Annotated in this window: 188 protein-coding genes, 27 pseudogenes and 2 riboswitches (2 of these 217 cut by a window edge); of the genes and pseudogenes, 120 read left to right on the top strand and 95 right to left on the bottom strand. The window is 59.8% G+C overall.

Annotated features, from left to right (window positions below; translation table 11 throughout):
* The 12 genes and pseudogenes from AC0NIE_RS32680 to AC0NIE_RS32625 all read left to right on the top strand — a co-directional run.
* A protein-coding gene (locus AC0NIE_RS32680) for a MaoC family dehydratase (protein WP_473489643.1) crosses the window boundary here: on the top strand, positions 1-597 show its 3' portion. 276 nt of this gene lie to the left of the window's left edge; only the last 597 of its 873 coding nucleotides appear in the window; its start codon lies off the left edge, out of view; its stop codon occupies positions 595-597.
* Between the two features lie 404 nt (positions 598-1001).
* A complete protein-coding gene (locus AC0NIE_RS32675; protein ID WP_473489642.1) occupies positions 1002-1772 on the top strand; it encodes a crotonase/enoyl-CoA hydratase family protein in 771 nt (256 codons plus the stop codon).
* 972 nt (positions 1773-2744) lie between these two features.
* Complete coding sequence (locus tag AC0NIE_RS32670) at positions 2745-4334, top strand: ABC transporter substrate-binding protein (RefSeq protein ID WP_473489641.1); 1590 nt, start codon at positions 2745-2747, stop codon at positions 4332-4334.
* Positions 4335-4350: 16 nt separating this feature from the next.
* Positions 4351-5310 carry an ABC transporter permease gene (locus AC0NIE_RS32665; RefSeq protein ID WP_473489640.1) on the top strand — a complete coding sequence of 320 codons (960 nt, stop codon included), beginning with the start codon at positions 4351-4353 and terminating at the stop codon, positions 5308-5310.
* A gap of 10 nt (positions 5311-5320) precedes the next feature.
* Positions 5321-6145 carry an ABC transporter permease gene (locus AC0NIE_RS32660; protein WP_473489639.1) on the top strand — a complete coding sequence of 275 codons (825 nt, stop codon included), beginning with the start codon at positions 5321-5323 and terminating at the stop codon, positions 6143-6145.
* Complete coding sequence (locus AC0NIE_RS32655) at positions 6145-7797, top strand: ABC transporter ATP-binding protein (protein ID WP_473489638.1); 1653 nt, start codon at positions 6145-6147, stop codon at positions 7795-7797. Before AC0NIE_RS32660 ends, AC0NIE_RS32655 begins: the two co-directional genes overlap by 1 nt.
* A 192-nt stretch (positions 7798-7989) precedes the next feature.
* On the top strand, positions 7990-10035 hold the full coding sequence (locus tag AC0NIE_RS32650; RefSeq protein WP_473489637.1) for an acetate--CoA ligase family protein: 2046 nt from the start codon (positions 7990-7992) through the stop codon (positions 10033-10035).
* A gap of 55 nt (positions 10036-10090) precedes the next feature.
* The gene (locus AC0NIE_RS32645; protein WP_473489636.1) at positions 10091-11236 is read left to right on the top strand and encodes a CaiB/BaiF CoA transferase family protein; all 1146 of its coding nucleotides are present in this window, start codon (positions 10091-10093) and stop codon (positions 11234-11236) included.
* A gap of 354 nt (positions 11237-11590) precedes the next feature.
* A pseudogene (locus tag AC0NIE_RS32640) lies at positions 11591-12279 on the top strand (ornithine cyclodeaminase family protein); the annotation flags it as partial.
* 105 nt (positions 12280-12384) lie between these two features.
* Positions 12385-13398 (top strand): annotated as a pseudogene (doeB, locus tag AC0NIE_RS32635) (N(2)-acetyl-L-2,4-diaminobutanoate deacetylase DoeB).
* 106 nt (positions 13399-13504) lie between these two features.
* Positions 13505-13594 carry an AsnC family transcriptional regulator gene (locus tag AC0NIE_RS32630; RefSeq protein WP_473373251.1) on the top strand — a complete coding sequence of 30 codons (90 nt, stop codon included), beginning with the start codon at positions 13505-13507 and terminating at the stop codon, positions 13592-13594.
* Positions 13595-13674: 80 nt separating this feature from the next.
* Complete coding sequence (locus AC0NIE_RS32625; RefSeq protein WP_473489635.1) at positions 13675-13920, top strand: Lrp/AsnC ligand binding domain-containing protein; 246 nt, start codon at positions 13675-13677, stop codon at positions 13918-13920.
* Between the two features lie 158 nt (positions 13921-14078).
* On the opposite strand, the gene AC0NIE_RS32620 is transcribed toward AC0NIE_RS32625, so the two are convergent.
* The 11 genes and pseudogenes from AC0NIE_RS32620 to AC0NIE_RS32570 form a co-directional block, all read right to left on the bottom strand.
* On the bottom strand, positions 14079-14636 hold the full coding sequence (locus AC0NIE_RS32620; RefSeq protein ID WP_473489634.1) for a hypothetical protein: 558 nt from the start codon (positions 14634-14636) through the stop codon (positions 14079-14081).
* Positions 14621-15010, bottom strand: coding sequence for an EamA family transporter (locus AC0NIE_RS32615; RefSeq protein WP_473489633.1), 390 nt, complete (start codon positions 15008-15010; stop codon positions 14621-14623). The genes AC0NIE_RS32620 and AC0NIE_RS32615 overlap by 16 nt, the downstream gene beginning before the upstream one ends.
* 395 nt (positions 15011-15405) lie before the next feature.
* Positions 15406-15858, bottom strand: a complete 453-nt coding sequence (gene panD, locus AC0NIE_RS32610; protein ID WP_473489632.1) for an aspartate 1-decarboxylase — start codon at positions 15856-15858, stop codon at positions 15406-15408.
* A gap of 20 nt (positions 15859-15878) precedes the next feature.
* Positions 15879-16912 (bottom strand): annotated as a pseudogene (locus AC0NIE_RS32605) (beta-ketoacyl-ACP synthase III).
* The gene (locus tag AC0NIE_RS32600; protein ID WP_473489631.1) at positions 16909-18168 is read right to left on the bottom strand and encodes an adenosylmethionine--8-amino-7-oxononanoate transaminase; all 1260 of its coding nucleotides are present in this window, start codon (positions 18166-18168) and stop codon (positions 16909-16911) included. Before AC0NIE_RS32600 ends, AC0NIE_RS32605 begins: the two are co-directional and overlap by 4 nt.
* Positions 18168-18803, bottom strand: a complete 636-nt coding sequence (bioD, locus tag AC0NIE_RS32595; RefSeq protein ID WP_474045180.1) for a dethiobiotin synthase — start codon at positions 18801-18803, stop codon at positions 18168-18170. Before bioD (AC0NIE_RS32595) ends, AC0NIE_RS32600 begins: the two co-directional genes overlap by 1 nt.
* Positions 18800-19939, bottom strand: coding sequence for an 8-amino-7-oxononanoate synthase (locus AC0NIE_RS32590; protein WP_474045178.1), 1140 nt, complete (start codon positions 19937-19939; stop codon positions 18800-18802). The genes bioD (AC0NIE_RS32595) and AC0NIE_RS32590 overlap by 4 nt, the downstream gene beginning before the upstream one ends.
* Positions 19936-20923 (bottom strand): annotated as a pseudogene (gene bioB, locus AC0NIE_RS32585) (biotin synthase BioB). The gene AC0NIE_RS32590 and the pseudogene bioB (AC0NIE_RS32585) overlap by 4 nt, the downstream one beginning before the upstream one ends.
* Before the next feature lie 284 nt (positions 20924-21207).
* Positions 21208-23346, bottom strand: coding sequence for a methylmalonyl-CoA mutase (scpA, locus tag AC0NIE_RS32580; protein WP_473489916.1), 2139 nt, complete (start codon positions 23344-23346; stop codon positions 21208-21210).
* A complete protein-coding gene (locus tag AC0NIE_RS32575) occupies positions 23343-25346 on the bottom strand; it encodes an acetyl-CoA carboxylase biotin carboxylase subunit (RefSeq protein ID WP_473489915.1) in 2004 nt (667 codons plus the stop codon). The genes scpA and AC0NIE_RS32575 overlap by 4 nt, the downstream gene beginning before the upstream one ends.
* 11 nt (positions 25347-25357) lie before the next feature.
* Positions 25358-26890: an acyl-CoA carboxylase subunit beta gene (locus AC0NIE_RS32570; protein WP_473489918.1), complete on the bottom strand. Its 1533-nt coding sequence runs from the start codon at positions 26888-26890 to the stop codon at positions 25358-25360.
* A gap of 221 nt (positions 26891-27111) precedes the next feature.
* Between AC0NIE_RS32570 and AC0NIE_RS32565 the strand changes: the two genes are divergently transcribed.
* Positions 27112-28524: a helix-turn-helix domain-containing protein gene (locus tag AC0NIE_RS32565; protein WP_473489914.1), complete on the top strand. Its 1413-nt coding sequence runs from the start codon at positions 27112-27114 to the stop codon at positions 28522-28524.
* 195 nt (positions 28525-28719) lie between these two features.
* On the opposite strand, the gene AC0NIE_RS32560 is transcribed toward AC0NIE_RS32565, so the two are convergent.
* The 3 genes from AC0NIE_RS32560 to AC0NIE_RS32550 form a co-directional block, all read right to left on the bottom strand.
* Positions 28720-29352 (bottom strand): NUDIX hydrolase, encoded by a 633-nt coding sequence (locus AC0NIE_RS32560; protein WP_473489913.1) that lies wholly within the window; start codon positions 29350-29352, stop codon positions 28720-28722.
* Between the two features lie 573 nt (positions 29353-29925).
* Positions 29926-30138, bottom strand: coding sequence for a hypothetical protein (locus AC0NIE_RS32555; RefSeq protein ID WP_473489912.1), 213 nt, complete (start codon positions 30136-30138; stop codon positions 29926-29928).
* The gene (locus tag AC0NIE_RS32550) at positions 30135-31307 is read right to left on the bottom strand and encodes a helix-turn-helix domain-containing protein (protein WP_473489911.1); all 1173 of its coding nucleotides are present in this window, start codon (positions 31305-31307) and stop codon (positions 30135-30137) included. The genes AC0NIE_RS32555 and AC0NIE_RS32550 overlap by 4 nt, the downstream gene beginning before the upstream one ends.
* A 985-nt stretch (positions 31308-32292) precedes the next feature.
* On the opposite strand from AC0NIE_RS32550, the gene AC0NIE_RS32545 reads away from it, so the two are divergent.
* On the top strand, positions 32293-32988 hold the full coding sequence (locus AC0NIE_RS32545) for a transposase (protein ID WP_474045172.1): 696 nt from the start codon (positions 32293-32295) through the stop codon (positions 32986-32988).
* Here the strand turns inward: AC0NIE_RS32545 and AC0NIE_RS32540 are convergent.
* The 3 genes from AC0NIE_RS32540 to AC0NIE_RS32530 are packed head-to-tail and all read right to left on the bottom strand — an operon-like array spanning position 32891 to position 35891.
* Positions 32891-33880 (bottom strand): tyrosine-type recombinase/integrase, encoded by a 990-nt coding sequence (locus tag AC0NIE_RS32540; protein ID WP_473490025.1) that lies wholly within the window; start codon positions 33878-33880, stop codon positions 32891-32893. The two genes, AC0NIE_RS32545 and AC0NIE_RS32540, sit on opposite strands and share 98 nt — an antisense overlap.
* Complete coding sequence (locus AC0NIE_RS32535; protein WP_473490024.1) at positions 33877-34803, bottom strand: tyrosine-type recombinase/integrase; 927 nt, start codon at positions 34801-34803, stop codon at positions 33877-33879. Before AC0NIE_RS32535 ends, AC0NIE_RS32540 begins: the two co-directional genes overlap by 4 nt.
* Positions 34800-35891: a tyrosine-type recombinase/integrase gene (locus AC0NIE_RS32530; protein WP_474045213.1), complete on the bottom strand. Its 1092-nt coding sequence runs from the start codon at positions 35889-35891 to the stop codon at positions 34800-34802. Before AC0NIE_RS32530 ends, AC0NIE_RS32535 begins: the two co-directional genes overlap by 4 nt.
* A 121-nt stretch (positions 35892-36012) precedes the next feature.
* On the opposite strand from AC0NIE_RS32530, the gene AC0NIE_RS32525 reads away from it, so the two are divergent.
* Positions 36013-36186 (top strand): hypothetical protein, encoded by a 174-nt coding sequence (locus tag AC0NIE_RS32525; protein ID WP_474045165.1) that lies wholly within the window; start codon positions 36013-36015, stop codon positions 36184-36186.
* A gap of 1 nt (position 36187) precedes the next feature.
* Positions 36188-36649, top strand: a pseudogene (locus tag AC0NIE_RS32520) (transposase); the annotation flags it as partial.
* Positions 36650-37121: 472 nt separating this feature from the next.
* Here the strand turns inward: AC0NIE_RS32520 and AC0NIE_RS32515 are convergent.
* Positions 37122-37370, bottom strand: a complete 249-nt coding sequence (locus AC0NIE_RS32515; protein WP_473489676.1) for a hypothetical protein — start codon at positions 37368-37370, stop codon at positions 37122-37124.
* 41 nt (positions 37371-37411) lie between these two features.
* Between AC0NIE_RS32515 and AC0NIE_RS32510 the strand changes: the two genes are divergently transcribed.
* From AC0NIE_RS32510 to tnpB, 4 genes are all read left to right on the top strand, one after another.
* A complete protein-coding gene (locus AC0NIE_RS32510) occupies positions 37412-37549 on the top strand; it encodes a transposase (RefSeq protein ID WP_473489675.1) in 138 nt (45 codons plus the stop codon).
* A 346-nt stretch (positions 37550-37895) separates the two neighbouring features.
* Positions 37896-38240 (top strand): LysR family transcriptional regulator, encoded by a 345-nt coding sequence (locus tag AC0NIE_RS32505; protein WP_473489674.1) that lies wholly within the window; start codon positions 37896-37898, stop codon positions 38238-38240.
* Between the two features lie 141 nt (positions 38241-38381).
* A complete protein-coding gene (locus AC0NIE_RS32500) occupies positions 38382-38612 on the top strand; it encodes a hypothetical protein (protein ID WP_473489673.1) in 231 nt (76 codons plus the stop codon).
* 268 nt (positions 38613-38880) lie between these two features.
* Positions 38881-39087, top strand: a complete 207-nt coding sequence (gene tnpB, locus AC0NIE_RS32495) for an IS66 family insertion sequence element accessory protein TnpB (protein WP_473489672.1) — start codon at positions 38881-38883, stop codon at positions 39085-39087.
* Between the two features lie 177 nt (positions 39088-39264).
* Here the strand turns inward: tnpB and AC0NIE_RS32490 are convergent, their stop codons facing one another.
* Positions 39265-40083: a 4'-phosphopantetheinyl transferase family protein gene (locus tag AC0NIE_RS32490; RefSeq protein ID WP_473489671.1), complete on the bottom strand. Its 819-nt coding sequence runs from the start codon at positions 40081-40083 to the stop codon at positions 39265-39267.
* Between AC0NIE_RS32490 and AC0NIE_RS32485 the strand changes: the two genes are divergently transcribed.
* From AC0NIE_RS32485 to AC0NIE_RS32380, 22 genes and pseudogenes are all read left to right on the top strand, one after another.
* Entirely contained in the window at positions 40065-40451 is a 387-nt protein-coding gene (locus tag AC0NIE_RS32485; RefSeq protein WP_473489670.1) for a transposase, read from the top strand. The two genes, AC0NIE_RS32490 and AC0NIE_RS32485, sit on opposite strands and share 19 nt — an antisense overlap.
* 1395 nt (positions 40452-41846) lie before the next feature.
* Positions 41847-42330, top strand: a pseudogene (locus AC0NIE_RS32480) (hypothetical protein); the annotation flags it as partial.
* 263 nt (positions 42331-42593) lie between these two features.
* The gene (locus tag AC0NIE_RS32475) at positions 42594-43766 is read left to right on the top strand and encodes a M20 aminoacylase family protein (RefSeq protein WP_473489669.1); all 1173 of its coding nucleotides are present in this window, start codon (positions 42594-42596) and stop codon (positions 43764-43766) included.
* Between the two features lie 165 nt (positions 43767-43931).
* Complete coding sequence (locus tag AC0NIE_RS32470) at positions 43932-45176, top strand: M24 family metallopeptidase (protein ID WP_473489668.1); 1245 nt, start codon at positions 43932-43934, stop codon at positions 45174-45176.
* Positions 45177-45462: 286 nt separating this feature from the next.
* Positions 45463-46719 (top strand): sarcosine oxidase subunit beta family protein, encoded by a 1257-nt coding sequence (locus AC0NIE_RS32465; RefSeq protein WP_473489667.1) that lies wholly within the window; start codon positions 45463-45465, stop codon positions 46717-46719.
* 15 nt (positions 46720-46734) lie between these two features.
* A complete protein-coding gene (locus tag AC0NIE_RS32460; RefSeq protein WP_473489666.1) occupies positions 46735-47001 on the top strand; it encodes a sarcosine oxidase subunit delta in 267 nt (88 codons plus the stop codon).
* Positions 46998-50027, top strand: a complete 3030-nt coding sequence (locus AC0NIE_RS32455; RefSeq protein ID WP_473489665.1) for a sarcosine oxidase subunit alpha family protein — start codon at positions 46998-47000, stop codon at positions 50025-50027. Before AC0NIE_RS32460 ends, AC0NIE_RS32455 begins: the two co-directional genes overlap by 4 nt.
* Positions 50020-50538, top strand: a complete 519-nt coding sequence (locus AC0NIE_RS32450) for a sarcosine oxidase subunit gamma (RefSeq protein WP_473489664.1) — start codon at positions 50020-50022, stop codon at positions 50536-50538. Before AC0NIE_RS32455 ends, AC0NIE_RS32450 begins: the two co-directional genes overlap by 8 nt.
* An 801-nt stretch (positions 50539-51339) precedes the next feature.
* Entirely contained in the window at positions 51340-52182 is an 843-nt protein-coding gene (locus AC0NIE_RS32445; protein WP_473489663.1) for a transporter substrate-binding domain-containing protein, read from the top strand.
* Positions 52183-52610: 428 nt separating this feature from the next.
* Positions 52611-53276, top strand: coding sequence for an ectoine/hydroxyectoine ABC transporter permease subunit EhuC (gene ehuC, locus AC0NIE_RS32440; protein WP_473489662.1), 666 nt, complete (start codon positions 52611-52613; stop codon positions 53274-53276).
* 2 nt (positions 53277-53278) lie between these two features.
* Positions 53279-53947 carry an ectoine/hydroxyectoine ABC transporter permease subunit EhuD gene (ehuD, locus tag AC0NIE_RS32435; RefSeq protein ID WP_473489661.1) on the top strand — a complete coding sequence of 223 codons (669 nt, stop codon included), beginning with the start codon at positions 53279-53281 and terminating at the stop codon, positions 53945-53947.
* A complete protein-coding gene (gene ehuA / locus AC0NIE_RS32430) occupies positions 53947-54771 on the top strand; it encodes an ectoine/hydroxyectoine ABC transporter ATP-binding protein EhuA (protein WP_473489660.1) in 825 nt (274 codons plus the stop codon). Before ehuD ends, ehuA begins: the two co-directional genes overlap by 1 nt.
* Positions 54772-54854: 83 nt before the next feature.
* Positions 54855-56036 (top strand): ectoine hydrolase DoeA, encoded by a 1182-nt coding sequence (gene doeA / locus AC0NIE_RS32425; RefSeq protein ID WP_473489659.1) that lies wholly within the window; start codon positions 54855-54857, stop codon positions 56034-56036.
* A 96-nt stretch (positions 56037-56132) separates the two neighbouring features.
* A complete protein-coding gene (argE, locus tag AC0NIE_RS32420; protein WP_473489658.1) occupies positions 56133-57296 on the top strand; it encodes an acetylornithine deacetylase in 1164 nt (387 codons plus the stop codon).
* A 154-nt stretch (positions 57297-57450) separates the two neighbouring features.
* The gene (locus tag AC0NIE_RS32415) at positions 57451-58425 is read left to right on the top strand and encodes a GlxA family transcriptional regulator (RefSeq protein ID WP_473489657.1); all 975 of its coding nucleotides are present in this window, start codon (positions 57451-57453) and stop codon (positions 58423-58425) included.
* A 389-nt stretch (positions 58426-58814) separates the two neighbouring features.
* Positions 58815-60062 carry a methylaspartate ammonia-lyase gene (locus AC0NIE_RS32410; RefSeq protein WP_473489656.1) on the top strand — a complete coding sequence of 416 codons (1248 nt, stop codon included), beginning with the start codon at positions 58815-58817 and terminating at the stop codon, positions 60060-60062.
* A 19-nt stretch (positions 60063-60081) separates the two neighbouring features.
* The gene (locus tag AC0NIE_RS32405) at positions 60082-61233 is read left to right on the top strand and encodes a CaiB/BaiF CoA transferase family protein (protein WP_473489677.1); all 1152 of its coding nucleotides are present in this window, start codon (positions 60082-60084) and stop codon (positions 61231-61233) included.
* Positions 61234-61354: 121 nt separating this feature from the next.
* The gene (locus AC0NIE_RS32400; protein ID WP_473489655.1) at positions 61355-62269 is read left to right on the top strand and encodes an HpcH/HpaI aldolase/citrate lyase family protein; all 915 of its coding nucleotides are present in this window, start codon (positions 61355-61357) and stop codon (positions 62267-62269) included.
* Positions 62270-62440: 171 nt separating this feature from the next.
* A complete protein-coding gene (locus tag AC0NIE_RS32395; protein ID WP_473489654.1) occupies positions 62441-63367 on the top strand; it encodes a LysR family transcriptional regulator in 927 nt (308 codons plus the stop codon).
* Between the two features lie 192 nt (positions 63368-63559).
* Complete coding sequence (locus AC0NIE_RS32390; RefSeq protein WP_473489653.1) at positions 63560-64993, top strand: NAD-dependent succinate-semialdehyde dehydrogenase; 1434 nt, start codon at positions 63560-63562, stop codon at positions 64991-64993.
* Between the two features lie 6 nt (positions 64994-64999).
* The gene (locus AC0NIE_RS32385) at positions 65000-66544 is read left to right on the top strand and encodes a fumarate hydratase (RefSeq protein ID WP_473489652.1); all 1545 of its coding nucleotides are present in this window, start codon (positions 65000-65002) and stop codon (positions 66542-66544) included.
* Positions 66545-66612: 68 nt separating this feature from the next.
* A complete protein-coding gene (locus tag AC0NIE_RS32380) occupies positions 66613-67110 on the top strand; it encodes an Lrp/AsnC family transcriptional regulator (protein ID WP_473489651.1) in 498 nt (165 codons plus the stop codon).
* Positions 67111-67878: 768 nt separating this feature from the next.
* On the opposite strand, the pseudogene AC0NIE_RS32375 reads toward AC0NIE_RS32380, so the two are convergent.
* From AC0NIE_RS32375 to AC0NIE_RS32365, 3 genes and pseudogenes are all read right to left on the bottom strand, one after another.
* A pseudogene (locus AC0NIE_RS32375) lies at positions 67879-68019 on the bottom strand (IS110 family RNA-guided transposase); the annotation flags it as partial.
* Positions 68016-68369 (bottom strand): annotated as a pseudogene (locus AC0NIE_RS32370) (transposase); the annotation flags it as partial. The pseudogenes AC0NIE_RS32370 and AC0NIE_RS32375, both read right to left, overlap by 4 nt.
* Positions 68359-68532 carry a hypothetical protein gene (locus AC0NIE_RS32365; RefSeq protein WP_474045165.1) on the bottom strand — a complete coding sequence of 58 codons (174 nt, stop codon included), beginning with the start codon at positions 68530-68532 and terminating at the stop codon, positions 68359-68361. The gene AC0NIE_RS32365 and the pseudogene AC0NIE_RS32370, both read right to left, overlap by 11 nt.
* Positions 68533-68653: 121 nt before the next feature.
* Here AC0NIE_RS32365 and AC0NIE_RS32360 point away from each other — a divergent pair, with 121 nt between their 5' ends.
* From AC0NIE_RS32360 to AC0NIE_RS32350, 3 genes are read left to right on the top strand one after another with little or no spacing between them, the layout of a single operon-like run.
* Entirely contained in the window at positions 68654-69745 is a 1092-nt protein-coding gene (locus AC0NIE_RS32360) for a tyrosine-type recombinase/integrase (RefSeq protein WP_474045213.1), read from the top strand.
* A complete protein-coding gene (locus tag AC0NIE_RS32355; protein ID WP_473490024.1) occupies positions 69742-70668 on the top strand; it encodes a tyrosine-type recombinase/integrase in 927 nt (308 codons plus the stop codon). Before AC0NIE_RS32360 ends, AC0NIE_RS32355 begins: the two co-directional genes overlap by 4 nt.
* Complete coding sequence (locus tag AC0NIE_RS32350) at positions 70665-71654, top strand: tyrosine-type recombinase/integrase (RefSeq protein ID WP_473490025.1); 990 nt, start codon at positions 70665-70667, stop codon at positions 71652-71654. Before AC0NIE_RS32355 ends, AC0NIE_RS32350 begins: the two co-directional genes overlap by 4 nt.
* A 79-nt stretch (positions 71655-71733) precedes the next feature.
* On the opposite strand, the pseudogene AC0NIE_RS32345 reads toward AC0NIE_RS32350, so the two are convergent.
* The 3 genes and pseudogenes from AC0NIE_RS32345 to AC0NIE_RS32335 all read right to left on the bottom strand — a co-directional run.
* A pseudogene (locus AC0NIE_RS32345) lies at positions 71734-72498 on the bottom strand (IS256 family transposase); the annotation flags it as partial.
* A 170-nt stretch (positions 72499-72668) separates the two neighbouring features.
* A complete protein-coding gene (locus tag AC0NIE_RS32340; protein ID WP_473489961.1) occupies positions 72669-73430 on the bottom strand; it encodes a class I SAM-dependent methyltransferase in 762 nt (253 codons plus the stop codon).
* A gap of 321 nt (positions 73431-73751) precedes the next feature.
* Positions 73752-73977: pseudogene (locus AC0NIE_RS32335) on the bottom strand (CapA family protein); the annotation flags it as partial.
* 77 nt (positions 73978-74054) lie between these two features.
* Here AC0NIE_RS32335 and AC0NIE_RS32330 point away from each other — a divergent pair.
* A pseudogene (locus AC0NIE_RS32330) lies at positions 74055-74225 on the top strand (Lrp/AsnC ligand binding domain-containing protein); the annotation flags it as partial.
* Positions 74226-74411: 186 nt separating this feature from the next.
* A complete protein-coding gene (locus tag AC0NIE_RS32325; protein ID WP_473489967.1) occupies positions 74412-75818 on the top strand; it encodes an aminotransferase in 1407 nt (468 codons plus the stop codon).
* 361 nt (positions 75819-76179) lie between these two features.
* On the opposite strand, the gene AC0NIE_RS32320 is transcribed toward AC0NIE_RS32325, so the two are convergent.
* Positions 76180-76488, bottom strand: coding sequence for a hypothetical protein (locus AC0NIE_RS32320; RefSeq protein ID WP_473489970.1), 309 nt, complete (start codon positions 76486-76488; stop codon positions 76180-76182).
* On the opposite strand from AC0NIE_RS32320, the pseudogene AC0NIE_RS32315 reads away from it, so the two are divergent.
* From AC0NIE_RS32315 to AC0NIE_RS32300, 4 genes and pseudogenes are all read left to right on the top strand, one after another.
* A pseudogene (locus tag AC0NIE_RS32315) lies at positions 76423-77147 on the top strand (helix-turn-helix transcriptional regulator). The gene AC0NIE_RS32320 and the pseudogene AC0NIE_RS32315 sit on opposite strands and share 66 nt — an antisense overlap.
* Before the next feature lie 101 nt (positions 77148-77248).
* Positions 77249-77880 (top strand): annotated as a pseudogene (locus tag AC0NIE_RS32310) (acyl-homoserine-lactone synthase).
* Positions 77825-78133 (top strand): transcriptional regulator domain-containing protein, encoded by a 309-nt coding sequence (locus AC0NIE_RS32305; protein WP_474045163.1) that lies wholly within the window; start codon positions 77825-77827, stop codon positions 78131-78133. Before AC0NIE_RS32310 ends, AC0NIE_RS32305 begins: the two are co-directional and overlap by 56 nt.
* A gap of 269 nt (positions 78134-78402) precedes the next feature.
* Entirely contained in the window at positions 78403-78681 is a 279-nt protein-coding gene (locus tag AC0NIE_RS32300) for a DNA -binding domain-containing protein (protein ID WP_474045161.1), read from the top strand.
* Positions 78682-78711: 30 nt separating this feature from the next.
* Here the strand turns inward: AC0NIE_RS32300 and AC0NIE_RS32295 are convergent, their stop codons facing one another.
* Positions 78712-78966 (bottom strand): DNA -binding domain-containing protein, encoded by a 255-nt coding sequence (locus AC0NIE_RS32295; protein ID WP_473489962.1) that lies wholly within the window; start codon positions 78964-78966, stop codon positions 78712-78714.
* A 127-nt stretch (positions 78967-79093) separates the two neighbouring features.
* Between AC0NIE_RS32295 and AC0NIE_RS32290 the strand changes: the two genes are divergently transcribed.
* From AC0NIE_RS32290 to AC0NIE_RS32275, 4 genes are all read left to right on the top strand, one after another.
* On the top strand, positions 79094-79303 hold the full coding sequence (locus AC0NIE_RS32290) for a helix-turn-helix domain-containing protein (RefSeq protein WP_010913773.1): 210 nt from the start codon (positions 79094-79096) through the stop codon (positions 79301-79303).
* Between the two features lie 302 nt (positions 79304-79605).
* Positions 79606-79821 (top strand): helix-turn-helix domain-containing protein, encoded by a 216-nt coding sequence (locus AC0NIE_RS32285; RefSeq protein WP_473489963.1) that lies wholly within the window; start codon positions 79606-79608, stop codon positions 79819-79821.
* Positions 79736-80083: a helix-turn-helix domain-containing protein gene (locus AC0NIE_RS32280; RefSeq protein WP_474045159.1), complete on the top strand. Its 348-nt coding sequence runs from the start codon at positions 79736-79738 to the stop codon at positions 80081-80083. Before AC0NIE_RS32285 ends, AC0NIE_RS32280 begins: the two co-directional genes overlap by 86 nt.
* Positions 80084-80235: 152 nt before the next feature.
* Positions 80236-80445, top strand: a complete 210-nt coding sequence (locus AC0NIE_RS32275) for a helix-turn-helix transcriptional regulator (protein ID WP_473489965.1) — start codon at positions 80236-80238, stop codon at positions 80443-80445.
* A gap of 26 nt (positions 80446-80471) precedes the next feature.
* On the opposite strand, the pseudogene AC0NIE_RS32270 reads toward AC0NIE_RS32275, so the two are convergent.
* Positions 80472-80732 (bottom strand): annotated as a pseudogene (locus AC0NIE_RS32270) (transposase); the annotation flags it as partial.
* Between the two features lie 433 nt (positions 80733-81165).
* Positions 81166-82294 (bottom strand): IS630 family transposase gene (locus AC0NIE_RS32265; protein WP_474045156.1). Its coding sequence is split into 2 segments (ribosomal slippage): positions 81166-81604 and positions 81603-82294, totalling 1131 coding nucleotides; the frame shifts between segments, so codons are not numbered across the junction.
* 38 nt (positions 82295-82332) lie between these two features.
* Here AC0NIE_RS32265 and AC0NIE_RS32260 point away from each other — a divergent pair.
* Positions 82333-82635, top strand: a complete 303-nt coding sequence (locus AC0NIE_RS32260; protein ID WP_473490060.1) for a LexA family protein — start codon at positions 82333-82335, stop codon at positions 82633-82635.
* A gap of 27 nt (positions 82636-82662) precedes the next feature.
* Here AC0NIE_RS32260 and AC0NIE_RS32255 read toward each other — a convergent pair.
* Positions 82663-83727, bottom strand: a pseudogene (locus AC0NIE_RS32255) (IS630 family transposase).
* A gap of 55 nt (positions 83728-83782) precedes the next feature.
* On the opposite strand from AC0NIE_RS32255, the gene AC0NIE_RS32250 reads away from it, so the two are divergent.
* A complete protein-coding gene (locus AC0NIE_RS32250; RefSeq protein WP_473490030.1) occupies positions 83783-83989 on the top strand; it encodes a cold-shock protein in 207 nt (68 codons plus the stop codon).
* 260 nt (positions 83990-84249) lie between these two features.
* On the opposite strand, the gene AC0NIE_RS32245 is transcribed toward AC0NIE_RS32250, so the two are convergent.
* Positions 84250-84741 carry a Ros/MucR family transcriptional regulator gene (locus AC0NIE_RS32245; RefSeq protein WP_473490032.1) on the bottom strand — a complete coding sequence of 164 codons (492 nt, stop codon included), beginning with the start codon at positions 84739-84741 and terminating at the stop codon, positions 84250-84252.
* Positions 84742-85132: 391 nt separating this feature from the next.
* The gene (locus AC0NIE_RS32240) at positions 85133-85444 is read right to left on the bottom strand and encodes a hypothetical protein (RefSeq protein ID WP_473490029.1); all 312 of its coding nucleotides are present in this window, start codon (positions 85442-85444) and stop codon (positions 85133-85135) included.
* Between the two features lie 170 nt (positions 85445-85614).
* On the opposite strand from AC0NIE_RS32240, the gene AC0NIE_RS32235 reads away from it, so the two are divergent.
* Positions 85615-85794, top strand: coding sequence for a helix-turn-helix domain-containing protein (locus AC0NIE_RS32235; protein ID WP_473490028.1), 180 nt, complete (start codon positions 85615-85617; stop codon positions 85792-85794).
* 583 nt (positions 85795-86377) lie between these two features.
* Here AC0NIE_RS32235 and AC0NIE_RS32230 read toward each other — a convergent pair.
* Both AC0NIE_RS32230 and AC0NIE_RS32225 read right to left on the bottom strand, forming a co-directional pair.
* Complete coding sequence (locus AC0NIE_RS32230; RefSeq protein ID WP_474045154.1) at positions 86378-87550, bottom strand: IS110 family RNA-guided transposase; 1173 nt, start codon at positions 87548-87550, stop codon at positions 86378-86380.
* A 531-nt stretch (positions 87551-88081) separates the two neighbouring features.
* Positions 88082-88204 (bottom strand): annotated as a pseudogene (locus AC0NIE_RS32225) (OmpW family outer membrane protein); the annotation flags it as partial.
* Positions 88205-88332: 128 nt separating this feature from the next.
* Here AC0NIE_RS32225 and AC0NIE_RS32220 point away from each other — a divergent pair.
* The 5 genes and pseudogenes from AC0NIE_RS32220 (at position 88333) to AC0NIE_RS32200 (ending at position 91036) form a co-directional block, all read left to right on the top strand.
* Positions 88333-88791, top strand: coding sequence for an SDR family NAD(P)-dependent oxidoreductase (locus tag AC0NIE_RS32220; protein WP_473489992.1), 459 nt, complete (start codon positions 88333-88335; stop codon positions 88789-88791).
* Positions 88792-89074: 283 nt separating this feature from the next.
* Positions 89075-89279 (top strand): annotated as a pseudogene (locus AC0NIE_RS32215) (CCE_0567 family metalloprotein).
* Positions 89276-89582 (top strand): annotated as a pseudogene (gene fdxB, locus AC0NIE_RS32210) (ferredoxin III, nif-specific). Before AC0NIE_RS32215 ends, fdxB begins: the two co-directional pseudogenes overlap by 4 nt.
* Before the next feature lie 126 nt (positions 89583-89708).
* Positions 89709-89840, top strand: coding sequence for a hypothetical protein (locus tag AC0NIE_RS32205; protein ID WP_473489991.1), 132 nt, complete (start codon positions 89709-89711; stop codon positions 89838-89840).
* 183 nt (positions 89841-90023) lie between these two features.
* A pseudogene (locus AC0NIE_RS32200) lies at positions 90024-91036 on the top strand (1-aminocyclopropane-1-carboxylate deaminase).
* Positions 91037-91522: 486 nt separating this feature from the next.
* On the opposite strand, the gene AC0NIE_RS32195 reads toward AC0NIE_RS32200, so the two are convergent.
* Complete coding sequence (locus AC0NIE_RS32195; RefSeq protein WP_473489990.1) at positions 91523-91882, bottom strand: iron-sulfur cluster assembly scaffold protein; 360 nt, start codon at positions 91880-91882, stop codon at positions 91523-91525.
* Positions 91883-92207: 325 nt separating this feature from the next.
* Between AC0NIE_RS32195 and AC0NIE_RS32190 the strand changes: the two genes are divergently transcribed.
* Together AC0NIE_RS32190 and AC0NIE_RS32185 are read left to right on the top strand one after the other, a co-directional pair.
* Positions 92208-92933 (top strand): antitoxin Xre/MbcA/ParS-like domain-containing protein, encoded by a 726-nt coding sequence (locus AC0NIE_RS32190; RefSeq protein WP_473613781.1) that lies wholly within the window; start codon positions 92208-92210, stop codon positions 92931-92933.
* 315 nt (positions 92934-93248) lie between these two features.
* Positions 93249-94382: a porin gene (locus tag AC0NIE_RS32185; protein WP_473489988.1), complete on the top strand. Its 1134-nt coding sequence runs from the start codon at positions 93249-93251 to the stop codon at positions 94380-94382.
* A 334-nt stretch (positions 94383-94716) separates the two neighbouring features.
* Here AC0NIE_RS32185 and AC0NIE_RS32180 read toward each other — a convergent pair whose 3' ends face one another.
* On the bottom strand, positions 94717-96393 hold the full coding sequence (locus tag AC0NIE_RS32180) for a tetratricopeptide repeat-containing sulfotransferase family protein (protein WP_474045151.1): 1677 nt from the start codon (positions 96391-96393) through the stop codon (positions 94717-94719).
* A gap of 1582 nt (positions 96394-97975) precedes the next feature.
* Between AC0NIE_RS32180 and AC0NIE_RS32175 the strand changes: the two genes are divergently transcribed.
* The gene (locus AC0NIE_RS32175) at positions 97976-98974 is read left to right on the top strand and encodes an omptin family outer membrane protease (protein WP_473490017.1); all 999 of its coding nucleotides are present in this window, start codon (positions 97976-97978) and stop codon (positions 98972-98974) included.
* A gap of 1423 nt (positions 98975-100397) precedes the next feature.
* Here AC0NIE_RS32175 and AC0NIE_RS32170 read toward each other — a convergent pair.
* From AC0NIE_RS32170 to AC0NIE_RS32150, 5 genes are all read right to left on the bottom strand, one after another.
* Positions 100398-101570: an IS110 family RNA-guided transposase gene (locus AC0NIE_RS32170; RefSeq protein WP_474045149.1), complete on the bottom strand. Its 1173-nt coding sequence runs from the start codon at positions 101568-101570 to the stop codon at positions 100398-100400.
* Between the two features lie 256 nt (positions 101571-101826).
* Positions 101827-102168, bottom strand: a complete 342-nt coding sequence (locus AC0NIE_RS32165) for a hypothetical protein (protein WP_474045147.1) — start codon at positions 102166-102168, stop codon at positions 101827-101829.
* Positions 102165-104498, bottom strand: a complete 2334-nt coding sequence (locus AC0NIE_RS32160) for a S9 family peptidase (RefSeq protein WP_474045145.1) — start codon at positions 104496-104498, stop codon at positions 102165-102167. Before AC0NIE_RS32160 ends, AC0NIE_RS32165 begins: the two co-directional genes overlap by 4 nt.
* Before the next feature lie 613 nt (positions 104499-105111).
* Positions 105112-105804 carry an OmpW/AlkL family protein gene (locus AC0NIE_RS32155; RefSeq protein ID WP_473488966.1) on the bottom strand — a complete coding sequence of 231 codons (693 nt, stop codon included), beginning with the start codon at positions 105802-105804 and terminating at the stop codon, positions 105112-105114.
* 136 nt (positions 105805-105940) lie between these two features.
* Positions 105941-108064 carry a prolyl oligopeptidase family serine peptidase gene (locus AC0NIE_RS32150; RefSeq protein ID WP_473488967.1) on the bottom strand — a complete coding sequence of 708 codons (2124 nt, stop codon included), beginning with the start codon at positions 108062-108064 and terminating at the stop codon, positions 105941-105943.
* A 1239-nt stretch (positions 108065-109303) separates the two neighbouring features.
* On the opposite strand from AC0NIE_RS32150, the pseudogene AC0NIE_RS32145 reads away from it, so the two are divergent.
* Positions 109304-109594, top strand: a pseudogene (locus AC0NIE_RS32145) (transcriptional regulator domain-containing protein); the annotation flags it as partial.
* A 115-nt stretch (positions 109595-109709) separates the two neighbouring features.
* The gene (locus AC0NIE_RS32140; protein ID WP_473488968.1) at positions 109710-110225 is read left to right on the top strand and encodes a DUF2285 domain-containing protein; all 516 of its coding nucleotides are present in this window, start codon (positions 109710-109712) and stop codon (positions 110223-110225) included.
* Positions 110226-110615: 390 nt separating this feature from the next.
* Here the strand turns inward: AC0NIE_RS32140 and AC0NIE_RS32135 are convergent, their stop codons facing one another.
* The 4 genes from AC0NIE_RS32135 to AC0NIE_RS32120 all read right to left on the bottom strand — a co-directional run bounded on the left by AC0NIE_RS32135 (position 110616) and on the right by AC0NIE_RS32120 (position 115239).
* Entirely contained in the window at positions 110616-110933 is a 318-nt protein-coding gene (locus AC0NIE_RS32135) for a hypothetical protein (RefSeq protein ID WP_474047334.1), read from the bottom strand.
* A gap of 153 nt (positions 110934-111086) precedes the next feature.
* On the bottom strand, positions 111087-111302 hold the full coding sequence (locus AC0NIE_RS32130) for an aminotransferase class V-fold PLP-dependent enzyme (protein WP_473488970.1): 216 nt from the start codon (positions 111300-111302) through the stop codon (positions 111087-111089).
* A 388-nt stretch (positions 111303-111690) separates the two neighbouring features.
* Positions 111691-112464: an HAD-IIA family hydrolase gene (locus tag AC0NIE_RS32125; protein ID WP_473488971.1), complete on the bottom strand. Its 774-nt coding sequence runs from the start codon at positions 112462-112464 to the stop codon at positions 111691-111693.
* Positions 112465-113763: 1299 nt separating this feature from the next.
* Positions 113764-115239 carry an NAD-dependent succinate-semialdehyde dehydrogenase gene (locus AC0NIE_RS32120; protein WP_473488972.1) on the bottom strand — a complete coding sequence of 492 codons (1476 nt, stop codon included), beginning with the start codon at positions 115237-115239 and terminating at the stop codon, positions 113764-113766.
* A gap of 183 nt (positions 115240-115422) precedes the next feature.
* Here AC0NIE_RS32120 and AC0NIE_RS32115 point away from each other — a divergent pair, with 183 nt between their 5' ends.
* Complete coding sequence (locus AC0NIE_RS32115; RefSeq protein ID WP_473488973.1) at positions 115423-115710, top strand: hypothetical protein; 288 nt, start codon at positions 115423-115425, stop codon at positions 115708-115710.
* Positions 115711-116268: 558 nt separating this feature from the next.
* On the opposite strand, the gene AC0NIE_RS32110 is transcribed toward AC0NIE_RS32115, so the two are convergent.
* Together AC0NIE_RS32110 and AC0NIE_RS32105 are read right to left on the bottom strand one after the other, a co-directional pair.
* Complete coding sequence (locus tag AC0NIE_RS32110) at positions 116269-117654, bottom strand: M16 family metallopeptidase (RefSeq protein WP_473489002.1); 1386 nt, start codon at positions 117652-117654, stop codon at positions 116269-116271.
* Between the two features lie 4 nt (positions 117655-117658).
* Entirely contained in the window at positions 117659-119218 is a 1560-nt protein-coding gene (locus tag AC0NIE_RS32105) for a M16 family metallopeptidase (RefSeq protein WP_473488974.1), read from the bottom strand.
* A 517-nt stretch (positions 119219-119735) separates the two neighbouring features.
* Here AC0NIE_RS32105 and AC0NIE_RS32100 point away from each other — a divergent pair.
* Both AC0NIE_RS32100 and AC0NIE_RS32095 read left to right on the top strand, forming a co-directional pair.
* Complete coding sequence (locus AC0NIE_RS32100) at positions 119736-119948, top strand: cold-shock protein (RefSeq protein WP_008874821.1); 213 nt, start codon at positions 119736-119738, stop codon at positions 119946-119948.
* A gap of 219 nt (positions 119949-120167) precedes the next feature.
* Positions 120168-121001, top strand: coding sequence for a prephenate dehydratase (locus AC0NIE_RS32095; RefSeq protein WP_473488975.1), 834 nt, complete (start codon positions 120168-120170; stop codon positions 120999-121001).
* A gap of 395 nt (positions 121002-121396) precedes the next feature.
* On the opposite strand, the gene hemN is transcribed toward AC0NIE_RS32095, so the two are convergent.
* Both hemN and AC0NIE_RS32085 read right to left on the bottom strand, forming a co-directional pair.
* Positions 121397-122731: an oxygen-independent coproporphyrinogen III oxidase gene (gene hemN / locus AC0NIE_RS32090; protein ID WP_473488976.1), complete on the bottom strand. Its 1335-nt coding sequence runs from the start codon at positions 122729-122731 to the stop codon at positions 121397-121399.
* Between the two features lie 204 nt (positions 122732-122935).
* Positions 122936-123403, bottom strand: coding sequence for a Ros/MucR family transcriptional regulator (locus AC0NIE_RS32085; RefSeq protein WP_473489003.1), 468 nt, complete (start codon positions 123401-123403; stop codon positions 122936-122938).
* A gap of 540 nt (positions 123404-123943) precedes the next feature.
* Between AC0NIE_RS32085 and AC0NIE_RS32080 the strand changes: the two genes are divergently transcribed.
* Positions 123944-124981 carry a cytochrome-c peroxidase gene (locus tag AC0NIE_RS32080; RefSeq protein ID WP_473488977.1) on the top strand — a complete coding sequence of 346 codons (1038 nt, stop codon included), beginning with the start codon at positions 123944-123946 and terminating at the stop codon, positions 124979-124981.
* Positions 124982-125210: 229 nt separating this feature from the next.
* Here the strand turns inward: AC0NIE_RS32080 and tdh are convergent, their stop codons facing one another.
* Positions 125211-126245, bottom strand: coding sequence for an L-threonine 3-dehydrogenase (gene tdh, locus AC0NIE_RS32075; protein WP_473488978.1), 1035 nt, complete (start codon positions 126243-126245; stop codon positions 125211-125213).
* A gap of 480 nt (positions 126246-126725) precedes the next feature.
* On the opposite strand from tdh, the pseudogene AC0NIE_RS32070 reads away from it, so the two are divergent.
* A pseudogene (locus tag AC0NIE_RS32070) lies at positions 126726-126815 on the top strand (IS5/IS1182 family transposase); the annotation flags it as partial.
* Positions 126816-126908: 93 nt separating this feature from the next.
* Here AC0NIE_RS32070 and metE read toward each other — a convergent pair.
* The 6 genes from metE to AC0NIE_RS32040 all read right to left on the bottom strand — a co-directional run bounded on the left by metE (position 126909) and on the right by AC0NIE_RS32040 (position 134579).
* A complete protein-coding gene (gene metE, locus AC0NIE_RS32065) occupies positions 126909-129248 on the bottom strand; it encodes a 5-methyltetrahydropteroyltriglutamate--homocysteine S-methyltransferase (RefSeq protein ID WP_473489004.1) in 2340 nt (779 codons plus the stop codon).
* Between the two features lie 115 nt (positions 129249-129363).
* Positions 129364-129562: riboswitch (cobalamin riboswitch) on the bottom strand.
* Between the two features lie 391 nt (positions 129563-129953).
* Positions 129954-130946, bottom strand: coding sequence for an adenosine kinase (locus AC0NIE_RS32060; RefSeq protein WP_473489005.1), 993 nt, complete (start codon positions 130944-130946; stop codon positions 129954-129956).
* A 110-nt stretch (positions 130947-131056) separates the two neighbouring features.
* A complete protein-coding gene (gene metK, locus AC0NIE_RS32055; protein WP_473488979.1) occupies positions 131057-132232 on the bottom strand; it encodes a methionine adenosyltransferase in 1176 nt (391 codons plus the stop codon).
* Between the two features lie 53 nt (positions 132233-132285).
* Positions 132286-133623, bottom strand: coding sequence for a serine hydroxymethyltransferase (locus tag AC0NIE_RS32050; RefSeq protein WP_473488980.1), 1338 nt, complete (start codon positions 133621-133623; stop codon positions 132286-132288).
* A gap of 30 nt (positions 133624-133653) precedes the next feature.
* Complete coding sequence (locus tag AC0NIE_RS32045; protein WP_473488981.1) at positions 133654-134004, bottom strand: ArsR/SmtB family transcription factor; 351 nt, start codon at positions 134002-134004, stop codon at positions 133654-133656.
* 182 nt (positions 134005-134186) lie between these two features.
* Complete coding sequence (locus AC0NIE_RS32040; RefSeq protein WP_473488982.1) at positions 134187-134579, bottom strand: hypothetical protein; 393 nt, start codon at positions 134577-134579, stop codon at positions 134187-134189.
* Between AC0NIE_RS32040 and AC0NIE_RS32035 the strand changes: the two genes are divergently transcribed.
* Together AC0NIE_RS32035 and AC0NIE_RS32030 are read left to right on the top strand one after the other, a co-directional pair.
* Positions 134579-135196, top strand: a complete 618-nt coding sequence (locus AC0NIE_RS32035) for a type IV toxin-antitoxin system AbiEi family antitoxin domain-containing protein (RefSeq protein ID WP_473488983.1) — start codon at positions 134579-134581, stop codon at positions 135194-135196. The genes AC0NIE_RS32040 and AC0NIE_RS32035 overlap by 1 nt on opposite strands.
* 222 nt (positions 135197-135418) lie before the next feature.
* The gene (locus AC0NIE_RS32030) at positions 135419-135652 is read left to right on the top strand and encodes a hypothetical protein (protein WP_473488984.1); all 234 of its coding nucleotides are present in this window, start codon (positions 135419-135421) and stop codon (positions 135650-135652) included.
* Here the strand turns inward: AC0NIE_RS32030 and AC0NIE_RS32025 are convergent.
* The 4 genes from AC0NIE_RS32025 to AC0NIE_RS32010 form a co-directional block, all read right to left on the bottom strand.
* Positions 135649-136986, bottom strand: coding sequence for a hypothetical protein (locus tag AC0NIE_RS32025; protein ID WP_473488985.1), 1338 nt, complete (start codon positions 136984-136986; stop codon positions 135649-135651). The two genes, AC0NIE_RS32030 and AC0NIE_RS32025, sit on opposite strands and share 4 nt — an antisense overlap.
* Positions 136987-137461: 475 nt before the next feature.
* Positions 137462-138238, bottom strand: coding sequence for a hypothetical protein (locus AC0NIE_RS32020; protein ID WP_473488986.1), 777 nt, complete (start codon positions 138236-138238; stop codon positions 137462-137464).
* 271 nt (positions 138239-138509) lie between these two features.
* Positions 138510-138674, bottom strand: a complete 165-nt coding sequence (locus tag AC0NIE_RS32015; RefSeq protein WP_473489008.1) for a hypothetical protein — start codon at positions 138672-138674, stop codon at positions 138510-138512.
* Positions 138596-138937, bottom strand: a complete 342-nt coding sequence (locus AC0NIE_RS32010) for a recombinase family protein (protein ID WP_474045136.1) — start codon at positions 138935-138937, stop codon at positions 138596-138598. Before AC0NIE_RS32010 ends, AC0NIE_RS32015 begins: the two co-directional genes overlap by 79 nt.
* Positions 138938-139295: 358 nt before the next feature.
* Here AC0NIE_RS32010 and AC0NIE_RS32005 point away from each other — a divergent pair, with 358 nt between their 5' ends.
* The 4 genes from AC0NIE_RS32005 to AC0NIE_RS31990 are packed head-to-tail and all read left to right on the top strand — an operon-like array spanning position 139296 to position 143424.
* A complete protein-coding gene (locus AC0NIE_RS32005) occupies positions 139296-139598 on the top strand; it encodes a hypothetical protein (protein WP_473488988.1) in 303 nt (100 codons plus the stop codon).
* Entirely contained in the window at positions 139595-140038 is a 444-nt protein-coding gene (locus AC0NIE_RS32000) for a PIN domain-containing protein (RefSeq protein WP_473488989.1), read from the top strand. Before AC0NIE_RS32005 ends, AC0NIE_RS32000 begins: the two co-directional genes overlap by 4 nt.
* Before the next feature lie 4 nt (positions 140039-140042).
* The gene (locus AC0NIE_RS31995; RefSeq protein WP_473488990.1) at positions 140043-141428 is read left to right on the top strand and encodes an SIR2 family protein; all 1386 of its coding nucleotides are present in this window, start codon (positions 140043-140045) and stop codon (positions 141426-141428) included.
* Positions 141385-143424, top strand: a complete 2040-nt coding sequence (locus tag AC0NIE_RS31990; protein WP_474045134.1) for an ATP-binding protein — start codon at positions 141385-141387, stop codon at positions 143422-143424. Before AC0NIE_RS31995 ends, AC0NIE_RS31990 begins: the two co-directional genes overlap by 44 nt.
* Positions 143425-143491: 67 nt before the next feature.
* Here AC0NIE_RS31990 and AC0NIE_RS31985 read toward each other — a convergent pair whose 3' ends face one another.
* The 5 genes from AC0NIE_RS31985 to AC0NIE_RS31965 form a co-directional block, all read right to left on the bottom strand.
* Complete coding sequence (locus AC0NIE_RS31985) at positions 143492-144790, bottom strand: hypothetical protein (RefSeq protein WP_473488993.1); 1299 nt, start codon at positions 144788-144790, stop codon at positions 143492-143494.
* 29 nt (positions 144791-144819) lie between these two features.
* On the bottom strand, positions 144820-145326 hold the full coding sequence (locus AC0NIE_RS31980; RefSeq protein WP_473488994.1) for a hypothetical protein: 507 nt from the start codon (positions 145324-145326) through the stop codon (positions 144820-144822).
* Between the two features lie 542 nt (positions 145327-145868).
* Entirely contained in the window at positions 145869-146204 is a 336-nt protein-coding gene (locus AC0NIE_RS31975) for a helix-turn-helix domain-containing protein (RefSeq protein ID WP_473488995.1), read from the bottom strand.
* Between the two features lie 79 nt (positions 146205-146283).
* A complete protein-coding gene (locus tag AC0NIE_RS31970) occupies positions 146284-146490 on the bottom strand; it encodes a hypothetical protein (RefSeq protein ID WP_473489006.1) in 207 nt (68 codons plus the stop codon).
* Between the two features lie 274 nt (positions 146491-146764).
* The gene (locus AC0NIE_RS31965) at positions 146765-147673 is read right to left on the bottom strand and encodes a BRCT domain-containing protein (protein ID WP_473488996.1); all 909 of its coding nucleotides are present in this window, start codon (positions 147671-147673) and stop codon (positions 146765-146767) included.
* A gap of 612 nt (positions 147674-148285) precedes the next feature.
* Here AC0NIE_RS31965 and AC0NIE_RS31960 point away from each other — a divergent pair.
* On the top strand, positions 148286-148579 hold the full coding sequence (locus tag AC0NIE_RS31960) for a hypothetical protein (protein WP_473488997.1): 294 nt from the start codon (positions 148286-148288) through the stop codon (positions 148577-148579).
* A gap of 384 nt (positions 148580-148963) precedes the next feature.
* Here AC0NIE_RS31960 and AC0NIE_RS31955 read toward each other — a convergent pair whose 3' ends face one another.
* Complete coding sequence (locus AC0NIE_RS31955) at positions 148964-149293, bottom strand: helix-turn-helix domain-containing protein (RefSeq protein WP_473479318.1); 330 nt, start codon at positions 149291-149293, stop codon at positions 148964-148966.
* A 783-nt stretch (positions 149294-150076) separates the two neighbouring features.
* Between AC0NIE_RS31955 and AC0NIE_RS31950 the strand changes: the two genes are divergently transcribed.
* Both AC0NIE_RS31950 and AC0NIE_RS31945 read left to right on the top strand, forming a co-directional pair.
* Positions 150077-150421 (top strand): hypothetical protein, encoded by a 345-nt coding sequence (locus AC0NIE_RS31950; protein WP_473488998.1) that lies wholly within the window; start codon positions 150077-150079, stop codon positions 150419-150421.
* 405 nt (positions 150422-150826) lie between these two features.
* Positions 150827-151423 carry a DUF6088 family protein gene (locus AC0NIE_RS31945; protein WP_473488999.1) on the top strand — a complete coding sequence of 199 codons (597 nt, stop codon included), beginning with the start codon at positions 150827-150829 and terminating at the stop codon, positions 151421-151423.
* Positions 151424-151675: 252 nt separating this feature from the next.
* Here the strand turns inward: AC0NIE_RS31945 and AC0NIE_RS31940 are convergent, their stop codons facing one another.
* On the bottom strand, positions 151676-152194 hold the full coding sequence (locus AC0NIE_RS31940; RefSeq protein ID WP_473489007.1) for a (2Fe-2S)-binding protein: 519 nt from the start codon (positions 152192-152194) through the stop codon (positions 151676-151678).
* Between the two features lie 23 nt (positions 152195-152217).
* On the bottom strand, positions 152218-155040 hold the full coding sequence (locus tag AC0NIE_RS31935) for a xanthine dehydrogenase family protein molybdopterin-binding subunit (protein WP_473489000.1): 2823 nt from the start codon (positions 155038-155040) through the stop codon (positions 152218-152220).
* A 2612-nt stretch (positions 155041-157652) separates the two neighbouring features.
* Between AC0NIE_RS31935 and AC0NIE_RS31930 the strand changes: the two genes are divergently transcribed.
* The 7 genes and pseudogenes from AC0NIE_RS31930 to AC0NIE_RS31900 all read left to right on the top strand — a co-directional run.
* Entirely contained in the window at positions 157653-158426 is a 774-nt protein-coding gene (locus AC0NIE_RS31930; protein WP_473489001.1) for a hypothetical protein, read from the top strand.
* A 245-nt stretch (positions 158427-158671) separates the two neighbouring features.
* The gene (virD4, locus tag AC0NIE_RS31925; RefSeq protein ID WP_473479334.1) at positions 158672-160417 is read left to right on the top strand and encodes a type IV secretion system ATPase VirD4; all 1746 of its coding nucleotides are present in this window, start codon (positions 158672-158674) and stop codon (positions 160415-160417) included.
* A gap of 75 nt (positions 160418-160492) precedes the next feature.
* Positions 160493-167668, top strand: coding sequence for a Ulp1 family isopeptidase (locus AC0NIE_RS31920; RefSeq protein WP_474045131.1), 7176 nt, complete (start codon positions 160493-160495; stop codon positions 167666-167668).
* Between the two features lie 128 nt (positions 167669-167796).
* Positions 167797-168094, top strand: a pseudogene (locus AC0NIE_RS31915) (IS66 family transposase); the annotation flags it as partial.
* A 305-nt stretch (positions 168095-168399) separates the two neighbouring features.
* The gene (locus tag AC0NIE_RS31910) at positions 168400-168588 is read left to right on the top strand and encodes a hypothetical protein (RefSeq protein WP_031257056.1); all 189 of its coding nucleotides are present in this window, start codon (positions 168400-168402) and stop codon (positions 168586-168588) included.
* Positions 168575-170644 carry a recombinase family protein gene (locus tag AC0NIE_RS31905; protein WP_473489542.1) on the top strand — a complete coding sequence of 690 codons (2070 nt, stop codon included), beginning with the start codon at positions 168575-168577 and terminating at the stop codon, positions 170642-170644. The genes AC0NIE_RS31910 and AC0NIE_RS31905 overlap by 14 nt, the downstream gene beginning before the upstream one ends.
* Before the next feature lie 28 nt (positions 170645-170672).
* Positions 170673-170894 (top strand): annotated as a pseudogene (locus AC0NIE_RS31900) (transposase domain-containing protein); the annotation flags it as partial.
* A gap of 54 nt (positions 170895-170948) precedes the next feature.
* Here AC0NIE_RS31900 and virG read toward each other — a convergent pair.
* Positions 170949-171674 (bottom strand): two-component system response regulator VirG, encoded by a 726-nt coding sequence (gene virG / locus AC0NIE_RS31895; protein WP_473479361.1) that lies wholly within the window; start codon positions 171672-171674, stop codon positions 170949-170951.
* Between the two features lie 1299 nt (positions 171675-172973).
* On the opposite strand from virG, the gene AC0NIE_RS31890 reads away from it, so the two are divergent.
* The 11 genes from AC0NIE_RS31890 to virB11 all read left to right on the top strand — a co-directional run bounded on the left by AC0NIE_RS31890 (position 172974) and on the right by virB11 (position 182408).
* A complete protein-coding gene (locus AC0NIE_RS31890; RefSeq protein ID WP_473489541.1) occupies positions 172974-173756 on the top strand; it encodes a type IV secretion system lytic transglycosylase VirB1 in 783 nt (260 codons plus the stop codon).
* 83 nt (positions 173757-173839) lie between these two features.
* Positions 173840-174136 carry a pilin major subunit VirB2 gene (virB2, locus tag AC0NIE_RS31885; RefSeq protein ID WP_473489545.1) on the top strand — a complete coding sequence of 99 codons (297 nt, stop codon included), beginning with the start codon at positions 173840-173842 and terminating at the stop codon, positions 174134-174136.
* Positions 174136-174462: a type IV secretion system protein VirB3 gene (locus AC0NIE_RS31880; protein WP_473479370.1), complete on the top strand. Its 327-nt coding sequence runs from the start codon at positions 174136-174138 to the stop codon at positions 174460-174462. The genes virB2 and AC0NIE_RS31880 overlap by 1 nt, the downstream gene beginning before the upstream one ends.
* Positions 174462-176831, top strand: coding sequence for a type IV secretion/conjugal transfer ATPase VirB4 (virB4, locus tag AC0NIE_RS31875; RefSeq protein WP_473489540.1), 2370 nt, complete (start codon positions 174462-174464; stop codon positions 176829-176831). The genes AC0NIE_RS31880 and virB4 overlap by 1 nt, the downstream gene beginning before the upstream one ends.
* Positions 176832-176844: 13 nt before the next feature.
* Complete coding sequence (locus AC0NIE_RS31870; protein ID WP_473479374.1) at positions 176845-177525, top strand: TrbJ/VirB5 family protein; 681 nt, start codon at positions 176845-176847, stop codon at positions 177523-177525.
* A 58-nt stretch (positions 177526-177583) separates the two neighbouring features.
* The gene (locus AC0NIE_RS31865; protein WP_473489539.1) at positions 177584-178471 is read left to right on the top strand and encodes a type IV secretion system protein; all 888 of its coding nucleotides are present in this window, start codon (positions 177584-177586) and stop codon (positions 178469-178471) included.
* A gap of 27 nt (positions 178472-178498) precedes the next feature.
* Positions 178499-178657 (top strand): type IV secretion system lipoprotein VirB7, encoded by a 159-nt coding sequence (locus AC0NIE_RS31860; protein ID WP_082827328.1) that lies wholly within the window; start codon positions 178499-178501, stop codon positions 178655-178657.
* Entirely contained in the window at positions 178654-179367 is a 714-nt protein-coding gene (locus AC0NIE_RS31855; RefSeq protein WP_473479381.1) for a type IV secretion system protein VirB8, read from the top strand. The genes AC0NIE_RS31860 and AC0NIE_RS31855 overlap by 4 nt, the downstream gene beginning before the upstream one ends.
* The gene (locus tag AC0NIE_RS31850) at positions 179364-180245 is read left to right on the top strand and encodes a TrbG/VirB9 family P-type conjugative transfer protein (protein WP_473489538.1); all 882 of its coding nucleotides are present in this window, start codon (positions 179364-179366) and stop codon (positions 180243-180245) included. Before AC0NIE_RS31855 ends, AC0NIE_RS31850 begins: the two co-directional genes overlap by 4 nt.
* The gene (gene virB10 / locus AC0NIE_RS31845) at positions 180242-181384 is read left to right on the top strand and encodes a type IV secretion system protein VirB10 (protein ID WP_473489537.1); all 1143 of its coding nucleotides are present in this window, start codon (positions 180242-180244) and stop codon (positions 181382-181384) included. Before AC0NIE_RS31850 ends, virB10 begins: the two co-directional genes overlap by 4 nt.
* Complete coding sequence (virB11, locus tag AC0NIE_RS31840; RefSeq protein WP_473489536.1) at positions 181368-182408, top strand: P-type DNA transfer ATPase VirB11; 1041 nt, start codon at positions 181368-181370, stop codon at positions 182406-182408. Before virB10 ends, virB11 begins: the two co-directional genes overlap by 17 nt.
* Positions 182409-182524: 116 nt before the next feature.
* Here the strand turns inward: virB11 and AC0NIE_RS31835 are convergent, their stop codons facing one another.
* The 9 genes from AC0NIE_RS31835 to thiC form a co-directional block, all read right to left on the bottom strand.
* Positions 182525-185044: a two-component system VirA-like sensor kinase gene (locus tag AC0NIE_RS31835; protein WP_473489535.1), complete on the bottom strand. Its 2520-nt coding sequence runs from the start codon at positions 185042-185044 to the stop codon at positions 182525-182527.
* Positions 185045-185217: 173 nt separating this feature from the next.
* On the bottom strand, positions 185218-185970 hold the full coding sequence (locus AC0NIE_RS31830; RefSeq protein ID WP_473489534.1) for a carbonic anhydrase: 753 nt from the start codon (positions 185968-185970) through the stop codon (positions 185218-185220).
* Positions 185971-186110: 140 nt separating this feature from the next.
* Complete coding sequence (locus AC0NIE_RS31825; protein WP_473489533.1) at positions 186111-186290, bottom strand: hypothetical protein; 180 nt, start codon at positions 186288-186290, stop codon at positions 186111-186113.
* A gap of 706 nt (positions 186291-186996) precedes the next feature.
* Positions 186997-187749 carry a hydroxymethylpyrimidine/phosphomethylpyrimidine kinase gene (locus AC0NIE_RS31820; RefSeq protein ID WP_473479402.1) on the bottom strand — a complete coding sequence of 251 codons (753 nt, stop codon included), beginning with the start codon at positions 187747-187749 and terminating at the stop codon, positions 186997-186999.
* Entirely contained in the window at positions 187740-188345 is a 606-nt protein-coding gene (locus tag AC0NIE_RS31815) for a thiamine phosphate synthase (protein ID WP_473489532.1), read from the bottom strand. The genes AC0NIE_RS31820 and AC0NIE_RS31815 overlap by 10 nt, the downstream gene beginning before the upstream one ends.
* Positions 188342-189115: a thiazole synthase gene (locus AC0NIE_RS31810; RefSeq protein WP_473489531.1), complete on the bottom strand. Its 774-nt coding sequence runs from the start codon at positions 189113-189115 to the stop codon at positions 188342-188344. Before AC0NIE_RS31810 ends, AC0NIE_RS31815 begins: the two co-directional genes overlap by 4 nt.
* A gap of 1 nt (position 189116) precedes the next feature.
* The gene (gene thiS, locus AC0NIE_RS31805) at positions 189117-189314 is read right to left on the bottom strand and encodes a sulfur carrier protein ThiS (RefSeq protein ID WP_473479407.1); all 198 of its coding nucleotides are present in this window, start codon (positions 189312-189314) and stop codon (positions 189117-189119) included.
* Positions 189283-190284: a glycine oxidase ThiO gene (gene thiO, locus AC0NIE_RS31800; protein WP_473489530.1), complete on the bottom strand. Its 1002-nt coding sequence runs from the start codon at positions 190282-190284 to the stop codon at positions 189283-189285. Before thiO ends, thiS begins: the two co-directional genes overlap by 32 nt.
* The gene (gene thiC, locus AC0NIE_RS31795; protein ID WP_473489529.1) at positions 190281-192116 is read right to left on the bottom strand and encodes a phosphomethylpyrimidine synthase ThiC; all 1836 of its coding nucleotides are present in this window, start codon (positions 192114-192116) and stop codon (positions 190281-190283) included. Before thiC ends, thiO begins: the two co-directional genes overlap by 4 nt.
* A 103-nt stretch (positions 192117-192219) precedes the next feature.
* Positions 192220-192336, bottom strand: a riboswitch (TPP riboswitch).
* A 166-nt stretch (positions 192337-192502) separates the two neighbouring features.
* Between thiC and AC0NIE_RS31790 the strand changes: the two genes are divergently transcribed.
* Positions 192503-193102 carry an acyltransferase family protein gene (locus AC0NIE_RS31790; RefSeq protein ID WP_473489528.1) on the top strand — a complete coding sequence of 200 codons (600 nt, stop codon included), beginning with the start codon at positions 192503-192505 and terminating at the stop codon, positions 193100-193102.
* Between the two features lie 126 nt (positions 193103-193228).
* Here AC0NIE_RS31790 and AC0NIE_RS31785 read toward each other — a convergent pair.
* From AC0NIE_RS31785 to AC0NIE_RS31775, 3 genes and pseudogenes are all read right to left on the bottom strand, one after another.
* Positions 193229-193622: pseudogene (locus AC0NIE_RS31785) on the bottom strand (GNAT family N-acetyltransferase); the annotation flags it as partial.
* Between the two features lies 1 nt (position 193623).
* Positions 193624-193941: pseudogene (locus AC0NIE_RS31780) on the bottom strand (response regulator); the annotation flags it as partial.
* A gap of 429 nt (positions 193942-194370) precedes the next feature.
* Positions 194371-195525, bottom strand: a complete 1155-nt coding sequence (locus tag AC0NIE_RS31775) for a porin (RefSeq protein WP_473489527.1) — start codon at positions 195523-195525, stop codon at positions 194371-194373.
* A gap of 898 nt (positions 195526-196423) precedes the next feature.
* Here AC0NIE_RS31775 and AC0NIE_RS31770 point away from each other — a divergent pair.
* Positions 196424-196756 (top strand): helix-turn-helix domain-containing protein, encoded by a 333-nt coding sequence (locus AC0NIE_RS31770; RefSeq protein WP_065010596.1) that lies wholly within the window; start codon positions 196424-196426, stop codon positions 196754-196756.
* Positions 196753-198045: a type II toxin-antitoxin system HipA family toxin gene (locus tag AC0NIE_RS31765; protein ID WP_474045126.1), complete on the top strand. Its 1293-nt coding sequence runs from the start codon at positions 196753-196755 to the stop codon at positions 198043-198045. Before AC0NIE_RS31770 ends, AC0NIE_RS31765 begins: the two co-directional genes overlap by 4 nt.
* 380 nt (positions 198046-198425) lie before the next feature.
* Here AC0NIE_RS31765 and AC0NIE_RS31760 read toward each other — a convergent pair whose 3' ends face one another.
* From AC0NIE_RS31760 to AC0NIE_RS31715, 10 genes are all read right to left on the bottom strand, one after another.
* A complete protein-coding gene (locus tag AC0NIE_RS31760) occupies positions 198426-200072 on the bottom strand; it encodes an MFS transporter (RefSeq protein WP_473489544.1) in 1647 nt (548 codons plus the stop codon).
* 339 nt (positions 200073-200411) lie between these two features.
* Positions 200412-201395, bottom strand: coding sequence for a beta-ketoacyl-ACP synthase III (locus AC0NIE_RS31755; RefSeq protein WP_473489525.1), 984 nt, complete (start codon positions 201393-201395; stop codon positions 200412-200414).
* Positions 201392-202657: an adenosylmethionine--8-amino-7-oxononanoate transaminase gene (locus AC0NIE_RS31750; protein WP_473489524.1), complete on the bottom strand. Its 1266-nt coding sequence runs from the start codon at positions 202655-202657 to the stop codon at positions 201392-201394. Before AC0NIE_RS31750 ends, AC0NIE_RS31755 begins: the two co-directional genes overlap by 4 nt.
* A complete protein-coding gene (gene bioD, locus AC0NIE_RS31745; RefSeq protein WP_474045125.1) occupies positions 202657-203292 on the bottom strand; it encodes a dethiobiotin synthase in 636 nt (211 codons plus the stop codon). Before bioD (AC0NIE_RS31745) ends, AC0NIE_RS31750 begins: the two co-directional genes overlap by 1 nt.
* A complete protein-coding gene (locus AC0NIE_RS31740) occupies positions 203289-204428 on the bottom strand; it encodes an 8-amino-7-oxononanoate synthase (protein WP_474045123.1) in 1140 nt (379 codons plus the stop codon). Before AC0NIE_RS31740 ends, bioD (AC0NIE_RS31745) begins: the two co-directional genes overlap by 4 nt.
* Positions 204425-205435, bottom strand: a complete 1011-nt coding sequence (bioB, locus tag AC0NIE_RS31735) for a biotin synthase BioB (RefSeq protein ID WP_473489920.1) — start codon at positions 205433-205435, stop codon at positions 204425-204427. Before bioB (AC0NIE_RS31735) ends, AC0NIE_RS31740 begins: the two co-directional genes overlap by 4 nt.
* A 183-nt stretch (positions 205436-205618) precedes the next feature.
* On the bottom strand, positions 205619-206506 hold the full coding sequence (gene nadC, locus AC0NIE_RS31730) for a carboxylating nicotinate-nucleotide diphosphorylase (protein ID WP_473489921.1): 888 nt from the start codon (positions 206504-206506) through the stop codon (positions 205619-205621).
* Complete coding sequence (locus AC0NIE_RS31725; RefSeq protein ID WP_473489922.1) at positions 206503-208050, bottom strand: L-aspartate oxidase; 1548 nt, start codon at positions 208048-208050, stop codon at positions 206503-206505. The genes nadC and AC0NIE_RS31725 overlap by 4 nt, the downstream gene beginning before the upstream one ends.
* The gene (gene nadA, locus AC0NIE_RS31720) at positions 208047-209021 is read right to left on the bottom strand and encodes a quinolinate synthase NadA (protein WP_473489923.1); all 975 of its coding nucleotides are present in this window, start codon (positions 209019-209021) and stop codon (positions 208047-208049) included. The genes AC0NIE_RS31725 and nadA overlap by 4 nt, the downstream gene beginning before the upstream one ends.
* Positions 209022-209086: 65 nt before the next feature.
* Entirely contained in the window at positions 209087-210049 is a 963-nt protein-coding gene (locus AC0NIE_RS31715; RefSeq protein ID WP_473489924.1) for an NUDIX hydrolase, read from the bottom strand.
* A gap of 173 nt (positions 210050-210222) precedes the next feature.
* Between AC0NIE_RS31715 and panB the strand changes: the two genes are divergently transcribed.
* The 4 genes and pseudogenes from panB to AC0NIE_RS31695 all read left to right on the top strand — a co-directional run bounded on the left by panB (position 210223) and on the right by AC0NIE_RS31695 (position 213515).
* Positions 210223-211059 carry a 3-methyl-2-oxobutanoate hydroxymethyltransferase gene (gene panB / locus AC0NIE_RS31710; RefSeq protein WP_473489925.1) on the top strand — a complete coding sequence of 279 codons (837 nt, stop codon included), beginning with the start codon at positions 210223-210225 and terminating at the stop codon, positions 211057-211059.
* Positions 211056-211955, top strand: coding sequence for a pantoate--beta-alanine ligase (gene panC, locus AC0NIE_RS31705; RefSeq protein WP_473489926.1), 900 nt, complete (start codon positions 211056-211058; stop codon positions 211953-211955). The genes panB and panC overlap by 4 nt, the downstream gene beginning before the upstream one ends.
* A 110-nt stretch (positions 211956-212065) precedes the next feature.
* Positions 212066-212790: pseudogene (locus AC0NIE_RS31700) on the top strand (LuxR family transcriptional regulator).
* A gap of 95 nt (positions 212791-212885) precedes the next feature.
* Entirely contained in the window at positions 212886-213515 is a 630-nt protein-coding gene (locus AC0NIE_RS31695) for an acyl-homoserine-lactone synthase (RefSeq protein WP_473489927.1), read from the top strand.
* Between the two features lie 1304 nt (positions 213516-214819).
* Here the strand turns inward: AC0NIE_RS31695 and bluB are convergent.
* The 3 genes and pseudogenes from bluB to AC0NIE_RS31680 form a co-directional block, all read right to left on the bottom strand.
* A complete protein-coding gene (bluB, locus tag AC0NIE_RS31690; protein ID WP_473489928.1) occupies positions 214820-215455 on the bottom strand; it encodes a 5,6-dimethylbenzimidazole synthase in 636 nt (211 codons plus the stop codon).
* 366 nt (positions 215456-215821) lie between these two features.
* Positions 215822-216849, bottom strand: a pseudogene (locus AC0NIE_RS31685) (IS110 family RNA-guided transposase).
* Between the two features lie 541 nt (positions 216850-217390).
* Complete coding sequence (locus tag AC0NIE_RS31680; RefSeq protein ID WP_473489980.1) at positions 217391-217780, bottom strand: hypothetical protein; 390 nt, start codon at positions 217778-217780, stop codon at positions 217391-217393.
* A gap of 492 nt (positions 217781-218272) precedes the next feature.
* Here AC0NIE_RS31680 and queC point away from each other — a divergent pair, with 492 nt between their 5' ends.
* From queC to AC0NIE_RS31650, 6 genes are all read left to right on the top strand, one after another.
* A complete protein-coding gene (queC, locus tag AC0NIE_RS31675) occupies positions 218273-218971 on the top strand; it encodes a 7-cyano-7-deazaguanine synthase QueC (protein ID WP_473489979.1) in 699 nt (232 codons plus the stop codon).
* Entirely contained in the window at positions 218971-219327 is a 357-nt protein-coding gene (gene queD / locus AC0NIE_RS31670; RefSeq protein WP_065010611.1) for a 6-carboxytetrahydropterin synthase QueD, read from the top strand. Before queC ends, queD begins: the two co-directional genes overlap by 1 nt.
* Positions 219324-220058, top strand: coding sequence for a 7-carboxy-7-deazaguanine synthase QueE (gene queE / locus AC0NIE_RS31665; RefSeq protein WP_473489978.1), 735 nt, complete (start codon positions 219324-219326; stop codon positions 220056-220058). The genes queD and queE overlap by 4 nt, the downstream gene beginning before the upstream one ends.
* 745 nt (positions 220059-220803) lie before the next feature.
* Positions 220804-222063 (top strand): glycosyltransferase family 9 protein, encoded by a 1260-nt coding sequence (locus tag AC0NIE_RS31660; protein ID WP_473489977.1) that lies wholly within the window; start codon positions 220804-220806, stop codon positions 222061-222063.
* Between the two features lie 428 nt (positions 222064-222491).
* Entirely contained in the window at positions 222492-223541 is a 1050-nt protein-coding gene (locus tag AC0NIE_RS31655) for a cation:dicarboxylate symporter family transporter (protein WP_473489976.1), read from the top strand.
* Between the two features lie 255 nt (positions 223542-223796).
* The gene (locus tag AC0NIE_RS31650) at positions 223797-224513 is read left to right on the top strand and encodes a DsbA family protein (protein ID WP_473489975.1); all 717 of its coding nucleotides are present in this window, start codon (positions 223797-223799) and stop codon (positions 224511-224513) included.
* A 644-nt stretch (positions 224514-225157) separates the two neighbouring features.
* On the opposite strand, the gene AC0NIE_RS31645 is transcribed toward AC0NIE_RS31650, so the two are convergent.
* Entirely contained in the window at positions 225158-226330 is a 1173-nt protein-coding gene (locus tag AC0NIE_RS31645; protein WP_473518963.1) for an IS110 family RNA-guided transposase, read from the bottom strand.
* 354 nt (positions 226331-226684) lie between these two features.
* On the opposite strand from AC0NIE_RS31645, the gene AC0NIE_RS31640 reads away from it, so the two are divergent.
* The 7 genes from AC0NIE_RS31640 to AC0NIE_RS31610 all read left to right on the top strand — a co-directional run.
* On the top strand, positions 226685-227647 hold the full coding sequence (locus AC0NIE_RS31640) for an ArdC family protein (protein ID WP_473489327.1): 963 nt from the start codon (positions 226685-226687) through the stop codon (positions 227645-227647).
* A gap of 141 nt (positions 227648-227788) precedes the next feature.
* The gene (locus AC0NIE_RS31635; RefSeq protein ID WP_473489328.1) at positions 227789-228208 is read left to right on the top strand and encodes a DUF2958 domain-containing protein; all 420 of its coding nucleotides are present in this window, start codon (positions 227789-227791) and stop codon (positions 228206-228208) included.
* A 22-nt stretch (positions 228209-228230) separates the two neighbouring features.
* Complete coding sequence (locus AC0NIE_RS31630) at positions 228231-228575, top strand: ParB/RepB/Spo0J family partition protein (RefSeq protein ID WP_474045117.1); 345 nt, start codon at positions 228231-228233, stop codon at positions 228573-228575.
* A complete protein-coding gene (locus AC0NIE_RS31625; protein ID WP_474045115.1) occupies positions 228572-228874 on the top strand; it encodes a hypothetical protein in 303 nt (100 codons plus the stop codon). The genes AC0NIE_RS31630 and AC0NIE_RS31625 overlap by 4 nt, the downstream gene beginning before the upstream one ends.
* Positions 228871-229071, top strand: a complete 201-nt coding sequence (locus AC0NIE_RS31620) for a hypothetical protein (protein WP_473489329.1) — start codon at positions 228871-228873, stop codon at positions 229069-229071. Before AC0NIE_RS31625 ends, AC0NIE_RS31620 begins: the two co-directional genes overlap by 4 nt.
* 215 nt (positions 229072-229286) lie before the next feature.
* Positions 229287-230132, top strand: a complete 846-nt coding sequence (locus AC0NIE_RS31615; RefSeq protein ID WP_473489330.1) for a hypothetical protein — start codon at positions 229287-229289, stop codon at positions 230130-230132.
* A 403-nt stretch (positions 230133-230535) separates the two neighbouring features.
* Positions 230536-230686, top strand: the start of a protein-coding gene (locus AC0NIE_RS31610) for a DUF736 domain-containing protein (RefSeq protein ID WP_008871905.1). 173 nt of this gene lie beyond the right edge of the window; only the first 151 of its 324 coding nucleotides appear in the window; its start codon is at positions 230536-230538; the stop codon falls past the right edge of the window.

The following is a 230686-nucleotide window of genomic DNA, read 5'->3' as shown; positions in this document are numbered from 1 at the left end:
GAAGCTCTGCCAGTTGAAGGTGCCGTCATTGGCACCACGAAGGTGCTTGATATCTTGGATCGGGGCGACAAAGGAGCTTTCATCTATTCCAGCAATGAGCTGCGAGAGCTTTTGACGGGCCGAAAAATAGCGACCTTAACGTCAACTGAAGTCTGCCGGAGCAACGGCGGTTTCGGTGGCCGGGCCGATGGCGCAGCATCACCTCATCCCATCCCCGACCGAGCTCCCGATGTGGTCTGGGATTACAAAACAGATACCAGGGCTGCCCTCATCTATCGATTGAGCGGCGACGACAATTCACTTCATGTGGATCCGGAAGCGGCCAGAGCTGCAGGCTTCGAATCTCCAATCCTTCATGGTCTCTGTACTTTCGGCATCGCTGGCCACGCTTTGCTGCGTGAGACTTGTGAATACGATCCGTCGCGTTTGACGGCAATGAAGGTGCGTTTTTCCGCTCCCGTCTATCCCGGAGATACCATTCGTACCGAAATGTGGCGCGACGGTTCGACTGTCAGTTTTCGCAGTAGTGTTCCCGAGCGTGGCGTTGTCGTCCTCAACAACGGAAGAGCAATGGTAGAGCCCTCTCGCTGCACTTAAAAGCAGAATTCTTTTCGATGTTTGAATTATCCGGCAAGCTTCTGTAACGTGCTTCGGTAATCTACCAGGTGCGCAAACGGTTCTGTCGCAGCCAAGCAGGGCACGAGGCGAGGAATCAACGATCAGGCTCGACGTCTCGCTTCATATACCGCCGCTCCCGCCTAGCCAAGTAATCCCTGGAACCGGCGCACGACATCATCGATCGGATCCGCACGAGACTCCCTTGCGCGAAGAGCGCTGGATGCGGAGAAAGGCAGCGAGTTCTTCCGAGCAGGACTTGGACGCAACTCAGCTGGAGGGTAGTGAGCAGCAACTGGGTCGGGACCGGCGCAGAGAATAGGCATCTTGCACAAATTAGTGATGCAAATTGCGTCACAGCGCTATTAATGAATGAGGAGAGATCAATGAATGAGTTAGCCAACTGCGTTTTCACCGAGCGACGCGGTAACGTTCTGGTCATTACCATCAATCGTCCCGAAGTAAGGAACGCGATTGATGCTAAGACTGCCGAAGCTATGCAAGAAGCGATGGATCTTCTCGAAACCGAAGAAGAGTTGTTGGTTGGAGTGGTGACAGGCGCCGGCGGCAATTTCTGCTCGGGAATGGACTTGAAAGCAGCTGTCACTGAAGGAACGCAGCCTCAGCTGCGTAGAGGCAGCTTCGGTATTATGGCCCGGCCACCGCATAAGCCGCTGATTGCCGCTGTTGAGGGCTATGCGGTAGCGGGTGGATTTGAGACGTGTCTTGCCTGCGACATGATTGTAGCAGCTCGTAATGCCAAGTTCGGCTTGCCGGAAGTCCGACACAACCTACTGGCGACATACGGCCTTGTTCGCCTTCCCGCGCGCATGCCCTATCATCTAGCAATGGAGCTCGCACTCACGGGCGAGTTTAAGGAAGCGTCCTACTTCGAGCGGTTCGGGATCGTGAATCGTCTTGCCGAGCCTGGCAAAGCGCTCGAAGAGGCATTGAAGCTTGCGCAGTTGCTGCTCGTTAATGCTCCGCTCGCGGTGGCAGCAAGCAAGGAAATGGTATTCCAGGCGTTTGACGGGCAGTCGACCGAAGACAGACTTGTCGAACTTCCGATCGTCAGGAAAGTGTTTGGCTCAGAAGATGAGCGCGAGGGACTGGTCGCCTTCGCCGAGAAGCGCAAACCTGTTTGGAAAGGTCGTTAGACCTGTCGGCTTCCCCTGTGGGTGGGCGGCAACTTCTCGTCAACTGGAACAGGTACTCGCAAACTGACATCGAAGGACCGGCATAGCTTGGCTTGGGCGTCACCGAAGTCGGCGACGCCAGCCGGCTGGTGAGGCGTCGGCGACGTAGCCGAGCGGCTCGACAGCGTTGAGTTTGCAGGTTTCGATCAACGATGCGCTGGACGGTAGAATTCTCACCCTACGCTTGGCTGCGCCGACGGCGAGTCGCGCAAGCTTCTCAACCCGATTCTACGCCATTTCCGAAACTCGTCGCATGAGACATTTTATTCTCTTCTACCTGATCCATCCTCTCTCCAAGTGAGCTTCGAGAGGAGCGAAAACATGGGGCCACACTGTAGAACGCCGCAGTTTGGGGACACTGTTTTGGTCGAGGCGGTGGGCGCGAGACGAAGGGATCTGTATTTCAAAATCGAGTTTGCCGGTTCGACGCAGACCGGAATGGCCCCGCCGCCAGCCTCCGCACCAATTCAGCTTTGTGAACTCGTCCGAAAAATGGCCGACTTCAAATCGGAACACCGGCCGGAATGAAATCGGAAATGCCTGGCCGGCTTCAAATCGGAATCGATGGCCGGCTTCGTCGGAATACGCACCACATCTTGCGGCTACACCGCAAGTAACAACCCGGCCGGGACACGAATTCGTCCTACCAGTATACCGCATCCCCATCTCGGTCCTAGATGGTGACAATCCACAAACCATATTTTACCGAGTTCGGCCAAGAGTGTAGTATCTGTATATCCTTAATTTTTGGCATTCTGTCCGAGGGTGACAGCTTCGCGCCAGTGTTGGATCATAGCTTTTTGGACATTGACATCGTGCCATATACTGGTACTTCTCTTCTCCAGCCCATTGGTAAGCTTGCCGGATTGCAAATAATATTTCACACATCGACAAAGAAATGTTAACAATAGCGTCGCAAAAAGGGGAACCCAGGTGACTGAAGAATTGGAAAGCTTGAAAGAAAGCCTCGTGGCCGGGCGCCTGTCGCGGCGTGAGTTTCTTGGTCGTGCCTCAGCACTTGGCTTTGGCGCCGCCGCTGCCTCAATGTTGCCTGGTCTTGCAGTCGCTGCTGATAAGCCGATCAAGGGTGGGCATTTGAAGACCGGCTTTGCCGGTGGTGGAAGTGCAGACTCATTGGATCCGACGCTTGCAACAAGCGATGCGTGTTTTTTGAACCTGCGGCTGTTTGGTGAAACTCTGGTAAATACGTCTGCCTCGGGGCAGCTCGAATATCGGGTCGCAGAAGAAGCTTCGTCAAGTGATGGTGTCACTTGGCTATTTAAAATTCGTAATGGTGTGGAGTTTCATAACGGCAAAACAGTTACGCCTGAAGATGTCGTAGAAACCATACGGCGGCATTCGGATGAAAAGTCACAATCAATAGCGAAAGGAGGTCTTAGCCAGATCGATCGATTGTCTACGGAAGGCAACACAGTAAAAATTTCACTGAAGGGTGTCAACGCAGATTTTCCATTTGCGTTAAGTGAAATTCCTCTGTCCATACAGCCGAACGGAGGAAAAGACGATCCAGCTTCCGGTATCGGTTCTGGTCCGTACAAGATTGATGGAACTCCTCAAGCTGGCGTGCGCTACCAGTTTAGGAAATTTGCCAATTATTGGGACCCGGCTATCGGCCACGTCGAAGAGAATGAGGTGCTTATCATCAATGACGCGACAGCCCGCACCGGGGCACTGCAGTCAGGACAGGTCCATATGATTAATCTAGTGGATCCCAAGATCGTAGGTCGACTTAAATCTGCCCCGGGAATTAGCGTTAAGAATGTTACCGGCCGAAGTCACTATGTTTTCAGCATGCGAACTGATACCGCTCCTTTCGACAATGAAGACCTTCGCATGGCGCTGAAGCTTGCCATTGATCGAGACGAGATAGTGAAGAAGGTGCTTGCTGGTTTTGGCAGCGTAGGCAATGATATGCCCATAAACGCCAATTATCCGTTTTTCGATGCCTCCATTCCGCAACGTCGATACGATCCGGAACAGGCAGCGGCATACTATAAGAAGTCGGGCCATGACGGGTCGCCAATCGTACTGCACGTTTCCGACGCTGTATTTTCAGGTGCGACTGACGCCGCGCAGTTGTTTCAGCAGAGCGCAGCAAAGGCCGGAATCCCGATCAGTGTCCAGCGTGAGCCCGGCGACGGCTACTATACTGAGGTCTGGAGTAAGAAGCCGTTCTTTGTCAGTTTGTGGGCGGGCCGGGCGACGCAGGATCAGGTGTATAGCCTCACCTACCTTTCGACTGCACCTTGGAACGAGACGCATCTTAAGAATGCGGAGCTCGATCGGCTTGTCTTAGCAGCCCGTTCAGAGCTCGATCCGAGCAAACGGCAGAAGCTTTATAGTGATGTGGCTAATCTCGTGCGTGATCACGGTGGAACCATCGCGTTTGCATTCAATGATTTCATTGATGCCGTGTCCAATAAGCTTGGAGGGTACAACCCCGACCCCAATCGGGCCTTGATGAACCTTATGGCGCCAATAAAATGCTGGTTGCCGGCCTAAGTCCGACGAATAGTAAATGTCCTCACCCATCGTGAAACTAATTGCCCAGCGCATTGCGCTGGGCATTCTCCTCCTGCTGGCCGTTTCGGTCCTGATCTTCGCCGGCACCCAGATCCTGCCCGGCGACGTCGCGCAAGCCATTCTCGGACAGTCGGCGACGCCAGAGTCGCTCGCCAATCTGCGCGAGCAGCTCGGCCTCAACCAGCCGGCTTACATCAGGTATTTCCACTGGCTCGGCGGTGTGCTCACCGGCGATCTCGGCACCGCCATGTCGAGCGGCCAGGATATCGCAACGTCGATCAAGGGGCGGCTGTGGAACACGCTGTTCTTGGCCTTCTGGGCGGCGATCGTCGCCGTGCCGCTGGCGATCACGCTTGGCCTGATCGCGGTGCGTTACCGCAATGGCTGGGTCGACAAGCTGATCTCCGGACTGGCGCTCGCCTCGACCTCGTTTCCCGAATTCTTCGTCGGCTATGTGCTCGTCTACTTCTTCGCGGTGAACTGGCAGATCTTCCCGGGCATCTCGACTGTCTATGACGGCATGCCGTTCGGTGACCGGATGCAGGCGATCGCCTTGCCCGCCACCGCGCTGACCTTGGTGGTGCTCGCCCACATGATGCGCATGACGCGCGCTGCTATCCTCAACGTCATGCAGTCGGCCTATGTCGAGACGGCCGAGCTCAAGGGCCTGTCGGCCTTCGCAGTCATCCGCAAGCACGCCTTCCCGAACGCCCTCGCACCGATCATCAATGTCGTTGTCCTCAACCTCGCTTATCTGGTCGTCGGCGTCGTCGTGGTCGAGGTGATCTTCGTCTATCCCGGCTTGGGGCAGTATCTCGTTGACCACGTCACCAAGCGCGACGTGCCGGTGGTGCAGGCCGTCGGCCTGATCTTCGCGGCCGTCTATATCAGCCTGAACATCATCGCGGACATTGCGGCGATCGTCGCCAATCCGCTTCTCCGACATCCGAAGTGAGGGGGCGGGTATGCTCGATATCAAACGCATCCCCATCCCCGCGCTGATCGGCATAATCCTGACGGCACTGTTCGTGCTGGCGGCGATCTTCGCGCCGTGGATCTCACCGCATGACAACGCCGAGATCGTCGGCGATGTCTGGGAGCCGATGTCGGCCGGACACTGGCTCGGCACCGACAATCTCGGCCGTGACCTGCTGTCGCGCATGATCTACGGCGCCCGCATCACGCTGTTCATCGCCGTGCTGGCGACCGCGCTGTCGTTCTCGCTCGGCGCCATTCTCGGCTTCTCGGCCGCGGTTTTCGGCGGCTGGTACGACACGCTGTTGTCGCGGCTTGTCGATCTGCTGATGTCGATCCCGACACTGATCATGGGCCTCGTCGTGCTCTCGGTGCTGCCGTCCAACCTGGTGACGCTGATGCTGGTTATGGGAATCCTCGATTCGACCCGCGTCTATCGCCTGTCGCGCGCGGTGGCCGTCGACATCAATGTCATGGACTACGTCGAAGCGGCCAAGCTGCGCGGCGAGGGCAGTGGCTGGATAATCTTCCGCGAGATATTGCCCAATGCGCTGTCGCCGCTGGTTTCCGAGCTCGGCCTGCGCTTCATTTATGCCGTGCTGTTCCTGTCGACACTGTCCTTCCTCGGGCTTGGCGTGCAGCCGCCGGATGCCGACTGGGGCGGCATGGTCAAGGAAAACAAGGACGGCATCGTCTTCGGCATTGCGGCGGCGCTCATCCCGGCCGCCGCGATCGCCGCATTGGCGATCTCGGTCAATCTCGTCGCCGACTGGGTGCTCAACCGTACGACGAGTCTCAAGGGAGGACGCGGCTGATGGTTGACGGCAAGGCGAAATCCACCCCCCTCCTCGGTATCCGCAACCTGCGCATCGAGGCGACCGTCTATCCGCCCGGCGAGGCGCCGAAGACGATCACGCTTGTCCACGATGTCTCGCTGACGCTGGAGAAGGGCAAGGTGCTCGGCCTGATCGGCGAATCCGGCGCCGGCAAGTCGACCATCGGCCTGTCTTCGATGGGCTATGGCCGCGGCGGCGTGCGCATCACCGGCGGCGAGGTGATCCTCAACGGCCGCGACATCCTGAAGGGCGGCAAGGTGGGCTTCCGCAAGCTGCGCGGGCGCGAGGTCTGCTATGTCGCGCAGTCGGCGGCGGCTGCCTTCAACCCAGCGCACCGGCTGATGGACCAGGTGGTGGAAGCCACGCTGCTGCACGGCACGGCGACACGGGCCGAGGCCGAAAAGCGCGCCGTGGCGCTGTTCAAGAAGCTCAGCCTGCCCAATCCTGAAACCATCGGCCAACGCTTCCCGCACCAGGTCTCGGGCGGCCAGCTGCAGCGCGTGATGACGGCGATGGCGCTCTGCTCCGAGCCGGATCTCATTGTCTTCGACGAGCCGACCACGGCGCTCGACGTGACGACGCAATTGGACGTTCTTGCCGCGATCAAGGATGCCATCCAAGCCACCGGAGTGGCAGCCCTCTACATTAGCCACGACCTCGCCGTCGTTGCCCAGGTATCGGACGACATCATGGTGCTGCACGATGGTAAGATGGTTGAGTTGGGGTCGGCAAAACAGATCATCAAGGAACCGCGCCAGGAATACACAAATGCGCTGGTTTCGGTGCACGAGATCGAGCACCAGGAGCAGATGCCCGGCGCCACACCGCTCCTGTCGGTCAAGAACGTCACCGCCGCCTACGGCGGCGCAGTCAAGGTGCTGAAGAACGTCTCCGTCGACATTTTCCCGGGCCAGACGCTGGCCGTCGTCGGCGAATCCGGCTCCGGCAAGTCGACGCTGGCGCGCGCCATCACCGGGCTATTGCCGCCGGAACAGGGCAGCGTCGTCTTCGACGGCCGCACGCTGGCCAACCGGCTGGCCGACCGGCCGAAGGAAGATCTGCGCCAGTTGCAGATGATCTACCAGATGGCCGACGTGGCGATGAACCCACGCCATACCGTTGGCACTATCATCGGCCGACCGCTTGAATTCTATTTCGGCATGCGCGGCCGCGAACGCGACAAGCGCGTTGCCGAGCTGCTCGACGAGATCGAGATGGGCAAGGGCTTCATCGACCGCTATCCGGCCGAGCTGTCGGGTGGCCAGAAGCAGCGCGTCTGCATTGCGCGTTCGCTCGCCGCCAAGCCCAAGCTGATCATCTGCGACGAGGTGACCTCGGCACTCGACCCACTGGTTGCAAATGGAATCCTGAAACTGCTGCTGAACCTGCAGGCGATTGAGCAGGTTTCATACCTTTTTATCACTCACGACATCGCAACCGTCAAATCAATCGCCGATTCGGTCGCCGTCATGTATCGCGGCGAGGTGGTGCGCGATGGACCCAAGAGCAAGGTTCTGACTCCCCCCTTCGAGAATTATACGGACCTGCTGCTTTCATCCGTGCCGGAGATGGAGATTGGTTGGTTGGAGAAGGCGGTAGCGAGCCAGAAGATGGCCAGCGGTGGCAACTGAACGGAGATGCCTTTCATCCGGTGGAAGCCGAAAGGTCGGGGCCGCCTCAGCGCTCCACCTCTAGATCGCCTCCAAAATCAGAATGTCAGCGCCCGACGCAAGACTATATGAGCATCATGTGTGCAATCTCATGGCAGTGGGTACCAGTGCACAAATCTGGAGAATCTCGTGCCGATCACTGAGGAGAAAAGAATGAATACAGTTATTCGAAAAGCAGAACTTCGCGGCCTATTCAATCCTCGTTCTGTTGCGGTAATCGGCGCCTCTTCAACCCCAGGTAAATGGGGATTTGAATATGCGCGTCAACTTTTGCTTGGTAAATCTGAGCGTGATGTTTATCTGGTCAACCACAAGGGGGGGATCGTCCTAGGAAACGAAACGTATACATCGGTGCACTCACTGCCGGTAGCGCCAGAGCTGGCGGTGATTTGTGTTCCAGCAGCTCAGGTTCGGACTGCTTTGGAACAGGTGCTGGATGTGGGTGCCCGCTACGTCATATGCGTCACAGCAGGGTTCAAAGAGGCTGGCGAAGAAGGTGGTCGACTTGAAAACGAGATGCGGGAACTCGTTCGGGCAGCGGGTGCACGCCTTGTTGGGCCCAATTGCGTTGGTCTATACGACGCCGCCGCTAACCTTGCATGCACTGGCTTTTGGAAGCTACCTCCCGGAGACATAGGGATCATCTCGCAGAGCGGTAGTGTGATGCTCGGACTGGGGACACGCCTTCAACGACTGAATCTTGGGCTATCGCGCGCTGTATCGGTTGGCAACCAAGCTGATCTTTCCGTGGCGGACTTTATCGAGTCATTCGCAGTAGATCCCAACACCAAGATAATCACAGCTTACATTGAGGAATTCCGAGACGGGCGGCGCCTCTTCGAGGCAATCGAGCATTCGCGCAGCCTTGGCAAGGACGTCATTCTCCTGGCTCCGCGAGCGGGAGAGGCTGTTGGGCGTAGCGTGGCGTCCCACACAGGGTCGATGATCTCAAACGAAGATATCCTGGCGAGCGTATGCGCCGAGCTCGATGTCGTGCGCGTGCGTGGCATGGGTGATCTTTTGCTGGCTGTTCAGGGCGTTGAGGCCCCAGCTCGGGCTCGTGGTCGCCGGGTTGCTGTCGTGTCTGATGGCGGGGGCACAGCTACGCTAGGGGCAGACGCTGCCGTGGCTGCGGGCCTTGAAGTGCCTGCTTTTTCCGTCGGGCTCATCCAGGCATTGAAGGAGATTTCGCCCAAAAGTCCGGGAATTCGAAACCCTGTCGACTTGGTGGGGGTCGCGTTCAATCTCGGGTCATTCCAACCAGCCCTTCAAGCAATCGCTGCGTCCGGCGAGGTCGACGCCGTCCTATTGACGGGTGATTTCGATAACGCTGCTGGATCCATCGAAGGCGAACGTGCAGTGGCGACCAATATCAGGGAGATATGCAGTCAGTCTGGTATCGCGCTGGCTGTTGCCACCCCCCTGACCGCCGAACCTGCGATGGTTGCATTCAAGGAAGACCGGATCCCGGTGTTTGACTTTCCAGAAGAAGCTGCGCGCTGCCTGGAGCTCGGTCGCCAAAGATCTCCGGTTCGCGCACTGATCACAATTGATAACTCAAACCCATTTGCCGGAGAGGTAGACTATATCGGAAGCAGGAATGCACTTGCCAATGCCGGAGTGACTTTTAGCAAAGCGCTCCATGCCAAAGACGCAGATAATGCAGCGGCGGCAGCGGAAAGCATTGGCTATCCAGTGGTTTTGAAGGCTTTAGGCAGCTTGCACAAAAGCGATTCCGGCGCAGTCATCCTCGGTATACCTGACGAGACAACTCTGCGAGCGAGGATAGCGGATCTCAACAACAAACTCCGACCTGCCGGCTTTAGCGTCGAGGAAATGGTGACGGCGCGCGACGCTATCGAGCTGTTGATTGGGGGCGTACGTGATCCAGCATTTGGGCCAACTGTAGTTGTCGCTGCTGGAGGCACAAAAACGGAGGTGTGGCGAGATAGGGTTGTCGCCCTCGCTCCGATTGATGAAGAGACTGCGCTGCGATTACTAAATTCGCTGCGAATCGCACCGTTGTTTGAGGGATTTAGAGGCAGTCCAAAGATCAATCTACGAGCGGTCGCAAAGGCTGTAGTGTCGATTTCGGAATTTGTTGCGCAGAATAACAATATTGTTGAAGTCGAGATCAATCCTCTTATTATCGGGCCGGAGAGTTGTCTTGCGGTTGATGCGAGAATCGTTATAGCCTAATACAATATGAAAACAGTCGAAATAATGAAAAGTACACTGCGTGGAGAATCCTAACATGGGCGTTTTATCTGGAGTAAAAATCGTCGAAATTTCCGGTCTTGGACCCGGACCGTTTTGCGGGATGCTACTGGCCGATCTTGGGGCGGAAGTTATCGCTATCGAGCGACCCGCTTCGGACATAGGTGAACCTAGACCCTGGGAACTCTGCAGCCGAGGAAAGCGCTCTGTCATCCTTGATCTCAAGAAGCCAGCGGCAGTCGAGACCGTGTTGCAACTGATTGAGGGGGCAGATGCGCTTATCGAGGGTATGCGGCCTGGTGTGATGGAGCGTCTCGGCCTTGGGCCGGAGGTCTGCCATGCTCGCAATTCATCCCTCGTCTACGGGCGCATGACTGGCTGGGGACAATATGGCCCCTTGGTCCAGGCTGCGGGCCATGATGGAAACTACGTCGCCATTTCCGGTGCGCTGTGGCTTGCAACGCAACCTGGCCACGCTCCAGAGGCGCCCCCAACAATGCTCGGCGACGTCGCGGGTGGCGCGCTTTATCTTGCGATAGGAATTCTCGGCGGCATATTAAGCGCTCGAAAGGACGGGCGCGGCCAGGTCGTTGATGCTGCCATGATTGATGGCTCAGCCCACCTCCTAAATCTTCTGATATCGTTTCTCCCCGATGTCGGCGGGAAATTTGCTTCCTCAAGACCGGCTGCGCACGGCAAGTTCTGGGATCGTGCCTACGAATGCGCAGATGGGGAATGGATTGTCATTCAACCGATGGAGCCTCAATTTTACGCGGAACTGATCAAGCGCCTCGGCTTGGAAGCTGATCATCGCTTCGTGAATGGCCAGCGCACGCCCGAACTCTGGGCGGCACTTGGAAATGAGCTTGCAGAGCGGTTTAAAACCAGGACTCGAATAGAATGGGCTGCTCTGCTTGAGGGAACCGACGCATGTTTCGCGCCTGTGCTGTCACCTGAAGAAGCGACTGCGCATCCCCACGTAGTCGCGCGAGAGATCTACAAGACTATCGACGGTGTTTTACAGGCTGCCCCGGCCCCGCGTTTTTCCGTTACGCCGTCGGCGGAATTAGCTTCGGTTCCGCCTCGCGGTGCTCATACGGACGAGGTTCTGGCTGAACTGGGCTTCGGTTCGGCTCGACTAAACGAGCTGAAAGCAGCCGGCGTTTTAGGATCTAGAAATTGATGCCGGTTCCAATGTGGGCTTACCTGCTCCTTACGCTGCTGCGAAGTGGTGATCGGCCTCACGAAGTCTGAGGGATGGCAAAGGTCTGACCAGGTGAACCTTTGTCGCACAACTTCCCTTGGATGAAAGAAGCAACCCCCCCTTCGAAAATTATTTTGCAGACCGCTAGCATGGTGACGTCGTTCTCATTGCCCATTTTCCTGACCACCTGCAGCCCTTCGCTAACAGCTCCGGATCGATCGGGGAGGTGACGTCGTCAAACAATATGATTTTGGGCCGCATGGCGAGAGGGCGCGATTGCCGCGCGCTGTTGCTGGCAGCCGGGAACTGTGTAGGCCGAGAGGCCGACCATGTCGGGCTTTGCTGCTGGACAAAGCCTACCTCACCAATGTCCGTACCGCCGCAGCGGGTGCCGTTGCCGCCAAGCACTTGTCGCGCGAAAATGCCTCGGTTGCGGCGATCTTCGGCGCAGGCATGCAGGCCGCCATGCAGCTCGAAGCGCTGACGTTGGTGCGGCCGATCCGCCAGGCGCGCCTCTGGGCGCGGGATCTGGCCAAGGCCGAGGCCGCCGCGAAGGCTCTGGCCGGCCGGCTCGGGATCGAAGTCGTGGTTGAGACCGATCGGGAGAAGGCCATTGCTGGCGCCGACATTATCGTCACGACCACACCCTCGGATAAGCCGATTGTAAGGGCTGAATGGCTGGCGCCGGGCCAGCATCTCACCGCCATGGGTTCGGATGCCGAGCACAAGAACGAAGTCGATCCACGCCTCGTGATCCACGCCGACCCTATGTCTCCGACCGCCTGTCGCAAACCCGCAAGCTGGGCGAGTTGCATCACGCGATCGCGGCCGGTCTGGTCGGGGCCGACCAGGAATTCGCCGAACTCGGCCAGGTCGTGGCCGGGCTCGCGCCAGGCCGCTCTTCTGAAAGCGAAATCACTTATGCCGACCTCACCGGCACCGGCATCCAGGACACGGCGATCGCGACGCTAGCGTATGCACGCGCCCGGGCCTCGGGCTCTGGCACGACATTCGAAATGTGAATGCGGGATACCTCACGCGAAGGCAGAAAATCACCGGCTTCGACCTTAGACCTGCGTTGAATGCTTGGCCAATGCCTCGCGCAAGCTGATTATCAAGGATTGACTATGACCATTGATACCCCCAAGTCCGATCTGCGACCGTCACCGATTTCATCCACCTTCGACCCCATGGACGTAGGTGTGAACCACGGTTTTCTCAAGCTACCTTATAGCCGCGACGATTCCGCCTGGGGCTTGGTAATGATCCCGATTACGGTGATCCGCAACGGGGAGGGGCCTACGGCCCTTCTCACCGGCGGCAATCACGGTGATGAATATGAGGGGCCGATCGCGCTGTTCGACCTGGCCCGCTCGCTGAAGGCCGATGATGTGAGCGGCACGGTCATCGTCGTGCCGGCAATAAACTATCCCGCCTTCCTTGCTGGCACGCGGACCTCGCCGATCGACAAGGGCAATATGAATCGGTCATTTCCGGGTAGGCCTGATGGGACTGTGACGCAAAAGATAGCCGACTATTTCCAACGCTACCTCCTGCCCATTGCCGATATCCTCGACTTTCATTCAGGCGGTCGCACGCTGGATTTCCTTCCTTATTGCGCGGCCCATCGCCTCCTGGACAAGGAGCAGGAGCACAAAAGTTTTGAGCTCGTTAAGGCCTTTGCTGCTCCCTATTCGATGGCGATGCTGGAGATCGATGCAGTGGGAATGTATGACACGGCCGCCGAGGAAATGGGCAAGATCTTCGTCACGACTGAACTCGGCGGCGGAGGCTCCGCAACCGCGCGCACCGTAGGCATCGCCAAGCGCGTTGTCCACAACGTGCTTGTCAGGGCAGGCATTCTCAAAGGCACAGTGAAGAGCACTGACACCACGTGGCTCGACATGCCCGACGGCGATTGCTTCTCCTTCGCCGAGGATAGCGGGCTTATCGAATTCGTGAGAGATCTTCGCGACGATCTGGGCAAGGGCGAGACGGTCGCTCTGATCTACCCGACAGGTCGTACCGGCGCAGCGCCGCAGGAGATCAGGGCCAAGAGGTGGCATCCTCGCCGCCCGCCATTATCCGGGGCTCGTTAAGCCGGGGACTGTGTAAGCGTTTTGGCCGTAATCCCCACCTAAAGGGCGTGACTAATTCCCTTAGGGCATTGATTCAAACCATACCCAAGGCTGATGTGACAGGCAGATTGCGCAATTAAAATCGACGGATTGCGTTGTGGGCGGTGCGATGGATGATCTTGATAGGCGGCTGATTGCGCTCCTCAGGCTCGGTGGGCGAACGCCTATAGCGGCTCTTGCAGAGAAGCTGCAGGCCTAAGAGGGACGATACAGAAGCGGCTTGACCGCTTGATGTCGTCCGGCGCGGTACGCGGGTTCACGGTGCGCACCCGACAAGACTTGGACGAGACGGTTTTACGCGCGGTGATGGGTGTAAGGACCTCAAGCAAGAAGCCCGCCGCGCTCATTAAAACCCTCAGCGGGGTTCCGGAAATTGTCTCGCTTTACACGACGAACGGGTTCTGGGATTACATCGCGGAACTTCGCGCTGAAAGCCTTGCGGATCTGGATCATGCACTGCGAGAAATCCGCAGTGTTGACGGAGTTGCCTCGACTGAAACCAGTATTCTGCTTGGCGCCGTATGAAGGCGCTGTCGCAAACGCGGAATTGCGAGCCGCGTCCCTCCTTTCGCGCACGGATATCCGGCGGTGTGATCGACCTGGTATCACCAACTGCACTCAAGAGAGGATGATGAGGCCTTCCCCACGTTCAGTGAATTTCGCGTATGCCACACTTCGTGGAGTTAAGTCGGCTCAGCTACGTTCCTAGCGAAGCTCTGACCAATCAGCGCAAAGAAACCGGCGCCACAGATCACGGCTGCGCCCACGACGGTAGTGAATCTCGGCACTTCGTCAAAGAACAAAAAACCCCACAATGGAACCCACATGATGGCGCTGTACTCGAACACGGTGATGGTCCCTGCTGGGGCAACTCGGTAGGCTTGGGCAAGCAATGTCATTCCGGCAGATGCGATTACGCCGCAGCCGGCCATCAGCAGCGTATCGTTGAGCGTTGGCCAGACCCATGAGCGCATAAGGAAAGCGAGACTTGGGTCCCCAGCATCTCCAAGGCCGCTTGAACTCACGAGAGCGGCCAACACGGGCGCGCAAACGAGGAAGGCCAAATTCTGATAGAATGTGATAACCGCAGCGGTTTCGGTGTAGCCAAGTTTCCTCGCCAGGATCTGGGCCAACGAGTACAGGACGGCAGCCGAGAGAGTTAACGCATATGCCCATTCGAAGGCCGCAAGACCCGGTCTTAACGTTATGATTACGCCGATAAAACCTACCGCCAGAGCCATAAGGTAGTCTGGTGAGGTCGCTCTCCGAGGAAAAGAATTCCGAGTCCTGCAATGACGAGTGGAGCGACAAAAAAAAGCGCGATAGCATCGGCCAGGGGCAGTGCTGCGATCGAAAGATAGTAGCAAATGTATGCGCCTAGGAGGATCACTGCACGAATTGTCAGCAGCCCGAAACGCTTTGAAAGAAGGGATCGAATAATCCCGGTCGCTCGCACCAACGCCAGCAGTATGGGCAATGCGACAATTGATCGAACCGTTATAGCCTGCGTGACCGAATACTTGTCCGAGAGCCCTTTCAAAATCGCGTCCTGCAGCGAGAAGATGAGAACGCCCAGGCAGAGAAAGACTGTAGCTGCTAGGGAGTTCTTCTGCATGGAGTCCTCCGCGTGAGACGACGCAGCCAGCGCCGATTCGGTGGCCTCGATTGGGCCTGCAAGCAATCCACACGTTACCCCCGCCCCACGGCCAGACGGTATCATCTGCGACAGGCCCGACAGCCGCTCAAAATACTCATCTGCCGCATGACATTATTTCGACTATCGGCTGAACCTACCGGATAAAGCAGGTGGCCCCCCAGCCGAACTCGCACCATCGGAACGCGCGGACTTGCCACCTTCGCTCTCGGAAGGATAGCGCCGGATGGCGGAAGTTAGGATGGCCGCTTCTTGACCGAATCTGGCGGTTTTCCGCTTCGGTGTAGGCTTGAGGTCTCTCTCCGAAATCGTGCCCGGGAGAATCGTTGATAAAGGCGACGCCGTGCAGGGAAATGTCACGCCCCGGATACCAGAGCAGGGATGGCCAAAGCCTCATCCGCCTCGTCAAGGATGGAGAAGGTGTAGCGGCCATCCGCGTCAAGATCGACGGAGTAGCTCAGGCGGTCGAGTATGTGGTTGTCCTGGTCGAACGTAACGATCCGCGGCTTCAGAGAGGTAATATGCGCTTCGTCCAGATAGATCGAGTTGCAGACAATGATCTGGTCGTCGGGCTGGCAGGTGCGGGCAGCCGCTCCGTTGAGAATACAGCATCGTGAGCCGCGCTCGCCGAGAATGACATAGGTCGAAATCCGCGCGCCGGTATTCTTGTTCCATATCTCCACGAATTCCATGGGCAGGATCCCTGCTTCTTCGCAGTGATCAGGGTCGAGCGTTATCGAACCGTGGTAGTTGAGGTTCGCTTCGGTGACGTAGATGCCGTGCAGCTTGCCGGCGACTATTTTTCTCATTGGACCCCGTTTCCTGTCGATCACGCGTGACTAATTTTACCGTCCCTCTGGGGTGGGCGGCCAGTAATTCGGCAGATTCCGACGACGAGGGCGCCGCCGCTGAGACCGGCACCCGCTGCAGCCAGCAGGATTTTCTCGGCCGGTCGGAATGGCTCCGCCTGATGAGCCAGCGACAGGGACAGTGGGATCGTCGCGGCGGAAGAGTTGCCGTATTCGGCGATCGTCTTGACGATTGCCTGATCGGCAATGCCGAGGTTCTTGCCGACCGCATCAAAAATGCGGGCATTGGCCTGATGCCGCACGAACCGATCGATGTCCTGCGGCTCGCAACTGGGCCGCAGCGAGCGCGTCCTTTGAACATGCAGTCATCATGTCCACGGCCCTGGCGAATACTTCCCGGCCCAGTCATCATCATGCGGGTTTGCCCGAGGTCGAGGCCGCCATGAAACGGGATGTTGCTTCCACCCGCCGGGATCTGGATCAGTCCGTAGCGCGAACCGTCCGAATCCACCGAAGCGCCGAGAATGCCGCGGTCCGGGTCCTCGCAGGGCCCAATCACCATGGCGCCGGCGGCATCGGCGAAAAGGACCGAGCTTGCGCGCTCGGCTGGATTGATGCGGCGGCTGAGGATGTTGGCGGCGATGACCAGGCTCGCCTTACCGTGCAGCCGGGTGAATCCATCCGCGAACATCAGCGCATAGATGAAGCCGGCGCAGGCGCCGGTCAGGTCAACAGCACCGGCGCGGTCGAGTCCCAGCCGGTGTGCCACCAGCGGTGCGCTCGGCGGCAGAAGATGGTCGGGCGTAGACGTCGCGAGCAACAGCAGGCCGATATCGCCACGATCGACACCGGCATTCGCCAGCGCCATGTCGCCGGCACGCGCGGCAAGCCCCGATAACGTGTCTTCGTTCGTGGCCCAGAAGCGCGAGCGAATTCCGGTGCGCCGCTCGATCCAGCCGGGTTCGAGCCCGAGATTGTTCTCGATCTCGGCATTCGCCACCCTGCGGCCAGGCGCATGATGACCAAACCCGAGAATGCGCGACGAACGGCTCATGGCCTCGGACCGAAGCGTTCGCCGGCCTCCTCTATGGCGTCATAGAGCCGTTCAAGCTCGTCACCTGTGATGCAATAAGGCGGGAGAACATAGAGGACATTACCGAGCGGGCGCACAAGCAGCCCCTGGTCGAGGAAGAACGTGCGTAGCTTCGGTCCGATCTCGGCGAGATAACCTGCGGAACCGGTTCGGAGGTCGAGCGCTGCGATCGTTCCCTTGGCGCGGCAGTCGGTAAAATATGGATTGTGCCGGAAGCGTTGCAGCCCAGCAGCCTGTCTCGCGCTCAGGGCCGCGACCCGCTCGGCCACCGGCTCGTCGCGCCAGATCTCGACATTGGCGAGTGCCGCCGCGCAGGCCATCGGATTGGCGGTGTAGGAGCTCGAGTGGAAAAACGTCTTCCTCCGGTCTGTCGAATAGTGAGCCTGGAAAATGGCATCGGTTGTGAGCGTGGCGGCCAGTGGGATCACGCCGCCGGTCAGGCCCTTCGAGGTGCAAAGGATATCTGGTGAGATGGAGGCCTGCTCGCAGGCGAACATGGTTCCGGTTCGCCCCCAGCCGGTCATCACCTCGTCGGCGATCAAGAGCGTACCGGAGGCTTCAGTGATCTTCTTCAATTCGGTGAGAACCCAGGCCGGATACATCAGCATGCCGCCGGCGCCGAGCACCAGCGGCTCGACGATCAGCGCGGCGGCGCGCCGGTCGCGCGAAACTGCCTCGAACCGATCCAGCGTTTCCTGCTCGCGCCCCGCGGCCGGGAAGGGGATGGTGTCGACCTCGAACAGCAGCGGCTCGTAGGCGGCGTTGAACACGCTGCGGGCGCCGACGCTCATCGTGCCGACGGTGTCGCCATGATAGCTGTGCTCCATGACGACGATGCGCGAGCGCGGCGCGCCGATGTTGCCGAAATAGCCGAGCGCCATCTTTAGCCCGACTTCGACCGAGGTCGAGCCGCTGTCGGAGTAGAACACCCGGTCGAGGCCGGCGGGAGCAAGGCCGACAAGCGCCCTGGCCAGGCGTTCGGCTGGCTCGTGCGTGAAGCCGGCGAAGATGATCTGGTCCAGGCTCGCCGCGGTTGTCTCGATAGCCTTCATGATGCGGGGATGGCGGTGGCCATGGGTGACGACCCACCAGGAGGAAATGGCGTCCAGGATGCGCGTGCCGTCGGCCTTGTGGAGATAGGCGCCTTCTGTCCGGACGATTTCTGGGATCACCGGCTCGAGCGCGTGCTGGGTAAAGGGATGCCAGACATGCGACATCAGTGATCTCCCGTGCACGAGGCGAAGGCAAAGCCGGCAATCATTGCGTCTCGCAGCGTTTTGTCCGTCAGCGGGTCGAGATAGGGCAGCCTGCCGAGCTGCGGCACGCCGCCCATTTCCACGATTGTCCGTTGCGTATCGGCCATCTCATCGCCAATGAAAGCGATGCCGGCCAGCGGGATGGAGCGCGCCCGCAGGGCCTCGATCGACAGCAGCGTGTGGTTGATGGTGCCGAGCGTGGTGCGGGCGCACAGAATGACCGGCAGCCGCCACTCAGCGAAGATGTCGATGAACTTGGTGCGCCGGTTGAGCGGCACCATCAGGCCGCCCGCGCCCTCGATCACGAGCGGCGCCGGCAGGACTGGAAATGAAAGATCGGCAGCCTCGATCGATATGCCATCGATCTCGGCCGAACGGTGCGGCGAAAGCGGGCTGTTCAAGTGGTAGGGTTCCGGCAGCACGCGCTCCGAGGGCAAGCCGGCAAGCCGCGCGACCATCTCGCTGTCGGACTCACCGTCGAGGCCCGATTGAACCGGCTTCCAGTAGAAGCCGTCGAGCAGGCCTGCGAGCCCCGCGGCAAAAACCGTTTTGCCAATTCCGGTATCTGTTCCGGTGACGACGATGCGCTTGCTCATGCCGTGGCCAACACTTCGGCAAGCGTTTCGACCATGGCCGAAATGTCAGGCTTGCCGACATTGAGCGTCAGCGAAATGCGCAGCCGCGAGGTACCCTCCGGCACTGTCGGCGGGCGAATGCCCCGTATGTCAAAGCCGCGAGCCTGCAGAGCCGCCGCCATCGCCATGGTGCGCGTCACCTCCCCAATGACAAATGGCTGGATCTGCGAACCGCTGGGCTTGGCTCCGCAATGCTCGGCCAGTTGCCGGCTTGCGAAGGCAACGTGCTCGTGCAACTGAACGCGGCGCATCGGCTCGTCGACCAGGATTGCGAGCGCTTCGCGCGCCGCCACTGCCATTAGCGGCGATGGCGCGGTGGCGTAGATAAACGGGCGGCAGCGATTGACAATATAGTCGCACAGCACTCCCGGCCCGGTGACGAGCGCGCCGGATGCACCGAGCGCCTTGCCGCATGTATGGAGAGCCATGATGTTGTCGCGGCCCTCGAACGCCGCAGCCAGCCCGCGGCCCCCCGATCCCCAAACCCCGGTGGCATGTGCCTCGTCGACCAGTATGAATGCCTCGTGCCGATCGGCAAGCTCGACCAGGCTCTCCATCGGCGCGCAGTCGCCATCCATGCTGTAGAGGCTTTCGACCCCGATCCAGATGCGCCCCATGCCGCCTTCGGCGCGCCAGCGCTTGATCGCATCCTCAAAAGCATCAATGTCATTGTGCGCCACCAGCCTGAACTCGGCGCGTCCAGCCCGCGCCCCTTCATGCATGCTGGCATGCGCGAGTTCATCGAGGATCAGCAGGTCGCCCTTTTTCACCAGGGTACTCAGCAGGGCGAAGTTGGCGATGTAGCCGCTGCCGAAGAACAGCGCCCGTTCGGCCCCGAAGAACGCGGCCGCATCTGACTCCAACGCCTCATGCTCCGGCCCGTTGCCGCGCAGAAGCCGCGATCCGGTAGCGCCGACCGGGGTGCCCCGCTCGATTGCTGCCGCGACTGCATCGCCAAGTCTCTTCGAGGCGGCAAGCCCGAGATAGTCGTTGGACGAGAAATCGAGACCTGCGCGCGGCGCAAGCGTCCGCAGCCGGTCCCTGCGCGCCAGCCCCTGCAAGGTCGCGTCATAGCGGGCGAGAGGTGCCCCGCTCATTGCGCCTCGAGTTCCATTGGCTCGATGCCGAGGCGGCGGAACAGCAGAGTATCCTTGCCCTCGCCGGGATTGTCCGCAGTCAGCAGCGTGTCGCCGACGAAGATCGAATTGGCGCCGGCAAAAAAGCATAGCGCCTGCATCTCGTCGGGCATGGCGGTGCGGCCGGCGGAAAGCCGCACATGCGATTTCGGCATCATGATGCGCGCCAGCGCGATCACGCGCACGAATTCGATCGGCTCGATGGGGTTTAGCCTCGGCCAGCGGGGTGCCGGCGATCGGGATCAGCATGTTGATCGGAACGATCTGCGGATGTTCCGGCAGATTGGCCAGCGTCACCAGCATGTCGATCCGGTCCACCGGCTCTTCGCCCATGCCGACAATGCCGCAGCAGCAGACCTTGATGCCGCACTGGCGGACAAGCTCGAGCGTATCGAGCCGGTCGGCAAAAGTTCGCGTGCTGATGATCTCGCTATAATAGCATTCCGACGTATCGATGTTGTGGTTGTAATAGTCGAGACCAGCCTGTTTCAGCCGTTGTGCCTGGCCGAGATCGAGCATGCCGAGCGTCATGCAGGTCTCCATGCCCAGCGCCTTGACACCTTCGACCATGGCAACGACCGCATCCATGTCGCGCGCCTTGGGATTGCGCCAGGCGGCACCCATGCAATAGCGCGTGGCACCGGCATCGCGCGCCTTGGTCGCCTCGGCGATGACGCGCCGGACCTCAATCAGCTTCGACGCCTTCAAACCGCTTTCGTGATGCGCCGACTGACTGCAATAGCCGCAATCCTCCGGGCAGCCGCCTGTCTTGATGCTGAGCAGCCGGCTGAGCTGAACCTTGTTGGGATCGAAATTCTGGCGGTGAACGGTTTGTGCCTGAAACAGCAGGTCGTTGAAGGGGAGTTCATAGAGTGCGCGGACTGCGGTTTGCGTCCACAAGGGCCGGGCATTCTCCGAGCTTATTTGCGGTGCACTCACTACCATCTTCTTCTCCCTGATGCCGAAGCCGCCCGTCTTTACGGCATCCTGCCCGGGTTTGCAGTGCTCAACGCGACATCACCGGCCAACCATCGAATTTCGTTCTGCTCTGCGTCGCTCAGAGATCGCATCGACTTCGATGGTGCTCTTGTGCTCGTCGGCCATTCGCAGGGCTACTGCAACCGAGGCTGCCCGCTCGGGCCATTCGAGGGCCGTGGCGGACCATTACAGTGTTGCTCTCCGAGTATGGGCATGTCGCCGGATTACCGAAGGCTCGAAGACGAGGGTTTTCATTGATTGCGGCGCCTTCCTTCAAGCAGATCGACGACCGCACGTGCTGCATCCAGGACGTGGGTTCCAGGGCCGAACACAGCGGCCACCCCGTGGTCCATCAGGAATTGATAATCCTGGCGCGGCACCACGCCACCGCAGACAACGATGATGTTTTCGGCACCCTTTGCTTTCAACGCCGCGACAAGCTGCGGCAGTAATGTCTTGTGTCCGGCCGCCAGCGACGACGCGCCGACGACATGAACATGAGAAGCCACCGCCATGTTTGCTGCCTCCTCCGGCGTTTGAAAGAGCGGGCCGGCGACCACATCGAAGCCGAGGTCGCCAAACGCCGATGCGATCACTTTGGCGCCACGGTCATGACCATCCTGGCCGAGCTTGGCCACCATCAGCTTCGGCCGACCGCCAAGCGACACGGAAACGTCCCTGACGCGGGACGTTAGGGATTGGTATTCCGGCTCATTCTGGAAGGCGGCGCCATAAACCTCCGAGGTCACTTCAGGAACGGCCACGTGATCGCCGAAGGCGCTACGCAGGGTGTCGGAAATCTCTCCTACCGTCGCGCGGGCACGCACCGCTTCGACGGCTGCCTGGAGTATATTGCCCTTGCTGCTGGCCGCAGTCTGACCAAGCGCGACAAGGGCTGCGTCGACGCGCTTGGGGTCGCGCTGACGCTTTGTTTGTTCGAGACGACGGATCTGCGCCTCGCGCACCGTCGCATCTATCTCCAGAACGTCGATTGCGGCCTCGCTTTCCAGCCGATACTTGTTGACGCCGACGATCACCTCTTCGCCGAGGTCAATCGCCGCCTGGCGGCGGGTCGCCGCCGTCTCGATCAGGCGTTTTGGCAGGCCCTCAATGACGGCATTGGTCATGCCGCCGATTCCCTCGATTTCCTCGATGAGCGTCCACGCCTTGTCGGCAAGTTCGGCGGTCAGGCTTTCGACGTGATAGGAACCGGCCAGCGGGTCGACGACCTTGGTCACGCCGGTCTCGTGCTGGAGGATAAGCTGGGTGTTTCGCGCAATACGCGCCGAAAACTCCGTCGGCAGTGCGATCGCCTCATCGAAGGAGTTGGTGTGGAGTGACTGGGTGCCGCCGAGCACCGCGGCGAGCGCCTCATAGGCGGTGCGCACGATGTTGTTGTAGGGGTCCTGCTCCTGCAGCGACACGCCCGATGTCTGGGAGTGCGTGCGCAGCATCAGCGATGAAGGCTTCTTCGGTTCGAACTCTTCCATGATACGCGACCACAGAAGTCGCGCTGCCCGCAGCTTGGCGGCCTCCATGAAGAAATTCATGCCAATCGCAAAGAAGAACGAGAGCCGTCCGGCAAAATCGTCGACGTCGAGGCCCTTTTTCAATGCCGCGCGGACATATTCGCGCCCATCCGCCAGGGTGAAGGCGAGTTCCTGCACCAGCGTCGCTCCCGCCTCCTGCATGTGATAGCCCGAGATCGAGATCGAGTTGAACTTGGGCATCTCCTTTGCAGTGTACTCGATGATATCGGCCACGATGCGCATCGACGGTTCGGGCGGATAAATGTAGGTGTTGCGGACCATGAACTCCTTCAGAATGTCGTTCTGAATGGTCCCGGAGAGCTGGGCCGGCGGGCAGCCCTGTTCCTCGCCGGCAACGATGAAGCAGGCAAGGATCGGGACGACCGCACCGTTCATGGTCATGGAGACCGAAATGTCCTTGAGCGGTATGCCCGCGAGCAGGATCTTCATGTCCTCGACGGAATCGATTGCTACACCCGCCTTGCCGACGTCGCCGACGACACGCTCATGGTCGCTGTCATAGCCGCGATGCGTGGCGAGGTCGAAGGCAACCGACACGCCCTGCTGGCCGGCGGCGAGCGCCTTGCGGTAGAAGGTGTTCGACTCCTCCGCCGTCGAGAACCCGGCATACTGCCGGATCGTCCACGGCCTGCCGGCATACATTGTCGCGCGCGGGCCGCGGACGAAGGGTTGCAGCCCCGGTAAGGAATGAAGGTGGTCGACGGCCAGCAAGTCGTCCGCCGTGTAAAGCGGCTTGACGTCGATACCTTCGGGCGTGCGCCAGACCAGTGCGTCTGGAGAGGCCTTCAGTTCTCGTTCGGCAAGAGTGCGCCAGTCGGTGAGTTTGGGGTCGGCCATCATTCGAACTCCAGAATGGGTTCGTCGACGGCGAGGCTTGCACCCGCTTTTGCGGCGATCCGCTTGACGACAGCTCGCCGTTCGGCGCGAAGCACGTTCTCCATCTTCATCGCCTCGACGGTGGCCAACATTTGTCCGGCCTCGACCGCCTCGCCTTCGGAAACGGCAATCGCGGTGATGACCCCGGGCATCGGGCAAAGCAGCAGCTTTGAGGTGTCCGGCGGCTGCTTCTTCGGCATCAGTCGCGCCAACTCGGCGATCGCCGGGATGCGTACATGAGCGACGACATCCATTCCGCGCCAGCGCAGTCGGTAGCCGGTTCCTGACAGTGACGTCTTGATCGACGCGGTTTCGGCGCCAATCCGAAAGTGCGCTATGTGACGTCCGGGCAGCCACTCGCTTGAAACGGCCAAGACCGAACCGTCGTCGAATGCCACCGTGGTTCCGTCTTCCTGATCGCAGAGCGTGACCGGAAAGGCATGCTTGCCAAGCGTGACGATCCAGTCGCCGGAGACCTTGCGACGATGATTGTCCATCGCGCCGGAGATCTGGACATCGCGATGCTGGAGTTTCCAGTTGATGTGTGCCGCGACGGCCGCGAGTTTGCGCTCATCCGCATCGGTTGGGGAGGCACCTGCGAAGCCGTCCGGAAACTCCTCGGCGATAAAGGCTGTGCTCAGCCGCCCCTCGCGAAACCGGGGATGGTCCATGACGGCGGAGAGAAAAGGCAAATTGTGCCCGATGCCTTCCACTTCGAAATCATCAAGGGCGGCGCCTATGGCATCGATTGCGCCCAACCGGTCGGGCGCCCAGGTGCAAAGCTTGGCGATCATCGGGTCGTAGTGCACGGAGATTTCCGAGCCCTCGAACACACCGGTATCGTTGCGGATGAGAGAGCCGTCCGGACGCACGCCTTCGGCGGGCGGGCGGTAGCGTGACAGTCGGCCGATCGAGGGCAGAAAATTGCGATACGGGTCTTCGGCGTAGAGCCGGCTTTCGACCGCCCAGCCATTCAGCTTTACGTCCTCTTGGGCAAAACGCAGCTTCTCGCCGGCCGCGATGCGGATCATCTCCTCGACGAGGTCGATGCCGGTCACCAATTCGGTGACCGGATGCTCGACCTGAAGCCGCGTATTCATCTCGAGGAAGTAGAAGTTGCGGTCGCGGTCGACGATGAACTCAACGGTACCGGCCGAGTGGTAGCCCACGGCCTTGGAAAGAGCGACGGCCTGCCTACCCATCGCCTGCCGGGTTGCTACGTCGAGGAACGATGATGGCGCTTCCTCGATGATCTTCTGGTTGCGGCGCTGGATCGAGCACTCCCGCTCGCCAAGATAGACAAGGTTGCCGTACTGATCGCCGAGCACCTGGATTTCGATGTGACGTGGCTCGGTGACGAATTTCTCGATGAAGATACGGTCGTCGCCAAAGGCGTTCTTGGCTTCGTTTCGCGAGGAATGAAAGCCTTCGCGCGCCTCGGCCTCGTTCCAGGCAATGCGCATGCCCTTGCCGCCACCGCCGGCGGATGCCTTGATCATGACCGGAAAGCCGATCTCTGCGGCGATACGCACCGCTTCCTCGGCATGCTCGATCAGGCCCATATGGCCAGGCACAGTGGAAACACCGGCGGATGCCGCGATCTTCTTCGAGGTGATCTTGTCGCCCATCGCCTCGATAGCGACGGGCGAGGGGCCGATGAAGGCCACGCCGTTGGCTTTGAGGGCGTCGGCGAAGTTCGAATTTTCTGACAGGAAACCATAGCCCGGATGAACCGCGTCAGCGCCAGTGGCGGCGACAGCATCCAGAATGTTGGCAATGCTAAGATAGGACTGGGGGGAGGCGGCCGGACCGATATGGACCGCTTCATCAGCCTGCCGGACGTGCAAGGCGTCGCGGTCAGCGTCGGAGTAGACGGCGACCGTTGCAATGCCGAGCCTCTGCGCCGTCTTGATCAACCGGCACGCGATCTCGCCACGATTGGCAATAAGGATCTTCTTGAACATTTTTTGCCTACTCAAAGCGGAATGGTGTCGTGCTTCTTCCAGCGAGTCTCGACGCTTTTTCCGCGCAGAGCGGCAAAGGCACGCGCGATCCGCTTGCGTGAGGAATGTGGCATGATCACTTCGTCGATGAAGCCGCGCTCGGCGGCAATGAAGGGGTTGGCGAAACGCTGCTCGTATTCCTTGGTACGAGCCGCCAGCCGATCGGGATCGCCGAGTTCGGACCGATAGAGGATCTCGGCCGCGCCCTTTGCACCCATCACCGCGATTTCAGCGGTCGGCCAGGCGTAGTTGATGTCCGCGCCAATATGTTTGGAAGCCATCACGTCGTAGGCGCCGCCATAGGCTTTGCGCGTGATCAACGTGACCATCGGTACGGTCGCCTGGGAATAGGCAAACAACAGCTTGGCGCCGTGCTTGATGACGCCGCCATATTCCTGGGCAGTGCCTGGCAGGAACCCTGGTACGTCGACCAGCGTCAGGATCGGTATGTCGAAGGCGTTGCAGAAGCGAACGAAACGCGCCGCCTTGCGGGAAGAATCGATGTCGAGGCATCCGGCCAGCACCATGGGCTGGTTGGCCACCACCCCTACCGTCCTGCCCTCGACACGAACAAATCCGGTGATGATGTTGCGAGCGAAGGCGGCCTGAAGCTCGAAGAAGTCGCCTTCATCGGCTGTAGCGAGGATTAGTTCCTTCATGTCGTACGGCTTGTTGGCGCTCTCCGGCGCCAGCGTGTCCAGGCGCAACTCGATCCGCTCGGGATCGTCATGGAAGGGCCGCACCGGCGGCTTTTCCCGGTTGTTGAGCGGCAGGAAATCAAAGAGGCGCCGTACCTCTTCCAGAGCCTCGATATCGTTTTCGAAAGCCCCGTCCGCAACTGAGGACTTTTGCGTGTGCGTTGCCGCGCCCCCTAGTTCCTCCGCGGTTACGATCTCGTTTGTGACTGTCTTGACCACATCGGGGCCGGTCACGAACATGTAGGAGGAATCTCGAACCATGAAGATGAAGTCGGTCATGGCCGGAGAATAGACCGCCCCGCCGGCGCACGGCCCCATTATCACCGAAATCTGCGGGATGACGCCGGAAGCATCGACATTGCGCTTGAAGACATCGGCGTAGCCGGCAAGCGAGGCAACACCCTCCTGGATGCGCGCGCCGCCAGAATCGTTGAGGCCGATCACCGGCGCCCCGTTGCGCACCGCCATGTCCATGATCTTGCAGATCTTCTGGGCGTGTGTCTCCGACAGCGATCCGCCGAGCACCGTGAAGTCCTGTGAGAAGACGTAGACCAGCCTGCCGTTGATCGTACCCCAGCCTGTTACTACTCCGTCCCCTGCGACCTTCTGTTCAGCCATGCCGAAGTCCGTCGCACGATGCGTGACATACATGTCGTATTCTTCGAAGGAGCCTTCATCGAGAAGCACCACGAGGCGCTCTCGGGCCGTCAGCTTGCCCTTTGCGTGTTGAGCATCGACACGCTTCTGCCCTCCGCCCATGCGAGCCTGCGCACGACGGATTTCGAGTTGTTCGAGAACGGCTAGCATCAGCGCCCAGCCGTTTGCTCGAGGATCTTCCAGGTCGTCTGGAATCGCAATGCGGTCATCTGGCTTTGCCTCGAACTCGGCTTTGCTTTGCTGCACAATGGCATGAGTGCCTCCACTGGAAACATGCTCCGCATTAGTTCGCCGGCAATGAACGGGAAAGGCTTGACCGTGTGTGATTGCGAATTGTAGGAAATTGCAAACAGCAACATGCGAATTTGCAAATGGCAAACGGTAAGCTCTTCATTGGACGCCGCGTCCGCGAACTGCGGGAGGCCAACAACGCTACCCAGGCGGCATTCGCCGAGCGTCTGGGGATTTCGACCAGCTATCTGAACCAGATAGAAAACAACCAACGGCCCGTGTCAGCCGCGGTGCTTCTTGCGCTCGCCGAAAAATTCCAAGTGGATATCGCTTCGATCGGCGGCAGCGAGGCCGACCGGCTGCTCTCGGCACTGAGCGAGGCGCTTGCTGACCCCGTATTCGGCGGTGTTTCAGCCGGATTTCAAGAACTCAAGCTCGTTGCCCAAAACGCACCGTCTCTCGCTCATGCGCTGATTACCTGCCATCAGGCATATCGCAGAAATAGCGAGCAGCTTGCCAGCTTCGACGACCAGCTGATCCGAACCAATGCTTTTGCCGAACCGACACCCTACGAGGAAGTGCGGGACTTCTTTCATTTTGTTGACAACTACATCGATGAGCTCGACCGGTCGGCCGAGCATCTGGCGAAAGCGCTGGGCGTGCCGGATCGAGATGTCGGTACTGCCTTCGCAGACCACTTGGAACAGCACCATCATGTTCGTCTAGCGCGTGCTGGCAACGGCGAGCGGGCAATCAGGCGCTTCGACGCCTCCGCGCGCGTGCTCTATTTGAACTCTTACTCGCCTGCATCGACGCGCAGTTTTCAAATGGCATTCCAGATAGGGACCTTGGAGCACCGGGCGGAGATCGACGCCATCATCAAGCGAGCGCGCTTCCGGACCTCCGAAGCGGCAGAGATATGCAGAATCGGCCTGCAGAATTATTTTGCCGGCGCGCTTATGTTGCCGTATCGTCCGTTCCTGGCTGCGGCAAAAGAACTTCGGCACGACCTCCACCTGCTCGCAATACGCTTCGCCGCCAGCTTCGAGCAGGTCGCGCATCGGCTTTCGACGTTGCAAAGACCTCGGATGAAGGGCGCTCCGGTGTTCTTCGCGCGCATCGACCGGGCTGGCAACATCACCAAGCGCCACAGCGCCGCTAAGTTGCAGTTCGCCCGCTACGGCGCAGCTTGCCCGTTGTGGAACGCTCATCAGGCGTTTGAAACTCCCGGCCGCATGATTTGCCAGCTAGCCGAGACGCCGGACGGCGTGCGTTATCTCAGTATTGCCACAGAAATCACCAAGACGGACGGTGGATTTGGCTCTCCTCATCGACGCTATGCGATCGCGCTCGGATGTGAGATCTCTGATGCGGGCGATTTCGTCTACGCAGACCGGCTGGATTTTACCAGCAGCTCAGCGTTCGAGCCCATCGGCGTCTCCTGCCGCATTTGCGAGCGCATAAACTGCATCCAACGCGCCGCTCCGCCGCTCAATAGCAAGATTACCATCGACCACGACCGACGCAGCGAACTGCCATACACGATCTGCTGATTTCGAGTGGGTTCACTGAAAGGTTCCTCGCCGGTTCAAACCACCTTCCCAGGAGGGCGCCGCGGATTTGCAACGCCTAAGCTCGGTTCAAACGGCATAAGGTCCTTCAGATCTCCAAGCCGGAGCTGCAGTGCATTGCCTGAGTTCTGTCCGGACTCAGACCATAGGCGCACTTTCGAGCTAACATGCCGAGTACTATCGTGTTGCAAAGTCCGGGGCTGAGAGGTCATCAACACGTTGGTAACGACCAGATACCAACTCGATGAACTGGTATAGAATAGCCGCTGTTGGTGCGTGTATGAAATGATCAAAGATCGGAAAGCGTATAAGACGCAGACCGCCTTCTTCCTCACTGAAAAACTGTGCTGACCGCGCACCAGAGAGGTCGGAGAGCTTGATCCGAAAAATTTGATCTACTTCGTTTGGATTGGGACAGAAATCCTGTTCTTTTGTGGATGCAAAAATGACGGGTGTAATCGCATATCCAGATTGGGTCGGATATATGTCCAAAGTACCCAAAGCCTGATCAGGCGAAAGGTCCAGGGCGATTTCCTCTAAGCACTCGCGAATAACAGTGTCGAGTGCGGATTCCCCCAGATCACTCCGTCCTCCTGGTAAAGCGTATTGGCCTGCGTGCGAACGCAGCTTAGCGCTGCGCACCGTGAGCAAAAAGGCAGTCTCGTCTGAGCCATCGTCGGCTGCAACCAGAATGATGCCAACCGCTGCTCGCTTCAAGTTCTCTGCGTTTGTGGTTTTCGGAAGCGCAAACTGCGAGATCATGGACCGGATATGTTCAATGATAGAGGGCGAGAATGGAAATGTCGGCATAGTCTCCAAACCTCACTAATCGGACTCTTCTTTGAATTGAGTTGCACCTGCCACTCAGCTCTCGTCCAGAATTGGTGCTTCGGCCGCTTCCGTTGCATCTGCCTTTTTCAAAGCAACTACGACCGTTTCCGGATCATCCGTCCCGAAGTCCTCATTGCGACGATTGCCCTTCGCCCGACAGAGCCAGGGCAAAAGCGGTGCAACCTACATGAACATAACGCTCCTTAGTCCCAAGAAGCGCCCTGATCCGGCCCTTAACATAATTTGACGCTATCATGAGCCCTCCGGCGAGAGCTGCGGAAAAAAATAATGCGTCACATTACTTCAATTCGACTTTTCGACCGGAGGGGTTTGCCCGAATTTAATAGGTTGGATCGGCCATGACGAAGATGGGCAGGGAAAGCAAACCGTTCAGCCACGATTCTTTTGATTTCCTCTCATCGATAACGGCCGTCGCGCCAAAGTCGAAAGGGTGAGCGAGCGTCGACGCTTCACCGCAGTCCAGGGTGTCGATCGCGGTGCAGCTCTGAGCTGCTTTCGCGTGGGATACTGGCGGTCGAGAACCTTAGCGTGTCAGCTCAGGTGACGTTTCAGAATCTCGTGGCCGGAAGCATGATCGGACCGGTCGCGTTCTGCACCCGCTTTCAGCTCCCCGACGTCCACGCTTGTGACGACGATGCGGCGCGGGAGCCGTCTCAGGATCGCGTCGGCGATGGAGGTTCCGTTGAGGTTGATAACGGCCCTGATATCAAGAACAATGCGGCTGGCTTTGGTAAGCCGGATCAAAGAGGCGGTCCATACGAAGTGTTGCCTTCTCCCAACGCTCGCTCTTGAAGAAGCTTCCGTACTGCAATGCGGTCGAGACGCAACAGTCTTGCGATTTGCCCTTCGCTCATCAGACCCTTGTCCAGCGCTTGGGCCGCAAGGGAACCCAAGCGGAGCGAAGCCAGATTTGTTTTCTGCTGCCCGGTGTCTATCGCTCGATCGCCGAGCACCTGTCGCGCATGCTCGTCAGAAAAACCGTCGTTGTCGACGAACCAGTCCCACGTGCCCAGCCTGACAAGTTCAAGTTCCTCCAGCCGCCGCACCAGAGCCTCGCGTGAGATGCCGAAAAAGTAGGCAAGGATGATGACATGACGGCGCGACAGCACCGATGCGCCAGCCGTCATTTCCTGAAACTTTTCCATAACAGCGCGTGCCGGTGCCATGAACGCGCGCCCGAACGCGTCGGCGTACCGTCCCTCTCGTGAATTTGGCAGCGGCGACTCGTGCAAAACCTCGGGCCTGCGTCGCGTAGCGGCAAAATGGCCAAGCCCATGCGCAATGCTCTGGGAGCGCCGATCCAGCCGGTGACTGGCGTTGATCAGCATGCAGGCGCCGACTGCGTCATCGAATGCAAACAGTCCGGAAATTTTTCCACGGAGCGGATGCACGTAGGTACGGATGCCTAGCTGCAGCTCCACCAAGGTGAGCACGTCCTGAATTGGGCTTAAGCCGAGCCCGAGCCATTGGCGCAGTTCCTGCGCATCCTGCTCTGCCTGCGTCCGTACATTGCCGGGAAGGATCTGCTTTTCAGGCGGATAGTTCGGCTGACGCTTGAGGCCGAGTATGGTCTCGAGCTCCACCTCGGCCCGCACAAAGTCATTGAGCGTGCGCGCCGCCGTTTCCACCGAAAAATCTTCGTCGTGAGTCAGTTTTCGAAACCCGGGAATAAGATCGACATGAACCCCTTTCTGCCGAAGCATTGTATTCACCGACGTTCCGAAAAGCTTTGCGAGCTTCTGCAACTCTTCCAGCTTAATGCCGCGCTGACCCTGTTCGATGGCAATGAGCGTCGTCCGGGCTACACCTAAGTTGCTTGCCGCAGCCGCCTGCGTGAATTTGGCAGTCTCCCGGGCAAGCCGGAGGCGCTTTCCCAACTCTTCGTCAGAAATTTTGGAGTTAGCCGGGGTCATTGTGCTGCACTAACCCAGCCCGCAACGAACGAGCCCGGTCCCAAAGAGTTTACAAAAGCCTTCGATTCGGCCGCGTGTTGCCGATAGGAGATTGGCAAGCGAGAGTCGGACACCCTCGAGTGGTTCGCCTAGCGCCTCCCTGCTCTCGCCGCTGACTGGAAGAATGAAGTGCGCTCCGAAATATCGAAACTGCTTCCGAGTACGTCGGTAAACCGCCCTGCACCATGGCGCCTTCACCGGAAAGCCCCTCCTCGGACGGCTTGCTTGGTCCAGTCAATAATTGCGAGTTGCAGTCCATATCCGGCGGCATGCGCTCTAATGTTCTCCAACCCTCGAACATGTCTGCGCAAGAAGAAAGCAAATCGCCCTGTTGAGGCCGCCTGTTCGCTTGAAGCGCGCTGCGCGTCAGGCAACAAGCAGTCGAGGAGCATTTCTGCGCGGCACCAACAACCAAACGCGCAAGCCACGTGCGTACACGCCTGGAGGATGTAAGGCAAAGCAGCGACTTCAATGCGGAGAACTGGACCCTTGCCATCATCGACAGGGAAATTCGGTTCGCTTCAATGGCAGACATCAATGCTGACAAACCCGTTAAGGAACGTCTCGCTGCAGAGTTAGATCAGCCCGCGCAAATATCGACGGGGACTTGTCCGCATACTTCGCAACTCTCTCCACCTCGGCGGCATAGCCAGCTTCTGTGAGGCCCATCGCTCATTACGAGTCTCTGATGTCAGAATTCTTCCAAGATTGTCTGACATTGTCAACCCGAAAGGAGCCCTTTGATTCTGAGCGAAGTCCAAAGTGACAAGCTGGCCAAAACGAGAGCTATGGCCGAAACTGGGGTGATGTCGGTTTGAGAAGGGCGGCGTATCGAGGCGGGTGATGAAGCCTGCCAGAACCTCTCAAGGAGAGCGATACGCCATGAACGAGACTATCGACATTGTTCGCCTTCGTCAGCCCGAGGAAATCGACGATCCCCTGACGGATGTGCTTCGCACCGGCCCGCGCAAATTGCTGGCAGGCGATCGAGATTGAGGCCGAAGTGCTTCTTCCCGTTCTCTACCTTCGCGGCGTTTCGACGGGCGACTTTGGGGAAGCTCTGGCAGCTCTGTTGGGGAAGGAGGCGCCAAACCTCTCACCCTCGGTGATCACACGACTGACAGCGGAGTGGGGCATCGAATACGATCGTTGGCAAAGGCGCGATCTTTCGGCGCGCCGCTATGTGTATGTGTGGGCGGACGGGGTCTACCTGCAGGCCCGGATGGAAGACCATGCCGAATGCATGCTGGCGATCGGCGCCACCCGAGGGCAAGAAAGAGCTGCTCGGCTTCCAGACCGGCATTCGAGAGCGCACAGAGGTGGCGCGAGCTGCTGGTCGACGGTCAAGCGCCGTGGCCTGCAGATCGCGCCCGATCTTGCCGTCGGTGACCGTGCGCTTGGCTTCTGGAATGCGCTCGATGAGCTCCTTCCCGGCATCAAGCACCAGCGATGCTGGGTGCATTATGCCGATGTCCGGATTATGCCGACCTTGGGGGTGGATGTCGGCTTCGGAGGCGGTGATCGCTGCGATGGGGTCGGCATAATCAGAGCGCCTCGAGGAAAGCGAGAAGCTTGTCGGGCGGTCTGTAGCGTCCTGGCGCCGTGTTGGCCGGCGTGGTTTTCGCCAGGGTGCGTTCTTTAAGCTCCAGATCGGCGTGCAAGTAGATGTGGGTGGTCTCGATCTGTTCGTGGCCAAGCCACAGCGCGATCACCGAGGTGTCGACGCCGGCACGCAGCAGTCGCATTGCCGCGGTATGACGCAAGGTGTGCAGTGTGACCCTTTTCCGCTGCAGCGACGGACAGTTTCTGGCAGCGATTTCGACATACCTCGCGAGCCGGTGCTCGAGAGCGTCGCGGCTGATCATCCTGCCGGTCTGTGTAGGGAAGAGGGGATCGGCCGGCTGCCCGGCACGTTCGGCTAGCCAGACGCGCAGCACGGCGGCCATGTTGGAGGTAAGGGGTGTGATCCGCTGCTTTCGCCCCTTTCCGATACAGCTGACATGAGCGCCGGAACCGAGGTGGATATCGGCGCAGTGAAGGCCGATCAGTTCGGACGCCCGCAGGCCGGTTTGGGCGGCGAGCCGAAGCAAGGCGTGGTCGCGCCGCCCGGTCCAGGTCGACCGCGCGGGGGCGGACAGCAATACATCGAGTTCGTCCTCCGTCAGGAACGTCACAAGCCGTCGCTCAAAACGCTTAGGCGGAATGGCGAGCACCCGTTCGATTGTCGCGGCGTACTCGGGATAACGAAGGGCGGCGAACCGGAACAACGACCGGATTGCGGCAAGCCGCGCATTCCGGGTCCGCGCGCTGTTGCCCCGATGACGCTCGAGGTGATCGAGGAAGTCGCCGACACACGCGGCATCGAGGTCGTCGAACTCCAGCCTGGAAGGTTCTGTGCCATGCCGCGCGGCGGCGAAGACCAGCATAAGCCGCAGGGTGTCCCGATAGGCGGCGAGCGTATGCGGGCTGGCTTGCCGCTGCCGGATCAGGCGGTCGGTGAAGAACGCCTGCAAGGTCGCGCTGAGGGCGGTCATGCGCCGCCTCCGATCCGTCGTTCCAGACGATCACCGGCCAGTTGCAGCAATTCCGGAGCCGCCGAGAGATACCAGTACGTCTTGCCCGGATCGACGTGACCGAGATAGGTCGACAGCAGGGCAAGCCGGCGCCCCGGATCACCGCCGTCGCGATAAGCATCAAGAAGCGTGCGAACAGCAAACGCGTGCCGCAGATCGTGGAGCCGTGGTCGGCAGGCCGCCGAGCGCGGCGCGATGCCGACGCGACAGACGAGCTTCTGGAACGTGTTTTGAACGTTCACATAGAGCAGCCTGGTGCCGGCCGGTGAGACGAACAGGGCGTGCGTGTTCGGCGGCCGGCGGGGTCGATCGCGCCGGCGCAGATAATTGCCGAGGGCTGCAACAGTGCTCGGATGTAACGCCAACTCGCGGGATTTTCCGGACTTTCCGCGCCGAATGGTGAGGCCGCCGCCGACCGCATCGAAGTCGTCGCGGTCCAGGCCGATCGCTTCTCCAACCCGCATTCCGGTCACGGCCAGCAAGCCGATCAGGGTCCGGTAGGTTGCTTCCCGATGCGGCGTGCGCAAGGCCGCGGTTGCCGTCATCAAGGCGATGACGTCCTCCTGCGAATAGAGGTAGGGCGTCGCTCGGCAAGATCGCCCCGGCAGCAGATCACACGGCGGCACCTCGGTTGCCGGCTCGATCCCGCGCAGATGGGTCGCAAAGCGGCGAACGACGGAAAGTCGCGCCGACATCCAGCTTCGATCGGCGCCTGCCGGCAGCATCGCCCAAGTGAGGGCCGTCTTGGTGGTCAGGTGGTCTTCGCCCTGCGCCTCGAGGTAGGTGAGGAACTGGGCAAGAAGCTTCTCGGACCGAACAAGCGTGTAGCCGAGGGCGCGACGCATGGCCAGGTAATCGGCCAGGGCCTGGCGAAGGGCGCTCATGCCACCTCTCCCGGCCAAGGGCGGGCGATCGTTCGCAGGGCTTCGCGATCAACCTTGGCATAGATCGCCGTTGTCAGGGCGCGGCGATGACGCAGGACCTGCCCGACCTCCGGTAGCGACGCACCGGCGCGCAACATCGCCGACGCCGCCGTATGGCGCAGGCGGTGGGCGTAGATCTGGCCGAGCCCCGCGCGGCAACCGGCGGCGGCCACTATTTGCGACACGCCAGTGCTTGTGAGGGCATTATGGGGCGCCCTGACGCGCACAAATACTGTCCGGCCCTGGGCGGTCCGGGGACGGCCGTAACGCAGATAGGCCGCCACCGCTTCGCCGACATCGTCCGGCAAGGGAAGGTGTTCGATGCAGCTTCCTTTGCCCCGTACGAGGATCTCACCGGTCCGCCAATCCAGGTCGTCAAGCTTGAGCTTGGCGACTTCCCCCGCCCGCAAGCCGAGACGAACCAACATGGTCAGGACCGCGAAGTCGCGGCAGCCGTTCGACGTATCGCGGCCGCAGGACGTCAGCAGGCGCTGAACCTGGTCGCAATCCAGTCCCTTTGGCAACCCAGCCAATCGCCGATCGGCGACCGAGGGCACGCAAGCGGCAAGAGATCGCGCGATGAGACCCTCGACATGAAGGAACGTGAGCAGCGACCGCAGCGCCGTTACAGTCAGGCTTGCCGCGCCGCGGCTCAGCTGAGGGCAACGTGCCACGACAAAGGTGACGACGTCGGTCGCGGCCAAACCCGCAAGGTCCAGGGCACGCCCGTCGGACGACAATCGATGACGCAGAAAGGGGCGCACCATCCGGGCATAGACATCGGCGGTCGCTTTCCCCAAACCGCGCTCAATCGCCAGATAGCGTTGGTATCGTTCCAGCAACTGATCTGCCGGATCGTCGGGTGCACGGGGCGACGGCAGCACCACGCCGCGAGACTGTAAATAGGCCAACAGGGGCTGCAATGCTTTGATCGAGCGGAGTTGCGGGCCAGCGGCACGACGGGTACGGACGAACCGATCGACCTCGCTCGCACCCAGTCCCTCCACATCCATGCCTTCCAATACGAGCCAGCGGCTCAACCGCGCCACCAGCCGCATCTGCTCGCGAGCGGAAAGCGGCGTATAGCCTTGTCGGGCGAGTTCGCCGGCAAACCCAGCCGCAAACGTGGCAAGCGGGCCCTGGACGCGAACGCGAAACGGATCGATTGACATGAAAGCATCCCCTTCTTTGGAAACAAGAAGAGGAGTTTGCACGATCCGTCAGACCGCCGGTGATTATGCCGACCCCATCGCAGCGATCACCGCCTCCGAAGCCGACATCCACCCCCAAGGTCGGCATAATCCGGACATCGGCATAATGGACGTTATGCCGACGTCGGCATAAGGTCCACAAGACAGCCAACATGCTCAACAAGGTGCCGAAATCGGTGCAGGCCGCCATGAGGACGGACTTGCGCGAAGTCTTTTCCGCCCCGAACCGAGGCTCAGCCGAGACGGCGATTGCCGTCTTTGTCGAGAAATATGATGCGAAATACGGCAAGGCGGTCGACTGCCTGACCAAAGATCAGAATGCCTTGCCGGCGTTCTACGATTTCCCCGCGGAACATTGGGATCATCTGCGAACGTCCAATCCCATCGAGAGCGTCTTTGCGACCGTGCGCCATCGCACGATACGCACCAAGGGCTCCTCGAAAACCGCCAGGCTGATGGTCTTCAAGCTGGTCATGGCCGCCGCCAGGGCGTGGCGACGACTGAAAGGAAAAAATCAGTTCCCTAAACTCATCGCGGGTGCCACGTTCCAGGACGGAATCGAGATCATTGAACTGAAGCCGCAGAGCGCCGCTTGATCATCCTCGTCATCCAAATTCCAGCATAGCTCCCAAAACGAGCTACATGGCTTGGGGATCAGCGAAGTCATGTGGATAGTTGGATCGCCGCGGCAGGACTTTGAATGAGCTCCTGGGAATAGTACAGCCAAATTTCGTGGCTGCCTCCCCGCGCTGACCATCTCCCGACGAACCGGGTCTTCATAGTCCTCATGCGGCCCTACCCTGTTGATGCTGTGCGAACAGCGCTTTTCGGGAGAGCCTGCCGATGTCAGACTTCCGATAGGCGGCCGTCGATGGCGAGAACAAGTCCGGTTCGCGCGACGGTCGCACCATCGCCGACCAGGTGCGCATGCGATGACGGTTCCCTGCCACGCCCGGTTGGCAGCCAAGCCCGGTACATGGACCAGCGTGACCTGCTCACCGGCATCTTTCCCGGTCTGGAGCGCAGCCTCTATCCCACCACCAAGGGGCAGCTGCATCTCGTGACACGCTAGGTCACGCCGGCCGAAGTGCGCGACGCCGGCAAGAAGCGGGTCCGCCATGTCAACGCAGGCGGCGCCATTCCGCGGGTCGAAGCCTTGGCCGATGTCGCCTTGGCCGCCGCCGCGCAATAGAAGGTCAATATCCCAGCCGAGCCAAGACTGCCCGTCTGATCCGAGAACTGGCTGTCGAAGCGCTCGCCACCAAAACGCGGCTGGGCGAACTCGACCGCGAATTGGAGACCTTTCTCCAAAGCCACTCTGACGCCGCCATCATCCGCAGCCTGCCCGGAAGGGTGCCGTGCTCACCGCAGACCTCATCACCGAAGCAGGCAACCTCGCGCGCTTCCGTTCCGCCTACGCGCTCGCCCCCGCAGCCGGTATCGCGCCCGTCATCTGCCAGTCCGGCAAAACGCGTTTCCTCTGGCGACCAAAGTAGCCGCTGGACGAACGCATAGGCTATCTCGTCAAGTGAACGATACTGCGCATCTCCATCCGCAAACCTTTTGTCCGAAGCTGGACAAGAATGGCTGACACCCGACGAAACGGTCGCGTGGGCGGACCTGTCGGTATGGGACGAGTGGTGCGACTCACAACGATACGCCAACAGGCACGCAACTTGCTTGAGTGACGGCGCAGGGCCGCAGTTTGGTCACGAAGCCCAGTGGTGACTAATCACGCACTCAACTTTAACGCGCGCAGGCTCGCGGCCGTCCTTTATGGGCCAGAGGACGACAATGATATCCGGTCGTTCAGTTCGACTGCCGACATGATTGGAGCATTCAATGGCCCATCGTTATTATGATCTCCTGTCCCTCAAGGTTCTCACTGCCCTCGAGGTATTCGAGGCTTCGGCACGCCATCTTTCTCTTGAGGTTGCCGCTTCCGAGCTGAACGTGACATCGGGAGAGATCAGTCGGCAGATCAAAGTCATTGAGGACGAGCTCGGTGTTCCGCTGTTTGTGAGGCCAGGAACCGGTTTGGTGCTTACCAGCGCAGGCAAACACCTCCACACCGAGCTGGCATTCATTCTTTACAAGGCGTCTGATGTCGTCACGACCATTAAAAGCGGCGGTCGTTCCCGGATGTCACGATCGCCTCTACCGATGCGTTCGCGTCGATCTGTCTGATACAGCGCATGCCACGCTTTTGGGGCACAGCACGATGATATTACAGTCGACTATGTGATTTCCGGTAAGTGCGTAGGTCACCCCACGTGGCGTGCGGGATTCTGAACGCTCATTTTCTAGATGGGTCACGCGGAGAGTCCTATGAGCGAAAGTCTGAATCAGCATCGGACATTTGAGGTTTTGATGGCGGAGCCGTTGAAGTCTCGACGCAAGTCGCGTCATTGGTCGGACGAGGACAAGGCACGGCTTGTTGCGGAGGCTTTGGCGCTGGGGAGCAATGTTTCGGCGATTGCCGCTCTCACGGACTGGACCCTTTGCAGGTCTATGCGTAGCGTCGCAAGGCGTTGGCATCTGGAGCGGTTTCGCCGCTGACAGAGGGGCAGGTCAAGCCGGTCAGGTTCACGCGCTTTGAAGCGATGGGCAGTGAGACGGTGGAAATCGTCATCGGCGTTGTCGTGATGCGCATCGGGGGCGATGTTGATCCCGATCGTCTGGTCAATGCGCGCGGTGCGCAAGGCATGATCGCCACAGGAGTTGTCGTTTACGTGTCAAGCCAGTTGGTCGACTTCCGCAAGGGAGCGGCGCCGCTGATAGCCCTGGTGATGGACGGCGGCCTCGCCCCGTTCTCCGGAGCGCTCACGTGTTTCGATCGAAGCGGCCGGACCGTGTTCGCGTCGTGTGGTGGGACGGCAGCGGGGTCTGCCTTTACTCGAAAACCCTGGAAGAGAACAGCTTCTGCTGGCCGGCGATATCGGCGGCGCGGATGCGTCTGGACCATTCGCAACTAATGGCTCTTCTTGCCGGGTTGGACTGGACGAAGATCCGCCTGGCGGCCGTTGCCTGTTGAGCGAAGGAGGCGCCGCGGGCGTGCAATGTGACAAACCTGTAGCCGACGAGCTTGCTTTCGAGATTTGGACCCGATCCGCGCATCACCATACCGGCCAGCGGCACCAAACGCTGCAACAGAAGGCCTCACGGAAGCGCGCGCTTATTCACATCTCGGCAGGAAAAAAATCTCCTTGCACTACGGGCGGCAACCACAGAAGGTGTCCAGATTGCTACACAGGTCCGATCCTCGGCGCAGAGCCAGCCATGTCAATACATGGTCGGATGCAATATTAAAGCAGATGTCAAAGTGTTCGCCCCTAGGTAATTGCTGGCAAAGCGTTTGCGTTAAATGCAGTCGCAGGTATCCGTTTGCAGGAGCCGTGCGTAGTTCAGCACAATCAAATCCGAAAAAGCGCCGCACCACCGGGTAGAGCGCTTTGAAAAGCGTTTCCTTGGCCGAGAAAAGCAGCGTCGAGAGCCAATCTGGGGAAAGAGCCATCTGTCGAACGATCAAGGCACGTTCATTCTCGTTCGCGGTCATGCTCAGAATTGACTCTAGCGCATGACCGCCAGCCAGCGTCTCGACATCCACGCCGACTTGCCAGCCCGGGTCGGCAATGGCGAAACAGGCGCAATACCCCCGTGCGTGGGTGATTGAACCGGCAGAACCTCGAGGCCAGAGTGGGGCGAGGTCGGGACCGATGGGAATCTCGGGAGCAGCTTGGCCCAGCGCGTGCAAAGCCGCCCGCGCCATCGCGCGACCGGCCAGAAACTCGGCACGCCGTATGGGTTGTGCCGTGGACAGGCTGGCGGGGCAGGCTAGGGAGAGATTGTGAAATAAGTCCTCAGTGTAGCTTTGGGACTCGAACCTGCCGTGCACCAGAACCGCATTGACGTGCCCGGCATCACGCAAGGTTATATCAGTGAGAAATCCGCGCGAACGGGCGCATAGAGCAATGAGGTCTTTGGCAGTTGGGGCGCTCATACTGGAAACTGATGGAATCGCCGCATGCATGGCCGGTCCTGCCATTGCCACCGACTGATGATCCAAGCCAGGCGGGCACAGCCTGCCAGACCGACACGCATCAGGATCGCGGTCATGAAGCTGGGTGTCGGGATTGGGTTGGGATATTGGGATGTCCACGTCGCCTCGATCCTGTCCAGATCGCCAACCTCTCCAGTCTCATCGAGCATGCCGTGGCTCAACTGCCGGAAGGATGCATCCTCATGTCGTTTCTGCGCGCCGGAAAAATCTGCGCGGCCCAGATCACCGCCGAGCTGGGCGACGTGCGCGACCGCTTCCAAAGCGAGCATCATCCCGCCGCAGAGGCCGGCGTCGCTCCCGTCACATACCACAGCGGGCGATCCCGAGGCGTTGGCTAGCGATGGGCCTGCAACAAACGCCTGCGCGCCGCCGTCACCTGCTTCGCAGACAACTCCAGACACGCAAGTCCATAGGCCGCGAAAGTCAATCAAGACGCCGGCAAACGTGGATGTCGCCACCCTCATGCCCTGCGCATCCTCTGGAGAGGATGGCAGGACGGTATTCCCTATGACCCCCAAAAATACCCACAAGCTCGCGCCATGATCACTCAGGGTTGACACAGGAAGTCTCATGACGTCCTCCGTGCAGTCGCTAAGCTGGACTAAACTTACTGAAAGCGAAGATAGCAATGTCAGGTGAACGCGCTAAGGAATATTTGTTAAACTTGGGTTACGGCCCGGTTAAAGTAAATTTTGCAATAATGTATATTAACGTAATTTGATATTACATAAATTTTACTTGATTGGCGGTCAAGTGCGACGTAATCTATTTCAAAATAATTCGAGCCTGGCACCAGCGGCAAGTGAGGCGCCGCGGTCGCCAAGAGCGACGCCTGCTGCTTGTCTCGGCCAAGATCAGCGCTCTTTGATCGCTGCGGTAAGCGGCTGGGTTAGAGAGAACTCTCAGCTCGCTCAATCTATTTTTTGCCGGGCCTCAATGACCGATGCCAAGTCCTTCGGTAGCCGCACGCCATTCAGGACTCCGTCCGGGCCTTGGGAGTCCCCCTAGCTCTATGTGGAACAGGAACTCAAAAGCAGTGCGACGCAGGCAGTTCATTGACGGCGCCAGCCATAGTGTTCGAACTCGTCGCAGATGGCTTCGTAAAGTCACCGGAGTACCCAAAATTTCGCTCGGCCGTTCTGCTCTTTCAATGAAGAATAACCGCTAACGAACAAACGCGATTAATCGATCTCGCTCGACGCGACGCTTACGTGGAGAGAAACCCCAAAAAAATGAATACCGACGCTTTCACGGCCTATGGGACTAATGTTCGTCGCTATTGCCGGGCCTTTCCTACAGGCTTCACGAAGCCCGTTTGGGGCGACGATCTGGGACGAGACCGGTTAAGCCCTTTATCAATTTCCTGGTGGGGTCCGGCGCACTCAATTACGGCACAACAACCCGAATATTATTGCGCCGGCAATTGATTGAAGCGTTCGTCGAGTCGATCCTCAAGCCCAGAGGCCTTTCGCACAAGATACAGTTTCCACTGGCACAACGCTAACGAAGCGGCGCTGGCGCTGGCGCGAAATACGCCGGCCGCTCGAGCGTGATAGCCTTACAAATGCTTCCAAGATGTCACTCGGGTCACTGGCTGTTGCAGGTCTCAGTTGCTGCCGAAAAGGGCAGGGAGCTCCGCATTCCCCGCGGCTGCGCTACAAGCCGATCTCGGCCAAGGCCCTCGCCGAGGAGTTCGCGCCGAAACCTGGCGCACGATCGCCTGGCGTGAAAGAACCAACTCCGAGCTCAGTTGCCGCTTCGCCGCCGTGCGCCTGAGGCCGGCCTCCAGGGACTACAATCGGCCCGAGGCTCACGCCCAAGAGTGGCTCCTGATCGAGTGGCCTGAAGGCGAGGTCGAGCCGAGCAAGTGTTGGCTCTCCACCTTGCCGGCCGACGCTACGATCACATGGCGTGATTGCGGAGCATCAAAGCACTCAGCTAAACTGCTGACGTGATCTCGCAATGTGGAGCCGCCAAGCTGCGTTGGCGGATCGAGCGAGACTATCACGAGCTCGAGCTCGAGCGGGAGCTGGGACTGCGCCACTACGAAGGTCGAGGGTGGCGGGGCTTCCGCCACCACGCCGGTCTTTGTATCGCCGCCTGTGGCGGATAGCTCTGAGGGAGACGATTCCCCGTCAGCTCCAGCTCGCGCCCCGACGCACTTGGTCTTGTCTTCCCGACCTTTATCGACCCCGCGGATCCTCCGATCCGACTTGAGCGGCACGTCCCGACCTCAATCCCGACCATCAGGCGACGCCTGACTGTGGCCTGGCCAACTGCCTGCAATCCGTGCTGCACGAGAGCCTGGGCAATCCGCGTCAGGCCAGCAATTTATGACGCTGTAAGATTAGCCGCCTGTCCGAAAACCGGGAGCAGGCTACGAGAACCATCTGAATCCTAGATGGACACGGGCGACATTTCATATTTGACCTGCCACCCCACGCGTGCCACGTCCACGGGTGGATATGGGAGTTGTTTGCATGCCCGTTATTAATCGCGTGGCCGATTTGCACCCTGACATCATAGGTTGGCGGCGGCACCTGCATCAGCATCCCGAACTCCTTTATGATGTCCATCGAACCTCTGCGTTTGTCGCTTCTCGGCTGCGTGAGTTTGGCTGCGATGAAGTTGTGGAAGGGATCGGGCGTACCGGCGTTGTGGGCGTCATCAAAGGGCGGATTCAACCAGACTCAAGTCGAAACATATCGATTGGGTTGAGGGCGGATATGGATGCGCTGCCTATTATAGAGGCGACCGGCTTACCCTATGCGTCACAGACGCCCGGCAAAATGCATGCGTGTGGCCATGACGGCCATACAGCTATGTTGCTGGGTGCTGCCCGCTACCTCGCAGAAAGACGCAATTTCCGTGGCAGCGCTGTCTTAATTTTCCAGCCTGCTGAAGAAGAGGAAGCTGGCGCTGCTGCCATGATCAAGGACGGCTTGATGGAACGCTTCGATGTGTCGGAGGTGTTCGGCATGCACAATTGGCCGGGTCTCGCCTTGGGATCATTTAGCATTCGGCCAGGCCCTATGATGGCCGCTTACAATGTCGTGGAGATAAACATCAAGGGGAGAGGCGGTCACGCATGTGCACCGCACGACTGTATCGATCCGGTGCTAGTCGGCGCCCAGCTCATAACAGCTGTCCAGCAAATCGTGGCTCGAAACGTGGATCCCTTGGAAGCTGCGGGAGTCTCAATCTCCGAATTTCACGCAGGTTCAACACCAGGCGTAATTCCGCAATCCGCTATTCTACGCGGAACCATACGCTCGCTTTCCGTTGAAGTGCACAACTTGATAAAGTCTCGATTGAGCGAGATTGTTGCGGGTTCGGCAAAGATGAGCGGTGCAAGAATTGAGTTGTCATATATTGGTGGCGCGCCGCTGACGTTTAACCACGCTGACCAGACAGAAGTGGCGTTAGCAGTCGCAACGAGTCTAGTTGGTGAAGCCAATGTGCATGTTAACCGACCGATCATGGCAGCTGAAGATTTCGGGTACATGCTGGAAGCTCGGCCAGGAGCTTACATACTTTGCGGAAACGGCGATAGCGCCGGCTTGCACCATCCGGCTTACGACTTTAATGACGAAGCCATACCATACGGGACTTCGTATTGGATCAAGCTAGTCGAGACGAAGCTCGCGCCATAAAGCGACCATACCCGACCGCGCTCGCGGCTCAGGCGAAATTGAGCCCAATCTCGATGCCAGATAGGCCCTATATCAACACTGCATTTGACCGATCGAACCGTGCCTTCTCATATTCCTCCAAGACGAGCGCAAAGCCATGGGCGGTGAAGGAACTGGGAGCAGTAGATGGTCCTTTATCCACCTATGAGTGTGTTTGTACGAACCAAAGCCCAATCGAGCGAAGGCGGCTTTGAGAATGATTCCAGTCAAACCGGGGAAATCGCGATGAATCAATACGCTACAGCGGCAAGCCTTGAGCATGAGCGCCGGCTAGCTGCGGTTAAGCAGGCTTCTCGAGACCGAAACATTGACGTATCAGTATTCACCAGCCCGGAGAATATCTGTTACATTACAGGCCTTGATTATGAAGGCTATTTTGCCCTTCATGCTCTGCTGGTATTTTCCGAAGCCGACTCAATTCTGTTCGCGCGATATATCGAAGAGCCCACGGTCTCACGCCAGACCACTGGCGTTGAATTTGCTGGATACAAGGACTCCGACGACGTCGCCGCGCTGATATCGGCCAGAATTGTCTCGTTGGCAGGAGAGGGCGCGCGCGTCGCGCTTCAGCGGAACAGCGCCGCCACGGTCAAAATAGACGCTCCTCTCCAATCGTATCTTCCCAAAGCTCACATCATTGATGCATCGGGCATAGTCGAGAGCCTGAGAGAAGTTAAATCACCCTTCGAAGTAGAGCAGATAAAGCGCGCTGCGGAGATTTCAGACCTCATGATTTCCACCGGTCTGCGTGAAGCAGGGGAGGGGGTGGTCGAAAACACTGTTGCTGCCAAAATCTACGGCGCGATGATCGAAGCGGGAGGACAATGTCCGGGCTTTCCACCGTTCCTCAGATCGGGTGACCGGATATCAGAGCCACATACTTCGTGGACCGACCAGCCTCTCAAAAATGGTGCCCCGCTTCTTCTGGAACTGTCGGGCTGTGTAAATCGCTATCATGCGCCAATGGCCAGGTACGGGTACATCGGATCCGCATCTGCGGCAGCCAAGCGCTTAAGCGAAGTGAGCCACCAAGCGCATCTGGCCGCCCTAGCCGCTCTCAAGCCTGGATGTCTTGCTCGGGACGTCTATGGCGCTTGGAAGGCACGTCTCGACCCCGCGAAGGTTAGTCCCCGGGCTCCTCATTGTGGATATATGGTCGGCCTGTCCTTCCCGCCCACTTGGACTGGCGGCCCTGGAGTACAGAGCTTGCATGAGACGAGCTCGATGGAAATCCTCGAATCCATGACGTTTCATCTGTTGACTTGGGTCACGGATGGGCAGAATGACCATTTCTTATCTGACTGCGTTGTTGTCGAAAAGGCTGGTGCCGTTTTCCTTACGAAAGCGCCAAGAGAAATGTTCGAGATCTGACAAGCAGTCCCAATTGATCGATAGGTCGATCAAGCGGCCGGACAGTGTCCTGGTCAGCGATCGCAGCCCTAGACCATCCAAAGAAGCAGGTCACTGTGGCTTTTAGGGAAGCTGGCGTCTCTCTATCGGGTATAGCGGTAACCATCTCGTTTCGGCTGTTCTTGGCCATCTTAAAACGCGATAGCACCTTTCGAGACTTTATGTTGGCGTACCTGAAGCCAACTGGCGCATACACCATTCAGCGGGGCGCAGAAAACCTGCTGCTCGCCAAGGTGACGGGTCCGGCATGCACGGCTATTCGGTTTTCTCCATTCTGCGTAATGGCCTCTCGGGGCAAAAACACTGGCCTCTCGCCTGGCGGGCGCCCAGTCCGAAGCCGAGCTATGATGTGATCATCGTAGGCGGCGGGGGGCACGGGTTGGCGACCGCCTTCTACCTCGCCGAGAACCATGGCATTCGCAACATAGCGGTGCTTGAGAAGGGCTATATTGGTGGTGGCAACGTTGGCCGAAATACAACGATCGTCCGATCCAACTATTTGCTCGACGGTAACACCCAGTTCTACGAATTTTCGTTGAAGTTATGGGAGGACCTGTCGCGGACACTCAACTACAACGTGATGTTCTCGCAGCGCGGTCAGTTAGTCGCTGCGCACTCGCCCGATCAACTTGATGCCTTCAGCCATCGCGCCAATGTTATGCGGCTGAACGGCATCGACGCGGTAGTTCTTGACCGCGACGAAGTCCGACGGATGGTGCCCTATTTCGATTATTCGGAGACGGCGCGGTTTCCCATTCACGGCGCGCACTGGCAGAGCCGCGCTGGTACTGCTCGTCACGATGCTGTGGCCTGGGGATATGCACGTGCCGCCGACGCCCATGGCGTCGATATCATTCAGAACTGCGAGGTGACGGACTTCATTCGCCAAGGCGAGCGTATCGTTGGCGTTGAAACGACCCGAGGGCAAATCGGCGCCGGCAGGGTTGGGCTTGCCGTGGCGGGGCACACCTCAACGTTAGGCCGCAAGGCCGGCCTCGAACTGCCGATAGAGAGCCATGTTCTACAGGCTTTCGTGACCGAGCCAATCAAACCGCTTGTCCATCAGACCGTTGCTTATGGTGCAGACCATTTTTATGTCAGCCAGTCTGACAAAGGCGGGCTTGTATTTGGCGGCGCGCTCGACGGCTACAATTCATATGCTCAGCGCGGCAATCTTGGTATCGTGCGCGACGTCGCTGAGGCCGCGGTCGCCTTGATGCCCTGTATTTCTCGCCTACGTATCCTCCGCCATTGGGGCGGGGTGATAGACATGACGCCCGACGCCAGCCCGATCATGTGTCCAACGCCGATTGATGGGCTCTATCTCAATGGTGGCTGGTGTTATGGCGGCTTCAAAGCTACTCCCGCCTCGGGTTGGTGCTTCGCCCATACCCTCGCCACAGGCTCACCTCATCCGCTTATCGCCGCCTACGGCCTCGACCGCTTCCGCACTGGACGCACAATCGACGAAGCCGGCATCGGCCCCTTCGCCTGGCTCCAATAATAGGACTGACCCCAAGTGCTGCAAATCGATTGCCCCTGCTGCGGTCCGCGCGATCACGATGAGTTTCGCTATTCCGGCGATGCATCGGTTGGTCGTCCCGCTCACAATGATCCCGATTTCGAGCGCTGGTACCGTTACGTCTTCGTGCGAGAGAACCCGGCAGGCGTCCACCGGGAATATTGGCAGCATGTCATGGGGTGCAGGCAATGGCTAATTGTTGAGCGCAATACCGTCAATCACACGATCCTTTCGGTGAACTTCAGCAGAGGGGCGCTCGCATGAAGCGGCTGAACGGACACGGACGGATCGATCGTTCGCAGTCAGTTGCATTTACCTTCGACGGCAAGGCGATGACGGGCTTTCGTGGAGACAGCCTGGCGTCGGCCATGCTTGCCAACGGAGTGAAAATTGTTGGCCGGAGTTTCAAATATCATCGGCCGCGCGGTATATACTCCGCGGGACCCGAGGAACCGAATGCGCTCGTGACACTAGGAACCGGCGGCCGGCGCGAGCCAAACCTGCCGGCAACTGCGGTGGAACTGGCGGACGGCCTGGTGGCAGAAAGCCAGAATCGCTGGCCATCGCTCAAGTTCGACCTTCAAAGCATCAATAGCTGGTTCTCACCTTTCTTGGCGGCCGGCTTCTACTACAAAACCTTTATGGGACCAACTCGGCGTTCCTGGATGTTTTACGAGCACTTCATCCGCAAGGCGGCAGGGCTCGGCCGTGCAGGGGAACAGCCCGACCCTGACAGGTATGAAGTTCGTCACCTCTTTGCAGACGTGGCGGTTGTCGGAGCTGGACCGGCCGGACTGGCGGTCGCGATGGCTGCAGCGGAAGCGGGCGCCGAGGTCGTGCTCATAGAGCAGGATTTTATGGCGGGGGGCTATCTCTTGTCAGAGCCTTCGGACGGCCAAGCGGGGGCTTGGCTTGCTGGAATGTTGGCACGGCTCGCGGACATGCCGAACGTTTCCCTCATGACTCGCACTATCGCGTTCGGCATCTATGACGGCAATGTTCTCGGCCTTTTGGAGCGGCACGGTTCAAGATCCTCCGACGCGAGACAAGGCCAAGCGCGCCAGACCATGGGGATTTTGCGCGCCAAGTCGATTGTCTACTGTACGGGGTCGATCGAACGTCCGCTCATCTTTGCAAACAATGACAGGCCCGGCATAATGCTCGCCTCGGCGGCGCGCACCTATCTTAATAGATACGGCGTGCTTGCGGGTAAGAGGGTGCTGGTTGCGGCTGACAATGACAGCGCCTACAGCGTGGCAATCGATCTTGCGGCGGCCGGGGCGCAAGTGACCATAGCTGATAGCCGCGCGCAGCCTGCGCCTCGACTCCTGGAGCAGGCGCGCCGCGGAGGCATCGCCGTCCGCGCGACATCGATGATCGCAAAGGCTATCGGAGGTCACAGTGTCCGTGCGGTCGTGCTTGTCGAACCCAGCGGCAAGACTACACTGGAATGCGATCTGGTAGCGGTTTCTGGCGGTTGGTCTCCGACGGTGCATCTGACCTCCCATCTCGGAATCAAGCCGGTTTATCGCGAAGACATTCGCGCTTTCGTCCCCGGCAAGCTCGGAGCGGGGCAGTTTGCGGCCGGTGCTATAATTGGAAGCTTCACCCTGGGAGCTGCCGTAGACGAGGGGGGTCGTGCAGCGAACGAGGCGCTCACGTTCTGCGATGCAACGAGATCATCGCAGGCGCGGGCCAAGCTTGCTCTTCCTGCGACCAACGCCGGACTTAGTGTTGGGGAAGATGATAGGTGGCCAAAACCCCCTGCGCTTCCGGTCGAGGATGAGAGCTTCTCGGATAAGGCCTACGATGGGGGCGGTGGCAAGATGAACCTTGCCAAGGGGAAGGCCTTCGTCGACCTGCAGATGGACGTAACGGTGAGTGACATCGCGCTGGCGCATCAGGAGGGATACCAGTCCGTCGAACATCTCAAGCGCTACACCACACTGGGGATGGGCACCGATCAGGGCAAGACCAGCAATTTCTACGCGCTTTCCGCCATGGCCGGGTTGCGCGGCATGGCGATCCAAGACGTTGGCACTACGACTTTCCGGCCTCCCTTTACGCCCGTCGCCGTGGGGGCGCTGGCTGGGCTTAGTCACGGGCATCACTACAAGCCGTTTCGGCGAACACCAATGCATGACTTGCATGTTTCCAATGACGCGGAGATGCTTGAAACCGGCCTCTGGATGCGACCGTGGTTCTATCATGCTTCTGGCCGCGACGTGAACCAGGCGTATGTCGCGGAGATGCGTAATGTGCGGGAGGCGGCTGGCCTCATGGACATTTCCACGCTCGGCAAAATCGCGGTTCAGGGGCCGGATGCCGCTGAATTCCTTGATCGGGTTTATGTTAACGGCTTTGCCAAGCTGCCCGTCAGCCGCGCGCGTTATGGCGTGATGCTGCGCGATGACGGCATCGTCTTCGACGACGGCACTACGACCAGGATAAGCGACCAGCATTTTTTTATGACGACATCAACCGCTCGGGCCGCGGACGTAATGTCTCGGCTCGAATTTCTGCTCGACACCGCCTGGCAGGATCTCCGCGTTTCGGTAACTTCAGTGTCAGACGAGTGGGCGGCGATGTCGGTGGCCGGTCCCAAGAGCCGCGATATCGTCGCGGCCGCGTTTCCCGATTTGGACGTGTCCAATGACGCGTTGCCACATATGGGTCTTCTTGAAGGGCGGTATCGGGACAAGCCCCTGCGCATCATTCGTCTCAGCTTTTCGGGTGAGCGCGCCTACGAAATCTATACGGGCGCGAGCGTAGGCAAGGAAGCATGGTGTCATCTGATGGAGGCCGGCGCGCCCTTCTGTCTCAAGCCCTACGGCATCGAGGCTTTGGGGGCTCTACGCGTCGAAAAAGGTCATGTGGCTGGGCCGGAGATCGACGGCAGGACCACGCTCGACGATCTCGGGCTACGCCGCATGGCGGGCAAACGCAGCGGGTTCGTCGGAGACATTCTTGGTCGGCGCGAAGCATTCAGCGACCCTGAGCGCCCACGATTGGTCGGGCTGCGTTGCGTCGAAGATGGCAAACGGTTGCGCGGTGGAGCGATACTCTTCAGGCCTGACGAGCCTGTTCAGGGTCATGGGCTCGGGCGCATCACTTCGACCACGTATAGTCCCACACTTGACGCCTGGGTGGGGCTGGGGCTTCTTGCCTCCAGCGCAGCACAGAATGGCGCCGAATTTATCGCTCATTATCCCTTGAAAGGTGAGGCGGTGCGGGCGCGCGTAGTCTCGCCCACATTCCTCGACCCGAAGGGAGATTGGTTCCATGGCTAATGGTTCTGACCAAGCCGGTCTCGGGATAGACTCCCAGGACTGCGCAATCCTTCAGTTCGACGGCTGGGATGGCGCCATGGAGCGTTTTGAGGCCGACCTGGCGCCGAGGCTCGGCGGTCAGCTCCCTAAGAAGATCGGTGAGACTGCGTACCAAGACGGCAAGCTTGTCATTCGCATTGCACCCCGCCGCTTCTGGCTGCTCTCCGAAGGATCGCTAACTCCTATTGATATCGATCCAGAGCTGGGCTGCATGCTCGAACTCGGTGAAGGTAGGGTGCGTCTGCGGCTTTCCGACGAAAATATCAAATATGTCCTGGAGCGATGCGTCGTCGTGGATTGGGACTCTTTGCAAGAGGGGGAGGGGGTCCAAGTTGGCTTTCATCGCGTGCCCGTCCTGTTGGTGCGCACCGGATCCGTCCAATGCGATCTCTTCGTCCCGCGTAGTTTCGCGAGAAGCCTGATCGAATGGATCTCGCGCATCCAAATTGGTTGCCGGCACGGCGGCCAATGAGAACGACCATACGCCGAAGGGCGAATGGCATCAGCCCGCTCGTGAGGCGATATGCGTTGGGGCTGCCAAGTGCCTCCTCGCGACCTCTCTCACTTTGGCATTGCGGGCGGTGCCTTGCATTAGACGTCTTGCGATAGAGCGCCGCCGTAAGGCCTGCCAAGGACGGCATGCTGCGGCCCGTGCGCGGGAGGGGCGCCTCATTGAGACCAGCTCTTGCCCTTGCTTTTGTTCCAAAGGCAGATTTTTCTCTTTAAGCTGGCGTCGTTTTCTCCGCCCAGTGCTTTTGACTCCCTTCCAATCGGCCAAACGTTAACGTCGCGTCGGTATCGGAAGCTATCCGGCTTTGCGTGCGGCGCGACAATGAAGCTGCGAGCTTCTCATCAGAATTGTCGTAGCACATTCGCGCTTGACGTGGCAGGACTTATGCTCGCTTCGTGACAAACGGGCTCCGACGTCCTCGATTCCGAGCTTGCACTTCGCTGCCATCTGGCTTCGAGATGAAGAGGATACACAAACAGAATTTGACGGAAGCGGGTCCTCGAACGATGCTTCGAAGAAGGATGACGTATGTTCCCAAGACCATCTCAGCCTCACATGAGGGCGGGGTGGGCGACGGCGGACACGTTCGAGTGATCGTTGAGGAAAGGTCACGGCGTTGGAATTGTGATTGGCAGACGAAGTCTCGATCACTTCACCGCTCAGTATCGCGGCGATCCTGAGCGGAGGCCACTAAGTCTCCGGAGATATTAACGTCGCTGGAGTGTAATAAAAATATAAAAATGGCAATCAGAGGGTAAAACAATGGGTAAGTTGAAACTCAGCACGTTGATGGCAGGTCTCGCGCTCTTGGTGGGTACGTGTGCTGCCCATGCCGGTCCGCTAAGTGATCGTGTCCAGGCAGGGCAGCCAGTCAGAATAGGGTTCGCCAATGTGCTGCCCTTTGGTTATCCTGACGATCAGGGTCACCCGAAAGGGTTTGCAAACGAGATTGCCCTCGGTGTCCTGAAGAAGATGGGCTACACAAATGTGGAGACAACCGTCACCGACTGGGGAGGCCTGATCCCTGGCCTTCAGGCAAACCGCTATGACATCATCACGGGCGGAATGTATATCTTGGGTGCTCGGTGCAAGAACGTCGCTTTTTCCGAGCCTATCGCGAAGCTCGGCGACGGCTTCATAGTGCCAGCCGGCAATCCCAAGCACATCAATACCTACAAGGATATCGCCGAGAAGGGGGCGGTGTTCGTGACATATGCGGGATCCAGCACAATTGCGGCCGCCAAGAAAGAAGGAATTGCGGAGGCCAAGATTATGGTTGTCCCCGGACCGTCGGAGGTGCTCGCCGCGATCAAGGCAGGACGTGGTGATGCCGGCAGCATGACTTATTTGGAAGCCAAACTCATGGCAGACCAATCGAGTGGCGAAATCCAGGCCACCGATCCTGCCGCTCTGCCGGAGTGGACCTATAACTGGGTCGGTCTCGGTTTTCGCTCCGAAGATGCCGACTTTCTGGCCAAATTCAACGAGGCGCTGAAGCAGTACATCGGATCCGATGAGATGATGAGCTCTGTCAAGCAATATGGCATCGTGGCTGCCAGCCTTCCGGGCGACACGACAACCAATTGGATCTGCTCCAATCGCTAGCAAGGTCGTTGCGGTGGGCCCTCCAGGGCCCACCCTTGCTCTTCACCGGAGTTTTAGGATTGAACCTGGGGAAGCCGAGATGGGCATCACGATCGTCGCCGTCGCGCTTGGAACGAGCCTGAGTTCACGGTACGGTCCTCGTTTTGGCCGCATCGAGGCTGGCCAACCTTCGGCTCGCCAAAGGTCGCCACGATACCCGATGGACGGCTGTGCCTGCACGGAGGCGTGAAGCCAGGGGGCCCCGCCATGCCTGTTCGCCGGCACTGGCCGTGGAGCCGATGGAGTGCCCTAGAGCCACCACGCCGGCGCGATGATCACTTGAAGCAGGTTGGCACTTCCCGTCGCCCGATTGTACAACTGTAAGGGGGAGGTCCCCAGCGGCTCGCTGCGATTGCAGCCGATGTCCGATTGTCCGTTGATGCGAGCCGATGTCCTATTTCGAATTCCTTGTCGCCCATGGAAATCTGCTGCTGAGCGGCACGCTGGTCACGGCCATGCTGGCCGCCGTGTCGATCGCACTGGCGATCGTGCTGGCCCTGACCGCGGGTCTGATGCGGCTGGCGCCGGTCGGCCCCATTCGCTGGATCGCCACGATCTATATCGAGTTTTTCCGGGGCACTTCGCTGCTCGTCCAGCTTTACTGGATCTTCTTCGTCCTGCCCCTGCTCGGGCTCTCGCTGGACAAGTTTACAGCGGGCTTTATCGGCGTCGGCATGAACCTGGGAGCCTATGGGGCTGAGCTGGTTCGCGGCGCTATCCTCTCAGTGCCCAGGGGACAGTGGGAGGCCGCCCTGGCGATCAATATGTCGCCGCGGACGCGCATGCGACGCATCATTCTTCCCCAGGCTCTGGTCATCATGCTGCCGCCCTGGGGTAATCTGCTGATCGAGCTTCTGAAGGGGACAGCCTTGGTCTCACTGATCTCGGTCGCCGACTTGACGTTCCAGGCCAAGCAGATAAACGCAACGACCTTCCTGTCCGCAAAAGCGTTCGGGACGGCGCTGATCATATACTACGTCATGGCCCGTTTCATCATCACGCCCTTCATGCGGTGGCTTGAGTGCTTTATGGAACGCAAGCTGGGAAAGGCGTAGCCATGCTTGGTTGGGACTGGGATTTCACCTGGGAGATTCTCCCCCGCCTGCTGGTGGCGACCGCAAACACGCTGTTGGCCGCGGGCCTCGGCTACGTCATAGCGATGGTCCTGGGACTTGCATTCGCGCTAGCGCAACGCACGCCGTCGAGGACATTGACAATGGCCATGCGTGAGGCTGTCGAGTTCATCCGCTCCACGCCGCTGGTGCTGCAGATATTCTTCGTCTTTTACGTCGGGCCGGAATTCGGCATTGTCCTTTCGCCGTGGGTGGCAGGCATGATCGCCATCGGGCTGCATTATGCGTCTTACCTTTCGGAGGTCTACCGAGGCGGCCTCGACAGCGTGCCAAAGGGACAGTGGGAGGCGGCGACCTCGATCAACCTGTCGACGGCGCGAACCTATTTCCGAATCATCATTCCCCAGGCCCTGCCCCCTTCCGCGGCGGGCATGGGCAATTATCTGGTGGGCATCTTCAAGGACACGCCGGTGCTGTCGGTCATCGGCGTTGCGGAATTGATGCAAACCGCGAACTCAATTGGTTCGGAAAACTATCGCTATCTTGAACCCTATACATTGGTCGGGATCATCTTCCTCTTGATCTCACTGCCGTCGGCCGCCCTTCTTCGCAGCTTCGAGGTCTGGGTTCGCCGCAAACTCGGGATGACCTGATGGACCAAACAGAAGACCTTTCCCAATACCCGCTGACCCTTACCGGCGCGGGTGTGCCGATGGTGCGCTTCCAGAAGGTCGCCAAGCGGTATGGCTCCCTGACCGTTATCGAAGACCTCGATCTCGATATCGCGGAGGGCGAGATGGTCACGATCATCGGGCCGTCAGGCTCGGGCAAGACTACGGTGCTGCGCACGCTGATGACACTGGAACGCATCAACGAGGGCGTCATCTACGTCGACGGCAAGCCGCTCACCCACATGGAGAAGGATGGCAAGCTGGTGCCCGCCAGCCAGAAATATCTAAGATCCATGCGCTCGAACATCGGCATGTGCTTCCAGCATTTCAATCTGTTCCCGCACATGACGGCGCTGGAGAACTGCATGGAAGGGCCGGTACACGTGCTGGGCATTCCGCGCAAGCAGGCGCGCGAGCGTTCGGAGGAGCTGCTCGAGATGGTCGGCATGGCCGACAAACGCAACCAGCATCCCTCGCGCCTGTCCGGCGGGCAGCAGCAGCGCGTGGCGATCGCTCGAGCCCTTGCCATGCGACCCAAGGTCATGCTCTTCGACGAGGTCACCTCGGCGCTGGATCCCGAGGTCATCGGCGAAGTGACAAACGTCATCCGCCGGCTGGTGTCGGATTACAGCCTAACCATGCTGATGGTCACGCACCAAATGGGCTTCGCCCGCGACATCGCCGATCGCGTCTGCTTCTTCTTCGGCGGCAGGATTGAGGAGCAAGGCACGCCCGAGCAGTTGTTCGGAAACCCGCAACGCAAGCGCACCCAGCAGTTCCTCAGCGCCGTCAAAGAGGCGATATAGGGAGCTTGGGCGTCGACCGACGTGCAAGACTGATAACGACGGACACAGCCTTGGGAGCGCGAAAGAAATGAGAAGGGAAGCCAATGGGGACGAAAATTCTCAATTTCAGCCTGGATGAGTACGCAGGCCGGCTTAGCAAAACCCGAGCGGCAATGGATAGGCGCGGCATAGACACCCTTGTCGTTAGCGATCCAGCCAATATGCAGTGGTTGACTGGCTATGATGGCTGGTCATTCTACGTCCATCAAGCGGTCATCGTACCGCCTTCCGGCGAGCCAATCTGGTTCGGTCGCGGCATCGACTCCCCAGGCGCGACGCGGACCTGTTATATCGGAACCGAGAATGTTGTTCCCTATCCCGACCACTACGTCCACTCGCCTGAGCGTCATCCGATGGAACTGCTTGCTAAACTGCTGGTTGAGCGCAAGCTGGATCAGGGCGTCATAGGCCTCGAGAAAGATGCCTACTGGTTTTCGGCCGCAGCTTACGAATCGCTTATGGCCGGCCTGCCGAACGCCAAGTTTATCGATGCGACTGTCCTGGTGAATTGGCAAAGGCTTGTGAAAAGCCCGGCGGAAATCGCTTTCATGCGAAAAGCCGCTCGCATTGTCGAGCTGATGCACAAGCGCATCTGCGAAAAAGTTGAGCCGGGCATGCGAAAGTGCGACTTGGCGGCCGAAGCCTATGATGCCGCTATTCGCGGTACGCCCGACTTCGGCGGAGATTACCCGGCGCTTGTGCCGCTGCTCCCATCGGGGGCCGACGCCGCAGCATGCCATCTGACTTGGGACGACCAGCCGATGCGCAACAATGAGGGGACCTTTTTCGAGATCGCCGGCGTCTATCGGCGCTACCATTGCCCGATGTCACGGACAGTCTATCTGGGCAAACCAAGCGAGACGTTCTTGAACGCCGAGAAAATGACGTTGGAGGGCATGGAGGCAGGTTTGGCCATCGCCAAACCGGGGGCCACCGCCGAGGACATCGCGATCGCCTTCTGCGATGTGCTTGAACGTTACGGCATCAAGAAGGAAAACCGGGTCGGCTATTCGGTCGGGTGCGCCTACCCGCCGGACTGGGGTGAGCACACGATGAGCCTGCGTCGTGGCGACAAGACCGAGCTTCGCCCAGGGATGACCTTCCATTTTATGACGGGTCTCTGGATGGAGGACTGGGGTTTCGAAATAACCGAAACCGTTCTCATTACCGAGAGCGGAATGGAGTATTTGGCCAACGTCCAACGGCAACTGTTCGTCAAAAACTGATGCCGTTGAGATGAGTGCCTTTTGCACTGGTGATTTGCTCTGGGCGGACCCTGCCGCACATGGGCTCCACGCTCGTGTAAACCGCTGGAGAATGAGATGTCAGTGGCTTTGATCGAAGACGCAAAACGAATACTTGAAAAACTCGTCGCGTTCCCGACGATCTCCCAGGAGTCGAACCTTGCCATGATGGATTACATGGCTGACCTCCTGCGCCAGCTTGGTGCAAGGATATTTCTCCAGCACAATGAGGACGGACGGAAAGCCAATCTGTTCGCCACGTTGGGCCCTCAGAAGGATGGGGGTATCGTTCTCTCCGGGCATTCGGATGTTGTCCCGGTGGAAGGGCAGCATTGGTCCAGCGATCCCTTTATGATGCTGGAGAGCAACGGCCGGCTCTACGGCCGCGGCACATGCGACATGAAAGGCTTTCTCGCATGCTGTCTTGCCACTGCTCGGGAAGCGGCGGAACTCAATCTCGAGCGACCCCTGCATTTTGCGTTTACCTACGATGAGGAGGTCGGTTGCTTCGGCGCCCAGGCGCTGGTGAGGGAATTGGCGCGTCGCAAGATCAAGCCCGCGGCCGCCCTGATCGGTGAGCCGACGATGATGCAGATTATCGAAGGGCACAAAGGATGCTACGAATATACGACCAACTTTGTTGGCCTTGAGGGCCACGGATCGGAGCCCGACCGGGGCGTCAATGCCATTCGGTACGCGGCAAGATTCATTACGCATCTGATGGAGCTCGGCGAAGAGCTGAAGGGCCGAGCAATGGCAGGAAGTCGCTTTGACCCGCCTTGGGCCACAATTCAGGTCGGGCGGATTTTCGGCGGCGCGGGCCGTAACATTATTGCGGGGCATTGCTCGGTCGAATGGGAGATGCGCCCGGTTCAACCGTCTGACGCCGCGTTTGTGAAGGAGAGTCTCGACGCCTTCATTAACCAGCAGCTGCTGCCGGAAATCAAGGCCGTGTCCCCTAACTGTGGTATTGAAACCATCGTGATTGGTGAGGTGGAAGGACTTCAGGTCATGCCGCAGTCGGCGGCGCGCGACCTCGTCTATGAAATCACCGGTGCCAATGGTGCCGACGTCGTCGCCTTCGGCACAGAGGCGGGGCTTTTTCAGGAAGCGGGGATATCGGCCATCATCTGCGGGCCCGGCTCGATCGACCAAGCCCACAAGCCAAATGAGTTTGTAGACATCGACCAGCTCAAGAGTTGCCTAAAAATGCTTTCGCGCCTCCAGGCGAAACTCGTTTGAACATGCTTCCATGGTGCTTGGTCTTAGCTCAGCGTTCAATCCGAAAGGCGGGTTCGGCTCTCTCGCAGGCCACTGATCGCCGATGAACGCTCCGTTTCAATCTCCTAGAATGACTTTTGCTCAGCACTCCGACCTTATGGGAGCGGGGCAATCATTGAAGATCGCCATCCTGGTGCTGCCGGGGTTTTCGCATCTGGCGCTTCATGCCTATATCGAGCCCTTGCGTATCGCGAACTCCGTTTTAAGAGAGCAGCGGTTTCGATGGCGGATCATTGGAATGGACTGCCGACCCGTTGCTGGCGCAAACGGCGTCCCAGTGCCGGTCGAAGTCACCATTGACATGCTGCGTTCCCGCAGCGTCGATGGTAATGAAATCGATCATCTTGTGGTGGTGTCCGGCGAGCCTGTTGAGGGTTGCTTCACCCCGGTTTTGAACAGCTTTCTGCGAGATATTGCTCGAAGCGGCGTAACCATATCGGCCGTCGGCACGGCGACTTGGCTGCTGGCCCGGGCCGGCTTGCTGGGGAACAGTCATTGCACGATTCACTGGTCGAGGTTCGCCGCCTTCTCGGAGATGTTTCCTAAACCTCGCATTCAAGACACCCTGTTTGTGAGGGACGGTCAGTATTCAACCTGCGCCGGGGAACTAGCCGCTTTCGATTTGGCCGTGGATTTCATCGGCACTCATGCTGGAGGGTTCATCGCGAAAGAGGTCTGTCGATACGCAACCGTAGCGGGGCAGCGCTCCGGCTCGAAACGTCAGACGGATGGCTCCGCGACACGGTTTGGGAACGTTAGCGATAGATTCGTAGCCGCTATAACCACAATGGAACACAACCTAGAGTCTCCACTCCCGATATCTGGACTGTCAAAGCGAATAGGCCTTTCAAGGCGTCAGCTCGAACGCCTTTTCGTGGTTCACATCGGAATGACGCCCGCTAAGTACTACCTCAAGCTTAGAGTGGATCACGCAAGGCGACTGATCGAAGGCACCCGACTGCCTATTGTTGATATAGCAATTGCCAGCGGTTTCGTATCGGCGTCGCATTTTGCGAAATGCTTTAGGAACATGAATGGAATGTCGCCACAGCAGTGCCGCGCGATAGCACCCGCTTGGGTGGTGAGCTGAGAATCATCCAACGGCGGTCATGGCAGGCTATGACGCCAATGACCTGAGACCTCGGAAATCATTAGCGCTCGCCAAGCTTCCGCGTGCAGGCGAGTTGACCGGTGCGGGTCCCCAACCGACTGCTCCGCTGCGCCGTTGGCATCTCGATCCCGGTACCGCGCCTTAGGGAGCATACGCATCTCGTCCCAGCACATTCGGCGAAAAGCTCCATCACACCGGGCCGCCGGTGCTCAAACAGCAGTCAAGCCACCGATTTCCGGCCATCTGTAAATGCGATGGCACCATCCGGGACATTATATTGGCGACCTCAATGCCAAACGGCGCATAGTGCTATGAGGGTGAATTCCGCACCTTCCTTCAACACAGTCCAGCAGAAATCGAGCGAAGCAGTGCAGATCAAAGACGTCCTTCTCGCGCCTGGCAGTGGTGCATTTTTCTATGACGACCAGGCCGCTATCAGGACCGGCGCCTCGCAGGAAGGCTTCGTCTATCTCGGCGAACCACTAACGCCCGGTTTCACCTCTATCCGAGTTCCGGCGTCTTCGCTCAGCATCGGGCTTGTCCTTTTCGACGACACGGTCGTCTGGGGCGACATGATGAGTGTCCAATATTCTGGAGCCGGTGGACGCGATCCCCTGTTCGACATCCAACAGATCTCGGATCTGACGGCGCGGGTCACAGTACCACGACTTCTCGATGTCGACGCGTCTCGCTACCTTGATGCCTGTGCGAAGGTTTTCGAGCCATCCGAACGCGAGCGGGTGCCCCTCGCGCTTAAGTATGGAGTCAGCCAGGCATTGCTTCGAGCCGCAGCCCACCTCCAGCGTGCGACCATGGCAGAGGTTGTATGCGCCGAATTTGACTTACCCCTGCCGACGCGCAGGGTTCCGATTTACTGCCAGAGCGGCGATGCTCGGGAAATCAACGTCGACAAGATGATTCTGAGGTCCGTGGATGTCCTTCCCCACGGTCTGATCAACTCGCGGCAGAAATTTGGCGTCAACGGCCAGACCTTTGTGGAATTCGTTAAATGGGTTGCAGCGCGGACGCGCGAGATCGGCCGGCCGAGCTATAAGCCGGTGCTGCATTTCGATGTGTATGGCTGGATTGGCCAGGAAATCGATCTGGAGCCGCAACGCATCGCCGACTTTATCTGCAAGGTTGCAGATGCCGTTCCGGGTTTCACGGTCAATGTCGAGTCGCCAGCGGACTATGGTTCGACAAAAGCTCAAATTGAAAATTACGCTGAAATCGTATCGATTCTGGATAATCGAGGTTCTAGCGCACGCATCGTCGTAGATGAGAGATGCAATACGCTTGAGGACATTCGGCTCTTTGCCGAAGCGAAGGCCGCGCATCTTGTGCAAATCAAGACCCCGGATGTCGGCTCACTAGACGATACGGCTCGTGCTGTTCTCATTTGTAAGCAGAACCAAGTTGGAGCGTATGTCGGGGGAAGCTGTACGGAAACGGATCTGTCAGCTCAGGCGTCAGTCCACATTTCGGTAGCGACCCAAGCCGACATGATGCTCGCAAAGCCCGGCATGGGTGTCGACGAGGCCTTCTCAATTGTTGGGAACGAACAGAACCGGTTGCTCGCGATCCTGAGCCGTCGAGCGACAAAAAATGTCCGGTAAAAAGCGCGGTGTGTCACCAATGCACAATAGCCTTGAGGGGATCACCGTCGTCACTGTAGAGCAGGCCGTTGCCGCGCCTTACGCGTCGTCTCGCCTTGCCGATGCCGGCGCCCGGGTAATCAAGATCGAACGGCCCGAAGGGGACTTTGCCCGAAACTACGACAGGTTGGTGCGGGGACAGAGCGCTTACTTCGTCTGGCTCAATCGGGGTAAGGAGTCGGTGTGTCTGGACCTGAGATTGGAGGCGGACCGCGAGGTTCTCGATACACTTATTGTCGAAGCTGACATCTTTATCCAAAATCTGAAGCCGGGCAGTATCGAAAAACTGGGTTTCGGGTCTGCTGATCTCCGTCGGCGATTTCCGCGTCTGATCACCTGCGATATCTCTGGTTTCGGCTACACAGGGCCGTACTCCCATTTGAAGGCCTATGATCTCATCGTCCAGGCCGAAACCGGTCTATGCGCGATTACGGGCAACCAACAGGGCCCTGCGCGTGTAGGAGTCTCTGTTTGCGACATTTCCGCGGGCATGACGGCGCACAGTGCTATTCTTCAGGCACTTTATCACCGCGAGGTGACCAGCGAAGGGGCCAGCATTCAGGTGTCGTTGTTCGATGCCGTTGCCGACTGGATGAACGTGCCGGTTCTACAAAACGACTACAGCGACTATCATACGGAACGCGCCGGCGTGAAACACCCGTCGCTGGCGCCGTATGGCGCCTATCGGTGCGCCGATGGCAAAGACGTCATCTTTTCGGTTCAGAATGACCGCGAATGGGTGAATTTTTGCGAGAAGTTCCTGAAGCAGCCCGAGCTCACACGCACACCTGGTTTTGCTGACAATATGGAGCGCCTCGGTCACCGTGCGCAACTTGATGAGATCATTGAACGGCGGTTTTCTGAACTATCCTGCCACGAAGCAATGGAGGAGCTTGAGGCGGCCGGTTTGGCATATGGCCGACTCAACGAAGTTGCGGATGTTTCAAGGCATCCACACATTCGCAGGCTGCAGGTTGGAACACCCGAAGGAACCGTAGAGACGATAGCGCCGGCGGCGATTTTCAACTCTGGGCGCCCCTCGCTGCGCCCAGTTCCGGCTCTTGGCGCTCACACGGAGACTGTCCGAGAAGAGGTTCTGCGGATTTTGCGTGAAAGAGCCGCGTCGGCGTGAGCGTGCGTCTTGTCGGTAAGGCGGGTGCGCTCCCGATCTACAGGAGAGCGTGTGTACCTCGGGCCGTCCAGCGAATCGGCGGCCCAGCGAGCTCGCTAAAATCGACCGCAGAGGCGACACCATGATCAAGGACACCTTTCCGGCCATTGAAACCGCTATGTCTGTACCCCGCTGGAGATCCCTGCTCTTCGTTCCCGCTCACGTTCCGCGCTTTGTTAAGATGGCCCATGAGCGGGGTGCAGATGGCGTCATACTCGACCTGGAGGACTCTGTTCCCCAGAATCAGAAGGGCCAGGCACGGCGGCAGCTCCCAGAATCCGTGACAAAAGTGAGTCGTAACGGCGCGTCGGTTTTGGTCCGCGTGAACCGTGGCCTGCGCGCGCTGGCTGCCGACCTTGAAGCAGCGATCGTCGCAGGCGTCAATGCGCTTGTCCTTCCCAAGGTGGAGTCGGCCGAGTGGGTGATGGAAGTCGCTGATGCCGTGACGGAACTTGAGCACGAAAGGAATCTTGACGCGGGAAGCGTTCGGTTCGTTGCCCAGATCGAAACTCCGGGGGCATTGACGAGACTCGCGGCAATAGCTTCGGCCCATCCACGGATGGCCGCGATGGCGCTTGGCCCGGAAGATTTCAGCGCGGCCGTTGGCGGGACACCAGATCCGGAGCTTCTTCTAGGACCGAACCTTTCGGTCTTGTTCGCCGCCCGCGCGAGAGGTCTGCTGCCTCTGGGTTTCGTTGGAAGTATCGGGGAGTTCTCGGACACGCAGAAGTTCCGCGATGTCGTCATACAGGCAAGGCGGCTCGGTTTCGTGGGAGCGTTGGCAATTCATCCGACACAAGTTGCCATCCTGAATGAAGCCTTCTCGCCTAGCGCGGAGGAGTTCGAGTGGGCCCGGCGCGTGCTCGCGGCCGAAAGGGATGCTGCGGCAGAGGGTAGAGGTGCTTTTGCCTTGGACGGAAAGATGGTGGATCCCCCGGTTGTCAGGAGGGCCCGTGAAATTATCGCCATGGGTCCGAAAGCCGCGTTGGGCGTTTGAACGGCTGATTTAGCCCAGACTCGGACGACAAGACACGAGGGCTCCACTTGCATCGGCCGCGATTGCCACGGCGATTGCTGCAGCGCGGCACAATTATTGCTTTCTCGCCATCACTTTTCGAGATAGATAAGGGGAAATTGGGGAAAGTGCCTCAGTTGGGCTCTTCAAGTCATGGAAATTAGGCAGTTAAAATACTTCGTCGGCGTAGTCGAAGCAGGCAGCTTCACGAAGGCCGCTGCGGTCCTCAATATTGCTCAGAGCGCCCTGAGTCTGCATGTGCGTCAGTTGGAGGAAGGCTTCGGCACTCAGCTGCTGATACGCGATAGGACCGGCGTGAGCGTGACGGCGTCAGGAGCCAAACTGCTCGAACGAGCGCGGGCGATTCTCAACGAAATTCGGCTCACCGAGGCGGAATTGACCAACACAGCCGCTTCCCCTGCCGGGGAGGTGACCATTGGCATTCCGTCCGGAGCCGCTCGCGTGCTGAGCGGCCCCCTGCTTGAATCAGTGAGAGCCGAACTGCCGAGGGTCTCACTAAAGATGATCGAGGGTATGACGGGACCGCTGGAAGAGTGGATGGCTGCTGGCCGCTTCAATCTGGCAGTTCTCTACCGCACCGCGGATAGTGTGGCACGAATGACAATCTTGGCGCGCGAAGAGCTCTGCCTCGTGGTGCCGTCAGGTGAGCCGCCTTTCGAAGATTCGATATCTCTGGCGGATCTACACGCGTTCCCGCTGGCGGTTCCCATGCGCAATAACAATGTCAGACGTTCGGTGGCTGACGTCGTCGCACAACACGGTTGCGCGCTGGACGTCAAGTTTGAAGTGGACTCGCTCTCAACGATCATCAACATGGTTATTGAAGGAAAAGCCCATTCTATTCTCGCCCCCTCGGCCGTTCAAAAAGAAGCCTCTCAAGGGCTGGTTCGGACGGTCAAAATCGTCGATCCGGTGATCATCCGTTCCGTCGTGCTTGCCGTAAATCCAAAAGATGAGCGTTCTGCGGCCGTCTCCGCGGTCCGCAAGCTCGTCCCCAAGGTTGCCAGAGAATTAATTGAGAGTCGGGCCTGGGCAGCCGCGGCACCTGACGCGGCCTGAACTCTTCACCATATTTGGGCTATGTCTTCTTGCGGCCATCAGGATCAGATCGATCTGGATTCCAGATGGATATCGGCAATATTCGATATTTGACCTGCCGCGACACTCGCGATGAAATTGGCTCAAGCGAGTTCAGCGGTTCGGTGTCGAATGGCGCTCGTATGGCAAAAATTCACACAAGTGGAGCACGCAATGTCAGACGCCAGGAGCCACGAGCTCTTCATTAATGGCAAATGGCGGGCCGGTGGTAGCAGAGCCACATTGCCGGTGATTAATCCGACAACTGAGAAGGTATTTGCCTCGGTGGCCTCGGCGACGGTGTCGGATCTGGATGAGACCCTCGCTTCGGCAGAACGCAGCCGCAAGGCTTGGTCTTCACGGCCTGCAAAAGAGCGTGCCGAAATCCTGGTAGCAGCCGCAAGAATCTTGGCAACGAAGATTGAAGCAGCAGCCAGGGAGCTGTCGGCCGAACAGGGAAAAACGATTGCCGAAGCGACAGGTGAGTACGCACGCGCCGTCGAAACGCTGGAATGGAACGGCAGGCATGCCGAAGAGCTGTCGGCTCCGATTCCGATGGGTCCGAACCGGATGATCGTCCCGGAGCCGCTCGGTGTCGTTGCTGCCTTTACGCCATGGAACTATCCGGCCGTTCTCATCGCCCGCAAGCTCGCCCCCGCGCTGGCGGCAGGCTGCCCGGTGATCCTCAAAGGGGCCGAAGAGACACCAAGCGTGGCGGTCCATATCATTGAATCGTTGCACCAAGCAGGCATCCCGGAGGGCGTGGTCAATCTGGTCTTCGGCGTGCCGGTGCATATATCGCGGCATCTGCTCAGTTCGCCAATCGTGAAGGTCTTGACTTTCACGGGCTCAACCGCGGTTGGAAAGCAGCTGGCCACGCTCGCCGCAAATAATTTGCAGCGTTGCATCCTTGAGCTCGGTGGGCACTCCCCGGTCATTGTGTGTGAGGATGCCGACCTGGCAAAGGCGATACCGGCAATTTCAGAATACAAGTTCGAGTGCGCGGGCCAGAGCTGCAATGCGCCTAGCAGGATTCTCGTCGCTCGGTCTCTCTATGAGCAATTCTTGTCCCGGATGACAGAAGCAGCCCGCAAGATCAGGATCGGCCAACCGGACGACCCTGCAACGGAGATGGGACCAATGGCAAACGCGCGGCGAATCGAGGCCATGCAGCGTCTCACCAAGGATGCGGTCGATCGCGGCGCCCGCATCGAGACTGGTGGAACCCGCCTCGACGGACCGGGCTTTTACTGGCCGCCAACCATCCTGACGGGCGTACCGAAAGATGCCAGAGTGCTTCATGAAGAGCCGTTCGGACCGATCCTCACCGTGGCTCCGTTCGATACGCTCGAAGAGGCCATCGAGGAAGCCAACGCCACTGAGTATGGGTTGGCCGCTTACTTCTTCACGGACGCTGCCGATACGCAACGAAAGCTGGCCAACAGTCTTTCGGCGGGCGCTGTCAGTGTGAATTACCTGAAAGGAGTTTCAGCGGATGCGCCTTATGGAGGGGTCAAACAGAGCGGCTATGGATATGAAGGAGGCGAGCAGGGGGTACGGAGCTTCCAGATCTTGAAAATGGTCAACGGCCTCAGCTCATTTGGATGAGATCCGGTGGGAAGTAGAACACGGAACATCGTTGGCAAGGACATCACAAGGAGCGTGGCAGACGCCCTTCAGTACATCTCATACTATCATCCTCCAGATTATATCCGCTCCCTTTCGCAGGCATATGCGCGCGAACAGAGCCCAGCGGCAAAGAACGCAATAGGGCAGATTCTGCTGAACTCCCGCATGGCGGCCTTCGGGCGACGACCGATCTGTCAGGATACCGGCCTTGTGGTGGTCTTCGCAAAAGTCGGCATGGACGCCCGGATCAAATCAACGGCCAATTTCGCAGACCTCGTGAATGAGGGCGTCCGTCAGGCCTATCTCGACCCGGACAACCCCCTTCGGGCATCGATCGTTGCCGATCCGCTCGCCGGACGGGTCAATACTCGTGACAACACGCCGGCGGTCGTCCACGTCGACCTTGTACAAGGTAACCATATTGAGATCACCATTGCCGCAAAAGGCGGCGGGTCAGAGAATAAAGCACGGTTTACCACCTTGAACCCCAGCGGGTCCGTTTCCGACTGGGTGGTCGATACCGTTTCGACCCTCGGCAGTGGGTGGTGTCCGCCCGGACTGATCTCCGTTGGCGTCGGTGGTAGCGCTGAAAAGGCGATGCTGCTGGCCAAGGAGGCTATGAATCAGCCCATCGATATGGCGGAATTGATTGCCAGGGGGCCTTCAGGCGCGGAAGAGGCACTGCGGATTGAACTTTATGAACGGATTAACGCGCTGGGCATCGGCGCCCAAGGCCTTGGTGGCCTGACGACAGTCGTCGATGTCAAGGTTGCGAGCTATCCTACCCATGCGGCGTCCAAACCCGTGGCGCTCATTCCGCAATGCGCCGCCAACCGGCACCTGAACTTTACCTTGGATGGCTCTGGACCAATCACGCTGGAGCCGCCCGATTTGCGCGCGTGGCCTGACATTGGAACCGACGAATTGAGTCCAACCGGCGTGAGAAGAGTCAACCTCGATGCGTTGACCAAGGAAGAGACGGCATCGTGGCGCTGTGGTGAAACGCTCCTACTGTCCGGAAAGATGCTGACAGGCCGTGACGCCGCCCACAAGCGAATGGTCGAGTTGATCGACGCCGGCAGGCCGCTTCCGTTCGATCTGCAGGGACGCGTTATCTACTACGTTGGACCCGTCCGCGCCGTGAGAGATGAGGTCGTCGGACCGGCTGGCCCAACAACCTCCAGCCGCTTGGACGATTTTACGGAGAAGGTGCTCGCCGAAACCGGGCTTTTCGCGATGGTGGGCAAAGCGGAGAGAGGCCGGGCGGCCATCGAGTCGATTGTAAGACACAAAACGCCCTATCTCATCGCAGTGGGGGGGGCCGCTTACCTGATATCAAAATCGATCAAGTCAGCGCGGCTCATTGCCTTCGAAGACTTGGGCATGGAAGCAGTCTATGAATTCGAGGTGCAGGACATGCCTGTCATCATGGCCGTCGACGTTGAGGGAAACTCGATTCACAATTCCGGGCCTCTTGATTGGCGCAAGCGCATGGCGGCGGAAAGCATAGCACGCAACATCGGCGTTTGAGCCTTTTGGCCAGGCTCCGTTGGTCGGCATCAATTCCGTCGTCGACAACGGCTTTAGAGCAGAAGGTCATGAAGTCGAAACCCAATCCTGTGCGCCTGGACGCTTGGGATCTCCGGATTCTTTCAGAGATTCAGTCCGACGGTCGGATATCAAAAAGCGAGCTTGCGAAGCGCGTTCATCTTTCGGCGTCGGCCTGCTCGGAGCGGCTCCGTGCACTCGAGGTCGCAGGGATTATTGAGGGTTTTTACGCGCGGCTGAGCCCGGCCCTCATCGGCGGCATAGTCTTTGTAATGGTGGAGGTCGTGCTGGATCGTCATCGCCTCGAGGACCAAAGACACTTCGAGACTGCGATCCAACGATATCCGGAAATCCTGGATTGCTGGGCTATCGGGGGCCGGATCGATTATCTGATGCGCGTCGCATCTCGTTCTATGGCTGCGTATCAAGATTTCATGGACGGATTGCTGCAGGCAGGCTTGGGGATCGATCAATATTTCAGTCTTGTCGTGACCAAACCTGTGAAATGCAATTCGCCGATCCCCTTGTCCCCACTAAGGCAAGGCTAAACTCGCCCCAAGCCTTGGTCCTCCACGGCGTTTGATCCCGATTCCGCGAATTCGTCGGCTAAAGACGTGCGTTCCTGCGAAACTCAAGCGACGTTTGCGGTATGCTAATTGCTAACAGAGGCGGCCCGCCGAGAACCCTCCGCCAAGGGTGGCGAGGAGAGGGACCATGCGCTTGAGCAATCTGGGAACCGAGCAACTCAGGGAGAAGGATCGAAGCCGTCAACGCATCTGGCCAAGCTCAGCCGAGGCGAGACCCCAAACCGGATATTCAATGCGATCAACGCCATCCTCAAATCGGGCCCGGACCGCGTGCCGCCCGCGGTCGAGCCGGCAAAGCCCACTCCATCGCACGCAAACGAAATGAGCGCTCACCATCGTGTGAAATCGCTGTTCAGAATCAAAGAAATGCGCGTGCAAAGCCGATCGCTTTATATGCTCAAGAGGATAAGAGTTGCCTATGCCCCAAACCTCGGAAAAGTTGTGTGCGTCAAGTTCTTGTGTGGATGCCAGCCATTTTGCAAGGAGGAACCTGAAGCATTGGACATGTGATCGAGTGCGGTCATGTGTCAGGCCTTGATTTGCGGCCGTTCCATGTGCCGCGGGCCGGTATGGTGATGCGCGGATCAGGTCCAAATCAGCAAAGCGAGCTTGCGTGGGCTCTCAACTTGACTCTGGTTTTCCTGACCCCGATCTGATCGATCATTTGCCCATGCAGTTCATGCCTTCCTCACATCTCCGACGTCCCGGTCTCAGGTGCGTTGTTGCAAATCACGCAGGCACCGTCGCCGGATTCCGGTAGTCCTCCTGTTTCGTCAGCATGGCCCAGATGCCACGCGCCATCTTGTTGGCCAGCGCGATTGCCACCAGCATGCGCGGTTTCTTCAACATCAAGCGGGCAAGCCAGGAACCGCCCGAACCAGCCGCAAACAGCTCTGCGGGTTGGGGAAGATGCGAACGACCAGGGTGCGCCGCTTGATCTCCTGGTTCAGCCGCTCCAGCATGTCCGTCGACTTCATGTGCTTGTGATGCGGCAGCGGCAGCCGGTAGAAGCTCAGCGTCTCCTCGATGTTGTTCTCCACCCAATCCACCAGCTTCGGGTATTTGGCCTGCCATTTGGCGATCCACTGCGCCAGGTCGCGCTTGACCTCGGCCAGGTCGCGCCGGTCATAGAACCATCTGAGCTCCATCAGGCAGTCGTCATCGACCTTGCGCGGCACATAATCGAGCGCGTTTCTGAGGAAGTGGACCTTATGCCGACGTCGGCATAACGTCCATTATGCCGATGTCCGGATTATGCCGACCTTGGGGGTGGATGTCGGCTTCGGAGGCGGTGATCGCTGCGATGGGGTCGGCATAATCACCGGCGGTCTGACGGATCGTGCAAACTCCTCTTCTTGTTTCCAAAGAAGGGGATGCTTTCATGTCAATCGATCCGTTTCGCGTTCGCGTCCAGGGCCCGCTTGCCACGTTTGCGGCTGGGTTTGCCGGCGAACTCGCCCGACAAGGCTATACGCCGCTTTCCGCTCGCGAGCAGATGCGGCTGGTGGCGCGGTTGAGCCGCTGGCTCGTATTGGAAGGCATGGATGTGGAGGGACTGGGTGCGAGCGAGGTCGATCGGTTCGTCCGTACCCGTCGTGCCGCTGGCCCGCAACTCCGCTCGATCAAAGCATTGCAGCCCCTGTTGGCCTATTTACAGTCTCGCGGCGTGGTGCTGCCGTCGCCCCGTGCACCCGACGATCCGGCAGATCAGTTGCTGGAACGATACCAACGCTATCTGGCGATTGAGCGCGGTTTGGGGAAAGCGACCGCCGATGTCTATGCCCGGATGGTGCGCCCCTTTCTGCGTCATCGATTGTCGTCCGACGGGCGTGCCCTGGACCTTGCGGGTTTGGCCGCGACCGACGTCGTCACCTTTGTCGTGGCACGTTGCCCTCAGCTGAGCCGCGGCGCGGCAAGCCTGACTGTAACGGCGCTGCGGTCGCTGCTCACGTTCCTTCATGTCGAGGGTCTCATCGCGCGATCTCTTGCCGCTTGCGTGCCCTCGGTCGCCGATCGGCGATTGGCTGGGTTGCCAAAGGGACTGGATTGCGACCAGGTTCAGCGCCTGCTGACGTCCTGCGGCCGCGATACGTCGAACGGCTGCCGCGACTTCGCGGTCCTGACCATGTTGGTTCGTCTCGGCTTGCGGGCGGGGGAAGTCGCCAAGCTCAAGCTTGACGACCTGGATTGGCGGACCGGTGAGATCCTCGTACGGGGCAAAGGAAGCTGCATCGAACACCTTCCCTTGCCGGACGATGTCGGCGAAGCGGTGGCGGCCTATCTGCGTTACGGCCGTCCCCGGACCGCCCAGGGCCGGACAGTATTTGTGCGCGTCAGGGCGCCCCATAATGCCCTCACAAGCACTGGCGTGTCGCAAATAGTGGCCGCCGCCGGTTGCCGCGCGGGGCTCGGCCAGATCTACGCCCACCGCCTGCGCCATACGGCGGCGTCGGCGATGTTGCGCGCCGGTGCGTCGCTACCGGAGGTCGGGCAGGTCCTGCGTCATCGCCGCGCCCTGACAACGGCGATCTATGCCAAGGTTGATCGCGAAGCCCTGCGAACGATCGCCCGCCCTTGGCCGGGAGAGGTGGCATGAGCGCCCTTCGCCAGGCCCTGGCCGATTACCTGGCCATGCGTCGCGCCCTCGGCTACACGCTTGTTCGGTCCGAGAAGCTTCTTGCCCAGTTCCTCACCTACCTCGAGGCGCAGGGCGAAGACCACCTGACCACCAAGACGGCCCTCACTTGGGCGATGCTGCCGGCAGGCGCCGATCGAAGCTGGATGTCGGCGCGACTTTCCGTCGTTCGCCGCTTTGCGACCCATCTGCGCGGGATCGAGCCGGCAACCGAGGTGCCGCCGTGTGATCTGCTGCCGGGGCGATCTTGCCGAGCGACGCCCTACCTCTATTCGCAGGAGGACGTCATCGCCTTGATGACGGCAACCGCGGCCTTGCGCACGCCGCATCGGGAAGCAACCTACCGGACCCTGATCGGCTTGCTGGCCGTGACCGGAATGCGGGTTGGAGAAGCGATCGGCCTGGACCGCGACGACTTCGATGCGGTCGGCGGCGGCCTCACCATTCGGCGCGGAAAGTCCGGAAAATCCCGCGAGTTGGCGTTACATCCGAGCACTGTTGCAGCCCTCGGCAATTATCTGCGCCGGCGCGATCGACCCCGCCGGCCGCCGAACACGCACGCCCTGTTCGTCTCACCGGCCGGCACCAGGCTGCTCTATGTGAACGTTCAAAACACGTTCCAGAAGCTCGTCTGTCGCGTCGGCATCGCGCCGCGCTCGGCGGCCTGCCGACCACGGCTCCACGATCTGCGGCACGCGTTTGCTGTTCGCACGCTTCTTGATGCTTATCGCGACGGCGGTGATCCGGGGCGCCGGCTTGCCCTGCTGTCGACCTATCTCGGTCACGTCGATCCGGGCAAGACGTACTGGTATCTCTCGGCGGCTCCGGAATTGCTGCAACTGGCCGGTGATCGTCTGGAACGACGGATCGGAGGCGGCGCATGACCGCCCTCAGCGCGACCTTGCAGGCGTTCTTCACCGACCGCCTGATCCGGCAGCGGCAAGCCAGCCCGCATACGCTCGCCGCCTATCGGGACACCCTGCGGCTTATGCTGGTCTTCGCCGCCGCGCGGCATGGCACAGAACCTTCCAGGCTGGAGTTCGACGACCTCGATGCCGCGTGTGTCGGCGACTTCCTCGATCACCTCGAGCGTCATCGGGGCAACAGCGCGCGGACCCGGAATGCGCGGCTTGCCGCAATCCGGTCGTTGTTCCGGTTCGCCGCCCTTCGTTATCCCGAGTACGCCGCGACAATCGAACGGGTGCTCGCCATTCCGCCTAAGCGTTTTGAGCGACGGCTTGTGACGTTCCTGACGGAGGACGAACTCGATGTATTGCTGTCCGCCCCCGCGCGGTCGACCTGGACCGGGCGGCGCGACCACGCCTTGCTTCGGCTCGCCGCCCAAACCGGCCTGCGGGCGTCCGAACTGATCGGCCTTCACTGCGCCGATATCCACCTCGGTTCCGGCGCTCATGTCAGCTGTATCGGAAAGGGGCGAAAGCAGCGGATCACACCCCTTACCTCCAACATGGCCGCCGTGCTGCGCGTCTGGCTAGCCGAACGTGCCGGGCAGCCGGCCGATCCCCTCTTCCCTACACAGACCGGCAGGATGATCAGCCGCGACGCTCTCGAGCACCGGCTCGCGAGGTATGTCGAAATCGCTGCCAGAAACTGTCCGTCGCTGCAGCGGAAAAGGGTCACACTGCACACCTTGCGTCATACCGCGGCAATGCGACTGCTGCGTGCCGGCGTCGACACCTCGGTGATCGCGCTGTGGCTTGGCCACGAACAGATCGAGACCACCCACATCTACTTGCACGCCGATCTGGAGCTTAAAGAACGCACCCTGGCGAAAACCACGCCGGCCAACACGGCGCCAGGACGCTACAGACCGCCCGACAAGCTTCTCGCTTTCCTCGAGGCGCTCTGATTATGCCGACCCCATCGCAGCGATCACCGCCTCCGAAGCCGACATCCACCCCCAAGGTCGGCATAATCCGGACATCGGCATAATGCACGTAACAGCGCTGCCAGACTGCCTCGGGCAGGACTTCGCGGATCGCCGCCCTGAGCCCCGGATGGTCGTCGGAGACGACGAACTCGACGCCGGCGAGCCCGCGCTGCTTGAGCCCTGCCACGAACGCGCGCCAGCTCGAATGGCTTTCCCGGTTGGCCAGCTCGACACCGAGCACCTGGCGCCGGCCCTCCCAGTCGACCCCGATCGCCACCAGCACCGCCTGGCTGGCGATCACGCCGGCCTCGCGCGCCCGCTCATAGCGCGCATCCAGAATGAGGTACGGGTAAGGTTCGGCAAGCCGCTGCTCAAAGAACGCCTTCAGGGCTTCATCCAGCCGCGCCGTCGCCTGGCTTACCGTCGAGGCCGAGAAGGAATGGCCGCACAGCTCCTCGGTGATCGCCTTGACCTTGCGCGTCGACACACCTTGCACGTACATCTCGACCAGCGCCGACACCAATGCCTTCTCCGAGCGCTGATAACGCTCAAACAACTCCGTCGAGAACCGGCCGGCCCGATCCTGCGGAACGCGAAGCTCCAGCACGCCAACCCGCGTCACAAGCTTGCGTTCGTATTAGCCGGACCGGTAACCAATCCGCTCCGTCGTCCGCTCGCCTTTCTCGGCCCCGATCGCCTCCGTCATCTCGGCTTCCAAAGTCTCCTGCACCACAGTCTGCAAAACTCTGCGAAAGCCGTCCTCATCCGACAACAGCAACGCTTTCAACTCGCCTCTGCTCAGTCTAACGTCTCGCTTGGTCATGGCACTTACCCTTCCACGGGAATCGGTGATCGCAACGTCACCAGCGTGCCATGGCCGCCCCTCGCCTCAGAGTAAGGGCTGTTCTCTCTCCAGAGCTTTTTGCAGAACCTTCAGGACACTATCCTCGGAAATTCTAGCTTGTCCGTAAAAGCGTCTCTAGGGGCCGTTGATTATTTGCATGCCATAACCACGAGGCGCGAGCTATCCGGTGTAAACGTTCCACCTTCTTGCCCATAAGCTTCAATAGTCTCGAACCCCGCACCTTGCAACATACGAACATATTCAGAAAACCCATACAGTCTGAAGGAAAGGTGCGTTCGTCTAACGCATCCATCGCGGACGATAATCCTTTCGAGGTTCGAGCGGTCGCTTAGCACATCGTTGCTATATATATCGATTCTTACATCGTCGTTACGCTGCGTAACGTGACAGATGGGGGTCTTGTGGCACAGGAATTCGAAGCGATTGGGTTGATCGATTAGCAAACGTCCGCCCTTTCGAAGCGAAGAAGCGGCTTCAAGCAGAACTCTCTCATTATCCGCATCATCGAAATAGCCAAACGTAGTGTACCACAGAAGAGCCGCGTCGAATCGATCTCGCCAGGGAAGTGAGCGCATGTCGCCCACAACATACTCAACAGCTAGTCCGCGTTCAGCAGCATCCGCTTCGGCTTTTTTTAGCAAGATCGGCGAGATATCAAGTCCGGCTACCCGTGCTCCTTTTTCCGCCAAACGGTTGGTAATCCGCCCATAACCGCATCCAAGTTCAATAACTGGGATGCCCGGTCTAAGAGAGAGGAGCTCCCAAATTACTCCTGCTTGTCGGTCACTAGTATCCGGTAGATTTACTACATCTCCAAAATGAATGTAATCGTCGCTGAAGTATGATTCAAGATCTAATAGGGAAACTGTGTTACAACTTCCATCATTCATCCGCCGTTCCTCCTTATACATTGCTTGAAGAGTCGGTCAAATGTTGCACAAATGGTAGAATATAAAAAGAGAAATGTTTGTGAACGTTTTCATGCTGCTATTAATGTTTTGCAACAGTCATTTGCCTCGCGTTTCGAGATTTTTTGGCGTCGGGAAGGGGCCTCTCGAGGCGCTGCTCTCGCAGCTCGTCAACATCAATCTCTCGGATTTTGGGCCCGGTACCGGTCTGAGCGACACATACCGGGCTTGAGTATATGTTCCAGCGTCCGCCGTAGCGAAGCGCATGTCGCCGTGTTGGGTGCCGCTCGTCCGCCACTAAGGCCGCGCGCCCACGGTTTCGAGAGCCGCCCCGGCTTGTGCGAGACTCTCGCCCGCACCTGCATTAATGATGCCGCTCTCGTCGAGTACCTGGCTCGCCTCGCGCATGCCTTCAGCCCCAATCAAGCGAATGGTTGTTTGCACGACCGACAATGCTGAAGCCCATCGCACTCAATTCAGGTCCAGACTCTGGAAGGCTGATGTGACAGGCGCCGCCATGCTCGGACTGCTGATCTGATGGAATGGACGGCCTCCGCTCCTGGCATCACGGTGCCATAGTGTGGCTGCCAAAAAGTCACATGAGGGATGGTCCTTTACCGTGCGATCCAAGAATATTCGGAAATCCTGGATTGCTGGGCAATCGGCAGGCGGATCAATTATCTCATGCGCGTCGCATCTCCTTCGATGGCTGCCTATCAGGACTTCATGGAGGGACACCTGCAGGCAAGCTTGGGAATCGACAAGTATTATAGTCTTGTCGTGACGGAACCGGTGAAATCCAAACCCAAACCTTGTTTTCCACGGCGTTTGATCCCGATTCCGCGAATTCGCCGGCTAAAGACGTGCATTCCCGCGAAACTCAAGCCACGTTTGCGGTATGCTAATTACTACAGAGGCGGCCGGCCGAGTGCCCTCCGCCGATCCATCGCGAGGAGAGGGACTATGCGGTTGAGTAATCTGGGAACTGAGCAACTCAGAGAGAAGGATCGAAGCTTCGTCTTTCATCCGTCTACGCATCTGGCCAAGCACAGCCGAGGCGAGAACCCAAATCGGATCATGGCCGGTGCGGAAGGCGTGTATATCTGGGATACCGAAGGCCGAAAGAGCCTCGACGGTTTCGGTGGGCTCTACTGCGTCAACATGGGATATGGCTGCACGGAAATTGCCGAGGCCATTGCCAGGCAAGCACACGAGTTGCCGTTCGCCCACGTCTATGCGAGTCAAGGAACAGAGCCGGTCGCCCTCTTGGCAGAGGCCGTGGTCGAGTATTTTGGTCAGAACATGCGAAGGGTCTTTTTCGGCCTTTCCGGCTCCGACGCCAACGAAACCAACATCAAGCTGGTCTGGTACTACAACAACATTCTCGGCCGCCCCGAAAAGAAGAAGATCATCTCGCGACATCGCGGCTATCACGGGTCTGGGCTGGTCACCGGCAGCCTGACAGGCTTGGCCTTCTTCCATAATTTCTTCGACCTGCCGCTGGACTTGGTACGCCATACCACGACGCCGCACCACTATCGCCAGGCGCATGACGGCGAAAGTGAGCAAGCGTTTTCGAAACGCTGCGCGGATGAACTTGAAGCCCTTATCCTCGCTGAAGGCCCGGAGACCGTCGCAGCTTTTATTGGAGAGCCGGTGCTTGGGACAGGCGGTATCGTTCCGCCCCCAAAAGGATACTGGACCGCTATCCAAGGCGTGCTCGACAAGCACGATATCCTTCTGATCGCCGACGAAGTGGTCTGCGGGTTTGGACGAACCGGTGAGAAATTCGGTTCCCACCTCTATGGCATGCGGCCCGACTTCGTGACTATCGCCAAGGGTTTGAGTTCCGCCTACCTGCCCATCTCCGGGTCAATCATTGGCGACCGCGTCTGGTCGGTCTTGGAACAAGGAACAGAGAAGCACGGCGCCCTCGGCCATGGCTGGACATATTCGGGTCACACGCTTTGCGCTGCGGCCGCGCTCGCCAATATTCGACTCCTAAAGGAAAAAAATATCCTGGAGCATGTCCGCGATGTCGGACCGTATTGGCATGCCCGCATGAATGCCGAACTGGCGGGGCACCCCATCGCCGGCGAGGTTCGTGGTGTCGGAATCCTCTCCGCCGTAGAGCTGATGCGAGATCCAAAACAAAGAATACCGTTTGAATCCGATCTTCAGGTCGGCGTTCGCGCCGCCGCTGCTCTGTTCGAGAACGGTGTCATCGGCCGCGCGATGCCGCACGGCGATATCCTCGGCTTTGCCCCGCCTTTGATTATCACCCGGAAGGAGATCGACATAATCGTCGACGCAACCGCTAAATCTGTCGAGACAACCTATCACGCGTTGAAGGCCGAGGGTGCGATATGAACATGCGAACGCCGACGGGAGCGAGCCGGAGGTTCGACGCCATCCCGGGTAACCAATGGGGTGGTCTCTGGGATGTTTTCCTACGGGCCAGACGCTTTGACGTCAGGCTGTCGTTAGGACTGGTCGCCCATTGGTGTCCCATGGTGAAGACGGGTTGACAGCGCATTTCTCGCCGAGCCGACCGAAACTGCTAAACTACAAGCCGTCAGATTCTAAGCATGCTTCGGATAACTTCGATCGCAAGCGATAACCAAATCACTTCTGCCGCCGCTGTCCTGTTGCTCAACGACCAGGGCGTTTGTGCGGCGCGCCCTGCCGGTGTACCTCCCCGCCGGCAGGGCGCCTTTTTTGACCCGCTGAATCAGGGTGATTGTGGCGCGCCCGCAATCGAGAGTTCGAGAAGGAGGTCATCTGCATGTCCGGATGGCACATCGAGCTTCGATATTTCTATTACACCATGGCAACCGCCCACAATCGCAGTCCGGGGAGTAGTCACCGCGGTGAATTTTCTCCAGCGTCGAATATCTCGGGGGCGAGTCCTCTCGCCGTAGCTGCCAGGAAGCCAGAGAGTCCCAAGTTTAATTGAAAACAGCCGCAGGAGAAAATGCAGCTCGTCTTCAAAACTTTGCTGGAACATTTGTCTTTGAGCGTCGATGAAGTCGATTTCCATCACGCACTGGCCAACGCTGCCAGCGCCTTCGACATTCGTGCATTCGCTTATCTGTCTCTGGTGTCTGATGGCGTCACACAACCCAGGCTGATATCGAATTATCATTCTGGTTGGACGTCGCACTACTTGCCCACCAATATGAAAGGATTGACCCGGTCATAGAATGGGCAAGGTGCAGCGAATGTCCCTTTCAGTGGGGACCGGGTTTCGGCCATGCCGGCATTTCAAAGCGACAGCAACAGCTTTTCGATGAGGCTGCCGAATTCGGCATCTGCTGCGGACTGACGATTCCACTTGTCGACCGCCGCGGCGGTGTCGCTGCGATGACCTTCGCGGCAGACAGGCTCGATCCGACCTTTATGCGCATCGCCGAGCAATATAAACAGGCGCTCGAGATTGTGGCGACGTGCTTTCACATTGGCGTTCGCCGCAAGCTTTCGGGTGGTCTGGCGGTGGATGGTGTTTTGCTGACGCCCCGTGAGTACGAGTGCCTTGAATGGACGGCGAAGGGCAAGTCCGCCTGGGAGATCGGCTGTATCTTGGGGATCAAGGAGCGCACGGCCGCTTTCCATCTGGACAATGCCAAGAAGAAGCTCGGCGTGCGCACCAAAAATCAGGCAGTGACACTGCTGGCCTCCTCACGATCATCAATTCTCTAAGGGACAGAGTCCCTCTTTGATCTACCTGTGCAAATGCACAGGCAGTCGCGGCATGAAGGTTCGCCTCCAATGGCAGGGTCATACCCTGCGAGGAGACCATCATGATTGAGCTTATTGCGCCCGGCTGGTACGGCGCCTTTGCCGACGAACTTCACGAAATGCACCGCCTGCGCTACCGCGTCTTCAAGGAACGGCTGGACTGGAACGTGCGCACGACCGGCGGCTTCGAGATCGATTCATTCGATTCCCTGAAACCGCACTATCTCGTGTTGCGCGATTCCGCCGGTCGCGTCGGGGGCGGCGTACGCCTTCTGCCCTCGACGGGGCCGACGATGCTGCGAGATGTCTTTTCGAGGCTGTTGGAAAGGAGAGCGGCACCCGAGGAACCGAGTGTCTGGGAAAGCAGCCGTTTCGCCCTTGATCTCCCACCGTCTGCACCGAAGGGCAGTGGGAGTATCGCTGTTGCCACCTATGAACTTCTCGCTGGCATGATCGAGTTCGGTTTGTCACGGCAACTCACCCATATCGTCACGGTTACGGATTTGCGCATGGAGCGAATCCTGCGTCGCGCCGGATGGCCGCTGGTCCGGATAGGTAAGCCCAGACAATCGGCACCACGCGCGCCGTTGCCGGCTTTTTGGATATCTTCGAGGAGAGCCTTGCGGCGGTCCGCCACAATGGCGGTCTTGGCGGTCCCGTGCTGTGGGCGCCGGTACTCTGCAGGGGCGCCTGACATGGTTATGATAGGTAATGACGCCGACGGGCCGGACTGGCAGGATGAGAAATCCTATCGCTACACGCGCTACCTGACCCGACGCGGCTGGGCCTGGGAATTCCTGCGGCGCAATCCGGCCTTCCAGCGTGACTTGAGGCACGCGCTTGAGCAGGCAGAATTTGCAGAAAGGCGCTGCGACGTAGAAGTGGTGAGATCGTCGCTCGATCCCACGTGGTGGGGGCTCCTGTTTCGCAAGCTCGTTGAGGCATGATGCGGCTGTGTTCTGGTGCTTCCGCCAATGCCCGCATGTTCTGCCGGTCATTGCGGAAAAGGCATTGTCGCCCGAAACGCTTTCGTTTGATCTCGTTGCCTTGCCATGTCGGGCGGCACTCGTGATCACGGCGGACGATCGCCAGCATGTCATGCTTCGAAATGCTCACCGGGATTTACAACTGGTTGTGGAGGGCGCGGAGGTTTTGTGCCCCGTTCGGCTTTCCGTCGACGCGATCTGACCCCCCGATCGGATGAGGCAGCACCTGAATGCGCCCGAATGCCTTAATGCTCTTCACGCGACTGGACAACTTCCCGACAGGCTGTTCCCCCCCGAAGCGCGCCAGCCGTCTGCGCTTTGTCCTCCGGGCACTCGACGGCTCGCTAGGCGGGGCATCGCACCGCCAAATCGCAATGGCCCTGTTGGGCCGACAACGCGTCAGGGCCGACTGGACGGATCCGCGCAACCACCTTCGCGATCGCATCCGCCGTGCCGTCCGGCGCGGTCACATGCTCATAGATCGTGGCTATTGGGATTTCCTCGCCTGAAAGTAATTGGAATAGCTCACCTGGAGCCGGTCAGCGGCGCGCGAACAGTTCTTTGTATCCAGTCGTAACCATCCAGTTTGCCCGATCGAGATGGCTGCGAACCGCCATTCGGGCGCGCTCAGGTTCTCGCATCGGATCGATGCCGAGGACGAGCTGCGCCATCTCGTCTTCGCTGGCATAGTCGGCGGACGCGTCCAGGAGCCTCATATAGATCGTGAAGTGCTCGTTGTCGTAAGCGGTCAGACGGTCCGACCAAGGGACTTCGTCTTGAACTTTGGGTTTCATCGCGACCTCCTGCGGTTCGGGTTTGTCGTCATTGGATAGGGCAAGACATCTCCTCGTTGGGCTAATTATATCGAATAGGAACGATCGTTCCTAGAACGATAGTTCCGGTTCTGGTCCCTTTCTTGCCATGGACCTCAAGGAGGTCATGGCGATCAACATGCGTCGTTTGCGCCATGATCAGGACCTGACGCAGGAAGAATTGGCTGCCCGCGCAGAGCTGAGCATGCGCTATGTGGGCTCGATCGAGCGTGCTCGGGTTTCCGCAAGCGTCAGTGTGCTTGGCCAGCTGGCAAAAGCGCTTGACGTTGATCCTTGTGAGTTGATTAGGCCGCAGTAACAAAGGCAATCCGGCCCATCCCGGATTGCCGAAATCGATTTTGATGGCGCGCAACCGGCCGCCAGTGAACTGAGCCCGCTTTCTTCGACATGGGTCTAGACTTTTCGGCTTTGCTCCCTGGCGCAGCTTGCGTGACCTACAGCGCTGACCTTGGGCGATAATCATCGTCAGATCGCATCCGGGAAGTCGCGATCCCTAACAGCAGATAGTTCGGGCAAAGTCGACGCTCGTGCCAATTGCTCCTTAAGTTTGTAGAGTATGCTCCGTGGTGAAATCCTCAACAGGAGGGTGGCCTCTCGCGTATGGGAATCCGAGACGTCTTTGCCCGCAATCTGCTTAGGCTTCGCGAGAAAAAGAAGCTGTCGCAGGAGGCGCTGGCACATGAAGCTGGTGTTGATCGAACCTACATCAGCGCTCTTGAGCGCAGTGTATATGCTGCTACCATCGACATGGTCGAGAAGCTCGCTACGGTGCTGGAGGTTGAGCCGGCAACGATGCTCGATCCGCGATCTGAATAGACTTAAGCATCGTCTGATGCCGAGATCCCTTCGATCGCCCCGCCAACGCCAGCTGCTGGAACAGCTGATAGCGGCGCGCAAGAACAAGGGCTTAACCCAGGCCAAGGTTGCCGAAGCGCTTCGCTGCCCGCAGTCTTTCGTGGCCAAGTATGAGGGCGGTGAACGTCGCATGGACCTCATTGAGTTCCTCGACGTAGCGGAAGCGCTCGAAATCGACCCTTGCGAGGTTCTCGCACATGTGCGTCGCTTGCGTGACCGATAGCTCGTGCTGTGCTTGGCTTGAGCGATCAACGTCATCAAAATCGCATCCCTGGATTTGCTGCCCGGCGGCAGGTGGTTCGGCAAATCGATGACAATGTGGATTACATATTATAGTTGATAAACTTAAGGCCCGTGATCCGCTGACCTTCGCGCATGGAGATGCGCAAGCTGGTCGGACGAAATGCACGCAGGATCAGGGAGAACGCCGGCCTGACGCAGGAGCAGCTTGCCGAGATCGCCGGCTTCAGCCAGCAGTACATCAGCGGGCTGGAGAAGGGTAAAAGGAACCCCACCATCGTCACGCTTTATGAACTGGCACAAGCCCTCCGTGTCAGCCACATCGATCTGGTGCGACCTGACTGACCAGGATTAAGCGCTATTTGGAAATGGCGCCGACGCGCCGCGGACATTTCGACCGCATCCGTCGTGTAAATGATGCTGCGCACACTCGGATAGGCGAAGAACGGCACGACTTGCTGCCAGTCGCGCCGCCAGCTCTGAGCGATCGCCGGGTATCGCCGGCCCAGTCGCCGGCCTCGAAGCCCTCCAGAGCCTTCATGCCGGCTTGGCGTCCGCGCCCCGGCAGATGGCGCTGAGCGTCGGCACGACGGCTTTGCGAAATCAAGTAAATGGCGGATCAGGTGCACCAGCAGGTTAGCACTGTCGCCTGGGAAAAAGGTGGCGCCGGTCGCCTCTCTCTTGGCCAAGCAGTTCGCCAGCCTGCCGTCTTACCAGCACCTCGCCAATCTCGTTGCGTTCTTGTTTAGGCCTCGCAACAGAGCCTTCAAAGAAATTCATGGAATCTTTGCGACCGCAAATCGCTGTCAATGGTACGTGCCCCACAGCTTTCGAGTTCAGTGGCGCAGAAATCTGGTGTCGTTTTATGTTCCGCCGCCGAACAGCATTTGCGAAGAGCGCGAAATGACAAAGCCATCAGGACGAGGATTCGGTCTTCTATTTGGCGTCGTGCTGACCAATGATGATACTTGTCGATCGCCTAATGACAGCAGCACATCTTGATCGCCTTCGGATCCTGGGCCTTTGCGCGCATGCCGGCCTGACTGTTTGCCAACTAGTACCTTTTCACAGTGGTTCTGACTCTTTGACCACTTGCGGATAGGCCCGACCCATTTTGGCTCGGGCCTTGTCGGTTGTGAACATCCAATCGATACGAGCTCCGGCAGCGTTTCGCTGGCGCTCCCATGCGGCGATCTCGCTGGTGAGACGCTCGGCATTGTCGATACGTCGATCCAGGCACTGGCCGTTGAGGACGCCGATCTCGATCTCGACCATGTTGAGCCAACTGGCGTGCTTGGGCGTGTAGTGGAATTCCAGACGGCGCAGGATGCGGCGGGCTTCGGCCGGCGGGAAGGCTTCGTAGAGGGCGCCCGCCGTGTGGGTCGACAAATTGTCCTGCACGACGCGAATGCAGCTTGCGTCGGAATAATGGACATCGACGAGGTCGCGCATGCAGTGGGCATAATCTCGTGCGGTGCGCCGCGCGGTGACCTTGACCCTTCGAAGGCCGGTTCACGTCAAGAAAGACGAACAGATTGACGGTGCCATTGCGGCGGTACTCATAGTCGTAGCGCTCCAGCTGGCCGGGCTCGGCGGGGATGGGCTGACGAACCTCGCCGATGAGCTGCACCGGGGTCTCGTCGAAGCAGACTACCGGGCGCTTTGGATCGGGCGCTTCGGCATAGAGATCGAGCACGTCTTCCATGCGTGCCACATACTCGCCGTTGATCTGGGGAATGCACCACATGTCCCTGCGCCACGGCTTGAGCTGGTTCTCGGCCAGCCGGCGGCGCACCGTCTCGTGCGACAGACTATCGTGATCGGTCAGCTTGACCATGGCGTCGGCAAGCAGTTCCAGCGTCCAGCGGCGTCGGCCCGCAGGCGGGTTCGCGCACGCCGTCGCCACCAGCAAGGCTTCCTCCTTGCCGGTCAGCTTGCGCTCGGCCCCCGGACGCGGCAGTTCGCTCATTGCGTATTCCAGATTGCCCTCCACAAAACGGCGCTTGGTGCGATAGACGGTCGAGCCGCCCACCGCCGCCACCCGGGCAATCTCCTCGTCGCTGCTTCCGGCATTCGCGGCAAGCAGGATTTGGGCTCGCTTGAGCTTACGGGCAGCATGCCTGCCTCCCTTCAGCATGGTGTTCAACTCGTCGCGTTCGGCTTGGCTCAGTTCCACTCGATAACGTATGTTCATTGCGGCCTCCTCGTCGGAGGCACCGGACGAATCCAAAGATGAGTCAAAAATCAGACGCTGCACAGCGGCCCGCCGACAAGGGCTTCACCGAAAAGCAGGGTCAGTACCTGGCCTTCATCTACACCTATTCGTACATGTTTCGGTGCTCGCCCGCCGAAGCCGACATCCAACGCCATTTCCAGGTCAGTCCGCCGTCGGTCCATCAGATGATCGTCACCCTCGAACGCAACGGCCTCATTCGCCGTCAACCCCGCGTTCCAAGAAGCATCGAGATCCTTGTCCCTCCGCCACGCCTGCCCATTCTCGAATGGCTGGAAATCAACCAGTCAACATCACTGTGAAAAGGTACTAGTGGCTCTGCACAGTGATTATGACTCTTTGGCGGTTGGCACTGGATAGGCTTTGGCCAATTTGAGGCGGGCCTGTTCAGTTGAGAACATCCAGTTGATGCGGGCGCCGCTGTTATTTCGCTGGTTTTCCCAAGCGGCGACCTCGGCAACGAGGCTGTCGCGACTTTCGATGCGGCGGTGGAGGCACTGACTGCGCAGGACGCCGATCTCGATCTCGACCATGTTGAGCCAGCTGGCATGCTTGGGCGTGTAGTGGAACTCCAGCCGTCGCAGGATGCGTCGCGCCTCTGATGGCGGCAGGGCCATAGAGCGCGGCGGGCGAGTGGGTGGACAGATTGTCCAGGACCACGCGGATGCAGGCGGCCTCGGGATAATGGACATCGGCGAGATCGCGCATACAGTGGGCAAAATCGGCGGCGGCGCGCCGCTCGGTGACTTTCACCTTGCGCCAGGGTCGGTGAGCGTCGAGGAAGACGAACAGATTGGCAGTGCCGTTGCGCCTGTACTCGTAGTCGTAGCGCGCATCCTTCCCGGCGCGGCCGGGATCGGCTGGCGCACTTCGCCGATGAGTTGGGTGGGGCTTTCGTCGAAGCACACGACCGGCCGCCGTGGATCTGGCGCCTCGGCGTAGAGGTCGAGCACATCCTCCATGCGCGCGACATACTCGGCGTCGATCTTGGGAATGCACCACATGTCCTTGCGCCACGGCTTGAGGTCGTTCTCGGCCAAGCGACGGCGCACCGTCTCGCGCGACAGCTGTTCATGCTCGGTCAACTTGACGAACGCGTCCGCCAGCAGCTCCAGTGTCCAGCGGGCCCGGCCGGGCGGCGGACTGGAGCAGGCGGTGGCCACCAGCAAGGCTTCCTCCTTGCCCGTCAACTTGCGCTCCGCCCCGGGACGTGGCTCTTCGCTGAGCGCCGCCTCCAGGCCTGTCTGCACGAAGCGGCGCTTGGTGCGGTAGACCGTGGAGCCGCCGACCACCACCGTCGTCGCAATGGTCTCGTCCCTCTGGCCGGCGTCGGCAGCCAGCAGGATCTGGGCCCGCTTGAGCTTGCGCGCCGGATGCTTGCCACTGCGCAGCATCGCTGTGAGTCATACGCATTGCGCTGGGGAGTCCACCGCCGGGACGAGTTCCCAGTTGGAGAGCGAGGGCACCGTTAAGTGGTACAATCCCCAAAAGGGCTTCGGCTTCATTGCTCCTGAAAACGGTGAGAAGGCCATCTTCGTTCATGCCACCGCGCTGACCCGCTCAGGACTCAGCATGCTGATGGAGGGTCAGAAGGTGTTTGTCCAATGCGGGCAGGGCAAGAAAGGCCTGGAAGTTCGGAGCATTCGCCTCGCTTAGAGCCAAATGCGTTGGCCTTGGACCGAAATCGCGCCTCAAACAAAGAAAAAGCCCGCTGCCGGGAGGAGATGGCAGCGGGCTCTATTTCGAATGAGACGCGGGAGAAGGTGCGCCCCATTCAGCGTCGGCACCACATCTGGGAGGAGTAGATGGCCGACACCATGGTCATACCGATAGCCGCAGCTATTGCAATGCACAAATTTCATATCGCGAGTGCGAAATGATGCCGCATCCGCTTGGTCGATCCTGAAAAAGTGCGGTCAGGCTGCGGCTTTCTTGCGGGCACGCTTAGCAGGTGCCGGCGCTCCCGGTTCTTTCGGTTTGCGGCCCAGACCCATGGTCTTGGCCAATGCCGAGCGCGCCGCAGCGTAGTTCGGCGCCACCATGGGATAGTCCGCCGGCAGCCCCCATTTCGCGCGATATTCGTCGGGCGTGAGGCCATAGTGGGTAGTCAGGTGACGCTTGAGCGACTTGAACTTCTTACCGTCCTCAAGGCTGACAATGTAATCGGGTGTAACCGATTTTCTGATCGGTACGGCAGGCTTGAGAGCTTCCGGCTTTTCTGGTGCGGCACCACCAGCAGTGCCTGTCAATGCGATGTGGATCTGGCCGATAAGCCCAGGCAGTTCACCGACGGGAACCGGATTATTCGAAACATAGGCTGAGACGACATGGGCGGTGAGAGGTCGTGTCCCACCGCGTGGTGTAGGTCGGCGGTAGCGATTGGGAGATCGGCTGCATCCTGGGATCACGCAGCGCACGGCCGCCTTTCATCTGGGCAACGCTGACCGGAAGCTTGGGTGACGACCACCAGGCAGGCAATTGGGCGCCTGGCCCGTTCGGGTTTTTCGGATCAATGACAAGTTAGCTTCACGTGCGCGGCGGGGTTGAAGAGTCGCCTGTGGGCGCTCGAGTGCCTTAATGCCCATTGTGCTTACGGCGAATTGCCTGCCCGCTTGTTCAGCCGAAAAAACGTGGCCCCCGATTGAACGTCGTTCTTCGGGGCATCGACGGATCGCTCGCCGGACCTTCACATCGCGAGATCGCTGAAGTGCTGATCGGAGAAGTCGGATCCACGCGAACTGGATGGATCCTGGCGATCACCTCAGCGACCGCATTCGGCGCGTCTCTCCGGCCGTGCGCTCAGGAATGGGGACTGTCGTGAGTTTCTTGCCTGAAAACGTGACAATCCAGCCGTGCGTCAGCCGGCGAACAGTTCGCTCGGTCGATATGGCTGCGAACAGCCTTGCGGGCGCGTGCCGGTTCAAGGACGGGGTCGATGCCGAGAATGAGTTCGGCCATTTCCTCTACGCTGGCATTGTCGGCGCAGGCGTCGAGGATGTGCAGGTAAATGGTGGAATGCTGCCTGTCGTAATTTGTGATGCTGTCTGACCAGGGGACTTCGTCGCGCAGTGGCGAGTTTTCAGTCCCATCTGTTCCCGTTGGCCTATTCATGTCTGCCGCGAACCTCACATGTTGATCACTGGATTCAAGACAGCATATCCCAAAATGGGATAATCCGGAACCGGGATTAGTGGCTGAGCCGGTTTTTACCCGACCGGTTCGCCTACATGCCCAAATCTCTTCGATCTCCCCGCCACCAGTGGTTTCTGGACCAGCTGATATTGCTGCGCAAGGCCAAAGGCATGACCCAGGCCCAGGTGGCTGAGAAACTTCGCCGGCCGCAATCCTTCGTGGCCAAGTATGAGGGTGGAGAGCGGCGTCTCGATATCATTGAGTTTCTCGACGTAACTGAAGCGCTTGACGCCGACCCGTGCGAGATTCTGTTGAGCCTGTGGTCATAGCTGGCGCCGGCGCGCGTCGCGGCGTGCACCGGCTGCCGGCGGACCAGCCCCGCTTTCTTCGGCAAGCTCAGGCCTCTCACCCATTCGGGCTCCCGCCCTGGCGCGGGTCGAAAGACCCGCGCAGCTCTTCTCTGTTGGGCCTTTCCCGGCGGGGCGGGGTAGGCGGCACGCCCTTCTAGGCCGCCGCGGCATCCCGCAACCTTCGCTCTGGCTTCGGGTCCCTCTCTTCGTTCCGGTCCTTCGGATGCGGTCAGCCTGGACGGCGGCCCTTGCGGTCGCAACTCGCCGCCCACCCCCGCTCACATGGGGACTTTGTCGTCAAGGCTGTCTTCGCATATCTACCTCGATGCGTTGTGATCCCAGGTCCGAGCCTGTCGTCTTGGCGCGGTGACAACACCGGTCCAAACTCACATACGGTCGCTGCGCTGTGGCAGCTGCACCAACATCCCGCTTTCGTCGGTAAGGCTCAGGGGAACGCGACCAATCTTCCGGACGGCATTTTAGGCCAAGTGGGGTGGGAGGTTCGTTCGCCCAGGATCAGCCGGGAGCGATCAATCCCGGCGGATGGAAAAGAGTACGTTGATCATGCCGGCTTCATGACAGCGCCCTCAATGACAGCACCATGATGAACATACTTCCATAGCGCGATCAGAAGTTTTCTCGCGAGCGCAATAATGGCCGGCTTCCGGCGCCTGCCACCGTCGAGCGCGACCCGCTCCTGGAACCATTGTGCTAAAGCCGATCGAGGTTGATGCAAAAGCCAGAACCACGACAATTGCACCATCACGGTCCTCAGCCTCGGATTGCCCGCTTTCGATACGCCCTGTTCCCGGCTGATCGATCCGCTTTGCCACGGTGTCGGCGTCAGACCGGCATAGGAGGCAAGCTGCCTTCGATTCGCAAATTCGCGATATAGACCCTCGGACCAAAGCACCTCGGCAAAGTCCGCTCCCACGCCGCGCAGTTGCTTGAGCATCGACATTCCATTGGCGACTTTTGATGGGTCGCATTCATCGCGAGCCACTTCGTCACGCGCTGCCTCCACGTCCTTGATTTGCCGAAGCACGAGCTCGATCCGGTCCAGTGCACGGACAATCTCCGCTTTGAGATTCGACGGTAGTTCACGACCGTCTCCGGTCCTGAGTTCTTCCAGTCGAGTGCGGCGGTCCCGCTTCAGCGGCTCAAATCCCACGATGCCCTGCGAGAACAAGAGCCCCTTGACCCGGTTCACGATCTTGATCCGCTCTGCGATGAGAGCGCGTCGTTCACGGCTGTTGCGCTTTCGGTCCTCTTGCTCGGGCGATGGCGGAACGACCATGGCGCATACCCGCGGCTCGCCGCGCTTGTAGGCAAGCAGGGCGCGAAGAAGGGTCTCGCCATTCAGCTTGTCCGTCTTCGCCCGGCGCTTCCTGCGTGACGTGGCAATGGATGCTGCATCAACCACATGGCTTTCGATACCGTCACGCTCAAGGATCCGATGTATCCAGAAGCCGTCCAGGCCAGCCTCCTGGATTGCGATCACCGGCACGTCACGGCCCGTTCTGCGCTGAACCGTCGCCTTCAACTGGCGGATAAGGTCGAACAATCCGGCCGTATCGCCTGCCTTGACGACGCGCTTTGACATCTTCTCTCCGTTGCACGGCAACAAGCTTGTCACCAACCAGCTCGAGCGACTGAGTTCCAGGGACAGGAAGATAGCGCCGAGTGTCGTATGGACCGCATCGGTTTCAATCTCAGTCACGCTTTCAGCTTTCATGTGTTCTATCCCTCCAAGTTGTTCATGAGCAATACGCCGGCCAAAGCGAGTTGATCGCAGCTGCGGTCATCGCTTCGCGATGTGGTTTTGGTTGTTGCCTGCCCCCGCTCGCGGGGTGGGCGACGCTCCTTTCTAGGCCCGCTGCGGCAGGCCGCAATGTTCGCTCCGCTCACATCCTCCACTCCGTTCCGGCCCTTCGGGTGCGGCCTGCCTCGTTCAGCGGGCCAAGCCAGTCGCGTTCTGCCGCCCACCCCACTCACGGGGGCAGGCACGCGAGATCGGGATCGAGCGCTGCCTCCACCGCCCATGGGATCTTCCGGGGAAAGCCGCGATTGGCGAGCGAAGAACGATGCAGACAGAAGCGAACCGCTAGCGGAGACACAGGTGAGGGGCGGGCGCTCGGGTGTCAGGCTCTACCAGGAGATCACAGGCCGTATCATTGCCGAGCTGGAGCCCGACACCGTAACGTGTGTGCATGGGGCAGGGCGAGGGCGGCCCTGGCTGTCGAGGAATGCTTCCCTGGCGCCAAGCAGGCGGCAGCAGCCAAACCTTGCCGATATTCCCCAGCCCGCCGATCGAGCCTTGGCCTGTGGTGTTGGCATAGGTGGTGCCGAGGCTAAGCTCGGCGGCGACGTTGTCCGTGAAGAAATACGTGCTGTTTTACCCCGGCGATCATTCTGCCTCTGACCGTTGGCAGGCCGGGATCATCGCGGCTCGTCGCGGAGCAGTTTTCATGAAGCAGGCGGGTCGCGTCGTCATCATCACAGGCGCCGCGAGCGGGGATCGGCGGTGCCCTGATCGATCTTTTTGCCGGGGATGGCGCAACTGTTGTTGCCGTGGACCTTCCGGGCAGCGGCGTGGTGAACTGGCCCATGGCTCGGCCATCCACATCTCGGCCTCGAATGCGATGTCTCGCGAAAGAAGCTATCCTCGCGCTTTACGGCCGGGTCGAAGCGCAGTTCGCGCACATCGGCGTCCTCATCAATAATGCTGGGGTGGAACCCACCATGGCCGCGACTGCCGGCTTCCGACGCGGGCTGGCGGTAAACCTGATTGGACCGTTCGTCATGGCCCTCGAGGCGGCGCGGCGGATTCAGCCGGGTGGTGTCATCGTCAGCCTCGCTTCGGTGGCCGGCGTGGTCGGCAATCCCAAACGCAACGCCTACGCAGCCTCGAAAGCGGGCTTGATCTCGTTGACGAAGTCGCTTGCACGCGAGTGGCTTCCCGCGACATCCGCGTGACGGCGGTAGCCCCGGGCTACGTGCGCACGCCGATGGCGGCAGAACTGGAACGCGCGGGCAAAATAGACCTCTCGCGGCGGTACGCCGCCGCGTGCCGATGGCGAGCAGAGATGAGCCGTGGGGGCTTCGGGCGCGAGCTGTTCACGTTCTGTCGAAGACCCTGCGCGACGTCCACCGGTTCGGCTTCGACGAGGCCGGCACGCCGGCGGTGCGGTCGCGGCTATCGAAGCGCGTCCCGACATGGCGCGGGCGTAAGAAAAGCCGGCTTGCGAGGAAGAGAATCATGTCAGACCTTGAGCTGCTGCAGAAGAAGGTCCGCAACCTGCAGTGGCGCCGCGGGAGCCGCCAAGAGGGAATTGCACGACCTTGCAGAGGACCTGCCGGTCAACTGGACCGAGATCAAGGCAGTCGCCAGGAAAGCCTTCGAGCTTTTTGCCGAGTTGAATGCGGCAAAGGAAGAACTCGCGGCGTTGGAGAATTCACAATGACGGGCGCTTTTGTCACCCGCGACGGCTTACCATGGACGCCGCACTATCTGACGGCGATCGATGGCGCGACCTGCATCGGCTGCGGCCGCTGCTTCAAGGTCTGCGCGCGCGAGGTCATGCACCTTCATGGCGTCGATGACGCAGGCGAAATCCTCGGCATCTGCGCGGGCGAGGACGACGACTTCGACGGCGAGCTCAACCGCATGGTCATGGTCGTCGATCCAGGCCGGCCGTTGCGCGCCTGCGGCCGCGTCTGCCCGAAGAACTGCCAGACCCACAGCGGCCAACAAGCTTGCTGCATGAGCTGGGGACAAGACCAGGAGAACGGCGTTCTTTTAGAATCTTTTGTTGCGTCCTGTCGCTGGTCCTGTGCGCCAACGCTGTGACGGTTTACGTTCCTCCCATTCCATCGGCAGAGCAATCGTGATCATGCTGGCTTCTTCACTGCTTTTTCAGCTGGCCTATTTCGCAAGCGTGCTCTCTCTGGTCTGGCGGTCTGGCTGCGCTCGCAAAGCTGGCAATAGCGCAGATGCCGACCGCGTGTCGTCTTTGGTTTCCTAGGCGATGGTCGCCTCATCGCAGCATGCCGACATGTGGATCGCTTCGTCTCAATCGCAAGGAAAGCGCTGGAAGTCCCCAGGGCTCTGATGGGACGTCGGAGAGCGCGGCCGACCAATCCAAGCAGCGCTTATGGAACGAGTTTTGCGTGGCTATTTCAGCTGAATGATCATCGCCGGAGAGAATATGCTGGAAAAATTCGAACGTTACCCGCTCACCTTTGGACCCACACCCATTGAGAAGCTCGACCGGCTCGGCAAGCATCTGGGGGGAAAGGTCGAAATCTACGCCAAGCGCGAGGACTGCAACTCCGGTCTCGCGTTCGGCGGAAACAAGCTGCGCAAGCTCGAATACATCATCCCCGACGCGATCGCGTCAGATGCCGATCCCCTCGTAACCGTCGGTGGCGTGCAGTCCAACCACACGCGCATGGTCGCCGCCGTTGCCGCCAAGATCGGCATGAAATGTCTCCTGGTTCAGGAGAGCTGGGTTCCGCATGAGGATGTCGTCTACGACCGCGTCGGCAACATTCTCTTGAGCCGCATCATGGGAGCGGAGGTGCGTCTGGTCGACGATGGCTTTGACATCGGCATCCGGCACAGTTGGGAAAAAGCGCTCTATGAGGTCAAGGCAAGGGGCGGCAGGCCCTATGCGATACCCGCCGGGGCGTCTGTTCACCCGAACGGCGGCCTCGGCTATGTCGGGTTCGCCGACGAGGTGCGCGCCCAGGAGAAACAGCTTGGGTTTGCTTCGACTATATTGTCGTTTGCACGGTCACGGGTTCAACGCATGCCGGCATGCTCGTCGGGTTCGCCGAGGACGGTCGACAGCGCACCGTGATCGGTATCGATGCCTCTGCCACTCCCGCAAAGACCAAGGCTCAGGTGCTTAGCATTGCCCAACATACAGCGATGCTCGTCGAGCTCGGAACGGAACTTGCCGAGGATGACATGGTGTTGCTCGAGGACTACGCGTACCCGCGTTATGGTATTCCATCCGAGGAAACCAAGGAGGCGATCCGCCTGTGTGCGCGGCTTGAGGGTATGATTACCGATCCCCTCTATGAGGGCAAATCGATGCAAGGGATGATCGACCTCGTCCAAAAAGGCTTCTTTCCAGAGGGCTCGAGGATCCTCTACGCGCATCTCGGCGGCGCCCCGGCCATCAATGGTTATGGCTACACCTTTCGCAATGGCTGACGCGTGACAGCTCGCGTTGCGCCCCCCTGCCGTGACAGCGCTGCGCCAAGTTTTTCCGAAGGCCGTTGGGAAACCGCAGTGGGCAGTTAACTGCCTCGGTGAGCACGACAAGACGCTGCCCAGTTCCCGACCCGCGCCAGGCTTGTTCGACCGCCAACGCAAGCTCCCGTGCGGTGGCAAAATGTCCGCCACCGGGGCCATCTACCCCAACGTAATCGGTGTCGCAGAATCCGCAGAGCCGCATATGACATTGCTTAAGCGGCCTTCGAGTGAGCAAGGGAGCATCTCGCCTGGCTTACGAGACGCGGCAATAGGTGGGAAATGTCCCACTGCACGTTTTGCAGCTCGTGCCACCGTGGGGGCCCGATGCCGAAAACCCACTCGCCCGAACTCCACGCAGAATCAAGTTTCAGCGGGTGGAGGCTGCGGGGAAGGGTCTCTGGTTCCTCGAGCCTATCACCACGAGAAACGCCGCTATCACGTCGCTCATGGCGATGATGCCTTGACGAGGACGAGGCGTGAGAATCCTGGTGTCTCCTCGAAAGCCTGCCTCACAGCACGGAAGAACTCGCTCATCAGCCGCAAGCCGCGCTCCAGGATGAGCCGGTCGAGCGATGAGTATGTCGTGTGGGGCAGGGCGCCGAGAAAATCCGCCATGTCCTGATCGGTGATCTGAAGGGCTTCATCGATGGTCTTGCCGACGATGAATTCGATAAACGTCGAGGAAGCGGTTATGGCCGAGCCGCGGCCGAAGGTCTGGAACGTTGCGGCAGTAATCGTCTCGGTCTTGGGGTCGAAACCCATCATCAATTTAAGCCCGTCGCCGCAGGCGACGGCGCCCGGCAACGGGCTGCACGTTTCAAAACTCTCTCGGCGATTTCACGCACGTATCGCAGATTGGGGACCCTGGACACCCCCAGATCGGCTTGCCCGCGTAGCAGCGGCAGTTGTCTATGGGACGCGGCCATCTGCAAACGCGATGGTATCGTCCGGAATATTATATTGGCGAACTGAACACCACGTCGCGCATACTTGCAGCTGGCGGGGACAAACGCCCATGATTGTGGGGGGCAAAGACAGTCGTTCATCGACGTTCTCCCCTTTTTTTATTGAGAGTCATAAGTTGAAACCGCAAGACGGCTGCTAGGTTGCGAGCATAGGAAGACGCAATATGTCGCCGTCCTCAAGCTTCAGGTCTTCAACGCTCTTTCAGCGGCTTGCTGAGGGAATGCTATTGGGAAAGCCACATATGTCCGGGTCGAGTGATCTTGCGGATGAAAAGCGCCAGAGCGAGCTTTCAAGCTTTGTCCTGAGGGAGGTGCAGCGCATTCTCGCCCAATGTGATGAGGCGAGGCAGGTTGGCAGGGCAGCTGTTGCGCCTGCTTCCGCCGATTTGACTGCCGTGGCCGCTGAATTGCTTGGCAGGCTGGAGGCCGAAGCAGCGCGACGGCTGAACGCTCAGGCGTGTGAGATCGCTTCGCGACCCCGGCCAGCCGATCATCCGCTCGGGCATTCGGTACTGAAAGATTATCCGAGAGAAGGCTCGCGCATTGCAGAGTGGGCCGGTCCAGTTGCTGGCTCGACGCATCTCGAGAGACGTTTTGGGATACCGCGGTCAACGCTGCATTGGTGGCAGCAGCACAATGATGTGGTTGCCTTTCGAAGAGGCTCCCGCAAGCATGTATTTCCCCTGGCTCAGTTCATCGACGGCAGGCCCATGCCCGGAATCCGGCAGGTGCTCTCCTCGATGTCCGATCCCAGATTGGCTTGGCTGTGGCTGATCAGTCCCTCGCCTCTTCTCAAAGGCCGCGTTCCTATCGAATTGCTCAGGGAAGGTACGAACACAGAAGTCGTTGCGTCGGCCGCCCAGGCCATTTCTCTGATTGGAGATGTCTGACGTTGGTCAGGCGTCGGTGGTTTTTCGTGCAGATTTGATGCGTACGCAAATAGTCAATGTACCAATTGTGCGGTATGTATAAATGTATAGTTGTTCAATTTGTGCAAGTAATACTGAGAATTTTGTGATAAAAATACAACTGATACTGCAAGGTTTGGTCGGAAGCAGAGTTTGAACTTGCACTATTCCGTCCGGTGAATAGCGTTCGAGCCGGGAAGGATGCTTCGTGATGCGCATCTTTTTCGATCGTGGGGACAAGGGAGCGGTTCGTCCATCGACGTCCTCGCCCTTTTCAAATCATTCAAGGAGATCAAAATGAACATCAAGAGCCTTCTTCTCGGCTCCGCTGCGGCACTGGTCGCAGTTTCCGGTGCGCGCGCCGCCGACGCCGTCGTCGTTGCCGAGCCGGAACCCGCTGAATACGTCAAGATCTGCGACGTCTACGGCGCTGGCTACTTCTACATCCCCGGCACCGAGACCTGCCTGCGCATCGGCGGCTATGTCCGCTACGACATCGGCGTCGGCGACATCGGCACATTCACCGGTGCGGGGACCGTCGACGTCGAGGACGGCGACGAGCAGGATACCTACTGGAAGCGTGCTCGCTTCACGCTGAAGACCTGGACCGGCCAGGAAACCGAGCTCGGCACCTTGAAGACGTACACCGAGACCCGCTTCAACTTCCGCAACACCCAAGGCGACACATTTCCGGCCCTCAACGAAGCCGGCAACACGGGCGTTTCGCTACCCTACGCCTGGATCCAACTCGGTGGACTGCGCGTCGGTAAGGACGACTCCGCCTTCGATACGTTCAGCGGCTACGCCGGCAACGTCTTGAACGATACGCTGGTTCCCTACGGTGGCTTCGACACCAACGTCGTCCAGTACTATTTCGACGCCGGCAACGGCTTCTCCGCCGTGGTTTCGCTCGAACAAGGTTACGGCGACTTCACGATCGACAGCTACGTCCCGCATGTCGTCGGCGGTGTGAAGTGGACGCAGGGCTGGGGCGCGATCACCGGCGTCATTGCCTATGACAGCAACTATGAAGAAGTGGCCGGCAAGGTTCGCCTCGACGTCACCCCGATGGAGAACCTGTCGCTGTTCATCATGGCCGGCTACGGCACCGACGACAACTACACGGATGGCGGCTTCGCAATCCCCGCCAGCGGCCGCGGCATGTACAAGCTGTGGAGCGGCAATTGGGCAGTCTGGGGCGGTGGCACCTACACCGTCAACGAGAAGACCTCGTTCAACACCCAGATCTCGTATGACGAAGGTGAGAATCTCGGCGTCGTGGCGAACATCGCCTACGATATCGTCCCCGGCCTGACGATCACGGCCGAAGCCAGCTACTTCCATCTTGGTGATGAGACCGTCAGCAACTGGACCGGTGCCGATGACGACGACAACTTCGGCGGCCTCCTCCGCTTCCAGCGCTCGTTCTAATCAGTAGCGTTTGACTGAAATCGAACCCGGCGGGCAACCGCCGGTTTTTTTTGTATCGGCGTGGCTGTCGCGTTGCGTGATGCATGACGCCGGCAATGCCAGCCATGGCCGTTCTTTGCTGGATCGGCCTTCAATTTCCCAACGCCGGCGAATGGGCATCAGCCACCATGCCTTCCTCGTCTCAGGGCGGAGCGACGCGAAAGCGGAGCGCAGACCCTGGAAATGACGATGGGAGGGATGCTGACCGGTGCCGGTCGCACGCTAGAAATCGGCCCGCGAATCTATGCGCTTGCCACCCCCCGCGGTCCACACAATGCGGACCGCCGACCTCAAGTCAAATGTCTGCAAGATCGCCCAGCGACTGTATCAGCGGCTGAATTTCGTTTTCATAGTTCTTCCAGCGCTTGACGGACGATTTGTAAATCGGTTGACGAACCTGCCAGCGACTGGGCGTGTTGACCGAACCATCCCTGTCGAAAAAGCGCAGGCAGGCATCATCCCAGGGCAGCCCGAGATAATCTATCAGGCGGCGTGATTGCGCTTCCTGGTCCTCGACCAGCGTTTCGTAGCGATTTTCGAAGATAAGGCCCGGAAAAACCTCGTTCCAATGCTGCATCAGGCGGTCATACTCGCGATAATACAGCCCGAGTGTCTGCAAGTCGGTATTGTAGCTGTGTGCCTCGCTGAAGTTGAGGACAAAGCAAGAGACGCAATTGTCGATGGCGTCACGACGGCAATGAATGATGCGTGCGTTGGGGAAGAGAAGCCCGATAAGGCCGATCAGTTCGAAATTGTGCGGCGTCTTATCCACGACGCGAAGTGCGGCAGGCGCCCGCTCCCGCAAGTAGGACAGATGCTCTTCGGCCAAGGTTCTGGACAGGTCTTCCGTGATCGACGTGATTGGCTGGTGCAAATCTCCAGCCGATGATGTCTTGAGACCGATCGCATTCGCGACCCGCCTTAGTTTGCTAAGCTCCCCTGCACCATGAACATCGGGATGGCTGGCGCAGATCTGCTCGGTGAGCGTCGTTCCCGAGCGGGGCATGCCAACCACGAACACAGGCATTTCGGAAGGATTTCCATAGCCGGCCCGGGCAGCCAAAAAGTCCGGCGTGAAGGTCTCAATCATCGAATCGATCCACCGACGATACAAGTCGATATCGAACTTGTGGCCTGAGGCCTGTTTCGCCCTGTTGAAGTGGTCGAATGCCTCATCATAGCGCTTGAGGTCGTTCAGCACCTTGCCGGCGGCGTGATGGAGTTGCTGCGCGGCTTCCGAACCAAGTTTCGGATTACCGAGTTCGCGAAGGATGGATTGGAGCTCCTCGGGCTCCTCGGTGAACTTTCGCGTCTGTACAAGGTCGTTGTAGGCAGCCGGCACCCCAATACGGCGATCGATCGCTTCTTTCAGATAGACGGCGGCTTCATCCATACGCCCCAGGCCGCTGAGCGCGCCGGCCAGCCCGGCTCGCACCTTGGGATGATCGCGGTTGATTTTCAGCGCCTTCTCGTAAAGCGGTAGAGCCATGTCGGGTTTGTCAAACGCCGTGTAAGTGCGCCCCAATGCACAAAGTGCTTCGATAAGGCCGGGCTGCAGTTCCAGGGCATACTGCATATGCCTGATTGCTGGCGCATACTCGCTGACCTTCACATAGGCCTCGCCAAGGCTGAGGTGGTAGTAGGGGTTTTTAGGTTCCTCGCCGACCGCCCGTGCGAAATATCGCAAGGCCCTCTCATCGTCGTAACCCAGATAGAAGGTCCCCAGGATGTACAAGGCGAGCGGATGGTTTGGCGTGCGCTCCAGAACCCGAAGGCATAGGTCCTGAGCCTCGTCGAGCCGCTTGGCCTGCTGAAAGGCATATGCCTGTTTCAGCAGCGCGTCGTCGGCCTGTGCACGCGATTGGGCGTTGCCTTTCTGCAGGTTCACTGGCTTTACTATCGGCACCTTCGCTTTCGGCGCGGGTCCGGGCTTGATGTGCTTTGACCAGGCAGGTGGGAGTCGATTGTTCATGCTATCTCGCTAGCAAACGAGATATCTCGCTTAGCAAAAAGAGCGGCGGGAATCCAGCATGATGTCGCAGCCAAGGCGCGAGCTTGCGCGGCCAACTGTGCCGCGCTAGCAAGAAGGCCCTTTTTGAACGAGCCTTTGCCATGCGCCAGCGGGCTCCCCTCACGCTGATCGGCCAATGGCGCGTCCACTCCGACTGAAACGATCCTCGCGATCACCTGCGCGATCGCATCCGCCGCGCCGTTTCGCGTCGCCGCGCACTGATGAATGGCGCGTACCTCGACTTTCCCGTCTGAAAAGGCGTGGCAATCCGCGCCGTATTCAGCCGCCGAACAGGTGCTTGCTGCCGCTCGTCACCATCCAGTTGCGCGGTCGGGTACTTGAGGCGGCCGGGAAGGCGCGGAACCGGTCTAGCGGGTGCATCGCTTAGGTTATGCATCAAGTGTCCTCTTTGCTCGACTGTATTGATAGTCCGAGCGTTCTGGCAGCACGGGCATTTCAGGCTGTATCTTTTGTCCCAGGCTCTTTCCAGACTTGCAACTTCATCTTACCTCGGCAAGGCCGCTTCACCCTGCGGTTACGAAGTAACACGGTTGCTTTTCTGTAAGAAGGTCCCCCTTTCTGCGCAATTAACCTCAAGTCATCCGGAATCCTGCATGCTTGTAATATATGTTTTGCAGTTTTTTACCATATATTTAATGAAAAAATGCTGTTCATTAGCCAGACATTACATCTAAAAGTGAGTCGGACCTGCGCGGATGGCAGCATGAATCGGGATTTTGACCACTAGCAGGAGAGAATATGCCTTCCATATCTACTCGCAGCGCCAACGCAACGGACGCAGAGACGGTCGCCCGTTTCATTCACGCGCTACTCGATGAACTCTCAGGCGGGAAAGCGCCCACGCCCGACGTCGTCAGACAAAGCGCGGAGACGGTGCTTGCCGACGCTGGCGTGGTCGCTGTGATCGCAAGTGCAGATGACGAGCCGGTCGGCATGCACGGCGATCTGTGCAGGAGGCAAGTTTGGCTACATTTCGGAGCTGTAAATTCGACCCGACATGCGCTCCAAAGGGATTGCCCCTCATCTGCTTGAGGTCGCCTCACAGGAAAGCCGTGCTCGTGGTTGGACGCGACTTGAGGTTGGAGCGCCCGGGCAACCAAAATGGAAGCGCACGCTCGATTTCTATTTGCGGAAACGGGTTCGAGGAAGTCGGCCCTCGGCTCTGTCGGATAAACTAGACTCAGAGTGTCTGCTGTGGACTGGCTCAAAGCAACCTGCACGATCTCAGCGGATTGAGGTCCGGCGTGGTCGCTGCCTGCCGCTGCAATCGTACCGCATCGTCATCGCAAATGTGTGCCTCAGATAATGCAAGGTTCCCGTCACGCCGGCCGCCCGGAACGCATCGGCAAAAACCGCTGTCAATCGGGTCAAGCTAACGGCGTTTCCTTGAGTGTTGAGGAACAGAGCCGAGGGCGGCAATTTTGTCAACCTACAGGGGCGCCGCATAGACGACCGCACGTGACGTGCACCCGGTTAGGCTGCGTATAGCCAAATGGCGGATCATTCCTATGAGGGTAGTTTCATGAAATTGTATGCGAAAGTCTTTGGTGGAGCGGCAGCGTTGCTCGCTGCCTGGCCGGCGATGGCCAGCGCCGCGGCGGCGAGCGAACCGGCGCGCTACAATCCCAATTTCTCTTTCGTTGGCGGCGTCGGCGTCATCGACATCGAGGCCAACGAGCTAGTCTATCAGGCTCCCGGCAGCGGCTCGAAGCTGAGCCACCTTATCTGGGAAGGCACCGCTCCGGTCATTTCAGCCGAGATGACGGCGCGCAGCGAGGCCGGCTGGACCGCCAAGCTTTCCGGCCAGATCGCCTTCAGCGGCGACAGCTACATGGAAGACTATGACTGGATCCCGACCAATGATGGCTGGAACGACTGGATCCCGCCATTCTCGACCAAAGATGGCTGGAACGACTGGAGCGACCGTTCGCGCCATTCCGACACCGATCTGGATCACTTCTATTCGGCAACCGTCGCGATCGGCCATGACTTCCAGGTCAGCAATCAGCTGCTGATTAACGTCAACGGTGGCTTCAAGTACACCTCGGTCAAGTGGACTGCCTATGGCGGCTCCTATGTCCACAGCGATGCCGGCTTCCGGGATTCGGTTGGCGACTGGCCAGGAGGCACAAAGGTCGCCAGCTACCAGCAGAACTTGCCGGTCGCCTTTGCCGGCATCGATACGACCTATGTCAAGGATCACTGGAACTTCGGCTTTGCGCTGAGGGGCGGGATGACGTTCTCGGCCGGCGATACCGATCATCACTGGACGGGTGACGAGCGCTTCGAGGATGATTTCAAATCGGCGCCGGTTCTGATGGTCGGCGGCAGCGTCGGCTATCAGTATAACGAGCGGACCAGCTTCTTCGTCTCCGGCTCCTACGAAAAGGTGTTCACCGCTCGCGGCGACTACAACACCTATGACATTCCGACCGGCGCAGAGACTGGCGGCGAAGACGACATGAGCGGCGGCGATTTTGCCGCGGCGACGGTGATGGTCGGCATCAAGACCTCGTTCTGATTGAATGAACCCGACCGGCCCCAAACCGATGTCCGGACGGCGCAGAAATCGGTGGGCGCGATAGGAACGACGTTCTTTCGCCGAGCTGTCGTTCCGCGGTAGACCGTCTCTGATCTCGCAGCAGTCGCCCTTGTCCCCGACAATGGTATTAGGAGAGATGCAAACCGATGGGCCATCGAATAGGCCCATCGCGACAGCTGTGAGCTGATAGCCTTCAATCGTCGGCTTCCAGAACAACGTCGAGCCGCACTCAGAACCCGCGTTCAACTTTTATCGGACGATCGGTAGCAACGGGTGTTGTTCACCGCCGACTGAGAGCGCGTCGCACCGAACATTCACGGCAGCGAGGAAATGGCCCGATTCATTCGATGTGATCGAGCGTGAAGCACGCGACGTCGGCTGAGCAGACCGAGCGGTTCCTCCACCATCTGCATGAACATGCTCCGGAACTTTCAATCGCGGCTGACCTGGCCCGCCGCTTTGCCGCGATGATACGTGGCGACGACGATGCAGGCCTTCGCTCAATGGATCGGGGATGCCATGAACAGCGAACTGGCTTCGCTTCGCAGCAGGTCTCAGCCGTGACATTGAGGCTGCCCGGGCGGCAATCACCCAGCCCTGGAGTACGAGCCCGGTCGAAGGCCAGATCAACCGCCTCAAGACGATCAAGCGCCAGATGTACGGGCGCGCCGCCTATCCACTCCTCCGGAGCCGACTTCTGGCAGCCGCTTGACCAACCGGACAAAGGAACACCCGAAAAAAGTAGTCCCTGCACCAAATATGCGGAAGAACCCAATTTGGCCTAAGCTTGACGGCGCCCTCGCGCCTGACGGCGCAAGCCGGGTGCTCGTGAACCGAGCCCGCTTTTTCTTCGGCAGGCTCAGGCGGTCTCGGCCATCCGGCTTCGCCCCCTGGCGCGGGCAGCCTTTCGGCTGCTGATGGTCGCCGGCCTGTCGGCCGACGCGGTTTGTCTGTTGGCCTTTCCCGGCGGCGCGGGGTAGGCGGCACGCCCTTCTAGGCCGCCGCGGCATCCCGCAACCCTTCGCTCTGGCTTCGGGTCCCTCTCTTCGTTCCGGTCCTTCGGATGCGGTCAGCCTGGACGGCGGCCCTTGCGGTCGCAACTCGCCGCCCACCCCCGCTCACATGGGGACTTTGTCGTCAAGGCTGTCTTCGCATATCTACCTCGATGCGTTGTGATCCCAGGTCCGAGCCTGTCGTCTTGGTGCGGTGACAACACCGGTCCAAACTCACATACGGTCGCTGCGCTGTGGCAGCTGCACCAACATCCCGCTTTCGTCGGTAAGGCTCAGGGGAACGCGACCAATCTTCCGGACGGCATTTTAGGCCAAGTGGGGTGGGAGGTTCGTTCGCCCAGGATCAGCCGGGAGCGATCAATCCCGGCGGATGGAAAAGAGTACGTTGATCATGCCGGCTTCATGACAGCGCCCTCAATGACAGCACCATGATGAACATACTTCCATAGCGCGATCAGAAGTTTTCTCGCGAGCGCAATAATGGCCGGCTTCCGGCGCCTGCCACCGTCGAGCGCGACCCGCTCCTGGAACCATTGTGCTAAAGCCGATCGAGGTTGATGCAAAAGCCAGAACCACGACAATTGCACCATCACGGTCCTCAGCCTCGGATTGCCCGCTTTCGATACGCCCTGTTCCCGGCTGATCGATCCGCTTTGCCACGGTGTCGGCGTCAGACCGGCATAGGAGGCAAGCTGCCTTCGATTCGCAAATTCGCGATATAGACCCTCGGACCAAAGCACCTCGGCAAAGTCCGCTCCCACGCCGCGCAGTTGCTTGAGCATCGACATTCCATTGGCGACTTTTGATGGGTCGCATTCATCGCGAGCCACTTCGTCACGCGCTGCCTCCACGTCCTTGATTTGCCGAAGCACGAGCTCGATCCGGTCCAGTGCACGGACAATCTCCGCTTTGAGATTCGACGGTAGTTCACGACCGTCTCCGGTCCTGAGTTCTTCCAGTCGAGTGCGGCGGTCCCGCTTCAGCGGCTCAAATCCCACGATGCCCTGCGAGAACAAGAGCCCCTTGACCCGGTTCACGATCTTGATCCGCTCTGCGATGAGAGCGCGTCGTTCACGGCTGTTGCGCTTTCGGTCCTCTTGCTCGGGCGATGGCGGAACGACCATGGCGCATACCCGCGGCTCGCCGCGCTTGTAGGCAAGCAGGGCGCGAAGAAGGGTCTCGCCATCCAGCTTGTCCGTCTTCGCCCGGCGCTTCCTGCGTGACGTGGCAATGGATGCTGCATCAACCACATGGCTTTCGATACCGTCACGCTCAAGGATCCGATGTATCCAGAAGCCGTCCAGGCCAGCCTCCTGGATTGCGATCACCGGCACGTCACGGCCCGTTCTGCGCCGAACCGTCGCCTTCAACTGGCGGATAAGGTCGAACAATCCGGCCGTATCGCCTGCCTTGACGACGCGCTTTGACATCTTCTCTCCGTTGCACGGCAACAAGCTTGTCACCAACCAGCTCGAGCGACTGAGTTCCAGGGACATGAAGATAGCGCCGAGTGTCGTATGGACCGCATCGGTTTCAATCTCAGTCACGCTTTCAGCTTTCATGTGTTCTATCCCTCCAAGTTGTTCATGAGCAATACGCCGGCCAAAGCGAGTTGATCGCAGCTGCGGTCATCGCTTCGCGATGTGGTTTTGGTTGTTGCCTGCCCCCGCTCGCGGGGTGGGCGACGCTCCTTTCTAGGCCCGCTGCGGCAGGCCGCAATGTTCGCTCCGCTCACATCCTCCACTCCGTTCCGGCCCTTCGGGTGCGGCCTGCCTCGTTCAGCGGGCCAAGCCAGTCGCGTTCTGCCGCCCACCCCACTCACGGGGGCAGGCACGCGAGATCGGGATCGAGCGCTGCCTCCACCGCCCATGGGATCTTCCGGGGAAAGGCGCGGGATTGAAGAGCGGAGGCAAAACGAAGCAGGCAAGACAGAAGCGTACCTTCATCGAAGAGGCGGCAGAGGCCGAGCGCCATGTCCTCAATTCCCGCTTTGCGGCCGTCGAGCGTCGGAATCGTTCCTGTTTCCGTCTTGCGAAGACCGGTTGCGCAGGAATCGGCACAGGCCCTCGTCCGAGCGGTTCTCCGCTCGCTCGCCGCCTCGATCACAGCCAACAAAAGGGGGCGAGGATTGCTATAGGCAGAAGCTGCCGAAGCCATCATCGTGACGATTTGCTCTTTTGCAGCTCGGTTCGTTTAGCGTTCCAGTCGGGTGGGGTCTGATCGAGAATGTTGCGAACGAAGAAGTCCAGGAGTTTGCGCTCAGTGTAGATGCCTGGCGGGCCGTGATCGGCACCAGGCACATAGACCATGGCGAAATCTTTTCCCGCCTTGATGAGTCGGTCGGCAAGCTGCAGCGAGGAGGACGGGTCGACATTGCGGTCCATTTCGCCGACGACCAGCATCAGCTTGCCCCGCAGCCTGTAAGCATTGTCGATGGCGGAGGATTGGGAATATTCAATGCCGACTGGCCACCCCATCCACTGTTCGCTCCACCAGATCTGGTATAACCGGTTGTCGTAGCAGCCGCTGTTGGCGACCGCGACCTTATAGAATTCGGGATGGAAGAGCAGCGCGCCCACCGCGTTCTGGCCGCCTGCGGACCCGCCGAAAATGCCGACATTGGAGATATCGTACCACGGATACCTCGCGGCGGCCGCCTTGTGCCATAGAATGCGATCGGGAAAGCCTGCGTCCTTCAGATTTTTCCAGGCAACGTCATGAAAGGCACGCGAGCGGTTGTTGGTACCCATGCCATCGATCTGCACAACGACGAAGCCCAGCTGCGTGAGCGGCTCTGTCCGCGTTGAGAAGGATTTCGGGACGGAGGAGCCCTGGGGCCCGGCATAGATATTCTCCACCACCGGGTACTTCTTCTTCGGATCGAAATTGGCGGGCAGGTGGATCACGCCCCAGATATCAGTCTTGCCGTCGCGCCCCTTGGCGTGGAAGCTGAGTGGCGGCTGCCAGCCGGCGGCGACGAGCTCGGACATGTCGGCGGTCTCCACCTGCATGAGTTTGACATCGTCGCTGGCGCGGTAGAGCATCATGCGGGGCGGCAGATCGATGCGTGACCAGAGATCGACATAGTAGCGGCCGTCGGGAGAGAACTCGACATGGTGGTTGGCCGGCTCGGGCGTGAGCTCAGTCAGCCCCTCACCGTCGAAGCCGATGCGGTACGCATGGACGAAATATGGGTCCTCCCCCGGGTGCATCCCGCTCGCCTCGAACCAGATCTGGCGCTTGACCGGATCGACATGGTTGACCCCCCGCACGACCCACTCACCGCTGGTGATCTGGTGCTTGAGCGCGCCCGTCTGGCCGTCGAACAGATACAGGTGCTCGTGCCCGTCGCGCTCGGATGCCCAGATGATCTCCTTCCCGTCGTTGACGTCGTAACGAAAGATTTTCCCGGTACCCTCCTGATCCATCACCAGACGCTGGTAATCAACAAATGTCTTGCTGGTCTCGTCGATGATCGAGCGCGCACGGCCCGTGGCGGCGTCTACCTCGACCAGCCGATAGAGCTGATGGCCGCGCTGGTTATATTCGAAAGTAAAGCCGCGACCGTCCGCCCACCATTGGAGAGCGGAAAGTTCGAACGGGTTGGAGAACAGGGCGTTGTCGATCACGATCTGGCGGCGGCCGGCAATGTCGAACAGGACCGGCTGGGGCAGCGGAAGGACATCGCCCGGCTTGGGATAGACCATTGTCGAATATTCGCGCTGCAACTGGTCCGTCGACGAATCGAGGTAGTGGAGCTCCCGCTTGAAGCCGGGGCGAACACGGTAAGACGCGAGGTGGCGCGAGTCCGGCGACCAGCTCAGCGTCGAAAAGACGTAGTAATTGCCCTCGGATCCATCCCGGCTCAGCGCAACATCCTGCAATCCGTCCTTGCTGCGCAGGAAAACATTGTAGTTCTTTATATAGACGATCCATTTGCCGTCGGGCGAGACGCTCCTCTGGTCGGGGTTATTCTCAGCCGGTGGCGTGTAGTGGTGGCTGAGCTGAAAGTCCGGGGCGGTCAATTTTGCGCTGGTGCAGGCATAGCTTGCAACGTCGCAGCTCCACCGGACCTGCTCAATCAGGAAGTCGAGCCTGCGACCATCCTCGGTCAATTCGAAACGCTCGAAGGGAAGATCGCCGGCCTGATAGCTCTTATGGCTCGCTTCATTTAGCGCCGCCGCCAGACGGGCCTGATCGAAGGCGGCCCGTTTCAAACCCGTGTCAGCATCGACCCGCATGAACTGCTGCTCGCCATGGGTAGTCCGGCGGTATACGAACGCGTTGGCTCCAGTCAGCCAGAACGGCCCCTCGGGGACATTCACGGTGAGCCCGCGATAGCGATCGTTGATCGTCAGTGCCCGCTCCAAATCGCTCGGCGCTAGCGGTGGATGTGCACCGTTCGAACCGTTGGCCCGCGCCCGAGCGGTTGCCGATCCCGATGCACCTTGAATTGATAACGCGAGCGTCAAAGCGCCGATCTTGAACATATCTGTTCACCTCTTTCGGTTTTCGGTAGACGCATTGTTGGAGTCTGGCTTTTCATCGCCGGTGTGCAGCAGCGTTGAGCGTTGCTCGAAGGAGTCAGCACGCGGGTGCGGCCGAGACGGCAGTCACCATGACCCGTGCGCCCTACGCGGATATCCAGGAACTGGCCGGGTGAACTAGACTGAAGAGTGGACTCCGAGCCAGCAGGGTATTTCCATGTCCACAATGATGGAATGTTCAAAGCCCCATGACGCTTGCAATTACACTCCCTTCCTTTTTCTGCACCTGGAATGGCCGGAATTGGGCCCGGCACAAAGCGCTGGCTATCGACATTCTCTGCATGGCTGTCGTCAGTCCGTTGACCCCTGTCCAGATGAACGATGCAATATGCGCGCCAAAGGAAAATCCCTTTAGATCAAGGCGATCGATCGGACCGGCTGTGTCGGATGACCGACATTAACGTCGCATATCCGACAGCTCGGACAACCCCAAGTCACATTGACCTTGGGTGTATGTCGGGTTGACAAGAGTGGACCGTCGGGCCGACGGCAAAGGGCGCACGAGGCGCCCTTCATTCGACTCGGGCTGCGCGTAAGCCGCCTTCGCCTTCCGTTGTCAGAAATGGTACGTGACGCCTGCGCCTATCAGCCAGGGATCGAGCTCCGCCTTTCCCGTCTGCTTCGCGCCGGCCACCGTGACGTCGAAGTCTGGCTTCAGGAAAAGCTTCTTCACGTCGAAGTTGACGCCCCAGTGCTGGTCGACCATGTAGTCGAACCCGACCTGTAGCGCGGTGCCGAACGTGTTCTTGACCTTGAGATCATCGGCGCTGCCGGCTTGCTGATGATAGAAGATCGTATAGTTCACGCCGGCGCCGACATAGGGCTTGAAGGCGCCGAAATCGGTAAAGTGGTACTGCAATGTCAGCGTGGGCGGCAGCAGCCAAACCTTGCCGATATTCCCCAGCCCGCCGATCGAGCCTTGGCCTGTGATGTTGGCATAGGTGGTGCCGAGGATAAGCTCGGCTGCGACATTGTCCGTGAAGAAATACGAAATATCGAGTTCCGGCGTTACGGTGTTCGAATAGGAAAGACCGGAGCCGGGCACCGCGTTAACGTAGCCCGAATCCTCAGTGATAACCCCCAAGGCGCGCAGGCGGATCTGCCAAGGGCTTGGCCATTCCGTGAACAAGGCACCCTGATCCGGGTCGCACGGTTCTGCAAGGTCTGCCGCAGCCGCCTGCTGCCCAACCAGCATCAGGACGACGGCCGCTGTTACTCCTCGCGCCCAGTTCATTCGCTTTGTTGCCATGATATTTCTCCTTGCTCTTCAGAAATGATAGGATTCACTGTAAATAGTTCTGCAGTATTGATTGAGATCGACAGAGCTCTGGCGCGCATTTTCGGGATTATCTGCACCGTTCTCGCGGTCATCGACCTGTACTCACTTATTCGGAGTTCGCTCCTGTCGGGCTCCCCGTTTTATGAACACTATCGGCGTGCCAGCCGATCGCGCTGCGAAGAAAATTGGTGCCAAGACTGATGAATGCGGCTTGCTCGCGATTGTCCTTGCCGTAGCCGTGCCCGCCGGCGCTGGCCTCGTAGAAGTAAGCGGGATAGCCAAGAGCTTGCAGTTTTGCGGCCATCTTACGCGCATGGCCCGGGTGGACGCGGTCGTCGCGTCTCATGGTGGCGAGCAGGATAGGCGGATAGGGCTGTCCCGGCGTGGCAGTGTGATAGGCGGAGATTTCCTTCAGGAAAGCCCAATCGTCAGCCTTGTCGGGATCGCCATATTCGTCGATCCAGCTCGCGCCCGCCAGGAGTTTGGTGTAGCGGCGCATGTCGATAAGCGGAACCATGCAGAACAGCGCGCCGAAACGCTCAGGATAGCGGGTAAGCATGTTGGCGATCAGTAGACCGCCATTCGAGCCCCCCTGGGCGGCAATCCGCCTCGGCAGCGTGATGCCCCTTCGCACGAGGTCGGCGGCAACGGCGGCGAAATCGTCATGGGCGAGACGCTTGCCCTCCCTCCGCCCGGCATCGTGCCAGCGGGTGCCGAACTCGCCGCCCCCGCGGATGTTCGCCACCACACACGTGCCGCCGCGCTCGAGCCACAGCTTGCCGAGCGAGGAGTAGTAGTAGGGCAGGAGCGATTTGCCGAACCCGCCATAGGCGGAAAGGTGAACCGGGGCATCTCCGTTCCCGTTCGCCGGACCAACCTGCGTATAGGGGATCATCTCCTGATCAATCGAGACTGCCTCGTGGCGCGTGACCACCAGTCCGGATGCGTCGAAAGTCTCCGGGTTGCGCTTCAGGATCACTGGAGCACCGAGCGGCGGCGCGGCATTGAGATCGAATAGGAAAAGTTGCGGCGGCGTGATCGGATCCTGAGCGCAAACCAGGACCTCTCCATTGGTCTCGTGATCTTCCGCATCGAGTGACCAGAGGTGAACAGTCCCTTGCGCGGGCGCTGTGTCAAGGGCTTGGCGTGTCCATTCCTGCGGGCCCGGGGTGAACACCTCGAATCTCGGAGCGAGGTTCGCCAGGTACCCGATAATGAGCTTCCCGTCATTCCAGAAGAATGACTGCAGACAGCGCCTCTCGGCTGGTTCAAACAGGGTACTAAAACGACGCTCGCCGGCCAGGAAAGCGGAAAGCGAGATGCCGATCAGCGCGTCGGCGCAATAGGTTGTGCCGGCAACCGTCCATGCTTTGCGCGGCTTTACCACCAGCCAATCGCCGAAGTTAGCCCACCTGGCGTCCTTGGGAAGGTCGATCTCAATCTTCGGTCCGCTTCTATCACCAATGCGGACTTTCTTCTCGAGCCAGGCCAGCTGCTCGACGAACCACAGGCGCTCGCTCTCGGCGGTACGGTCCAGATGGCCAGACACACCGAGGGTTTCGGAACCGGTCTCGAAGATCACCGGCGCCGCGAGGGGATCCGCGCCACGCTTCCACAGTCGCACGGTGCGCGCGTAGCCGCAGCGCGTGGCCATGCCATTACCAAGCGCACTGGAAAGCAGAAGCGTGTCAGGGTCCAGCCAACTAATGCGGCTTTTGGCCTCGGGGAGATCGAAACCGTCGGCGACAAAGCTCAGAGAGCTGAAGTCGAATTCGCGATGCACGACCGCGTCGCTGCCGCCGCGCGACAGGCGCAGAACGGCTCTTTCCCGTCTCTCCGGCTCGATCGACGCGCCGCCCCAGATCCAGTCCTCTCCGTCGCTAGCCGCGAGGGCATCCAGATCGAGCAGTAGCTCCCATTGGGGATCCGCCTGCATGTAGACGGCAAGGGTGATCCGGCGCCACAGTCCGCGCGGATTTCCGGCATCTCGCCAGAAATTGTAGAGGTACTGACCGCGGCGCGTGACCAGGGGAATTCTGTCGGGACGGTCGAAAATGGCTGGCAGCGCCGCCCGGTCGCGCTCGAACTGCATTCCCGCGAAGTGCTTCAGGGTCTTTGCCGACTGGCTGGCGGTCCACGCAAGTGCCCGTTCGCCTTCTACATCTTCGAGCCAAAGATGGGGGTCATCGTCGGGTGCATTCAGTGTTGGGCGGAAATCGAATTCGCTCATGTCCGGACAACCGGAGGAATGAAAGCGCAATGGCTTCCGTCTGCTCGGGAAGGCTCAGTGTTGGCGGCTGCGCCCCCATGTTCGAAAGCCGTGATCATCAGGTGGGTTCTTTTCAGTCGGTGCGGCGTCGCAGTGCTTTTGCGCATAGGACTGCAACCGTCGTGCCAACTGGAAAATCGTTTCGGAACAATGTGACCGCTCTGACAGCGCTGTGTCAGATGTCCGACATCGTCGAGAATCCGACAACGAGTGCACCGCGCAATCACCCGATCGACCTCCTGCGGGGAGTTAGGTGACGCCGCGTAGAGCTCAAGCAGGGAAGCTCACAATGAACTTGGTTGGCCCCCGACATCTTCGCTCCGGAACGCTTCACGCGCAGGGATTCAATGGCAGACATCATGAGGCAACGGACGCCGTGAGCGACCAAGCGGCCTGTGCCTAGGGGTCTAGACACCGCCACCAGTCAAAAACAGGGGATCCGAGGAAGGGATGGGGCGCCGCTTGGCCGAGCTGATGGTTATCCAACCCTGCCAGCAAACTCGGCCTGAGCCGTCCCCTTGATTGCATTTTAAGTCTGCCGATCGCGCCAGCAAGCTGCGTTCGAACGAACACATGGGAGTGGTCGCGAGCTACATTCAGCTGCTGGCGACCGTCGTTCAATATGCAAGGTATGAGGGTCAGGAACAGGGAAGCTCCGGCTCGGCATCCTATCTCGGTGAGACGGCCAACGATCGGCGGTCTTTGGCTGACGCTGCGAGTTGTGCGCCGCACCAAAGGCAGCGTGGGACAAGTCTGCCTGGAAAACGGCTGCAGCAGGCGCAAGTGGTCCCCGGCCGCTCCATCTCCATGCCGCTCGCAAAACCCCGGCGTGAGCACCACCCCAAAAGCAATTGCGCGCCTTGCCGATTCGTTTTGCGGGCCCACTGCACAGTCGGCTCAACCTGTACACCTATACAGGCTGCCATACCCTGAAACTTGGCCTCCAATGGTGGAAATTCCCCCGAGGAGACCTACGATGACTCACTTTATAGCACCTGCGCTACGACAACTTGCCCACAAGCACCGGGCAATCCACCGCTACGCAACTTCGTCTCCAAGGAGCGTCTTGAACGCGACGCAGGAGCCGATCACCGCTATCAAATCGATTGCCCTGGCGTGCACAGGCCGCGCTGGCTGTCGCTGCGCGGGTTCAACGGCCTGGTGGCTACTTGCGCGCGACTTCTGCCCTCGACAGCGCCAATGGCACACGCTTCTACGAAATGGCGCCATGGAGGTCCGGTGCCTTCGGGGCCTGTGCTTTGCCAAGTGGCACGAACTTTCGACGTCCGTGGGGGCGGGCAGGGGAGCACAGTCGTGCCTACAGTTCTCGTGACAGGCGTGGATGAGGCTGATTGGCGCGATGAAAGATCATACGATTACACCACTGGTCTGACGCCACGGGAATGGGCTTGGGAGTTCTTACGCCGCAATCCAGCATTCCAGCGTGATCTGGTCGCAACGCGTCAGCAGGCCAATACTTTGTCTCACCAACCCTTTCTCGACGTGGTCGCGTCGGCCGGTGACCTGTCGCGCTGGGGTGTCCTGTTTCGCCGAGTCTTATGGGCGAAATTCGCTCGTATTCTGGTCTCCGCTCTGGTGCGTCCATGTGCTGCCGGTCATTGCAGAACAGCTGTCCGCATCCTCGGCGACATTGCCGTTCGAGCTCTCGGCGTTGCCATGTCGTGCGACGGTCCTGCTGGCGCCCGACAAGGGCCAGCATGTTCTTCTTCGCAATGCGGAACATACGCTCCAGCTCGCCGTCTCTGGCGCGGATATCTTGCGCCCTGTTTGCCTCCGCACCGAGGCGATCTGGCCAGCGATGCTTTCGAAGCCCCGTCTGAGGGCGCTCGAGTGCCTCAATTCTCTAAGTCTGGGTCAACACCTGCCCGCCCGCTTGTTTCCGCCGGAAAGACGCGGTCCGCGCTTGACCTTCGTTCTTCGTGCGCTCGACGGCTCACTTGCTGGGGCGTCACATCGTGAGCTCGCCGAAGCGCTGGTTGGTCAACGGCGCGTCCATGCCGATTGGAGGGATCCTCGCGATCATCTGCGCGACCGCATTCGCCGCGCCGTCTCGCGTGGCCGCGCCCTCATGAATGGAGGGTACAGAGATTTCCTTCTTTAAAAAGTGACAGTCCGCCCTGTCCGTCAGCCGGCGAACAGTTCGGAGCTAAAACCCGTCACCACCGATTGGCCGCTCGACATGGCAGCGAACGGCCTTCGAGGGCGCTCTGGTTGAGGCATCGTCGATGCCAAGAGGCACGTTCGTATTGTCCGATAGCCGACAATGTCGGGTACGCAAGGTACAGGAACCTGACTCTCGGGTGTTTTTAAGCGCTTTTTGACCTGGCACGGTACATGCACGCTATTCAGCAAAACGCGCGGACTGAGTGGTTCCCACCTCCACGAGAGTCGCTGAATTACGCCACCTCCCAAGGCGTACCCGGCCCGGCAGCGAGCTCAGTCTCCTGCCGGGCATCCGTGTTCAGATGTCACTCGCGTTCAGAACTTCAAATTAGAGGCGCAATGTTTCGCGTCCGGCTATGCGAACTGGTGCTGAAGAATTGTCAGACTTCGAGCGCGGTCGTTGTGGCTCCGTATTCACGGCAGCGACTATTTCGGCCATTGCCAACTCGAGATCCGCCTTTGGAGTAAATGTGGAAAGGCTCACTCGCAGCGTAGGCTTAGCATCTTCATAGCTGATCCCCATCGTCGTCAGCACATGCGACGGAGCGGTGGAGCCACCGCGGCAGGCGGAACCTGTGGAGAGACAGATTCCGCGCATCGCCAGGCGCTCGACAATCGCATCGGCCTCACACCACGGGATGGTCAAAGAGCACGTATTTGGAAGGCGCGGTGCTTGAATCCCATTAAAACGTACTTGCGGCAGGCGGATTGCCAACTCCCGTTCAAAGTTGTTTCGAAGCGCTTCGATGCCACTCGCTACACTCAGCCGCCGAGCCGCCTGTTCCGCGGCAACGGCCAGTCAGGCGGCTGCTTCGCTGTTCAGCGTCCCGCGCCGTCGCCCGTCCTCCTGTTCACCATAAAAAAGCGGTTCGAGGCGCAACCCCTCCCTAATGTACAACGCGCCCACGCCTTTCGGGCCTTGGAATTTATGCGCTGATAGGGAGAGCAGATCGACTTCGACGAACTCGTCTGTCAGATCTATGGGTATACGACTAACAACCTGCGCGGCGTCCACGTGTAGGATCGCCTCCGGAGCGAGGCGGCGACGATATCGGTCTAAACTACAATGAGTTGAACGACGCCCATCTCGTTGTTCGCAGCCATGACAGAAACGAAGGCGGTGTCGGGCGTGAGTGTCGCAGCGAACGCATCTGGTCGATCCGACCTGCCCATTCGCTGGACTAGCCTACTTCGGCGCGCGAGACTCTTCGGTCGAAGACTCTTGCTTCTTGGAGGTCAAGACCGGCCTGCATTGGGCTACATGGGTATACTTCGACTAAGTTGTCATGCTTATCACTTCTTTTCTGGATGCGGCCAGCGTTCCTCCCGACAATTGCCCAGGTTGGCGGCCCCATGCGGAACGTAGAGGGAGCGTTCGGTCTTCGTGTAAGGGTGGACTCGGCTTATTGGTTCACGATGATCTGGCCCAGATCGGCAAGGCGCTCGACCACGTGGTCCGGTCTGAATGGAAACCGCTCTATGTCAGCCAGTTTGGTCACCCCAGTAAGCACAAGGGCTGTCCTCAGGCCCGATTCCAGCCCTGCGAGCACGTCGGTGTCCATGCGGTCACCGACCATGATGGTATCGACAGCTCGCACTCCGAGCCGGTCGAGCGCGTTGCGCATCATGAAGGGGTTCGGCTTCCCGACGAAATAGGGCTGACGGCCGGTGGCCTTCTCGATTAGTGCTGCGACTGCACCGCATGCCGGATGAGAGCCTCGCTCGGTCGGGCCAGTCGCATCCGGATTGGTGGCGAGAAAGCGCGCGCCCTTCGCCACAAGCTCGGCGCCAGTTGCGATCTGTTCATAGTGGTACGAAGTGGTGTCTCCGAGGACCACGAACTCGGGGGCAAACTCCGTTATCCGGCAGCCTGCCTGCCGCAGGGCCTCGACCAGACCGTGGTCGCCGATGACATAAGCAGATGATCCGTGCTTTTGTAGTTCCACGAACCGCGCGGTGGCGAGCGCCGATGTGTAGATGTGCTCTGGCTGCACGGCGAAGCCAACCGCTCTTAGACGCTCGGCATGATCTTCGGGCGTGAAGCGCGAGTTATTGGTGAAGATCTGAAACGGCTCACCCTTGGCGACTAGCCCGGCGACATAGTCGACCGAGCCAGCAATCGGTTGGCCGCCGCGGACCAGGACTCCGTCCATGTCGAGCAGATGCGCTATAATCATTGGATCTCACCCCTCAATGTCTCTCGTGGATGCGCGGCCTGGGCACGTCTAGTGTCACTGTATCTTCTCCAGGCGGGAATGCCGGCGACTGTAGCGATTCAGAGCGATGCGCGAAGGGCGCTCAATTGCTTGTGCGGCAATAAGGAGATTGCGGCGTAAAAAGTGTCCGTGGCGTCATCCGCTCGCCGTGCGGACGCGCTGCACCGTTGGGTTGACGACATTCGCTGTGTCAGCGCATCTGATGGACGATCGCGTTCTAGTTCGCGTGAACCACCTGGCGAGACATTTCTCTGCAGAACCATCGTGATTGACGGCACCACAGTGATGGGACCCAGCATTGTCTCGCGGCGCGGACGCAAACACGCCGGTGCCTTGGCGGACTTCCCAATAATCGGACAGCATCGAACGATTTCGGGAGTCGCTCCCGCGCCCAAGGTGGAATTCAGTGCCGAATCTTGACGCCGACCGCGAGTGGTTTACCCGTTCATTTGCTTTCGCGTTTCCGCCAAGTCAGGGTCGGGCCCCTGCGATGTCCTTCGCGATAGAGCCTGACCTGTTCAAAAGCCTGCTAGTCGCCGAGCTTGGGCCGCGGCAACAGGAAGAGGAGGTATTGCGCCTTATGACATTTTTGAGGCAGAGCCCGAAGACACTTCGTTTTGGGGCGGCGGTTGGGTATTGAGGAGCGAAGATAGAAAATGGCAGCGGCCGGCGTTGCAAAGAAGGGAAAGGCAACAGGGCGGCGCTATGACAAGGGCGAGCGTCGATTCAATCACGTCGGAAAGGGCGCTCATCCGTGTTTGAATTTGACGACAGCGAGCCGAAAACGTGGGTTGGAAAATGCCCCTCAACCTATCTGAAGGTGATCGGACTAAATTACTAAATGAGGCAATTAGGGCGCCGAACGGCGATCGGCACCTGCCCGTTCCGAAGAGGCTATACGTCGTTTACGAGGGGCAATTTATGAGCCCCAAACGAGCGATCGCGGCCGAACCTATCTTGGATATCCATATAAGGGTGAACTGTCGGCGGCGTGGATCTCCGGGTACTTCTCGATGCTGTCGCCCCGCACAGATGAGATGCTTGCCGCGGTTGGATAGGATGAGCAACGTACCGTCCGGTACCGGCGCCTTGGCTCGTCGCCGCAGAGGCGGTTCAACGTACTGGGCGCCTAGATGCACACTTAAGGCGCGCAGGCCGGGGTCGCGATAGACGACCCGAACCAGCCGCAAGAAGGTTCGCCAAAGCGCTCGATCATCCCTTTGGTTCATTCTGAGCCTGAGGTGTCCGTCCACATAGAGATCAGATTCCGCCTATGCAGAGATATTTCATTTCGAGGTAGTCTTCGAGCCCGTGGCGGGAACCCTCCCGCCCGATGCCGGACTGCTTCATCCCGCCAAAGGGCGCCGCTTCCGAAGACATACGCCCCGTGTTGATGCCAACCATGCCGTATTCCAATGCCTCGGCAACGCGCCAGACACGCTTCAGGTTCGAGGCATAGAAATAGGCGGCTAGGCCGTAGATCGTGTCGTTGGCATCACGCACAACCTGATCCGCATCGTGGAAGCGAATGATCGGGGCCAGCGGCCCGAAAGTCTCCTCTTGCGCAATCACCATGATGCTGGATACCTCGGTGAGGACTGTTGGTTCGAAGAAGGTGCCATCCTTGCCGAAACGCTCGGCCCCGCAGCGAATTATGCTGCCTTTAGCAACGGCGTCTGCGATATGGGACTCGATCTTGGCAAGGGCATGCATGTCGATGAGCGGTCCGATGTCCACTGCGGGAGTAAAGCCGTCGCCAACCGACAAGTGCCGCACTTTCTCCACGAATTTCTCGACGAACTCATCGTGAACGCTCGATTGGACGTAAAGACGGTTCGCTGAAACGCAAGTCTGGCCGGCGTTACGGAACTTCGCCTGGATCGCGCCGTCAACCGCAGCGTCGATATCGGCGTCGTCGAAGACGATGAATGGCGCATTGCCGCCGAGCTCGAGGCTGACCTTCTTGATCTGATCTGAGCACTGACGCATCAGCAGCCGGCCAACCTCGGTCGAGCCTGTAAAGCTGATCTTTCGGACCTTGGGATTGGAGCAGAGTTCGCGTCCAACGCCATCACCTTCCGACGCATAGACCAGGTTGACGACGCCGTCGGGAAAGCCGGCCTGGTGCGCAAGGGCGAACATTGCACCTGCCACGAGCGGCGTCTGTTCAGCAGGTTTAAGCACGATCGCGCAGCCCGCCGCCAGGGCCGGCGAGATCTTGCGCGCCACCATCGACGCTGGGAAATTCCACGGCGTAATCGTGCCGACCACACCGATGGGCTGCTTGATCACCAGCATCCGACGGTCTGTCGATGGTGCGGGGATCGTCTCGCCATAGATGCGATTGGCTTCTTCGGCGTACCATTGCAGATACGCGGCCGCATGCGAAACCTCCGACTTGGCTTCGGCAAACGGCTTGCCCATCTCTGCAGTGAGTATCGCTGCAAGATCACCGGCGTGGTCAATGATCAGCTCATGCCATCGCCACAGAACGTCACTGCGTTCTCGGGCGGTCAGCCCCGCCCATCCAGGCTGCGCTACGTAGGCCTTGTCGATCGCAGCGCGTGTCTCCTCCACACCCATGTCGGGAAGTACTGCCAGCATTTCGCCGCTCGACGGGTTGAGGACCTCGAATGTCCGCTCGCTAACCGGCGTGCCGAGCGCCGGCAGGCGATCGATGGCGTCAAACAGATCCGGGGATTTCAGGTGGCGGATCATCGGCAGGCACAGGGGCAATACCGGATTCCTCTCAAACGCGGCGGATAATGTCGACAGGGCGTCGGTGTGTACTCCGCACCTGCGGGTTTCTTATAGGACCTCAGCCAGACGGCTGGTAGGCCATTCCACTCAGCTTGAAAGGGAGAATTTTTGAACTCTTCTGGTCGATGGCTTGCGGTTCTCACCGGCGCAAACTGAACAATGGACATCGGCTTCCCACCGCGGGTAGCTCTGCGGATCACGATCGGCGTCCTCCGCAAACCCGAAGGTGAGGCTGGCATTATAAAGATTACTGAACAAAAACTGGGGTCGGAGCTTCCTGCCCAAAAAGTTGCTTTGCACGCTTCTTCCAAGCTTCTCATGCCGCCTTTTCAGCGCGTTATTATTGAGGCTCGTGTGGAAAGCCGCGATCGGTCCGCCAGTCTGAATAAACTCGCGACTCCAAACGGAAAATCCGCGCCATCGATGCATTGTCGAAGAGAACACTAGCCTGCCAGAACACAACTGCTTTGTCGGTGTCGCACATGACTTTGAACCAGTGACAGAACCGGCTTTACCCAATAAACGACCCATAAATACCCAAACGACGCGAACTCCTATACTTTGCGGGGGCTGCCGGCTATGCCGGGCGGGGTCTATGGTTACCGCCACCGAACCGCAAAGGTGCGTTTCGGCCCAAGCAGGTGACGATCCCTAGCTGGAAAAGCGGCACTCCTCGTCGGGGGCCGGGGTCCCGTGTTCCGCCCTCGGCGGTGCTATGCTGACATTCTGCGTCTGCCCTCTTAACCGATCTGTCACTGCAGTCAGGCCCGCGTCCCGGCCCTTCGGCCGGCGCAAGCGCTGACGCTCCTTGGGCTGCCTCATTTTCTGTGCGAGGCGCTCTTCGATCTCTCGACCGGCTCCAAAATTAAAAGACATCCTAACTTTCGCGTGTTTCATATACGGGAAAGTTAGAATCCCTTCCTTGCCAACTGTTGGCTAATCAGCATAAACGCAGTTCCCAAGACGATCAGCGCGAAGCTTGGCAGAGCGCGAGACTGTTCGTCGTCACGGTACGCCGGCAAGCCGCGGGCCAACGCCCATAATGGCGGGCTCCGCCGAAAGCAGCTTCTTCGCCGCCGCTCTGACCTGGTCGAGCGTCACCTGCTCGATAAGGGCCGGACGCCGCTGGATGTAGTCTATGCCGAGCTTGTCGAGCTGCATTCGGACAAGCGTGGCTGAAATCGCCCTGGAGGAACCCAGATTGCTGATAGCATAGGCCCCGATCAGATACTTTTTGCTCGCTTCGAGCTCGGCCGCTGTTGGCCCGGTGTCCACCAGCTCCTTGATTACTTGTCTAATCAGGTCGAGCGTCTCCGCCGCCCTGTCGGCGCGCGTCGACGTGGTCACGACAAGCGTGTTGGAATGCTGGTGGCCTTCCAAACTAGAGGACACACCGTAGGCCAGGCCACGCTTTTCCCGCACTTCCTGGAACAGACGTGAGGTGAATGGCGAGCCTCCGAGTATATCGTTTATCAGCTGCGCGGCATAGAATTCCGGGTCGCTGCGTCCGATGCCGGGAAAAGCCAGCTGGAGCGAAGTCTGGGGCAGGGCGTATGCGACCAACGTCCACTGGCCGAGCTTCGGGGTGACATCAGGTACCTGGGCGAGCGCCTGCTTCTGAGGCAAATCGCCGAACAACTGGTCGAGCCTTGCACTCAGGGCTTTGGCATCGATGTCGCCGACAACCGCCACGTGCAGCCCCTCGCGGGCGAAAGCGGCCTTGTGGAAGGCGCTTAGATCGGCGGGCGTTATGCGGGCCAGGCTTTCCTTGGTGCCCTCGGGCGGCCTCGAATACGGATGCGCGCCGTAGAGCCTGCGCCGCCATGCATCCCAGCCGATCGCGTGAGGTTCGCGCTCGTTGGCGATGATGCCGGAGAGAAGCTGAGCGCGGATTCGGTCAAAGGGTTCCTGATCGAAGCGGGGCCTGTTCAACGCGAGCCTGATGAGATCGAAAGCGGCGTCCTGGCGCTGGGAAAGCATGCGCACCGAGCCATAGATGCCGTCAGGCCGCGCGTGGAAGCTCATCTCAGCGCCGGCATCATCGAGTCGCACCTGAAAGGTGTCGCCGCCGTGATCGCCTGCGCCCTCGTCGAACAAGCCGGTCATCAAATTGGCAAGCCCCTCCTTACCGGCCGGGTCCTGGCTGGTGCCGCCGTCAAACACGAACTGGAGCGTGACGATCGGCAGCGTATGGTCTTCCACCAGCCAGGCGGTGATCCCCTTTTCAGATTTCACCTCCTGGATGTTCGCCGCAGCACGGGCGGTACGCGCTGGCAGGGTGAGGAAGAAAATAGCAAGGCAAAGGACAGCCAGCCAGGAGGCGAGGCGCCAGCCTTGTCCAAAAGGAGAGGGCAATGCTTGTGGAATGGCCCTGCGGAATTGGTTCGTCATCATATCAATTTTCCTTGGGCAGGAGATAGCCGGTGGTCGAATGGTCGGACACGAGGTAGCGGGCGGCAACGGCCTTAACCTGATCGGCCGTGACCTTGCGGATGCGGTCCGGCCATTCCTCGACGTCTTTCACATTGCCGCCTGTGGCAAGCGTGGCGCCATACATGCCAGCGACGGAGGCCTGCTCGTCATGGGCGAAGATGAACGAGCGGATATAGCGGTTTTTCGTCTTCTCCAGTTCGTCGCTGGTGATGCCGTTCCTGGCGATGCGCGCTATCTCGGCGTCGACTGCGGCCTCGACATCCGCAAGCTTCGCCTTGCCGCGCGGCCAGCCGCGGATGCTGAACTTGCCAGCATCCAGCATGGTGCCCTCGAAATCAGCGTCGGCCGCTGCGGCTATGCCCTGCTTCACAACGAGCTCCTGGTACAGCCGGCTGCGGTTGCCCCCGGCGAGAATCTGTGCCAGCAGGTCCAGCGCCTCGGCTTCGCCGGGCTCGGCGGTGCGATAGGACGGCACCACCCAACATCTGGAAAAGATGGGGACCGAAACGCGGCCATCCCTTAGCGTCAATGTGCGCCTGGTGTTCTGCACCGGCTCAGACGGGCGTTCGCGTGGCGGCAGATCTGGTCCACGCGGGACCTTGCCATAGGTCTTCTCGGCCAGCGCCTTCACGGCCTCGGGCTCGACGTCGCCTGCCACCACCAGCACGGCGTTGTTCGGCCCGTACTTGTCATAAAAAGCCACGGCGTCGTTGCGGTCCAGCTTCTCGATCTCGTGCATCCAGCCGATCACCGGGATCCGGTAGGGTTGGCTCTGCCAGAGCGTCGTGACGACCTCCTCATCGAGAAGCGCCTCCGGATTGTTGTCGACCCTCAAGCGACGCTCCTCGCGGACCACGTCCCGCTCGGTGTTGATGACGTCATCCGTGAGGGTGAGATTGCGCATGCGATCAGCCTCGAAGCTCATCATCTGCTCCACTGCCGAGGGCGCCACTCTTTCGTAGAAGGCAGTATAATCGTAAGAGGTGAAGGCGTTTAGCGAGCCCCCGATCTCCGCCACCGCGCGGTCCAACTCGCCGGCGCCGTGATTGGCCGTCCCTTTGAACATCAGATGCTCGAAGAAATGCGCGATGCCGGATTTGCCCGGAGGCTCGTCGGCACTGCCGACCTTGTACCACACCATATGGGTGACGATGGGCGCGCGGTGATCGGGTATGACGACCACCTCCATGCCGTTGTCGAGCAGGAAATTCGCTATGTCATAGGCGGCCGCCGGAGACGGCGCGGTCGTCAGAAATGTCAGCGCGCTCGCAAAAAGTGCGCCCCGCAGCCAGGCAGACGGTGGCTTCGGTTGTGGTGACCGGGCGATGGACAAGGTTCGCAGGGAAGTGAGTTGTCCCTCAATTTGAAGATGCTGCGTCCCAGTCGCCCCCACTGGGAGAAGGTGGATCGGTGGGCAGCGCCGGTCCAGACGAGCCCTCACAATGCTGCCAGGCCCGGCTCGGATGTCAGTTTTGAGTAGGTCGGCGAAAGGTGGGGCGGCATTTTTCTGTGTGGGGATCATGGGACGACTCTCCTGCGCGTTTGCATGACCCCGCAGGAACCGTGCCAGATGAGAAAGCCGTTTCGGCGATGCGATTCAACGGACTCTCTGTTGCGTACCTCCGACATTGTCCGACGTCTAACACCGCCGAATGGGGGGCGCTCGCCGCTTAAAGAGGTGGCTAGGTGAAATACCCTTAGGACAGCGGCGAAGATGGTGGCGTCAGCGCGCGCCCGTAGTTGCTGGTCGTCCGCGTACTCTTGCTCACATCGGCCGATCGCAGGTCCCTAACAGGACTCCAAACCAGCGATAGACGCGGTTCTGGAATTTACCGGAGCGTTTCAGAACTTGTGTTTGCCATTCGGAGCGCCAGCGCGGGAGACGCTTCCGCGACAGGCGGTCATGATGGAGCTTGCGAGCCGCTTTAGCGATTTGACCGGGCTTTTGCTATTTTAGCTTTTGCTGCCCTAAAGTCTCGGATATGAAGCGGACCTGGCTTATGGCCTGCCTACATTGAATGGTTACAAAGGAATACGCTATGGCGACTGGAACGGTGAAGTGGTTCAACAGCACCAAGGGATTCGGTTTTATCCAGCCTGACAACGGAGGTCAGGACGTTTTCGTCCACATTTCCGCTGTCGAGCGAGCGGGCCTTTCGACCCTTAATGAGGGCCAGAAGATCAACTACGAGGTCGAACAGGACCGCCGTACTGGCAAATCATCCGCTGGCAGTCTCAGCAAAGCTGGCTGACCTTTTTCTGCTTCTGCCCGGCAAGAGCCGGGCAGAAGTGCCACTGACCGCGCCATAGGAGCGGGCAAGAACACGGATCCCCGCCGACTGGGGCAGCTGATTGTAGCAAGCTGCTAAGTTCTACTGCCACACGATGTTGCAAGCGAAGAGGGGCGGGTCCCAGCCCTCTTACTTTCTGCAGCAGATGTTTATCGCATTCTCGATCGAGCGTGGCGGGGAATGAACGAGCAATTCAGCCAGCCTCCAGCGATCCACACCTCCTGGATCAAGAGGGCAGGGTACATTGGCCCTGAGGGGACCTGGACCCATCAAGCCTCGCTGGACCTCTTTGGTGACCAAGTTGAACTCGTTCCGTTCAGCGACGGATTGTTCGAAGCATATGAGAATGGCTGCGTCCACGTTGCATGCGTCCCAGCTACGACCTCTCTGGTCGGAGCCACTCCCTACCTCGACCAAGTCTTGAGCTTGAGGTCTCCCACGATTATCGCCGAGTACCCGAAGGTCCTGAGCTACAGCCTCATGGCCAGCAAGGATGCGAGTTTCTCGATGATCGCTAAGGTGGTGGGCCACCCAGTGGCCCTGCAGGAGGTGGCCGGGTGGCTCGACGAGAACATGCCCAATGTCGAGCGAGAGAGCCGTCGGGGATCGACATCTTTCGTGGCAGAGCAAAAATCTCCCTCGATAGCAGCATTTGGTCCTGCGCTTGGTGCCAAGCTGTACAATCTGCAGATATTGCGAACAGGAATTGAAGAAGGGCTGCATAACGTTACGCGGTGGTGGGTGCTCGGGCGCAGGACCCCTGCGCCGACAGGATTTGACCGGACAACACTTCACCTCCGCGTTTCAGAGCAAAATCTCAGTTGTGTCCTGAACAGGTTCTCGAAGGACAATTTAGCCGTTCTCAATGTCTATCAGCGTCCGACCTGCGAGCGGCTAGACACCCATCAGTATGTCATCGATGTCGCTGGACACGTTTTGACGCACCCGGCGCTGGCCGCGTTGGCGGAGATTGATGGCCTGAGAATTCTCGGATCGTACCCACGTCGCTATTAGTTGTGGCTAGGCTAGGCTAGTTTCCGTCCATAACCCCAAAACTGTTGATCTTATCACTGACGAACAAGGGGCTGCCGCATCGAACTTGATGCGATGTACACGTAATGCGCGAGCCATGGACGAGATAATCGCGCCGACGATCTTGTCGTTCCCGCCAGTTTCTTGCCTGCGAAACGGAGTATTCATAGGCACAGATGTCGACCGGCCGGGCATCTCACAAAACCAGTGACCGTTGTATGACTGTGACGCGTTGTGGGCGGCACGCTCGTCCATTCGGGAAGGTCCAACACTTCAATCCGCGCAGGGGCGCCGTGACCGGGGCCTGCGGCATTTTTACGAGCGTGCCGTTGGCACGAGCTTATCGCTTTGACGCCCCTCACGCTGCTTGGCTGTGCTTATGGGACAACCCGGTCGAGAAAAGCATCGAATGCGGCCGCAACAGCGCGAATCACGAAGCGATGCTCTTGCCGCACCCGGATGAGACCGTTTTCGATGTCCACTACCCCGTCCTCGGCCAGCTTCGCCAGGCGTTCAGTTGAATCGAGAAAGCGGATTGGATCGAATCCATAGGCCGCACAGATTGCCGGCACATCGGCCTCCAAATCGCACATCAGCCGCTCGATGATTGCGGCTCGCACGCGGTCTTCGTCTGTGAGCCGGTAGCCTTTTGACGTTGCCAGACGGCCCCCTGCTATGTGCCGGCTGTAGGACTCGTGTGTCACCTCGTTCTGGACGTAACCATCGCCGACCCGCCCGATAGCCGACGCGCCGAAACCGATCACGGTTTTGCAGGTGTCGGCCGAGTAACCCAGCGAGTTACGGCGTAGCCGACCGCGGGTCTGCGCCAGCGTAAGTTCGTCGTCCGGCAAGGCGAAATGGTCGAGGCCGATCTCTCGGTAGCCGGCCGCAACCAGCGTATCTGCCACGGCCGCAGCCTGTTCGGCGCGGGCGACGCTGTCCGGCAGAGCAGTCTTCTCGATCAGGCGCTGATTCTTGATCACCGATGGAATATGCGCGTAGCCGAACACCGCAAGCCGGTTGGGACGCATGGCGGCGGTTGCCGCCGCAGTCTGGACGCAGGACTCTACCGTCTGATTCGGGAGACCGAACATGAGATCGACGTTGATGCCGCTTACTCCATGCCGGCGCAGCTCTTCGACGGCAGCGGCCGTCTGCGCCTCGCTCTGGACCCGGTTGATGGCTTTTTGAACAATTGGATCAAAACTCTGCACCCCGAGACTCGCGCGGCTCACATTGGCTGCCCCCAGTGCCTCGGCGATCTCGCGCGTGAACGTGCGCGGGTCAATTTCGACGGCGATTTTAGCGGGCTCCCTGAACACGAAGCGGCGGCGCAGGAGTTCAATCATGGCCAAGAATTCCGCTGCCCCGATCAGGGTCGGGGTTCCACCGCCGAAATGCACGTCGTCCACGACGAGCCTCTGCTGCACCTGCTCCGAGACCAAACGGATCTCGTCACGCAGAACGGCCACATAGTCGAGGATCGGACCCTGATTGCGGGCAATCGTGGTCGGAAAGCCGCAATACCAGCAAATCGATCGGCAGAACGGAATGTGGAGATAGAGCGACACCGGATCGTCAGCCGGCAGACCTCTTAGCCATTCCTCATAGCTTTCGGCGCCGACCGCTGCGGAGAACTCCGGCACAGTCGGATAGATGGTGTACCAAGGCAGGAGAGCCTCGCGATGTTTTTTCAGGATAGAAGTCTGCAACAGTTTCTCTCCCAAGTTGATAACTGTCCTCCTTTTACCCCTGCGATCTCCTGTGTCTCTGCGTTATGTCAATTCCGTTCCGCTTCGCGGGTGTGTAATCACACCGTCTGCAAGGAAAAGGCGGGACCTGGTCCCGCCTTTTCAATGTTTAGCTCACATTATGCCGATCGAGCCGCCAGCCCACAACGAGCTGGACGGAAGAAGTCACGCTGGTACCTTCTTTCTAGACCGCTTCTCGGGCGCCGAGATTTCAGGCTCTTTTGGTTTGCGGCCGAGTCCCATTGTCTTGGCCAACGCAGAGCGGGCAGCCGCATAGTTCGGCGCGACCATGGGATAGTCCGCCGGCAGACCCCATTTGGCGCGATATTCACTAGGGGTCAGTCCGTAGTGGGTCGACAGATGACGCTTCAGCGATTTGAATTTCTTCCCATCCTCAAGGGAGACAATGTAGTCCGGCGTCACCGATTTTCTGATCGGGACCGCCGGCGTCAACACCGTCGGCTCTTGTGCCGAGACGCGACCGGCCGCCGTGCCCTTCAAAGCTTCGTGCACTTGGCCGATCAGGGCTGAAAGGTCCCCCACCGGAACGGGATTGTTGGAAACATAGGCTGAGACAACATCTGCGGTAAGCTGGATGAGGTTGTCGATGTTTTTGAAGTCTTCTTCTGGCATGAAACTCTCCGGTGGATTTGTCTGCGGAGCGTCGCTTCTAGTGGTGATTTCCGGTGAAAGCAACAAATCTCGCGACAGATTGTTCGTTGCTCGTCCAACATTGAGGTCTATAGCACCACATCACGCGGTCGTGACACTGATCTGCCTGGTAGTCGCTGTCCCATAACTGCGCCAGTGTCCGCCTTTCCGTTCCGATCTCGTCCGTTTGAATTGCAAAAGGAAGACGCAGAAAGCTTGTAAAGCACCATGAGCCGTGCACTCGCAGGGGCAGAAAACCTTGCGCGTATGAAACAGGTTGGCGTTGCGGCAGCATGTGGCGACAGGCCACGGAACCGACCAAACCTCAGGCGAACAAACAGCGATTGCGCGCGCCCACCAATGGAATCCGCCGTCGGGCGATGGATACACCGCAGTTACTGTTTCCGCCGCTCGATTGGCTTGGTCGGCAGGCACGATTCCCTCGATCCGCTGATCTAGCGCAGGGCGTTCGCAAGCCGCATGTGGAGAATGGTTTCCGTGCACATCGTAAGGACTCCATTTATGAAAATTCTATTCCCTGCGGTGGCTGTTGCGCTTGTGGCAGCCACAGCTTTTGCTGCGCAGTCCATTCCGCCAGACCTCAGAGAAACGGCACTGGCCACCTTCAAGCCCTTGCCATTCACGCCGGCGCTCGCCAACAACCCGAGCACGCCGGAGAAGATTGCCCTCGGCAAGGCACTGTTCTTCGATCCACGCCTCTCGTCCTCAGGCGTTTTCTCCTGCAACTCGTGCCACAACCTGGCCACCGGGGGCGACGACAATCGTGAAACTTCGATTGGCCATGGTTGGCAGAAGGGGCAGCGCAACGCGCCGACGGTGTTTAACTCTGTCTTCAACAAATCACAGTTTTGGGACGGTCGCGCCGAAGACCTGAAAGCTCAGGCCAAAGGGCCGATACAGGCCGGTGTCGAAATGGCCAACACACCGCATCGAGTGGTCGAGACGTTCAAATCGATGCCGCAATATGTGGAGTTGTTCCATTCAGCTTTCCCGGATGAGGCCAATCCCATCACCCTCGACAACCTAGTCAATGCACTCGCAGAGTATGAGGCGACACTGGTCACGCCGGCCCCCTTCGACGCCTTCCTCAATGGCGATGAGACCGCCATCGGTCCCAAAGAGAAACAGGGCCTGGCCCTTTTTATCGAAAAGGGCTGCTCGTCCTGCCATTCCGGTGTCAATATTGGTGGGGAAGGCTATTATCCATTCGGCCTCGTTGAGAGGCCTAGCGCCGACATTCTGCCGGAGAACGACAAGGGACGATTTGCCGTCACCAATGTACCCGAGGATTCCTATGTTTTCCGCGTGCCGTCGCTGCGCAACGTAGCAATCACCGCGCCATACTTTCATTCGGGCAAGGTCTGGGACCTGAGAGAGGCCGTCGCTATCATGGGCACCACCCAGCTTGGCGAACAGCTAACGCAAATCGAAATCGATCAGCTGGTTGCCTACCTTCATTCGCTGACCGGAAAGCGAGCGGAGATCACATATCCCATCTTGCCGACTGAAACGCCCACAACACCTCGGCCTCGATCCTAGGCATTGGGAAAGCAGACGATCGCGGCGGGGCCTGTGAGCATTTCCTTGCCCGATCTGGGCGAATTGCCACGAGCGTCGCCGATTTGGCCGCGATACGTCGCCGACGATTGAGCGGCGCACGTCGGGGGAGGAGCCACTGCTTTGCACAGCGATGCCCCTCGCGGCGAGATCGCCGGCAGGCCGGGGGGTGCCGTCCCTCCAACTTTCCGGAACGGCACCCGGCCAACGCTCACCAGTCCATCACCACCTTGCCCGAATTGCCGCTGCGCATCGCGTCGAACCCAGTCTTGTAGTCGTCAATGCCGATGCGGTGCGTGATCAACCCACTGACATCGAGCGGACCCTGCACCAGGGCGATCATCTTGTACCAGGTCTCGAACATTTCGCGGCCATAGATGCCCTTGAGATGCAGCATCTTGAAGATGACCTTGTTCCAGTCGATCTCGAAGCCGGTCGGGGCAATGCCCAGAATGGCGATCTTGCCGCCATTGTTCATGGTGTCGATCATGTCGCGGAAGGCGGGTGCCGCACCCGACATTTCGAGGCCGACGTCAAAACCTTCGGTCATGCCGAGCGCCGGCATGACGTCGCGCAGCTTTTCCTTCGACGCGTCGACGACATGCTGGACGCCAAGCTTTTTCGCCAGCGCAAGCCGCACCGGGTTGATGTCTGTGATGACCACCTTTCGCGCGCCGACGCATTGGGCAACGAGCGCAGCCATGATGCCGATCGGCCCGGCGCCGGTGACCAGCACGTCCTCGCCGACCAGATCGAAGGACAATGCGGTGTGAACGGCATTGCCCAGGGGATCGAAGATCGCCGCGGTCTCGTCCGGCACATCATCGGGGATCGGCACGACATTGTGCTGCGGGATCGCCAGATATTCGCCGAAGGCGCCGGGACGGTTGACGCCGACACCGAGCGTATTGCGGCACAGATGCCCTCGCCCAGCACGGCAGTTGCGGCAATGGCCGCAGACGATGTGGCCTTCGCCCGACACGCGCTGGCCGACCTTGTATTCGGTGACCGCTGCGCCGAAATCGGCGACCGTGCCGATAAATTCATGGCCGGTGACCATCGGCACCGGCACCGTCTTTTGCGCCCACTGGTCCCAATTGTAGATGTGCAAGTCAGTGCCGCAGACCGCCGTCTTCTTGATCTTGATCAGCACATCGTTGGGGCCGATCTCCGGCACCGGCACCTCTTCCATCCAGATGCCCGGTTCGGCCTTGGCCTTCACCAACGCCTTCATCATGTTCGACATCAAGTGCTCCTTACACCTTGGTTGATTCCGCTCCTTGCCGCTCCTCCGGTAGCCTGCACAACGAAAAAGGTGCGCTCGGAGAGCACACCTGAGATCCTTGGCCGATCGTAATGTTGGCGGCTGCCTTTGTGTCGAAGCAACATTCCACCGCGATCCATGCGCTTGAAAAACTCTGTTTTCAGCGAACCTCAGCAGAAGCGGAGCAAACGCCATGCCAGATGCAGCCAAGTTTCAATTCAAGCGATGAGTAATGGTCGCAGCTTGCGGCTGGGCGGTATGGCTATTTTGTCGATGTCCGCCACATGCGACGCATTCCCTCGATACCGGTGCTCTCGATGGTCGATCTCGCCGCCGATATCTCGATGGTGCCGGTGCACAGGCGGCATCCGCAAGCGTTCGCCCCTCGGTGAAGTGTCTGTTGACCCCTGGCTGTGTGAGAGGCTGAAGCTCATGGACAAAGCCGCCTTCCCCCATTTCGTGATCGAAATCATCCGTCCTTCGGACCGGAAGCGCTTCCAAATCCTGCCTCGCCGCTGGGCCGTCGAGCGGACCTTCGGCTGGACGACAAGGGTGGGGACTCGCACGCGTCCACCGACCTGTGCGCGGCTTTTCGATGTCGTCCTTTGTTTGAATTATCCGCGCAGCCCGCCACATGTTTGCCGGTCACAGTGGCCCAGCGGCCTGCGCCTGCACTTTCTCCCGCAGCGCGCTTGCTGCAGCGATCATGTTCATGAGGGCAGGGCGGACCTCCTCCCATTTCCTTGTTTTGAGGCCACAGTCCGGATTCACCCACAGTTGGCCGTCCGACAGTCGCTCGCGGGCAAGTTGGGCGAGATGCAAAATTTCGCCAATTTCCGGGACACGTGGTGAGTGAATGTCGTAGACGCCAGGACCGATTTCGTTCGGATATTTTGACTTCGTGAAGGCGTCTAGCAGTTCCATTTTGGAGCGCGACGTCTCGATCGAAATCACGTCCGCGTCCAGTTCAGCGATCGAGTCGATGATCTCATTGAACTCAGAATAGCACATGTGGGTGTGAATTTGGGTCGCGTCCTCTACACCCGTTGAAGCGAGACGGAAGCATTCGACTGCCCAGCCGAGATAATGTTTCCAATCGGACTTCCGCAGGGGCAAGCCTTCGCGAAACGCGGCCTCATCGATCTGGATCACCCTTGCGCCAACTCTTTCAAGGTCGGCCACTTCATCGCGGATGGCGAGTGCGATCTGGCGGCAGACCTCGGCGCGGGGTACGTCGTCGCGCACAAAAGACCAGTTAAGAATCGTCACTGGGCCTGTGAGCATGCCCTTTACCGGCTTTTTCGTCAGAGACTGGGCAAATTGCCACCAGAGGACCGTCATCGGATTGGGCCGCGATACGTCGCCGAAGATGATGGGAGGGCGCACGAGCCGGGAGCCGTAACTTTGCACCCAGCCATGCTGGGTGAATGCGAGGCCGGACAGCTGCTCGCCGAAATGCTGCACCATGTCGTTTCGTTCGAACTCGCCGTGTACCAGCACGTCCAGCCCGATCTCCTCCTGCCAACGGACCGCCGCCTCAGTCTCCTTCTTCAGGAAGGCCTGGTAGTCGACATAGCTCAGCCTGCCCTTCGCATGAGCGGAGCGCGCCCTGCGCACCTCGGGCGTCTGCGGGAAGGACCCGATGGTAGTCGTGGGGAACGGCGGCAGGCCGAGCGTGTCAGCCTGGATTCTCGAGCGCTTGGGAAATGCGCTCTTTCGTTGCTTCATGACGCCGTCAATGCTGATAATTCGCCCGTGGACGAGCGCATCATGGACCTTTGTAGACATTGCGCGCGCGGCGGCCGCCTCGGCAGAAGCTTCCAGTGAGCCTGCTACGGCCTCCCTGCCTTCGGATAAGGCTTGGGCCAGCACGAGCAGCTCTTCAGTCTTCTGGGCGGCGAATGCCAGCCACGAACTGACGTCCACATCGAGCGCGGTCTCCATCCGCAGGTCCATCGGCACATGAAGCATCGAGCAGGAAGGCGCAATCTCGACGCGATCCAGCGGCCAGCCGGCAACGACCGGCTTGATGCGGTCGAGAATGGCAGCCAGGTTCGCGCGCCAGACGTTGCGGCCGTCGATCAAGCCAAGTGAGAGCACCAGATCCTTCGGTGCGAGCCGACCAACCGTCTCCAACTGCTCGGGAGCGCGCACGAGGTCGAGATGTAGGCCCGCCAGGCGCAGCGAAAGCGCGGTCTCCAGATTGTCTCCCAGCGGCCCGAAATAGGTCGCCATCATAATTTTCAACTTGGGCGCGGCTTTCGACAGCTGGCCGTATGTGAATTCGAAGGCAGCTCGTTCGTTCGGGTTAAGGTCGAGCACAAGCGCCGGCTCATCAATCTGTACCCAGTCGGCCCCCGAGAGCTCCAGCCTCCGCAGGAGTTGCTCGTAGACGGGCAGCAGGCGCGGTAGGAGCGCTATGGGATTGAAGCCCTGGTCGGGAGACTTTGCCAGCTTGAGGAAGGTCACCGGTCCAAGGATGACCGGGCGTGTATGGATGCCGAGCTCTTTTGCCTCCAGAAAGTGATCGACTGGTTTCGTCGACGAGAGGGCGAATGTCTGATCGTCGCCCAGCTCCGGCACGATGTAGTGGTAGTTCGTGTCGAACCATTTGGTCATTTCCATCGCGGTTACGCGCTGCCCTGCATGCCCGTGACTGGCGCGTCCGCAAGCCGCGGCATCGCCTTGCGTCCCGCGCGCCATCGCGAAATAGATGTCGAGCGGGACCTCCCCGCCCGTCCAGCCGTAACGAGCTGGCACGGCGCCGACCATTGCTGCGGTGTCGAGCACATGGTCATACAGTGAGAAATCGTTCGACGGGATTTTCGACACGCCGCGGTCATGCTGCTCGCTCCAGCTGGCGGCACGGAGTGCCTTCGCCGTCGACAGAAGGTTGGCAGCAGAAGATTTTCTGGACCAGTAGCTTTCGAGCGCGAATTTCAGTTCTCGCCGGCGACCGATACGCGGCATGCCAAGCGTTGCTATGGGAACTTGCTGGGAGACATTCATTCCATACCCCGATGGTTGCGGCGGGGACAAGGAAGGCGCTAGCAGGCCGGCATAAACGCCGAGCTGCCGCGGCCATCAGACACCCCGCCCGTGGACGTTGTTTACCGTGGCAGGTCTCCTGGCTCGCGGGTCACAGCCTCTGCCCCGTCTTCCCGGGGCAGCGCCCCAGTGACATTGATGGGTTTGGCTCGCCGCTTACAGTTGCGGGGGCAGCGCCGGCATTGCACCGGCTTCCCTCTTAGCTCCGCTACGGCAACGCCTTGCGGAGAACCACGACACGCGGACAATCGCAGCAGCCCGCTTTGTTGTCAATGCGGTATAAAGAAATGTTTATGTGTTTATGTGAACCGTTCACCTGCGGCGTGTTTCCCAAGTCGCAGGTCGCGGTAGAGCTGAGCCATTTGCGCCACTCGCCGGTCTGCGCAGGCTGTGCCTGGCCGCTCGGGCAATCTGCCAGTCTACGATCCCGGCTCAAAACGACTTTCGTCAAAAAGGGCGTGTTGGCCATCATGATCGGCCGGCAGTACTGGCCCGAAGTGCGACAACGTCCCTGAGCCTCAAGAAATCAGAAATTTGGAGAAAACCGCCATCCTTCACGGACGGGTACGCGACGTTTTACCCGCGCTTGGCTGGACAGCCCGCACAACGGGAAGGTGGGCAACACGTGGCGGAGATGCCGCCCTACAACAGCCCCGCCTGTTCAGCCTCGCGGCGCAAAGTCTGCCGCGGCCTGGGGCCGATCTGCTGGATGACCAATCCGGCAGCCAGTGAACCGAGGTCGCCGCAATCCTTCAGGCTGCGGCCTTGCGTGTAGCCGTAGAGGAAACCTGCGGCATAGAGGTCGCCGGCGCCCGTCGTGTCGACCAGCTCCTTGATCGCGGTCGCCTTGATGACCACGGTCTCGTCGCCGCGCACGATGACGGAGCCTTTTTCCGAACGGGTCACGGCGGCGATCCGGCAATCCTTGCGGATCTGCGCCAGCGCCTCGTCGAACGACGCCGTCTGATAAAGCGATTTGATCTCGTGGCTGTTGGCGAAGACGATATCGACTGTACCCGAACGCATCAGGTCGAGGAATTCGTCGCGATAGCGGTCGACGCAGAACGAATCCGACAGTGTCATCGACACTTCGCGGCCTGCCGCGTGCGCCAGCATCGCCGTCTGCCGGATTGCCTCCTTGGCGCGCGGCGGATCCCACAGATAGCCTTCGAAATAGGTGACCTTGGCGCCAGAGGCCTTGTCGACCTCGACATCCTCCGGCCCGAGCTCGATGCAGGCGCCGAGATAGGTGTTCATCGAGCGCTCGCCGTCTGGGGTAACGAAGATCATCGAGCGCGCCGTCGGCGGCTCGCCCTTGAGCGGCCTGGTGTCGAAGGCAACCCCCTGCGCATGGATGTCGTGGGCGTAGATTTCGCCTAGCGCATCGTTGGAGACCTTGCCGAAGAAAGCAGCGCGGCCGCCGAAGCTGGCGACACCCGCCGCCGTGTTGCCGGCGCTGCCGCCGGAGGCTTCGATGGCCGGGCCCATGCGGCTGTAGAGCAGCTCGGCGCGCCTCGTGTCGATCAGGTTCATCGCGCCCTTGATGATGCCGTTCGTCTCCAAAAATGCTTCGTCGCACTGCGCGATGATGTCGACGATGGCATTGCCGATGCAAAGCACGTCATATTTCGAGATCAGTGTCTCCGCCAAAAACCCGAGCCGGCTTCTCGCCACGCCGGGGCCGGCGTGTTTTTTGGCGAGTGTGGAATGGGTCGCACTATGCCCACGCATCCAATACCCGCGCATCACGCAGCTGCCGGTCCTGCCTCACGCAACAGGTCGTCAGCTCTGTCCGTCTTTTCCCAGGTGAACTCCGGCTCTTCGCGGCCGAAGTGTCCGTATGTCGCGGTCTTGCGGTAAATCGGCCGTAAGAGATCAAGCGCCTTGATGATGCCTTTCGGCCGGAGATCGAAAAGCTCAAGGACGGCGCGCTCGATCCTTTTTTCATCAATCTTTGCGGTTCCGAATGTATTGACGAGGATAGAGACCGGCGCGGCCACACCGATCGCGTAAGCAAGCTGAACCTCGCACACCTGCGCCAGTCCGCTGGCAACGACGTTTTTTGCGACGTACCGCGCCGCATAGGCGGCCGACCGATCAACCTTGGAGGGGTCCTTGCCCGAAAAGGCACCGCCGCCGTGACGCCCCATACCGCCGTAGGAATCGACGATGATCTTGCGGCCGGTGAGCCCGCAGTCGCCGCGCGGCCCACCGACCACGAACCGGCCTGTTGGATTGACCAGGAACCTTATCCCGGTAGTATCCAAGTCGTGGGGCAAGACCGGCCTTATGATCTCCTCAATGACGCCTTCGCGGACCGTGGCTTGTGAGACCTCTTCGTCATGCTGCGTCGACAGGACTATGGTATCGAGCGCTATCGGGCGCAAACCCTCATAACGGACGGACACTTGAGATTTAACGTCCGGGCGAAGCCAGCCAAGGCGTCCGGTTTGGCGCACCTCCGCCTGTTTTTTTGTCAATTCGTGAGCGAGTTGGATTGGCAACGGCATCAATGTTTCGGTCTCGTTGCACGCGTACCCGAACATGAGGCCCTGATCCCCCGCTCCCTGCTCGAGATCCTGCCCTCGTCCCTCGTCGACGCCCTGGCTGATGTCAGGCGACTGCTCGGTCAAGGCCAAGATCACGGCGCAACGGCGGCCGTCAAAGCCGATCGCATCGTCATCATATCCAATGTCCAAAATGATATCGCGGGCAACTTGGCTGTAGTCGATCTGCGCGTGACTGGTGATCTCGCCAGCCAGAACGACCATCCCTGACTTCACCAACGCTTCACAAGCAACGCGAGCCTTAGGATCCTTACGAAGGATCGCATCGAGCACGCCATCTGAGATATTGTCGGCCATCTTGTCGGGATGTCCGGCGCCGACGGATTCGGAAGAAAACACGAATTGTCTGGGCATGAAATGTCCTCGCTTCAAACGTTGGAATTGATGTGACAGTTGATCCGGCCGTCTTACCTGTCGGAGATGCCAGGCACGTCGAACGCAGCGCAGAAGTCGGCAACGTCTCTGCGCACTCTGGCATGCACGTCCGAATCATCGGGCTGGCGACAGACCAGGTCGATGAAAGCGGCAATCTGCACCATTTCCGCTTCGCGCATGCCCACAGACGTCACTGCTGGCGTGCCTAAGCGTATGCCGCTGGTGAGCGCGGGATGGCGCCGGTCGCCCGGCACCATGTTGAAATTCGTAATGATACCTGCTTGCGACAGACGCTCGGCATAGTCTTTCCCAGACAGCGGCCGGTCCCTAAGATCAAGGATCAGCATGTGATTGTCAGTGCCCCCCGTGACGAGTTCATAACCTCGCTCCAGAAGGGCCTGGGCCAGAGCCTTGGCGTTGTTGACGATCTGCTGACCGTACACACGGAAGGATGCATTCCCTGCTTCGTGCAGAGCGACAGCTAGCGCGGCAATCGTATTCATGTGCGGTCCGCCCTGGAGGAGAGGGAACACGGCACGGTCTATGCGTTTGGCCAGATTGTGTTTGCTCTTGGAATGGTAGAGCGCCTGATAGCGGTCTTCATTCCTTGACAAGATGAAGCCACCGCGGGGGCCGCGGATCGATTTGTGAGAGGTGCTGGTGACAACATCGCAATGGCCAACGGGATTCGGATGCACTCCTGCGACAATGAGGCCGCTGATGTGGGCGATGTCGGCTACCAGATAGGAGTTCACCTCCGAAGCAATGTCGGCCATTGCCTCATAGTCAAAGATGCGCGGATAAGCAGTTCCGCCGACCCAAATGAGCTTCGGTCGTTCGCGTTTGGCCGTCTCGCGCAAGCGGTCATGGTCAATCTGCTGCGTCTTTTCGTGCAGCCCGTACGGAACTCGCTGATAATCAGTGCCGGAGAAGTTGACGGCCCAACCGTGCGTCAGATGCCCCCCGCCGGGGAGGGTCAAGCCCATCATCTTGTCTCCCGGACACAACAGCGCTCGACAGACAGCCTGATTGGCCGGCGAGCCGGAATAAGGCTGCACGTTGGCGTGTTCATAGCCGAACAGCGCCTTCAATCGCTCGATGGCGAGATTCTCAAGCTCATCGACAATCTCGTTTCCGGCGTAGTAGCGCGCGCCGGGATATCCCTCGGCATACTTGTTGGTGAAAATAGACCCGGTCGCTTCCAGCACCGCGGAGGACGCGAAGTTCTCGGAGGCGATAAGTTTGAGGGTCGTCCGCTCCTGGCGCTCCTGTCTTAAAAGCAGCTCGTGAACGCGAGAATCTGCGACAGCCAGGTGAGGCCACTCGCAAGTGTCAAGCTCCGCGATGGCGCCGCCAGTCGAATTGTCCATATCAGCTTCGCGCTCCATTGGGACTAAGTTTCAGGACAAGCAGGCGGCCACCTTGGACCGCGCGCCCTGTATCGCCTCCAGGCGCTGTAGGTCTTGTCTGTGATGGCCATCGCCGTGGGGCAGGAGATCAACCAACAATTGAACCAAGCCGCCGTCCGAGCCTCCTGCTTCGAGGTGGTACGAAGGCCAGGGGCGCTGTTCGTTGCCGAGAAGAAAGCCGGCTCTGGCGAGCTGGCGCACGTGTGCGACCACGTGCTCGCGAGACAGACTCAGAACTTCTGCTAGCTCGCAGACGGTCAGGTCCGCATGCGCACAAAGTCCCAGGATTCGAAGTCGATCAAGATGAGCCGCGGCCTTTAGGCGCATGACCAGTGTCATCATCGGCCGGCACTCCTTGTATTGACTTCCTCCATTTGGCGTCCTTCCACTAATTTCAGAGCAATCTTGCCATCCGACGAGGTCAATACGCCCGACCGCATCGCAGATCGTTTCCGATACGCCACGGTCTCGACCCGCGGCCCAAATGATAGGCTCAACGTACATATTCTCAGCGGTTTAGAGTGCTAAAAGTCCGCGATTTTCTTTGAAGGATCTGTTGCGACACGTGCATAACCGGCTAGGATTCGCCCCAGCACAACGGCGGCTGCGCGGTAAGGCCGGCTTGCGAAGATGCGGCGAACGGCCGAGGCCTTCATGCGCTGGTCGCCGCGCGATGGGCAGGGACGCTCAGCATCGATGGGGATGAAATCCATCTTGTCCATGGCTCCGATCTCTATCCCGATGGACCACATCCCAAGGAAACCGATATCCTGCTCGAAGGCGCCGCCGTCCACGGCGAGCTCAAAGCATGGCTGCGGCGCAAGGCTCAATGCGGCTGACGATTGGCTTCCATTGATTCTCAACAAGTGATACAAATCCTCGGACTGTAACCCCTTAGTTCCGAGATTTCGTATCAATGCCAGAGCCCGCTCCCCAGCGCCAAATCGCCCACGCACTTCTGACACTGCGCGGAATCGCGCGTCTCGCGGAGCTGCGCAACGCCGGCGTAACAGCGGCCACGATGAGTCGCATGGAACGGGATGGGGAGGTGCTCCGGCTCGCACGCGGCCTCTACCAGCTCTCCGATGTGCCGCTCGACGCTAATCATAGCCTAGCCGAGGCTGCCAAGCGCGTACCCAAAGGCGCTGTCTGCCTTGTGTCAGCCCTGGCATTCCACCAGCTGACGGATCAGCTTCCGAGACAGGTATGGCTGGCCATCGGCCAGAAAGACTGGGCTCCCAAACCCGACGGCACACCCATTCGCATCGTGCGTTTTACCGAAAGTCTGCTCAACGACAGCGTCGAAACTCATGTTGTCGAGGGCGTGACCGTAAAGGTGTTTGGGGTTGTCAAAACAATCGCGGACTGTTTCCGATATCGCAACAAGATCGGCCTGTCGGTGGCGATCGAGGGCCTCCAGGAAGCGCTTCGCCAGCGCAAGGCCACGCCCGGCGAAATTGCCAGGCAGGCTGAGCGTGGCGGTGTCGCCACGGTCATCCGGCCGTATATCGAGGCGCTGACTGCCAATGGCTAAAGAGATCAAGAACATCGGCGCCTCAGTGCGCGCACGTCTGCTGCAACTCGCCAAGGTAAGTGGCGGTACCGTTGGGGATCGTGCTCAGGATGCGGTTCACCCTCGTCCACGATCGACCAGAACTCGAAAGGGTCGTTGAAGTCGGAATAGTGGCGGCAGAACACTTGGGAGCGGCGGATGTTTTCAAGTGCAAGCTCGGAGAATGCAGAAAACTTATAGATCATGCAGGAGATTTACGGCAGGCAGCGTGAATTTGTCGATGCCTTTCGCACACGGCCGCAGGACAGCGCGTTGCGGCGGCTGATCCTAGCCTCCCGGTTCAAGGAGCCGTTCCAGGCTGAGATGATTGCACAGGAGTTTGGTGGCGAAACCTACACCTCGCTCGATCGCAGCAAGGTTGCGCGTGGGAGAAGTTGGAAGCAACGCCGGACAAGTTTGCGAGATATGGCTGACTAGGCCTTCGCCCAAGGATCTTCGATGCCAGCTTCTGCCGCAAGCTGGGAGGGCTCCTCGTATCTTTTGATGTCGAACCGTCCCCACTCCTTCAGGAATGGGATGAGAATGAAATGAGGCTTGCCAACACTGACCTTGTTGGGCTCGATCAGCTTGATTTTATGGGCCTTGTTCTTCTTGCGGTGGAATGGCGCCATGATGCTGATCTCTTCATCCTGAGCATTGGCTGCGACAAGCGTGAGGGCCTCACCGCGGTTCTTGGCATCGACGGCGAAACCGCTTTTGGGCGCATCCTTCAGATTTGCCACCCACGATTCGTTGATCATGATCACTCCGTCCACACCTTCAGCCGTCGCGTACCTCGCGAGTTCGCGGACCAACAGATAGCGGGAAGCGCGATCCGGATGGTCTGTTCCAACAACCCGGAAAACGCCAGAGCCTTTAAGCAGCAGCGCGAAGCTACGGTGATAGCCGTCGTGGCGAAGGACGATTCGGGCTGTGCGGAAATAGGCCACACAGACTTCCTGGAACGTGTTCGCCTTCTTCAGGTCGTATATACTGTGGGTGCCCTTTTTGCCGTAACGCTTAAGGATATGCTTCTCCTTAATCCGAGGCCCGTTGGCTTTCTCCATGCGAACGCCGATTATTCCACCGTCCTTCATGGAAACGTAAACCGCCCTGTCCAATGCGAGCTGTGCCATGGTATCTGGCCTGCTCGCCTCGATAACTCCCGGTATGGCGAGCTCCAGCGCCTTCACGAAATCAGTCACGATGTCGGCGAGGACTGAATAGACGTGGGCGACTGCCTCAAGCAGCTCTACCTCGAAGTAGTTATTGGCCACCCACCTTCTTTCAACGATCAGGGTGCCGTTCTCGATCGTGTGGGGCGTGCGCAAGTCGGCCGGAACAGCTTTCCAAATCTCATTGGTGGTCGTGAACAGGTTAGCTGGCACCCATGCGGATTGCGGTCCATCTAGGTATGAGGCCACTAACTCGACATGGACCTGGCTGTGGGTGGCGAGATCGCCCTGCTTCTCGATTGAATTGCGGGTGTCGCGGGCCCAGACCATCACCGGGTCGTCGGCACAGCGCTTCTGGTGGGGTTCGTACCAGGAATCGAAATTGGCCAACGCCTTCTTGTTGGACTGGACGATGAAGGTGACAGTTCGTGCGGTCGTTATGCAATTCTGAACTGAGAGCTGAAACCTGCTCGGGTCGAAATAGGAGTTCGCTGCATCCTCCCATAGCTGCCGCATCTGCAGCACCCTGTCGATGACAGCGCGCGCAGCCTGACGGGCACCTTGATTGCCCTCGGGGGCTGCAATTGCGGGTATCAAGATAGTTCTTTCGATTCGAATGGTCAGGCGTTGACGCGCTGGAAGATCTGTCGCCCAATACCACTATGAATTATCGTCTGCACGGGAAATAGGTCGGAATCCTTTAGTGAAGGAGCGCCATGCCTTTCTCGGCACGTCTCTATGTAAAATCGCCGCAACCAGCGCCTCCTTCTCTCCAGACGGGAGGTAAGGCGTCCAGTTTCTGGCCGAGAATATCAGCGGCACCCGGCTCCCTTTAGAGCACGGATCTGCGGATTGATGTGCTGACGTTTGGTCGAGACGCGCGAATACCGATTTTCACCGCCACTGCCCCGTAGACAATGTCGGGTTTAGATATACTCATGTCGCCGCGTATGCCTCAGCTCGACGGCTTCGGTAGTCTCGCGGAGAGACGAAAATTCTGGCCGTTGCCACGGCTCGTGACTCTAGGAAGATCATGCGTGCTATCCCGCTTTTTTGGCGAGCGGTTTTCAGCTCAACGAGACACTGTGAACATGACGCCGTGGCTCTCCAGAGCCGTGAGATAGCGAAGAGGGCTGTCTTTCCCGGCCTTACGCACCTTTACCCAACTCTCGACACTGCGGACTACCACCCCAACGACGAAGCCGAAACCGGCGGTCACGAGCACGGGGGTGAGGCTGCCGCCTGCGCCGGCTGTCGATGCCGCTTGGGGTGCGGCAGCAAGTGCTGCTCCTTGCACGCCAGCAAGCCCTCTCTCGGGTTTGAGGAGCGCCTCGCCAATCTTCTCTATGAATTTGCTCGGCTCTGTGAGAACACCGGCGCCGAAGAAGCGTCGGCCAATTCCGGCGAATAACTTCTTATCCTTCTCCCATTCTTTGAACAGATCCCTAAGGAGATCCTTGATCTTTTCCTCGCGTACGCCGACATCGAAGATCGGTTGCGTAAAATCCTCCGCAGCAAGTTTTTCCAGTTTTTCGCGAAAGTCGGCCAAGGCCTTCCGCTCTTCGTGCAGCGCATAAATTCCGTCCTTGGCGAGGAGATCGATCTCGCATTGCTTATGGACAATAAACTCAAGGATGTGTTCGCCAGTGACTTTTCCGTCAATCTTCGGGCCGTCAATGCATGCGTCGAGAATCTTCTCGCGTGGCGTTCCGATTAGCCTACCATGGAGCGTTGGGAATTCGGTTACAACCTGCAAACCTTCAGCTTCCGCGCACGCTGTTGCATGCGTCGCCATGATGGCTTCACCGAGAACCGGGTGCATTTCCAAATAACCAGGTGAATCGGCCATATGGTCGTTTGGCTCCCACAAGGCAGACGCGCGCGGCTGCAAGAATGATTGAGGGTCGCCACCAGAGACTTGTTGGTTCGCCATGGCTGCTTTAAGGAGAAGCCATTGTTTTGACCTGATTGGCACCGCCGCCAGGCATGTCGCCTGTTATTGCGACGTTGATAAAAGCGAATAGCAAGCTCCGCACCATCCGCTCGCTGAACCGCAAATTTCTCGATAAGCGGCGGCGGCTTGCTAGAGATGGTCATCAAGGACGCGCAACTCCGGCAACCTAGGTGATCCACTCCGGCTCAGGGTTCATCCGGGCCTGGCGTTTGCCCGTATCCGGATATTTGATGAAGCGCTGGCGGTTCCAGATCAGTTTGCCGACATACATCTCGTTGTTGAGGATGCCATTGCCGCGTTTCGGGTTGCCATTGATCGTACTGAGCCCCAATCGCCGCCGCCCGGCGCGGGGATGGCCTCCTCGTTCAGTTCGAAGGCAATCCGCTTGGCCGATTTTCCCGCTGCATAGTCGCGGAAGATCCGGCGGATGTCATCGATGGTCCGGTCACCACGGACCGGCTCGCCGTTTCCGTCGAACTTCTTGACCACGTCAAAGCCATAGCCGTTTCCGCGCTCCCGACTTGCCCAATTCGACCTCCCACGCTGTCCACGGCGTGGCTTGTCGGCCAGGTCCTTGAGAAACAAAGCGTTCATCGTGCCCTTGAGGCCGACATGCGTGACCTCGCCCTCCGAGAGGGTAACGATCTCACGTCGGAATAGGCCATGCGCTTGAAGATGCCTGCGATATCCTCCTGATCGCGTGAGAGGCGGTCCATGGCCTCGGCCAACACATAGCGGAAACGGCCACGGGTCGCATCGGAGTTCAGGGCGCATTAGGCGCGTCCTTGGCGGTGCAGGCGAAATTTGGCGTAGCGAAGCGGGTCATGGAAGACGGACATACTGACGTTGCTCCGGCCCGCCCAAATTGTCAGGAACTCGCCCTTCCATCCTGTCCTCACTTGTCGGTGCTACAAATCTGGACTATATATCCAGATATAGCATGGAGGCTACCATGGGCAATGCCGCACAGAGAAGAGCCACGGAGAATTATCGCACGCGCCTGACGCAGCGAGGTCTCACTCGCTTCGAGATCATGGCGCTTGAATCCGACCGCGAACTGATCCGCACGCTTGCGCGTCGCCTGGCTGAGGAAGGCCCGGAAGCGGAACACGTCCGCTCGGCAGTCAAGACAGCCGTCGGCGGCAAGCCGCCGAAGCCCGGAAATATCCTGACCGCTCTGCGGCGCTCGCCCCTTGTTGGCGCCGAACTCGACCTTTCCCGTCCCCGTGAAGAGGGGCGCAAGGTCGATCTGTGACGCGCTATCTTCTCGATACCAACATCATCAGCAACATCGTAAAGCCAAGGCCGTCGGAGTCGCTTCTGGCCTGGATGGGGGAGCAGCGCGACGAGAATCTGTTTATTGCCTCGCTCACAATCGCCGAAATTCGGCGCGGTATTCTCGAAAGGCCGCGAGGCAAGAAGCGTGACAGCCTCGACGCCTGGTTCGCGGGGCCAGAGGGGCCGCAGGCGCTGTTTGCCGGGCGTATCCTGTCGTTCGACGATAAAGCCGGTCTGGTCTGGGCGCGACTCATGGCGAAGGGGAAGCTGGCTGGCCGCCCCCGCAGTGGTCTCGACATGATCATTGCGGCTGTTGCAGGCGCAAATGACTGCGTCGTTGTAACGGACAACGAAAAAGACTTCGTGGGGCTCCAGATCATAAATCCGCTGCGCGGCGGCTTGGAGGGGGGAGAATAGAATAATGACGGCTGCGCCTGTACCTATCGAGTATCAGCTCATTGGCTTGACGGAAGACGGCAACGCCGGCGATCTTCTGCTTGGGCTCGACCAGAAACAAGGCCGCGTTCGCCTCCAAGCTCTGATCTCCGAATGGTTGCGGATGGAAAACCTCGTCGTTCTGACGGGTTCCGGCACGTCGGTTTCGGCGGGCGGCAAGACGATGGCGAACCTGGAAAGCGCCGTCTTTGCGACAATTGAGGCTCTTCCCGGTGTGCCGGCTTCTATCGGCCCCATCATCAAAGCACGGCAGGATGCCGTTTCGCTGGCCGATCTTCTGAATGAGCCGACGCTGGGGTTCGAGGCTTGGCTGTCCTTTGTCGCTAACGCCCTTGTCGTTGGACAGTCGAAGGACGCGCCATTCTCCGGTGTCTCTTGGCCGGGCACGCCAGCACCGAGCCTGGACGATCTCAAGTGGTTCGTTGATCGTCTGCGTATGTCGATTTTCGCCGAATGCGCGCTGTCCTTGCCCGATACGGCCAAAGCGAAGTCGGCAAGCGAGATCGCTCCGCAGCTTGCGTTTCTCTCCAAGCTCGTGGCGCGCGACAGCAATCTCGGCCGAACTCACCTTTTCACGTTGAACTATGATACCCTCTTCGAGCAGGCTCTTGAGCTTCTTGGTATCCAATATTTCGATGGATTCACCGGCCGTGCAGCTGCCCGCTTCGATCCCTCGGTTTACGGGCTCGATATCTATTATCCGGGCGAGGTTGCCGAAGGTCGCGTAAGGCGCTTCGACAAGTTCTTGCACTTCTACAAGCTACATGGCTCCATTCACTGGTTTGAGCAGGACGGCGAGATGCGTGCGCGGCATCCCGATCTTGCCCCGTTCAGAACCTATGCCGGCCTTAAAGCGGACGAGAAGGCGGCGGCACTCGTCGATTTGGCAGGGGGGGCGCCATCGGTCGGAATTCTGCCGACGGCCAACAAGTTCGCGCAGACCCTGACGTTGCCTTACGCGCACCTCTTCCGGTCCTTTCAGGTTCGTCTCGGTATCCCGCAGACCTTCCTGCTCGTTCTCGGCTACGGCTTCGGTGACGATCATGTCAGCCGTATCATTGAAAACGCGCTCATGAATCCGTCGTTGGTGATGCTCGTCATTGAGCCTAATCCAGCAAGCCCCGTCATCGAGCGGGTGCGCCGCTACAAGGATCTCGGCAAACGCGCTTTCGTGCTAGCCCCAACCGACGCCGCCTTTGCTGCTGCCAAGTTCAAGCACGCCACCTTTGACGATTTCGCCCGTTCGGTAATGCCCGACGTGCAATGGCTGGACGACTTCCTGCGCCTGAGGCGTTTCGAGAAGCAGATTGCTTCCTCCACGACGCCGACCGAACCTGATCCGGCGGTGTAGGATGGATAATCCACGTCTTATCGGCCACATCGTTTCAGTTCAGGGCTTCCGGGTGAAGGTGGAATTGCTGCCCGAGACCCGTTCGGCGTTGCGGGCGACCCTCGATGGGGTTCAGGTAGCGATCGCCATCAATGCTTATCTCACCTTCGCGCTGGGCGCGGGCGAAACCGTCATCGGCATCATCACCGACCTCGAGGCGCGGGAAAGTTTCGACCCTTCCAGCGGAGATGATCTCAGTCTGGAACTTATGAAGCCACGTCGGATTGCCAGTGTGCAGTTGTTGGGCACCATCGAGCACGCCGATGATGAGCCGTCTTTCAGTCCTGGCATATCCGTTCTGCCGACGTTGGATACGGCGGCAGAAATCGGATCGCCCGACATCCTGCGTGCGATATTTGAGATCCCACCCCGCCGCAACAGGCCGGAAGGCTACGATGCCAAGGATTTCGACTACGACCTGAAAATCGGTTTTCCGACTGGCCAGGCGCGCAATGTCGTGCGGGCGTCCTACAATGACCTGTTCTCCAGGCCGTTGGCGATCGTTGGAAACACGGGCTCAGGGAAATCCTTCTCAGTGACGAGCCTTATCCAGAAGGCAATGAAGGCACTGGATGATGCTGCCCAGGAGCCGCACATCTTCATTCTCGACATCAATGGTGAATACGCCAAAGCCTTTCCCGCCGCCGTAGCCGAGACACGCCTGCCGGATCGCATCTATCTCAATGGCCAGGAGTTCAGCCTCCCGCTCTGGTTCCTGAACGCGGAAGAGATCTGCGCATGGCTGAGCGCATCGGAACAGACGCAGGAACCCGTACTGAAAGACTGGTGGGCGATTGCCAAGGGTGGCAACGCTACGGCTGCCGCCAGCCTGGGTTCGCTTCAGAATGCGATGAGCGCGCTCGATCAGCTTCTCAGCGAACTGACGAAAGTGAAGAGGAAGTTCGCCGGTTCTTACTGCGATGCCATCGTCGGCCATCTGGCTGACACCGACATCGACACTGCGGTCTTCGAGGCCCTTTTCACGGCTCATCGCAGTGTCGATCAGTACAATCAGGACGTGATGGGCAATCAGGCTGCGATTGCTGCCGCAGCGGAGAAGCTGAAAGACGCCATACGGATCGAGATTGTCGGCGGGAGCGATACGGCGGAGGCAGGCGCACGCACCGCAGATTCACCGATCCCGATTGCACGTTCGACACTGACCGATCCGTCTCTGATCAATCGCGCGGTGTCGAAGGAAGACACGTTCAGGGTGGACGCCCATTTGACGACACTGAAGCTGCGTTTGAGGACCCGCCTCGATGACAAGCGGTGGCGCGCATTCCTGAACTATGAGGACGCTGGCACCGCGATCGCCAATCTATCCACCTGGTTCGCTCGCTTCGGTTTGGGCACTGCCGCAGGTCCGAAGGTGTCTGTGCTCGACCTCTCGATGCTCAGCAACGAAGTGCTTCCCTATGCCTGCGCCGTCATCGGGCGCGTGCTCCTGGAGGCCCGGGAACGCTTGCCCGCCGCGTCACGCTACAAGCACCCATGGGTACTCGTCCTGGAAGAGGCGCACAATTACGCCCGGCCAGCTCGTGCCGACGAGGATCGCGGTCATCGTCTTGCGCGGCTGACCTATGAGCGCATCGCAAAGGAAGGGCGCAAGTTCGGACTGTCGCTCATCATCGCCAGCCAACGCCCGAGCGAGATCAGCCAGACCATTATTAGTCAGTGCGCCAATTTCATCAGCCACCGTCTGCAAAACCCGGACGACATCGACCATTTCCGCCGGATCATCCCGATGCAGGCGCGGCGCCTGCTCGACCAGGTGACGATATTGTCGTCAGGCGAGGCGATCGTTTTTGGAAGTGCATTCCATATCCCGACGCGCGTCCAGTTCGATCGGCCAGAGCCCGGCCCATACAGCCAGACAGCAGCGCCGTACCACGAATGGTCGAAGGAAAAAACTCCATTTCCTCTGGGCACGATCATCGACGCTTGGGGAGCATAGAGGGGAGCCGCCCGCCTTAGTCTTCGAGGCCTGTACGGTGCTCTCTTGGGCCTCCAGTGCTTCGCCGCTAGCTCTCGAATCCCTCCTTCGGCGACCATCGCCTCGTCTCGAATTTTCGCGGGCGAAAAGGGTCGCCCACCAAGGCCAGGCCATCGCGGAACAGCGCGTAATTATAGTCAGAGCCGTCGGCACGCCGGCCTCGGCTGTCCTCGCGAATACCGAACCCAGCGGGATCAAAGCTGGGCAGGTCGAGTCGTTCGGGACGATCGTCACCACCGGCTCGGATAATACCGGTGAGGCTATCGAGGAACGCCCTGCAGGCAGTCTCCTCCATGACGAACAAACAAACGGACTCGCCCAGCAAACCGCGAACGATAGTGTCTCCAATGGCAAGCTGTCGCCAATTCGGATCGCCCCAGAGCTCATCGTGCCACCAATAGGGGCGTAGAGCCGGCCAGATCGAGAAAGCGTTGCCAAGATACCAACGGCCGGCATAAGGAAATCGGACAAAGGTGACTGGTCCGGATTCCACGGGAAACTCGCCAGCCGTATTGATCCAATCGATCCAGTTGACGACGGGGCTCACGCCCATCACCAGGAAGTTCGACCGGTGCGTCGCCAGCGCCATTTGCGTTGTCACACCGCGGCCAACAGGCGGCTCGCTCGCAGGCGGCGGAGCCTTTTTCCTTGGTTTCGGAATCCGCGTTTCAGCTACGCTCAGAAAGGCGCCAGACGTGCCCGGCTTCGAGCCAAAGGCTACGGAATAGCCGTGGATGACGTGGCCGAAGGGCGACCCCACATTCACATAGGGTTTCACCTGCCTTGCATATTTGCGCTTTGCTTGCGCGGCGACAGTCTGTGCCGTGGCGTTGGCGGCGAATGAACCGTGGGCTTCAGCCAGCACGATACCGAGGCCGTCAACGTTCCCGCCATCGTAAAGAAAATCCGCATGCGGATCGAGCGCGCTGGACAGGCAGGCCGCGTTCGCGCGCCAGACATATCCCAAGGCGTTCATATAGAGATCGGTTATTCCAGCTCCGCAGCGCGCGGTGAACAGCGTCCGTTCGGTGTCGGCGAGGTCCGCAAAGTCATCCGTGAGTTCGAACATCGGCGCGTTCGAGATCAAGCATTCCAGTTGAGCGAGTGCGCTCTTCTGAAGGCCCGCCAGCAGTTGCGGTCGAGCCTGACGTGTCGTCGCCGTTCTGGCGACCGCCGCCGCCAGCGCGACGGGAGAGAACGTCAGGGTCGACGCAGCCTGAGGGGCTTCGAAATGCGGTGATACCGGGCTAGGAACATGTCTGTGCTTTGTATGGATCGCCAAGCCGATCGTGACCTCGACATCCCACAATTCGACAGTTGCACTCACCACGTTCATCCGTCCCCCAAAGAGCCCAACTATTTTGTACTCGCCTTGGCGGTGATGTCGAAGTCGGGAATTGAAAGGCCGACGATCAAGTTGATGAACGTCTTCGCTTCAGCAATAGCGGCCTCGGCTTCTTTCGCATTGCTGAACGTGCCTTGATGCACGACCCCGTTTCGAACAGCATTGATGTTCTCAGCCGACTTGATGAGTGATTTCGCGGTGTTGCTCTTGGCCGGGTGAGCAAAGTAAACGGGCACAAACAGGCGCGTCACCTTGCCGTGCAGACCGTTCGCCCACCGCAGGAACTGGTCGATAATCGCCGCATCGAATTCGGTTTGGCGAGCCCATTCAGTTCGAATTGCGTAGTTTGCAGCTATTTCAGCCGCCGTGGCGCATCGCACGATTGCGGCGGAAGGCTCATCCCTCAGATGGAGCCCGGACAGCTTGTTCCACTGCGATTGCAGTTTTTCGAGATCGGAACGCTCGTTATAAGGCTTCTTGGATGTCTTCCTGTGGGTCTCGTCTACTGCTGTTGTCATATTCCCCCCGTCCTTCTTAACAATGGGCTTCCGCTAATATCATTGACGCCAAACTCTCCCATGGCACTAAATACCAACTCCCATGCGATCAACAGTCTAACGACTTGGCGTGTCTAGGAAAACAGTAGTCGCATCGAATGCTGGCTCATGCTGTTAGAGTTCTCATGAATCGCGAACGCAGAGTGAGCATGATCATGCCATGTCCCCAGGGGGGAAAGCCTTCCCCCTGCCGGGCCACGGTCGCCGGCACACCCCCTTCTGCGGTGAGACCCCGCAACGCCCCCATTAGACGAAGAGGGGGGACCGGGTGTCCGTGACGGGTTAAGGGTCGGAGAAAAGGTCTCCGATATGTCAGCCGCGGCGAACGGATCGGCCGCGTGTCGTCCGAATAGCTCTCACGCCCGGCGGACGAACGCTATCTGTCACTCAACCAACTGATGGATTCCGTGCGTAACCGGGCCGAGCGTAGCCGGACGGGGGTGGAAGCGCGCTCATCCATGTGGAGGCAACCCGCACAGATACCGAGCGGCTGGCCCTCAAAGTCAGCCATCGCGGGACGATCCGGTTGGCCGCTTGAAGTGGACATGCTTGGGCAGGTCGGCCCTGGCGAGCGCCTGACCGACGCTGTCGTTGCTGATGTCGGCGACCTGGCTCAGGCCGTCGAGGAGGCCGAGCGCCTGCAGGACGCCGGCATAAATGCCGACGCCGACGTTGGTGTCCCCGGCTTCGACCCTTTGCAGCGTCGAGCGAGACGTGAAGGCGCGCTCGGCGACGACCGCCATCGGCAACCGCCGGCGTCGACGGGCATCATGGATGTCCGCCCCAAGCTTGCGCAGCGCGCGCCGCACCGCAGCCGGAGGGTTGTGTGGAGTAGGCATTATGTCACCTTCGCGCTACAGACTAAGCTGGTTATGTAGCACGAAGATTACAATTTATCTAGCCCATTGAGATCTCATCTCAATAGAGAACGAAGGTCCTATCTTGCCGCCGTGACGGCCTCGACCGGGACCCTGCGGACGTCGGCGATCGCGGCGACCGTGTTTTCACGTCAGCGGAGCTCGCTGGGACGACCGTCGACCTGAGGAAAGGGCCGTCTGTCTCCGTCAGTATCCGATCGATGGGCAAGTCGCAGACGAGAGAGCGGCCGCGATCCGAACGCGTCATCTCGGCATTGAGGGAGAAATAGCAGCCGAGCGTTGCCGCACGTCGAACCAATGAAGCACGACGGTGCCGCGATCCTCCGGGAGATACTGTTCGTGCAGGTGCCGCCGCTGCTCGCCTTAAAAAACTGTCAGAAAAGGGCGGCGAGCGCCCAGACCACCCACACGTATCAGGATTCACTAAGGCCCAGGTGTTCAGGCTCCGCGCTTCCGACGCGACCAGGCTCTGAAGCTGCACCTCCAAGATAATAGGTTTTCCCTTTGCCGGATGGAGGCGGTCAGAAACCCAACGCTTTGGCCAGCATCGGTTCAAGAACCAGATGCGGCCGACCTCCCTTTTCGCGAAGCTCCATTGCCCTTATGATCTTCGTGCCTTCGTGGCTGTGCTTCCAGTCCCGAGACGCTTCGGCCGCGACGATGAGGTAGTCGGTCTGGCCGCAGACGGTGTCCTTCCAATCACCGCCGCGTTCGCAAATCATCGCAGCGACTGCCTTTCGCGGGCCGATGGCGAATTTTCCCGTGAGGACGAACATCCGGCTCGGAATCACGAACTGGCTTGCATCCTCCAAGGCGCCGTCAATGACACCCACATTGCCGAAGGTAGGCAGCCCCGTGTCTGTCGCGCTGTCGCCGACAAGACGGGCAATCCACCCGCATATGTCTTCTGCCTCGTCGGCGGTTATGCGACCGTCAGCAAAAGACCTTCTGGCAGTTTCTCCGAGAGATGCCACGCGGCTGTCTCTGCGCAGGACCACACTCGAGTCCAACTTGGACAGCAGTTTTTCGACCTCTGCTGGCGTGATGGAGTTGTCGCAGGCGATACCGGCACAGAATCCGTAGAACTCGTTGACTTCGTCCTTGTCGTCAGCGGCGACAAACTCCCGTGAGCGTATGCCGATTATCGTTTCAAGGACGGCGTAGATCTCTTCGGGCGCGTTACCCCAAATGTCCAGATCGCGGATGAGCTCGGCAGCATCATCGTCGTGAAGAAGGGACAGGAACTGCTCAGCTTCGACCCTGAGTGGCGGCATCTCCGCCCGCTCGACCCGCTCGCTGGCCATCACGCCCTTCAAGAACCCGAGCCAGTACCCCAACGCCTTGCGGTGATTTGCCTGCGCATGGACTCTGCCGAGCGCGGCCCCTTCGTGTTCGAGTTTACCGCTCCTTCCGCGGAACACTTCAACCATTGTCGCCCCCCCTGACGCTACTTTTCGATTGTAGCAGACATCACAACACTCATCTATCCGCCGACTAGAGAACGCGTGCCGAAACCGGAAGGCTTAATCCCCTTAGCTCCTTGCTTTCGAAATGGTAGGGCCAGGTTGCCACCCCCAGGAACAGCGTTTCGCCGAGCGGCCGACCAAAGAAGACGCTCTGGACTCACCAAGGATCAGGCCGCCTGAACCCGGTCCGCCTCCGACGCGCTCTGTCCCTCGCGCAGCCGTGCTCGTCCTCAAGGGACGCTCCGCTCAAGCCCTTGCGGAGTGCGCGCGCCTGCGCTTGACGGGACGCGCGACGGCGGCTCCGGGGATCAGGCTTGGGTTCCAGGCCGCTTCGTGCGGGAACCTAAAGCTCGGAGACCGCCTTTCGCCCACTATGCCGACACTGTTCTGTCCCTGGCGCTGCCGTGCTTGTCACCTTTGATTGCATCTGCCGAATTCTCGCGTATCCTGCGGCTGCGCATGTGAGTACAAGGTGGCGCCTGGCGCTTCGACGAGCCACCCCAGCAAGAATCAGCGTCGGCATGGCGACCGAAATGCTGAGGCAAGAGACCGCCACTCCTGAAGGAAACGTTCGTCATGGATTCCCATGCCGTTATTGCGTCCCTGCCAGTCGCCGGGGCCGACCGTACTGTGCTTATCGAGGCCGCCAACGCCGCGTTCGAAAGGGTCATTGAGCGGATTCAGCCGGCCAACGAGAAGCTGACTCGCACCCTTTGGGACGCCGAGTCCTATATCGATAATGAAATCACGGCAGACATGTTGCCGATTTCACGGAACGAGGCTGCGTACCTCGTCGACGTGTTCCTGGTGCATCATGTCATTGGATTAACTGTCGCAGCAGACGAGGAGGCCGCTGAATCCCGGCCGTGAACCTCCCCGGAGGCAGTTCGATCTGCCTGCTGCAATCTCGCGGGCAGCGCGATCAATGCAGTGACCTTTGCCGCCACCTCTTCAAGGGTGGCGGTGAGCCGGTTTATCTGGGAGGCGGTGGCGGCCAGTTCCGGGCCGTAGCGGTGACGAGATATTCCGGTTCTGGCTAAGGGACTGGAGATGCTTGGCCGTCTTCGCGCGAAGGCGCAGGCCCGCCTCCAGGGCGTGCTCCGTGCGTCTCGAAAGGTCGTGCTGCAGTTTGCGGATCTGATTGGGATATGCCCACGATGGAGCAAAGCGCGGTCGGGTTAGAGTTCATTGGCATGCCGAGTAGCCGCGCGATGGAGTGGCCGTTCCGACGGCCTCTCCCCAAGACTTAGACTACTAGGGAGACGGCGCCGCCACTTCGTCCTCCATGTCGAGCGATTTTTCGACTGCCTCCGGATTCCGGGCGATGGTCCAAAGCAGAGTATTCGCCGCTGCATCCGGTTCCGAGCGACCTTGCTCCCAGTTTCGAAGCGTTGCCAGATCGAGGCCATACCTCACGGCGAACGCCTCCTGGGACAGCTTGGTGCTATCCCGAACTTCGCGAACGCTTATCGGCCGCGGCGCATGAACCTTCGCGATCACTCCTGCGGACGAGAGTTCGTCCTTCAGTGCCCGCAGGTCGTCGACGCAAGGAACAGTCACGAACGCCTTGCCCTGATCGACCATCTCCGTGAGGACCGCATGGGCCGTCCTCAGCGGCAGCTGTCTCCTGACGAGAACCCTAGCAGCCTCAGGAGTATTCGCGCCGTGTAGAAAGCTGAGGCTCAGCCGGACGGGAGAGCCTGACGACACCTGGACGACGTCCCGGGTTCGCACCCGTTGTCCGAACCGCTCCATGAACTTCGATGTAGTCGACATTAAGCTTCTCCGCGATCACTCGATCGAGCTTGCGCAATTTGGACCAACCCCATTGGACCTGGGCATCGCCTCCAATATGGAGGTCACGGACAACAAGATGGTTGCTGCCCATCTCCACGTCCCCCAATAGCTGAAGCACGCCATCGGGCGTGACGACATCAAAGAGGAGGCATGGGTCTCCGAAATTTCAGCGTCCACAATGAGTTCGATATCATCGGGCTGCACACGCGTTCCCTACGCAAATTGCTTATAGAAAGTATGTCAGGTGCTGGCGAGGGTCAAGGCCGCACCGGTCTTCGAATTGGCGCGGTGCTAGCACTCCCGAATCGTGCCAACTTGGCGCTGCCGGGCCGCTCGGACGAGGTGAAAACTCCCGCTGCGAGCTTGGCCCGGGAGCGCCTACGACCTGGTGCTCCGAGTGGACCCCGCCAACGGGTCGGTTGCAGCCGTGGCATCCCTCCCTTCGGAGAGCTTCAGCAACGCAACTCCGGGGCCGCCAACAACCGTTTTATTTTTGGGTATTTGAAAAAACACCTTGACTGCTATGTTGCTAAAATCGATTTTTGTTAAACGGAACCTGCGGAAATCCCGATGACGAAGACAGCTGTACGTATGCGTCGCGGCCAAGAATCCGTGGGCAAGCGAACGAGAACCCTTCCCAAACTGGCTGAGAAATTGCAGATGCATCGCTTGGCCAGGATTAACGCCGTCCTGCAGAGGGCGGAAGAATCCGGCCTGCGCGCTGAGAAGGACGGCAGGATTGCGGGACGGGTGAGTGCTGATCTCATTAAGATGGCCAAAGCTCGAACCGGATTGACATCTGATGCCGAGCTCGTCGAATTTGCGTTGGCCAATGTGGCTCTGGAAGACGACTTCGGCGAGACCTTCAGGAAAACACGCGGAACTGTGGATCCGACGCTGAAGCTCGGATTCTGAATTGGCCGATTTCGACTTTGGTGCGGCCGTAAGATGGTCGCGATTTGATTCCCAAAAACCTTGAGCCGCGGCCCCGACATGGAGCTGCCGATCATCGGCAACCCTCGTCGGGCCTGAAGTTCCGGGCGAAGGCGGCAATGAATCCAGCCATCTTCGGCAGTCGCCCGACCCGGGATGCCTCATTCGTCCACGCAGGACGGCCCCAAGACCTGCGGCAGCCTTGATCCCGTTCCAAAAAAGCTCAATGCAGACTTCCGGTTATGCACAGGCAGGCCGCGTCATAATTTGGATGGGATATAGCGTCCAGATTTGGCCATAGCCGATCTTGAACTGTTCTTTCTAATCAATACGATAAGAGACAATTCGGTCAGAACTCGAATCTTCTCTCTGACAGGAGCTGATGCCATGGAAGGGGTCACGCGGGCGGTTCAAATGCGTACGAAAAGAGCCAAGGAAGGTGCTTTGCTCACTTCGAAGGAATTCGTTGGCTCTGGAAACCCTGCGGCAGCCGATCAAGCTCTGAGCAGACTTGCCAAAAAGGGCGAACTGGCGCGCGTCTACAGGGGAATGTACACGCCCTACAGGAAGACGCCGTATGGATATGTGCTGCCGGAAGCGGAAGCCGTCGTGAAGTCGTACGCTTCCTTGTCAGGTGAGAAGGTCGTCAATACCGGTGCTACGGCGGCGAACCAGCTCGGCCTGACGACACAAGTTCCGGTTCAAACAGTCTTTCTCACGACCGGAAAGTCGAAGAACCTGAAACTTGGCCGCTGCACAATACGCCTCAAGCACGCGCCCGCCTGGATCACGAGCCTGCCAAAGAACAGGTCGGGCGAAGCCATCCGGGCAATCGCGCACCTTGGCCGAGCTAACGGTGTCCACTACGCGAAGTTGCTCAAGAACAGACTGACACCCGAGGAATGGACTCGCGTAGTCGCCCTCAAGGGGAAAGTGCCAGCTTGGGTCCATGCGGCGATCTCGAAAGCAGAAAATGAGCGGTGAACCGTTCTTCGATTTGAAACGGGGCCAAGAAGAGACGCTCTTCTGGACCGCTTCGGCAACATTGGGACGCGAGCCGCATATTCTTGCGAGGCGTGCCGCGCAAGCGCAGGCACGGACGAGAACTATTTGACCGTACCGCGGCAAGCAAAAGGAACACGCCCAGGTGCCGGAAACAGAAACGCCCGTATTGGCTGCACGTCGACCTGATGTTTGCCGCAGGCCAAATATCCAGGAACGCCTCATCGCCGGACCTCAGCCCTGTACCAGGCCGGGCGTGCTCAGGATCACGTGACGGACCGCCTCATAATAACGGACATAACCGGTGCAACGACAAATGTGCGGCGCAAGCGCCTGCTCGATCGTGCGTTCGACATCCGCCCTACGGACCGGCTTCTCTTTGAGATGCTCAACCAGCACGGTTGCACCGGTGACAAAGCCCGGCGTGCAATAGCCGCACTGGAACGAAAAACGTTCGACGAAGGCCTGCTGAATCGCCGAGAGCCGGACGACATCGCCATTCGCGTCGCGTTTGGCATGCGCTTCGATGGTGCGGACGGACTTGCCCTCGAAGAAATGCGCTCCGGTGATGCAGCTCCGCATCTCGCTAGAATTTCCTGCCGGCCCATCGAGAATGATCGCGCAGGCGTGGCAGATGCCTTGGCCGCAGCCAAGCCGCGAGCCCGTGAGGTTGAGATATTCGTGCAGGAAGTCGATCATCATCAGATCGTCGGGTACGTCGACCGGGCCGACCTTGCGATCGTTGACGGTCATCGAAAGTGGTCGCGTGGCGACGGTCACGGGAGGGCCTCCAAAATCCTTTCCGGCGTGATCGGCGTTTGATAAAAACGCTTGCCGATGGCGTGGTTGACGGCATTGACGATCGCCGGAACGATCGCGATCATCACGACCTCAGCCATTCCCTTTGGTGGGTCGATTTCGGAAAGCGGCGCCAACACCTCCGATGTCTGTGTCCAGACCGCGACATCCCTGGCATGCGGCAGGCGATACCGGTTCCAGTTCCACGTCCCGTCGCCGGGACCGTCCTCATAGAGCGGCAATTCCTCGAGCAGGGCGTGGCCGACGCCCATAGCCAGGCCGCCTTGGAGCTGACCCGAGACGAGTTCCGGCACGATTTGAGTGCCGCATTCGAGGATGGAATGATGTGCAAGGAGCTTCACGTCGCCTGAGGCGGTGTCCACTGCGATTTCGGCGATCGTCGCTACGCCCGTGTAACAGGTGCCGGCGGCGTTCTGGCGCTTTACCGGCGGATAGAAGACCTGGCGCCGGTCGAGAAAATGGAAGCCGCCGCAGGTCATCAGCGCCTTCAAACCAGCCGGCGCGCTTTGGCCATAGCAGACCGAAAGCGCGTCGACCGGCAAGCGGACGGCGCCGACGTTCGGCACATCGAACACCGCCTCGGCCCATTGCCAGCGGTTGAACACATGGACGCTGACTCCCGTGACCAGGCCGAGCCTGTGCGCCGCCGCCGCGAGTTGTTCCAGTGCGAGCGGCTCCATCCCTCCAGCCGTCAATTTGCCATCTGCGATCCGCACGTCCGCCATGTCGACAGCGAGCGGCCCCGCCCGCCCGCCGCCCGGTCCACTCGACCAGAGCGCGACCGCAGCCGGCCAGAGCGACAGGCGCAGCAGCGCCCGCGCCGCCGTCCGCGTGGCGTGGCCGACGAAATAGGCGCTGTTTGAGGCGCTCATCGGTGAAATAAACGAGGGCGTCCAGCGCGGATTGCGTGCCAGCGCGTCCTCCCTGTCCTGCGGCGTCGTATAGGGCTCCTCGGTGGAGACGAGAGGCATCTCGGGCCAGTCGACGATTCCGAAGGCATAGTCGTGCGGCACCCGGCCGATGATGTCGGCGACCATCACCGCCTGAGAGGTGGTCAGGCCCGTGCCGATATCATTCCCGTTCTGGCGCATTGTGAGCCGGCCGGACGGATCGAATGACAGCGTGGTCACCGCTGCCTCGGCTCCGGTGCCGTAATCCTTCTGCACCTGCGCGAAACCGATGCCATAGCACTTACCCGGATTGGCGGTATCGAACGCCGCTTTGTTCGCAGCGCGATCCCTCCACAATGGATGGGCACGGGCCCGCTTCAAGACCTCCTCGGTCCTTAGCGCCTCGCCGGCAATGGCGCCCTGCGAGTTCTTCATGCCGGTCTTCAACGCGTTCTTGAGGCGAAGCTCGATCGGATCGATGCCGAGCAGTTCGGCCGCCTCATCGACCATCATCTCGGTAGCGGCCATGGTCTGCAGCGTTCCGTAACCGCGCGTCGAGCCAGCATCGACAGCGCGTGAAGCGCGGACCTCGACCGAGAAATCGCTCTTCGGCAGATAATAGATGCTCTGCGCCGCGCTGGCCCCGACCTTGCCAACGTCGGGCGAGAAATTGCGCCGTCCTCCGGCATCCGTGCGATGGTTGCCTTTCATGATGCGGAAAGCGTGCGTGGAGCGATCCACGACAAGCGTGTTCTCCATCCAGAAGGCATGGCGCTTCAACCCCATCTGGAACTGCTCGAACCGATCGTTGGCAAGACGCACCGGCCGCCCGTCGCCATAGAGGCCTGCCAGGATGGCGTAGTAGGGAAAGATCGAATGATCCTTGGTACCGTATCCGACCGTGTAACCGATCGAAAGGTCGAGCGCCTTCACCGCGAACCGCGATTTCGACAGCATTTCCAACGTCGAGGTCGCCACCTCATAAGGCGATTGGGTCGCGATGAGTGCGTGCAGGGTCGAACTGCCCGGCTCGAACCAGACATTGCCATTGTCGGCTTCCATCGCGCAGGCGTCGGTCGACTGCGAGAAATAGCTTCGCTTCAGGACCAATGCGTCGTCGCCGGCAGCCGTGATCTCACGCTCGATCTCGCCCGCCGCCCACATGGCGCGGGCCGCCGCATCGCCGCTCTGATCCGGCTTCGGCCAGACGACCTGATCGCCGTCGAAACTGCCGTAGATGGTGGTGCCTTCGAGCGGAGCGGTTTCATCCGATATCGTACCGCCGATGCGCACGAACCGGCTGGCGCCGTAATGAGGTGGCGTTTCGTAGCCGCCGACCGCGCCCCAGCGCACGATGCCCTTGGCGAAACGGACCAACCGCTTGGCCGCGTCGAACCGCGCGAAATCCTTGTAGATCAAGAGCGCGACTGGCTGACCGAGCAGGCGCGGAATGCGCCCCTTCGGCACCAGGAACATGTCGCCATAGAAGCCGGGAGCCGTCGTTTCCGGCGGCGCAAGACCATCGCGCACAAGGTCTTCGCCGACTATCAATCGGTCGGGCTTGAGACCTTCGCCCAGCAGTGAGAGGTCCAGCCCGTCCAACGGGGCGTCGGCCCGGGTGCCGCGGATCAGGAAGGCGTGGCTCTGTTGCTGCGGCCAGCCCGTAATGTCACGGGCGCGAAAATCGCGGGTGAAGGTCTTTTCCCCGGTGACCTTGGCCACGGCGTCCATCCGAAAACGCGGCCGACCGTCCGGTCCGATCCAGTTTGGTGAACTGCCGGGAGAATTGGCAATGGGCGCAGCGGGCCGGCCCAGAAAACCGATCTTGACGGCGATCCCCGCGCCAGCCGCCGCTGCGATGAACTGGCGCCGCGAAACCCTGCCGCTCATGCCGTCTCCCCGAACGGCCGAGAGCCCGACCCCACACCCGGCCGGCTCGCCTCACCTATGTACTCCCGACTCGGGGCCATTTCGCCATTCCGGCATCGCCGACAAACGGAACGGCCTTGCCCGGTCATGAAAAATCGCCGGGCCTTTGCGTCAGTCCGCAAGATTGAAGCGCATGACTTCTGCTTCGCATCCGAATGTCCTGATAGACATGTCCTCTGTTGTGAGCCCTTCCGAAGGAGATGGTCGAGCTCGATGTGGTCGGGCGACGCCGGCTGGCTTGCGGTGGTGTGTCCCCTTTCACCACGCGGAATCGACATTGTGATCTTTCCCTTCCTGCATCCGTGCCACGTGATCGGGCGGCTATTTTCACAGCCAAGAGTGGCCGCCACCTGCAGAGCTCCCGCCAAACCCAGCAGCGGCGCGGTTCCCGAAACGTCCAGTCACGTTTGCAATGCGCGTGTTGGAATCGGTGAATCTGCGACACATTACCGGCACGGTTTGGCCACGAAGCTGCCACAACTTCCCACGACATAGCCGGCGTTGCCTGAGACGGTTCGGTCCGGCACCGGCTCAAACAAGCCCCCCCGCCCGAGGGTCAGTGCCGGATCGAACCACTTCTTGAGGGACTCAAGTCGAGCCCCAATGCGCTCAACAGAAGCAAGCTGATCCGCTTCATTGATGCGTGGTCTCCCAACTTGCACAGCGCGGCAAAGACCTGCACAGCAACAATGGTTTGAGGCGCGCCTCGGCTTCAGGCGAGTGGCAACTCTGGCCGGCTCCACGATGCCGTTGTGAGAGGCTCCTTCAAAGTAGCAACCTAATGCTGGTCGCTAAGCAGGCTTGCATACCCGTCGCCGCTGTCGATGCTCCCATCTAGTTGGTTTCCTCAACCGGCCTGATGGTCCACGATCACGTCGATGTTGCAGTGATCGTGGTAGATTTCGGTCACTGTGCCTTGGGTCTGGCTGTAGATCGGCTCCCTGTTCCCATGGTCGTGGTCGAATTAAATGTTGGAACCGTGTACAGCCGGGTCTCAGGCTTTCCCACGTGAAAACACGCTTACCGTCTATCTTGCTCTCCCGCATCGGGGTAGCCCAGGGCGTGAAATGCCGCTTTGTAGGATCGGCCTCTAACGATATAGGCCTGCGTCCATCTGTTCCAACCTCTGGCAGCCAGGCAAAGTCGACAGCGCGACCGACGCAATGATGCCTGTCGTGTTCATTCCTGGGATTTCCCTCTCGGTGTATCGCGGTTCCGTGCAACGTTTGAGGATCATCTGCTGCACTGAGCGTGCCAAAAGAAAAAGGTTTCAATTACGCGGTTTATGAGCCGCCCTTGTCGGTCGGACCTCTGACTTTGTTGCAAAGCCGACACTGTCGTCATGGCTGGCCACAGGGCTTGGGATCTTCGGTCGCGACCACGCAAGCCAGAGCTGACTCGGCGACGAGGCGGGGGCATCGGCAAAAGACGCAACACGTTGAATTGCCCAAAAACAGGCATGGTGTCAGGATGGCTGCATTCCCGCGGTAATACCAATGGCGTCTGACAAGCAGAGCGCGTCGGCGCCACTTGCACCCTCATCCATCGAACTCTTTTGACCCGATCGTAGGACCATCCACAGTTGGCCCCGGACAGGAGCGCGAGAAACCGACCGTCTTTGGGGAAAGGTTTCTGTGAGTCGAGGGGATTGCAGCCAAAGCAAGTTAGTCGATGGCGGGCCTGCATCAATGCGGTTGGGGCGCAAAGCCGCGCGGCAATTGCACCCGGTCAAGGTGGCGCTGAAGTATGCCGTCCTTTCCGAGGTGGCTGCGCCAGGCGACTCCCGTTGAGAAAACCCCGGAACAAAGGCATTGAAGACGTCGCGATCGCCCAGCCGACGGTTGGCTCGCCGCGGGCTGGTGCTGACGACCGCGGCACATAGACGACAGGCGGCCGCGTCGAGAACGGAGCGGCATTGCGCGATGCCGTGCTGCCCGCCCGCGCGCGTTTTTGCCGTCGGACCTTTGCTCCTCGCCTGGCGCCGGTTGGGCCGGGGGATTGCCACGGGTGGCCTGCGGCAGGAATGCCTTGGCGGTGGCATGGTACAGCGATGCTATTGGCGCGGCGCGGCGCAAATTGCCGGTCAGGTCGCGACTGATTTCCTTGCCGAGGGAGCACGACAGCTCGGCCGCGGCTGATCAGCCGGAGTGGGCGATGGTCCTCATCGAAACCGTCGAGCATGCAAGCCTGCGCCCAAAGGAGAACCTGCTGCGGGGGATCTCATGCCGGGCTCTTGCAAGGAACCGGAAGGGGGAGGTGAAAGAGTCGGCGACGGCGTGCCATTCATGCCCTCGGGCAGACCCCACTCATCGCATTTGATGCCAGCCTCATCATATTTTCCTTGGCTCAGGCGGGCTCTTGGCAGACCCACAGAGCTGGGAACCCTCTGCCAGACTACAACTGTAACATCATATCGGTTCAGCAGGTCAAGCTTTGGTGGTAACCTCATTGGGTAGAATAGCGACTTTGGAGACCGAGCAATGGATCGCGATAACAAACGGGCACGCGCAGCTGCAAGTTCATCCCAAGGCGGGGGAAGACGCAGTGGCCTCCTGGACCTTCCAGAGGGGCCATTGAGCGATGTTGCAGAACGGCTGGTAACCGCTAACCCGCGCGATACAGCGCGAAATCTTGGGGGCTTCAAAGACCTCGGGACGCAAGCGCGGACAGCCGTTCGGGGCACTCAACCCGGGCCAGAAACTGACCTCGCGAAATTTGAAAGGCGGGCCAATCAGCTCGGACAATCAGCCATGGAGCTGGCCCGGAAATTGACAGACGGATTGGGGTACCAGCCGGATAACGTCGCATTGGAGCAAGTCAGAGCGGTCAGTAGTATAGCCAATTACATAACGCCACAGATGCAAGATGCTGTTGTTAATCGCATTGGCAACATGGAGCCACCGGAGCAAGCTCTCGGAGCTCTTTACGCTTCACAAAACTTCGGTAAGTTTAATGACGCAAATAAATCCCGCATTTTTGAGCAGGCCATTGAATTGGCGGCTGATCCTCATAATCACCACATGGTCAAGGAGAACGCACAAAATGCCATTATCGCCGTGTATCATGAATTAGACGCAAATCAACAGGCGCAAGCTAGCTCACTTCCCCACCTGCATGGTCTGTTGCAGAACATGCCTCCGCCGCGGTATGCAGCAGCGGAACGGAATGCGAATCTGGACGGCCATATAGCAGGTCTTGAGGCTGCAGTCCGTGCGACAAGCGCGCAAATCTCCTATGAACAGCTGCAGCGGGGTGGTCTAGTCGGTCAGGCCATTAACCACGACTTCAGTCACGCTCGAGACGACCTGATGGCTGCCTCCAGAAGCAGAGATCGCTCGGGCCGTTGAGGTCTCGGCCATGGTACAGTGACGCCTTCTCTCCCGAATTCCGTTCACGGCCTTGCCGTTTCCAATTCGCTGTCCGTTGACGTACCTGCTTAGTGTAACTTTCAAAAACCACGTCTTCGGGTGGTCGATGCAAGCATCGCACCACCCGCTGCGGCATCGATCTGTCGAGCGGCGACATCGCGCGACGTCGGTTCGGTGTCTGAAGCAAGCGCAGCACTAGCTACGGCTAATCCGGCAATGGAACAATGCCCTCAACAAAAACGACGCCCCCAAACATAGCCATTAGCATCGCGTGCTCGCTCGCCTTGGGCTTCTGCGCGGCAAGTCTGTACGCAACGTTCCGCCACGGGGGTAGCGGCGAGGCTTTGATGACGTTTGACGTCCGTGCCTTTTGGTTTGAGACCCCCTTCTATCTGGGTTTCGCAACCCCCGTCTTCTATCGGGGCGCAGCTATCTTGCTCTCGACGTCCGCGGTCGTCTTGCTGATTCAGCGGATCGTATTACGCCACAAGCTCGAACACCACGGGACGGCTCGTTGGGCTCGAGTGGATGAAATGCGACGCACCGGATATCTGCGACGATACCGTGGCGTGACAGGCCCGGTATTTGGGAAGACGAGTGGCCCTTTCTGGCCTGGCTACTACCTGACCAATGGCGAGCAGCCTCACAGCCTCATCGTTGCACCGACGCGCGCTGGCAAGGGCGTCGGCATAGTCATTCCAACGCTACTTACATTCAAAGGCTCAGTGATAGCTCTGGATGTCAAAGGGGAGCTCTTTGAGCTCACCTCGAGGGCGCGCAAAGCCGCAGGCGACGACGTGTTCAAATTCGCGCCGCTGGATTCGGAGCGGCGCACAAACTGCTACAATCCGCTGTTGGATCTTATAGCGCTGCCTCCACAGCTGCAATTCACCGAAGCCCGCCGCTTGGCCGCAAACCTGATTACGGCGAAGGGGGAGGGCGCGGAAGGTTTCGTCAGCGGCGCGCGAGATATCTTTGTCGCGGGGATCCTTGCCTGCATCGAGCGGGGCACGCCAACAATCGGCGCCGTCTATGATCTCTTCGCCCAGCCGGGGGAGAAGTTTAAGCTCTTCGCGCGACTCGCCATGGAGACCCAGAACAAAGAGGCACAACGCATATTCGACGACATGGCGGGGAACGACACGAAAATCCTGACCTCCTACACTTCCGTGCTCGGCGATGGCGGGCTCAATTTGTGGGCGGATCCCGCTGTAAAGGCAGCTACAAGTCGCTCGGACTTTTCGGTCTATGATCTTCGCCGTCGCAGAACGTGCATCTATCTTTGTGTTGGTCCGAACGATCTTGAGGTGATCGCGCCTTTGATACGCTTGTTTTTTCAGCAAATCGTTTCAATTCTGCAGCGGTCGCTGCCCCGCCGGGATGAAAAGAACGAGGTTCTCTTTCTGCTCGATGAGTTCAAGCACTTGGGTAAGCTGGAGGCGATCGAGACCGCAATTACGACCATCGCGGGCTACAAGGGTCGCTTCATGCTCATCATCCAGAGCCTCTCCGCACTGACGGGGGCCTATGGCGAGGCTGGCAAGCAGAATTTTCTCAGCAATACCGGCCTGCAAGTGTTCATGGCCACTGCCGATGACGAGACTCCGAACTACATTTCCAAAGCTATCGGTGAATACACGTTTCAAGCCCAATCGATTTCCTACAGCCAGGCGCGCACGTTCGATTGGAACATCCAGAATTCACATCAGGGTGCACCGCTGTTGCGTCCCGAACAGGTGCGGCTACTTAATGACGAGTACGAGATCGTTCTCATCAAAGGTCTGCCACCATTGCAATTGAGGAAGGTGCGATATTATTCGGATCGCATTCTGAAACGCATCTTCGAAAGCCAGACAGGCGCCCTCCCGGAGCCGGCACCCTTGACGATAGCAGACGAGGGGCTCTCGGCAGAATCTCAACTCGATGAGCCGCTGCGTGGATTAGCGCAGGACTTTGACGATACAGTTTGATGTGAGGCTAGTGTGGACCCGCGAAATAGTAACCCATCCCGTGTAACAGCTTTGTCGCAGGTGCAGGACGCCGGCTTGGAAGAGGGGCAAGCGGTCCAGGCCCGGCAAGTGGGCATTGAGCAGCACCTTGCCGAGGCCCGGAGGCTGTTCAATCAAGCTGACGAGTCGCCAACCAATCCAGAAGAGGTTCTGCGACTTGAACAATTGAGCGCAGGGCTTGAGCGAGGGCAGGATCAAGCCGCCTCGTCTCTTTTCAGCGAGCCAGGCATGCCCGCTGGACGGGGTGACCTCAACAGCATCGTGGCGGACGCTTTCGCAGCGGCCGGCTCTGGGCACGCCGGAGTTGAGGCCGCCGCCCCTCCAGCGTTAGCTGCCAGCCAACAGCAGATCCGGCCCTCGCCGGATGCGCTTGACCAGGGCAACCACCTGCTACCCGAGTGGGTGATCATCAACGATGAACATTACACAGCGCTGGTGCGGCCAGCCGAGAGGCAGAGGGCCCTGAATACGCCGCAAGCCGCCGCCATTCAGCCGCCGCTGAGCGAAATCGGCAATTCAGCCGGCCGCGTGCCGATGCAGCCCCTCGTGCAGCAATTGGGTGAATTGCCATTGGAAGGGGTACCTGTTCAAGGGACATGGTCCGAACACATCGGAAGGCTGCATGCGGAGGCAGCGCCCTTCGCAAGGTCTGAGGCACCCCCCGCTGCCATCGAGAACTCCATAAACGTCTCATTCGCCGTGCCCAAAGGCTTCTCCCATGGGACTCAACCCGCCCCAGACGCGATGCTCTCTTCCTTGGACCACCATGACCTCTTGCCGGTTGCGGGCCAGGCCCGGCAAGCGAGCTTTGAGCAGCACGTGGCCGAGCCGCGCCGAGCCGAACCTGTCGCGAGTGGCGCCCGTGCTACCCGCTATCCCCATCTGTCCGACGAACACCGGGACGTTATTGATAAGGCGATCGCCCACGCTGCGGCTCAGCAAAAATATAGCGAGAGCACGGTCCGAAAATACTCGTCTACACTTCGCCGATTGGCGAATGATCTCGGCGCTCGTGGCCAAGCGACTGATCTAAAAAATCACCAATCCCTGGTCGATCACGTCGATGCTTTCTTTCCGAAAAACGATGATATGAAGAGGGCGTTGAACGTCCTGCGTGCGTATCATGAGCCGGGCTATTCAGCGACTGCTGGCGCCCCTGCTACCCGCTATCCCCATCTGTCCGACGAACACCGAGACGTTATTGATAAGGCGATCGGCCACGCTGCGGCTCAGCAACACCATAGCGCGGAGACGCTTCGAATATACTCGTCTGCGCTTCGCCGATTGGCGAATGATCTCGGCGCTCGCGGCCAAGCGACTGATCTAAAAAATCACCAATCCCTGGTCGATCACGTCGATGCTTTCTTTCCGAAAAACAATGATATTAAGGATATAAAGCCGGCGTTGAAGGTCCTGCGTGCTTATCATGAGCCGGGCTATTCAGCGACTGGCCGGTGGCCAGTGACGGTGCCCTCAAAGGCAGACGCGTATGTCTTGGAACAAGTGACCAATGACAGCAGGTTGGCCTCAACCACCCGTGCTGTCTATGGTCGTAGTCTTCGCAGATTTTCTGAGGAGCTTGAGAGTCGGGGCCAGACGATCTCTGGGCTGGATCACGATTCGCGGATCAAATTCGCCGAGACGTTGTTTCCAGGCCACCCCTATCTCCGCTTGGCGCTGCAACGGGTTCGCGATATGGAGTCCGCGTCAGACAGAAGCGTGACGGACGCTTTCGCAGCGGCCGGCTCTGGGCACGCCGGAGTTGAGGCCGCCGCCCCGCCAGCGTTAGCTGCCAGCCAACACCGGCCCTGGCCGGATGCGCTTGACCAGGGCAACCACCTGCCACCCGTTCCATTCGCCGTCCCCAAAGGCTTCTCTCATGGGACTCACCGCGTCCCAGACGCGATGCTCCCTTTCGTGGACCGCCACGACCCCTTGCCGAATGCGGGCCAGGCCCGGCAAGCGGGCTTTGAGCCGCACGTGGCCGAGCCGCGCCGAGCCGATCCTGTCGCGAGTGGCGCCCGTGCTACCGGCTATCCCCATCTTTCCGACGAACACCGGGACCTTATTGATAAGGCGATCGCCCACGTTGCGGCTCAGCAAAAATATAGCGAGAGCACGGTCCTAAAATACAGGTATGCACTTCGCCGATTGGCAAATGATCTCGGCGCTCGTGGCCAAGCGACTGACCTAAAAAATCACCAATCCCTGGTCGATCACGTCGATGCTTTTCTTCCGAATAAGGAGGAAATAAAGAGGGCGTTGAACGCCCTCCGTGCCTATCATGAGCCGGGCTATTCAGCGACTTCTGCTACCCGCTATCCCCATCTGTCGGACGAACACCGGGACGTGATTGATAAGGCGATCGCCCACGCTGCGGCTCAGCAACACCATAGCGCGCCGACGCTCGGAATATACTCGTCTGCGCTTCGCCGATTGGCGAATGATCTCGGCGCTCGTGGCCAAGCGACTGATCTAAAAAATCACCAATCCCTGGTCGATCACGTCGATACTTTCTTTCCGCAAAACAAGGACATAAAGCCGGCGTTGAACGTCCTGCGTGCGTATCATGAGCCGGGCTATTCAGCGACTGGCCGGTGGCCAGTGACGGCGCCCTCAAAGGCAGACGCGCATGTCTTGGAACAAGTGACCAGTGACAGCAGCTTGGCCTTAACCACCCGTCTTATCTATGGTCGTAATCTTCGCAATTTTTCTAAGGCGCTTGAGAGTCAGGGCCAGACGATCTCTGGGCTAAATCATGATTCGCGGATCAAACTCGCCGAGGGGTTGTTTCCAGGCAATCGTTATCTCCGCTTGGCGTTGGGACGGGTTCGCGATGCGAAGCCCGCGTCAGACAGGATCGTGGCGGACGCTTTGGCAGCGGCCGGCTCTGGGCACGCCGGAGTTGAGGCCGCCCCGCCAGCGTTAGCTGCTAGCCAACAGCAGATCCGGCCCTCGCCGGATGCGCTTGACCAGGGCAACCTCCCGCCACCCGAGCGGTTCATCGTCAACAATGAACATTCGACGGCGCCGTTGCGGCCAGCGGAGAGGCAGTGGGCCCCGCAAGCCGCCGCCATTCAGCAGCCGCCGAGCGAAATCGGCAATTCAGGCGGCCGCGTGCCGATGCAGCCCCCCATGCAGCAGTTGGGTGAATCGCCATTGGCAGGGGTACCCGTTCAAGGCACAGGGGCCGAACATATCCGAAGGCTGCATGCGGAGGCCGCGCCCTCCGCAAGGTCTGAGGCGACCCCCGCTGCGCTCGAGGACTTCATAAACATCTCATTCGCCGTCCCCAAAGGTTTCTCCCATGGGACTCAACGCGTCCCAGAAGCGATGCTCCCTTTCCTGGATCACCAGGGCCTCTTGCCGGACGCGGACAAGCCGGAATGGAACTACGAGATTAAAGGTCACGGCTACACCGCCCGGAGGCCAGAAGGAGGCAACGACGTTTGGCTTGTCCATCGCGGTGCGATGAGGGAAGCTGCAGCGGCGGCAGTACCGGCAAGGGCTCCAGCACACGGCTTGCCTGCGACCGCCAGGCTGTCAGACACCTATCGCGGTGTTCCGTTGGTCGATCTGACCACCTCCTCCGATGCACAGATCGCAGCGCTTCCGTCAGGTTCGTCCAACCTTCCCGCGGGGGCGGTGCTCGGGGCCACCGAACTGCTGAGCGACGCCCATATCCAGAGGGATTACGAATTCCTCCAGCAGCAGTTGCAGCAGGCCGATCCAGCGCTCGCCGCCCGAACGCGGCTGGTGGATCCCTTGGTCTCCCAGCAACTGCGCCGTCACGACCGGGACGCGCAACATACGGTGCTGTCCATCTATTATCAAAACGACGTCGCAGCCGACTTCGTGTTCCTGCCGGTGAACAGTGGCAATCCTATGGCTACGGCGGAGAATGAGGGACGCAACGAGCATTGGTCGCTGCTGCTCGTAGATCGCCGCGACCCGGAAAGAGCGGTCGCCTATCACTACGACTCCATCCATCAGAGCTATCGACGGGGATACAATGACGCGCCTGCACGAGAGCTCGCAGCAAGACTGGACGCGACCACCGTGGTGACACCCGTCATGGCGCAGCAGAACAACGGTGTTGATTGCGGCGTCTTCGTGGTGGACGGCACGCGCGCGCTGGTTCAGAGATTGGCGAACCAAGAGTGGCCGGAACGGCAGCGGCCGCTGCACCTCGACAACCTCGTCGCCGATCGGCAGGCGCTGCAAAACCGACTGAGGCAGGGCCGCTTGCCGCACGAGCTTGCCGCAATCCCCGCGGAAGCTTTTGGAGCAGCCGGGTCGCAGGTGCAACACGCCGTGTTGCAAGAGCAGCAAGCCCGACAAGTCGCGCCAGCGCTGTTTGACCAGCACTTGAGCAAGTCGCGCGAGGCCCATGACGAGCTGACGCGTACACTTGACAGGAGCAACACCGGGGGCGTCATCATCAACACTGAACATTACACAGCGCTGTTGCGGCCAGCGGAGAGGCAGAGGGCCCTGAATACGCCGCAAGCCACCGCCATTCAGCAGCCGCTGAGCGAAATCGGCAATTCAGGCGGCCGCGTGCCGATGCAGCCCCCCATGCAGCAGTTGGGTGAATTGCCATTGGAAGGGGTACCTGTTCAAGGGACATGGTCCGAACACATCGGAAGGCTGCATGCGGAGGCAGCGCCCTTCGCAAGGTCTGAGGCACCCCCCGCTGCCATCGAGAACTCCATAAACGTCTCATTCGCCGTCCCCAAAGACTTCTCCCATGGGACTCAACCCGTCCCAGACGCGATGCTCTCTTCCTTGGACCGCCATGACCTCTTGCCGGTTGCGGGCCAGGCCCGGCAAGCGGGCTTTGAGCAGCACGTGGCCGAGCCGCGCCGAGCCGAACCTGTCGCGAGTGGCGCCCGTGCTACCCGCTATCCCCATCTGTCCGACGAACACCGGGACCTTATTGATCGGGCGATCACTCACGCTGCGGTTCAGCAAAAATATAGCGAGAGCACGGTCCGAATATACACGTCTGCACTTCGCCAATTGGCGAATGATCTCGGCGCTCGCGGCCAAGCGACTGATCTAAAAAATCACCAATCCCTGGTCGATCACGTCGATGCTTTCTTTCCGAAAAACGGTGATATAAAGACGGCATTGAACGTCCTGCGTGCGTATCATGAGCCGGGCTATTCGGCGCCTGGCCGGCGGCGAGTGCCGGTGCCCTCAAAGGCAGACGCGCAGGTCTTGGAACAAGTGGCCAGTGACAGCAGCTTGGCCTCAACCTCCCGTGTTGTCTATGGTCGTAGTCTTCGCAGATTTTCTGAAGCGCTGGAGAGTCAGGGCCTGACGATCTCTAGGCTGGATCATGATTCACGGATGAAATTCGCCGAGACGTGGTTTCCAGGCAGCCGCAATCTCCGCTGGGCGTTGGGACGGGTTCGCGATATGGAGTCTGCGTCAGACAGAAGCGTGACGGACGCTTTCGCGGCGGCCGGCTCTGGGCACGCCGGAGTTGAGGCCGCCGCCCCGCCAGCGTTAGCTGCCAGCCAACACCGGCCCTGGCCGGATGCGCTTGACCGGGGCAACCTCCTGCCACCCGAGCGGTTCATCATCAACAATGAACATTCGACGGCGCTGTTGCGGCCAGCGGAGAGGCAGAGGGCCCTGAATACGCCGCAAGCCGCCGCCATTCAGCCGCCGCTGAGCGAAATCGGCAATTCAGCCGGCCGCGTGCCGATGCAGCCTCCCAGGCAGCAGTTGCCATTGGAAGGGCTATCGGTTCAAGGGACAAGGTCCGAATACATCGGAAGGCTGCATGCGGAGGCCGCGCCCTTCGCAAGGTCTGAGGCACCCCCCGCTACGATCGAGAACTCCATAAACGTCTCATTCACCGTCCCCAAAGGCTTTCCCCATGGGACTCAACACGCCCCAGACGCGATGCTCTCTTTCTTGGACCGCCATGACCTCGTGCCGGATGCGGAAAAGCCGCAATGGAACTACGAGATTAAAGGTCAGGGCTACGCCGCCGAGAGGCCAGAAGGGCGCAACGACTTTTGGCTCGTCGATCGCGGTCCGATGAGTGCATCTGCAGCGGCAGCAGTACCGGCAAGGGCTCCAGGACCCGTCTCGCCAGCGACCGCGAGGCTGTCAGACACCTATCGCGGTGTTCCGTTAATCGATCTGACCACCTCTTCCGATGCACGGATCGGAACGCTTCCGTCAGGCTCGTCTAACCTCCCCCGGGGGGCGGTTCTCGGGGCCACCGACCTGCTGGACGACGTCCATATCCACAGGGATTACCAGTTGCTGGAGCAGTACCTGCAGGCGGCCCACCCAGCGCTCGCCGCCCGAACAAGGCTGGTGGATCCCTTGGTCTCCCAGCAACTGCGCCGTCACGACGGGGACGTGCAAGGTAGGTTGCTGTCGATCTACCATCAAAACGACGCCCCAGCCGACTTCGTGTTCCTGCCGGTGAACAGTGGCAATCCTATGGCTACGGCGGAGAACGAGGGACGCACTGAGCATTGGTCGCTGCTGCTCGTTGATCGCCGCGACCCGGAAAGAACGGTCGCCTATCACTACGACTCCATCCATCAGAGCTATGGACGGGGATACAACAACGCGCCTGCAATAGAGCTCGCAACAAGACTGGACGCGACCACCCTGGTGACACCCGTCATGGCGCAGCAGAACAACGGTGTTGATTGCGGCGTCTTCGTGGTGGATGGCACGCGCGAGCTGGTTCTTCGGTTGGCGAATGAAGAACGGCCAGTCCCGCAGCTGCCGCTGCACCTCGACTACCTCGTCCCCGATCGGCAGGCGCTGCAAAACCGACTGAGGCACGGCCGCTTGCCGCACGAGCTTGCCGCAATCCCCGCCGATGCTTTTGCAGCAGCCGGGTCGCGGGTGCAACACGCCGTCTTGCAAGAGCAGCAAGCCCGACAAGTCGCGCCAGCGCCGTTTGAACGGCACTTGAGCAAGTCGCGCGAGGCGCAGGACGAGCTGACGAGTACACTTGACAGGAGCAACACCGGGGGCGTCATCATCAACACTGAACATTACACAGCGCTGTTGAGACCGGCGAAGAGGCAGAGGACTGATAATCCGCAAAGCCTCGCCATGGGGCGGCAGCCGAGCGAAGCAACCACGACGTCCATCAGCCCCTCCGATCAAGCCCGAGCGGACCTAATGGCTTCCTTCAGAAGCAGAGAGCGCTCCGACGCGGGGCGTTGAGCTCCATGGCTGGGGTCAAGCAGAACAGCTCTTTTGACGACAGAGGCGCTGATGCGCTCTCCGGACCGGTAGCTCTCGCCGTAATTGATCAGGCTGGCACTGTTGGCAGGCGACTGTAGGCCTGGAACTCGCCGATCGCCAGCCAGGAGCTGAGACGATCGCCGACCTCAAGATCGAGGACGATATCCGCGGCCGATCGGCCAATGAACGCCGTGCGATGCGTCAGGAAAATAGCCGCGCTATTGTCGCCGATCTTGAACCTTACTGCGCGAAAAGCTCGGCCTGATCAGTCAGAAGACCAAGCTCGCCGAGGCAATCCGCTACACGCTCTCACGCTGGGAAGGCCTCTCGCGCTTCCTTGACGACGGCCGTATCGAGATCGATAGCAACACCGTCGAGCGCTCAATCCGTTCGATCGCCATCTCGGGGTCATTCTGCCCATGTTGGGCAGGAGGTCGAGGTCCATTACCGTTGGCACCCGTATTTCGGACGTCGGCTTCGCTGCGAGAACAGCGAAGAGCGCGCCGACGGCCGGATCATTCACCTCGTCGTCGCGCCCGGTCATGTCATTACCGCTCCGGCCTGGATGATCGATCCCGTGGCTTGCGCGGCGATGGACCTGGGCCCCCCGCGCGTATCGCTTGCCGCGCTGCTTGAGCTTAACAAGCTGTTGATCGAACGCCGTTTCCGGCGAGGCTCTCCGGATGGTTTCACCATCGCGGAGTCGCAACATGAGAACCCTGCCACCCCCGACACGATCTCTCGTGGTCGTTCGCCAACTCAGCTTGCCGCTCGACTCGCAGAAGCTGAACGGGCTGAGTTCAACGCAACGGACCATAGTGATCGCCCGGCTCGCCAACGTACTGAGGGCCGCCGCCGGCGTGGCAACGGAGGAGGAGAGCTGCGATGACGAGCGGTAATCTGATTCCGACTGCCGTCCTCAAGCGCAAGGCCGTCGTCTATGTGCGTCAATCCACTCAGGCGCAGGTCCAGCTCAACCTTGAGAGCCAGCGTCGGCAGTATGAGCTTGTCGACGTCGCGCGGCGTTGGGGATTCCGCAAAGTAGAGGTGATCGACGAGGATCTGGGACGAACCGCAAGCGGGGCTGTGGAGCGTCCCGGTTTCGAGCGCCTGGTCGACGATCTGTGCACCGGCCATGTGGGCGCCGTGCTTTGCCTGGAGGCGTCCCGCCTGTCGCGCAACGGGCCGGACTGGCATCGGCTGCTCGAGTTGTGCGGCGAAGTCGATGCACGCGTGATCGATCTGGACGGAGTCTACGATCCGGGATTGCCGAACGACCGCCTGCTGCTGGGTATGAAGGGCAGCATCAGCGAATTCGAGCTCGGCGTGCTGCGTGCCCGCATGTACGAGGCCGCCCGCGCCAAGGCACAGCGCGGAGAACTGCGCATCTCCGTGCCCTTCGGCTATGTCTGGCACCGCGATTACGGTCTCGGGTTCGATCCCGACATGCGCCTGCAGGAGACCATTCACCTGATATTCGCGCGCTTCCGCGAACTCGGCAGCGCGCGCCAGGTCCTGATCTCGATGATCGACGATGGCGTGCATTTCCCCAGACCCTCCGACGGCAAGAAGATGGTGTCCTTCGACTGGGTTCCGATCCGTTACCGCAACGTGATCTCGATCCTGAAGAACCCATTCTACGCCGGCGCCTATGTCTATGGTAAAAGCGAGAAGCGCACTGAGATCGTCGATGGCCGCGTTCGCAAGAGCTATGGCCATTACAAGCCGGCTAGCGAGTGGGCGGTGGTGCTCAAGGACCATCACGAAGGCTACATCGGATGGAGCGAGTACGAACGGAACCAGGAACTGCTCGCAGCCAACGCTTACGGCAAAGCCGGCGGCGTCAAGTCGGGCCGCGGCGGTCGCGCGCTGCTCCCGGGTCTTATCTCCTGTGGTCGATGCGGGCGAAGACTGGTTGTCATGTATGCCGGACGCGGCCAAGGTTATCCGGTATATCGCTGCGAGCGCGGCAACCTCATGATGGCACAGGCGCGATGCATGTCGTTCAACGGCTTTCGCACCGACGCGGCGGTGACCCGCGAAGCGCTGGAGGCGGTTGCGCCGATGGCGATCGAAGCGGCGTTGGAGGCTGAACGGATGCAGCTGGAGAGCGAAGCCAAGCGGCGGCAGATGATCGAGATGGACCTGCAGCAGGCGCGCTATGAGGCATCGCTCGCCGAGCGCCGCTATGCCGCTTGCGACCCGGAGAACCGGCTTATTGCGGCCCAGCTCGAGAGGAGTTGGGAAGCCACACTCAGGCGCGTGGAGACCTGCGAGGCCCGGCTGAGCGAAGTCCAGCGTGTGGAGCCTGTCGACGCGGTTCCGGACTTCACGGGCCTCGCCCAGGATCTCGAGGCCTCCTGGAATGCGCCGGGTGTCGACATGCGCTGTCGTCAGCAACTGCTGCGCGCGCTCATCAAGGATATCGTGGCGGATGTCGATGACGATGCGCGCGACGTGATCTTGACCATCCACTGGCACGGAGGCCAGCACTCGCAGGTACGGGTTCGCAAGCCCAAATCCGGAGAGCATGGCCAGCGTACGCCTGAGGAGGCTCTGGCGATCATGCGATCCATGGCAACCCGGTGGTCGGATGCCGAAATCGCTGCCACACTCAACCGCATGGGCATGCAGACCGGTCAGGGAAAGACCTGGACCGCGCGTCGCGTCCAATCGCTGCGCACGGTGCACAAGATCAGCGGCTATCGCTCTTCCGACAAGAATGGCGAGTGGCTCACCATGTCGGATGCGGCCGCGAAGCTCGGCGTGTCGCACGTCAAAATCCGCCGGTTCATCAGGGATGGCCTCTTGCCGGCCGAGCAAGTCATGCGCGGCGCGCCCTACCAGATCCGCGCCAGCGACCTCGAAGACGAACGGATCAAGGCCGATTTGGCGCGCAATACTCCGCGTCGCATCCACGACGACAACCAGGAATCGCTGTTTTCCGCCATTTGAAAATGAGGTGCATAATGAATCAGTCTTCGCGCTCAACCGCAAGAACGCGCTCTTCGCTGGCTCGACGGCGGTGCCGAACACTGGGCAGTCATTGCGTGCTGATCGAAACCTGCAAGCTCAATGGTGTCGAGCCACTCGGCTAGTCGCCGACGTCCTCACCAGGATCGTCAACAGCCATCCGAACAGCCAGATCAACGACCTGCTGCCTTTGGCCTACATCCGGGCGCCCGAGCTAAAGGCCGTGGCCTGAGAACACCGCTTACGCTTGATCAGCCTCGTCAGCCAATCTCCTGAATAGCTCCTGTCACGCGGCCAAGGTACCTCCGTAGCTAACGTCTACGTCAGCGTTGAAGAAGTACCCTGCACCACGGCATGTCTTGACTAGGCGAGGATTGGCCGCATCAGCCTCCAGCTTTCGACGCAAGCGCATGATTAGGACATCGATACTTCGATCGTACACCTCTTCTCCACGCACACGGCTCGCGAGCAAAAGCCGTTCTCTGGATAGCACGTTGCGGGGGTTCTCCAGAAATGCGATCAAGAGATTGAACTCACATGCGGTAAGCTTGACCTCGCCACGCTCCGCACAGATCAGTCGCCGCTGCTTCACGCTGAGCTTCCAGGCCCCAAAGCGAAATGAGCGCTGATCTCTGGTTCGCGGACTAGAAATGCGCTCGCGTAACGCTACTCGAATGCGGGCCAAGAATTCGCGCATCCCGAAAGGCTTGGGAATGAAATCGGTTGCGCCGAGCTCCAGTGCAACCACTTTTTCCGCCTCATCAAGCCGGTCGCCGCTGATCACTATGATAGGAACATCCGATTTTGTCGCCAGATTGCGGACAATCGCAAGTCCATCCTCCCGGCCTAGGTTAAGGTCAACAACCACGAGATCGACTGGCTCATGTGAAAGAACATAGTCAAACTGCTTGCTATCGTGGACTGCGGTTACCTTCAGGGCATGCATCGTGAGATACCCGGCGATGAGGCGCCGCATTGCGGCATCATCGTCAATGACAAGAACATGTTTCAACGGCACACCTTCAATCTTGAATCCCCTTGTCTAAACCTGTTGCCGAGCAACCCTGGGGCACCGACGCAGAACAGCTGCCCCTTGATACCACTCGCCGTTGCGTGCGGCCAATGTGAGGCCGTGCTCGTGCTGGTCTTTTCATCCCTGGCGAATTGACCGCACCCAGGCAGCCCGTGGCCACCAGACAGGTCCAAGCGCCGAGATGACCCTGCCGTGTGGTCCTTCGCTTTTTCGCTTCGAGCTCCCCCGTTGGTGCAGGCCTGCCAATACCATTCGAGTTCGTCCCCATGGATGCCAAGTTTCCTGCTATGCCCTTGCATCCTCGTCATCCTGGAGTTTGCGGACCTGGATCATCTCGACATCCTCCGGCTCGTGGATCCAGCTCGGACATGGTTGAGCAGCGCGGCGTTTGGTTGATCGGAGAGGCGGTCGGCGGAAGAAGACCGTGATTCGCTGCAGCGGCCTTGTGCCAAATAGTATGTCTCCTGCCAAGCCGGCTTCGTCCAAGGTGGCCGGCGGCCTCAAATGCTGTTCGGGCGACCGGCAGGTCGCCGGTTGCGGTGAACGTCCGGGCTAACATTTCTCAGTTACTGCAACTCCCTCCATCTGGAGGGTGTCACTATGCTTGTCCATTGCGCCGTCGCACTCCGTCAATGGCGTGCGGTTTTCTGCCGATGGGACTGTGCATGATCCACCCGTTGCCGGCGGCGGCCGAACAGCTGAACCAGGCTCGCACCAGGATGGGCTGCGCCGCCACGTCTTCCCAGTTGACCCTCGCCCCCGCGGATTTGCGCCTTCGAGCCAGCTTCGCGGACGAGCTCGCGTCTCAAGCAATGATCTGAGTGTGCAGGGCCGCGCATGGCTGCTCTTAAAGCACCGGCAGCATACCGGCAAAGTTGGGCTGCTTTATCGCCTTCGTCGATTCCCCGCGGTGATCCCGAGCCTGAACAAACCCGCCAAGCTTCCCATTTTGTCCTTGGCTTGGCGCTGACAGAAGATCCCATCACCATCCATGACGACGAAGTCGCGGGCCCCGGTCCAGGAGCAACGGACGGCTGGGACGAGCAATCCTGCACAGGAGTCATCATACCAAGATGCTCCGGATGTCGCTGGCTGATCGGGCCCGCGCCACCCACGCATGCGCAAGATGCTCACCCATGCTGACACGAACACGGTCTTTGCTTCAGTTGAAACCGAAAAGCTGAAATTGAACATCACAGAGTAACAAACCTCCCCGATAAGCGCGTGCCGGACAGGGCCAGAACTCGTCCGGCGGCTTGGAAAGGTAGATGATAGGGAATGTTTATTGCAGCTTGGCCCCTGGCCATCGTCCTGTTGACATCCATGTCACTCCCAGCCGAGCCCGCGCCACTTTCTCCCCGTGAGTTCCACAGCCTGTCGCGCAAATGCGCTCCATGGGTTGCGCCGTCCACCCTCGCCGCGATTGCCAAGATTGAAAGTGGCTTTGAAACGCTGGTGGCTCATGACAACACCACAGGTGAGCAGCTTCGCTGGATAGATCACCTGGAAGCCACGCGGGGCATCAAGCACCGCCTCGAAGCACAACATTCTGTCGATGTTGGACTGATGCAGATAAACAGCAACAACTTTCCCATGCTCAATCTCACGCCGGAAAAAGCTTTCGAGCCCTGCGCCTCGCTTTCGGCTGCCGCCCACTTACTTGAAAGCCGGTATGCCGGCGGCACGACTGCTGTGGCACAGCAACTGGCGCTTCGCCGTGCCATCTCGGCCTATAACACGGGCGACGTCACGCGTGGCTTCGCCAACGGTTATGTACGCAAGGTCGAGTCGGCCGCAAATGACATCTCAAGTCTCCTTGAGCGAACGCTGGAGCCCACCGCTCAAGATGTGCCAGACCTCGAGGCACCCGGTCGGAAAGACGTGCCGCCTCTGCTCCAACAGAGCCAACAGGCCAATAGAAAGCAGCCCAACCAAAATTCCTGGGACATCTGGGGCTCCTATCAGTCAAACCGCTCCGGGGCCGATCCCTCCGGTCCGACAGGCAGCCAGGCTGCGGAAGAGCGGGAACCCTCGAACCCGAACAAACTCGTATTCGATTGAATCATGGAGATACAATGATGAAGCCACTCAAAATACTTCGTGCGCTTAAAACGCGTGTTCCTTCGCCTTTTTCCTTGCTGCGCATGGCGGCTGAATATGTACCGGCCGCTGCTGCGGGCGTTGCGTGGACGGTCTTGTCCAGCGGGCCAGCCGCGGCCCAGGTGACCGGAGGGACGGATCCTGCCAAGATGGTCCAGAATATCTGCACCTTCATACTTGGCCCCTTCGGACAATCGCTGGCCGTGCTCGGACTCGTGGCCATCGGTATCTCCTGGATGTTCGGTCGTGCTTCACTTGGCCTGGTTGCGGGCGTCGTTGGAGGAATCGTCATCATGTTTGGCGCCAGCTTCCTGGGCAAGGCGCTCACAGGCGGCGGCTGATGAGCGACCGGTTGGAAGTGAGCACCCTCTATGTGGCGGCGACACGCCCCGCACTTTTTCTGGGGGTGCCGCTGACGCTGGCCGGAGCGCTCATGATGTTGGCGGGGCTCGTCATCATTATCCTTAAGAACCCACTTTATGAAATCGTGCTCGTGCCACTCTGGTTCGGAGCACGGCTGATCGTTGAGCGTGACTATAACGCCGCAAGCGTCGCGTTCCTCTATTTGCAGACCGCCGGCAGAAGCGTGGACGGACAGGTCTGGGGCGGCGCGAGCGTCAGCGCCAATCCGATCAGAGTGCCGAAACGCGGAAGAGGAATGGTGTAATGTTTGGCGCCAGTGGCCGGACCGAGAGATCTGGCGAGATCTACCTTCCGTATGTCGGTCATCTAAGCGATCAGGTTGTCCTTCTGGAGGACGGATCGATCATGGCCATGGCACATGTGAACGGGCTGCCGTTTGATTTGGAGGACGCTGAGATGCGCAACTCGCGCTGCCGCGCGTTCAACACTCTCTTGCGCAACATCGCCGACGACAATGTCACGCTATACGCCCATCTTGTGCGAAACAACGATGTGCCGGAGCCGGCATCGCGCCAGTTTCAAAGCGCATTCGCTGACAGTCTGAACGAGGCCTATGAGAGCCGTGTGCTGTCGGGCAAGCTGTTTCGCAACGATCACTTCCTCACTGTCGTCGTGTTCCCCCGCACCGCAATCGGCAAGATCGGCTGGCGCATTGCCAAATCCCCCAGACGCAATGACAACGATCTGGCCACACAAATTCGAAGCCTGGAGGACCTCTGGCAGATCATTGCTGGGTCGCTCGGCGGTTACGGTCTGCGCCGGTTGGGTATTCGTGAGAAAGGCAACGTGCTCTTCACGGAAATCGGTGAGGCGCTTCGGCTGATAATGACGTGCCGGTTTCTCCCGGTTCCGATGGTTACCGGCTCACTTGGCGCCTCGATCTACACTGACCAAGTCATCTGCGGGAAGCGGGCGCTTGAGATTCGACGACCCGGGGGCAGCTCCGTGGGATCATTGTTTTCGTTCCGTGAATATCCCGCGACCACGCGGCCAGGCATGCTAAATCCCTTGCTGTCCGCCAACTTTCCGCTTGTCCTCAGCCAGAGCTTTTCCTTCCTCACTCGGCCACAAGCTCATGCGAAGCTTAGCCTTAAGTCCAGCCAGATGACGAGCGCCGGCGACAAGGCTCTCACCCAGATCAATGAACTTGCCGAGGCAGAGGACGCACTGGCAAGCAACGAGTTCGTCATGGGTTCGCATCATCTGAGCCTGTGCGTCCATGCCGACAGCCTCAACAGCCTTGCAGATCGTGCAGCAAATGCGCGGGCAAGGCTGGCCGACGCGGGCGCCGTTATCGTCCAAGAGGGTATCGGCATGGAGGCCGCGTACTGGTCCCAACTTCCGGGGAACAACAGGTGGCGCACACGCCCGGGGGCGATCACCTCGCACAATTTTGCCGGGCTTGTGTCATTTGAAAACTTCCCAAGCGGTTCCACTTCCGGCCACTGGGGCAAAGCGGTTGCGCGCTTTCGCACGAACGGTGGAACTTCTTTCGACTACATCCCCCATGAGGATGACGTCGGCATGACGGCGATATTCGGGCCCGTCGGCAAAGGCAAGACGACGCTGATGACCTTTATCCTCGCGATGCTTGAGCAAAGCGTGGTCGATCGCGATGGTGCCATCGTATTTTTCGATAAGGACCGGGGTGGTGAACTGCTGGTGCGAGCCACGGGGGGGACATATCTAGCCTTGCGCAGAGGCGCTCCGAGCGGCTTGGCCCCCTTGCGTGGACTGGACAACACCTCCGCCTCGTTGGACTTTCTGCGCGAATGGTTGATGGCCCTAATCGAGAGTGACGGCCGTGGTCCGATCTCGCCGGAGGAAAGCCGTCGACTAGAACGTGGCATTGTTCGTCAACTTTCGTTCGAACCCGTCATGCGCTCAATTGCGGGCCTACGCGAATTTCTGCTGCACAGCCCCTCCGAGGGCGCAGGAGCACGGCTGCAGCGGTGGTGTAGAGGGAATGCGCTTGGATGGGCCTTTGACGGCGATGTCGACGAAGTAAGACTGGATGCCTCCATTACAGGCTTCGACATGACGCAGCTCCTGGAATTTGAGGAGGTCTGCGCGCCGGCTGCCGCATATCTTCTGCACCGCGTGGGCGCTGTTGTCGATGGCCGTCGGTTTGTCATGAGCTGCGACGAATTTCGCTTCTATCTGCTCAACCCCCAGTTCTCGGCTGTGATCGACAAGTTCTTGCTCACCGTCCGCAAAAACAACGGGATGTTGATACTCGCAACGCAGCAGCCTGAACACGTGCTTCAATCGCCCCTCGGAGCTAGTCTCGTTGCACAATGCATGACGAAGATTTTCTACCCATCACCGACGGCGGATCGGGCTGCGTATGTCGATGGCTTGAAGTGCACCACGCAGGAGTTCGAGGCAATCCGCCAGGGAATGGCAATTGGCAGCCGCAAGTTTTTGCTCAAGCGCGACAGCGGGAGTGTTGTTTGCGAATTCGACCTTGGGCAGATGCGCGAGTATGTAGCCGTACTCTCGGGGCGGGCCAACACCGTGCGCTTTGCCGACCAGCTTCGTGACCAGTACGGAGATGCCCCAAGTGGGTGGCTCGACAAGTTCATGGCTCGTTACCACGAAATTCAAGACTGACGGAGGAATATTCATGAGATTTGCCAAGCTTGCAGCAACAACGCTTGCTGCTTCCTTTCTGCTTAGCACACAGGCCCGGTCGCAATTTGTCGTCAGCGACCCGTTAACAGAAACACAAGTGACCTTAACAGCGGTTTCCAATGCGGCGATCCTTGAGAGGTCAATCGCGACGCTCGCTACCACGATCGAAATGGTGGATATGCTAAAGTCGTCATTCGGTGTCACAGGACTGTTGGGCGCACTGAACCAAGGAAATCACTACCCGTCGAGCAATAAGCTGGAGGGGCAGATGTTTGATGCTCGGGCGCCAGTTTCGACCATGGCGCGTAACATTGCGCAGGACCCAACTCGGATAGTCACCGGCACCGATGCAGAAGGGAAACTGTTAGAGGGGCAAATCGCTGGTGCCGCCAATGCCGCAGGTCTTGCAGCCGACACTCTGGACGTAATGGACAAGCGCCTTAGGGCTAACGACAACACGCTTGGTCAGCTTTCCAGCTCGAGAAATATTGTGCAGGCCACCGTGACCAACGGTCTGGTCCTCAAGCAGATTCACGATGCGATCATCCAAAATGTCCAGGCCACCAGTCTGCTGACGATGGCCACTGCACAAGGGAGCCTTCACGCAGTGGAGGAGGCCGCCACGCAGCGTCGGGAACGCCAGGACACCGCCAAGATGTTCAGCCTGCCGTGAACCACACAGAGTTCATCCGGCTCAACTCCGCTGATCAGGGACAAATCAGGCTCATGCCATGAATTTCAGGATTCCCGCGCCATTCACGGCCATACACACGGTCTTTCATGTGGCCTTCACGTCAGGGCTGCACAACGTGCTTGAAAAAATCCAAGAGGCGATCAGCGCGCCTCTGGTTGCGTGTGTGACGCTTTGGATAATAATCCAAGGCTGTCTGGTCATGCGTGGTCAAGTCGATGCGCGTGGAGGTATCTCTCGCGTAATCATGGTGTCGATTGTCGTCGGCCTTATCTTAGGGCAGGCCAACTACCAGAAATACATTGAAACGGTGTTCGACGACACGATTCCAAGGCTTGCTCACCAGATGAGTAGCAGCGACTTACCCTTCGTCGATATTCCCCGGAAGCTCGACTGGATGTTTGCTTCAACTCAGTATGCCTTTCAGATGATTGCATCCGAAATCGGGCCTATGAACGGCCAGGACACACTTGCTTTCGAGGGAGCGCAATGGATTTTCTACGGCTCGCTGTGGACAGCGTTCGAAATCTATGATGCCGTTGGAATTTTGACGAAGGTGCTCTTGGCGATCGGCCCCCTGGTTCTTGTCGGCTACCTTTTTGATCACACTCGAGACATGGCTACCAGATGGATCGGCCAACTTGTCTCGTACGGGCTGCTGCTTCTCCTTCTCAACATCGTTGCGACGATAGTTATCGCGGCCGAAGCAGTCGCGCTGACAGCCATGCTTGTTATGATCAAATTCTCGAGCACGACAGCAGCCAAGATCATCGGGCTTTACGAGATCGACATGCTTTTCCTGGCTGGCGACGCTCTGATCGTCGCACTTCCGACGATCGCCAGCAGCATCGCCGGCGGCTCTTGGTCAGGGGCGAACCGAGCTCCAAACAACCTCAATCGCTACTTTGCCAAAACGGCACGTGGTTAATCAATCAACAAGCGCGGTATCAAAAACATGAAACGCTATCTACTGTTGTCAATCCTCGCTTTGGCGGCCTGCAAGACAACCGATCGGCTTGCGACCTGCACGGGTACGCCATTCCAACTGAACGCGGGACAATGGGAAACCACACCTGAGGATCTTCAGGTTGAGTGTACGGAAGAGCCCAAGTGAAATTTCCTGAACATGCCCTTCTGGTGGAGAGAGAAACGCTAGCTGCTCACTACAAGAAGGTGGAAGCGTTTCAAACTTCACGAGCGAAGTCTGCGCGGCGCCTGTCAAAGGCCCTTATAGCCTTTGCGGCAGCGGCGGTCCTCGGAAATGTTGCCCAGGCATTTACCATCGCTGCCATGGTCCCGTTGGCCAAGCTCGTACCTGTGTTCCTATGGGTACGGCCGGACGGGACCGTAGACAGCGAAGTGTCAATCTCTCGACTGCCCGCAACCCAAGACCGAGCCGTCATAAACGCTTCGCTGTGGGAATATGTACGCCTGCGCGAGGGCTACACAGCAGATACAGCCCAATATGCCTATGACCTCGTGTCCAGTTTCAGCGCACCGGCTGTGCAACAGCAATATCAAGATTTCTTCAACTATCCAAATCCCACCTCGCCGCAAGTCACGGTCGGCAAGCGCGGCAAGCTCGAGGTCGGGCATATTTCCTCAAACGACCTCAGTCCCGACGTTCAACAGATCCGATACAAACGTATGCTTGTTGTCGATGGGCAGATGCCGATAGTGACCACATGGACAGCTACCATCCGTTACGAGCGCCTGACGGGTCTGCCTGGCCAATCGAGGCTCACCAATCCGGGAGGTCTACTCGTCACCTCCTATCAAGCCTCGGAAGATACCGTATCGAACCTGGGCTATGCGCAGCCATGACAAAAAGAGCATTTTTCGCGCTGGCCTGTTCACTCCTCTTCGCGACGGAAGCGTGCGCGGAAGACACGCCACTTGCCGGCAAGCATGATGCGCGGATGCGCTACCTGGCTTACCGTCCCGACGAAGTGGTGCGCCTATCGACCGCAGTGGGGGCAACGCTGGTTGTCACATTCGCGGCCAACGAGACCGTCGCAGCCGTGGCCGTTTCCAATAGCAAAGACCTGGCTGCGCTCCCGCGCGCCAACTATCTCTTTTTTAAGGCTAGCCGGATGCTGTCGCCGCAGCCGGTCATCGTGCTGGCCGAGAGCGAGTCCGGTACACGCAGATACGTCTTCAGTATTTCAACCAAAGCGATGCCAAAACTTGATGAGCAGCAACCAGACCTATACTACAGTGTGCAGTTCACCTATCCTGCTGATGAGGCTGCTGCTCAGAGAAAGGAAGCAGAAAGGCGCTCGATTCTTGGCCAGGCCCGGGCGAAAGTGCTGCAAGACCAGAGAGTTCAGGATTTGTTGAATCGGCCCGCCGCAACTGCCAGTCCGGACGAAAGCAATTTTCACTACGTCGCAAAGGGCGATCGATCGCTGGCGCCGCTGGAAGTTTTCGATAATGGCTTTACGACCGTATTTGGCTTCGCAAGCAATTCCCGCATACCCTCCCTCTACGTTATCAATCCCGACGGGAAAGAAGCCGCTGCCAATTACACGGTCAAAGGGGACTATGTTGAAGTATCCGCAGTCGCCCGGGAATGGCGTCTGAGAGATGGCAATACGGTCTTGTCCATTTTCAACAGGGCTTATGATCCTGTGGGACGAGCGCCAGTGACCGGTACAGTGACACCCGACGTGTGGCGCGTTTTGAAAGGCTCGGGCCGATGAATGAAACCGGCCCACAGTCGGGACATGATGTCCATGCATCCGGATCGATGGTCTCGGAGCCGGCCCGCCGGCATGTTTCGGGATTGCAGAAGTTGGCCGTCGCCGGTCTTGTTCTCATCTCATCTCTATCGCTCATCTGGCTCGGAGGTCGTCCCGGCACACAAGACGATCCGTCTCAGCCAAAACCGCCAATTGTCGCCAACGCCGAACCATTCCGCCCTGTGCCAATTGAGATTGCTCCCGAACCTCCAGCACCCGTACAGGCGGCCCAGGCAGGAGATCCTGCGCCATCCACGCCGCCCCCACCGGCGCCAGTTGATCCGCCGCCCGAGGAAACGCCAATTTTCGCCTACAGTAGCAGCAGTCAAATGCCCGACGACGGTCAGCGGAGCGAAGACCACCATAAGGATGCTCCCGCGACCGCGGATGAGATTTCAATCGGTGGCGATCTGTCAGGGCGATTGAAGCCAGATATACAGGAGCCAAGCCGGGCTACACTTTTGCCGCACCCTGATCTCGTGATTACTCAAGGAACGATCATTCCGTGCATTTTGCAAACGGCAGTCGACACAAATTTACCCGGCTATGTGAAGTGCGTCTTACCTAAAGACGTCCGCGGCGCCACCAACAATGTCGTGCTCTTGGATCGCGGGACGACCGTGATTGGCGAGATCCAGCGCGGTCTCCAGCAGGGGGATGCGCGTGTCTTCGTGCTGTGGACGCGCATCGAAACACCTGACCATGCCCTCGTTTCGATAGCATCGCCGGGCGCTGACGAGCTCGGCCGCTCCGGAATGCCTGGCACGGTGGACAATCACTTCTGGCAACGCTTTGGCGGAGCGATGCTCATGAGCGTCATCCAAGGCGCGTTTCAGGCGGCCGGTCAATACGCGGCCAGCTCTGGCGGAGGAAGCGGCATCAACAGCTTCCAGAGCAATGGCGGACAAGCCGTCGAGACGACACTGAGAGCGACGATCAACTTTCCGCCAACTCTGAAGAAAAACCAGGGAGATGCTGTATCCATCTTTGTGGCTCGGGACCTCGATTTCTCAGATGTATACGATCTTAGACCGACCGCCGTGGCGCCAGCCCCCCAACATCGCGAACGCCGGAGAGACAACAATGCGATCGGAGGCTGATCCTCAATTGCGTTTGCTTCTCGACCCCGTTCTGAAATGGCTTGAGGAGCCAAGGACCGAAGAGGTCGCTATCAACCGGCCTGGGGAAGCCTTTGTCCGACAGGCCGGCGTTTTCACGAAACATCCGCTACCGCTATCTTATGACGATCTGGAGGACATCGCGATCCTCGCTGGAGCGCTGCGCAAGCAAGATGTCGGACCGCAAAGCCCCCTCTGTGCGACTGAGCTGCCGAACGGAGAGCGGCTGCAGATCTGTTTGCCGCCCGCTGTTCCCTCAGGAACAATAAGCCTGACGATACGGCGTCCCTCAAGTCGTGTGACCGAACTAAAGGAAGTTTCTTCTCGCTACGAACACTCGCGTTGGAATCAATGGCGGTCACGAAACGAGCGCCAGGAGCGGCAGGACGAAACGATTCTTCAGCACTACGACCATGGTGACTTGGAGCAATTTTTGCGGGCCTGCGTCTGCGGGCGGCTCACCATGCTGCTTTGCGGACCTACTGGAAGCGGCAAAACGACAATGAGCAAGACTTTGATCGACGCTATACCCCCGCAAGAGAGGTTGATCAGTATCGAGGACACGCTCGAGCTTGCAATCCCGCACGAGAATCATGTCCGGTTACTCTATCCGAAGGACCGAACAGGCTTAGGTGCGGTGACAGCCGAGCAACTGTTGCAGGCCAGCTTGCGCATGCGCCCTGATCGAATATTGCTCGGCGAGATGCGCGATGATGCTGCTTGGGCTTACCTTAGCGAAGTCGTCTCCGGCCATGCGGGATCGATATCAACGATTCATGGGGCTGATCCGGTCCAAGGCTTTAAAAAGCTCTTTTCACTCGTCAAGAGCAGCCCGCAAGGAGCCGCTGTGGAAGACCGCACGCTTCTTGACATGCTGTCGGCTGCCATTGACGTCATTGTACCGTTCCGTACCCAAGGCGAAGTGTATGAGGTGGGAGAGCTATGGCTCGCCGCCGATGCCCGGCGACGGGGAGAGACAGTAGCCGACCTTCTTAACAAGCACTAAGGCTAGAACAACGTCTCGGGATCGATAAGTCGATTGTGATGTGACCTTGTTCTGCTCCAATGTCTTCTTGACGGGCCTTCTCAGATTGCTTGGGTAGCCTGAGCGAGTCGGCGGCATCATGCCATCATCATTGTACGAATTGCATGCTCCATTGCCCTGGACGAGACCGGCTTCGCTAGCCAAAGAACGAAGGTCTGATTATCAGATGTGACCGGCATGGGGTCGATTTCACCGACGACTATGACAGGCACCGTCATGAGGGTGGGGCATACGGATTCGGCCTGTCCTCGCTCGAGGAAAGGCATTTTACCCAAGATAAGCAGGTCAGCTGCCTTCCCGCTCTCGATCCAGCCGCAAAGACTTTCGAAGGTCGCGAAGCCGACCGGCTTATAACCCAGCGCGGCGACCTTGTCCTTGTAGATCTCCAACTCTGCTGGATCGGGCTCCACGACTGCAATGATTTCTCCGTTGCCGAGTGATCCGTCGTAGGGACCGAAAGCAATGTCAACGCTGACTGGCTCCTCCTCGGAGGCCGGTAAGTAGATATCAAAGCGCGTACCTCGGCCAACAGCCGAGGTGACGTCAAGGCATCCTGCGAGCGCGCTCACGTGCCTGTCAACCGCAGCAAGACCCAGCCCGGTCCCGCCGACGCAAGAGCGCGTGGTAAAAAAGGGCTCAAAGACATGCGGAAGTATCGAACTTGCGATTCCTGGGCCATTGTCGCTGATGGAGATGAGAACGTAATCTCCAGGTCTCAAGGTTCCCTGAGCCAGCGGCTTGGTTTGGCACACCTGGGCGCGAGAAACGCTAACCTCGACACGGCCCTCGTTCAAGACAGCCTCCGACGCGTTCTTGCACAGATTCATGAGAATCTGCTGTATCTCGGTTGGGCTGCCCTCGACCACCGTTTGCCACTCGTTGATCTTGAAGTTCAACTGAACATCGGCACGAACTGTGACCCGCAGCAATGGCGCAAGATCCATAAGAATTTCAGAGACATTGAAAGGCACTGCCACGCGCTGTCGGTTTCGGCTGAGTGACAAAATCTGGTCAACGATCAGCTTTGCTCGGTGTCCAGCTAAGATGATTTGATCGATGTGGTTCCGAATTCTTGAGGGACGACGCACAAGACTTTTGGCAATCTCTGAGTATCCAATTATTGCTCCTAAAATATTGTTGAATTCATGTGTGGCGCCGCTTGCGATTGTGCCGACAGTCCTCAGCCTTTCCACATGCTCCCATCGACTCACCAGAAGGTCGCGTTCCGCATTTATGCGTTGCATTTCAAGATGGTTGCTTAAACGCACAATAGCACTGGCAAGAACCCGGAGGTCGTCTGCTGAGGGGAGTGAACGATCTCCTTCAAAAACAAGGATGCAAACCACAGCCTGCTGATCGGAGACCCGGCATCCAACAATTTGACACACACCGGAAGTGCCTATGGCGGTCCGAACCATTTCCGCCGCCGGAATGACGCGAAACACTGGCCGTCCGGGGCGGACAAGTGAAACGACTTGATCAATAAGCGCGACGTTCCAGACGGGTATGCACGTGTTGGCCACAAAGCACTCGGTATGCCTGCTGAGACTCGGATCCACCAGAGCCAGCGCGCATTGATCCGCATCGAAAACGCGTTGAACGAGTCTAAGCGCTGCTTCGGTGGAAAAGCACGCCGAGGCGTTCTTTGCTTTACTATCGTTGAAGCGAGCTTCGATCTCACTCATTGCCGCTTCAAGCTCCAACCGCCTTTCCAACCGTTTCGTCCGCAGATGCTGCCTGGAGGGCCGAATGATCGCAAACAAGCAGAGGCATATGGACACCAAGCCAAAGAAAAGTCGCGTACGCTGCGCTTGTGCGCTGGCCAAGCTGTAGCCTTTCAGATGCTCTCGCTCCAGTTCGACGGCCATGGAGAACGTGTCGAGGGATGCGATCTGATTGGCAGCTTGGTCCAACCTCCATAAAGAAGACAGGAAATTGCCCATAGCATCCGCGGCAGCTCGGGCCTGGCTCGGAGCAAGTCGGTCGAGAGGCTGATCCATCTGTGATGCGAGGGTGAGCCCCGGTTCAGCCGAAAACACGATCAGCTTCGAAAGTTCAACCCTGCCCGACGGTGCCCCCCCGAGGCGACCAATCGAGCGAGCAAGATCTGCGAGAGAGCTTTGCATAAGCTGATTTTGCTTGACCAAGGCTGAGATGGCAGCCTCTTTGTTTTCGATCGAGTTTATGAGCTGCGCGAGCAATTTGGATTGCCCGGAGCTCTCATCGGGCGAACTGTCGAGAGGGCGTTGCAAGTTTTCACGATCCCTTTGCAATGCCTGTCCGGTAGAAGCAACCGAACGGTAGTCCAATGCCATATCGGTCCGAGCGCGGGCGACGTCGCGCCGGAGCAATGCATCGTGGATCTGAATCGTTCGCAGCTGGCTTAGGACCGCGTCGTTGATCTGGGGCCCCTGCGTCCCGACCAAGAGCGCAATCGAGGCAGCTAGGGCGATTACATTTGCTTTGTCGAAACTGAGCCATGTTTCCCAAGGAAACGGCGTTTGATCCGCGGTGCACGCCTTGCGAAGGTCCAATCTGAATTCTAGCTCCCTATCCCTTCGGTGTGCTGCCGGATGCTGTTGGAACAGGAAAGCCACGTGTACCTCTCCCTCATAAGACGGTTTAAGACCGTCGCCCACTTGGTCTTGATCCGCGTCCAGGACTAGGATGAGCTCCCAAAGGGCCTCCGCGACGCGGAGCGCATCCTCACGATATTGGGGATCAGCCGTCGATATAGCGCACCAGTCTGGCCTCGCCCGTGACGGGGACCTCAGCCGAGGCCTAGGATGAAGCGCCGATTGTGTGAACGGATAGGCCGCGCGTTCAGGGGGTAGAGTGAGGTAAATCGCTCCATGTCTGCCGGGTCGACCTCAACCGGTTCCGTCGCCAGCATCCACTCGACGTTTTCGGTGCATGGCGGAGTCGTCAAGGATCCCGCATACGTCCAATAGCTAAGTGAGGCCGGTAGAAGCCCGTTGGGCTCGACCTCGTCGACCGCTGTTTCCTCACCTGAGATTGCGGGAAATGCTGCGGCAAGGCTGGCGAAGCTGGCATTTGTCGCGCCTGGCGCCAGAAACACGCCCAGCACACCCAGAGTGTCGCTGTCGGTGTCCTTATGGACGAAATGCGCTTCCATCGGAAAATTCTTGCCTGCCACGTAGTGTTCGCTCGGCGCATGGAAATGGAACTGTACCAGTTCGTAGACACGATCCCCGCGGGTGAGGGTGCTGCCTTGCGGCAGGTTGACTTGGATGGTGTGGCCGTTGTTCACCATCCTGCCGCCGGCCTTGTGCCAACCTATGGCGATGTGCGGAATATCCGCTTTGACCGCGCCCTTGATATCGATCGGCGATTGCTGCGTGCCCGCCGAGCAGACGAAATTTCCCTTGTCCAGCTCGCCCCAGTGTTCGGGCCCGGCCGGGCCGGCATATCCCCAATGGGTGCCCGCCGCCCCCACGGCATCAGCGCAAATGGAACACGCGCCGAGTGCAACGAACCCTTTGATCAGATTACGACGATGCATATTGCTTTCGCTCCTGGACGTGAACTGAGTTTATCATTTGCGGTTGGCATGGCGGGAACTGCGGTCGCAACTGTGATGTGGCAACATCATCGCAACTACGCCGAACAACTCGGCATACGACCAGAGCATCGCGCAGGGCTTCACGTCGGCGCATAGACGACATTCTCGTCGGGGCCGCCGCTGAGCTTGTCATTGTCCTCACCGACGGTATGCGGTTTGTAGCGGCCATTCTCACCGGGTAGATGGTCCGAGCTATCTGCGCCGAATACGTGGTCGTTGCCTCCACGACCACCGATTGCCCTGGGTATCCCAGATCGCATCCTCGGCCTCGTGACGCCTTCATATTCATCATCCGTCGACTAGAGAAATCGATTGCTTCAATTAAGAACATTCACGTTTTGGATGCATTCACGCGTAATCCGCGGCACTTCTGAGGACGCCTCACTTCGGCGGGCTTGCTATTGAAGCGTTCGCCTCCTCAAGCAGCTCAGGGCCGCCCCCGTGTGGAAGCTGGTGCCCCGAGTCTCGATGCGGCAATCGCGACCGCATCAAGCGAGCACCCGCCATCGTCGCCTCGGAGCCTCTGGTCGACGGGGTAGCGTTTTGAGTGGCAACGGCCGAAGGTGCGCTGCTGCCACGGCAGCTTTCCACTTCAGCTGGCGTCTCGAGCGCCTGTCGCAACACCTCACCTATTGCCAGCCAGCAGGACGGCACGACTACTCAGCCAGCATCGGCGCGACGCTGACCACACCGATCTATTCGGATGGCCGCACTTCGGCGCTTGTACGACGGAATAAGGAATCGCCCAATCAGGCCCGGATCGATACCTACGGTGAGGACAATAACAAGCTCAGCGGCGCCCCGACGAGGAGTCGGCCGCGCTCTGGTCCGTCAGCAAGTGACTGCAGCATGGACCACGTACACCGCAGCCCGACTTGCCTTGAATGGCGTCGTCGAGCAGCGATGTCGGCCAGCGCACCACGCTCGACGTTCTCAACGCCCAGGCCGTAGTCATCACCGGCAAGATCAATCGTGCCGAAGCCTCTCGAAAACAAACAGCTTGCCTTCGCGCACGCTGTCTTCGAGCGGCTTCGCCTTCGCCAGATGCGCCGCAATCGCGCTGGCCAGCACGCAACCTGTTCCGCGCATCGATGCGGCAAGGCGCGGTGCATCGAAGGGGATGGGTTCATGACCGGAGCGTAACAGAATATCGGTCGATCGGGGTCCCGACGCATGCCCACCCTTAATCAGCAGGGCTTGAGCACCGACGGCCAGCAGTCTTTGTCCTTGTTGGAGCGCTCCGTCCTCATCCACTGCCAGTTCGGAGCCAATAAGGAGCGCCAGTTCAGGGAGGTTGGGCGTGACAATGCAGCAAAGTGGCATCAGATCGCGCTTCATGGCATCGATAGAGCCTGCTTCCAGAAGTGCGTGGCCTGAAGTGGAGGCCAGCACAGGGTCGAGTACTGCCGGCACTTGCCCATTTTCGCGCAGCACCGCCGCAACGGTAAGGATGGTCTCGGCTGTTCCGAGCATGCCGATCTTGATTGCCGCCACTTCGTTGGCCTGCAGCGCGGCGTGCATCTGATCGGCCACCAGGCTTGGTGGCGAACGATTAATTTCCATGACGGCGTCGTGCGTTTGCACCGTCAGCGCGGTGACAGCAAGACAGGTGCGCACGCCAATGGCAGTGATCGTCTCGATGTCTCGTGCTATTCCAGCACCCCCGCTGGAATCCGATCCGCCGACGACAAGCACATGGGGTTCGCGCCTCAGCGCCATGGCTTTGTCTTTTCGATCCACTCGCGTGTTCGCGCTTCCGGGTCGGGATTCAATGTAATGTCGGTCACCACGGCGGCGCTGTCCGCACCGGCACCGAATACATCCTCGAGCCGGTTGGGATTGAGGCCGCCGATCGCGACCAGGGGTGTCGGCGCGATCCGGCGCTTCCATTCACCGAGCCGCTCTAGCCCTTGCGGCGTCCACTTCATCCTCTTCAAGATGGTGGGATAGATCGGACCGAGCGCAATATAGTCGGGCTCCGCAAACATGGCCGTTTCCAGCTCGACATGATCATGCGTGCTCAATCCGAGCCTGACGCCGGCTGCCCGTATCCTCGAGAGGTTGGCGGTTTGCAAATCCTCCTGGCCGAGATGCACGAAATCGCAGCCTTCCTCGATTGCCAGGCGCCAATGATCGTTGACGACGAGCTGGCATTTGTGTTGGGCACACAAGGCATTCGACTTGCGGATCTCGGCGCGCAACCTGGTCTCATTCATGCTTTTGATGCGAAGCTGAACCTGCTTGACGCCGATCGGCGCCAACCGTTCTATCCAGGCAGCGCTGTCGACGATCAGGTAGAAGGGATCGAGCTTCATGAAAAAACTGCCCTGCCGATGGTCGGCGTCGATGGTTCGGCAACCTCGCGCGGTTCGAGCATTCCCGAGCAGAAAGCTTCACGGCCGGCTTCGACCGCCTTGCCGAATGCTCGTGCCATGCCGACGGGGTCGGCCGCCTTGGCGACAGCGGTGTTCAGGAGCACGGCGTCAAAGCCGAGTTCCATGACGGTCGCCGCATGCGACGGCCGCCCGAGGCCAGCGTCCACAATCAGCGGGACGCCGGGGAAATGTCCGCGCATCGAGCGCAGCGCAGTTATGTTGATCGGTCCGAGGGCGGAACCGATCGGTGCGCACCACGGCATCAAGACCTTGCAGCCCGCCTCCAGCAGCCGCTCGGCGACAACACGGTCGTCGGTGGTATAGGGGAATACCGAAAATCCATCCTCGCACAGGATGCGGGCGGCTTGGACCAGTCCGAACACATCAGGCTGCAGAGTGTCGTGGTTGCCGATCACCTCGAGCTTGATCCAGGTCGTGTCGAACAATTCGCGCGCCATTCTCGCCGTCGTGACCGCTTCCTTGACGGAGTGGCAGCCGGCCGTGTTGGGCAGGATTCTCATGCCGAGCGAGCGGATCAGCGACCAGAATTTTTCGCCAGCCCTGCCGCCTGCCATCTCGCGGCGCAAGGAAACGGTTACCACCGCCGTGCCCGACGCCTGGACCGCATCGGCAAGGATGGCCGGCGAAGGGTATTGAGCCGTGCCGAGAAGCAGGCGGGAAGGAAGCGTCGTCCCGAGAAGTTCGAACATGCTAGCCTCCCTGCATCGGCGAGAGGATTTCGATGCGGTCGCCGTCGCTCAACCGGAATTCCGCCCGGCTGGCTTTGTGCACGAGGTCGCTGTTGACGGCGGTCGCCAGCCAATCGCCTTCATAGTCGAGCGCGGCAAGCAGTTCGGCCAGGGTTGAGGCGTCAATCTCAAGCGCTTGGCCGTTGACGATCAGTTTCATTGGCAGGCTCCAAGGATTTGTCGTGACTGAAGACGAGTTCGGCCGCCTGGCGCGCCATGGCGGGCGCGAGAAGAAAGCCATGGCGATAAAGCCCGTTGATCGCGACGGTGCTTTCGCGTGCTTCGACACGCGGCAGATTGTCGGGAAAGGCTGGGCGGACGCCGACACCGGTTTCAACGATCTCGGCCTCGCCAAAGGCCGGATGGAGGGTATAGGTCGCGCCCAAAAGCTCCATCATGGAACGCGCCGTGACCCGTCCAGCGGACTGGCTCTCGATCATCGTAGCGCCGGCCATGAAATGGTGGTCAGTGCGCGGCACTACGTAGAGCGGAAAGCGCGGATGAAGCAGCCGGACCGGGCGCAAGAGCGAGACATCGGGCGTGCGCAGGATCAGCATCTCGCCGCGAACGCCGCGCAGTCGGTCGTCTTCCGCCGCGATGCCCGTGCAGTCGATCCGGCGATCGAAACCGCAAACATGCCGGGCCTTGGCGCCGAAGTGAAATTCGACTCCCATGGCTGCGAGTTTGTCGTGAAGCGCAGCCATCGCCCGGCGCGGGTCGAGATGGGCTTCGTCGGGGAAGAACAGCGCACGGCGGAAATGACCGGCGAGGTCCGGCTCGAACTGTGCGATTTCGTTTTCATCAACAGGCCTGTACCCCGACGTGCGACTGGCAAACCGGTCGAGCTCGGCCGCATCGCGCTGCGCGGCCACGACCAGTGTTCCGGCCCGCGTCACCTGCCCGGGCGTTGCCGTATCCCACCAGTCGGCGGCGTCGCGTCCGAGATCGAGCACCGGCTGCTCGGCGCTTTCACGTTCGCACCATGGCGCCAACATGCCGCCGGCGAACCACGACGCATTGCCGCCGAGGCTATGCCTCGTCTCGGCAACCGTCACTGCCGCGCCGCGGGTGGCCAGCTCGAAAGCTGCGGTGAGGCCGGCGACGCCGGCCCCTTTGATCAACACCTTCATGACGGCTCATGCGCCTCCGGCATGGGCGGGGCGCTGGTCTCGTCCGCTGGCACGTAGAGATCGCCGCCCTCGCGGTATTTTGCGGCCATTGCCGCCATGCCCTCTTTCTGTGCCTCGGCGCGGATATCGTGGGAAATGCGCATTGAGCAGAATTTCGGGCCGCACATCGAACAGAAATGTGCCAACTTGTGCGCCTCCTTGGGCAAGGTCTGGTCGTGGAAGGACCGCGCGGTCTCGGGATCGAGCGACAGGTTGAATTGATCCTCCCAGCGGAACTCGAAGCGCGCGCGGGAAAGGGCATCATCCCTGAGTTTCGCCGCCGGGTGTCCCTTCGCCAGGTCGGCGGCATGCGCGGCTATCTTGTAGGTGATCACGCCAATCTTGACGTCGTTGCGATCGGGAAGGCCGAGATGTTCCTTCGGCGTGACGTAGCAGAGCATGGCCGTGCCGAACCAGCCGATCATCGCCGCCCCGATACCTGAGGTGATGTGGTCATAGCCCGGCGCGATGTCGGTCGTCAGTGGTCCAAGCGTATAGAACGGCGCCTCGCCGCAAACAGCGAGCTGCTTGTCCATGTTCTCCTTGATCTTGTGCATCGGTACGTGGCCGGGCCCCTCGATCATCACCTGGCAATCCTTGGCCCAGGCGATCTTTGTCAACTCGCCGAGCGTATCCAGTTCGGCGAACTGCGCCGCGTCGTTGGCGTCGGCGATCGAGCCGGGACGAAGGCCGTCGCCGAGCGAGAACGACACGTCGTAGGCGCGGCAGATGTCGCAGATTTCCTCGAAATGCTCGTAGAGGAAGCTTTCGCGGTGATGATGCAGGCACCACTTGGCCATGATCGAACCGCCTCTGCTGACGATACCGGTGACCCGGTCGACCGTCAGCGGGATGTAGTGCAGCCGCACACCGGCATGGATGGTGAAATAGTCGACGCCCTGTTCGGCCTGTTCGATCAGCGTATCGCGGTAGATTTCCCAGGTCAGGTCCTCGGCGATCCCTCCGACCTTCTCAAGCGCCTGGTAGAGCGGCACGGTTCCGATCGGCACAGGCGAATTGCGGACGATCCATTCGCGGATGTTGTGGATGTTGCGACCGGTCGACAGGTCCATGACGGTGTCGGCTCCCCAGCGGATCGCCCAGACCATTTTTTCGACCTCTTCGGCCATCGACGAGGTGACGGCTGAATTGCCGATATTGGCATTGATCTTGACCAGGAAATTGCGGCCGATGATCATCGGCTCGCTCTCCGGGTGGTTGATGTTGGCGGGAATGATAGCCCGTCCGCGCGCTATCTCGTCGCGCACGAATTCCGGCGTGACGAAGTCCGGGATCGCCGCGCCGAAAGAGTTGCCGTCGCGCTGCATCCCGCCGCGTAAGCTCTCGCGGCCGAGATTCTCGCGAATGGCGACGAACTCCATTTCGGGGGTGATGATCCCGGCGCGCGCATAGGCAAGCTGCGTCACCGCTTGGCCCGTTTTTGCCTTTAGCGGCCGGTGGCGCACGGGAAATTCCGGCGTCAGGCGCTCACCTGACGCAAAGCCGTTGTCCTCCGGCCTGACACTGCGGGCATCGTGGAATTCGACGTCGCCGCGCACCGTCACCCATTCATTGCGAAACCTGGCGAGGCCCTTTTCGATGCTGGTTTCGACAGTCGGGTCCGTATAGGGGCCGGACGGATCGTAAACGGTGACAGGCGGTTCGCCTGCCGTCGGATGGACGGCGATTTCCCGCATCGGCACCCTGATCTGCGGGTGAATCAGGCCGGGTTTGTGGATTTTCCTTGAGGCGGGCAGCGGTCCCGTCGACACGGCGGGGGAAATGGCATTCATTTTGAGGCTCCTTTGCTCATGCATTGGAGACCCAGTTCTGTGCCGGAAGGATGAAAAGACGCTTCTGTTGACCTGCTGAAACAGGACCTCGGGCGTAAACTCCCGCAAAGCGCTTGCACCGTCCCTACGCCAGTATGAACTGGATCAGGTTCAACGGGTCACTGCGCCGCGAAAGCCAGCAGTATCTCAGCCCCTTGCCGGGACTCCCCTGGTGAATGCCCCAGGTTGAACGGGCCGGCTCCGATTTGTCAAGCGCATTCGGGTCCGGCCGAAAGCAGCTATCGCCTAGTTGGCGGCATCCGTTATCCGCTCAAGGCGTCTTCAAGCGCCGGTTCTCCCGCATCTATCCGGCGCTGCTGGTTTTCGTCCTCGCTTCGATGGTTGCCTTGTCCGGCACGTTTGTCGCCTTCAAATGGAAAGCGGCGCTGACGGCGCTGACATTCACCTACAGCTATGCCGGAATTCTCGTCAGCCGCGCCGGCGCGCTCGACCATATCTGGTCGCTGTGCGTCGAAGAACATGCCTATGTCATCCTGGCGCTGATCAGCTTTGTTGTTTCGGGGCGTGCCCGTGTCGTCATGCTGCTCAGCGCGCTGTCGGTGCTGGCCATGGCGAACGGTGCGATTTCGCACTGGGTCTTCGGGATGGACTACGAGACGACCTATTGGCGAACCGACGTGCACATCGCCTCGATCCTGCTATCGGCGGTGATATGCCTGCTCAAGGCCGACGACAGGCTGCCGGCGCATGTCGCCATTGCGGCGTCCGTCGGAGCGGTTCTTCTGTTCATGGATGCGGTGCCGCCGATCCACTTTCTGGTCGCGGTGCCGCCGATCCACTTTCTGGTCGCGGTGCCGCTGTTGGCGCTCGCCGTCAATTCGCTCGACTTCAGCACTCGGTATCTGACCGGATTTTTGTCTTCCTGGCCGATGGCGACGCTGGGGCTGTGGTCGTATTCGCTGTATCTGTGGCAGCAGCCGTTCTAAAAATTCGTCTATGCGCAGGGCAGTGCGCCGCTGCTGATGCTGGCCGGCGCGCTTGCGCTTTGTGCAGCTATTACATCGTCGAAAAGCCGGCTCGCGCCTGGCTGAACCCCTGATAGAGCTGTTGCCTCAGCCGGTGACCCGCCTGGTGTAGTAGCGCACTGCCTTCTTGCCGCCGTGGATCACCGCGTCGCCGACCTCGGCAAAGCCGAGCGCGGCGTGAAAGGCATCCGAAGCCGGGTTGGGCGGTTCGGCATTCGCCTCGCAGGTGACGATGGTCTGGCCGGCACGCAATGCATGGTCGAACAGATCTCCATAGAGCCGCCGGGCATGGCCGCGGCCGCGCGCTTGTTGCGCGACGAGGACGCGGTCGACATAGACCGAAGCGCCGATAGCGCTCGCGGAACCACAGGAAGTTCGGGCTGTCGTAGCGGGCGTCTTGGTCGAAGGTCATGATGAAGGCCTCCAGCGCGCCGATGCGGCGCGAATAGAACGATTTGCCTAGCAGGAAGGACAGGCGTTCCGACTTGCTGCGGCGTCAGTTTGGCAAGGCGCTGCACCATCTCGGCGCGATCGGTGCTGTCGGCGTCCGGCGGCTGGCCTTCATAGGTTTCGGGCACGTGGATCGCACCTTCCATCGCCGAGCCAATGGCGGCGGCCAGATCGCTCTTGCGCGCCGATTTCGGGACGAAGCCGGCTGCGCCGTAGGACAGCGCCTCGGAAATGATTTTTGGCTCCTCATGCCCCGAAACGATGACCACCGGCAGGCGCGGATAGCGGGTCCGAAGCTGCAGCAGCCCGTCGAAGCCATGCACATCGGGCATCCTGAGGTCGAGCAGCGCAGAGATTGAATGGCAGTCCGCTGCGACTCAGACACTAGTCCTTCAAGATGACCCAAACAGAACAAGAATCTTACTGAACCGAACTGATTTTGCAATAACGGTCGCCGAAGATGATTCTGAACCACTGAGGAAACTTGACGAGTGCCTGGACGAAACGTCCAGGCATTTCTCAGCCGGTCCTCCGAAGCTCGCGATCTCGAGCGCTCATCGCAATGAGGGTAGCACAACAGGGATGCAGATGGGGCCGAGAGACATGTCCTGGACGAGTTATTCAGTGGCATTGCTAAGCGCTCTATGGAAGCCTCGCTGATCAGGCTATGAAGTCCGGCAACCAATGTCCGGGCATGATCGTCCGGGACCACATTTTGAACATCGTAAAGCCAGACACCGAGGCCTCCAGTCGGGCCTCCGACATTCAGATTCGCTTCGTTAGAACGAGCTTTGGAATCGCAGCACGCCGCCGAGGCTGTTCCTTTTGCCGACGTGAGCCGGGTTTATTCCAGAACGGTCGAGGGCAGCGAACTTGGCGTAATGGGCATAATCGACTTCGGCTGTGACTGTGAAACCTGGAATGACCGTATAGGCGACGTTTGCAGCCAGTCCGGAGTTCCTGAGCTGATCACCCGAGACCTGAAGGTTGAACGAAGTTTTCTCGTTTAACGTGTAAGTGGCGCCCGCCCAGAAAGCCCAGTTGCCACTCCAAATTTTGTAGAAGCCGCGACTGTGAGCGGCGACCGCGTTGGTTGGGTCATCGTTGAGATTGCCAATGGAGCCGTAGCCGAACATTCCGAATAGCGACAGGTCATCTGTGACATTGACATCGACTCGGAGCTTGCCGGCCAAAGCTTCGTAGTCGCTGTCACGAGCGATTACGCCGGTGATCGCGCCCCAGCCCTGCGTCTGTTTCACGCCGAAGACGACGTGCGGAACATGGCTGTCGATAGTACCGACTACACCCGACCCTTGTTCAAGTGAAACCAGAGCCGAAAAGCCATTATCGGCATCGAAGTAATACTGAGCCACGTTGGTATCGAAGTCGCCGTACGGAACGAGTACGTTATTGAGCACGTTTCCGGCGTAGCCTGTAAACGTGTCGAAGGCCGACTCGTCCTTGCCAACTCGGAGGCCACCAAGCTGGATCCAGGCGGAAGTCAACTTGACGCCGCTGTTGAAGCTATAGTTGTGAGGGCTTTCCGGACCCGGATAAGCGTTGTGGTTGCCGAAGTTCACGCGAGTCTCAGTATAGGTCTTCAGTGCGCCTAGTTCGGTCTCCTGGCGCGTCCAAGTTTTGAACGTGAAACGCGTGTTGTTTCGCCAGGTGCCCTGAGCCTCGCCAGTTCTCACATCGGAGGTTCTTATCCCGTCATACGATCGGACATCGCTGAGGCCGACGTCGTAACGGATGTAGCCGCCGATGCGCACGCAGGTCTCGGTGTCGGGGATATGGAAGTAGCCCGAACCGTAGACGTCGCAGATCTTGACGTATTCGGTCGGACCCGGCACGGAGACTTCGTCCGTCGCGCGAGCGACGGAAACGGAGATCAGGGCCGCAACTGAGCCGAGAAGAAGGCTGCTTACGTTCATTCTGGATATCCAGTTCAAAGAATAAAAGGCGGACGCGTCAAAGGGCGAACCGGCGGCCTATCCCAGGACCCAAAACATGTGCACGGTCCTGTTTCGTACCTGAGGAATGCGCGATACTAAGTTGACTATAGTAGTTCCGGTGTGAGTAAGCCAAGTTATACTTGTACTTTGCTTTATCGCAGTTCGACTTATGAAAGAAACAACTGTGGTTTGCTATCAACTGCCCGAATGAGGTGAGATTCGACCTCCGTCCGGATCCAAGAAAAGGAAAAATCGCCTATTGCCTTGCCGCGCTTCCCACACCGTTTCCTCAAATGCTTTCAGTACATCGGGGATTCAGCATTTCTGAACCAATATTCATCTCCGTTATCTGAGGGTTGGCCGTCGGCGTTAGATGCGGAGCAGCAAGCGACGTGCCATCCTGAAGAGGTAGCTCCGCGCTGACACTTAAATTGGCCGGCGCAACTTCGTCGCGCTCCCTTATTTTTGCTTTTTGGGGGTCAGGCTGAGCACCGAGCAGACGTTTTGGGACACGGTTCGTATGTTCGATATGTGACACTTTCGTTCGATACCGACAGCACCTGTTTGCTGTGAAGCTCGGGTCGAGACAGCATGCGGCGGCGCCGCTCGGTACGTCAGGCGGTAGCCCCGCTGCAGCACACATCTGGATCGTACCAAGGATGGCCCGTTTCGTTTTGCAGCGGCGCAATCGTTCACACCCCCGTGCGACTCACCTAGCGCCCATTGCGGATCAGATGGATGCATGCTCACGAGAGTAGTGTGGTTGGTTGCAGGGCCACCGCCTTGTTCGGTCAAACAGGCCAACTCTCGACAGATCACGGTTTAGGTCTTATATAAGCGCCATAGAAAGAGTTAAGGTCGTTTTTATGAGACAAACATGCGCTCAACAGTGACAGATACATTGCCTCCCAGAGTCAAGAGGGCGCTTGGCAAGCTCGGCGCCGACATTGCGCTCGCCCGTAAGAAGCGCAGCCTGACCGTGATGATGATGGCGGAACGACTGGGTGTCGCAAAGAGCACCTATCTGAAGATCGAAAAAGGAGACCCGACCGTCGCTATGGGGGCCTACGCCATGACCTTTTTCGTTTTGGGCTTTGATGAGGCTTTGGCGCAGATCATCGACGCGCATCGCGATGAGCAAGGCCTGCTCCTCGACGCTGAACGTTTGCCCAAGAGGGTAAGGGTGCGGAAGCCACCGGGTGCAATATGAGACGTTCTATTGCTGTTCACATTGGCGAAGAAGCGATGCTACTGGGTACGTTGCGCTATGATCAGCAGGGTGCGCGCGAGAGCGCTGCCTTTGAATATGATGCAGGTTGGCTGAGAGCAGCGGAAGGCTTCTCGATCGAACCCGGTCTGCCACTCGTTACTGGCCCTCAATTCCATCGAAAGACCGGCGACGGATCCGTGTTCCACAACGCGATCGCCAACACGGAGCCGGACGGATGGGGCCGGCGTCTCATCCAGCGCGACCACGCCAAGCGTCGCCAAGAGGCGCGCCGGGCGGGAAATGTCGCCGAAACGCGGCCTCTGAACGCGATGGATTACCTCTTGGCAGTGGACGACATGAGCCGCATTGGTGCGCTCCGGTTGAAGGACGAAGAAGGGCGTTACCAAAGAACGACCGAGGAGGGTCGACGCACCACGCCGCCGCTCATTGAAATCGGTCAACTCCTCGCAGCCACGCACGCCGTCGAGACGAACACCGAGACGGCAACGGATCTCGCCTATTTGCGTGGACGTGGCACGTCCCTTGGGGGCCTTCGTCCGAAATGCTCTGTCGTCGACGATGACGGACGCCTCGCTATCGGTAAGTTTCCGAGCGTTGCCGACGATCGATCTGTCACAAAAGGCGAAGTGCTCGCTATGAAGTTGGCCAGAAAAGCCGGCGTGGATGCTGCTGAGACACGTCTGCTCGACAGCGACGGCGCCCCTGTCGCGCTCATACGGCGTTTCGATAGGACTCCGAACGGCAATCGACTCATGTATATCTCGGCCGCCACGATGATCGGCGCAGAGTCAGGGGACGTTGGCGAGCATAGCTATACTGAACTTGTGGATGTGCTTCGTCAGCACGGCAGCCAGCCAGCGGCCAACATCGAAGAGCTTTGGCGGCGCATCGCGTTCTCGATCCTTATCACCAATGTCGATGACCACCTCCACAATCACGGCTTTCTCCATGTGCATCGCGGGCAATGGCGCCTGGCGCCTGCATTCGACATCAACCCGTTCCCTGAGCGCGTGCGAGAGCTGAAAACCTGGATATCCGAGGAAACTGGGCCCGAAGCGACTGTCGACGCACTGATGTCGGTAATCGCTTATTTCCGGATCAGGAGCGATCGAGCGAAGACGATACTCGCAGAAGTCGAAAAGGCGGTCGCGTCATGGCGGGAGGAGGGGCGGGCGCTTGGGATGACCCCCCAAGAACTCGATAGCTTCACCGACGCGTTCGAACATCGGGAACGGCAAGCCGCCCAACGGCGCAGCAATGATCCCTGAAAGCTTGCCGTTCGCGGTTAAGATGGCGTCCTGCAAGGGCGTCAAGGCGACTGATTCTCCGTTTCGCCCACACCCTCACTCCATGTCCGGCGCCGAAAGGTCGAGCGCCAGCGCCGTCTTCGAACAGGCCTGGTTCCGGCTGGCCCAGCGCCAGCCGGTAGCGAGTCAGATACTCTTCTGCCAGTCTCTGAGCCGCACAGCGCTGCTGAAGCGCACGTCGGCCCAGAACGGACCGTTCCTGCCCCCGGCCTCGAGCCCCGCGGCGGCATGGGTATTCGCGAGAGAGCGCCGGACGCATAGGCTCCGCGTACTGGCGATGCGGCCTTCGCGCTGCTTGAAATCGACCGGCGCGGCAGAATGCGATCGCTTTCGTGATCACGTCACCTGGGAGGACGAGAAAAGATTGTTGAGGCACGGGTACGAGCTGCCTCAGTCGTTCGTTCGATCGACAGCACTGTGTGCGGAGGACGCTCTCCATCATGCAGTGCCAGGAGACGCTGGCCGATTTCCTTATCCGCTGCCGTGAGCCGATGATTCAGGCGCAGAAAATCCATCCAGGTTGGCGTGCGGAATGTCTCTGTCCAAATCGAAGGCTTTTGAAGATTTCGCTGCAGTGTCCAGTTTCGCGCACCGGCACGGCTCTGAACATGGCGCCTTGCGCGCATGTAGCCCAGAAAGGTCTCGATATTCTCTTCGGATATAAGATACTCGACCTTGACGACTATGGGGCCACTCCTGGGCTTCAACTCGAGTGCCAGCTCCGGCGCGTGAAAATCCGAACTTTCCTGATCCGTTTCTTCCCATGGACGGACTGGTAACAGTACTCCCGCAGCTGCAACCAGCAACAGAGCGCCTGCGGCGCCCTGCAAAGCCCAGGCTAAGGAGTAGTTCTGTGCGACAGTACCCCATATCCAGCTGCCTGCCGCCATCCCGCCTGCGCTAAAGGCGTAGTAGATCGATAGTGTGCGGCCGACGACCCACCTTGGGCTTGCCAGCTGCACCGACACGTCGATGCCCGTCCAGGTGATAAGCCAACCCGCGCCAGCAAGTGCCAGCGAAATGGCCGCTACAGCGACCGATGATGTGAGTGCAAGGGAAAGACAACCTGCTGCACAAGCAACAGAGGCGAACGACACCAGCCTGTTTTGAGACATGATCCGCCTTAGAAAGCTATTGCTCATGCCCGCGATAAAAGCACCCATCCCGAAGCCGGCCAGCAAGATGCCGTAGATGATTGGGCCGCTTTTCAGCTGATCCCGGACGACTAAAGGGAGCAGCGCAAGGATGGAGATACTTGCCAACCCGAAAAAGGTTGCACGGGCAATCGCTGCCCTGATCTCCAGGGACATTACGGTGAAGCGCACTCCGTCATGAATTGCCATCGTCATGCGCTCACGAGGGAGAGGTGACGTGCGAACATTCCATCTAGTGCGCCATATTGCGGTTAGCGGCGCCAGATCACTCAGCGCTGCCAACGCGAAAGCGGCCAGCGGTCCAAGAAATGCCAAGACCACGCCCCCCAAAGCCGGACCAACGCTGCGCACAATGTTGTATCCGACAGACATAAGCGTCACCGCAGCCGGGATGTCGCGCTTATGAAGAATATCGCCGACAGAAGCGTGCCAGGCCGGATCATTCAAGGCAAAGCCGCAGCCGGCCAGGAAACCTAATCCGAGAATTAGCCAGGGACCGGCAAATCCCAGACCCACAGAAATCACCAGCGTCGTTGATGCCAATGCTATCAGGCAGTGCCCCGCAAACATCACCCATCGGCGGCTGAAGTTGTCGGCAATGGCTCCGGCCAGGATTGAAAGGAGGAATACCGGCAAGGTGGATGCAGCCTGCACGAGTGCAACCATCAGATCCGAAGCGGAAATCGTGGCCATCAGCCAACTGATGGCCACCGTTTGCACGAGCCAGCCGAGGCTGGATATTTGTGTGGCCGTCCATATCGAGCGAAACACCCGGTTTCGAAAGGGAGCGAGCGTTGTTGAGGCAGGCAGATGGGTATTTTTTTCGGACTGCATGATGATGCCTTCGAGGGGCCGCTTGTTCAATTCTCGGCTGCACTGCTGCCGCTACAATGTTGATCTCTGGATCGGAAGGGCCGACCAATCGACCGGGATGACTTCGTCGAACGAGGAGGCTGTGCATGAGCTCTGTCGGCTGCGCTCTCCCAGGCTGGCGCCGACAACCCCTTGCGGCAAGACAGCATTGCCGATCGTGCTGATCGACAGAATCGCCTGCAACTTTGATCGCTCTCGCGTGACCGCGCCAGCGCCCATGAACCTTGCCGGCGACCACTTTTTCGCGGGCCCGTTTGCTCGTGTCATCCGTGACCACTCCTGTGCATGGCCGCTGTGCGGCTAAATTCCTATGATGAGGGCGCCTCCGCTGAGACCGGCACCGGCTGCCGCAAGAAGAATCTTTTCACCGGGCCGAAACGGCTGTGCCCGGTGCGAAAGCGAGAGCGAGAGCGGGATGGTCGCGGCGGAAGAGTTGCCGTACTCGGCAATGGTCTTGGCGATTGCTTCATCGGCTATTCCGAGAACCCTCCCGACCGCATCGAAAATCCGGGCATTGGCCTGGTGTGGCACGAACCGGTCGATGTTTTGCGATCCCATTCGGGCAGCAGAGAGGGCATCCTGAGAGCAGCGAGACATCATCTCCACCGCCTTGGCGAACACTTCGCGGCCGTCGGCGATCGTCATCCAGGTCTGCTCGAGGTCCAGGTCGCCGTGGAACGGTGCATTGCTTCCTCCGGCGGGAATCTGGATCAGTCCGTAGCGCGAGCCGTCCGACGCCAGCGCGGCGCCGAGGATGCCTCGATCCGGCTCTTCGCACGGACCAACCACCACGGCGCCGGCGGCATCGGCAAACAGCACCGCGCTTGCGCGCTCGGCTGGATTGATGCGGCGGCTGAGGATGTTGGCGGCGATGACCAAGCTCGCTTTGCCATGGAGGCGGGTGAACCCGTCCGCGAACATCAGGGCATAGATGAAGCCGGCGCAGGCGCCTGTCAGGTCAACCGCACCGGCGCGGTCGAGTCCCAGCCGGTGTGCCACCAGCGGTGCGCTCGGCGGCAGAAGATGGTCGGGCGTAGACGTCGCGAGCAACAGCAGGCCGATATCGCCACGATCGACACCGGCATTCGCCAGCGCCATGTCGCCGGCACGCGCGGCAAGCCCCGATAACGTGTCTTCGCCCGTTGCCCAGAAGCGCGACCGGATCCCGGTGCGCCGCTCGATCCAGCCGGGTTCGAGCCCGAGACGATCTTCGATTTCCGGGTTCTCGACCTTGCGCGCCGGCGCATGATGACCGAAGCCGAGTATGCGCGACGACCGGTTCATGACCGCGAACCGAAGCGTTCGCCGGCCTCCTCGATGGCGCCATAGAGCCGGTCGAGCTCCTCGCCGGTGATGCAATAGGGCGGAACGAGATAGAGCACATTGCCGAGCGGGCGCACCAGCATGCCACGCTCGAGGAAAAAAGCGCGCAGTTTCGGCCCGATCTCCGCCAGATAGCCGGCCGAGCTGGTGCGCAGATCGAGAGCGAGGATTGTGCCGTTCGCTCGGCTGTCGACGAAGAAGGGATTGTTTCGGAAGCGTTGCAGGCCAGTGGCCTGTTTCGCGCTCAAGGCCGCAATCCGCTCGGCGACAGGCTCGTTCCGCCAGACCTCGACATTGGCAAATGCGGCCGCGCAGGCGATCGGATTGGCGGTGTAGGAACTTGAGTGGAAAAAGGTCTTCTTCCGGTCCACGGAATAGTGGGCCTGGAAGATGGCGTCGCTAGCGAGCGTCGCCGCCAGCGGGACGGCGCCGCCGGTCAAGCCCTTCGAGGTGCACAGGATATCTGGAGAGATGTTCGCCTGTTCGCAGGCGAACATGGTTCCGGTGCGTCCCCAACCGGTCATCACTTCGTCGGCGATCAGGAGCGTGCCGAAGGCCTCAGCGATCCTCTTCAATTCGGTCAGAACCCAGGCCGAGTACATCAGCATGCCGCCGGCGCCGAGCACGAGCGGCTCGATGATCAGCGCGGCGGCGCGGCGGTCGCGAGACAGGGCCTCGAAACGATCCAGCGTTTCCTGCTCGCGCCCCGCGGCCGGAAAAGGAATGGTGTCGACCTCGAACAACAGCGGTTCGTAGGCGGCATTGAACACGCCCCGGGCGCCGACGCTCATCGTTCCAATCGTGTCGCCATGATAGCTGTGTTCCATGGCGACGATGCGCGAGCGCGGCGCGCCGATGTTGCGGAAATAGCCGAGCGCCATCTTCAGCGCGACTTCAACGCAGGTAGAGCCGCTGTCGGAATAAAAGACCCAGTCGAGGCCTGGCGGCACCATTTCGATCAGCGCCGAGGCCAATTGCTCTGCCGGCTGATGGGTGAGGCCGGCGAAGATCACCTGGTCAAGCATCTCGGTCGCAATCCGGATCGCTTCCATGATCCGCGGCTGGCGGTGGCCGTGAGTGACCACCCACCAGGAGGAGATTGCATCGAGGATACGCCTTCCGTCATTCGTCTGTAGCCAAGCTCCGTCGGTGCGGACGACGGACGGCATGGGCGGCTCGATCGCATGCTGGGTGAATGGATGCCAGACGCGCGACCGCGACATCACTCGCCTCCGGCAATCTGGGCGAGGTCGAATCCGGCTAACATCGCCTTTCGCAGAGTTTCGCGCGTGAGCGGAGCGAGGAGTGGCAGTCTGCCGAGCTGACGCACCGCGCCCAATTCGGTGATTGTCCCTTGCGTATCGGCCGCCTCGTCACCGACAAAGGCAACGCCGATCAGCGGGATGGAGCGAGCCCGCAGGGCTTCGATGGACAGCAGAGTGTGGTTGATCGTGCCGAGCTCGGTGCGGGCGCACAGGATCACCGGCAGCCGCCATTCAGCGAAGATGTCAATGAATCTTGTCTGTCGGTTGATCGGCACCATCAGTCCGCCAGCGCCTTCGATGACGAGCGGTGTGGGCAGGACCGGAAATGCAAGATCGGCAGCCTCGATCGAGACACCGTCGATTTCGGCTGAACGGTGCGGCGACAGCGGGCTCCTCAAGCGGTGGGCCTCCGGCAGCACGCGCCCGGATGGCAGGCCAGCGAGCCGTTCGACCACCTCACTGTCGGTCTCCTCATCGAGACCCGATTGCACCGGCTTCCAGTAGAAGCCGTCGAGCAGGCCTGCGAGCCCCGCGGCAAAAACCGTTTTGCCAATTCCGGTATCTGTTCCGGTGACGACGATGCGCTTGCTCATGCCGTGGCCAACACTTCGGCAAGCGTTTCGACCATGGCCGAAATGTCAGCCTTGCCGACATTGAGCGTCAGCGAAATGCGCAGCCGCGAGGTACCCTCCGGCACGGTCGGCGGACGAATGCCGCGTATGTCAAAGCCGCGGGCCTGCAAAGCCGCCGCGATCGCCATGGTGCGCGTCACCTCCCCAACGACAAATGGCTGGATCTGCGAACCGCTGGGCTTGGCTCCGCAATGCTCGGCCAGTTGCCGGCTTGCGAAGGCAACGTGCTCGTGCAACTGAACGCGGCGCATCGGCTCGTCGACCAGCACTGCGAGGGCTTCGCGCGCCGCCACTGCCATGAGCGGCGATGGCGCGGTGGCGTAGATAAACGGCCGGCAGCGATTGACAATATAGTCGCACAGCACTCCCGGCCCGGTGACGAGCGCGCCGGATGCACCGAGCGCCTTGCCGCATGTATGGAGAGCCATTATGTTGTCGCGGCCCTCGTACGCCGCGGCCAGCCCGCGGCCCCCCGATCCCCAGACCCCGGTGGCATGTGCCTCGTCGACCAGTATGAATGCCTCGTGCCGATCGGCAAGCTCGACCAGGCTCTCCATCGGGGCGCAGTCGCCATCCATGCTGTAGAGGCTTTCGACCCCGATCCAGATGCGGCCCATGCCGCCTTCGGCGCGCCAGCGCCTGATCGCATCCTCAAAAGCATCAATGTCATTGTGCGCCACCAGCCTGAACTCGGCGCGTCCAGCCCGCGCCCCTTCATGCATGCTGGCATGCGCGAGTTCATCGAGGATCAGCAGGTCGCCCTTTTTCACCAGGGTGCTCAGCAGGGCGAAGTTGGCGATGTAGCCGCTGCCGAAGAACAGCGCCCGTTCGGCCCCGAAGAACGCGGCCGCATCTGACTCCAACGCCTCATGCTCCGGCGCGTTGCCGCGCAGAAGCCGCGATCCGGTAGCGCCGACAGGGGTGCCCCGCTCGATTGCCGCCGAGACTGCATCGCCAAGTCTCTTTGAGGCGGCAAGCCCGAGATAATCGTTGGACGAGAAGTCGAACCCGACCCGCGGCGCCAATGTGCGCAGCCGGTCCTTGCGTGCCAGCCCCTGCAAGGTTGCTTCATAGCGGGCGAGCGGTGGCTCGTTCATTTCGCCTCGCATTGCATCGGTTCGATGCCGAGACGTCTAAATAGACGAGTATCCTTGTCCTCCCCGGGATTGTCCGCAGTCAGCAGCGTGTCGCCGACAAAGATGGAATTGGCGCCGGCAAAGAAGCACAGCGCCTGCGTTTCGTCGCTCATCGCCGTCCTGCCGGCGGAGAGCCTTACATAGGATCTCGGCATCATGATGCGGGCGAGCGCAATGGTGCGGATGAAGTCGATCGGATCGATGGGTTCGGCCTCGGCAAGCGGCGTCCCCCTGATGGGGATCAGCATGTTGATCGGCACGCTTTCCGGCGGCTCGGGCAGGTTCGCGAGTGTGATCAGCATGTCGATGCGATCGGCCTTTTCCTCTCCCATCCCGACAATGCCGCCGCAGCAGACCTTCATGCCGACCTCGCGCACGTGCCCAAGTGTTTCCAGCCGGTCAGCAAAGGTCCTGGTTGAAACAACCTCGCCGTAATAGCGCTCGGACGTGTCGATGTTGTGGTTGTAGTAGTCGAGACCGGCCGCCTTCAGGCGCTGCGCCTGACTGAGGTCCAGCATTCCGAGCGTCATGCAGGTTTCCATGCCGAGCGCCTTCACGCCCTCGATCATGGCGACCACGGCCTCCATGTCGCGTTCCTTCGGACTGCGCCATGCGGCGCCCATGCAATAGCGGGTGGCGCCGGCGTCCCGCGCCTTGATCGCTTCGGCAATGACACGCTCCACCTCCATCAGCTTGGACGCCTTCAGGCCGGTTTCGTAATGTGTAGACTGGCTGCAATAGCCGCAATCCTCCGGGCATCCGCCGGTCTTGATGCTGAGCAGCCGCGACAGCTGCACCCGGTTGCGATCGAAGTTCTGGCGGTGGATTGTCTGAGCCAGGAAGAGCAGGTCATTGAACGGCATCCCGTGGATAGCCTCGGCCTCTTTGCGGTTCCATCGGGATAGTGCCCCCTCGATCGATTGCATGGCTTGCTTCACGTCGCACTCCGAGTTCGTTCCAATCGTCATCGTCAAAAGCTTTGTCGCTGGTCCGACAGCACGTGCAGGAGTCTGTCGACCCTCCTCGGGTTCGCTACGATCGTCGATCAGCCCGATGAGCCTGAACCAGTTGGAGGGTGCGCCGCACAAAGATGCAGGCTCGCATGGAGCAGCTCCTGCGTCGGCGCGGTCCAGCGGAGGGGGGAATGCTTTTCATTCCATCTCCATCAGTTCAAGCGCGCGCCGATGCGCCGGCATATCCAGGCCGATGTCGAGGATAGGCGCGCTGTGTGTCAGCCATCCGACCGAGATGAGGTCGACCCCCGTCGCAGCAATCGCCGGAGCCGTTTTCGGCGTCACCCGACCGGAGGCCTCGGTGATGGCTCGGCCACCGACCAGTGCCACGGCGCGGGCAAGATCCTTAACCGACATATTGTCGAGCAGCACTGCGTCGACTCCCAGCGTGAGCGCTGTATCGAGCTGCTCAAGGGTCTCGACCTCGACCTCGATCTTCACCATGTGGCCTGCGGCGGCGCGCGCCCGCTCTATTGCCGTGCCAATGTCGCCGGCGATCGCGATGTGGTTGTCCTTGATCAGCACGGCGTCGTCGAGCCCGAAGCGGTGATTGGCGCCGCCGCCGACGCGTACGGCGTATTTCTCCAGCGCGCGCAGGCCGGGCGTTGTCTTTCGCGTGCACACGATCTTCGCCTTGTGGCCACGCACGGCCTCGACCATCGTCGCTGTGGCAGTGGCGATGCCGCTCAGGCGGCACAGAAAATTGAGCGCCGTGCGCTCGGCCGTGAGCAGGCCTCGCGCCGGTCCGCACAACTTGGCGATAGTCTCGCCCGCCGCGACATCGCTGCCGTCAGCTCGCCAGATGTGCATGTCGATCGCAGGCTCGACGAGCATGAAGGCGAAGGCGGCCAGATCGAGACCGGCAACGATGCCCATCTGTCGCGACTTGAGCACCAAGGTGGCCGTGCGATCACGCGGGATCACGGCGTCGCTGGTCAGATCACCGCATCTGCCCAGGTCTTCGAGAAGAGCACCGCGCACGATCGGCTCGATCAGGGTTGAGGGAAGGGGTGAGAACGAATTCATGTCAGGGTGCTCCGTATCGGCGCCCGCCAGCTGAGTGCGACGGCGGTCTGTATTGCGCTGCGCAGTGTCAGCCGTGACTGGCGCGCATCTGCATCGCGTCCGGGGAAATCGGAACGACAGTGCGAGCCGCGGCTCTCTTCGCGCCGCAGGGCCGCAATGGCGATCATCAGCGCGACCAAGGCGGGGCCGGAGGCAGCGCTGTCGTGAGCTGCAATCGGCAACAGGGTCGCCACCCCGTCGCGTAGCGTCTCGCCATCGCGGATGATGCCGAGCGCGGCCGAGACGATTGGGCGGATGCCGGAGGCGTCTGGCCGTCGAGGCACGAATGCGGAACACACGCGCGGTCGCCGGGTGTGTGATACGTCGGCGACGCTTTCAGCAACCCAGCTCGCTGTGACCGCCGCTTCGATAAGCGAGTTGCTGGCGAGTCGGTTCGCGCCGTGCAGACCGGTGCATGCGACCTCGCCGCATGCCCACAATCCCTCGATGGAGCTGCGGCCGGCAGCGTCTACAGCAACACCGCCCATGTGATAATGTGCCGCCGGGCGCACCGGGATCGGGTCGGTCGCGGGATCGATGCCGGCCTGGCGACACAAATCGGCGATCGCCGGAAAGCGCTTGTCAAATCTGAGGCCGAGACATTGCCTTGCGTCCAGGAACACACGGCGTCCGACAGCGAGCTGGTGCCAAACCGCGCGCGCAACCACGTCGCGAGGCGCAAGCTCGCCCCCTGGGGTTTCAGCGAGGAAACGCTCTCCTTGCTCGTCGACGAGCACAGCACCCTCGCCGCGCACCGCTTCGCTCACCAGCGGCATCGGCCGCCGCGGACCCTCGAGAGCGGTCGGGTGGAACTGCACGAATTCCAGGTCGGCGAACTCCGCCCCGGCACAGGCGGCGAGCGCGAGCCCCTGTCCACATGAGCCAGGCGGGTTTGTCGTATCGCTAAACAAGCCGCCGATGCCGCCGGTCGCCAGGACCGCGCGGCGCGTTGGCAAGGCGATTGCGCCCGTGCACCCGGCCGCGACCACGGCGATAATCGCCCCGTCTTCCACGACAAGCCGGCGGGCCTCCACGTTTTCCAGGATAGTGATGGAGGCTGTGCGCCGTGCCGCGGCGATCAGCGCGCGGACCAGCTCGCGGCCGGTGGCATCGCCCGCCGCATGCACGATCCGCCGCTGCGAGTGCGCCGCCTCAAGCCCGAGCCGCAACGCGCCGTCAGCGCGTCGGTCGAATGCGACACCGAAGCGCTCTAGAGTCCTGATCGCTTCAGGTGCAGCTCGGACCGTTCGCCGTACCGTCGTCACGTCGCAGAGGCCGTCGCCCGCCGCGAGGGTGTCACAAAGATGAAGTTCGGGACTGTCCTCGCCGCCGACACTTGCCGCAAGACCGCCTTGGGCGAGCTCGCTGCAGGCTCCGGTTCCCAGCCCCGCATTGGACAGAAGCACAACCGGTTCCGGCGCCAGATGAAGCGCCGTCATCAGGCCTGCCACACCGGCGCCGATGATGACCGGCGCCCCGCCGATGTCATGAACGTCGAGGCTCATATGGAAAGCATACGCTCGACCGAGCGGCGCGCGCGCCCTGAAATCCCGGGATCGATCCGAACCTCATGCCGGTTCTCCTCGAGTGCGACGCGAATGTTAGCCAGCGTGATGCGCTTCATGTGCGGACAGAGATTGCAGGGGCGGACGAACTCGACCTCGGGATGCGCGACCGCGACATTGTCGCTCATCGAACATTCCGTTAGCAGGACTACGCGGGGTGGTTTTTCCCGCTCGACATAATCCGACATGGCCGCGGTGGAACCCGAAAAATCCGCCTCTGTGACAACGTCCGGGGGGCATTCGGGATGGGCCAGCACGATGACACCCGGATGTGCGGCGCGCAGTTCGCGAATATCGGCCGGGGTGAAGCGCTCATGCACCTCGCAACGACCCTTCCAGGCGATGATCCCGACCTTCGTCTCGGCGGCGACGTTCTTGGCGAGATATTCGTCGGGCAGCATGATCACACGCGGCGCGCCGAGCGATTCCACCACCGCCTTTGCGTTGCCCGAGGTGCAGCAGATGTCGGACTCGGCTTTCACAGCGGCGGAGGTGTTGACATAGGTGACGATGGGCACGCCGGGATAACTCTGTCGCATCAGCCGCACGTCTTGTGCCGTGATCGAATCGGCCAGCGAGCAACCAGCGCCGAGGTCGGGGATAAGCACGGTCTTGTTCGGATTAAGCAGCTTGGCCGTCTCGGCCATGAAATGCACGCCGGCAAGGACGATGACTTGCGCCTCGACTGTCACAGCCTTGCGGGCCAGCGCCAGGCTGTCGCCGACAATGTCTGCGACGCAATGGTAGATCTCGGGCGTCTGATAGTTGTGCGCCAGGATGATGGCATTGCGCTCGCGCTTGAGCGCAAGGATGGCTTCGATATCGTCCACGAAAGACGGCCATTCAATCGGCGGGATCACGCGCCGGACGCGCTCGTAGAGGAACGCGGCCGTAGGCAGCACGGCGCTCATTGATGCCCCCCCTTATACTCTAGCTGAAGATAACCGGCATATACTTGCCGTGAGTATAAGGGATGTCAACCCCGCGCCAGCGGCAATTTTGTCCCGGCGACGGCCCTTTCGTCGAGAACGGCGTGGCGGAAGCGGTAGAGCTTCGCCGGCCGACCACCGGTCTCCGCAGTGGTCTCGCCGGTCTCCTCGACCAGTTCCTGTTGCTCGATCAGGCGGCGAAAGTTCGGCTTGTGGATGAGCCTGCCGGCGAGCGCCTCCACGGTTCGCTGCAGCTGCAGTAGCGTAAAGGTCGGTCGCATAAGCTCAAAGACGACGGGCCGGTATTTGATCTTGGAGCGTAGCCGCGCAATGCCCGTTGCCACGATACGGCGATGATCAGCGACCATGGATTTGCTCGGCACCAGGGGAAGCGGCGTCTCCCGTCCTCTTCCGGCCTCTTGGACCAGGCCTGCTTCATAAAGTAACTCATATCGCTGAAGCACGAGCTCCTCATTCCAATAACGGTCGCCGAAGCCAAAGGCGATCGCCGCCCGCTGCCGGCGTTCGCGTCGCGTGGCCGCGTCGCTCGCTCCGTCTGCCCAACCGATCAAGCGTGGTCGCACAACATCCAGCACCACCGGCGGGGTGCCGGAGCGGTGGTCCTCCCATGGAAAATAGTCGTACCAGCTTTGCCAGCCGCACTTGGATGAGCCCGTTGCCTGTTCTTTGCTAGTCAAAGCGAGATAGCTGATGGAGATGACGCGCTGCTGGCGTTCGGCGCCGATTCGGTCCCGATCGGCGAAGGTGTAAAGCTGCTCGATGTATCCCAAGGGCTGGCCGGTCTGCTGCTCGACCCACCCCCTCAAACCGGATTGCGGCGACCGGTGCTCAAGCGCAAAAGGTCCGGACGGCAGGGTGTCAGCCTGGCCGATGGTTAGGAGACAGGGGTCACTTTCATTTACGGCCACGACGACGGCGATCAGGTCCACTTTGACTTGGTCCGCCTTGCCGGCTTTGTCTTTCCTGGTTCCTGTTGCCTGATCGTCCATGTTCGTGAAAGTGGTTGACCCGAGCCCGGGAGCCTTAATCGATTTAATGTAAGCGAGGCTGTACGCACGTCAACACCGCACAGCTGCATCCCCATTTTTAGCTCTTCGCACTTGCACAAAAATGTGCCAAACGCGACACCCGCGGCGGGTAACGCAAGGGAAGGAGGGATGGGTTGAGCGCAGCTGGTGATCGAAAGGGAATTGCACCGTTGGATGTTCGGATGCGGAAAGGCCAGACTCCACTCGTCTGCCTGACGGCATATACCACGCCGATCGCCAGTTTGGCCGATCGACACTGCGACATCGTTCTCGTCGGCGACAGCGTCGGCATGGTCCTGCACGGCCTCTCGTCGACGCTGAGCGTCACCCTCGACATGATGATCATGCACGGCCAGGCGGTGCGCCGCGGTCTGGTGCGAGCATTGATGGTCGTAGACCTGCCATTCGGTTCCTATGAAGAAAGCCCCGAGCAGGCCTTCCGCAACGCTGCGCGCCTGATGACGGAGACCGGTTGTGCAGCGGTGAAGCTCGAGGGGGGCCAGACCATGGCCGAGACGATCCGCTTCCTCGCCGCGCGCGGCGTGCCTGTCATGGCCCATGTCGGCTTGACGCCGCAGGCGGTCAATACTCTCGGCGGCTACCGCGTCCAGGGGCGGGGAGACGATGCCGAGCGCATCAGGCGCGACGCCGGTGCGGTCACGGAAGCCGGCGCTTTCTCGGTGGTGCTGGAGAAAGTGCCCGAGCCGCTCGCACGGCGCATCACTGCGGAGATCGCCGTCCCCACAATCGGCATCGGCGCCTCGCCCGCCTGCGACGGCCAGATTTTGGTCAGCGATGATATGCTCGGGCTTTTCGGCTCTTTCCGGCCGAAATTCGTCAAACGCTACGCCGAACTAGGCAACCAGGCCGATGCGGCGATTGCGGCTTATGCCGCCGACGTGAGGGAACGGCGCTTTCCGGCGGCCGAACATCTCTACGCCAACGAGACGAAGGCCGGAGACGTCACATGAGCGTGCCGATCGTTCGAACCGTTGCCGAACTCCGCGCTGTTGCCGCGGGATGGCGTCGCTCAGGCGCCCGTGTGGCCGTTGTGCCGACCATGGGAGCCTTGCATGAAGGCCATCTGAGCCTCGTGGGGGCCGCGCTTCAGAAGGCCGAGCGGGTAGTCGTGACGCTGTTCGTCAATCCCAAGCAGTTCAACAGTGCCGCCGACCTTGCCGCCTATCCTCGGACGGAAAACGAAGATGCTGCCAAGCTCGTGCCGACAGGCGCACATCTGCTCTATGTACCGGATGCAGACGAGATGTATCCAGCGGGCTTCGCCACGGCCGTTTCGGTGTCCACTCTCAGCGAGGGCCTGTGCGGCGCCTTCCGGCCCGGCCATTTCGATGGCGTGGCGACGGTCGTGGCCAAGCTCTTCCTGCAGACCGGCGCTGACTTCGCCTTCTTTGGCGAAAAGGATTTCCAGCAGCTTCAGCTTGTCAGGCGCTTGGTCCGGGACCTTGACATCCCGATCACGGTGGTCGCATGTCCGACAGTCCGCGAAACCGATGGTCTTGCACTATCGTCGCGCAATAGCCGGCTCTCGCCAGCAGAACGCGCCATTGCCCCAAAGCTGGCTTCAGTCTTGCTCGACACGGCTGAGCGGCTTGCGCGTGGCTCTCCTGTCCTGCCCATGCTTGATGAAGCGCGTGCAACAATTCTGGCGACAGGCTATCGCGAGGTCGAGTACCTGGAACTTCGCGGCGAAACAGACCTGCAGCCGCTGGCAAGGCTTGACCGACCAGCACGCTTGCTTGTCGCGGCTTGGCTCGGCGACACGCGGCTCATCGATAACGTCTCAACATCCCCGGTTGGTAAGTGGCCAGGTGCGCGGCGTTCGCTTCACCGGGAAGCAGCAAAGTAATGCCGGCGATGATGGCGACCAAATCGTCCGCGTCGCATCGATGCGGGGTCGTTTAGACCCAGATTTCCCCTGGCATCGAGCAACATTCGAGGAGGTCGCGCAAAGGGCTGATGTATCGCGTATTCGAAAACTTCGTCGAGCAACTCTCTGCAAGCATCGATGCGGTCGACCTCCATGAGGCGATGGCGTCCGCCGCAGCCGGCTTCGACTTTCCGCTCTTCGCCTATTTCAGTTACCCGTCGGTCTCCGGCCAGACGCCGCGATTGATTTCAAATTATCCTTCATCCTGGACATCGCACTATCTGCAACTGCGCTACCACAGCCATGATCCGGTGATCCTGCGCGGGCTGCAAGGCTGGGATACTTTTGATTGGGGCGTGGATCGACCCCGCCAGTGTCTGCCGGCCTCGCAGCAAGAAATCCTGGAAAAAGCAGCTCACTTTGGCATTCGCGGCGGATTGACCATGTCCATGCATGACCATCGCGGCCGGTTTGCGGCGCTGACCTTCGCTTCCGACCAGTCCCGTCCGCCTCTCTTGCGGTCACTCACTCGCTACGAAAAAGCATTGCAGCTGGTCGCAATCAACTTTCATATACATGCCCGGCGCCAGCTCGCCGAAGATTGCGTGGTGGATGGCATAACGCTGACCCCGCGGGAGTTCGAATCCCTGAAATGGGCGGCGCGCGGTAAGTCCGCCTGGGATATCAGCCAGATCCTCGGCGTCTCGAAACGCACCGTGCCTTCCATCTGGAAAACGCCAAGGCAAAGCTTGGCGTGCGAACCATAAACCAGGGCATAGCACGGCTGACTGCTTCCCGTCAGTGGAGATCCTGACCTCCTTTTGTTGGAAAGCTGTAAAGGTCTACAGGCTGCATCAATGTCGGCTTTGCTCTTCGATAGCGGGAACACATCCTGCACGGAGGCGACAGATGATGCAGCTGATAACACCTGAACTCTACGGCGAGTTTCCAAACGAGCTCAACGAAATGCACGGGCTCAGGCATCGGGTCTTCAAGAAAAGGCTGGATTGGGAAGTTCAGACCGAAAGCGAGATGGAAACAGACGCATTTGACAGCCTGAACCCCGTCTATCTGCTTCTCAAGGGATCCGACTGGCGAATTTGCGGTTGCGTCCGTCTTTTACCGACCACCGGACCGACAATGTTGCGCGACACCTTTCCGATGCTGCTGGGTGAGACTGCGGCGCCCGCGAGTGCCCGCATTTGGGAGAGCAGTCGTTTCGCACTCGATCTCCCTCCATCAGCGCCTAAGTCTGGCGGACTGGCGCAAGCAACCTACGAGCTCTTCGCCGGCATGATCGAATTCGGCTTGGCGAACAATCTCACTCGGATTGTGACAGTGACCGATACGCGCATGGAACGGATCCTGCGTCTCGCAACGTGGCCGTTGTCGCGCATCGGACAGCCGAAGCCGGTCGGTAACACGGAGGCGGTCGCCGGTTTTCTCGAGATTTCCCACGCTAGCCTAAAGCGCATCCGCTGGAGGGGACGTCTGAACGGACCTGTATTATGGCAACCGGTTCTCGGCCTGTCGGCGTAGCGCTTAACGATGCTCAGCCTGACCAATGCTCCTGCCCGCGGGCGCTACGTACGGTTGATATGCTGGCCGGACGGCGTAGTGCGAAGCTTACGACTATTCCGGTCGATTCCCCCGCACGACCTGGGCCCAGGAAGTTTTTAGGTGCAATCCGCAATTCCAGCGTTACCACACAAATGGCGCGCCCCGCCGCAGACACCCGAGTTTTTGGGCGCCGTAAAAGCCCGGATTTCTTTACGCCGCAAAAAAGCAGCAGCTTCGGAATCGTTCACAGAGCAGCCAAGGCCTGCACCGCTGGACGATGCTCCTCTCAGCGGTGCTTTCTGGTACCAAAAAAGCCCCGGCGCTGGGTCGATGCGCCGGGGCTTTGGGCACGTACGAGCTACACCAACATGTCCGCTTATGAACGTGCGCTAATAAAGTGAACGAATGGTGAATCGCGCAATAGCTCGCCGAACGGGGTTCGTTCATGCTCCCATCTAAGAAGTGTTGCTGGCATGGATCAACGCTGCCGTACCGTACCAGTCGCTGCGCGACCCCGCCGGCTGATCATCGCCGAAGCTCTTGAGCAGGAACTCGATGCTTGCTGAGAATCCTCGGCCGTCGTGACAGGTTCCTTGCCATGTCGGAGCCAGCCATCCTAGGCAGGCAGGTTCTTCGGACTTGATCAGAACCAGTTGAACCGCCATATGCGCCAGTCAGGTGGCCCATGGACGAGACCGACCCGGTAGAATTGATGTCCATTTTTTCACTTGCTAGGAGCGCCAGTCGGGAGGAACTCTCCCGAGTTGTCAGGCGCCTTTGCTCTCTTCGAGGTGTATATGAAAGATTCGCGCATTCCCGAGCCAGTCTTGACGGCTATGTCGGAGGGGGCCCACATTATCCGTGCTTGTCGTGAGCACCTTGGATATTCCGTCGAGGACCTGGCGGTGGCGTGCGGGCTAGTCGCTGAGGAAATCCTGAACATTGAATCCGGTCTGAGATACAACAAGGGCTATCGAGATCGGATCGCGAAATCGCTGTCCCTACCAGCGGGAATTCTTGAGGCGGACCAGGACATATTGGACGCGGCCTGATCCAGGGGAAGACTTGTTGCCCGTTGGGTCTGTCGGGAGCAGGTCGCGTAGAAATCAACTGAGTCGGTGTTCCGTTGGCTGTCTAGCATCTTGGAATCCGGCTTTCCCAGTTGTACCAGCGAGGCGACCTGAAGCTTTGAAATACCAGCCTTGTCGTTTGCATCGAAGATCGCTCCGGGCACGAAACATAGCCAAGCGTGCAAGGGGGGAGATGGCAGCGTCGCCGTTGCACTACCGCCTTATCACAATCGAAGCGCGCCGGACTTCCCAGCCCTCCCGTTCCAGTTCCGGCACGCTGTGGTTCTCGCTCGGGTAGCCGACGCAGAAGTAACCGATCAGCGTCCACTCCGGCGGCGCGTCCAGGATCGTCGCCATTTCGGCCGGGTCGAGGATCGAGACCCAGCCCATGCCTATTCCTTCCGCGCGCGCCGCCAGCCAAAAGGTGTGGACCGCCATCACCGCCGAATATTCGATGGTTGCGGGCATGGTTAAACGGCCGAGCCCATGTCCCTGTTCTGTCGCGCGGTCGGCGAAAACCGCGAATTGGCAGGGCGCCTCGTTCAGGCCGGCGAGCTTCAGGCGCGCATAGAGCGCGGCGCGTTCGCCGCCGAACGATGCCAGCGCCTCCGCATTGCAGCGCTCGAAGCATGTCCTGACGGCGGCGCGGCACTGCGCACTCTCGACCATGACGAAACGCCAGGGCTGGCTCAGCCCGACCGAGGGCGCAATGCTGGAGATGTCAAGCAGCCGTTCCAGCGCGCCTTCGGGGAGCGGCGTCGGCTTGAATCGCCTCACGTCTCGCCGCCACAGGAACAGATTGGCCAGATCGGCGCGAAAATCGTCCGGAAATTCCGGGTCTGACGTCATGGTGTCGTACTGCCTTTGCGAAGAAAGTAGGGGAGTAGGCAATAAGGCAGCAGGGCAGTAGGGCAGTAGGGCAGTAGGTTGTGTGCGTCAAGTTCTTGTGTGGATGCCAGCCTTTGCAAGGAGGAACCTGAAGCATTGGACATGTGATCGAGTGCGGTCATGTGTCAGGCCTTGATTTGCGGCCGTTCCATGTGCCGCGGGCCGGTATGGTGATGCGCGGATCAGGTCCAAATCAGCAAAGCGAGCTTGCGTGGGCTCTCAACTTGACTCTGGTTTTCCTGACCCCGATCTGATCGATCATTTGCCCATGCAGTTCATGCCTTCCTCACATCTCCGACGTCCCGGTCTCAGGTGCGTTGTTGCAAATCACGCAGGCACCGTCGCCGGATTCCGGTAGTCCTCCTGTTTCGTCAGCATGGCCCAGATGCCACGCGCCATCTTGTTGGCCAGCGCGATTGCCACCAGCATGCGCGGTTTCTTCAACATCAAGCGGGCAAGCCAGGATCCGTCGGGCGCGCGCCTCCGAGACGCCCATCGAACCACAGCCATGGCGCCGATGATGAGCAACCGCCGAAGATCGCGCTGGCCCATCTTCGATACCTTCCCTAGTCGTTGCTTGCCGCCGCTCGACTTCTGCCGAGGGACCAGCCCGAGCCAGGCGGCGAAATCGCGACCGGACTTGAAGGCTTCCATCGGTGGCGCAAAGGTTTCAATGGCAAGGGCAGCGATAGGGCCGACACCGGGCATGGTCTGCAAGCGCCGAGATGTTGCAGCTTGCTTGGACAGCGTGTCGATCGTCTTCTTCAATGCCGCGAGCCGGCTGCTCAACTGGTCGATCTGGTCAAGGAGAGCGCTGCAGATGTCACGGACCAGATCCGGCAGGTCTGCGCTCTCGTCCTCGACGATCTCTGCCAGACGTGGCAGGTGGCCGATGCCTTGCGGAGCAACATAACCGAACTCATAGAGGTGCGCGCGCAGCGCATTCACCAATTCGGTTCGCTGATTCACGAACTGCTCTCTGGTGCGAAACACGATAGCCCGGGACTGCTGCTCCTTGGTCTTCGGTTCGACAAAGCGCATTGTCGGTCGTTGCGCTGCTTCGACGATCGCCTCCGCATCTGCGACGTCGTTCTTCTGCCGCTTGACGAACGGTTTGACATAGGCCGGGGCAATCAGTCTTGGCTCATGGCCAAGCCGAGCCATCTGACGGGCCAGTAGTGGGAGCTGCCGCACGCTTCCATCGCCACGACACATGCCGGTTGACTCGCCATGAACTTGCAAAACTGCAGGCGCGACAGCTTCTTGCGGAACACAACCGATCCATCAGCTGCCGCCCCGTGCAGCTGAAAGACGTTCTTTGCCAGATCGACCCCAATGATGGTAATCTTTTCCATGGATGCCTGCCTCTCCTTTGCGTGGCGCTAACACCACAAACTTTGGCACATTGCGATGCCGTCGGAGAAGGCTGGCATCCACCCCATCAGCAAAGATGGCGTGGCATTAGCGGTGACGTTGGCGTGTCCGCAGCCCCCGTGTTTAGCGGAGCGGCGGACATGGCGGGCCGCGTCTCAGGCGGCCAATGCCCTGAGGTTCTCCTTCTTGTGCTCGCGCAGATGATCCATGTCGAGGTAGCGGGTCGCCTCGAGCCAGTTCTCGTGGATCTCCACTGATTGCTCGCTTTTCCTGCTCGATTAACTGCAGAAGCGCGGCGTAACCGCCAAGCAGGCGCACCGGCGGATATTTTCGCGCAATCCCTGTAACGTGAAGGAGAAGGTAACTAAGGAGCGCGGCTCGTGCGCGTTAGGTATATCCGAACGTGTGCGGCAGATCGTAGCGCTCTCCCCGGACACATCCGCTCGCCACAGAGCCCTCGGTGGCCGGCCGCTCGGACGCGCAGGCGGATCCAAAAATCCACAGATGCATTCCGGTCATATGCTAGCTGCCAAGCATATGACCGGCCTTTCGCAAGGCGCCTAGGAAGAGGCCGGCATGGACGGTGACATCGATCTTGGCCTGCATTGACAGGGGCATGCCGGCCCAGTTCTCCAATGGCGAAATGAAATGTGAGAAAGTGCCATTGACCATGCAAGAGCGGGTAACAAGGCCTTGTCTGTCCAACGCGACCACGCCCGTCTGGTCGGCTCCATATCGGATGGCTGCGATCCGCTGGACCTCCGAGTCACCATCGACCCGCACGTCGAAAACCAGGACACCGTGGCTCCTCGTGGCTATCTCTGCGGCTTTTTGGTTGAAGCTTAGGGAGAGTGAGCGCACGCTTTCGACCGCCATCTGGAAAATCGCCAAATCCAGTTCATCCAACGCCATGTAGGCTATTGCGCGCAATATAGGGGTGATTGCAACGACGCACACGGCTTGTTCACAGGTGTCGGCTCACGACCAATCCGTTAGCTGGTTTTGCCACTCGGCCACCGACGGATTCGTGTTCCAGATCGAACTGATCCTGAAGCGGGGCGCGCGCACTGTCCTTGAACTTGGGCTTCTGCACTCCCGCCGTTAACGAATTCCGTTCCTTCCTCGTTGCTTCGCCAATTCGCGTGTGGCCTATGCAAGCATCCGTAACGCAGATTTGGATAGGTCAGCTTCTTTCCCAGCATACCTCGAGTCGCTTCGCATTTGTCCTTCTGAGCATATGCTTGGGTTTGGACATCCATCAAAGAGCCCGCTGTCGGCGCCCGGTGCGCCACGGCACGTCAGCGATCAGACTCCACCGGGTTCACAAAGTTGACTCGCTGGGGTAGGGGGACCGCAGAGAAATCTCCGGTCGCAGCCTTACCCGGTCAAAACAAGGATACCACGATGAAGACTCTCGTCATCTGCTCCGGCGGATTGGACTCCGTTTCCCTTGCTCACAGCGTGGCAGCGGAGCACGAGCTCGCCGGCCTCCTGTCTTTCGATTACGGCCAACGACACAGGAAAGAATTGGGCTTCGCCGCTCTCTGCGCGGAGCGACTGAACACTATGCACCAGATCATCAACATCCCCGAAATCGGCCGCGGCCTTTCCGGCTCAGCGCTCACCGATAATGTCGACGTGCCGGACGGCCACTACGCCGAAGACACGATGAAGATCACGGTGGTGCCGAACCGGAACGCCATCATGTTGGCAATTGCCTTCGGTCTCGCCACCGCGCACAAGGCCGAAGCGGTGGCGATGGCCGTACATGGTGGGGACCATTTCATCTATCCAGATTGCCGTCCGGCCTTCATCGAAGCTTTCCAGATGATGCAAGACCGCGCGCTGGAAGGCTACGCAGAGATTCGCCTTTATACGCCTTACGTCAACCTCTCGAAGGGCGACATCGTCCGGGATGGAGCAAGACACGGAACGCCATTTGCGGAGACCTGGTCGTGTTACAAGGGCGGCGAGCGTCACTGCGGACGGTGCGGGACCTGCGTGGAGCGGCGCGAGGCGTTTCATCTCGCGGGGCACGCTGATCCTACCGACTACGAAGACCCTGTCTTCTGGCTCGAGGCGCTGCGGAGGGGGAGCGCCTGATGTTCCGCATCACCAAGGAATTCCACTTCTCGGCCTCGCACCAGCTCACCTCTTTGCCGCCGGATCATCAGTGCGCGCGCCTGCACGGGCATAACTACATCGTCGAAGTGGAACTTTCGGCGAAGGACCTGGACGCGCACGGCTTCGTGCGCGACTATCACGATCTGGCGCCGCTCAAACGCTATATCGACGAGAGCCTCGATCATCGGCACCTCAACGAGGTGCTGGGACATGAGCAAGTCACGGCGGAATACTTGGCCAGACATTTCTATGAATGGTGCAAGGCACGTCTGCCGGAAACCGCGGCCGTGCGGGTGAGCGAAACCCCGAAAACCTGGGCGGAATACCGGCCGTGACGGACACGCGTCCCGCAATCCGTGTGAGCGAGATATTTGGGCCCACGGTCCAGGGCGAGGGAGTGCTCATCGGTTTGCCTACAGTCTTCATCAGAACCGGCGGGTGTGACTACCGGTGCTCCTGGTGCGACAGCCTCCATGCGGTGGACAATCAATTCCGCCACGAATGGGAGATGATGCCAATCGATGCGGTGTGGCAAAGCGTCGTTGGGCTTTCCGGTGGCCGGCCCGTGATGGTGTCGCTGTCAGGCGGCAATCCGGCCATTCAGCCCTTCGGTGCGCTGATCGAGCGAGGCCATGGTGAAGGTTACCGTTTTGCGCTGGAAACCCAGGGTTCGGTGGTCAGGGACTGGTTTGCGGATCTTGATGTGCTGGTTCTCAGCCCAAAGCCGCCGTCAAGCGAGATGAGGACGAACTGGGCTGCATTCGAGGCGTGCATAGAAGCAGCGCAGGAGAAGCCGCAAATCGTGCTCAAGCTCGTTGTTTTCGACAAGAATGACTACGCTTACGCCAAAGACGCCGCTGCGCGATTTCCGCGCCTTCCGGTCTATCTGCAACCCGGCAATCACACGCCACCGCGCCCTGGCAATGAAGACGCACCTGTCGACCTGGACGGAATAATAAAACGCATGGAGTGGCTTGTGGAAAAGGTGACACACGACAGGTGGTTCGAAGCACGCGTGTTGCCGCAGTTGCACGTTATGCTCTGGGGAAACAGGAGAGGCGTCTAGTCGCGTCTGTGCGGGAAATGCGCCTGCGGATTTTCGGTTCGACGGGTTGGCCGCCATTTGGCGGCGCTGCCGGGCACTTCCGGAGGTGCTCGATGCCGAGATGGTGCTGGGCGCTAAAGTGAGCGCGCACCGGAGCGGCTAGGCTACCGCTCCGCTGTATTGTGGCCGCAACCTTTGGCAGCCATCTATCCATGGCGTGGATGGGCTTCATCGAAACAAAGGATTTTATCAACCTTCCGGAATCTCGCATTGACCTTAGCACCGGACACGCATCGACCGTCCCTGCCTCTGTCGCGTGAAAAGGGACCCGAAAGGGGAAAATTTTTGCATGAGCTCAGACGTGCGCTGGAAATTGTCCTGGGAATGAGTTGCAGCAGGCCGACGATTTCGAATTGTCCGACCTCTCTTTCTTAGCGGAGTCTTTCCCCTGTCAGAACCGTTGAACGGCCGGCGTCACCTAGGCCTAACTCATTCAGGCCAGTCCGCACCTGCCTCTTCCCGCAAAGAAATTCGACAGCCCATTTTTCCGCCCGTCATTGCCGTCGCTGGTCGGCAAAGCTTCCGGACTGACCAGGGCTGACGCCGGAACTCCTCTTTCACTCGCAGCCGCGAACAATGCAAATCAACAGTCGTTTCAGAGTCGTTTGCCGCGTTAATTTGTTCACGCGGATAAGACGGGAAGCAATCCAAACTACACAGACCTAACTTGGCTAGCAATGTTATACGTATAACCTTCGGAATGGCAATGGGATACTTTACAAAGCGCGACGCCAATCAAATTATATACCGCAGCTGGGAGGAGTCGGAACAGTCAAGCGCCAAGATGAGAATTTTGGCGCTTAAGCTTGATCGTGTCGGGGACTTTTGGATGTCTCTGGCGCCCCTGAAGGACCTGCGTCAGCGCTTTGCGCATGCCCACATTACGCTGGTGGTCGGAAGCTGGAACATCGACACTGCAAAACAGTTCGACCTCGCCGACGATTACGTTGCTTTTGACTTCTTTCCTCGCAACCCGAAGGTCGATACCCGCAAGAAAGCGGCCGACATACGGCCGCTGCTGACCGGCGAGTTTGATCTTGCCATTGATATGCGTGTCCCGGATGAGACAAGGCCCATTTTGCTCGAAGTCCCAGCCAGGCATCGTGCGGCGATAGTTGATTCTTACGGAATGCATCAGATCGATATTGCGATAGCGCCATTCGATCTGAAATTGCGCAGAACCATCTTCTACAAGCTGGCCCAAAAAATAGGGATCGCCGACAAATTCCCTCGCACATGGCTTGATTGGTTCGTCGACCGTAAGCAGGTACGTCTCCAGCATGTGTCGGAAATCCTCCTCTTTCTGGTCGCAAAGGCAGCGGCCTGCTTCGACGCAGAAAGTGAAGCGGGCCGCCGGCAGAGTTCGACAGAAGGCAAGTCCCCGATCGTCGTGGCTCCGTTTTCAAATTCCAGCCTGCGCGATTGGCCGATCGAAAATTTTGGCAAACTTGTCGCTGCTCTTTCTACCCGTAGTGAGGTGATCCTCGTCGGCCGTGGCGAAAGCCGGGAAGCGCTTGAAGAGGTCGCGATGACAGCCCGCGACCGTGGAGCCGCGGAGATTCGAACTGCTGTCGACTTGTCGGAATTGGAATTCAATCATCTCATGAATTCGGCCGCGCTCGTGGTGTCGAACAATTCAGGCACTGGGCATGTCGCTGCCCAGCTTGGCCGCCCTACTGTCGGAATTTTCACCGCGTCACATCTACCGGAAATTTGGGGATTTCGTGGTCCCCTGGTCAGCATGCTTATGAGCGTTATTGAATGTCGCGGATGTGGTCTGGACAAAGTGCGGCGCTGCCCGGTCAAAGTCCGCTGCAAGCTCGACATCACGCCCGATCTGGTGATTGCCGAGGTAGACGCCTTGATGAATTATTGTAAGGGGCGGGACAAACTTATTGTGGCTCGCGGGCGGTGCGGCCAGAACGACGATCGCGCGCGAAGAGGCAGCTCAGGGCCCATGCCGTAACACGGCCGGTCGATTACTCCATCTGTGGAGCGCCAGACTATACGGGTCGCGGTAGCGATCGCCTGTCGACAGCGGTGTTTGATATCCGACAGGCTCGGCCGACCGGGCGATGGCTTGGACATAGCCATAGCCAGATCTAGACCATCTAAATCCCGATCGCAGCCACCAAGGCAAACAGTTGCCTTGACGACCTTTCGGCCGCTGCCAGGCTGCGCGTCCTCCGAATCCCGACAGTCTGCCTTTGTTTCGAAGAGGGCACGCGCCTGCTGCGAATGCGGCACTGCGTGGGAGGTCCTGCGCGTTATCGCGCCGCCGCTGCTTGGCACGGCACTTGCGCCCGAGATGGCAGCAGCGTTCGACCGGAGCGCCGCCAGTGAGAGGCCTTGAAGCGAGGAAGAGCCCGACCCGATCCGGCAGGGAGAGAAACGGTGTTAGCTCCACAAGTCCACAGCGCGAACGCCGGGCCTCGTAAGCCCCATATTGCGCGGCTTTACGTTCAGGTGCTTGCCGCCGTCGCCCTTGGCGTCGCTGTTGGCTTTTTCTATCCGGCGACCGGAGAGGCTCTGAAGCCGCTCGGCGATGCTTTCATCAAGCTCGTGAAGATCATCATCGCGCCTGTCATCTTCCTGACAATTGCGACCGGCATTGCCGGCATGAACGATCTCAAGAAGGTCGGCCGGGTCGCCGGCAAGGCAATGGTCTATTTCCTCACCTTTTCGAGCCTCGCATTGATTGTCGGTCCCATTGTCGCAAATGTCGTTCAGCCAGGTGCCGGCCTCAACATCGATCCAGCCTCGCTCGATGCTCAGGCCGTGAAGGGCTATGCCGCCAAGGTCCACGAGCAGTTCGTGACCGGCTTGCTGATGCCGTCAATCGTTAGTGCCTTCGCCGAAGGCGATATCCTGCAGGTCCTGTTCTTCTCGGTCCTGTTCGGCATCGCTCTGGCGATGGTCGGCGACACGGGCAAGCCTGTGCTTTCTTTGCTTCAGGCGCTCCTTGCGCCGGTGTTCAAGCTGGTCGGCATTCTGATGAGGGCCGCGCCCGTCGAAGGGGCGAGCGCCAGGCGTTCGGTCGTGGGCCTCGGCATCCCGGCCGCATATTCATTCAATCTGCACGGCACCAATATCCACATGACGCTGGTCCCCCTCTTCCTCGCCCAGGCGACGAACACGGATCTGTCGATCGGCGGTCGGATTCTGCTGCTGTTCGTCGCCTTGCTCTCTTCGAAGGGAACAACTCGCATTACCGGTGCGGGCCTCCTCACGTTGGCCGCGGCGCTCTTTGTCGTTCCGACCGCCCCAGCTGCCGGCGTGACGCTTATTCTTCGCGTCGACCACTTTGTGTCGGAGTGCCGTGTGCTGACCATTTTTCTCGGCAACGCAGTGGGAAGGCTCGTTGTCGCCCGGAGCAGGGCGAGCCGGATGATGGACGATTGGCAAAGGCTCTCACGAGCGGGTCCTTCGGCGCTCGGGCGTTGAAGGGCAGATCGACCGGCGTGATGACCGGTGGTCTCGGCTGGCAACGCGCGAACGCCGCTCAGCTATTGCAGTCAGCCCATTGGAGCGAAGCCGTCATAAAGCAACCGCCAGATGGCGCCGGCATCGACATTGTGAGCCCCCCGCGACTGCCGATACTGCGGGAACTGCCGGGCAAGCGATCCAAAGCGACGACCAACTTTCACGCCAAAAGGCCAGCCGTTGCCGCCCCGCTAACGGCTGATTGGAGCCCGACCCATGTCCAAGCAAAACGCCGGCCTTGTCGCCGTAATCGGTTTCTTAGTCCTCGCCCTGTCCGTGCTGGGAACGCTAAAGCGACAGCCAGATAGGTTGACGACCTGCAACGGCTCGGAGATTAACGCCTTGCTCGCGGCGGACTTGAGGATACTCATTCCGCAGCATCGCGACGCACTCCTCAACGACCTCGCCTCGCCAATCGCCGGCAATCCGCAGGGCGACGTCCCCCTGGTCTCATTCCTCGACTACAACTGCCCGCTGTGCAAGGAAATGGACCTCATTCTCCAGCAAGCCCTCAAGCATGATCCCAATCTGAGGATTGTGCGTAAACAGCTCCCGGTCCTGGGACCTGCTTCCGAATTCGCCGCGCGTGCGGCGCTCGCCTCCCACAAACAGGGAAAATATGAGGCGTTTAATCGCGCCCTTTTTGCTTTTCCTGGCTTGGTGAACCAAAGAACCACCCTAGTCATTGCGGCACGTGTCGGCCTCGATGTTGAGCAGCTCAAGCGGGATATGGAAGGCCCGGCCATCACCGAAGCCATCGCACGCGATCGCGCGCTCGCGAACGAGCTGTACATCACCGGCACGCCGGCGTTGGTGGTCGGCGACGAAGTGATAGCCGGGGTGGTAGAGACGGCCGGGCTGCGAAGCTGCATCGCCGATGTGCGCGCAAACGCCAAGGTTCAGTCTTCCACAGCTGCAAAATCGGCATTTTGACCGCATCAACTGCTCTCGGGACCAGAGTCCTGAGCGCCCGCGCGCCTGAAGGCGCGCGCCGGGTGCTCGTGCACCGAGCCCGCTTTTCTTCGACAGGCTCAGGCGGTCTCGGCCATCCGGCTTCGCCCCCTGGCGCGGGCAGCCTGTCGGCTGCTGACGGTCGCCGGCCAGCCGGCCGGCGTCGATTTTTGTGGTGGCCTTCCCCGGTGGCACGGGGTGGGCGGCACTCCCTTCTAGGCCAGCCGCGGCATCCCGCAACCCTCCGCTTGCCGCTCCGGGTCCTCCTCTTCGTTCCGGTCCTTCGGATGCGGTCTGCCTTCTACGGCGGGCCTTTCCGGTCGCTTTTGCCGCCCACCCCGCTCACATGGGGACTTTGTCGTCAAGGCTGTCTTCGCATATCTACCTCAATGCGTTGTGATCCTAGGTCCGAGCCTGTCGTCTTGGCGCGGTGATAACACCGGTCCAAACTCACATACGGTCGCTGCGCTGTGGCAGCTGCACCAACATCCCGCTTTCGTCGGTAAGGCTCAGGGGAACGCGACCAATCTTCCGGACGGCATTTTAGGCCAAGTGGGGTGGGAGGTTCGTTCGCCCAGGATCAGCCGGGAGCGATCAATCCCGGCGGATGGAAAAGAGTACGTTGATCATGCCGGCTTCATGACAGCGCCCTCAATGACAGCACCATGATGAACATACTTCCATAGCGCGATCAGAAGTTTTCTCGCGAGCGCAATAATGGCCGGCTTCCGGCGCCTGCCACCGTCGAGCGCGACCCTCTCCTGGAACCATTGTGCTAAAGCCGATCGAGGTTGATGCAAAAGCCAGAACCACGACAATTGCACCATCACGGTCCTCAGCCTCGGATTGCCCGCTTTCGATACGCCCTGTTCCCGGCTGATCGATCCGCTTTGCCACGGTGTCGGCGTCAGACCGGCATAGGAGGCAAGCTGCCTTCGATTCGCAAATTCGCGATACAGACCCTCGGACCAAAGCACCTCGGCAAAGTCCGCTCCCACGCCGCGCAGTTGCTTGAGCATCGACATTCCATTGGCGACTTTTGATGGGTCGCATTCATTGCGAGCCACTTCGTCACGCGCTGCTTCCACGTCCTTGATTTGCCGAAGCACGAGCTCGATCCGGTCCAGTGCACGGACAATCTCCGCTTTGAGATTCGACGGTAGTTCACGACCGTCTCCGGTCCTAAGTTCTTCCAGTCGAGTGCGGCGGTCCCGCTTCAGCGGCTCAAATCCAACGATGCCCTGCGAGAACAAGAGCCCCTTGACCCGGTTCACGATCTTGATCCGCTCCGCGATGAGAGCGCGTCGCTCACGGCTGTTGCGCTTTCGGTCCTCTTGCTCGGGCGAAGGCGGAACGACCATGGCGCATACCCGCGGCTCGCCGCGCTTGTAGGCAAGCAGGGCGCGAAGGAGGGTCTCGCCATCCAGCTTGTCCGTCTTCGCCCGGCGCTTCCTGCGTGACGTGGCAATGGATGCTGCATCAACCACATGGCTTTCGATACCGTCACGCTCAAGGATCCGATGTATCCAGAAGCCGTCCAGGCCAGCCTCCTGGATTGCGATCACCGGCACGTCACGGCCCGTTCTGCGCCGAACCGTCGACTTCAACTGGCTGATAAGGTCGAACAATCCGGCCGTATCGCCTGCCTTGACGACGCGCTTTGACATCTTCTCTCCGTTGCACGGCAACAAGCTTGTCACCAACCAGCTCGAGCGACTGAGTTCCAGGGACAGGAAGATAGCGCCGAGTGTCGTATGGACCGCATCGGTTTCAATCTCAGTCACGTTTTCAGCTTTCATGTGTTCTATCCCTCCAAGTTGTTCATGAGCAATACGCCGGCCAAAGCGAGTTGATCGCAGCTGCAGTCATCGCTTCGCGATGTGGTTTTGGTTGTTGCCTGCCCCCGCTCGCGGGGTGGGCGACGCTCCTTTCTAGGCCCGCTGCGGCAGGCCGCAATGTTCGCTCCGCTCACATCCTCCACTCCGTTCCGGCCCTTCGGGTGCGGCCTGCCTCGTTCAGCGGGCCAAGCCAGTCGCGTTCTGCCGCCCACCCCACTCACGGGGGCAGGCACGCGAGATCGGGATCGAGCGCTGCCTCCACCGCCCATGGGATCTTCCGGGGGAGGGCGCAATTGGCGAACGGAGGAACAGACAATGCGTGCAAACAACAAGCATTCCGGCAGCCGTGAGGATGGCGCGGGCAAGGGCGGGCGCTCAGGCGCCAGCCTCTACCAGGAGATCACAGACCGCATAGTTGCCGAACTGGAGCGCGGCACCGTGCCATGGGTCAAGCCTTGGGGCAGGGCAAAGGCAGCCCTTGGCCTGCCCAGGAATGCAGCCACCCAGCGCCGCTATTCCGGCATCAATATCCTGATCCTGTGGGGCGCCGTCATCGAGCGCCCATACCCCAGCCAGAACTGGCTCACCTTCCGGCAGGCGCTTGCCCTTGGCGGCAATGTCAGGAAGGGCGAGCGCGGCACGACCATCGTTCACGCTGACCGCTTTATTCCCAAGGACGAAAAGGAACGCGCCAAGGCCGATGGCGATGAGCCGCAGGCCGTGCCTTTTTTGAAGCGCTTCACCGTCTTCAATGTCGCGCAGTGCGATAACCTGCCCGAACATCTCTATGCCGCCGCCGAACCGCTGCCCGCGCGCCAGATCGTCCCGCAAGCCGAGGCGCTCATTCATGCAAGTGGTGCTGATTTTCGCATTGGCGGCGATCGCGCTTTCTACATGCCCGGCAGCGACTTTATTCAGGTGCCGCCGCAGCCCGCCTTCTTTCACCAGATCGATTATTACCGCACCTGCTTTCATGAACTTGGCCACTGGACCGGCCACCCGACGCGGCTTGCACGTGACCTCTCCGGCTCGTTCGGTTCCAAGGCCTATGCGCGCGAGGAACTGGTCGCCGAAATCGCAGCAGCTTTCGTCTGCAGCAGTCTCGGCATTGAGCCGACGGTGCACCACGCCGGCTATATCGGCTCATGGCTGAAGGTGCTGCGCGAGGACAATCGCGCCATTTTCCGCGCGGCCAGCCATGCCTCGAAAGCCGCCGATTTCCTGCTTGGCCTCAATGCCGACGTCGAACGTGAGGCGCATGCCGAGATCGCCGCGTGAGCGCGCTCCATCGCCATGCGCGACCGCCTTGCGCTTCTGACGGCGCGCCGATGCGCCCGCGCGGCGCGCAAGTCGCTCGATCCGCCTTGTTTCAAAAAGCCGTTCTCAATTCAGCCAGAACCGTCTTGAAGGAATTCCGCAATGATCCTGATCACCGATGAACTGCGCGCCCGTCTCCTCGCCAACGGCGCTGCCGACACCGAAACCGACCACGCACCGGTCGTGAAACTGTTCGATCCGGCCGGTCCTGCGACCTGGCTCTTGAGCGAACTCGATGCCGACGGCGACACGCTGTTCGGCCTTTGCGACCTCGGCTTCGGCTTCCCTGAACTCGGCAGCGTCAGCCTTGCCGAACTCGAATCCATCAAGGGTCCGCTCGGACTGGGCATCGAGCGCGACCTTTATTTCATAGCGCGTTTTCCGCTGTCGGTTTATGCGGAGGCCGCGCGCAGCGCCGGCCAGATCACCGAAGCCGAGCGGCTTCTGCGGCAGGCAGCGGAAGCACTTGCCAAATCCCATTCCGAGCTTCCGCCAGACGCGGCGGAGCCAGAGCGCCGCTAGGCGCAAACCCGTCCCCGCCGCATTGGCCTTCGGTCTCCCCGGCGGGGACAATCGCACCCAAACGGAGGAGAAAGACACGAAGCTTGCCCATATTCCGCTCGACCGACTGAATATTTCCGCCCTCAACATGCGCCACGGAAAACGCGCGCCCGACCTGTCCGACATTCTGCCGTCCGTCCGCGCGCGCGGCGTCGTCGTGCCGCTTCTGGTGCGGCCCAACGGCTCGCCGGAAAGCTTCGAGATCGTCGCCGGACGGCGCGCTAGTTCGCCGCGACATCACTCGCCGACGAGCGAAGTAAAGCCGATCCCTTGCCCTGCGCAATCATGGAGGCTGGCGAGGACGCCGATGCCCTCGAAGCCTCGTTGATCGAGAACGTCGCCCGCCTCGACTCCGACGAAGTGTCGCAATGGGAGACGTTCTCACGGCTGATCAGAGAGGGCCGCACAGTTGCGGAGATCGCCGGCACCTTCGGCATTACGGAGCTTCAGGTGAAGCGCATTCTGGCGCTTGGCGAACTGCTGCCCAAAATCCGCGAAGCCTATCGGCGGGACGAAATCGACACCGAAACCGCTCGCTATCTCACCATGGCTTCGAAAGCCCAGCAGAAGGACTGGCTGGCACTGTTTCCGATCCGGGGCAATACGCGCCACGCGGCTATCAGTTGAAGCAGTGGCTGTTCGGTGGACAGTCAATCTCCACCAAGGTGGCGCTGTTTGCCATTGAGGACTATCCGGGCCTGATCGTCTCCGACCTGTTTGGCGAGGAAAGTTATTTCGCCGACGCCGACCTGTTCTGGCAAAGCAGAACGAAGCGATTGCCGCCAAGCGCGACGCCTGTCTGGAACACGGTTGGAGCGAGGTGATCGTGCTCGAACCGGGTCAGCAGTTCCACTCATGAGACCACGAAAAGACGCCGAAGCAGAAGGGCGGCAAGGTCTTTATCGCCGTCTCGTATCGCGGCGAGGTCGAGTGTCACGAGGGCTGGCTATCGTGCAAGGAGGCTCGCCGCGCCCGCGCGAATGGCGAGGGCGCAGAGGAGACGGCCGCGAAACCGTCGCGGCCGGAACTCACCGGACCGATGCAGAACTATGTCGATCTGCACCGTCATGCCGCCGTGCGCTTGGGCCTGCTCGACCATCCGGGCGCAGCACTTCGCCTGATGGTGGCGCATGTGATAGCCGGTTCCAGCCTGTGGCAGGTTCGCCGCGAACCGCAGCGCGCTTGCAACGAGATCGTGGCCGCAAGCCTCGCCGGAAGCAGGGCGGAAGCCGCGTTCGCCGAAAAACGGCGCGAGGTCTTGGCGCTGCTTGGGCAACCGGATGAGGACGGCACAATCGCTGGCGGCAATGGCGACGATTTCGGCACGGCAAGCATCTTCGCGCGGCTCCTGGCGCTCCGCGACGATCATGTCGTGCGCGTTCTCAGCATCGTCATGGACGAGACACTTGAAGCCGGCAGCGCCGTCATCGAGGCGCTCGGCAAGCATCTGAATGTCGACATCGGCGCTTGCTGGCAACCGGACGACGCCTTCTTCGACCTGTTGCGCGACAAGGAAATTGCCAATTCCATGCTTGCCGAAGTCGGCGGCAAACATGTCGCGGACGGCAATGTCGCCGAAAAGGTGAAGACGCAAAGAAGATCATCCGCGACTTTCTTTCGGGCGATAACGGCAGGCAAAGGTCGAGACCTGGCTGCCGCGCTGGATGAAATTCCCGGTCGAAAGCTACACGGATCGAGGCGGCTTCCGCACCGCCGATCAATGGGCGCGGGTCCGGTCCCTGTTCGGCTGCCAATAGCCCGTCACGCTGGGCGGCGGCTTCCAGGATGGCCGCCGCTCGGCATTTACCCCGGTCGCACTGGCCTGATATTCGAGACCTTTGCCCCCGCGTCCCGCGGCAGAATCCGGCCTGGCAAACCGCCTTGATCCCGCGGATCGATCAGCCCGTCAGATGCCTGCTCTGGCGCCCGACCTGTGGGCACGATCTCGATCGGCATGGCACAGCGTCAGCCGCAATCCCGCAACTCCCGCCTCTCCTGCTTGGCTGCAGCGACCGCGCTTGCCACGATCTCCATGCTCTCTGCCAGGACCTTCCCCTGCGGCTGGCTTGTCGACCTATGGACGGGTCCGGCCGCCCGAAACCCTCGCCGATCAGCTTTTTTCCCCGCCGCCTGCGGCGGCTTCCTCGCGCCGCTCCGCTTCAAAAAAGCTGCCTGCTCGGGTCCTCCGCTGGCGCTTCGGCCCTGTCGGGTTCAGGCGCTCCGGACGCGTCCATCACGGTCCGCCATCGCAGGGGATGGTCCCCGGCGACAGCAAAAGGAGACTTCAAATGACCGCGATCGGTTACGTCAACAAGCAGGAAAACGGCGCCTACAAGGGCCAGCTCAAGACGCTCAGCGTCCGCGCCGACATCGACATCGTCCCCAACCAGGCCAAGAGCGCCGACAACCATCCCGACTTTCGGGTGCTGACGCAAGGGG

It is taken from the genome of Mesorhizobium sp. WSM4842, assembly GCF_055901575.1.
This window is presented reverse-complemented; position numbering and strand designations above follow the sequence as displayed.

Coding starts and splice junctions, on each gene's coding strand:
- AC0NIE_RS32455 (WP_473489665.1), top strand. CDS start 46,998: ATGAAGCGGCTGAACGGACACGGACGGATCGATCGTTCGCAGTCAGTT.
- AC0NIE_RS32125 (WP_473488971.1), bottom strand. CDS start 112,464: ATGATTATAGCGCATCTGCTCGACATGGACGGAGTCCTGGTCCGCGGC.
- AC0NIE_RS31950 (WP_473488998.1), top strand. CDS start 150,077: ATGACGAAGACAGCTGTACGTATGCGTCGCGGCCAAGAATCCGTGGGC.
- virB2 (WP_473489545.1), top strand. CDS start 173,840: ATGGCGGCTGAATATGTACCGGCCGCTGCTGCGGGCGTTGCGTGGACG.
- AC0NIE_RS31770 (WP_065010596.1), top strand. CDS start 196,424: ATGCGCTCAACAGTGACAGATACATTGCCTCCCAGAGTCAAGAGGGCG.
- AC0NIE_RS32295 (WP_473489962.1), bottom strand. CDS start 78,966: ATGAAACCCAAAGTTCAAGACGAAGTCCCTTGGTCGGACCGTCTGACC.
- AC0NIE_RS32655 (WP_473489638.1), top strand. CDS start 6,145: ATGGTTGACGGCAAGGCGAAATCCACCCCCCTCCTCGGTATCCGCAAC.
- AC0NIE_RS32355 (WP_473490024.1), top strand. CDS start 69,742: ATGAGCGCCCTTCGCCAGGCCCTGGCCGATTACCTGGCCATGCGTCGC.
- metK (WP_473488979.1), bottom strand. CDS start 132,232: ATGCCCAGACAATTCGTGTTTTCTTCCGAATCCGTCGGCGCCGGACAT.
- AC0NIE_RS32400 (WP_473489655.1), top strand. CDS start 61,355: ATGATCAAGGACACCTTTCCGGCCATTGAAACCGCTATGTCTGTACCC.
- AC0NIE_RS32165 (WP_474045147.1), bottom strand. CDS start 102,168: ATGATGGCTTCGGCAGCTTCTGCCTATAGCAATCCTCGCCCCCTTTTG.
- AC0NIE_RS32590 (WP_474045178.1), bottom strand. CDS start 19,939: ATGAGCGGGGCACCTCTCGCCCGCTATGACGCGACCTTGCAGGGGCTG.
- AC0NIE_RS32035 (WP_473488983.1), top strand. CDS start 134,579: ATGCCAGAGCCCGCTCCCCAGCGCCAAATCGCCCACGCACTTCTGACA.
- AC0NIE_RS32550 (WP_473489911.1), bottom strand. CDS start 31,307: ATGACCCCGGCTAACTCCAAAATTTCTGACGAAGAGTTGGGAAAGCGC.
- AC0NIE_RS31860 (WP_082827328.1), top strand. CDS start 178,499: ATGAAACGCTATCTACTGTTGTCAATCCTCGCTTTGGCGGCCTGCAAG.
- AC0NIE_RS32205 (WP_473489991.1), top strand. CDS start 89,709: ATGCTGGCTTCTTCACTGCTTTTTCAGCTGGCCTATTTCGCAAGCGTG.
- bioD (WP_474045125.1), bottom strand. CDS start 203,292: ATGAGCAAGCGCATCGTCGTCACCGGAACAGATACCGGAATTGGCAAA.
- AC0NIE_RS31640 (WP_473489327.1), top strand. CDS start 226,685: ATGCGTGCAAACAACAAGCATTCCGGCAGCCGTGAGGATGGCGCGGGC.
- AC0NIE_RS32505 (WP_473489674.1), top strand. CDS start 37,896: ATGGCCCATCGTTATTATGATCTCCTGTCCCTCAAGGTTCTCACTGCC.
- virB11 (WP_473489536.1), top strand. CDS start 181,368: ATGCGATCGGAGGCTGATCCTCAATTGCGTTTGCTTCTCGACCCCGTT.
- AC0NIE_RS31995 (WP_473488990.1), top strand. CDS start 140,043: ATGACGGCTGCGCCTGTACCTATCGAGTATCAGCTCATTGGCTTGACG.
- AC0NIE_RS31645 (WP_473518963.1), bottom strand. CDS start 226,330: ATGAAAGCTGAAAACGTGACTGAGATTGAAACCGATGCGGTCCATACG.
- AC0NIE_RS32665 (WP_473489640.1), top strand. CDS start 4,351: ATGTCCTCACCCATCGTGAAACTAATTGCCCAGCGCATTGCGCTGGGC.
- AC0NIE_RS31830 (WP_473489534.1), bottom strand. CDS start 185,970: ATGCATCGTCGTAATCTGATCAAAGGGTTCGTTGCACTCGGCGCGTGT.
- AC0NIE_RS32390 (WP_473489653.1), top strand. CDS start 63,560: ATGTCAGACGCCAGGAGCCACGAGCTCTTCATTAATGGCAAATGGCGG.
- AC0NIE_RS31740 (WP_474045123.1), bottom strand. CDS start 204,428: ATGAACGAGCCACCGCTCGCCCGCTATGAAGCAACCTTGCAGGGGCTG.
- AC0NIE_RS32095 (WP_473488975.1), top strand. CDS start 120,168: ATGAACGAGCAATTCAGCCAGCCTCCAGCGATCCACACCTCCTGGATC.
- AC0NIE_RS32180 (WP_474045151.1), bottom strand. CDS start 96,393: ATGAACAATCGACTCCCACCTGCCTGGTCAAAGCACATCAAGCCCGGA.
- AC0NIE_RS31820 (WP_473479402.1), bottom strand. CDS start 187,749: ATGGCGCTGAGGCGCGAACCCCATGTGCTTGTCGTCGGCGGATCGGAT.
- AC0NIE_RS31775 (WP_473489527.1), bottom strand. CDS start 195,525: ATGAACGTAAGCAGCCTTCTTCTCGGCTCAGTTGCGGCCCTGATCTCC.
- AC0NIE_RS32275 (WP_473489965.1), top strand. CDS start 80,236: ATGGAGATGCGCAAGCTGGTCGGACGAAATGCACGCAGGATCAGGGAG.
- AC0NIE_RS31815 (WP_473489532.1), bottom strand. CDS start 188,345: ATGAAGCTCGATCCCTTCTACCTGATCGTCGACAGCGCTGCCTGGATA.
- AC0NIE_RS31760 (WP_473489544.1), bottom strand. CDS start 200,072: ATGCAGTCCGAAAAAAATACCCATCTGCCTGCCTCAACAACGCTCGCT.
- AC0NIE_RS32675 (WP_473489642.1), top strand. CDS start 1,002: ATGAATGAGTTAGCCAACTGCGTTTTCACCGAGCGACGCGGTAACGTT.
- nadA (WP_473489923.1), bottom strand. CDS start 209,021: ATGAGCGCCGTGCTGCCTACGGCCGCGTTCCTCTACGAGCGCGTCCGG.
- queD (WP_065010611.1), top strand. CDS start 218,971: ATGTTCCGCATCACCAAGGAATTCCACTTCTCGGCCTCGCACCAGCTC.
- AC0NIE_RS31935 (WP_473489000.1), bottom strand. CDS start 155,040: ATGAGCGGCAGGGTTTCGCGGCGCCAGTTCATCGCAGCGGCGGCTGGC.
- AC0NIE_RS32115 (WP_473488973.1), top strand. CDS start 115,423: ATGGACATCGGCTTCCCACCGCGGGTAGCTCTGCGGATCACGATCGGC.
- AC0NIE_RS32630 (WP_473373251.1), top strand. CDS start 13,505: ATGGATGATCTTGATAGGCGGCTGATTGCGCTCCTCAGGCTCGGTGGG.
- AC0NIE_RS32645 (WP_473489636.1), top strand. CDS start 10,091: ATGGGCGTTTTATCTGGAGTAAAAATCGTCGAAATTTCCGGTCTTGGA.
- thiC (WP_473489529.1), bottom strand. CDS start 192,116: ATGAATGCCATTTCCCCCGCCGTGTCGACGGGACCGCTGCCCGCCTCA.
- AC0NIE_RS31910 (WP_031257056.1), top strand. CDS start 168,400: ATGAGAACCCTGCCACCCCCGACACGATCTCTCGTGGTCGTTCGCCAA.
- AC0NIE_RS32030 (WP_473488984.1), top strand. CDS start 135,419: ATGCAGGAGATTTACGGCAGGCAGCGTGAATTTGTCGATGCCTTTCGC.
- AC0NIE_RS32570 (WP_473489918.1), bottom strand. CDS start 26,890: ATGCTAGCCGTTCTCGAACAACTCGAAATCCGTCGTGCGCAGGCTCGC.
- AC0NIE_RS31810 (WP_473489531.1), bottom strand. CDS start 189,115: ATGTTCGAACTTCTCGGGACGACGCTTCCTTCCCGCCTGCTTCTCGGC.
- ehuC (WP_473489662.1), top strand. CDS start 52,611: ATGTCCTATTTCGAATTCCTTGTCGCCCATGGAAATCTGCTGCTGAGC.
- AC0NIE_RS32325 (WP_473489967.1), top strand. CDS start 74,412: ATGCGGTTGAGTAATCTGGGAACTGAGCAACTCAGAGAGAAGGATCGA.
- AC0NIE_RS32005 (WP_473488988.1), top strand. CDS start 139,296: ATGGGCAATGCCGCACAGAGAAGAGCCACGGAGAATTATCGCACGCGC.
- AC0NIE_RS32450 (WP_473489664.1), top strand. CDS start 50,020: ATGGCTAATGGTTCTGACCAAGCCGGTCTCGGGATAGACTCCCAGGAC.
- AC0NIE_RS32160 (WP_474045145.1), bottom strand. CDS start 104,498: ATGTTCAAGATCGGCGCTTTGACGCTCGCGTTATCAATTCAAGGTGCA.
- bluB (WP_473489928.1), bottom strand. CDS start 215,455: ATGACGTCAGACCCGGAATTTCCGGACGATTTTCGCGCCGATCTGGCC.
- AC0NIE_RS31695 (WP_473489927.1), top strand. CDS start 212,886: ATGATGCAGCTGATAACACCTGAACTCTACGGCGAGTTTCCAAACGAG.
- AC0NIE_RS32620 (WP_473489634.1), bottom strand. CDS start 14,636: ATGGCTCTGGCGGTAGGTTTTATCGGCGTAATCATAACGTTAAGACCG.
- AC0NIE_RS31955 (WP_473479318.1), bottom strand. CDS start 149,293: ATGGTCGATCAGGGCAAGGCGTTCGTGACTGTTCCTTGCGTCGACGAC.
- AC0NIE_RS31725 (WP_473489922.1), bottom strand. CDS start 208,050: ATGAGCCTCGACGTTCATGACATCGGCGGGGCGCCGGTCATCATCGGC.
- AC0NIE_RS31940 (WP_473489007.1), bottom strand. CDS start 152,194: ATGACCGTCAACGATCGCAAGGTCGGCCCGGTCGACGTACCCGACGAT.
- AC0NIE_RS32395 (WP_473489654.1), top strand. CDS start 62,441: ATGGAAATTAGGCAGTTAAAATACTTCGTCGGCGTAGTCGAAGCAGGC.
- AC0NIE_RS32560 (WP_473489913.1), bottom strand. CDS start 29,352: ATGCCGACATTTCCATTCTCGCCCTCTATCATTGAACATATCCGGTCC.
- nadC (WP_473489921.1), bottom strand. CDS start 206,506: ATGAATTCGTTCTCACCCCTTCCCTCAACCCTGATCGAGCCGATCGTG.
- AC0NIE_RS32185 (WP_473489988.1), top strand. CDS start 93,249: ATGAACATCAAGAGCCTTCTTCTCGGCTCCGCTGCGGCACTGGTCGCA.
- panD (WP_473489632.1), bottom strand. CDS start 15,858: ATGAGAAAAATAGTCGCCGGCAAGCTGCACGGCATCTACGTCACCGAA.
- virB10 (WP_473489537.1), top strand. CDS start 180,242: ATGAATGAAACCGGCCCACAGTCGGGACATGATGTCCATGCATCCGGA.
- AC0NIE_RS31680 (WP_473489980.1), bottom strand. CDS start 217,780: ATGGCGTTGGATGAACTGGATTTGGCGATTTTCCAGATGGCGGTCGAA.
- AC0NIE_RS31825 (WP_473489533.1), bottom strand. CDS start 186,290: ATGCGATCTGGGATACCCAGGGCAATCGGTGGTCGTGGAGGCAACGAC.
- AC0NIE_RS32405 (WP_473489677.1), top strand. CDS start 60,082: ATGCACAATAGCCTTGAGGGGATCACCGTCGTCACTGTAGAGCAGGCC.
- AC0NIE_RS32170 (WP_474045149.1), bottom strand. CDS start 101,570: ATGAAAGCTGAAAGCGTGACTGAGATTGAAACCGATGCGGTCCATACG.
- AC0NIE_RS32485 (WP_473489670.1), top strand. CDS start 40,065: ATGGAATCGCCGCATGCATGGCCGGTCCTGCCATTGCCACCGACTGAT.
- thiS (WP_473479407.1), bottom strand. CDS start 189,314: ATGAAACTGATCGTCAACGGCCAAGCGCTTGAGATTGACGCCTCAACC.
- AC0NIE_RS31870 (WP_473479374.1), top strand. CDS start 176,845: ATGAGATTTGCCAAGCTTGCAGCAACAACGCTTGCTGCTTCCTTTCTG.
- AC0NIE_RS32105 (WP_473488974.1), bottom strand. CDS start 119,218: ATGATCCCCACACAGAAAAATGCCGCCCCACCTTTCGCCGACCTACTC.
- AC0NIE_RS31890 (WP_473489541.1), top strand. CDS start 172,974: ATGTTTATTGCAGCTTGGCCCCTGGCCATCGTCCTGTTGACATCCATG.
- AC0NIE_RS32260 (WP_473490060.1), top strand. CDS start 82,333: ATGAGTCAAAAATCAGACGCTGCACAGCGGCCCGCCGACAAGGGCTTC.
- AC0NIE_RS32465 (WP_473489667.1), top strand. CDS start 45,463: ATGCACGGCTATTCGGTTTTCTCCATTCTGCGTAATGGCCTCTCGGGG.
- AC0NIE_RS32490 (WP_473489671.1), bottom strand. CDS start 40,083: ATGCATGCGGCGATTCCATCAGTTTCCAGTATGAGCGCCCCAACTGCC.
- AC0NIE_RS32080 (WP_473488977.1), top strand. CDS start 123,944: ATGAAAATTCTATTCCCTGCGGTGGCTGTTGCGCTTGTGGCAGCCACA.
- thiO (WP_473489530.1), bottom strand. CDS start 190,284: ATGAAGGTGTTGATCAAAGGGGCCGGCGTCGCCGGCCTCACCGCAGCT.
- AC0NIE_RS31635 (WP_473489328.1), top strand. CDS start 227,789: ATGATCCTGATCACCGATGAACTGCGCGCCCGTCTCCTCGCCAACGGC.
- AC0NIE_RS31865 (WP_473489539.1), top strand. CDS start 177,584: ATGAATTTCAGGATTCCCGCGCCATTCACGGCCATACACACGGTCTTT.
- AC0NIE_RS32500 (WP_473489673.1), top strand. CDS start 38,382: ATGAGCGAAAGTCTGAATCAGCATCGGACATTTGAGGTTTTGATGGCG.
- AC0NIE_RS32230 (WP_474045154.1), bottom strand. CDS start 87,550: ATGAAAGCTGAAAGCGTGACTGAGATTGAAACCGATGCGGTCCATACG.
- AC0NIE_RS31880 (WP_473479370.1), top strand. CDS start 174,136: ATGAGCGACCGGTTGGAAGTGAGCACCCTCTATGTGGCGGCGACACGC.
- AC0NIE_RS32535 (WP_473490024.1), bottom strand. CDS start 34,803: ATGAGCGCCCTTCGCCAGGCCCTGGCCGATTACCTGGCCATGCGTCGC.
- AC0NIE_RS32660 (WP_473489639.1), top strand. CDS start 5,321: ATGCTCGATATCAAACGCATCCCCATCCCCGCGCTGATCGGCATAATC.
- AC0NIE_RS31715 (WP_473489924.1), bottom strand. CDS start 210,049: ATGGACGATCAGGCAACAGGAACCAGGAAAGACAAAGCCGGCAAGGCG.
- AC0NIE_RS32340 (WP_473489961.1), bottom strand. CDS start 73,430: ATGAATGATGGAAGTTGTAACACAGTTTCCCTATTAGATCTTGAATCA.
- AC0NIE_RS32350 (WP_473490025.1), top strand. CDS start 70,665: ATGACCGCCCTCAGCGCGACCTTGCAGGCGTTCTTCACCGACCGCCTG.
- AC0NIE_RS32175 (WP_473490017.1), top strand. CDS start 97,976: ATGAAATTGTATGCGAAAGTCTTTGGTGGAGCGGCAGCGTTGCTCGCT.
- doeA (WP_473489659.1), top strand. CDS start 54,855: ATGGGGACGAAAATTCTCAATTTCAGCCTGGATGAGTACGCAGGCCGG.
- AC0NIE_RS32445 (WP_473489663.1), top strand. CDS start 51,340: ATGGGTAAGTTGAAACTCAGCACGTTGATGGCAGGTCTCGCGCTCTTG.
- AC0NIE_RS31615 (WP_473489330.1), top strand. CDS start 229,287: ATGCAGAACTATGTCGATCTGCACCGTCATGCCGCCGTGCGCTTGGGC.
- AC0NIE_RS32300 (WP_474045161.1), top strand. CDS start 78,403: ATGCGCCCGAATGCCTTAATGCTCTTCACGCGACTGGACAACTTCCCG.
- AC0NIE_RS32190 (WP_473613781.1), top strand. CDS start 92,208: ATGTCGCCGTCCTCAAGCTTCAGGTCTTCAACGCTCTTTCAGCGGCTT.
- AC0NIE_RS32365 (WP_474045165.1), bottom strand. CDS start 68,532: ATGAAAGCATCCCCTTCTTTGGAAACAAGAAGAGGAGTTTGCACGATC.
- AC0NIE_RS32150 (WP_473488967.1), bottom strand. CDS start 108,064: ATGAGCGAATTCGATTTCCGCCCAACACTGAATGCACCCGACGATGAC.
- AC0NIE_RS31965 (WP_473488996.1), bottom strand. CDS start 147,673: ATGGTTGAAGTGTTCCGCGGAAGGAGCGGTAAACTCGAACACGAAGGG.
- AC0NIE_RS32600 (WP_473489631.1), bottom strand. CDS start 18,168: ATGTCGCATGTCTGGCATCCCTTTACCCAGCACGCGCTCGAGCCGGTG.
- scpA (WP_473489916.1), bottom strand. CDS start 23,346: ATGATGGCCGACCCCAAACTCACCGACTGGCGCACTCTTGCCGAACGA.
- AC0NIE_RS32545 (WP_474045172.1), top strand. CDS start 32,293: ATGTGCTTCGCACCGGCCCGCGCAAATTGCTGGCAGGCGATCGAGATT.
- argE (WP_473489658.1), top strand. CDS start 56,133: ATGTCAGTGGCTTTGATCGAAGACGCAAAACGAATACTTGAAAAACTC.
- AC0NIE_RS32470 (WP_473489668.1), top strand. CDS start 43,932: ATGGTCCTTTATCCACCTATGAGTGTGTTTGTACGAACCAAAGCCCAA.
- AC0NIE_RS32615 (WP_473489633.1), bottom strand. CDS start 15,010: ATGCAGAAGAACTCCCTAGCAGCTACAGTCTTTCTCTGCCTGGGCGTT.
- AC0NIE_RS32240 (WP_473490029.1), bottom strand. CDS start 85,444: ATGAATAGGCCAACGGGAACAGATGGGACTGAAAACTCGCCACTGCGC.
- ehuA (WP_473489660.1), top strand. CDS start 53,947: ATGGACCAAACAGAAGACCTTTCCCAATACCCGCTGACCCTTACCGGC.
- AC0NIE_RS32320 (WP_473489970.1), bottom strand. CDS start 76,488: ATGGAAATCGACTTCATCGACGCTCAAAGACAAATGTTCCAGCAAAGT.
- AC0NIE_RS31765 (WP_474045126.1), top strand. CDS start 196,753: ATGAGACGTTCTATTGCTGTTCACATTGGCGAAGAAGCGATGCTACTG.
- AC0NIE_RS31970 (WP_473489006.1), bottom strand. CDS start 146,490: ATGACGCGTTCGGATCGCGGCCGCTCTCTCGTCTGCGACTTGCCCATC.
- AC0NIE_RS32155 (WP_473488966.1), bottom strand. CDS start 105,804: ATGGCAACAAAGCGAATGAACTGGGCGCGAGGAGTAACAGCGGCCGTC.
- AC0NIE_RS31980 (WP_473488994.1), bottom strand. CDS start 145,326: ATGACAACAGCAGTAGACGAGACCCACAGGAAGACATCCAAGAAGCCT.
- AC0NIE_RS31975 (WP_473488995.1), bottom strand. CDS start 146,204: ATGCCTACTCCACACAACCCTCCGGCTGCGGTGCGGCGCGCGCTGCGC.
- AC0NIE_RS31850 (WP_473489538.1), top strand. CDS start 179,364: ATGACAAAAAGAGCATTTTTCGCGCTGGCCTGTTCACTCCTCTTCGCG.
- AC0NIE_RS32010 (WP_474045136.1), bottom strand. CDS start 138,937: ATGAACGCTTTGTTTCTCAAGGACCTGGCCGACAAGCCACGCCGTGGA.
- AC0NIE_RS32290 (WP_010913773.1), top strand. CDS start 79,094: ATGGACCTCAAGGAGGTCATGGCGATCAACATGCGTCGTTTGCGCCAT.
- AC0NIE_RS32280 (WP_474045159.1), top strand. CDS start 79,736: ATGCTGCTACCATCGACATGGTCGAGAAGCTCGCTACGGTGCTGGAGG.
- AC0NIE_RS32575 (WP_473489915.1), bottom strand. CDS start 25,346: ATGTTCAAGAAGATCCTTATTGCCAATCGTGGCGAGATCGCGTGCCGG.
- AC0NIE_RS32085 (WP_473489003.1), bottom strand. CDS start 123,403: ATGCCAGAAGAAGACTTCAAAAACATCGACAACCTCATCCAGCTTACC.
- AC0NIE_RS31660 (WP_473489977.1), top strand. CDS start 220,804: ATGGGATACTTTACAAAGCGCGACGCCAATCAAATTATATACCGCAGC.
- AC0NIE_RS31650 (WP_473489975.1), top strand. CDS start 223,797: ATGTCCAAGCAAAACGCCGGCCTTGTCGCCGTAATCGGTTTCTTAGTC.
- AC0NIE_RS32380 (WP_473489651.1), top strand. CDS start 66,613: ATGAAGTCGAAACCCAATCCTGTGCGCCTGGACGCTTGGGATCTCCGG.
- AC0NIE_RS32110 (WP_473489002.1), bottom strand. CDS start 117,654: ATGACGAACCAATTCCGCAGGGCCATTCCACAAGCATTGCCCTCTCCT.
- ehuD (WP_473489661.1), top strand. CDS start 53,279: ATGCTTGGTTGGGACTGGGATTTCACCTGGGAGATTCTCCCCCGCCTG.
- AC0NIE_RS32650 (WP_473489637.1), top strand. CDS start 7,990: ATGAATACAGTTATTCGAAAAGCAGAACTTCGCGGCCTATTCAATCCT.
- AC0NIE_RS32565 (WP_473489914.1), top strand. CDS start 27,112: ATGGCAAACGGTAAGCTCTTCATTGGACGCCGCGTCCGCGAACTGCGG.
- virD4 (WP_473479334.1), top strand. CDS start 158,672: ATGCCCTCAACAAAAACGACGCCCCCAAACATAGCCATTAGCATCGCG.
- bioD (WP_474045180.1), bottom strand. CDS start 18,803: ATGAGCAAGCGCATCGTCGTCACCGGAACAGATACCGGAATTGGCAAA.
- AC0NIE_RS32525 (WP_474045165.1), top strand. CDS start 36,013: ATGAAAGCATCCCCTTCTTTGGAAACAAGAAGAGGAGTTTGCACGATC.
- AC0NIE_RS32540 (WP_473490025.1), bottom strand. CDS start 33,880: ATGACCGCCCTCAGCGCGACCTTGCAGGCGTTCTTCACCGACCGCCTG.
- AC0NIE_RS32305 (WP_474045163.1), top strand. CDS start 77,825: ATGGCGGTCTTGGCGGTCCCGTGCTGTGGGCGCCGGTACTCTGCAGGG.
- AC0NIE_RS31945 (WP_473488999.1), top strand. CDS start 150,827: ATGGAAGGGGTCACGCGGGCGGTTCAAATGCGTACGAAAAGAGCCAAG.
- bioB (WP_473489920.1), bottom strand. CDS start 205,435: ATGACGATTGGAACGAACTCGGAGTGCGACGTGAAGCAAGCCATGCAA.
- panC (WP_473489926.1), top strand. CDS start 211,056: ATGAGCGTGCCGATCGTTCGAACCGTTGCCGAACTCCGCGCTGTTGCC.
- tdh (WP_473488978.1), bottom strand. CDS start 126,245: ATGTCGAACATGATGAAGGCGTTGGTGAAGGCCAAGGCCGAACCGGGC.
- AC0NIE_RS32020 (WP_473488986.1), bottom strand. CDS start 138,238: ATGGCCGATTCACCTGGTTATTTGGAAATGCACCCGGTTCTCGGTGAA.
- AC0NIE_RS32475 (WP_473489669.1), top strand. CDS start 42,594: ATGCCCGTTATTAATCGCGTGGCCGATTTGCACCCTGACATCATAGGT.
- AC0NIE_RS31755 (WP_473489525.1), bottom strand. CDS start 201,395: ATGAACCGGTCGTCGCGCATACTCGGCTTCGGTCATCATGCGCCGGCG.
- AC0NIE_RS31960 (WP_473488997.1), top strand. CDS start 148,286: ATGGATTCCCATGCCGTTATTGCGTCCCTGCCAGTCGCCGGGGCCGAC.
- queC (WP_473489979.1), top strand. CDS start 218,273: ATGAAGACTCTCGTCATCTGCTCCGGCGGATTGGACTCCGTTTCCCTT.
- AC0NIE_RS32285 (WP_473489963.1), top strand. CDS start 79,606: ATGGGAATCCGAGACGTCTTTGCCCGCAATCTGCTTAGGCTTCGCGAG.
- virB4 (WP_473489540.1), top strand. CDS start 174,462: ATGTTTGGCGCCAGTGGCCGGACCGAGAGATCTGGCGAGATCTACCTT.
- AC0NIE_RS32100 (WP_008874821.1), top strand. CDS start 119,736: ATGGCGACTGGAACGGTGAAGTGGTTCAACAGCACCAAGGGATTCGGT.
- AC0NIE_RS31905 (WP_473489542.1), top strand. CDS start 168,575: ATGACGAGCGGTAATCTGATTCCGACTGCCGTCCTCAAGCGCAAGGCC.
- AC0NIE_RS31750 (WP_473489524.1), bottom strand. CDS start 202,657: ATGTCGCGGTCGCGCGTCTGGCATCCATTCACCCAGCATGCGATCGAG.
- AC0NIE_RS32045 (WP_473488981.1), bottom strand. CDS start 134,004: ATGATGACACTGGTCATGCGCCTAAAGGCCGCGGCTCATCTTGATCGA.
- AC0NIE_RS32050 (WP_473488980.1), bottom strand. CDS start 133,623: ATGGACAATTCGACTGGCGGCGCCATCGCGGAGCTTGACACTTGCGAG.